The 230,686-nt window shown below is 66.6% G+C and carries 191 protein-coding genes and 7 tRNA genes (2 of these 198 only partly in view); 152 read left to right on the top strand and 46 right to left on the bottom strand.

Features of this window, described 5'->3' with window-relative positions; all coding sequences use genetic code 11:
- A protein-coding gene (gene dnaE / locus HMPREF9006_RS01525; RefSeq protein WP_009211763.1) for a DNA polymerase III subunit alpha crosses the window boundary here: on the top strand, window positions 1–737 show its 3' portion. 2,806 nt of this gene lie to the left of the window's left edge; the window shows 737 of its 3,543 coding nt (coding positions 2,807–3,543); the start codon falls outside the window, past its left edge; the stop codon is at window positions 735–737.
- Between the two features lie 38 nt (window positions 738–775).
- Here the strand turns inward: dnaE and HMPREF9006_RS01520 are convergent, their stop codons facing one another.
- The gene (locus HMPREF9006_RS01520; protein ID WP_009211762.1) at window positions 776–1,006 is read right to left on the bottom strand and encodes an RNA-binding S4 domain-containing protein; all 231 of its coding nucleotides are present in this window, start codon (window positions 1,004–1,006) and stop codon (window positions 776–778) included.
- A 90-nt stretch (window positions 1,007–1,096) separates the two neighbouring features.
- On the opposite strand from HMPREF9006_RS01520, the gene HMPREF9006_RS01515 reads away from it, so the two are divergent.
- From HMPREF9006_RS01515 to HMPREF9006_RS01460, 12 genes are all read left to right on the top strand, one after another.
- Complete coding sequence (locus HMPREF9006_RS01515; RefSeq protein ID WP_009211761.1) at window positions 1,097–1,744, top strand: hypothetical protein; 648 nt, start codon at window positions 1,097–1,099, stop codon at window positions 1,742–1,744.
- On the top strand, window positions 1,741–2,466 hold the full coding sequence (locus tag HMPREF9006_RS01510; RefSeq protein ID WP_009211760.1) for a HisA/HisF-related TIM barrel protein: 726 nt from the start codon (window positions 1,741–1,743) through the stop codon (window positions 2,464–2,466). Before HMPREF9006_RS01515 ends, HMPREF9006_RS01510 begins: the two co-directional genes overlap by 4 nt.
- Entirely contained in the window at window positions 2,463–3,230 is a 768-nt protein-coding gene (locus HMPREF9006_RS01505) for an SseB family protein (protein WP_009211759.1), read from the top strand. Before HMPREF9006_RS01510 ends, HMPREF9006_RS01505 begins: the two co-directional genes overlap by 4 nt.
- A 263-nt stretch (window positions 3,231–3,493) precedes the next feature.
- On the top strand, window positions 3,494–4,153 hold the full coding sequence (gene infC / locus HMPREF9006_RS01500) for a translation initiation factor IF-3 (RefSeq protein WP_082157900.1): 660 nt from the start codon (window positions 3,494–3,496) through the stop codon (window positions 4,151–4,153).
- A gap of 36 nt (window positions 4,154–4,189) precedes the next feature.
- Window positions 4,190–4,384: a 50S ribosomal protein L35 gene (gene rpmI, locus HMPREF9006_RS01495; RefSeq protein ID WP_005871559.1), complete on the top strand. Its 195-nt coding sequence runs from the start codon at window positions 4,190–4,192 to the stop codon at window positions 4,382–4,384.
- A 27-nt stretch (window positions 4,385–4,411) separates the two neighbouring features.
- The gene (gene rplT / locus HMPREF9006_RS01490; RefSeq protein ID WP_009211757.1) at window positions 4,412–4,792 is read left to right on the top strand and encodes a 50S ribosomal protein L20; all 381 of its coding nucleotides are present in this window, start codon (window positions 4,412–4,414) and stop codon (window positions 4,790–4,792) included.
- Window positions 4,793–4,795: 3 nt separating this feature from the next.
- Window positions 4,796–5,674, top strand: coding sequence for a TrmH family RNA methyltransferase (locus HMPREF9006_RS01485; RefSeq protein WP_050786685.1), 879 nt, complete (start codon window positions 4,796–4,798; stop codon window positions 5,672–5,674).
- 10 nt (window positions 5,675–5,684) lie between these two features.
- A complete protein-coding gene (thiL, locus tag HMPREF9006_RS01480) occupies window positions 5,685–6,680 on the top strand; it encodes a thiamine-phosphate kinase (protein ID WP_009211755.1) in 996 nt (331 codons plus the stop codon).
- A 73-nt stretch (window positions 6,681–6,753) separates the two neighbouring features.
- Window positions 6,754–6,945: a hypothetical protein gene (locus HMPREF9006_RS01475; RefSeq protein WP_009211754.1), complete on the top strand. Its 192-nt coding sequence runs from the start codon at window positions 6,754–6,756 to the stop codon at window positions 6,943–6,945.
- Window positions 6,946–7,206: 261 nt separating this feature from the next.
- Window positions 7,207–8,367, top strand: coding sequence for a hypothetical protein (locus HMPREF9006_RS01470; RefSeq protein ID WP_009211753.1), 1,161 nt, complete (start codon window positions 7,207–7,209; stop codon window positions 8,365–8,367).
- A 130-nt stretch (window positions 8,368–8,497) separates the two neighbouring features.
- Window positions 8,498–9,142 carry a TetR/AcrR family transcriptional regulator gene (locus HMPREF9006_RS01465; RefSeq protein WP_009211752.1) on the top strand — a complete coding sequence of 215 codons (645 nt, stop codon included), beginning with the start codon at window positions 8,498–8,500 and terminating at the stop codon, window positions 9,140–9,142.
- Between the two features lie 295 nt (window positions 9,143–9,437).
- On the top strand, window positions 9,438–13,010 hold the full coding sequence (locus tag HMPREF9006_RS01460) for a proline dehydrogenase family protein (RefSeq protein ID WP_009211751.1): 3,573 nt from the start codon (window positions 9,438–9,440) through the stop codon (window positions 13,008–13,010).
- Window positions 13,011–13,184: 174 nt separating this feature from the next.
- On the opposite strand, the gene rpmB is transcribed toward HMPREF9006_RS01460, so the two are convergent.
- Window positions 13,185–13,376, bottom strand: a complete 192-nt coding sequence (rpmB, locus tag HMPREF9006_RS01455) for a 50S ribosomal protein L28 (RefSeq protein WP_003792657.1) — start codon at window positions 13,374–13,376, stop codon at window positions 13,185–13,187.
- Between the two features lie 203 nt (window positions 13,377–13,579).
- Between rpmB and HMPREF9006_RS01450 the strand changes: the two genes are divergently transcribed.
- From HMPREF9006_RS01450 to HMPREF9006_RS01410, 9 genes are all read left to right on the top strand, one after another.
- A complete protein-coding gene (locus tag HMPREF9006_RS01450) occupies window positions 13,580–15,193 on the top strand; it encodes a DAK2 domain-containing protein (protein WP_009211750.1) in 1,614 nt (537 codons plus the stop codon).
- Window positions 15,181–17,328, top strand: coding sequence for an ATP-dependent DNA helicase RecG (locus HMPREF9006_RS01445; RefSeq protein ID WP_009211749.1), 2,148 nt, complete (start codon window positions 15,181–15,183; stop codon window positions 17,326–17,328). The genes HMPREF9006_RS01450 and HMPREF9006_RS01445 overlap by 13 nt, the downstream gene beginning before the upstream one ends.
- A gap of 23 nt (window positions 17,329–17,351) precedes the next feature.
- A complete protein-coding gene (gene rsmD / locus HMPREF9006_RS01440; RefSeq protein ID WP_009211748.1) occupies window positions 17,352–17,981 on the top strand; it encodes a 16S rRNA (guanine(966)-N(2))-methyltransferase RsmD in 630 nt (209 codons plus the stop codon).
- Window positions 17,978–18,448 (top strand): pantetheine-phosphate adenylyltransferase, encoded by a 471-nt coding sequence (gene coaD, locus HMPREF9006_RS01435; RefSeq protein ID WP_009211747.1) that lies wholly within the window; start codon window positions 17,978–17,980, stop codon window positions 18,446–18,448. Before rsmD ends, coaD begins: the two co-directional genes overlap by 4 nt.
- A gap of 30 nt (window positions 18,449–18,478) precedes the next feature.
- Window positions 18,479–19,189 carry a hypothetical protein gene (locus HMPREF9006_RS01430; RefSeq protein ID WP_009211746.1) on the top strand — a complete coding sequence of 237 codons (711 nt, stop codon included), beginning with the start codon at window positions 18,479–18,481 and terminating at the stop codon, window positions 19,187–19,189.
- Complete coding sequence (locus HMPREF9006_RS01425) at window positions 19,182–19,751, top strand: YceD family protein (protein ID WP_009211745.1); 570 nt, start codon at window positions 19,182–19,184, stop codon at window positions 19,749–19,751. Before HMPREF9006_RS01430 ends, HMPREF9006_RS01425 begins: the two co-directional genes overlap by 8 nt.
- The gene (gene rnc, locus HMPREF9006_RS01420; RefSeq protein WP_009211744.1) at window positions 19,751–20,476 is read left to right on the top strand and encodes a ribonuclease III; all 726 of its coding nucleotides are present in this window, start codon (window positions 19,751–19,753) and stop codon (window positions 20,474–20,476) included. The genes HMPREF9006_RS01425 and rnc overlap by 1 nt, the downstream gene beginning before the upstream one ends.
- A gap of 79 nt (window positions 20,477–20,555) precedes the next feature.
- Entirely contained in the window at window positions 20,556–21,170 is a 615-nt protein-coding gene (locus tag HMPREF9006_RS01415) for a response regulator (protein ID WP_034231900.1), read from the top strand.
- Window positions 21,171–21,417: 247 nt separating this feature from the next.
- On the top strand, window positions 21,418–24,921 hold the full coding sequence (locus HMPREF9006_RS01410) for an alpha-L-fucosidase (RefSeq protein WP_009211742.1): 3,504 nt from the start codon (window positions 21,418–21,420) through the stop codon (window positions 24,919–24,921).
- Between the two features lie 105 nt (window positions 24,922–25,026).
- Here the strand turns inward: HMPREF9006_RS01410 and HMPREF9006_RS01405 are convergent, their stop codons facing one another.
- The 5 genes from HMPREF9006_RS01405 to HMPREF9006_RS01385 form a co-directional block, all read right to left on the bottom strand.
- Window positions 25,027–26,673 (bottom strand): GAF domain-containing sensor histidine kinase, encoded by a 1,647-nt coding sequence (locus HMPREF9006_RS01405; RefSeq protein WP_009211741.1) that lies wholly within the window; start codon window positions 26,671–26,673, stop codon window positions 25,027–25,029.
- The gene (cydC, locus tag HMPREF9006_RS01400) at window positions 26,670–28,424 is read right to left on the bottom strand and encodes a thiol reductant ABC exporter subunit CydC (protein WP_009211740.1); all 1,755 of its coding nucleotides are present in this window, start codon (window positions 28,422–28,424) and stop codon (window positions 26,670–26,672) included. The genes HMPREF9006_RS01405 and cydC overlap by 4 nt, the downstream gene beginning before the upstream one ends.
- Window positions 28,421–30,109 carry a thiol reductant ABC exporter subunit CydD gene (gene cydD / locus HMPREF9006_RS01395; protein WP_009211739.1) on the bottom strand — a complete coding sequence of 563 codons (1,689 nt, stop codon included), beginning with the start codon at window positions 30,107–30,109 and terminating at the stop codon, window positions 28,421–28,423. The genes cydC and cydD overlap by 4 nt, the downstream gene beginning before the upstream one ends.
- A gap of 108 nt (window positions 30,110–30,217) precedes the next feature.
- A complete protein-coding gene (gene cydB, locus HMPREF9006_RS01390) occupies window positions 30,218–31,339 on the bottom strand; it encodes a cytochrome d ubiquinol oxidase subunit II (RefSeq protein ID WP_009211738.1) in 1,122 nt (373 codons plus the stop codon).
- A 16-nt stretch (window positions 31,340–31,355) separates the two neighbouring features.
- Entirely contained in the window at window positions 31,356–32,906 is a 1,551-nt protein-coding gene (locus tag HMPREF9006_RS01385) for a cytochrome ubiquinol oxidase subunit I (protein ID WP_009211737.1), read from the bottom strand.
- Window positions 32,907–33,279: 373 nt separating this feature from the next.
- Between HMPREF9006_RS01385 and HMPREF9006_RS01380 the strand changes: the two genes are divergently transcribed.
- The 12 genes from HMPREF9006_RS01380 to HMPREF9006_RS01325 all read left to right on the top strand — a co-directional run bounded on the left by HMPREF9006_RS01380 (window position 33,280) and on the right by HMPREF9006_RS01325 (window position 46,371).
- On the top strand, window positions 33,280–36,054 hold the full coding sequence (locus HMPREF9006_RS01380; protein WP_009211736.1) for an Rne/Rng family ribonuclease: 2,775 nt from the start codon (window positions 33,280–33,282) through the stop codon (window positions 36,052–36,054).
- 217 nt (window positions 36,055–36,271) lie between these two features.
- Complete coding sequence (gene rplU / locus HMPREF9006_RS01375; protein ID WP_009211735.1) at window positions 36,272–36,592, top strand: 50S ribosomal protein L21; 321 nt, start codon at window positions 36,272–36,274, stop codon at window positions 36,590–36,592.
- Between the two features lie 34 nt (window positions 36,593–36,626).
- Window positions 36,627–36,884: a 50S ribosomal protein L27 gene (gene rpmA, locus HMPREF9006_RS01370; RefSeq protein WP_003792637.1), complete on the top strand. Its 258-nt coding sequence runs from the start codon at window positions 36,627–36,629 to the stop codon at window positions 36,882–36,884.
- A 72-nt stretch (window positions 36,885–36,956) separates the two neighbouring features.
- The gene (gene obgE / locus HMPREF9006_RS01365; protein WP_009211734.1) at window positions 36,957–38,480 is read left to right on the top strand and encodes a GTPase ObgE; all 1,524 of its coding nucleotides are present in this window, start codon (window positions 36,957–36,959) and stop codon (window positions 38,478–38,480) included.
- The gene (gene proB, locus HMPREF9006_RS01360) at window positions 38,477–39,604 is read left to right on the top strand and encodes a glutamate 5-kinase (RefSeq protein ID WP_009211733.1); all 1,128 of its coding nucleotides are present in this window, start codon (window positions 38,477–38,479) and stop codon (window positions 39,602–39,604) included. Before obgE ends, proB begins: the two co-directional genes overlap by 4 nt.
- A gap of 36 nt (window positions 39,605–39,640) precedes the next feature.
- The gene (locus tag HMPREF9006_RS01355; protein WP_009211732.1) at window positions 39,641–40,921 is read left to right on the top strand and encodes a glutamate-5-semialdehyde dehydrogenase; all 1,281 of its coding nucleotides are present in this window, start codon (window positions 39,641–39,643) and stop codon (window positions 40,919–40,921) included.
- Window positions 40,918–41,628, top strand: coding sequence for a nicotinate-nucleotide adenylyltransferase (gene nadD / locus HMPREF9006_RS01350; RefSeq protein ID WP_009211731.1), 711 nt, complete (start codon window positions 40,918–40,920; stop codon window positions 41,626–41,628). Before HMPREF9006_RS01355 ends, nadD begins: the two co-directional genes overlap by 4 nt.
- 15 nt (window positions 41,629–41,643) lie before the next feature.
- Window positions 41,644–42,069 (top strand): ribosome silencing factor, encoded by a 426-nt coding sequence (gene rsfS / locus HMPREF9006_RS01345; protein WP_009211730.1) that lies wholly within the window; start codon window positions 41,644–41,646, stop codon window positions 42,067–42,069.
- Window positions 42,066–42,800 carry a histidine phosphatase family protein gene (locus HMPREF9006_RS01340; RefSeq protein ID WP_009211729.1) on the top strand — a complete coding sequence of 245 codons (735 nt, stop codon included), beginning with the start codon at window positions 42,066–42,068 and terminating at the stop codon, window positions 42,798–42,800. The genes rsfS and HMPREF9006_RS01340 overlap by 4 nt, the downstream gene beginning before the upstream one ends.
- A 115-nt stretch (window positions 42,801–42,915) precedes the next feature.
- Window positions 42,916–42,988 (top strand) — tRNA-Ala (locus HMPREF9006_RS01335).
- 269 nt (window positions 42,989–43,257) lie between these two features.
- Window positions 43,258–45,090 (top strand): CAP domain-containing protein, encoded by a 1,833-nt coding sequence (locus HMPREF9006_RS01330; protein ID WP_009211728.1) that lies wholly within the window; start codon window positions 43,258–43,260, stop codon window positions 45,088–45,090.
- A 477-nt stretch (window positions 45,091–45,567) separates the two neighbouring features.
- A complete protein-coding gene (locus tag HMPREF9006_RS01325) occupies window positions 45,568–46,371 on the top strand; it encodes an N-acetylmuramoyl-L-alanine amidase family protein (protein ID WP_156794376.1) in 804 nt (267 codons plus the stop codon).
- A gap of 200 nt (window positions 46,372–46,571) precedes the next feature.
- Here the strand turns inward: HMPREF9006_RS01325 and pepN are convergent, their stop codons facing one another.
- Window positions 46,572–49,136 carry an aminopeptidase N gene (pepN, locus tag HMPREF9006_RS01320; protein ID WP_009211726.1) on the bottom strand — a complete coding sequence of 855 codons (2,565 nt, stop codon included), beginning with the start codon at window positions 49,134–49,136 and terminating at the stop codon, window positions 46,572–46,574.
- A gap of 115 nt (window positions 49,137–49,251) precedes the next feature.
- Window positions 49,252–51,285: a M13 family metallopeptidase gene (locus HMPREF9006_RS01315; RefSeq protein WP_009211725.1), complete on the bottom strand. Its 2,034-nt coding sequence runs from the start codon at window positions 51,283–51,285 to the stop codon at window positions 49,252–49,254.
- Window positions 51,286–51,555: 270 nt separating this feature from the next.
- Between HMPREF9006_RS01315 and glpA the strand changes: the two genes are divergently transcribed.
- From glpA to HMPREF9006_RS01290, 5 genes are all read left to right on the top strand, one after another.
- Window positions 51,556–53,142 (top strand): anaerobic glycerol-3-phosphate dehydrogenase subunit GlpA, encoded by a 1,587-nt coding sequence (gene glpA, locus HMPREF9006_RS01310; RefSeq protein ID WP_009211724.1) that lies wholly within the window; start codon window positions 51,556–51,558, stop codon window positions 53,140–53,142.
- A complete protein-coding gene (gene glpB / locus HMPREF9006_RS01305; protein WP_009211723.1) occupies window positions 53,139–54,389 on the top strand; it encodes a glycerol-3-phosphate dehydrogenase subunit GlpB in 1,251 nt (416 codons plus the stop codon). Before glpA ends, glpB begins: the two co-directional genes overlap by 4 nt.
- Window positions 54,386–55,669: an anaerobic glycerol-3-phosphate dehydrogenase subunit C gene (locus tag HMPREF9006_RS01300; protein ID WP_009211722.1), complete on the top strand. Its 1,284-nt coding sequence runs from the start codon at window positions 54,386–54,388 to the stop codon at window positions 55,667–55,669. The genes glpB and HMPREF9006_RS01300 overlap by 4 nt, the downstream gene beginning before the upstream one ends.
- Before the next feature lie 59 nt (window positions 55,670–55,728).
- Window positions 55,729–56,478, top strand: a complete 750-nt coding sequence (locus HMPREF9006_RS01295) for an SDR family oxidoreductase (protein WP_009211721.1) — start codon at window positions 55,729–55,731, stop codon at window positions 56,476–56,478.
- Window positions 56,479–56,652: 174 nt separating this feature from the next.
- Window positions 56,653–57,267 carry a hypothetical protein gene (locus HMPREF9006_RS01290; RefSeq protein ID WP_034230824.1) on the top strand — a complete coding sequence of 205 codons (615 nt, stop codon included), beginning with the start codon at window positions 56,653–56,655 and terminating at the stop codon, window positions 57,265–57,267.
- A 40-nt stretch (window positions 57,268–57,307) separates the two neighbouring features.
- On the opposite strand, the gene HMPREF9006_RS01285 is transcribed toward HMPREF9006_RS01290, so the two are convergent.
- From HMPREF9006_RS01285 to HMPREF9006_RS01255, 7 genes are all read right to left on the bottom strand, one after another.
- A complete protein-coding gene (locus HMPREF9006_RS01285; RefSeq protein ID WP_009211719.1) occupies window positions 57,308–58,096 on the bottom strand; it encodes a sulfite exporter TauE/SafE family protein in 789 nt (262 codons plus the stop codon).
- The gene (locus tag HMPREF9006_RS01280) at window positions 58,093–59,361 is read right to left on the bottom strand and encodes an anaerobic sulfatase maturase (RefSeq protein ID WP_034231895.1); all 1,269 of its coding nucleotides are present in this window, start codon (window positions 59,359–59,361) and stop codon (window positions 58,093–58,095) included. Before HMPREF9006_RS01280 ends, HMPREF9006_RS01285 begins: the two co-directional genes overlap by 4 nt.
- On the bottom strand, window positions 59,358–60,575 hold the full coding sequence (locus HMPREF9006_RS01275) for an ROK family transcriptional regulator (protein WP_009211717.1): 1,218 nt from the start codon (window positions 60,573–60,575) through the stop codon (window positions 59,358–59,360). The genes HMPREF9006_RS01280 and HMPREF9006_RS01275 overlap by 4 nt, the downstream gene beginning before the upstream one ends.
- Before the next feature lie 150 nt (window positions 60,576–60,725).
- Entirely contained in the window at window positions 60,726–62,246 is a 1,521-nt protein-coding gene (locus HMPREF9006_RS01270) for a sulfatase-like hydrolase/transferase (RefSeq protein ID WP_009211716.1), read from the bottom strand.
- A gap of 44 nt (window positions 62,247–62,290) precedes the next feature.
- Window positions 62,291–63,736, bottom strand: coding sequence for a sugar porter family MFS transporter (locus HMPREF9006_RS01265; protein ID WP_198002531.1), 1,446 nt, complete (start codon window positions 63,734–63,736; stop codon window positions 62,291–62,293).
- Between the two features lie 133 nt (window positions 63,737–63,869).
- The gene (locus tag HMPREF9006_RS01260) at window positions 63,870–64,700 is read right to left on the bottom strand and encodes a TIGR03943 family putative permease subunit (RefSeq protein ID WP_034231889.1); all 831 of its coding nucleotides are present in this window, start codon (window positions 64,698–64,700) and stop codon (window positions 63,870–63,872) included.
- Complete coding sequence (locus HMPREF9006_RS01255) at window positions 64,697–65,707, bottom strand: permease (protein WP_050786684.1); 1,011 nt, start codon at window positions 65,705–65,707, stop codon at window positions 64,697–64,699. The genes HMPREF9006_RS01260 and HMPREF9006_RS01255 overlap by 4 nt, the downstream gene beginning before the upstream one ends.
- Window positions 65,708–66,049: 342 nt before the next feature.
- Between HMPREF9006_RS01255 and ileS the strand changes: the two genes are divergently transcribed.
- Complete coding sequence (ileS, locus tag HMPREF9006_RS01250; protein ID WP_009211711.1) at window positions 66,050–69,328, top strand: isoleucine--tRNA ligase; 3,279 nt, start codon at window positions 66,050–66,052, stop codon at window positions 69,326–69,328.
- 118 nt (window positions 69,329–69,446) lie between these two features.
- On the opposite strand, the gene HMPREF9006_RS01245 is transcribed toward ileS, so the two are convergent.
- From HMPREF9006_RS01245 to HMPREF9006_RS01235, 3 genes are all read right to left on the bottom strand, one after another.
- Entirely contained in the window at window positions 69,447–69,992 is a 546-nt protein-coding gene (locus tag HMPREF9006_RS01245; protein WP_009211710.1) for a hypothetical protein, read from the bottom strand.
- On the bottom strand, window positions 69,979–70,605 hold the full coding sequence (locus tag HMPREF9006_RS01240; protein WP_202812219.1) for a hypothetical protein: 627 nt from the start codon (window positions 70,603–70,605) through the stop codon (window positions 69,979–69,981). The genes HMPREF9006_RS01245 and HMPREF9006_RS01240 overlap by 14 nt, the downstream gene beginning before the upstream one ends.
- Window positions 70,606–70,735: 130 nt before the next feature.
- A complete protein-coding gene (locus HMPREF9006_RS01235; RefSeq protein WP_009211708.1) occupies window positions 70,736–71,212 on the bottom strand; it encodes a hypothetical protein in 477 nt (158 codons plus the stop codon).
- 139 nt (window positions 71,213–71,351) lie between these two features.
- Between HMPREF9006_RS01235 and HMPREF9006_RS01230 the strand changes: the two genes are divergently transcribed.
- The 8 genes from HMPREF9006_RS01230 (at window position 71,352) to HMPREF9006_RS01195 (ending at window position 80,340) form a co-directional block, all read left to right on the top strand.
- The gene (locus HMPREF9006_RS01230; protein ID WP_009211707.1) at window positions 71,352–73,019 is read left to right on the top strand and encodes a bifunctional folylpolyglutamate synthase/dihydrofolate synthase; all 1,668 of its coding nucleotides are present in this window, start codon (window positions 71,352–71,354) and stop codon (window positions 73,017–73,019) included.
- Between the two features lie 119 nt (window positions 73,020–73,138).
- Entirely contained in the window at window positions 73,139–74,131 is a 993-nt protein-coding gene (gene dhaK / locus HMPREF9006_RS01225; RefSeq protein WP_034230817.1) for a dihydroxyacetone kinase subunit DhaK, read from the top strand.
- Between the two features lie 17 nt (window positions 74,132–74,148).
- On the top strand, window positions 74,149–74,799 hold the full coding sequence (gene dhaL / locus HMPREF9006_RS01220; RefSeq protein ID WP_009211705.1) for a dihydroxyacetone kinase subunit DhaL: 651 nt from the start codon (window positions 74,149–74,151) through the stop codon (window positions 74,797–74,799).
- Window positions 74,796–75,560, top strand: a complete 765-nt coding sequence (gene dhaM / locus HMPREF9006_RS01215; protein ID WP_009211704.1) for a dihydroxyacetone kinase phosphoryl donor subunit DhaM — start codon at window positions 74,796–74,798, stop codon at window positions 75,558–75,560. Before dhaL ends, dhaM begins: the two co-directional genes overlap by 4 nt.
- Complete coding sequence (ndk, locus tag HMPREF9006_RS01210; RefSeq protein ID WP_009211703.1) at window positions 75,557–76,027, top strand: nucleoside-diphosphate kinase; 471 nt, start codon at window positions 75,557–75,559, stop codon at window positions 76,025–76,027. Before dhaM ends, ndk begins: the two co-directional genes overlap by 4 nt.
- A 20-nt stretch (window positions 76,028–76,047) precedes the next feature.
- Entirely contained in the window at window positions 76,048–79,632 is a 3,585-nt protein-coding gene (gene smc, locus HMPREF9006_RS01205; RefSeq protein WP_009211702.1) for a chromosome segregation protein SMC, read from the top strand.
- A gap of 136 nt (window positions 79,633–79,768) precedes the next feature.
- Window positions 79,769–80,056, top strand: coding sequence for a hypothetical protein (locus HMPREF9006_RS01200; RefSeq protein WP_009211701.1), 288 nt, complete (start codon window positions 79,769–79,771; stop codon window positions 80,054–80,056).
- The gene (locus HMPREF9006_RS01195; protein ID WP_009211700.1) at window positions 80,053–80,340 is read left to right on the top strand and encodes a ribbon-helix-helix domain-containing protein; all 288 of its coding nucleotides are present in this window, start codon (window positions 80,053–80,055) and stop codon (window positions 80,338–80,340) included. Before HMPREF9006_RS01200 ends, HMPREF9006_RS01195 begins: the two co-directional genes overlap by 4 nt.
- An 83-nt stretch (window positions 80,341–80,423) precedes the next feature.
- On the opposite strand, the gene HMPREF9006_RS01190 is transcribed toward HMPREF9006_RS01195, so the two are convergent.
- The 3 genes from HMPREF9006_RS01190 to HMPREF9006_RS01180 all read right to left on the bottom strand — a co-directional run bounded on the left by HMPREF9006_RS01190 (window position 80,424) and on the right by HMPREF9006_RS01180 (window position 82,666).
- Window positions 80,424–81,107, bottom strand: a complete 684-nt coding sequence (locus HMPREF9006_RS01190) for an ABC transporter ATP-binding protein (RefSeq protein ID WP_009211699.1) — start codon at window positions 81,105–81,107, stop codon at window positions 80,424–80,426.
- Between the two features lies 1 nt (window position 81,108).
- On the bottom strand, window positions 81,109–82,209 hold the full coding sequence (locus tag HMPREF9006_RS01185; protein WP_009211698.1) for an ABC transporter permease: 1,101 nt from the start codon (window positions 82,207–82,209) through the stop codon (window positions 81,109–81,111).
- Between the two features lie 241 nt (window positions 82,210–82,450).
- Window positions 82,451–82,666: a DUF7455 domain-containing protein gene (locus HMPREF9006_RS01180; protein ID WP_050786683.1), complete on the bottom strand. Its 216-nt coding sequence runs from the start codon at window positions 82,664–82,666 to the stop codon at window positions 82,451–82,453.
- A gap of 237 nt (window positions 82,667–82,903) precedes the next feature.
- Here HMPREF9006_RS01180 and HMPREF9006_RS01175 point away from each other — a divergent pair, with 237 nt between their 5' ends.
- From HMPREF9006_RS01175 to HMPREF9006_RS01140, 8 genes are all read left to right on the top strand, one after another.
- The gene (locus HMPREF9006_RS01175; protein WP_009211695.1) at window positions 82,904–85,024 is read left to right on the top strand and encodes a DNA gyrase/topoisomerase IV subunit B; all 2,121 of its coding nucleotides are present in this window, start codon (window positions 82,904–82,906) and stop codon (window positions 85,022–85,024) included.
- 163 nt (window positions 85,025–85,187) lie between these two features.
- Entirely contained in the window at window positions 85,188–86,126 is a 939-nt protein-coding gene (locus tag HMPREF9006_RS01170) for a GNAT family N-acetyltransferase (protein ID WP_009211694.1), read from the top strand.
- 17 nt (window positions 86,127–86,143) lie between these two features.
- Window positions 86,144–87,166, top strand: a complete 1,023-nt coding sequence (locus HMPREF9006_RS01165; protein ID WP_009211693.1) for a GNAT family acetyltransferase — start codon at window positions 86,144–86,146, stop codon at window positions 87,164–87,166.
- A 218-nt stretch (window positions 87,167–87,384) separates the two neighbouring features.
- A complete protein-coding gene (locus tag HMPREF9006_RS01160; RefSeq protein ID WP_034230814.1) occupies window positions 87,385–88,851 on the top strand; it encodes a sugar porter family MFS transporter in 1,467 nt (488 codons plus the stop codon).
- The gene (locus HMPREF9006_RS01155; protein WP_009211691.1) at window positions 88,844–89,794 is read left to right on the top strand and encodes a carbohydrate kinase family protein; all 951 of its coding nucleotides are present in this window, start codon (window positions 88,844–88,846) and stop codon (window positions 89,792–89,794) included. The genes HMPREF9006_RS01160 and HMPREF9006_RS01155 overlap by 8 nt, the downstream gene beginning before the upstream one ends.
- Before the next feature lie 291 nt (window positions 89,795–90,085).
- Window positions 90,086–90,607: a hypothetical protein gene (locus tag HMPREF9006_RS01150; RefSeq protein WP_009211690.1), complete on the top strand. Its 522-nt coding sequence runs from the start codon at window positions 90,086–90,088 to the stop codon at window positions 90,605–90,607.
- Between the two features lie 21 nt (window positions 90,608–90,628).
- Window positions 90,629–92,107: a hypothetical protein gene (locus HMPREF9006_RS01145; RefSeq protein WP_009211689.1), complete on the top strand. Its 1,479-nt coding sequence runs from the start codon at window positions 90,629–90,631 to the stop codon at window positions 92,105–92,107.
- Window positions 92,086–93,303: a S8 family peptidase gene (locus tag HMPREF9006_RS01140; protein ID WP_009211688.1), complete on the top strand. Its 1,218-nt coding sequence runs from the start codon at window positions 92,086–92,088 to the stop codon at window positions 93,301–93,303. The genes HMPREF9006_RS01145 and HMPREF9006_RS01140 overlap by 22 nt, the downstream gene beginning before the upstream one ends.
- A gap of 58 nt (window positions 93,304–93,361) precedes the next feature.
- On the opposite strand, the gene HMPREF9006_RS01135 is transcribed toward HMPREF9006_RS01140, so the two are convergent.
- The gene (locus HMPREF9006_RS01135) at window positions 93,362–95,830 is read right to left on the bottom strand and encodes a DNA gyrase/topoisomerase IV subunit A (protein WP_009211687.1); all 2,469 of its coding nucleotides are present in this window, start codon (window positions 95,828–95,830) and stop codon (window positions 93,362–93,364) included.
- Between the two features lie 67 nt (window positions 95,831–95,897).
- On the opposite strand from HMPREF9006_RS01135, the gene HMPREF9006_RS01130 reads away from it, so the two are divergent.
- On the top strand, window positions 95,898–96,449 hold the full coding sequence (locus HMPREF9006_RS01130; RefSeq protein WP_009211686.1) for a DUF5998 family protein: 552 nt from the start codon (window positions 95,898–95,900) through the stop codon (window positions 96,447–96,449).
- Entirely contained in the window at window positions 96,446–97,591 is a 1,146-nt protein-coding gene (locus HMPREF9006_RS01125) for an alkaline phosphatase family protein (RefSeq protein ID WP_009211685.1), read from the top strand. Before HMPREF9006_RS01130 ends, HMPREF9006_RS01125 begins: the two co-directional genes overlap by 4 nt.
- 6 nt (window positions 97,592–97,597) lie before the next feature.
- Here HMPREF9006_RS01125 and sepH read toward each other — a convergent pair whose 3' ends face one another.
- A complete protein-coding gene (gene sepH, locus HMPREF9006_RS01120) occupies window positions 97,598–98,779 on the bottom strand; it encodes a septation protein SepH (RefSeq protein WP_009211684.1) in 1,182 nt (393 codons plus the stop codon).
- Between the two features lie 165 nt (window positions 98,780–98,944).
- Between sepH and HMPREF9006_RS01115 the strand changes: the two genes are divergently transcribed.
- Genes HMPREF9006_RS01115 through HMPREF9006_RS01100 form a run of 4 tightly spaced genes read left to right on the top strand, consistent with a single transcriptional unit; the run spans window position 98,945 to window position 100,954 of the window.
- Window positions 98,945–99,247, top strand: coding sequence for a DUF4193 domain-containing protein (locus HMPREF9006_RS01115; RefSeq protein ID WP_009211683.1), 303 nt, complete (start codon window positions 98,945–98,947; stop codon window positions 99,245–99,247).
- A gap of 9 nt (window positions 99,248–99,256) precedes the next feature.
- Complete coding sequence (locus HMPREF9006_RS01110; protein ID WP_009211682.1) at window positions 99,257–99,889, top strand: DUF3710 domain-containing protein; 633 nt, start codon at window positions 99,257–99,259, stop codon at window positions 99,887–99,889.
- A 1-nt stretch (window position 99,890) separates the two neighbouring features.
- The gene (locus tag HMPREF9006_RS01105) at window positions 99,891–100,271 is read left to right on the top strand and encodes an OB-fold nucleic acid binding domain-containing protein (protein ID WP_009211681.1); all 381 of its coding nucleotides are present in this window, start codon (window positions 99,891–99,893) and stop codon (window positions 100,269–100,271) included.
- On the top strand, window positions 100,271–100,954 hold the full coding sequence (locus tag HMPREF9006_RS01100) for a DUF3159 domain-containing protein (RefSeq protein WP_009211680.1): 684 nt from the start codon (window positions 100,271–100,273) through the stop codon (window positions 100,952–100,954). Before HMPREF9006_RS01105 ends, HMPREF9006_RS01100 begins: the two co-directional genes overlap by 1 nt.
- On the opposite strand, the gene HMPREF9006_RS01095 is transcribed toward HMPREF9006_RS01100, so the two are convergent.
- Together HMPREF9006_RS01095 and HMPREF9006_RS01090 are read right to left on the bottom strand one after the other, a co-directional pair.
- Complete coding sequence (locus HMPREF9006_RS01095; RefSeq protein ID WP_009211679.1) at window positions 100,888–101,601, bottom strand: potassium channel family protein; 714 nt, start codon at window positions 101,599–101,601, stop codon at window positions 100,888–100,890. The two genes, HMPREF9006_RS01100 and HMPREF9006_RS01095, sit on opposite strands and share 67 nt — an antisense overlap.
- A gap of 2 nt (window positions 101,602–101,603) precedes the next feature.
- Window positions 101,604–102,254: a potassium channel family protein gene (locus tag HMPREF9006_RS01090; protein WP_034231880.1), complete on the bottom strand. Its 651-nt coding sequence runs from the start codon at window positions 102,252–102,254 to the stop codon at window positions 101,604–101,606.
- A 106-nt stretch (window positions 102,255–102,360) separates the two neighbouring features.
- Between HMPREF9006_RS01090 and HMPREF9006_RS01085 the strand changes: the two genes are divergently transcribed.
- Window positions 102,361–104,421 carry an APC family permease gene (locus HMPREF9006_RS01085; protein WP_009211677.1) on the top strand — a complete coding sequence of 687 codons (2,061 nt, stop codon included), beginning with the start codon at window positions 102,361–102,363 and terminating at the stop codon, window positions 104,419–104,421.
- The gene (locus HMPREF9006_RS01080) at window positions 104,418–105,767 is read left to right on the top strand and encodes a class I SAM-dependent RNA methyltransferase (RefSeq protein ID WP_009211676.1); all 1,350 of its coding nucleotides are present in this window, start codon (window positions 104,418–104,420) and stop codon (window positions 105,765–105,767) included. The genes HMPREF9006_RS01085 and HMPREF9006_RS01080 overlap by 4 nt, the downstream gene beginning before the upstream one ends.
- Before the next feature lie 7 nt (window positions 105,768–105,774).
- Here the strand turns inward: HMPREF9006_RS01080 and HMPREF9006_RS01075 are convergent, their stop codons facing one another.
- Window positions 105,775–107,556 carry a chloride channel protein gene (locus tag HMPREF9006_RS01075; RefSeq protein WP_009211675.1) on the bottom strand — a complete coding sequence of 594 codons (1,782 nt, stop codon included), beginning with the start codon at window positions 107,554–107,556 and terminating at the stop codon, window positions 105,775–105,777.
- A gap of 50 nt (window positions 107,557–107,606) precedes the next feature.
- Entirely contained in the window at window positions 107,607–109,607 is a 2,001-nt protein-coding gene (locus HMPREF9006_RS01070) for an alpha/beta hydrolase family protein (RefSeq protein ID WP_009211674.1), read from the bottom strand.
- A gap of 132 nt (window positions 109,608–109,739) precedes the next feature.
- Here HMPREF9006_RS01070 and dxs point away from each other — a divergent pair, with 132 nt between their 5' ends.
- A complete protein-coding gene (dxs, locus tag HMPREF9006_RS01065) occupies window positions 109,740–111,641 on the top strand; it encodes a 1-deoxy-D-xylulose-5-phosphate synthase (RefSeq protein ID WP_009211673.1) in 1,902 nt (633 codons plus the stop codon).
- 9 nt (window positions 111,642–111,650) lie between these two features.
- On the opposite strand, the gene HMPREF9006_RS01060 is transcribed toward dxs, so the two are convergent.
- From HMPREF9006_RS01060 to glgX, 3 genes are all read right to left on the bottom strand, one after another.
- Entirely contained in the window at window positions 111,651–112,895 is a 1,245-nt protein-coding gene (locus HMPREF9006_RS01060; RefSeq protein WP_009211672.1) for a ribonuclease D, read from the bottom strand.
- Window positions 112,896–113,450, bottom strand: coding sequence for a DUF3000 family protein (locus tag HMPREF9006_RS01055; protein WP_009211671.1), 555 nt, complete (start codon window positions 113,448–113,450; stop codon window positions 112,896–112,898).
- Window positions 113,451–113,568: 118 nt separating this feature from the next.
- Complete coding sequence (glgX, locus tag HMPREF9006_RS01050; protein WP_009211670.1) at window positions 113,569–115,680, bottom strand: glycogen debranching protein GlgX; 2,112 nt, start codon at window positions 115,678–115,680, stop codon at window positions 113,569–113,571.
- Between the two features lie 152 nt (window positions 115,681–115,832).
- Here glgX and HMPREF9006_RS01045 point away from each other — a divergent pair.
- From HMPREF9006_RS01045 to HMPREF9006_RS01020, 6 genes are all read left to right on the top strand, one after another.
- Window positions 115,833–115,905: transfer RNA gene (locus tag HMPREF9006_RS01045), tRNA-Gly, on the top strand.
- A gap of 1 nt (window position 115,906) precedes the next feature.
- Window positions 115,907–115,978 (top strand) — tRNA-Val (locus tag HMPREF9006_RS01040).
- Between the two features lie 55 nt (window positions 115,979–116,033).
- Window positions 116,034–116,106: transfer RNA gene (locus tag HMPREF9006_RS01035), tRNA-Gly, on the top strand.
- Window positions 116,107–116,140: 34 nt separating this feature from the next.
- Window positions 116,141–116,211, top strand: a tRNA-Cys gene (locus HMPREF9006_RS01030).
- A 1-nt stretch (window position 116,212) separates the two neighbouring features.
- Window positions 116,213–116,287, top strand: a tRNA-Val gene (locus tag HMPREF9006_RS01025).
- A 425-nt stretch (window positions 116,288–116,712) separates the two neighbouring features.
- On the top strand, window positions 116,713–118,362 hold the full coding sequence (locus tag HMPREF9006_RS01020; protein WP_009211669.1) for a DUF5979 domain-containing protein: 1,650 nt from the start codon (window positions 116,713–116,715) through the stop codon (window positions 118,360–118,362).
- 232 nt (window positions 118,363–118,594) lie between these two features.
- On the opposite strand, the gene HMPREF9006_RS01015 is transcribed toward HMPREF9006_RS01020, so the two are convergent.
- The 3 genes from HMPREF9006_RS01015 to HMPREF9006_RS01005 form a co-directional block, all read right to left on the bottom strand.
- Window positions 118,595–120,346 (bottom strand): alpha-glucosidase, encoded by a 1,752-nt coding sequence (locus tag HMPREF9006_RS01015; protein WP_009211668.1) that lies wholly within the window; start codon window positions 120,344–120,346, stop codon window positions 118,595–118,597.
- Between the two features lie 10 nt (window positions 120,347–120,356).
- Window positions 120,357–121,217, bottom strand: coding sequence for a hypothetical protein (locus HMPREF9006_RS01010; RefSeq protein ID WP_050786682.1), 861 nt, complete (start codon window positions 121,215–121,217; stop codon window positions 120,357–120,359).
- A gap of 91 nt (window positions 121,218–121,308) precedes the next feature.
- A complete protein-coding gene (locus HMPREF9006_RS01005; protein ID WP_009211666.1) occupies window positions 121,309–122,043 on the bottom strand; it encodes a hypothetical protein in 735 nt (244 codons plus the stop codon).
- A gap of 70 nt (window positions 122,044–122,113) precedes the next feature.
- Between HMPREF9006_RS01005 and HMPREF9006_RS01000 the strand changes: the two genes are divergently transcribed.
- The 12 genes from HMPREF9006_RS01000 to HMPREF9006_RS00945 all read left to right on the top strand — a co-directional run bounded on the left by HMPREF9006_RS01000 (window position 122,114) and on the right by HMPREF9006_RS00945 (window position 134,991).
- Window positions 122,114–123,391, top strand: coding sequence for a carboxylate--amine ligase (locus tag HMPREF9006_RS01000; RefSeq protein WP_009211665.1), 1,278 nt, complete (start codon window positions 122,114–122,116; stop codon window positions 123,389–123,391).
- Between the two features lie 107 nt (window positions 123,392–123,498).
- Window positions 123,499–124,524: a lipid II:glycine glycyltransferase FemX gene (locus HMPREF9006_RS00995; RefSeq protein ID WP_009211664.1), complete on the top strand. Its 1,026-nt coding sequence runs from the start codon at window positions 123,499–123,501 to the stop codon at window positions 124,522–124,524.
- 73 nt (window positions 124,525–124,597) lie between these two features.
- Window positions 124,598–126,631, top strand: coding sequence for a threonine--tRNA ligase (thrS, locus tag HMPREF9006_RS00990; protein ID WP_009211663.1), 2,034 nt, complete (start codon window positions 124,598–124,600; stop codon window positions 126,629–126,631).
- Window positions 126,632–126,636: 5 nt separating this feature from the next.
- Window positions 126,637–127,230, top strand: a complete 594-nt coding sequence (locus HMPREF9006_RS00985) for an HIT family protein (protein ID WP_009211662.1) — start codon at window positions 126,637–126,639, stop codon at window positions 127,228–127,230.
- A complete protein-coding gene (gene pgsA / locus HMPREF9006_RS00980) occupies window positions 127,230–127,856 on the top strand; it encodes a phosphatidylinositol phosphate synthase (RefSeq protein ID WP_009211661.1) in 627 nt (208 codons plus the stop codon). Before HMPREF9006_RS00985 ends, pgsA begins: the two co-directional genes overlap by 1 nt.
- Complete coding sequence (locus HMPREF9006_RS00975) at window positions 127,853–128,779, top strand: phosphatidylinositol mannoside acyltransferase (protein ID WP_009211660.1); 927 nt, start codon at window positions 127,853–127,855, stop codon at window positions 128,777–128,779. Before pgsA ends, HMPREF9006_RS00975 begins: the two co-directional genes overlap by 4 nt.
- Window positions 128,776–129,957 (top strand): glycosyltransferase family 4 protein, encoded by a 1,182-nt coding sequence (locus HMPREF9006_RS00970; protein ID WP_009211659.1) that lies wholly within the window; start codon window positions 128,776–128,778, stop codon window positions 129,955–129,957. Before HMPREF9006_RS00975 ends, HMPREF9006_RS00970 begins: the two co-directional genes overlap by 4 nt.
- Entirely contained in the window at window positions 129,954–130,577 is a 624-nt protein-coding gene (locus tag HMPREF9006_RS00965; protein ID WP_009211658.1) for a hypothetical protein, read from the top strand. Before HMPREF9006_RS00970 ends, HMPREF9006_RS00965 begins: the two co-directional genes overlap by 4 nt.
- 1 nt (window position 130,578) lies before the next feature.
- Window positions 130,579–131,874: a PrsW family intramembrane metalloprotease gene (locus HMPREF9006_RS00960; RefSeq protein WP_009211657.1), complete on the top strand. Its 1,296-nt coding sequence runs from the start codon at window positions 130,579–130,581 to the stop codon at window positions 131,872–131,874.
- Between the two features lie 302 nt (window positions 131,875–132,176).
- Window positions 132,177–133,517: a PrsW family intramembrane metalloprotease gene (locus HMPREF9006_RS00955; RefSeq protein WP_232209802.1), complete on the top strand. Its 1,341-nt coding sequence runs from the start codon at window positions 132,177–132,179 to the stop codon at window positions 133,515–133,517.
- A gap of 98 nt (window positions 133,518–133,615) precedes the next feature.
- Window positions 133,616–134,467, top strand: a complete 852-nt coding sequence (locus HMPREF9006_RS00950) for a PrsW family intramembrane metalloprotease (RefSeq protein WP_202812285.1) — start codon at window positions 133,616–133,618, stop codon at window positions 134,465–134,467.
- Window positions 134,464–134,991 carry an NUDIX hydrolase gene (locus HMPREF9006_RS00945; protein WP_009211654.1) on the top strand — a complete coding sequence of 176 codons (528 nt, stop codon included), beginning with the start codon at window positions 134,464–134,466 and terminating at the stop codon, window positions 134,989–134,991. Before HMPREF9006_RS00950 ends, HMPREF9006_RS00945 begins: the two co-directional genes overlap by 4 nt.
- Here HMPREF9006_RS00945 and serB read toward each other — a convergent pair.
- The gene (gene serB / locus HMPREF9006_RS00940; protein ID WP_009211653.1) at window positions 134,988–135,698 is read right to left on the bottom strand and encodes a phosphoserine phosphatase SerB; all 711 of its coding nucleotides are present in this window, start codon (window positions 135,696–135,698) and stop codon (window positions 134,988–134,990) included. The two genes, HMPREF9006_RS00945 and serB, sit on opposite strands and share 4 nt — an antisense overlap.
- Entirely contained in the window at window positions 135,695–136,933 is a 1,239-nt protein-coding gene (locus HMPREF9006_RS00935; RefSeq protein WP_009211652.1) for a glucose-1-phosphate adenylyltransferase, read from the bottom strand. Before HMPREF9006_RS00935 ends, serB begins: the two co-directional genes overlap by 4 nt.
- Before the next feature lie 170 nt (window positions 136,934–137,103).
- On the opposite strand from HMPREF9006_RS00935, the gene glgA reads away from it, so the two are divergent.
- The 7 genes from glgA to HMPREF9006_RS00900 all read left to right on the top strand — a co-directional run bounded on the left by glgA (window position 137,104) and on the right by HMPREF9006_RS00900 (window position 145,656).
- Window positions 137,104–138,354 carry a glycogen synthase gene (gene glgA, locus HMPREF9006_RS00930; protein ID WP_034231865.1) on the top strand — a complete coding sequence of 417 codons (1,251 nt, stop codon included), beginning with the start codon at window positions 137,104–137,106 and terminating at the stop codon, window positions 138,352–138,354.
- Window positions 138,355–138,363: 9 nt separating this feature from the next.
- Window positions 138,364–139,152, top strand: a complete 789-nt coding sequence (locus HMPREF9006_RS00925) for an ABC transporter ATP-binding protein (RefSeq protein WP_009211650.1) — start codon at window positions 138,364–138,366, stop codon at window positions 139,150–139,152.
- A 15-nt stretch (window positions 139,153–139,167) separates the two neighbouring features.
- Entirely contained in the window at window positions 139,168–139,641 is a 474-nt protein-coding gene (locus HMPREF9006_RS00920) for an NfeD family protein (RefSeq protein WP_009211649.1), read from the top strand.
- 40 nt (window positions 139,642–139,681) lie between these two features.
- The gene (locus HMPREF9006_RS00915) at window positions 139,682–140,641 is read left to right on the top strand and encodes an SPFH domain-containing protein (protein ID WP_009211648.1); all 960 of its coding nucleotides are present in this window, start codon (window positions 139,682–139,684) and stop codon (window positions 140,639–140,641) included.
- Window positions 140,642–140,714: 73 nt separating this feature from the next.
- Window positions 140,715–142,055, top strand: coding sequence for a glutamine synthetase family protein (locus HMPREF9006_RS00910; protein ID WP_009211647.1), 1,341 nt, complete (start codon window positions 140,715–140,717; stop codon window positions 142,053–142,055).
- Window positions 142,052–144,988, top strand: a complete 2,937-nt coding sequence (locus HMPREF9006_RS00905; protein WP_009211646.1) for a bifunctional [glutamine synthetase] adenylyltransferase/[glutamine synthetase]-adenylyl-L-tyrosine phosphorylase — start codon at window positions 142,052–142,054, stop codon at window positions 144,986–144,988. Before HMPREF9006_RS00910 ends, HMPREF9006_RS00905 begins: the two co-directional genes overlap by 4 nt.
- Entirely contained in the window at window positions 144,985–145,656 is a 672-nt protein-coding gene (locus HMPREF9006_RS00900) for a histidine phosphatase family protein (RefSeq protein WP_009211645.1), read from the top strand. The genes HMPREF9006_RS00905 and HMPREF9006_RS00900 overlap by 4 nt, the downstream gene beginning before the upstream one ends.
- Here HMPREF9006_RS00900 and HMPREF9006_RS00895 read toward each other — a convergent pair.
- Window positions 145,644–145,877 (bottom strand): hypothetical protein, encoded by a 234-nt coding sequence (locus tag HMPREF9006_RS00895; RefSeq protein WP_009211644.1) that lies wholly within the window; start codon window positions 145,875–145,877, stop codon window positions 145,644–145,646. The genes HMPREF9006_RS00900 and HMPREF9006_RS00895 overlap by 13 nt on opposite strands.
- 32 nt (window positions 145,878–145,909) lie before the next feature.
- Here HMPREF9006_RS00895 and HMPREF9006_RS00890 point away from each other — a divergent pair, with 32 nt between their 5' ends.
- The 18 genes from HMPREF9006_RS00890 to HMPREF9006_RS00805 all read left to right on the top strand — a co-directional run bounded on the left by HMPREF9006_RS00890 (window position 145,910) and on the right by HMPREF9006_RS00805 (window position 166,888).
- Window positions 145,910–146,416: a SixA phosphatase family protein gene (locus HMPREF9006_RS00890; RefSeq protein WP_009211643.1), complete on the top strand. Its 507-nt coding sequence runs from the start codon at window positions 145,910–145,912 to the stop codon at window positions 146,414–146,416.
- A 177-nt stretch (window positions 146,417–146,593) separates the two neighbouring features.
- Window positions 146,594–147,355 (top strand): YebC/PmpR family DNA-binding transcriptional regulator, encoded by a 762-nt coding sequence (locus HMPREF9006_RS00885; RefSeq protein ID WP_009211642.1) that lies wholly within the window; start codon window positions 146,594–146,596, stop codon window positions 147,353–147,355.
- 2 nt (window positions 147,356–147,357) lie between these two features.
- Window positions 147,358–148,260, top strand: a complete 903-nt coding sequence (gene pdxS / locus HMPREF9006_RS00880; protein WP_034230813.1) for a pyridoxal 5'-phosphate synthase lyase subunit PdxS — start codon at window positions 147,358–147,360, stop codon at window positions 148,258–148,260.
- Complete coding sequence (gene pdxT / locus HMPREF9006_RS00875) at window positions 148,254–148,847, top strand: pyridoxal 5'-phosphate synthase glutaminase subunit PdxT (RefSeq protein ID WP_009211640.1); 594 nt, start codon at window positions 148,254–148,256, stop codon at window positions 148,845–148,847. The genes pdxS and pdxT overlap by 7 nt, the downstream gene beginning before the upstream one ends.
- Window positions 148,847–149,476: a crossover junction endodeoxyribonuclease RuvC gene (gene ruvC, locus HMPREF9006_RS00870; protein WP_009211639.1), complete on the top strand. Its 630-nt coding sequence runs from the start codon at window positions 148,847–148,849 to the stop codon at window positions 149,474–149,476. The genes pdxT and ruvC overlap by 1 nt, the downstream gene beginning before the upstream one ends.
- Window positions 149,477–149,530: 54 nt before the next feature.
- The gene (gene ruvA, locus HMPREF9006_RS00865) at window positions 149,531–150,136 is read left to right on the top strand and encodes a Holliday junction branch migration protein RuvA (RefSeq protein WP_009211638.1); all 606 of its coding nucleotides are present in this window, start codon (window positions 149,531–149,533) and stop codon (window positions 150,134–150,136) included.
- Between the two features lie 25 nt (window positions 150,137–150,161).
- Window positions 150,162–151,175 carry a Holliday junction branch migration DNA helicase RuvB gene (gene ruvB / locus HMPREF9006_RS00860; RefSeq protein WP_048741683.1) on the top strand — a complete coding sequence of 338 codons (1,014 nt, stop codon included), beginning with the start codon at window positions 150,162–150,164 and terminating at the stop codon, window positions 151,173–151,175.
- Between the two features lie 160 nt (window positions 151,176–151,335).
- Window positions 151,336–151,749 carry a preprotein translocase subunit YajC gene (locus HMPREF9006_RS00855; protein ID WP_009211636.1) on the top strand — a complete coding sequence of 138 codons (414 nt, stop codon included), beginning with the start codon at window positions 151,336–151,338 and terminating at the stop codon, window positions 151,747–151,749.
- 26 nt (window positions 151,750–151,775) lie between these two features.
- Window positions 151,776–153,740, top strand: a complete 1,965-nt coding sequence (gene secD / locus HMPREF9006_RS00850) for a protein translocase subunit SecD (RefSeq protein WP_034230812.1) — start codon at window positions 151,776–151,778, stop codon at window positions 153,738–153,740.
- Window position 153,741: 1 nt separating this feature from the next.
- On the top strand, window positions 153,742–154,830 hold the full coding sequence (gene secF / locus HMPREF9006_RS00845) for a protein translocase subunit SecF (RefSeq protein ID WP_009211634.1): 1,089 nt from the start codon (window positions 153,742–153,744) through the stop codon (window positions 154,828–154,830).
- Window positions 154,827–155,366: an adenine phosphoribosyltransferase gene (locus tag HMPREF9006_RS00840; RefSeq protein ID WP_009211633.1), complete on the top strand. Its 540-nt coding sequence runs from the start codon at window positions 154,827–154,829 to the stop codon at window positions 155,364–155,366. Before secF ends, HMPREF9006_RS00840 begins: the two co-directional genes overlap by 4 nt.
- A 78-nt stretch (window positions 155,367–155,444) precedes the next feature.
- Window positions 155,445–157,748, top strand: coding sequence for a RelA/SpoT family protein (locus tag HMPREF9006_RS00835; protein ID WP_009211632.1), 2,304 nt, complete (start codon window positions 155,445–155,447; stop codon window positions 157,746–157,748).
- A 160-nt stretch (window positions 157,749–157,908) separates the two neighbouring features.
- On the top strand, window positions 157,909–159,240 hold the full coding sequence (locus tag HMPREF9006_RS00830; RefSeq protein WP_009211631.1) for a DUF349 domain-containing protein: 1,332 nt from the start codon (window positions 157,909–157,911) through the stop codon (window positions 159,238–159,240).
- Window position 159,241: 1 nt separating this feature from the next.
- Entirely contained in the window at window positions 159,242–159,958 is a 717-nt protein-coding gene (locus tag HMPREF9006_RS00825) for an MBL fold metallo-hydrolase (RefSeq protein ID WP_009211630.1), read from the top strand.
- Between the two features lie 31 nt (window positions 159,959–159,989).
- A complete protein-coding gene (hisS, locus tag HMPREF9006_RS00820) occupies window positions 159,990–161,336 on the top strand; it encodes a histidine--tRNA ligase (protein ID WP_009211629.1) in 1,347 nt (448 codons plus the stop codon).
- Window positions 161,337–162,986 carry a GTPase gene (locus tag HMPREF9006_RS00815; RefSeq protein ID WP_009211628.1) on the top strand — a complete coding sequence of 550 codons (1,650 nt, stop codon included), beginning with the start codon at window positions 161,337–161,339 and terminating at the stop codon, window positions 162,984–162,986.
- Window positions 162,983–164,572, top strand: a complete 1,590-nt coding sequence (locus HMPREF9006_RS00810; RefSeq protein ID WP_009211627.1) for a GTPase — start codon at window positions 162,983–162,985, stop codon at window positions 164,570–164,572. Before HMPREF9006_RS00815 ends, HMPREF9006_RS00810 begins: the two co-directional genes overlap by 4 nt.
- A 222-nt stretch (window positions 164,573–164,794) precedes the next feature.
- Complete coding sequence (locus HMPREF9006_RS00805) at window positions 164,795–166,888, top strand: DEAD/DEAH box helicase (protein ID WP_034230811.1); 2,094 nt, start codon at window positions 164,795–164,797, stop codon at window positions 166,886–166,888.
- Here HMPREF9006_RS00805 and HMPREF9006_RS00800 read toward each other — a convergent pair.
- A complete protein-coding gene (locus tag HMPREF9006_RS00800; RefSeq protein WP_009211625.1) occupies window positions 166,876–168,270 on the bottom strand; it encodes an MFS transporter in 1,395 nt (464 codons plus the stop codon). The genes HMPREF9006_RS00805 and HMPREF9006_RS00800 overlap by 13 nt on opposite strands.
- 102 nt (window positions 168,271–168,372) lie before the next feature.
- Here HMPREF9006_RS00800 and aspS point away from each other — a divergent pair, with 102 nt between their 5' ends.
- The 24 genes from aspS to HMPREF9006_RS00685 all read left to right on the top strand — a co-directional run bounded on the left by aspS (window position 168,373) and on the right by HMPREF9006_RS00685 (window position 195,028).
- On the top strand, window positions 168,373–170,178 hold the full coding sequence (aspS, locus tag HMPREF9006_RS00795) for an aspartate--tRNA ligase (RefSeq protein WP_009211624.1): 1,806 nt from the start codon (window positions 168,373–168,375) through the stop codon (window positions 170,176–170,178).
- A 74-nt stretch (window positions 170,179–170,252) separates the two neighbouring features.
- Entirely contained in the window at window positions 170,253–170,870 is a 618-nt protein-coding gene (locus HMPREF9006_RS00790; RefSeq protein ID WP_009211623.1) for an L-threonylcarbamoyladenylate synthase, read from the top strand.
- Between the two features lie 4 nt (window positions 170,871–170,874).
- Window positions 170,875–171,261 carry a hypothetical protein gene (locus HMPREF9006_RS10790; protein ID WP_009211622.1) on the top strand — a complete coding sequence of 129 codons (387 nt, stop codon included), beginning with the start codon at window positions 170,875–170,877 and terminating at the stop codon, window positions 171,259–171,261.
- A complete protein-coding gene (locus HMPREF9006_RS00785) occupies window positions 171,227–172,057 on the top strand; it encodes an alpha/beta hydrolase-fold protein (protein ID WP_009211621.1) in 831 nt (276 codons plus the stop codon). Before HMPREF9006_RS10790 ends, HMPREF9006_RS00785 begins: the two co-directional genes overlap by 35 nt.
- Window positions 172,058–172,140: 83 nt before the next feature.
- The gene (locus HMPREF9006_RS00780) at window positions 172,141–173,175 is read left to right on the top strand and encodes an ABC transporter substrate-binding protein (RefSeq protein ID WP_009211620.1); all 1,035 of its coding nucleotides are present in this window, start codon (window positions 172,141–172,143) and stop codon (window positions 173,173–173,175) included.
- A 37-nt stretch (window positions 173,176–173,212) separates the two neighbouring features.
- Complete coding sequence (locus HMPREF9006_RS00775; RefSeq protein WP_009211619.1) at window positions 173,213–174,211, top strand: FecCD family ABC transporter permease; 999 nt, start codon at window positions 173,213–173,215, stop codon at window positions 174,209–174,211.
- A gap of 26 nt (window positions 174,212–174,237) precedes the next feature.
- Window positions 174,238–175,251, top strand: coding sequence for a FecCD family ABC transporter permease (locus HMPREF9006_RS00770; RefSeq protein WP_009211618.1), 1,014 nt, complete (start codon window positions 174,238–174,240; stop codon window positions 175,249–175,251).
- Window positions 175,248–176,042, top strand: coding sequence for an ABC transporter ATP-binding protein (locus HMPREF9006_RS00765; protein WP_009211617.1), 795 nt, complete (start codon window positions 175,248–175,250; stop codon window positions 176,040–176,042). The genes HMPREF9006_RS00770 and HMPREF9006_RS00765 overlap by 4 nt, the downstream gene beginning before the upstream one ends.
- Before the next feature lie 278 nt (window positions 176,043–176,320).
- Window positions 176,321–177,370 carry a hypothetical protein gene (locus tag HMPREF9006_RS00760; protein ID WP_034230807.1) on the top strand — a complete coding sequence of 350 codons (1,050 nt, stop codon included), beginning with the start codon at window positions 176,321–176,323 and terminating at the stop codon, window positions 177,368–177,370.
- 143 nt (window positions 177,371–177,513) lie between these two features.
- Window positions 177,514–178,998, top strand: a complete 1,485-nt coding sequence (locus tag HMPREF9006_RS10985; RefSeq protein WP_009211615.1) for a type IV secretion protein Rhs — start codon at window positions 177,514–177,516, stop codon at window positions 178,996–178,998.
- 10 nt (window positions 178,999–179,008) lie between these two features.
- Window positions 179,009–180,352, top strand: coding sequence for a replication-associated recombination protein A (locus tag HMPREF9006_RS00750; protein WP_009211614.1), 1,344 nt, complete (start codon window positions 179,009–179,011; stop codon window positions 180,350–180,352).
- A gap of 121 nt (window positions 180,353–180,473) precedes the next feature.
- Window positions 180,474–181,097, top strand: a complete 624-nt coding sequence (gene rpsD / locus HMPREF9006_RS00745) for a 30S ribosomal protein S4 (RefSeq protein ID WP_009211613.1) — start codon at window positions 180,474–180,476, stop codon at window positions 181,095–181,097.
- A 118-nt stretch (window positions 181,098–181,215) separates the two neighbouring features.
- Complete coding sequence (alaS, locus tag HMPREF9006_RS00740) at window positions 181,216–183,921, top strand: alanine--tRNA ligase (RefSeq protein WP_009211612.1); 2,706 nt, start codon at window positions 181,216–181,218, stop codon at window positions 183,919–183,921.
- A complete protein-coding gene (ruvX, locus tag HMPREF9006_RS00735; RefSeq protein ID WP_009211611.1) occupies window positions 183,918–184,406 on the top strand; it encodes a Holliday junction resolvase RuvX in 489 nt (162 codons plus the stop codon). The genes alaS and ruvX overlap by 4 nt, the downstream gene beginning before the upstream one ends.
- Window positions 184,403–185,845, top strand: coding sequence for an endolytic transglycosylase MltG (gene mltG / locus HMPREF9006_RS00730; RefSeq protein WP_009211610.1), 1,443 nt, complete (start codon window positions 184,403–184,405; stop codon window positions 185,843–185,845). Before ruvX ends, mltG begins: the two co-directional genes overlap by 4 nt.
- Window positions 185,842–186,711 (top strand): shikimate dehydrogenase, encoded by an 870-nt coding sequence (locus tag HMPREF9006_RS00725; protein WP_009211609.1) that lies wholly within the window; start codon window positions 185,842–185,844, stop codon window positions 186,709–186,711. Before mltG ends, HMPREF9006_RS00725 begins: the two co-directional genes overlap by 4 nt.
- On the top strand, window positions 186,708–187,400 hold the full coding sequence (locus tag HMPREF9006_RS00720; protein ID WP_009211608.1) for a prepilin peptidase: 693 nt from the start codon (window positions 186,708–186,710) through the stop codon (window positions 187,398–187,400). Before HMPREF9006_RS00725 ends, HMPREF9006_RS00720 begins: the two co-directional genes overlap by 4 nt.
- Before the next feature lie 101 nt (window positions 187,401–187,501).
- Window positions 187,502–189,031: a chorismate-binding protein gene (locus HMPREF9006_RS00715; RefSeq protein WP_034230805.1), complete on the top strand. Its 1,530-nt coding sequence runs from the start codon at window positions 187,502–187,504 to the stop codon at window positions 189,029–189,031.
- Window positions 189,032–189,119: 88 nt separating this feature from the next.
- Entirely contained in the window at window positions 189,120–189,968 is an 849-nt protein-coding gene (gene trpC / locus HMPREF9006_RS00710; RefSeq protein ID WP_009211606.1) for an indole-3-glycerol phosphate synthase TrpC, read from the top strand.
- Window positions 189,968–191,263 (top strand): tryptophan synthase subunit beta, encoded by a 1,296-nt coding sequence (gene trpB / locus HMPREF9006_RS00705; protein WP_009211605.1) that lies wholly within the window; start codon window positions 189,968–189,970, stop codon window positions 191,261–191,263. Before trpC ends, trpB begins: the two co-directional genes overlap by 1 nt.
- Window position 191,264: 1 nt before the next feature.
- Window positions 191,265–192,074: a tryptophan synthase subunit alpha gene (gene trpA, locus HMPREF9006_RS00700; RefSeq protein WP_009211604.1), complete on the top strand. Its 810-nt coding sequence runs from the start codon at window positions 191,265–191,267 to the stop codon at window positions 192,072–192,074.
- Window positions 192,071–193,000 carry a prolipoprotein diacylglyceryl transferase gene (gene lgt, locus HMPREF9006_RS00695; protein ID WP_009211603.1) on the top strand — a complete coding sequence of 310 codons (930 nt, stop codon included), beginning with the start codon at window positions 192,071–192,073 and terminating at the stop codon, window positions 192,998–193,000. Before trpA ends, lgt begins: the two co-directional genes overlap by 4 nt.
- A 126-nt stretch (window positions 193,001–193,126) precedes the next feature.
- A complete protein-coding gene (gene pyk, locus HMPREF9006_RS00690; protein WP_009211602.1) occupies window positions 193,127–194,575 on the top strand; it encodes a pyruvate kinase in 1,449 nt (482 codons plus the stop codon).
- A 237-nt stretch (window positions 194,576–194,812) separates the two neighbouring features.
- Complete coding sequence (locus HMPREF9006_RS00685) at window positions 194,813–195,028, top strand: hypothetical protein (protein ID WP_009211601.1); 216 nt, start codon at window positions 194,813–194,815, stop codon at window positions 195,026–195,028.
- A gap of 129 nt (window positions 195,029–195,157) precedes the next feature.
- Here HMPREF9006_RS00685 and HMPREF9006_RS00680 read toward each other — a convergent pair.
- Window positions 195,158–195,234, bottom strand: a tRNA-Leu gene (locus tag HMPREF9006_RS00680).
- 64 nt (window positions 195,235–195,298) lie between these two features.
- Between HMPREF9006_RS00680 and HMPREF9006_RS00675 the strand changes: the two genes are divergently transcribed.
- Window positions 195,299–195,889 (top strand): ANTAR domain-containing response regulator, encoded by a 591-nt coding sequence (locus HMPREF9006_RS00675; RefSeq protein WP_009211600.1) that lies wholly within the window; start codon window positions 195,299–195,301, stop codon window positions 195,887–195,889.
- A gap of 77 nt (window positions 195,890–195,966) precedes the next feature.
- Here the strand turns inward: HMPREF9006_RS00675 and HMPREF9006_RS00670 are convergent, their stop codons facing one another.
- A complete protein-coding gene (locus HMPREF9006_RS00670) occupies window positions 195,967–196,443 on the bottom strand; it encodes a PaaI family thioesterase (protein ID WP_009211599.1) in 477 nt (158 codons plus the stop codon).
- On the opposite strand from HMPREF9006_RS00670, the gene polA reads away from it, so the two are divergent.
- Window positions 196,442–199,165, top strand: a complete 2,724-nt coding sequence (gene polA, locus HMPREF9006_RS00665; protein WP_193389655.1) for a DNA polymerase I — start codon at window positions 196,442–196,444, stop codon at window positions 199,163–199,165. The genes HMPREF9006_RS00670 and polA overlap by 2 nt on opposite strands.
- Window positions 199,166–199,333: 168 nt before the next feature.
- Window positions 199,334–200,770 carry a 30S ribosomal protein S1 gene (gene rpsA / locus HMPREF9006_RS00660; RefSeq protein WP_009211597.1) on the top strand — a complete coding sequence of 479 codons (1,437 nt, stop codon included), beginning with the start codon at window positions 199,334–199,336 and terminating at the stop codon, window positions 200,768–200,770.
- Window positions 200,771–200,949: 179 nt separating this feature from the next.
- On the opposite strand, the gene brnQ is transcribed toward rpsA, so the two are convergent.
- Window positions 200,950–202,299: a branched-chain amino acid transport system II carrier protein gene (gene brnQ, locus HMPREF9006_RS00655; protein ID WP_009211596.1), complete on the bottom strand. Its 1,350-nt coding sequence runs from the start codon at window positions 202,297–202,299 to the stop codon at window positions 200,950–200,952.
- Between the two features lie 154 nt (window positions 202,300–202,453).
- On the opposite strand from brnQ, the gene coaE reads away from it, so the two are divergent.
- The 5 genes from coaE (at window position 202,454) to HMPREF9006_RS00630 (ending at window position 209,909) form a co-directional block, all read left to right on the top strand.
- Complete coding sequence (gene coaE, locus HMPREF9006_RS00650; protein ID WP_009211595.1) at window positions 202,454–203,080, top strand: dephospho-CoA kinase; 627 nt, start codon at window positions 202,454–202,456, stop codon at window positions 203,078–203,080.
- Between the two features lie 82 nt (window positions 203,081–203,162).
- The gene (uvrB, locus tag HMPREF9006_RS00645; protein ID WP_009211594.1) at window positions 203,163–205,253 is read left to right on the top strand and encodes an excinuclease ABC subunit UvrB; all 2,091 of its coding nucleotides are present in this window, start codon (window positions 203,163–203,165) and stop codon (window positions 205,251–205,253) included.
- 238 nt (window positions 205,254–205,491) lie between these two features.
- Window positions 205,492–206,499 carry a TerC family protein gene (locus HMPREF9006_RS00640; RefSeq protein WP_009211593.1) on the top strand — a complete coding sequence of 336 codons (1,008 nt, stop codon included), beginning with the start codon at window positions 205,492–205,494 and terminating at the stop codon, window positions 206,497–206,499.
- Between the two features lie 31 nt (window positions 206,500–206,530).
- Window positions 206,531–207,529, top strand: a complete 999-nt coding sequence (locus tag HMPREF9006_RS00635; RefSeq protein WP_009211592.1) for a TerC/Alx family metal homeostasis membrane protein — start codon at window positions 206,531–206,533, stop codon at window positions 207,527–207,529.
- A complete protein-coding gene (locus HMPREF9006_RS00630) occupies window positions 207,519–209,909 on the top strand; it encodes an HAD-IC family P-type ATPase (RefSeq protein WP_009211591.1) in 2,391 nt (796 codons plus the stop codon). Before HMPREF9006_RS00635 ends, HMPREF9006_RS00630 begins: the two co-directional genes overlap by 11 nt.
- Window positions 209,910–209,975: 66 nt before the next feature.
- Here the strand turns inward: HMPREF9006_RS00630 and HMPREF9006_RS00625 are convergent, their stop codons facing one another.
- The gene (locus tag HMPREF9006_RS00625) at window positions 209,976–210,257 is read right to left on the bottom strand and encodes a YciI family protein (RefSeq protein ID WP_009211590.1); all 282 of its coding nucleotides are present in this window, start codon (window positions 210,255–210,257) and stop codon (window positions 209,976–209,978) included.
- Between the two features lie 57 nt (window positions 210,258–210,314).
- On the opposite strand from HMPREF9006_RS00625, the gene uvrA reads away from it, so the two are divergent.
- Entirely contained in the window at window positions 210,315–213,179 is a 2,865-nt protein-coding gene (uvrA, locus tag HMPREF9006_RS00620; protein WP_009211589.1) for an excinuclease ABC subunit UvrA, read from the top strand.
- An 11-nt stretch (window positions 213,180–213,190) separates the two neighbouring features.
- The gene (locus HMPREF9006_RS00615; RefSeq protein WP_009211588.1) at window positions 213,191–213,685 is read left to right on the top strand and encodes a hypothetical protein; all 495 of its coding nucleotides are present in this window, start codon (window positions 213,191–213,193) and stop codon (window positions 213,683–213,685) included.
- Window positions 213,686–213,763: 78 nt separating this feature from the next.
- Here the strand turns inward: HMPREF9006_RS00615 and HMPREF9006_RS00610 are convergent, their stop codons facing one another.
- The 3 genes from HMPREF9006_RS00610 to glnA all read right to left on the bottom strand — a co-directional run bounded on the left by HMPREF9006_RS00610 (window position 213,764) and on the right by glnA (window position 219,120).
- On the bottom strand, window positions 213,764–215,680 hold the full coding sequence (locus tag HMPREF9006_RS00610) for an AMP-dependent synthetase/ligase (protein ID WP_009211587.1): 1,917 nt from the start codon (window positions 215,678–215,680) through the stop codon (window positions 213,764–213,766).
- 34 nt (window positions 215,681–215,714) lie between these two features.
- Window positions 215,715–217,580 carry an AMP-dependent synthetase/ligase gene (locus HMPREF9006_RS00605; protein WP_009211586.1) on the bottom strand — a complete coding sequence of 622 codons (1,866 nt, stop codon included), beginning with the start codon at window positions 217,578–217,580 and terminating at the stop codon, window positions 215,715–215,717.
- A gap of 115 nt (window positions 217,581–217,695) precedes the next feature.
- Window positions 217,696–219,120, bottom strand: a complete 1,425-nt coding sequence (gene glnA / locus HMPREF9006_RS00600; protein ID WP_009211585.1) for a type I glutamate--ammonia ligase — start codon at window positions 219,118–219,120, stop codon at window positions 217,696–217,698.
- A 185-nt stretch (window positions 219,121–219,305) separates the two neighbouring features.
- Here glnA and uvrC point away from each other — a divergent pair, with 185 nt between their 5' ends.
- The 10 genes from uvrC to HMPREF9006_RS00550 all read left to right on the top strand — a co-directional run bounded on the left by uvrC (window position 219,306) and on the right by HMPREF9006_RS00550 (window position 230,286).
- Window positions 219,306–221,321 (top strand): excinuclease ABC subunit UvrC, encoded by a 2,016-nt coding sequence (uvrC, locus tag HMPREF9006_RS00595; RefSeq protein ID WP_009211584.1) that lies wholly within the window; start codon window positions 219,306–219,308, stop codon window positions 221,319–221,321.
- A complete protein-coding gene (gene purT, locus HMPREF9006_RS00590; protein ID WP_009211583.1) occupies window positions 221,318–222,532 on the top strand; it encodes a formate-dependent phosphoribosylglycinamide formyltransferase in 1,215 nt (404 codons plus the stop codon). Before uvrC ends, purT begins: the two co-directional genes overlap by 4 nt.
- A gap of 39 nt (window positions 222,533–222,571) precedes the next feature.
- Window positions 222,572–223,567 (top strand): RNase adapter RapZ, encoded by a 996-nt coding sequence (gene rapZ / locus HMPREF9006_RS00585; protein WP_009211582.1) that lies wholly within the window; start codon window positions 222,572–222,574, stop codon window positions 223,565–223,567.
- Window positions 223,567–224,571 (top strand): gluconeogenesis factor YvcK family protein, encoded by a 1,005-nt coding sequence (locus HMPREF9006_RS00580; protein ID WP_009211581.1) that lies wholly within the window; start codon window positions 223,567–223,569, stop codon window positions 224,569–224,571. Before rapZ ends, HMPREF9006_RS00580 begins: the two co-directional genes overlap by 1 nt.
- A gap of 45 nt (window positions 224,572–224,616) precedes the next feature.
- Window positions 224,617–225,600: a DNA-binding protein WhiA gene (whiA, locus tag HMPREF9006_RS00575; protein WP_009211580.1), complete on the top strand. Its 984-nt coding sequence runs from the start codon at window positions 224,617–224,619 to the stop codon at window positions 225,598–225,600.
- Window positions 225,601–225,804: 204 nt separating this feature from the next.
- Window positions 225,805–226,812, top strand: coding sequence for a type I glyceraldehyde-3-phosphate dehydrogenase (gap, locus tag HMPREF9006_RS00570; RefSeq protein ID WP_034230795.1), 1,008 nt, complete (start codon window positions 225,805–225,807; stop codon window positions 226,810–226,812).
- 99 nt (window positions 226,813–226,911) lie between these two features.
- Entirely contained in the window at window positions 226,912–228,102 is a 1,191-nt protein-coding gene (locus HMPREF9006_RS00565; protein ID WP_009211578.1) for a phosphoglycerate kinase, read from the top strand.
- 3 nt (window positions 228,103–228,105) lie between these two features.
- Window positions 228,106–228,882, top strand: coding sequence for a triose-phosphate isomerase (gene tpiA, locus HMPREF9006_RS00560; protein WP_009211577.1), 777 nt, complete (start codon window positions 228,106–228,108; stop codon window positions 228,880–228,882).
- A gap of 160 nt (window positions 228,883–229,042) precedes the next feature.
- Window positions 229,043–229,288 (top strand): preprotein translocase subunit SecG, encoded by a 246-nt coding sequence (secG, locus tag HMPREF9006_RS00555; protein WP_009211576.1) that lies wholly within the window; start codon window positions 229,043–229,045, stop codon window positions 229,286–229,288.
- Between the two features lie 5 nt (window positions 229,289–229,293).
- Complete coding sequence (locus HMPREF9006_RS00550; RefSeq protein ID WP_009211575.1) at window positions 229,294–230,286, top strand: YdcF family protein; 993 nt, start codon at window positions 229,294–229,296, stop codon at window positions 230,284–230,286.
- An 18-nt stretch (window positions 230,287–230,304) separates the two neighbouring features.
- On the opposite strand, the gene pgl is transcribed toward HMPREF9006_RS00550, so the two are convergent.
- Window positions 230,305–230,686 carry the 3' portion of a 6-phosphogluconolactonase gene (gene pgl / locus HMPREF9006_RS00545; RefSeq protein ID WP_009211574.1) on the bottom strand. The gene runs 365 nt beyond the window's last position, so only the last 382 of its 747 coding nucleotides appear in the window; its start codon lies beyond the right edge, outside the window; its stop codon occupies window positions 230,305–230,307.

Below are 230,686 nucleotides of genomic sequence, written 5' to 3'. Positions count from 1 at the left end.
AGGCGATCGGCCAGTTCGATCTCTTTGGCGCCCTGGACGAGGGATCGTCCTCGGGGACAGGCCTCGCGGTCGACATCCCCGACCTGCCCGAGTTTGATCGCAAGACGAAGCTGGCTGCCGAGCGCGAAATGCTGGGACTCTACGTCTCCGACCACCCGTTGCGCGGCGTGGAGGCGGCCCTCGCCCGCCACCAGGACTACGAGATTGCGCAGGTCGTGGGCTCGGAAGGGGCCATGGCGGACCGAATCGTGAAGATTGCCGGCCTCGTGTCGGGAGTGACCACGAAGGTGACCAAGCAGGGAAACGCCTGGGCGATCGCCACCATTGAGGACCTGTCGGGCTCGGTGGACGTGCTCTTCTTCCCGCGCTCGTACGAGTCCATCCAGACGTACCTCGCCCAGGACATCATCGTCCAGATCGAAGGCAAGGTGAATGTGCGCGAGGAGGGCATGACGATCTACGGGCAGTCGATGACCCTTCTCGACCTGTCTGACGGTGCGGACCTGCCGCTGGACCTGCGCCTGCCGGCCGCTCGGTGCACGCCCGAGCTCCTCACCGATTTGCGCGGAGTCCTCGAATCGTACCCCGGGGGTTCGCCGGTGCGCCTGCACCTGACGGAACCCGGTCGCACGACGGTGGTGGAACTCGACCCGAAGCTTCGCGTCGAACAGACCAGCGCGTTCTTCAGCCACATCAAAGCGGTCGTGGGCGCCGGTGGGGTCCTCTCCCAGTCGTAGGTAGCGCCTGCCCGCGCGAGGGCCTTTCCTGTCCCGGGCTACGACGCCGATCCCACGATGGCGCTTGCCCGCCCCCACGGGGCGTCCACCTCGACCAGGTCGCCGTCGCTCAGGTGATGCCCTCGTCGCGTCTCTACCTCACCGTTGACGCGCACGTCCCCCGCCTGGACCAGATCTCGCGCCTGCGCGCCGTCCTCGGCCAGGGACGCGAGCTTGATGAACTGTCCGAGTTTGATCGCTCCGCGTACGGGAATGATTGGTGTCGTCACGGTGGTGTCCTTTCGGTGGGGCGCGCCCGGCGCGCGCACGGGTGCGCGACCAGTATCCTAGGTCTGAGATACACACTATAAGGAGGAGCGGTGAGCGCTCACAACGACGATATCGATGCGGAGTTCCAGTCCCTGGTTGCCTCGCTGGGGGAGTCGGGCACGCAGGCGGGTTCCGAGCCGACGCGCTGCCCCGACGACACGCCCGTTGACGAGTCGCTGCACCTGGACGGGGGGCGTCTCTCGGTCGCCCTCGTTTTGGCGCCGATATCGTATCCGGAAGCCCTTCACTCGCTCCTCGCGCTGACCGGAGTGCGGGAGTCCATCGTTCGTCTCAAGCCCTGGACGGCCGTGTGGCTGCGTGTCGAGACGACCCCCACCGATGAGGAAGAGCTGGACGCGCTGCTGACCGGGCAGCGGCCGATGCCCGACGCGGTCGACCGCGTCGCACGTGCCGTGTCGAACCTGTCGAAGTACGGAGCGGTGGCGCTCATGAGCTGGCTGGTCGAAGGGGACGGCGTCGAACCGGGCGTGTCGGGACGGATCTCCGCCCAGCGCTACGTGGGCGGCGAGCCGGAGGAGGCGATTCCCGCCGGTCTACTCCTCGGCGCGATGCCTGCGGCGGCAGAGGACCTGCTGCTGGGGCGTACAACGCCGTGCGACTACGCCGATTCGGTTAATCCAGACGGCGCGCGCCGGGGAGGCGGGCCCATGGGCTGGTTCCGGCGCAAGCAATCATGAACCGGATCGAGCTACTGCCCGCGATCGACGTGACGGGTGGGCGGGCCGTCCGCCTCTCCTCCGGCGTCGTCGATGATCGATCCTGGGCGGACCCGGCGCAGGTCGCCCGCTCCTTCGAGGAAGCCGGAGCGCGCTGGGTTCACCTGGTGGATCTGGATCGCGCCTTCGGACGTGGCAACAACGATGAGCTGCTCGCCCGCGTGATGAACGAGGTCGACGTGGCCATCCAGCTCTCGGGCGGAATCGTGAGCCGCGGCGACGTGGAGGCCGCCCTCGAGGCGGGACCCGATCGGGTCAACATCGCAACCCAGGCGTTGGACGACCTTGACGCCGTGCGGGATGCCATCGACGCATTCGGCCCGCGCGTCTCGGTCTGTCTCGATGTGCGCGGAGAGCGTCTCGCGGCGCGGGGCACCTCGCGTGAGGGGGGCAACGTCTGGGAGGTCCTCAGCGCGCTCAACGAGGCCGGGATCGCCCGCCTTGTCGTCACCGACGTGACCCGAGACGGCCAGATGAGGGGAGCAAACCTGGAACTGCTGGCGCGCGTCGCGGATGCGACCGATGCGTGTATTGTCGCCTCGGGTGGTGTCAACTCCCTGGCCGACATCGCCGCGCTGCGCCGTCTCGGCATCGAGGGCGCGATCGTCGGTAAGGCCCTGTACCAGGGCGCATTCACGCTGAGCCAAGCGCTGGCCGCCGCCGGAGACGAGGAATACCAATGACGAACAAGCGGCCAGCCATCACCGAGGAACAGCGACACCGGCTCGCCCAACGCCTCTCGATGATGAGCCACGACCGATCGGACGTGGGGCAGGCGCTTCCCCGCACCGCGCGAGCCCTGGCGGTGGGTGAGGGCAGCGATGCTGGACGGACGCGGCTGGAAGCCCTCGTCGACGCGCTCGTCTTCGAGCGGGTGATCGTCCCCATCGACGTCGAGCCCGACCCGCGCGTCACGGGCATCCACGCCGGAGAAAACGGGCACAGCCCCATCGACTTCGTTCGAGAGCGCACACCCGCGGGGGAGGCGCTCGCGGTCTACTCGTCGGCCGCCCACCTCGCGGCTCACCGCGGCGGCGACCGCCCCATGGCCCTGGACTTCCGCACGATCGCACTGGCCGCACTCGTCGAGACGGGCGGACGCGTCATCATGAATCCTGCGACCGACGCCGTCGTCCTGCCTCGACCGGCCGTGGCTGCCCTCGCCCAGGGGGACGAGTGGCTGCCCGCCTGGCGCGATGCGGATCTGCGTGAGGAGCTTCTTGCCGATGGACGGCGCACATGCCCCTCGATCGTGGACCTGTCGGTCGAATACGCGGGTGATGGACTCACGCGCGTCACCGTGATCGTCGATCGAGAGAGCGCGCAGGGAGGGGGCCGGGCACGCAGCGTGAGAGAAGAACTCTGCGATGCCCTCGCCGCGATGGGGCATAGCGCCCGCCTGATTGCCTCCGCGGATAGAGTCGAGATGGTTCCCGTTCTCAGCTGACACCGGGAGGGCGCGTGACGCGCGCAATGTCGGCCGACCTCGCGTGTCGTTAGGGCTTCTGGTATCGTTGGCGTGACCGTCCGGGTTCTGGCCCGGAACGCAAGCGGAGAAATCCCACCTGGATACCCGCCTCTCGTCGAGAGGATGCCGCCCCCGCGGGGGTGAAGCGCAGGGGATCGGGTAACGGTCGGCTGTCGTGCCGACACGTTGTGGAAGCCTCCGTGCGCGTCGCGTAACGGAGGCTTTTCGTTACGTGCACAAGGATTCTGTGGAAGGAGCCGCTCATCAGCGAGACTCGCATCAATGAGCGTATTCGAGTCCCCGAGGTACGCCTCGTGGGACCCGGAGGTGAACAGGTCGGCGTCGTCCGTGTTGAGGACGCGCTGCGCTTGGCCGAAGAGGCCGGGCTTGACCTGGTGGAGGTTGCGCCGAACGCTAAGCCGCCGGTTGCAAAGCTCATGGACTACGGCAAGTACAAGTACGAAGCCGCCCAGAAGGCTCGCGATGCTCGCCGCAACCAGGCGAACACGCAGCTGAAGGAAATCCGTTTCCGACTCAAGATCGATGATCACGACTTTGGCGTGAAGAAGGGCCACGTTGAGCGCTTCCTCTCCGCCGGCGACAAGGTCAAGGTCATGATCATGTTCCGCGGTCGAGAGCAGTCTCGTCCCGAGGCGGGCGTGCGTCTCTTGCAGCGCCTCGCCGAGGAGATTGGCGAACTCGCCACCGTCGAGTCAATGCCCCGTCAGGACGGGCGCAACATGACGATGGTGCTGGCCCCCACGAAGCGTAAGGCCGACGCCCTGACCGAGCAGCGCAAGCGTCGCGAGGCCGAGCGAGCCGAGCGTCGGGGCAAGCGCGCGGAGCGCGCCAGCAAGGACCAGGCCCGAGTGGCAGCCGACAAGGCCGCCGAACAGGACTGACGGCGATACTCATCGCCCGACAACGAAGGAATAGAAATGCCGAAGAACAAGACTCATTCCGGTGCTAAGAAGCGCTTCCGCACGACTGGCTCGGGCAAGATCATGCGCGAGCAGGCCGGAGCCCGCCACCTGCTGGAGCACAAGTCCAGCCGCAAGACCCGCCGCCTGGCGACCGACCAGGTCCTGGAGACCGCTGACGTTAAGCGCGTCAAGCGTCTGCTGGGCAAGTGAGCTCGAGTAAGAGGAGAACAGTAGAAAATGGCACGTGTTAAGCGTTCTGTCAACGCCAAGAAGAAGCGTCGCACCGTACTCGAGCAGGCCTCCGGCTACCGCGGCCAGCGCTCGCGCATGTACCGCAAGGCCAAGGAGCAGGTCACTCACTCCTTCGTCTACTCCTACCGCGACCGCAAGGCCAAGAAGGGCGACTTCCGTCGCCTGTGGATCCAGCGCATCAACGCCGCGTCGCGCGCTCAGGGCCTGACCTACAACCGCCTCATCCAGGGCCTGAACCTGGCCGGCGTCGAGGTCGACCGCCGCATGCTCGCCGAGCTGGCCGTGAACGACATCAATGCGTTCAACGCCCTGGTGACCGTCGCCAAGGACGTGCTGCCCGCCGACATCAACGCCCCCAAGGCCTGATTGGTGAGCTCCTTCGCCGAGCGCCTGCCCATCCTCGATAATCCGCGCGCCGACCGCGTGCGCCGGGTGTCGGGTCTGGTCGGGCGCTCGGCGCGTATCCGTTCCGGCCTGATGCTCGTGGAGGGGCCTCAGGCGGTGCGCGAACTTGTTCGTCACCGCCCCCGCACCCTTCGTGACGTCTACGTCCGCGAGGACCTGTGGGACTCGTCTCCGGAACTTATCGCCTCGGCGCGAGCGGCCACCCGCTGGGTGCATCCGGTGTCGCAGGCAGTGTCCGCGGCGTTGTCCTCGGACGCTCAGGGGGTATGCGCGGTGGCTTCCCTGGATGCACTTCGCCGCGAGTTACCCGACGCCGAGGTCGGCGAAACGCTCGTCGTGATCGCTCAGGGGAGGGATCCGGGCAACGTCGGCACCATCATTCGTACGGCCGACGCGTTCGGTGCAAGGGCCGTTATCGCCGTGGCCGGCACCGTCGATGCTGCCAGCCCCAAGGTGGTTCGTTCAAGCGCGGGATCGGTGTTCCACCTGCCCGTGTGCCTCGTGCCTTCCTTCGCCGAGGCGCGCGACCTGATACACGGGCGGGGCGCGGCCCTCCTCGGCACCAGCGGAGGCAGCGGATCCCTGGATCTGGCGGACCTCCTCGTCGAGGGGATCTCCTCGCGCTCGCGTCTGTCTCAGTCTCACGCCTGGGCGTTTGGCAACGAGGCCCGGGGCCTGTCTGCCGAGGAGATGCGCGCCTGCGACGGCCTCGTCGCCATCCCGATGACGGGGCGGGCCGAGTCGCTCAACGTTGCCAGCGCCGCGGCAACCTGCTTGTTTGCCTCGCAGACGGTCCGCGGCCGCACTCCATCGCGCCCACGCGTCGGTGGTCTGCGCGACTAGTCTTGTTCTCATGAAGTTAGCTGACCTGTCCGAAGCACAGTTGGTGTCCCACTTTCGTCGTTCCTTCCCTCAGGGCGAGCGCACGATCATCGGCATCGGAGACGATTGCGCTCAGGTCGCCGCGCCCGAGGGTTCCTTCGTCGTGACGACTGACGTCATGGTCGAGGACCAGCACTTTCACTTCTCATGGTCGTCGGGATACGAGGTCGGGGCGCGGGTTGCGGCCCAGAACCTGGCCGACATTGACGCCATGGGAGGACGCCCGTCTGCCCTCGTGGCGTCCGTGGTTGCCCCGCGTGACATGGATGCCGACGTCTTCTTCGACGTGGTGCGAGGCATGGGGGAGCGGGCCCGCCTGGCGGGAGCGGGCGTCGTCGGCGGGGACTTGAGTGCGGGAGAGAAGCTCGTCATCTCGGTGACGGCCTTCGGCTATTGCCCGGGTCCCGTGGTGCGCAGGGACGGTGCGCGAGCGGGAGATGTCGTTGCCGTCAGTGGCACGCTGGGTTTTTCCTATGCGGGCCTGGATCTGCTCGAGGGAGGATTCGTCGACCCCGCGGCCAGGGGGCGCGAGGAGCTGGGGGATCTCGATCCTTTCCTTCGGACCTATCGGGCTCCGCAGCCTCCGCTGGGCTCGGGGGTCGCCGCCGCCGCGGCAGGTGCGCATGCGATGATGGATCTGTCGGACGGACCCGCAGCCGACGCCACGCGCATGGCGATGGCCTCGGGTGTTGTCATCGAGTTTGACCGCGGCGCCATGGAACGGGAGGCGCTACTCCTGGAGGTGCCCGCGGGCGTGTGTGGGGCGGATCCTCTTCGGTGGGTGCTGCAGGGCGGCGAAGAGCACGGGATGCTGGCCGCGTTTCCTCCGGGTTCTCGGCTCCCGGATGCCTTTCGAGCGGTGGGGTGGGTCCGGGACTGCGGTGCGGCGGAAAGCGCCCGCGCCCTGTTCGATGGTGAGGTTCTGCGCGGGGCGTGGGACCATTTCTCCTCCGATTCCGTAGACTGAGTGTGATGGGGGCCGCTCCCGCCGCTGGGGTGGGAGGATCCCCGCACGCGAAAGAAGAGGAAGGGCACCACACATGAACGTATCTCCTGAGCCGGATCGGGACCCGTCGCGGCCGATGTCGCGCGTGGCGCGTCAACTCGCGCAGTCGTCGCAGGAGGTGCCGGCCACCGCCGGACTGGCCCTTCCCGCCCTCGGCGGCGACGCTGCCGTACCTCCGACCAAGGCTATGCCGGTGGTGAGCCAGGAAAGCGACGACGCGGTCTAGGACCTGCCGGTGGCCGCTGCCGTCGCGACCAGCATCGAGGAACCTGCGGGTGGGGCCCGTGCGAAGCCACGGTCCGATCGCTCCTGCCCGACGGCCAGGCGCGCGCGATACTGCGACACCCACCTCGTGTCCACGATAGGTGAGCTCCTTGATGGCGCATACGGGATGTGAGAAACTTGGGCCGTTTTGAAGGCCTGCGGTGCGTTGATCAAACGCGTCGCGAGGCCACCGGCACACACATCAACATGCGAGGAGACAGCGATGGACGGCTACCAGGGCGGCATGAATCAGGGGAACATGCCTCCCATCCCTGCCCCCTCGGGGATTCCCGCTCCGCCGTCCAATGCGGGCGCCCACTACGCATCGGTTCAGGGGGCGGCGCAGGCGGCGCAGACCGGGGTGTCCTTCACGCCGATGTCCGCCAAGAGCAGTCGCCGCATTAAGCGCATCTTGCTCGCGGTCGTTGCCTGCGTGATCCTGGCAGTCGTGGCAGTCGTCGGTGTGACCGTCGCAAACTGGGCGCGCACGCCCGAGGCCAAGGTGCGCGAATACCTGGAGCTTCTGGCTGCGGGCAAGGCGAGCGCGGCGACGTCGATGGTCGATCCGGACCTGCCGAACGACCAGCGCGGGTACCTCACCGACGAGGTGATGGCCTCGGCGAGCGCCCGACTGGAGATCGAAGACATCGTGGCGAGCGATTCGGGCAGGTCAAAGGACTACGCGGTCGTTGCGACAATGAGGCTCAACGGCGAGCGTTTCACGCGGAAGTTCCGCGTGAGCCGGGCAAGCTCGACGCTGGGCGTCTTGAAGAACTGGAAGATTCAGGATGCGCTGGTCTCTCGCGTACACGTCGGTGGCCGCTTCGTCCCCGCGTTCTCCGTTGGCGGCGTGAAGACCGAGAAGAGCGCCGAGGAGGGGACGGGCACGACGATCATCGTCTATCCGGGTGTCTACGCCTTCACCCCCGAGGACTTGGGGGACTACGTTGCGGCGGAGGCCAAGACGGCTCCCGTGAAGGCCAGCGAGGAGGGCGGCATCGACACCACGGTGGCCTCGGTCGAGTTCGAGGCACACTTCACGGACAAGCTGGAGCAGGCGGCGCTTGAGGCCGCCGCCGCTGCGACCAACTCCTGCGGGACCGTTCCCGGGAACATCGACAAAATGTGCCCCTTCCAGGTCCAGTCCAAGACGCTTGCCCTCCTCGAGATCAAGAAGCTGCCGGCCTCGATGAAGGCGGAGGCGCGCTCGCCCCTCGAATTTGTTGGCCAGGCGGTCTTCCGCCTCCAGGGCATGTCGACTCGGGGGGATAGCGAGCCCTACGATCTGGAGTCCACGGTCACGGCGAAGGTGAAGCTTGACGAGAAGGGGAAGATGAAACTCGACGCCTCGGGCAAGCCCGAGTTCGAGATCAAGTTCAGCTAGCCGCCCGCGAGGAGTCACCGCGCGCCTCGCCCCCGCGCCGCGGCGGATCGCACAGCGGGTGTCGAGTTGGGCGCGGACCGCTATGATGAGGTGTTGTTAACTTAGGCACAGTGAAAGTGGAACAGTCCGCATGAGCAACGATGCGCAGGTAACGATGACCCGTAGGCCCGGCCGCCCCAAGGCGGGCAGCGAAGACAAGAAGGCTCGTATCCTCGCGGAGGCGCTCACCCTGTTCTCGACGCAGGGCTATGTCGCCACCTCTCTTGCGGATATCGCTCGTGCCTCCGATATCTCGAAAGCGGGGCTCCTGCACCATTACTCGTCGAAGGATCAGCTCCTCGCCGCCGTGCTTGATGAGCGTGATCGTCGCACCATTGTCCGACTGCCGCGCGCGGACGCGGGTGCTGCGGCCGCCTTGGACGCGTGGGTGGAGATGGTCTCCCACAACCAGCGCCACCCTGACGGAGTCGCCCTGTATACGGCTATGTCGGCTGCCGTCATCGATGCCACGCATCAGGCTCACCCGTGGTTCCGTCAACACCTGATGGATGCGATCGCCTACCTCACCAGTGCCTTCGAGCATGGCAAGCAGACGGGGGAGGTGCGCGAGGAGGCGCCCAGTGAGCAGATCGCTCGCCGCCTCGTGGCCCTCTCCGATGGCCTGCAGGTGCAGTGGCTGTGCTCGCGCGCACAGGGCGGTCCGACAATCAACATGCACGAGGTCATGGCTGGCGTCGTGGTCGATCTGAAGGAGCGCTGGCTGCTCGACTCGTGAACGAGGCGGGGTGCCGCAGGTGGAGGGGCGCGCGGCGGTGACAATACCAGACTGACTATGACACAATTCACTCGCGGCTGTTATTGCTTGCAGGGCTTTGGTCCCCTGCTGATGCCGCGCTCCGATCGCGTGTTCACTGCTACAGACGAGTCTTTTCCGCGTTACGATAGGGGAACCAGCACGCTTCGCAATGGTGGAAGCCTGGAAGCCCACAGAGCGACCCCAGCGGATTCAATGAACGAAGCCGCAGGAAACGTGGAGTGTTCGATGCCTACCTGAGCCTGGAGGTTCACGTATGACAAACGCCGCCATCCCCACCCCGCCCGACGACGCGCGCACGATTGCGCAACGCCAGTGTCCAGATGACCTGTGGGCGCTGGGGGAGCGTGCCGTGGCCCGCGCACGCCGATGGGTAGATGAGTCGTCTCATGAACCCACGCCACGCTCAGCCAAACTGCTCTCGCGGATTCTTGCCGATCCATCGGGCCTGACCTTCACCACCCGTTTCGTTGATGACGTTGTACGCCCCGCGGACCTGGACGTGGCCAGCGCGGCCCTCCAGCGGCTCTCTGCTGGCCGCACAGACTTCCTGCCCCCGGCGCTGGCCGCCGCCATGGGCCTAGGCTCGAAGGCCTCGCGCCTTGCGCCTCGAACGGTCACGGCCATCGCACGGCGTGTTTTCCGCGAAATCGTCGGTGATCTTGTCGTTGATGCGACAGACAAAGGCCTCGGACCGGCACTAGCCCGTCTGCGCAAGGGAGGGAATCGGCTCAACGTTAACCTTCTCGGAGAGGCAGTCCTCGGAGAGAAGGAAGCCGCCCGTCGTCTCTTTGAGGTCTCCCGCCTCGTCGCGCGCGATGACGTCGACTACGTCTCGATCAAGGTCTCGGCCGTTACCGGCCCACACAACCCCTGGGGTTTTGAAGAGGTCGTCGCCCACGGGGTGAGCGCGCTGCTTCCCCTCTACCGTCTCGCCCGAGACTCGGGGACCTTCGTGAACCTCGACATGGAAGACTACAAGGATCTGGACCTGACGCTCGCTGTGTTCACCGCAATCCTCGACCAGCCCGACATGACAGGCTACGAGGCCGGCATCGTCTTGCAGGCCTACCTGCCCGACTCCTTGGGCGCCCTCCAGCAACTCCAGGAATGGGCGTGCAAGCGCGTCGATGCGGGAGGGGCACCCATCAAGGTGCGAATCGTGAAGGGCGCCAACCTGTCCATGGAAAAGGTGGATGCGCAGATCCACGGATGGGAGCTGACCACGTGGCCGTCCAAACAGGCAAGCGACACGAACTACAAGCGCATGCTTGAGTGGGCGATGACCCCCGAGCGCACCCGTGCCATCCGATTGGGAATCGCTGGGCAGAACATCTTTGACATCGCGTTCGCCTACGAGCTGCGCGCCGCGCGCAGCGTCCACGACAGCGTCGAGTTCGAGATGCTCTCCGGTATGGCCACCGGGATTCAAGAGGTGGTGCGTCGGGAAGTCGGTTCACTCTTGCTGTACGTTCCCGTCGTCAATCCCCGCGAGTTCGATGTGGCCATCTCCTATCTTGTGCGTCGCCTCGAAGAGAACGCCGCACCCGAGAACTTCATGTCCGGGGTCTTCGATATCGCCGCCGATCAAGACGTCTTTGCCCGCGAGCGTGATCGCTTCCTGGCGTCCTTGGCAGATCTCGATCCGGACGCCTGCACTCCCGTGCCCAATCGTACCCAGAACAGGTGCGCTGAGCGCGACCGCGGCGTCTCTGCCGAGCAGGGGAGCGTGGCGCAGCGAGCGCGCCGTCCCTTCGTCTCGGAAGCCGACTCCGACCCGGCTCTTGCCGCCAACCGCCAGTGGGCGCGCGACATCGCCGCAGCCATCCCGGCCTCGACGCTCGGCGTGGACGCAGTACGCACCGGCGCGCGCCGTCTCGCCACTGATGAGCAGATCGATGAGCTCGTCGAGGCCAGCGTTCGTGCCGCACATTCGTGGCAGGATCTGGACCCCGAGGAACGGGCAGCCGCCCTGCATCGCGTGGGGGATGTCTTGGCTGCCCGTCGTGCAGAACTCATTGAGGTGGCGGGGTCCGAGGCCGGCAAGACCATCGATCAGGCGGATCCTGAGGTGAGCGAGGCCATTGACTTTTGCCACCACTACGCCGCCGCGAGCCTGGATCTTGCTGACGAGGCGTTCATGGTGGGGGCGCGATTCGTTCCCGTTGATGTCACCGTCGTCGCCTCCCCGTGGAACTTCCCGGTGGCCATCCCCGTGGGCGGCGTCGCAGCAGCCCTGGCTGCGGGCAGCGCCGTCATCCTGAAGCCCGCTCCTCCCGCCAAACGGTGTGCGGCTGAGCTCGTGAGAGCTTTCCACGACGCCGGAGTCCCCGAGGATCTGGTCGCTCTCGCTCCGCTTGAGGACGGGGACGTCTCACGCTACCTGGTCACGCACGGCGGCGTCGACAGGGTCGTTCTGACCGGTTCGTACGAGACCGCGCGCCTGTTCCGTTCGTGGAAGCCCGACATGCACCTGCTGGGGGAGACGAGCGGCAAGAACGCCATCATCGTGACGCCGTCTGCTGATCCCGATCTTGCGGTGCGTGATATCGTGCAATCCGCCTTCGCGCACGCCGGTCAGAAGTGCTCGGCGTCCTCCCTACTCATCCTCGTCGGATCGGCCGGACGCTCCGATCGCATCGCGCGCCAGCTCGTGGACGCGGCCTCCTCCCTGCGAGTAGGCCTGCCAGCCTCCCTGGACTCGCAGGTTGGCCCCGTCGTCGTACCCGACGATGAGAAGGCTGTGCGCGGTCTGACGACTCTGGGTCCGGGTGAGCACTGGGTTCTCACACCCCGCTACCTGGGCAACGGCCTGTGGACCCCCGGCATACGCGCGGGTGTGGTGCCCGGCAGTGAGTTCCACCTGACCGAGTACTTCGCGCCCGTCCTGGGTGTTATGCGCGTGGACACCCTCCAGGAAGCGATCGACGCGGTCAACGCGGTCGACTACGGCCTGACCTCCGGCCTGCACACCCTCGACAGCGAGGAACTGGACATGTGGCTTGACGGAATCGAGGCCGGCAACCTCTACGTCAACCGAGGGATTACCGGAGCGATCGTTCGCCGTCAGCCTTTTGGTGGCTGGAAGCGCTCAGCCATCGGATCGACCACAAAGGCGGGCGGACCATCCTACTTGCTTGGTCTGGGCGAGGTCGAACCCGCCCACAATGCCTCGACGGAAGCCGAGACAACCCAGGCCCTTCTCGCGTTGGCCCCGGGGGTGCTCGCTCTGTTCGAGGCAACCGAAGCTCAGCTGTCCGCGAGGGAGCGAACCGAGCTGCGTCGTGCGCTCAATGCCGATGCGCAAGCCTGGGCCAGCGCGTATGGAGCCAACCGTGATGTCACGGGCTTGGCGTGTGAGCGCAACATCTTGCGCTACCGACCTACTCCGGTTCTCCTGCGCGCGGGCCGCGCGACGCCCCTGGTCGATGTCGTACGGGTCCTGGCCGCGGGCATTCTTGCGGGCGGCCCCATTGGCCTGTCCGTTGCCGAGGCGCTTCCGCAGTCGTTGTTGGATGCAGTGGAGGCCGCGGGCGTTGAGGTGAGCGTCGAAGATGCGGACGCATGGGATGCTCGCCTGGCCATGGTCGCGACCTCGGGAGGCCTGGGAATGCGTGTGCGCGTTCTCGGTCCGCACGACGAATCATCGCAGGAACGGTGGGCTCATGCGAGTCGTGTCACCGGGGGAAGCCCCGACCTCGCCCTGTACACGGGTGCGGTGACTCCGTGCCCGCATTCGGAGCTGCTTCCCTTCGTGCGCGAGCAAGCGGTTTCCATGACGAAACATCGTTTCGGCACGCCGTTCGACCTGGCTGCCAGCCTCCTGTAGCAAGCACGCAGAAACGCTGTGGTGGCACCGCCTTGTGCGGTGCCACCACAGCGTGGGCCGCGATGCCGACTTATCGTGTCCGCGATATCAGTCAATGGGACTGCGGGCAGGTAAAACGCTGGTGGGGCGAGCCAATTGGCTCGCCCCACCAGCGTAATGTCAGTGTCGTCGGACTCAGATCGCGCGGGCGACCTTGTCGGACTTCAGGCACTTGGTGCACACGTTCAGGCGCTTGGGCGTCCCATTGACCAGGGCGCGAACGCGCTGAATGTTCGGATTCCACCGGCGGTTGGTGCGAACGTGCGAGTGCGACACGCTCTTGCCGAAGCCGGGTCCCTTACCGCACACGTCACAAACGGCAGCCACGATGTTCTCCTCGGTATGTCTTCCACTTCAGTTCTGGCCTCCGCGGTTGCGGGGGCGCGCATCCTCCGGCGCTTGAACCGAAGGCAACCATGACAGAATAGCGGACGATGCGCACTTTCAACAAGTCGCAGCAGCCACGCATGGTGTCAGGTCGCACACAGAGCCTTTCGTGGGGAGAATTGTGAGGGGGTGAAAGGGGAAACATGGAAGCGAATGCATCGGTCATCATCGCGGCGTGCCGTGCCGGAGCGGAGGAGGCAGCCCGGCTGGCGCCTTTCCTTGACGACCTGGATGGCTGGGACGGCGCGGACTGCGACACGGGAACGAATGCTGCGGCAACGATGGCGGCGTTGGCTGCGGCCATGGGCTCGCTGGAGCCGCGCGCCCACCTGCGTGATGCCCTTGAGGTGGCGGTCGAGACGATCATTCGGCGAGGAGTCGGGCACAGCGGCCTCGCCCTGGGAGCGCTCTTTGACGCGTGGGGGAGTGCGCTGGCTGATGCCACCCACGTCACCGCGCTCGTGCTGCGCCGAATGCTCACCGCATCGCTCGCTCCCTCCTCCTCGTCCGTTGAGTGGTCGGACGCGCTCGTTGAGATGCTGGGGGGAGCGGTACGCGAACTGGAGGACATGGGGCAGACCCTGCCAGAGGCCGAAGAGGTGTTCTCCCGTTTCTCTGCCCAGGCCCAGATCGGCCTCGTGGAGGCAACCAACGAAGCCACGGGGCGCATCGATCCCGGTGGCGCCTTCGTCGCTTTGATGCTGGCGTGCATTGACGCTTCAATGCGCTCGGACGCGGGGATTCTCCAGTCCTTCACCGCGATGTTGGCCGACCTGGCCAAACGTCACTCGCGGGCGCCCGAACCCGCCTCGCCGCCTCCCGGACGCGACTTCACCGTGGATATCATCCTGGAGGGCACCCGAGAAGACTTGAGGTCGCTGCTCGTCCGGTTGTCCGGACTCGGCGCGCGCCTGTCCTACGTGGGGCGCGTCGACCTTTTCGGAATGGGCGAGTGGCGCCTGCACGTTGACACGTCGGCCCCCCTGGCTGCCCACCCGACCTCGGGGCAAGTCATTCGCTTTCAGGTGAGCGACGCCAGGCCCGACGCTCAGATCGGCATCGATGAGCTTGCCGACGAGGGGCTGAGCCACCGCGGGGTGCGCCTCCTTCAGCGCCGCCCCATGCGACGCGTCGAACGTGCGCGCGTCATCGCCTGCACGAGGGCTCCCGGCCTCGTCGAAGACCTCGCCAGGGCCGGAGCGGTCGTCTTTCTGGAGCCCCATGCGGGCGACGCCGCCGGTATCGTCTCCGCGTCCGCGTCGCGCTCCGGTGTGGCGCTCGTGGCCCCCTGCGACGAGGCTAGCGCCGCCCTGGTGGGCACGGTTGCCTCGGTCCTGCCCGCGCCCGCTCCCGGGGTTCCCGCAATTCTGCGGGCGGCCAGCAGGGACGACCTTGACGTCTTGGCTGTCGCTCGGCGATGCGCCCCGCTCTTTGTTCCGCAACCGGGAGGGCGGGAGGCCTCCCCGACGCTGGCGCGCATGCTGCGCGACGGATCCCACGCTGCCCTGTCGGCGAGCACGAGCGCGGCCCTGCCGCGCGACGGGGACCCCGAGCGTATCGCCGAGGCTCTCGCCGACGCATCCCGTGGGGGCGAGCGCGCCTTCAGGCTCCTCATTTCGCGCGAGGACGATGGGCCGTATACGGTGGCGACCGTGCGCCAGCTGCTTGCCACCCGCGACGCGTCCTCGTCAATCGACCTCGAAACCTGGGACGGAGGCCAAGCTGGCCCCAGCCTCGTTGCGGGGTGTACTCCGTGAGCGCTCTGGACGTGCCGCTGGCGCTGCGGCTTCCGAAGAAGACGGTGAAGGCGTGTGAGAGCGCCGGAGTGCACACGGTGGGAGAGCTGCTGTCGGTCCCGCCGCGTCGCTACGATCACTGGGGTCGCCTCACCCCGATGTCCTCGCTGCGCGAAGGAGAGGACGTGACGATCCTGGCCGAGGTCGCATCGGCGCATCTGGTGGCCAACCGCAGCGGATCCGGTGTTCGCCTGGAGGCCCGCCTCACCGATGGCACGCAGTTCCTCTCGGCGACTTTCTTCGCGCGCAACCACTACAAGCTCGCCCCCATCGAGCGGCTCCTGACCCCGGGCCGGTCCTTCCTCTTTGCCGGGAAGGTCGGCGCCTACCGTGGAAAGCTGCAGCTCACCCACCCGTCCTTTGAAGGGGTGGACGGGGACGACGTCGAGAGGGTCGCGTCGCGTCCCATTCCCATCTACTCGGCGATGGGGTCCCTCGCCTCGTGGGCGATCGCGCGGGCCATCGCGATGGTGTTGGACCACGTGGAGGACTCCGATGTTCCCGATGCGGTGCCCTCCGCCGTGCGCGCGCGCAACGGGGTACTCGCCCACGCCGACGCCCTGCGTCGGCTGCACCAACCGGAGACGGACGACGACTACAGGCAGGCGCGCCGCTCCCTCGCCTTCGCGGAGGCATTCGTCCTCCAGGTCGGGTTGGTGGCCGCGCGCGCGGGGGTCCGAGCGGTGCCCGCGCCCGCCTCGCCAGCCTCGCCCGCCCTCGTCGAGAGCTTGACGGCCCTCCTGCCCTTCGAGCTGACCGATTCCCAACGCGAGGCCGTGGCCCGCATTGGCGTCGACCTGGCCTCCACGGTCCCGATGCAGCGGCTCCTGCAGGGTGACGTCGGCTCGGGAAAGACCGTCGTTGCGCTGATCGCGTTGCTGCAGGTCGTCGCGGCCGGCCACCAGGGCGTCTTCGTCGCCCCGACGGAAGTTCTCGCGGAGCAGCACGCCGCGTCGCTGCGTTCCCTTCTAGCCCCGCTGGGGGAGCGGGCACCCGACGTGCGCCTTCTCACCGGGTCGACTCCGCCCGCCGCCCGCCGTGAGATTGTGGCTGCGCTGGCATCGGCGCATCCCCTCATCGTCGTGGGCACCCACGCGCTCTTTCAGGATGGCGTGCGTGTCCCCGGCCTCGGCCTCGTCGTCGTTGATGAGCAGCATCGCTTCGGGGTTGAGCAGCGCGCGGCCCTGAGCGGGGCGCGCGAGGACGGCCGCGCCGTCCACGAACTCGTCATGACGGCCACGCCGATTCCCCGGACGATCGCGATGACGGTGTTTGGCGGCCTCGATGACACGCGCATGGTTGGCAAGCCAAAGGACCGCTCTCCCGTGGCGACTTACCTGGCCGACGCGACCAACGGCGCCTGGGTGAGGCGCGCATGGCAACGCGCCGCGGAGGAGATCGCCCAGGGGCGACGCGTGTATGTCGTGTGCCCGCGCATCGACCCCTCCGATGAGGTGGCCGATGCCGAGGATGAGGACGCGCCGCCCCTCGCGTCCGTTGCCGAGGTCGCCCGCTATCTGCGGTCCCAGCCTGCCCTGGCGGGCGTGGCCATCCACGAGCTCACCGGGCGAACCCCGGCCGGCGTCAAGGCGCAGATCATGGAGGACTTCTCCTGTGGGCGCGCCCCGCTCCTCGTGGCAACGACCGTCGTCGAGGTCGGGGTCGACGTGCCCGAGGCGACCCTCATGGTGATCCTCGACTCCCAGCAGTTCGGCCTGGCGCAGCTGCATCAGCTACGCGGACGGGTCGGACGTTCCTCGGTGCCCTCCCTGTGCATCGCGATGCACAGGCACGAGCTCACGGAGGCGGGACGCGCCAGGCTTGAGGCCTTTGCTCAGACGAACGACGGCTTCGAACTGGCCGAGGCGGATCTGCGCCTGCGCAAGGAAGGCGACGTCGTGGGCGCCGGACAATCCGGCACGGCTACGCACCTGAGGTACCTGTCCGTGCTCCGCGACGAGGCCCTGATCCGCGCGGCGAGGAAAGAAGCAGAGGCGCTCCTGAACGAGGACCCAACGCTTGGCGGCCACCCGGAGCTGAGGCGGCTCCTACGGGCCGGCTCGGATGGCAGGCTCGAATGGATGCAACGCTCCTAGGCAGCGCCCGGTAGGGTAGTGGCATGACAAGAATCGTCGCAGGGAGCGCCAAGGGACGAACCCTCGCCGTGCCCAAGTCCGGGACTCGACCGACCTCGGAGCGCGTGCGAGAGGCGCTGTTTTCGCGCCTGGAGCACATGAACGTCCTGGCCGGGGCGCAGGTCCTCGATCTCTATGCCGGCACGGGGGCACTCGGACTCGAGGCCCTCTCGCGCGGGGCCAGCAGTGCGACCCTCGTCGAACGCGGCACGCCTGCCGCCCGGGTGGCTGCCGCGAACGTGCGTTCGACCGGCTTGAATGCGCGGGTTGTCGCTGCGGACGCGCGCACCTTTGTGAGCGCCCGTCGGGGGGACTTTCTCGGCGGGGAATTCGACCTGGTGTTCTTGGATCCTCCCTATGACGTGTCCGAGCGGGAGATGAGCGAGGTGCTCGCAGCCCTCGAGGCGTGGATCGGCCCCGACGCGCTGGTCGTCGTTGAGCGTTCGACGCGGGCTCCGGCCCCTGCATGGCCTCGTTTTCTCGATCTCGAGGACCGACGGACGTGGGGGGAGACAGCGGTGTACTTCGCGGGGCCTCCCGCGGCCGCGCAGTACTCGCACCCGGCGGGGGTGGCCGGGCACGAGGCCGCCTCGCCCGGGAGGGGTTCCCTGTGATTGCTCTTTTCCCCGGTTCCTTCGACCCGTTCACCCTGGGACACCTTGACGTTGTGGAGAGAGCCTGCGCGGCGTGCGAGCGGCTCATCATCGGAGTGGGCGTCAATCCGCGCAAAGAGGGGTTTGTGCCCCCGGCTCTGCGCAAGGAACTCATCGAGGACGCGACCTCTCACCTGAGGAACGTTGAGGTTGTCTTGCTCAGCGGGGCAACCGTTGACGAGGCCGCCCGCATGGGAGCAACTCTCATTGTCAAAGGGGTTCGTTCCGGTCATGATGTGGACTACGAGGCGGCCCAGGCCGCGCTCAACTACGACGTGGGAGGGGTAGACACGTGGTGGATTCCGACGAGGCCGGGACTGTCTTACGTCTCCTCGAGCGCCGTTCGTGAGCTTCTCGGCCTCCAAAAGGATGTGTCCCGGTATGTCCCGGAAGCGGTTGAGCGTTATCTGACCGACAATAGAAGCTGACGAGTGCCCGGCGGAACGCAGGAGGAGCCCATGGCCGATACGCCCGATGACAAGACTCAGGACGATTGGAACGAGGAAACCGTCTACGGTCCCTCCACCGTGATCGCCGCCCTCGATCAGATTGAGGATCTGGTCGAATCCTCCCGAGCCGTCCCCCTGTCCGCGTCGATCATGGTGAACAAGGCTGAGATTCTTGATCTTCTCGATCAGGCGCGCGAGGCCCTGCCCGAAGACCTCGTCGCGGCGGACGCGGTTGTCGCCGACGCTGACGCCGTCTTGGGGCGCGCGGATTCGGCTGCGGAGACGCGCATCGCGGAAGCAAACTCGCGGGCCTCTTCGACCCTGGACCAGGCGAACGAGCGGGCCGCGCAGATCCGCTCGGACGCGGAGGAGGAAGCGGAGCGAACGCGCTCTCGGGCGAGCGACGAGGCGAGTGCGCTCGTGTCGCAGGCGCGTGCTGACGCCGAAGCGACGATTGCCGACGCGAACGCGCAGGCGGCTCGGATCGTCTCCACGGAGAACATCGTGCGCATGGCTGAAGATCGTGCGCGCGAGATTGTCTCGGAGGCCAAGCGGTCGGCCGCGTCGCTGCGCGAGGGGGCCGACGAGTACGTGGCTTCTTCCCTGGATGAGTTGTCTCGGCTCATCTCGGACCTGGCCCGCCGCACGGATGCTGGCCGACGCGCCATCGCCGAGCGGCGAGGCGTCGATGTCACCGATGTGGATCTGAGCAATGAGTGAGAATCCGCTGGTCCTCTCCCTCGCGCGGCTGCCTCGGGTGCTCGGGTCCACGCGTCACGAGGACGTTTCCTGGATCGTTCCCGATGACCTGGGGACCCCGTCGATGGCGGTGGCCCCGGGGAGCGTCCTGGACGTGTCGGTGGACATGACGAGTATCGACGATGGCGTTCTGGTTCAGCTGGCTACCTCGGTGGATCTCGAGGGGGAGTGCGTTCGCTGCCTTGATGAGGTCAGGCGTCACCACGAGGTCACCAGCTCGGAGGTGTACTGCGAACCGGGTGCCCCGGCTCTTTCCGCTCAGGGGGAGGATGAGACGGAATCGCAGGATCTGTTCATGATCGGCGAGCGCGACACGATCTCGATCGAAACGCAGCTGCGCGACGCGATCGTTCCGCTGGCGGACCCGCGCCCGCTGTGCCGGCCCGACTGCGAGGGACTGTGCGATGTGTGCGGCGAGAAGTGGGCGGAGCTTCCGGCCGATCACGAGCACTTTGTCGTCGATCCGCGCCTGGCCTCCCTGGCTTCCCTGCTGGGTGATTCTCCCGAGCCGGAGCGATCCTGATGGGCCGCTCTAAGCATCTTCCGGTTCCTCCCCGCACCGATACCGATGCCCTCGTCGAGGCATGGGGGACGCGCATCGAGCCAACACTCCTCCAGCTTGCCCTGGTCCATCGCAGCTACGCGAATGAGGCCGGGGGAATCGCCAACAACGAGCGTCTGGAGTTCTTGGGCGACTCTGTCCTCTCCATCGTGATCGCCCAGAAGCTCTACGAACAGTACCCGGATGTCGCCGAATCCGATCTGTCGCGCATGCGCGCGGCGACGGTGTCGCAACAGCCTCTGGCTGCGGCGGCTCGCCGCATCGGGCTGGGTGATTTTGTCTTCCTGGGTAAGGGTGAGTCGACGCATGGGGGACGGGACAAGGATTCGATCCTCTCCGATACCTTCGAGGCGTTGATCGGTGCCACCTACCTGACGAGTGGGCTGGAGGAGGCGCGCCGCGTCATTCTCGCCCGCCTCGGCTTCCTGCTCGCCGACGCTCCGTCGAGGGGGCAGCACCAGGACTGGAAGACCCTCTTGGTTGAGTACTCCCAGTCGAAGGGACTGGGGGAGGTTTCCTACGAGGTCGAGGGCGAGGGCCCCGACCACCAGCGTGTGTTCACGGCGCGTGCCTACGTGTCCGAAAGTTCAGAGGCTCTCGGCGAGGGGAGGGCCTCGTCGAAGAAACATGCGGAAAACGCTGCCGCGCAGGATGCGATGAAGCGGCTGGCCGCTGACGAGGAGTAGTAGTTACGCGAGGGCGTTTGCTCTCCCGACCGATAGGATGGATCACGTGAATGAAGATACGTCCGCGCGCACGCGCGTCATGATCGTTGACGATCACGAGATTGTTCGACGAGGTATTGCCGAGATCGTCGACCGCGACGATGCCCTGGAGGTCGTCGCCGAGGCCGGTTCCGTCGCGGACGCTGTGCGCCGCGCGGACCTGGTTCGCCCGGATGTGATCCTGGTTGATCTCCAGCTTCCCGATGGCACGGGAATTGACATCATGAATCGGCTGCGGGCCTCCCACCCGCAGATCCTCCCCGTGGTCCTGACATCCTTCGACGACGACGAGGCCCTGGCGGAGTCCCTGGAGGCGGGCGCGCGCGCGTACATTCTGAAAACCGTTCGCGGCGCGGAGATTACGGATGTCATCAAGGCGGTTGCGGATGGGCGCGTTCTGCTGGACGAGCGAACCCTGACCCGCAGGCGCGTCGATCACGAGGACCCCACCGCTGACCTGACGCCCTCGGAGCGCAAGGTTCTGGATCTCATCGGCGATGGTCTGTCGAATCGGGAGATCGGAGAGAAGCTCGGCGTGGCCGAGAAGACCGTGAAAAATCACATCACCTCTCTGCTGTCGAAAATGGGGCTGCAGCGTCGCACGCAGGTTGCCGCCTGGGTGGCTGGACAGCGAGCCGCGGCGTGGCGTAACTGAATCGGATGACAGTTCCCACAGGGGAGCGTATTCGGCGGGCGGGTCGGGTTTTCCGGCCCGCCCGCCGCCGTGTGTGAGCACCATTAATCTGTATGACAGTTCAGTTGTTGGATAAACAGGTGGTTCCCTGATTTGTTAGAAAGCTACTGTCAAACTGGTTTGTGAAAAAGTCCTGTGGGGTACCGTTCCTTCATCCTCACTGACGAGGACGGACACCGCAGTCCACCATCCCCTGAAAGGACAACCCGTGAACCTCAAGCGAACGCTTGCCGGTCTTGCGGCTGCCACTGCACTGGTGCTCGCACCCATGAGCGCCCCCGCAGTCGCCGACGCGCCACCCGCGCCCACCGGCGTCCCAGCAGCCGTCCCCCTGAGCACGACCCCCAAGATCGCCCAGTGGCAACAACTCCAGTACGGAATGTTCATGCACTTTGGCGTCTATTCCCTCTACGGCGGCTACTACAACGGCCACCGCCAGCATATGGGCTACCCCGAGCAAATCAAGGCATGGGAGAACATCCCGACGGAGGACTACAGGGCCATGGCGAAGGGCCTGGCCTCCCACTTCGATGCCTCGGCGATCTGCCGGACAGCCCACGACGCCGGCATGAAGTACCTGATGATCACGTCGAAGCACCACGACGGCTTCGCCATGTGGGACACCAAGACGACCGACTACAACATCGTCAAGGCCTCCGACTACGGCAAAGATCCCATGAAGGAGCTGTCCACCGAGTGCAACAAGCTCGGCGTGAAGCTGGCCTTCTACTTCTCCATCATCGACTGGACGAAGCAAATCCCCGAACCCTACGGGAACCAAAACCCCATTGACGAGGAACTCATGACGGGCACGATCAAGCCCCAACTCACCGAGCTCCTGTCCAACTACGGGCCGATCGCCGAGCTCTGGTTCGACATGGGTGGCCCCACCGCCGAACAGTCTGCGCGCATGGCCCAGTGGGTGCACGAGCTCCAACCCGAAACGATGGTCAACTCCCGCGTGTGGAACAAGGCCGGCGACTTCGAGGTCGGCGGAGACAACTCCGTGACCACCGACTTTCACATGGGCCCCTGGGAGTCGATTCGTTCGATATTCCCGGCCTGCTGGGGCTACTGCTCGTGGGTTAACCGCAGCGGGGGTGCCAAGAGCGCCAAGGTCCAAGAACTCGTCAACAACCTCGTGGGAACCGTGGCCTCCGATGGGCAATTCGCCTACAACATCGGTCCCAAGGGCGACGGAACGATCGACGAGTTCGACGCCAGCGTCGTCACCGAGGTGGGGCAGTGGATGAAGCGCCACCCCGATGCCATCACGGGAGCGCGTCCCACCTGGTTTCCCGCACCAGCCTGGGGCAAGATCACGACCAAGGACAACGCCCTGTACTTCATGCCCGATGGATGGCAGGCGGGTCAGACACTGACCCTGCCCGGCGTTGGCGGTACCGTCACCGGCGTCACCGTTGACGGTACCGACCGGACCCTCGAGTACACCCAGGACGGCACCACACTGACCGTGACCGAGTCGGGAGACAACCCCGAGCCAGGCCTGCGTCCCGTCATCAAGGTGAGCATCTCTGAGGAGCCCACCTACGTGCCCGAGCAGACGGTGACCGCGGTCGACGGAGCGAGCATTGCGGAGAACCAGTTCCTCGCACGCGCCTCCGCGATGCGTTACTCCGGGGCACAGGCGTACGATGCGTACCTCGTCAACAAGACGGGCACGCCCATCACCGACATGTCCCTGACCTTCAACGGCAACTTCGCCCCCGACGTCACGTACAAGATCACGCTCGGCACGACCTCCATCGAGGCCACCGGCACGCAGATCAACGCGGGAGAGATCGGTGAAGGATTCACCCTCGAACCCGGTAAGATCACGCCGCTGCGCGTCGAGCTAGCCCACCCCTCCTACTACGCGAACCCCATCGGGGTGCGGAACCTGAGCGCAACGGTCCACGTCTACGACGCCAACTCGGCCACCCAGCCGCCGGTCATCACCTCCGGCCCATCCTCGGTGTCGGTGACCGCAGGAGAAAGCGCGACCTTCACGGTCGTCGCCTCGGGGCGTCCCGCGCCCACGATCACCTGGTACCGCGTCCCCAAAGGCGCGACCGAAGGGACCCTCATCGACGGCGCAACGGGCAGCTCCTACACCCTGAACACCTCCATCGAGGACGACGGCGCACAGTTCTACGCCCTGGCCACGAACGCCAACGGATCCACTCCGTCGGCGCGCGCAACCCTCACCGTGACGGCGCCCAGCTCCAACCTGGCACTCAACAAGGACGCACGCATGTCCTCCACCGGGTGGGGTGGGGTCGCCTCGCGCGCCGTTGACGGCAACACGGACGGCGTGTGGGACAACGGATCGCTTGCCCACACCGGTCGGCAAGCAAACCCCTGGTGGGAGGTCGACCTCGGCCAGACCCACCCGCTGGGAACCGTGAACGTGTGGAACCGGTCCGCCAGCGACAACTGCCAGGGAACCCCCTGCGACCAGCGGCTCCACGACTTCTGGGTGATCGCCTCACAGGAGTCTCTCCCGGACTCCTTTGACCCGGCCAGCGCCGCCGCCGTCGACGGCGTGCACATGATCAAGGTCGAGGGAGTCGGCGCTCGTCCGAGCGCCATCGACTTCGAAGGCTTCGAGGCGCGCTACATCCGCGTGCTCCAGCCGACCAGCCACGGCGAGTTTGCCCTCGCCGAGGTGGAGGCATTCGCCGCTGCTGGCACCCAGCCCGATCCGGAGGACAAGCCCGTTGCCCCCACCATCGAGCCCCTTTCGGTCAGCGCAAGCCCCGCCGAAGATGCTCAGATCACCGGAGACGGAGCGTTCCGGACGGTGACCGCGAAGAACGGTACGAAGGTGACCATCAGGGCCACCGTGACGGGCACGCCCGAGCCGATCCTGGCGTGGCACATCAAGAAAGAAGGCACGGAGTCCTGGGAGAGCCTGGACAACGAGAACGGCAACGAGATCACCCTCACCGTCGATGCTGCACACAAGGGCGCGGTTGTGCGCCTGACGGCCATCAACGAGGCGGGGGTGGCCGAGTCAGGCCTGGTGTCCCTCGCGCTCGCGGAGGATCCCGCACCCGACCCCGCACCGGACCCCGCACCCGAACCGGATCACACGGTCGGAACCTGGATGCACGACGGCGTCGGCTGGTGGTGGAAGATAAGCCAGGGCGGCTACGCCAAGAACGAGACGCTGTCTCTGGGCGGTAGCGTGTATCGCTTTGACCACAGGGGCTACATGCTGACCGGATGGGTCTACTGGGAAGGCGTCTGGCACTACCACAGTGAATCCGGTGCGCAGGTGAGCGGCTGGATCAAACCGGACGGACACTGGTACTACCTCGCGCCGGGCACGGGCATCATGGCGACCGGCTGGAGCAAAATCGACGGGCAGTGGTATCTCTTCGCCGCCAACGGAGCGATGGCCACCGGCTGGCACAAGCTCGGTGGGCTCTGGTATCACCTGGATCACTCCGGCGCCATGCACGTCGGATGGCTCCAGCAGGGAGCCACCTGGTACCTGCTGGCCGACAATGGCGCGATGGTGACGGGGTGGAAGCAGGTGGGCGGCACCTGGTACTACTTCGACTCCTCAGGCGCCATGGTTCAGGGCTGGCTCCAGATCGACGGCAGCTGGTACTACTTCGGCTCCTCCGGCAACATGTACACGGGTAGTCGACAGATCAACGGTCGCACGTACTACTTCGACCCGTCGGGTAAGTGGTTCGCGTGAGCTGGCGATGAGCGCGGGATAGCTCGGTGCTCGCAGAAAAAGGGGCGGGGGTGACGCGTGAGCGTCACCCCCGCCCCCAGGTCTTCTCGGGACCCCGGCCTTGTCCTACCCCTCCAGGGGAGCGATCCACGTGACCCTGGTTCCGCCTCCCTCCCCACCTGATCCGGTATCGAAGCTGCCGTGGTGGCGCCGAGCGCGCTCGGCCATGTTGGCCAGACCCGAGTTGCGGGTCCGCGACGGATCGATCCCGCGCCCATCGTCGGTGATCGTGATGCGCACCCGCCCGGACTTGCCTCGCCCGGACACGTCAACGCATACGGTCGCGGCCGTCGCGTGAGCGTGACGCGCGATGTTCGACAACCCCTCACGCACGATTGCGACGACGTCATCGGAGAGGTCCGGGTCGACGCGGCCATCGAACTCGTCAATGACGACCAGCTCGTTGTCCAGGTCCGAGTTGATCGCATTGCCGTCGAGGGTGATGAGCAGGGAGGGGGCAAAGCCGAGGGCGGAGCGCGTCAGCGACGACTCCCTGCGGATTCGCTCGACCAGGCCGACGGCCTTATCCCGCTCGCGCAGGTTGTGCACGATCGTGCGGATCTGGCGGACGGCCTCGTCAATTGAGGCAAGAGAGGAGTCGATGAGCGACTCCAAGGAGGCTGGATCCGCTTCCCCCTGGGTAATCTTCTGCTTGGCCGCGTCCAGGGCCATCCCGGTGGCAAAGAGCTGCTGAATCGCAAAATCGTGCAGGTCGCGGCTGATCCGATCTCGCTCATCCAGGAGGGCTGCCACGTCCTGGGCGTGGCGCGCGGAGGCCAGCTCGAGCGCGAGGGTGGCCTGAGAGGCCAGGGATTCAGCGAGGGAGAGCTCGGCGCTGTCGAACTCGGGAGCACCGATCTGGCGCAAGAGGATGAGGACGCCCGATGATACTCCTCGAGAACGCAGCGGAGCGTAGAGGGCGGAACCAAAGGCGGCCAGCTGTGGCATGCGCATCGTCTGGGCGCGGGCCATCGAGTCGACGATCATGCCGGTCCCCTCATGCAACACGCTCATCGCGCGCCCCTCGGGTGGAAAAACCAAGCCGAGCAGGCTCGAGGCGTTCTTTCCGTCGGTGATCTCGGCCGCCCACGTATCGCCCACGGATTGGAGGACGATGATCGCGGTGTCCGCGTGGGACACCTCGCGCACCGTCTTCGCGATGAGCTCGAGAGCCTCCTCCTCATCGGCCCCCTCCAGCATGGTTGTCGTCAGAGACTGAGAGGCGCTGATCCAGCGTTCCGTACGGCGTGAGTCCGCGTAGAGGTGAGCGTTCTCAACGGCGATGCCGGCAGCCGGAGCCAGCGCGGCGACCACGGCCGAGTCGCCGGCCGTGTATCCCCCCGGCTTCCCCGTGAGATAGAGCCTTCCGTACACCTGCTCGTGAACCAGGACCGAGACGCCGAGGAACGCGGGAGTGGACGGCGGAAGGTCGAGGTCGGTCGCGTCGGTGGGCGAGTTGACGAGAAGAGGCTCGGTGACGGGAATGGCCGTGATGAGCGCCCGGGGGACATCGGGCGCGGGCAGGGTGTCGTGGTGCTCGAGCTGCAACGTTGTCGCACCCCACGTGTCAAGGACCGTCAGCGTGGCGTGCGGCGAGGAGGTGAGAGCGCACGCCTGGTTGACGAAGTTCTGCAGGCCTGCCTTCAGGTCCAGGGAGCTGGTCAGATCCAGCGCCGCTTCGAGAAGGGTAAAGTCCGTGCTGTCGGTGCTCATTGTTCCTCCTGATCGAGTGCCCACCGGTAGCCGGGCAGGCAAGATAGAACGTGCGCGTGCGTGCCCTGTGCAACCACCCTCGCGCACTGACCGGCCTGCACGCGTCCCAAAACGAGTACCTGGTCGGCCTGGTCGAGGGCGCTGAGGCGATGCGTGACGACCAGGGTAGCGCGATCGGGTGGGGGAGTCAGGAGGGTGTTCATGAGCCTGTCCGCGGTCTCGCCGTCCAGGTGTTCCGACGCCTCGTCCACCGCCATGACGGGGGCCGGGACGAGGAGCGCGCGCGCCATCAACAGGCGGCGGCGTTCACCCCCGGACACCGTCGTCGCACCCGAACCGATCACCGTATCGATTCCGTCAGGAAGAGAGTCGATCCACTCGCAAAGTCCCGCTCGTTGCAGTGACGTCACGGCCTCTTCGCGCGTCAGGGATGCCTTCGCGACGCGCAGATTCTCGTAGATGCTGGTTGCGAAGATGTGGGCGTCCTCGGCGGTCATGGTGATGTGGGAGGCGACGTCGTCGCGGCGCGCCCCCCACGCGGGCACCCCGTTGATGAGGGCATGACCGGACTTGGGGGGGATCACTCCCGTGAGGGTGGCCAGCAGCGTTGTCTTGCCGATCCCCGACGGTCCGACGATGGCCACGGAGGCACCCGCGCGCAGCGTGAACGTGATCCCCTCAACCAGGGTGGGGCCGCCCGGCCAGCCGATCGCGAGATCGTGAGCCTCGATGAGGGTGGCGCCCTGAGGGATGGCGTGCGAGGCGGAGGGAGACTCCTCACCGATGAGAGCGCAGATGCGCTGAGCTGCCTGCGCGCTGCGGACCAGCTGGGACGCGGCTGGAGCAAGCTCAGCGACGCCCTCGAAGGAGGACAGCGGAATGAGAACGATGACGGCGAGGAGAACCTGCGGGAGCGCGCCGGAGAGCGCGTGCGGGATACCGATGAGGAGAGCGGCGATGAGCGCCATTCCCACAGCGCACACGTCCAGGCCTCGGGCGAGCGCGGACAGGCGAGCAGAGCGAGCAAGAGCCTGACGCAAAGAGGCTTCGGCACGGGCGAGCGTCCGTGTGACTCCGCGCAGTGTCCCGGCCAGCGAGAGCTCGGTGGCACCCTCCAGCAGCGCCAGGGTGGTGGCGGCGATATCCGCGCGCGCGTCGCCCCCCTCGCCCTCGGCCATCCGCACGGAGCGGGCGATCAGGGCGGGCGCCACCACGCCCGACAGAAGGAGGCACAGCGCAAGAACGAGTGCCGACGCGGGCGAGATGACGGCGACAACCGCCACGGTCGCGACGCCGACGATGAGCGCGACGAGCGCGGGTAGGACGGTCTTCACGACGACGTTGCCGACCTCGTCGACATCGGCTCCTGCCCGGCTCATCAGGTCTCCGCGTCGCACGGACGATAACGCCGCCGCGGGAGCGCTCGACAAGCGGTCATACAGGTTCGCGCGCAGGTTGTCCATACCCGACAACGCGACCTTGTGCGAGGCCAGGCGCGACAGGTAGCGGGCGAGGGCGCGCGAGAGACCGAAGAGCCGCACCGACGTGGCCGCGACGGTCAGGTAGAGAACGGGCGGCTGCTGGGATGCCCGGGCAATCAGCCACGCGGCCGTTCCCCCGAGCGCGATCGCCGAGCCCAGAGCCGCGACTCCCAGGAGGAGCGAGAGCGCGAAACCGGAACGCGATACCCCAAGCAAAGCGATGCATCGGCGAAGCGCCGCGGATTCCGAGCGCGTCAGGAAGAGCCTCATGCGCGTTCCTCCTTGATGGCCGCGGCGGTCACGTCGATTACCGTGTCGGCGATATCCAGGACCGCGCTCCGGTGAGCAATGACGATGAGGGTTCGGCCCTGGGCGCGCATCGCGTTGATGGCCCCGATAATCGTTTCCTCGCTCACGGCGTCCAGATGCGCCGTGGGCTCGTCGAGAATGACGATCTGCGAGTCGGCCGCGAGGGCTCGAGTGAGAGCCAGGCGCTGTCGCTGCCCGACAGACAAACCGATCCCGCCGCGTCCGATGACCGTGTTCCAGCCATCGGGAGCCTCGGACAGGACGGCGTCGAATCCCGTCGCTTCGGCTGCTCGGGTGAGGCTCTCCAGGGGGAGGCCTCCCATACTGTCCAGGATCGTCCCGGGTGCCAGCGTGGGGGATTGCGGCACCCAGGAGATGGTGCTCCTCCACGAAGCGGGGGAGACCTCGGACAGCGGCAGATCTGAGCGGGCGGAGCCGCCCGAGGCCGCCGAGCGCAGCAGGATTCGACCGCAGTCGGGAACAGTGTCGGAAAGCAGACACGACACGAGCGTCGATTTTCCGGCCCCAGAGGGTCCGGACAGCGCCGTCACGGTCGCCGGACGCACGATGCCCGAGGTTGGACTCGGCGCCCAGGCCTCGCGCGAGCGCACGCCAACGCCGTCCAGGACGATGTCGGTGCGGGACATGTCCGGGCACGGTAGAGATCCGGCAGGGGGCAGAGCCTCGGCCTCCTCGATGATATCGAAGGCGGCACGTGAGGCCGTCACGCCGTTCGCAGAAGCGTGGAATTGCGCGCCTACCTGGCGTAGGGGTTCAAAGACCTCGGGAGCCAGCATGATGACCGCGAGTCCGTGAAAGAGCGACATGTGACCGAAGACCAGGCGCATCCCAACCTCGACGGCGACCAGAGCCACCGAGAGGGTCGTGAGGAACTCGAGAACACCACCCGAGAGAAACGCCACGCTCAGCGTCGACATCGTCGCCTTCGTATTCGCCTCGCCCAGCGCGCGCAGGTGGGGGCGCGGAGCCCTCTCGCGCCCGAGCGCGCGGAGCGTGGGCAATCCCGAGATGAGATCCAGGAGCTGGGCGGACAGACGCTTCATCGACGCCAGTTTCTCGTCGGAGGCCGACTGGGTGAAGCGACCGATCAGGACCATGAAAAGGGGAATCAACGGAATCACGAGCAGCGCGATGACGGCAGACCAAAAGTCGAGCAACAGGATGACCCCCAGCGCCGCGGGAGTGACGGTGCACACGAGGACCAGTTGGGGGAGGAAGGCCACGAAGTAGGGGCGCAGGTCTTCGAGGCCGCCGGTGGCCAGAGCCGCCGTCTGTGCACCATTGGTCGCCCGCCACCGAGGCCCCAGCGCAATAGCCGAGTCGATGACGCGGCGGCGTAGCTCGGCCACGGCTGCCCCCGCCGCTCGCGTGCTGAGTGCCTCGCGCGCGGCCACGCACCCGGCTCGACAGGCGAACACGAGTCCTATGGCCCCGATAGTGGGCAGAACGTCAACGAGGGAGGCACCGCCGGAGATGATCGGGGACAGCGCCGACGAAACGAGCAGTGCCTGAGCGAGAACGAGGACGGCGGTGACGGTCCCAAGGAGGGCCGTCGCAGCAATGGGGCCGCGAGCCGATCGGGCATATCGCAGCAGGCGAGGATCGAAAGGACGCACGGATACCATTGTGCCCCAAAGCGCGGCGTCATGGGTCTTAGGTCCTCGGCGTCGCCTGGTGGATGTGCTTGTGCCCGGTCCCGCGAGACGGAACCGGGCACAAGCGGCGCACAAGAGTCAGCTGGAGAGGAAGTTCTCTCCCACGCGAATCTTGCTGAGCAGGAGCCCTGTCTTGGTCGACACGTCCTCGGCACCAACGCGAGAACGGAACGTCCAATAGGACCAGATGACGTAGACCGCAACGATCGGGACCAGGCAGGCCGCGACGATCGTCATGACGGTCAACGTCGCATTCGTCGACGAGGCCTGCTCAATCGTCAGCGAGTAGCTCGGGTTAATCGAGGACTTCTGGACGGCGGGAGCCATCGAGGCGAAGACCCATGCGACGGAGCCGGCGATCGCGACGGAGGAGGCCGTGAAGGACAGCCCCTCTCGCCGCAGCGACGCCTGAGAGAGCGCGGTGGAGACGATGATCGCGAGGGCGGCAACGACGAGGGGGATCCACGCCAGGACATTCGTCGTGTACGCGAACTGACCCCAGAACAGCCACGCGGCGGCCAGGACGGTCGCGGCGATCGATGCCGGAGCGGCGATCGCATTTGCGCGATCGCGCACCTCCCCGGTGGTCTTCAGCGCCAGGAACTGCGCGCCGTGCGCCAGACAGACGGCGAGAACCGCCAGCCCGCCCAGGATGGTGTAGGGGGTTAGAAGGGAGAAGAAACCGCCCGTCAGCTGGTGCGTTGCGCTCGCCAGCGACTGATTCACCAGCGTCGGGTCCACGACGGTGCCCGTTGCCGCGTCAACGACCTCGATGCGCATGCCCTGCACGAAGTTGGCGAATGCGACGCCCAGCAGCAGCGGGACGAGCCAGGCGCTGGCCGTGTGCACCCAGTCCCACGCGTGGCGCCACTTCTCGGTGGCGATCTTGGAGCGCCACTCGAGGGCGATGACGCGCACGATCAGGCAGACCAGGATGAGAAACAGGGCCAGGTACATGCCCGAGAACATGGTGGCGTACCACTCGGGGAAAGCGGCGAAAGTCGCGCCGCCGGCGGTGAGGAGCCAGACCTCGTTCCCGTCCCAGTGGGGGCCGATCGTGCGCACCGTCTGGGTGCGTTCGCGGTCGCCCTTGGCGACGAAGGGCAGGAGCATTCCGACGCCAAAGTCGAAGCCTTCGAGAATGAGGTAGACCGTCCACAACACGGCGATGAGGATGAACCACAGGATTGACAGAGTCATGTTCGTTGTTCCTCTCTCAGTATCCGAAAGACAGCTCGGCGGGTGTTTCGGCCGTGGGCTTATCAGCCTCGGGCGAGGAGTGGATGCCCTCGACGGCGTAGCGCTTCATGAGGACGTACCAGAAGACTCCCAGGACGCCATACAGGAGAGTGAAGAGGACGAGGGTGGCCAGCATCTGCCAGGCGGGAACGTTGGGGGACACGCCTATTTCGGTCATCATGGCCACCGACCCCAGGTCGGATCCCGCGGACAGCGCACCCAGGTTCGGTACGACGACCCACGGCTGGCGACCCATCTCGGTGAAGATCCAGCCGAAAGAAGCGGCTGCAAAAGGCAGCGGTAGGTTGACCAGGGCGACGACGCCGAGCCACTTGTTGGACGACGTGCGCCCGCCTCGGGTGGCCCACAGGCCCCAGGCGGCGAGGAGGAAGGCGAGCATCCCCAGGCCGATCATCAGGCGGAAGGACCAGAAGGTCACCATTTGCGGGGGCCGGAAATCGTATTGCGAGGCGTCCCCGTACTTGGCGGTGAAGTTCACGTCCGAGTTCAACAGGTCCACCATGCGTGCCTGAATGTCGGAAACCCCCTCGGAGGTCGCCGAGAAGGAGTTGTGCGACAGGAAGGAGGCGACACCGGGAACGCGGATGAACTGGGTGGGGTGCGCGCCGTTATCGCCCAGGGGGCAGGAGCCGAACTGGGCGACCGTGAAAGCCGCGCCGTCGGTGTCCACGCAGATGCCCTCGGCTGCCGCCATCTTCATTGGCTGAGCTGCGACCATTTCCTGGCCCTGGATGTGGCCGGAAGCGGCGGTACCGAGGCCGCCGATCAGGACGGCGACCAGCCCGAAGCGGGCGATCGGACGCCAGACGTCCCGGGACTGCGCCACGGCCTGCTCGCTTCCCTCACGAGCGGTGCGCACCATCCACCACAGGGCGATGCCGGCCACGAATGATCCGGCGACGAGCCAGGCGGAGGTGATGACGTGAGCGTACTCGCTCAGGTAGACGCCGGAGGTGATGAGCTTGAGGAAGCCAGCCACACCGTCGAGTTCGGCTCGGCCGGTCTCGGGGTTGAAGCGTGCCCCGACGGGATGCTGCATCCAGGCGTTGGCCGCGAGAATCCAGGCTGCCGAGAGCATCGTGCCGATGGCGACGCACCAGATGGTCGCCAGGTGCATGCCCTTGGAGAGACGGCCCCATCCGAAGATCCACAGTCCGAGGAACGTGGATTCAAGGAAGAAGGCCAGGAGTGCCTCGATGGCCAGCGGGGCGCCGAAGATGTCGCCGACGAAACGGGAGTATTCGGACCAGTTCATTCCGAACTGGAACTCCTGGACGATGCCGGTCGCCACGCCGAGGGCGAAGTTGATGAGGAGGAGCTTACCAAAGAATCGGGTCGCCTGGAGCCAGTGTTCCTTGCCGGTGCGGTGCCATGCGGTCTGCATGATGGCAACCAGCAGGGACAGGCCGATTGTCAGCGGCACGAGGACGAAGTGGTAGACGGTTGTGATGCCGAACTGCCATCGTCCGACCGTGACCGCGTCAAGCGCTGTCTGCGCGAGGGTCATGATGGGACCTTCTCGTGTAGGGATGAGGGATGTCGTTGAAGCCGAGACGCGGCCGTAGGACCTATGTCACGGGTTGACACAAATGTAGCCCAGATGTGTCGGCGGTACTAAGGGATAACGGGGCTTGGTGATCGTTTTGTGACATATGCGTCTGATTATTTTTCCTGGTAAACGCCGTGTATTTGGGCGTGTGAGGCGTTGACCTGGTCACCCTTTCCCGGCGCATTCAACGGGGAAAGCATGTTGTGTGCGACAATGAGGGCGAATGGATGTCGCGGGCGTGCCCCCGTGACGAGAGTCGAGCGATGACGTTTCCACCGCCGCCGACCGCTGCGCGTCTGCGCTCCACTAGGTTTCCGCCCCTTCGCGGGCGATGATAACGGGTGTGTCCGGGCACGTGGTGCACGCCCACCATTGGAGAATCGTGACAACCGAATCCACCACCCCCGTGGCACCCGCCGCGTCGCTGCTGTTCCAGGCGCCGGTCTTCCAGGCTGCACCCGAGGTCGCAGCGCCGATCGCTGCAGAGGAAGCGGAACCCAAGCGCCGCCGCAATTCCTCCGCCTCCGAGGAGATGCCCGAACGCGAGGAGGCGTCCCCTAAACGTCGGCGCCGCTCCAAGAAAAACGTCGGCGACGCCGAGAACGAGGGCGTCGCCGATGCGTCAGCAGACGAATCCTCTCCCGTTGAGCGCTCCGGGAGCGAGGAACCGGGCGCCGAACCGAAGAGTCGGCGCCGTCGGCGCTCCAAGAGGGCCGACGAAGCTTCCAGCACTGAGAAGAAGCCCGATGGGAGCGAATCCGTCGCATCCCAGGATGAATCTGCGGTAGACGACGAGGGGTCAACCCGTCGTCGTCGGCGCCGTTCCCGCTCGGCATCGGTAGCCGTTGCGGACGATGGTGATCCCGCGGATCAGGTCCAGGCCCTGAAGGGATCGACCCGGCTCGAGGCTAAGAAGATGCGTCGCCGCGAGGGTCGGCGCGAGGGCAGGCGCCGCCACTCGATCTCCGAATCGGAGTTCCTGGCGCGCCGCGAGTCCGTCGAGCGCACCATGGTCATCCGCGATCATGACGGCCTGGATCAGATCGCCCTCCTTGAGGACGGGCTCCTCGTCGAGCACTACGTCGCTCGTCGCACCCAGTCCTCCATGGTCGGCAACATCTACCTGGGCCGCGTCCAGAACGTTCTTCCGTCCATGGAGGCGGCATTCGTCGATGTGGGTCGCGGCCGCAACGCCGTCCTGTACGCCGGAGAGGTCAACTGGGATGCCGTCGGGATGGAGGGCAAGCCCCGCCGCATTGAGGCCGCCCTCAAGTCGGGTGATCCCGTCCTGGTCCAGGTGACGAAGGATCCGATCGGACACAAGGGAGCGCGCCTGACGTCGCAGATCACCCTCGCGGGTCGCTACCTCGTGCTCATTCCGGGTGGCTCCATGATGGGAATCTCTCGAAAGCTGCCCGACAAGGAGCGCGCGCGCCTGAAGAAGATCCTCAAGGCCGTCGTCCCCGCCGGTTCCGGAGTCATCGTGCGCACCGCCGCCGAGGGCGCAACCGAAGCGCAGATTCGTGACGACGTCGCTCGACTCACTCGCCAGTGGGAGGAGATCGACAAGAAGCGTTCATCGACCAAGAACGCTCCGGTGCTCCTGCGCGGCGAGCCTGAGCTCGCGGTGCGCGTGGTGCGCGACATCTTCAACGAGGATTTCACCAAGCTCGTTATTCAGGGGCGTAACACGTACGCTACCGTCAAGGACTACGTGGACGAACTCAGTCCCGAACTCTCCGACCGCGTCGAGCAGTGGGTGGGGACGGAGGACGTCTTCCACGCACACCGCATCGACGAGCAGCTTGCCAAGGGTATGGATCGCAAGGTGTGGCTGCCCTCCGGCGGCACCCTCATCATTGACCGCACCGAGGCGATGACGGTCATCGACGTCAACACGGGCAAGTTCATTGGCGCGGGAGGCACCCTTGAGGAAACCGTGACGCGCAACAATCTTGAGGCAGCCGAGGAGATCGTGCGCCAGCTGCGCCTGCGCGACATCGGCGGAATCGTCATCATTGACTTCGTTGACATGGTGCTCGAATCGAACCGCGACCTCGTCCTGCGCCGCCTTGTGGAATGCTTGGGGCGCGATCGCACACGCCACCAGGTCACTGAGATCACCTCGCTGGGGCTCGTGCAAATGACCCGCAAACGCGTGGGAGAAGGCCTCGTGGAGGCATTCTCCTCCCCCTGCGAAGCCTGCGAAGGGCGCGGATTCATCGTCCACCACCATCCGGTGGAGGCTTCCGGTGCCGACTCTTCGTCGAAGGGAGCCAAGTCGGCAAAGAAGTCTCAGAAGAGGGCGGAGCCGCGACGCATCGAGGCCGGGGTTGAGCACGAGCGGGCAAAGGAAGCACTCAGCGCGATCGCTGCCGCTTCCTCGCGCAAGGACGATGACGCTCCCTCCGAGGCGCCCGTCCCGGCCGCGAAGGGGACCGCTCAGGCGGCGGCACGCGAGGTCGAGGATGCCTCCTCGGCCACCGGCACCGAGCAGGCCAGTGCACCCGACCAGGCAGAGTCGAAGGCGTCGGACGCGTCCGCGCAGGAGGCAACCAAGCGTCCGCGTCGGCGCCGTCGGGTCGCGGAAGCGACCCCGGTGCCCGATCTTCCCGTCCATATCGATTTGCCCGACCCCGTAGAAACGGCCGAGCAGGCTCCGGCGAAGAATGCGGTCGACATCGAGCTTCCCGAGCGTCAGGAGAAGGCGCCCGCGAACCGGCGTCGCGCTTCCCACAAGGCGGCGACCGCGGCCAGCGGGGAGCCTTCCTCGGCTCCCAGCCCCGCCGAACCCCCCGCTCACCCTGCGTCCCAGGAAAGCGCCCCCCGCAACGATGGTGGCCAGGCCCGGGAGGCTCCGGCGAGCGCGCAGGAGGGGACTCAGCCTCGCCGGTCGCACAGGCGCCGCGCGGCAGCATCCAGCGGAGTCGTCGAGCCCGAGGCCACTCCCGCGGTCGTCGTTGATCTTCCGGCGCGAGCCGAGGCAGGGGCGGCGGTCCAGGCGACGCGATCGACCGAAGATATTACCCTGCCGGAGGCCACCGACAAGCCGCGGACCAAGCGCCGTCGGCGAGCGGTATCAACCGGCATCGTAGACGCGGGCTGAGAACCGGAGTGAGAGGGAGGGGGAGGCCCTCCCTCTCGCGTCGAGGTGTGGAATCGCACAGCACTTCTGGTAGCTCGCGGGTCGCGCCGGGTTGCATTCCGGCGTGCGAATCGGCTAGATTTGATCGTCGGCGCAACAAGCGCCAACGGGATCGTCAGAACATCAGAAAGCCCTCGGCAGTTTCGAGGCGGGATCCCGGTTACGAATACGAGAAGAGATGAGCTCCAACGTGGTCTACGCGATCGTCAAGGCTGGCGGCCGGCAGGAAAAGGTGTCCGTCGGTGACGTCGTCGTCGTCGACAAGCTGGCAGAGGAAATCGGTTCGAGCATTCAGCTCCAGCCGCTGATGCTGGTGGATGGCGACGCCATCACTGTTGACGCGGCCAAGCTGGGCAAGGTTTCCGTCAAGGCTGAAGTCGTTGATTCGGCCAAGGGTCCCAAGATTTCCATCATTAAGTACAAGAACAAGTCGGGCTACCGTAAGCGTCAGGGACACCGTCAGAAGATGTCGGTCGTCAAGATCACCGAGATCGCCTGAGTCCGACGTTCCCACGAGCAGAAAGTAGCAACTGATGGCACATAAGAAGGGCCTTGGTTCCTCCCGTAATGGTCGCGATTCGAACGCGCAGCGCCTCGGCGTCAAGCGCTACGGCGGCCAGCTGGTCAACGCCGGCGAGATCCTCGTTCGTCAGCGTGGCACCCACTTCCATCCCGGCGACGGTGTTGGCCGCGGCAAGGATGATACGCTGTTCGCCCTGCGCGCGGGAGCGGTCGAGTTCGGCCGCAAGCGCGATCGCAAGGTCGTCAGCGTTTCGCCGGTCTCTGCCTGAGACCGCGCGCTAAGGGCGTCCGGCGTTGCCGGACGCCCTTTTCCCATTTTACTTCGGTTGGCAGGAGCACCAGTGGCAGACTTCGTGGATCGCGTGACGCTGCACGCAGCGGGCGGAAACGGCGGAAACGGCGTGGCCTCGATTAAGCGTGAAAAGTTCAAGCCGCTGGCCGGTCCTGATGGCGGAGACGGCGGTAACGGCGGGTCGGTGATCCTTGAGGTGAGTCCTCAGGAAACGACGTTGCTCAGCTACCACCGTAGCCCGCACCGCCGCGCCGACAGCGGTACCGCTGGCATGGGCGACTTCCGTCAGGGCAAGAACGGCGCGGACATCGTCCTGCCTGTTCCCGATGGAACGGTCGTGAAGTCCATGTCGGGCGAGCTTCTCGCCGATCTGACCGGTGCTGGAGCGCGCTTCGTCGTGGCTGAGGGCGGTCGCGGTGGCCTGGGCAACGCCGCTCTGGCCTCGAAGGCCCGCAAGGCACCGGGTTTTGCTCTGCTGGGCGAGCCGGGCGAGGAGCGCGATGTCGTGCTCGAGCTGAAGTCCGTCGCCGACGTCGCGCTGGTCGGCTTCCCGTCGGCGGGCAAGTCCTCGCTGATCGCTGCGCTGAGCTCGGCGCGCCCCAAGATCGCCGACTACCCGTTCACCACTCTCGTGCCCAACCTTGGTGTGGTCTCAGCTGGCGATACGCGGTACACGGTCGCTGACGTTCCCGGTCTGATTCCCGGAGCGTCTCAGGGGCGAGGACTTGGACTGGACTTCCTGCGCCACATCGAACGATGTGCGGTCATCGTCCACGTGCTCGACACGGCTGCCTTCGAGACAGATCGTGAGCCCGTTGAGGACCTGCGCATCATCGAGGCGGAGCTTGAGGCCTACCAGGGAGACCTCACTCAGATCGAGGGCTACGTGCCGATCATGCAGCGCCCGCGCGTCATCGTGCTGAACAAGATCGACGTTCCGGACGGCCGTGACCTGGCTGAGATCACTCGCCCGGACCTCGAGTCCTTCGGTTGGCCCGTGCTCGAGGTGTCGGCCGTGTCCCACGAGGGGCTCAAGGAGCTGTCGTTTGTACTGGCCGACATTGTCGAGGAGGAACGGGGGAAGCGTCCCGCCCTCGAGGCCGCTCGCCCCGTTATCCGTCCGAAGGCGGTTGGACGCAGCGTGGAGATCACGGTACGCAAGACCCGCAAGGACGGCGAGGACGTCTTCCAGGTCCGCGGCGACAAGCCCGAGCGTTGGGTGCGTCAGACCGACTTCGCCAACGACGAGGCCGTGGGCTACCTGGCGGATCGCCTGAATGCCGCGGGCGTCGAGGACCAGCTGATGAAGGCCGGTGCCGTCGCAGGAGACACCGTGGTGATCGGTGATCTCGACGGGGGCGTGGTCTTCGATTGGGAGCCGACGCTCACCACTGGGCCCGAGTTGCTGGGGTCGCGCGGCACCGACCTGCGCCTGGATCAGAACGCGCGCCCGAGCCGTAAGGAACGGCGCGAGGTCTACCATCAGGTCATGGATGCCAAGAGTGCGGCCCGTGACGAGCTGTGGACCGAGCGCGAGGCGGGCCACTGGACCGACGCCTCGGATCAGTCATGAACGGTATCCGGGCGGCGTCCCGCATCGTCGTCAAGATCGGTTCGTCTTCCCTGACGCGACCCGACGGCGGGCTGGATCTCAACCGCATTGATGCCGTCGCCAGGCTCGTGTCACGCTGGCGTGGCAGGGACCGCGAGGTTCTCATCGTCTCCTCGGGAGCGGTTGCTGCGGGCCTCGATCCCCTGGGGTTTTCCTCCAAGCCTAAGGACCTTCCCAGCGTTCAGGCTGCTGCCGCGATGGGCCAGGGTCTGCTCATGGCCCGATGGACGGCGGCCTTTCACGCGCATCACCTGGATGCGGCTCAGGTTCTGCTCACGACGGAGGACGTGATGCGCAGGGACCACTACACCAATGCCCGAGCCGCGCTCGTACGGCTGCTCGGCCTCGGCGTCGTTCCGATCCTCAACGAGAATGATGCCGTGACGACTCGGGAGTTGCGCTTTGGCGACAACGACCGGGTGGCGGCGCTCATCGCGCAGATGGTTCAGGCTGATGCGCTCGTCCTCCTGACGGACGTTGACGGCCTCTACACCGCTCCTCCGGATCACCCGGGATCAAAGTTGATTGAACGCGTGAGTGGGCCCGATGATCTGATGAGCGTTCTCGTCACCGGTGCCGGCTCGCGCGTGGGGACCGGAGGTATGGCCACGAAGGTCCAGGCGGCGATGCTGGCCACGGCCAGCGGCATTGGCGTGCAGCTGGCGTGTGCGGACGATCTGGAGGCAGTCCTGTCGGGCGAACGCGTGGGAACATGGTTTGAACCCTCGCGGCAGCGTCCGGCGTCGCGGCGCCTGTGGATCGCTCACGCCGCCCCCTCACGCGGGGAGCTCATCGTTGACGAGGGCGCGGCCAGGGCGATCACGGAGCGCAAGAAGTCGCTCCTGGTCGCGGGCGTACGAAAGGTGCTCGGCCACTTTGATGCTGGTGATGTCGTCGACGTCGCCTCGCCGACCGGATTGATCGCACGCGGCGTCTGCGGCTACGACTCCGATACGCTTGCCCAGATCGCCGGAGCGAGCATCAACGAGTTGCGGCTGGCGGGCCATGAGCATCCCAGGCCCGCTATTCACCGGGATGATCTGGCCGTATTGGGCGACGCATTTGGAACCGTCGCACCAGACTGATCGGCTTTGAGCGCGCTTGTATGTCATGATGGCCGGGTGGATACTCCTGCTGATATTTCCCAGGTGACCGATGCCGCACGCGCGGCGGCTCGCGTTCTCGCCAATGCTCCGACACAGCTGAAGAATCGGGGTCTGGAGGCTATTGCGGCGGCGCTGATTGAACGCGCCGACCAGATTCTGGCGGCTAATGCCGAGGACCTGGCGCGTGGCCGCGCCGAGCAGATGAGCGACGGCCTGCTTGACCGCCTCGCGCTGAATACGGATCGTCTCCGGTCGATCGCCGAGGCTGTCCGCGAGATCGTTGCCCTTCCGGACCCAATCGGTCAGGTCGTTCGAGGAGGGCGAACCGAGATCGGCCTGCGGGTCACGCAGGAGCGCGTCCCGCTCGGGGTTGTCGGTATCATCTACGAGGCTCGCCCCAACGTCACCATTGATGCCGCTGCCCTTGCCCTGAAGGCGGGCAACGCCGTGATCCTGCGAGGGGGAAGCGCTGCGCAGGCATCGAATCGCGTCCTCATTGACGTGTGCCGGGACGCCCTGTCCTCCGTTGGCCTGCCCCCGGACGCGATCTCCACGGTGGACCCGTGGGGACGAGGCGGGGCACGGGCCATGATGCGTGCACGAGGCGCTATCGACGCCCTCATTCCCCGAGGTGGAGCGGGCCTCATCAATGCGGTGGTCGAGGAGTCTCGAGTGCCCGTCATCGAAACAGGGACCGGTAACTGCCACGTGTACGTGGATGCGTCGGCCGACTTGGAGGCGGCCGAGGCGATCATCATGAACGCGAAGACGCAGCGGGTGGGCGTGTGTAATGCCGCCGAGACGCTGCTCGTCCACGCCGACGTGGCTCCCCGATTCCTCGTTGCGGCGGTGACCAGGCTGACGACCGCCGGCGTGACGATCCACGCGGATGACGCCACCCGCGCCATCATCGCTGGAAACCCCTCCATTGATGCCGACATGATTGTCGAAGCGACCGAGGCCGACTGGGAGACCGAGTACCTCTCGATGGATCTTGCCGTGGGCGTCGTTGCGAGCGTCGATGAGGCGGTTGAACATATTCGCCGGTACTCCTCCGGCCACACGGAGGGGATCGTCGCCAGCGATGTGCGCACCATCGCGGCGTTCCGGTCGGGCGTTGATGCTGCCGCAATCGCGATTAACGCCTCTACTCGCTTCACGGACGGAGGCCAACTCGGCCTCGGCGCCGAGGTGGGGATCTCGACGCAGAAGCTTCACGCGCGCGGACCGATGGGGCTCGGTGAACTCACGACAACCACGTGGGTCTACGAGGGCGATGGAACGATCCGACCGTGACGGCACAGGCCAGCGACCAGGCCGCGACCGGGCGGTCCGAGCAGATCGAGAAGACCACGGAGGCAACTGCTGGGGCGACTGCGGCGCCGGCCTCGCCCCAGAATCCGCCGCGCGCGCTGCGCAGGCGGCGAGCGATTGGGATCATGGGCGGAACCTTCGACCCGATTCACCACGGGCACCTCGTTGCCGCCTCGGAGGTCATGGACGTCTACGGTCTCGATCAGGTGGTCTTCGTTCCGGCCGCTGTGCAGCCCTTCAAGGCGAGCCGACGTGTGACGTCGGCGGAGCACCGCTACCTGATGACGGTGATTGCCACGGCCTCCAATCCGCGCTTTGCCGTCTCGCGCGTGGATATCGACCGCGGGGGGACGACCTACACGATTGATACCCTGGCCGATCTGGCGCAGGAGTATCCGGACTCGGACTTCTATTTCATCACCGGCGCGGACGCGCTGGCGCAGATCGCGCAGTGGAAGGACGCTGATAAGCTCTTCGAGCAGGCTCACTTCATCGGCGTGACCCGTCCCGGTCACAACCTCTCCGATCCGGGGCTTCCGCGCGAGTCCGTGTCCCTGCTGGAGGTGCCCGCGATGGCGATCTCTTCCACCGACTGTCGCTCTCGCGTCGAGGACGGCAAGCCCGTGTGGTATTTGGTCCCCGACGGAGTCGTCCAATACATCAACAAGTACGGCCTGTACCGGTCCTGAGATTCAAGGAGAAACGTGACTCTTCCCGACGCCACCTCGCAGTTGGCTTCCCTCGCCTCGCGCGCCGCGGATGATCGCGGCGGTCTGAACCCGGTCCTGGTGGATGTGACGAGCAAGCTGGCGCTGGCGGATGCGTTTGTCGTTGTCTCCGCTCCGACGCAGCGTCAGGTGCGGGCAATCGCCGAGGACATCATGGACCGCGTGTGGGAAGACTACGGACGGCGCCCCACCCACATTGAGGGCCGCGCGGAGGGAACGTGGGTGCTCCTGGACTACTCGGACCTCCTCGTGCACGTTCTGCTGGAGGAGGAACGAGAGTTCTACGCGATCGAACGCCTGTGGGGGGATTGCCCCGCAGTGCCGATTGGCGTCGACACGGACGAGGCGCGGGCGGCAGCTGCCGAGCGTGCCGCCGCAAACGGTGTTGAGGAGTCGGTGTGAGCGCATCGAGGATCGTCCTGCTGCGCCACGGCCAGACTGACTTCAACCTGCAGCGGCGTTTTCAGGGGCGTATTGACATGCCCTTGAACGAGGCCGGGCGAGGACAGGCTGCCGGTGCCGCTGGTGTCCTCGTGAGTCGCCTGTGTGAGCCCAGCGCCGAGGTGGGCATGTTCGCTTCCGCGCCGCGTCGCTCCTACGACGATGGGGGAGTGCGCCTGGTGAGCTCGCCGCTGGGCAGGGCTCTCGACACGGCGAGGATCATTGCTCGCGTCTTTGAGATCGCGGGCTATCCGTGCGATGGTCCCCGCATCGATGAGCGGCTCACCGAGCGCTTCTACGGGCGTTTCGAGGGCAAGACATACGAGGAGATTGACGCGCAAGAGCCGCAGGCATCGCGGCAGTATCGGGCGAGCGGAGAGAGCGAGGAGGCCCAGGTGGAGCGTTCCGAGGTCGTGGGGGCTCGCGTGCGCGAAGCGGTCCTGGAGGCTGCGGGCGATTGCGGCGGGGATCAGTCGTTGATCGTGGTCTCTCACGGCGCGGCAATTGCCCGGGGGATCGTGTCTCTGCTGGGCTTGGATCCGGCGGTCTTCAACGGGTTGCGCGGGGTGGATAACTGCCACTGGTCGGAGCTTGTTCCCGTGGGAGAGTCGAGTGTCAAGAGTGCTGCTCGTTGCGGATGGCGGCTCGCCTCGCACAACATCGGATCTCGGGAGGACATCTTGGGCGCGTAGGCGTGCGGCGGCCTTGCGCGCCGCGCGTGTGACGAGCGGCACTGGATGTGCGTTTGCCTTTCTCTCAAAGCGTCCGCTATTATTTATGAGGTCGCCACGGCGACGAAGCAAATACGGGGCTATGGCGCAGTTGGTAGCGCGCTTCCATGGCATGGAAGAGGTCGGGGGTTCGAATCCCCCTAGCTCCACAGATGGGCCGATACTCACCTTGTGAGTATCGGTCTTTTGTGTGCCCGATGCTGTGGTGGGGCATGGGTCGTTTCATGGTGGTCAGCCGCGCGCCACCGCAGATAACGTTTTGGTATCGACATGTGGGATGAGCATCTTCTGTCAATCTGAAAAAGCGTTGAAACCACGTAGGTTTTCGCGTAAATGGTTGTCAAGTCGAGTTTGAAGATATGCGTACCGCGTGGAAAAATTTGTCTGTCTCTGTTTCATAGTGTTAGGCCGGTACTCAATGTCGTTCCAGCTCACTCGCACGCACACGTCGGTTGTCTTGGCGGCCACCACGATCGCTGCGTCTCTCGTCGTCATTCCCTCCCTGGCTGAGGGAACCGGTTCCTCCGACGATTCCTTCTGCTCCGCCCTGGTCGGCGCCCAGGGGCGCATCAGCGACGAATACAATCCCGTGCTGGCGCGCTATGCTGCGGCGGCCGAGGGGAAGGCGGCATCCTTCGCGGCCGATCCCGCCCGAGAGGCCCAGCTGCGACGTGCGCTGTCGGACGCGCAGGCGGCCCTCGAGTCCGCCAAGGCGGGTGCGAACCAGCCCAATCCCTCGGTCGGGGATGCTCCCGCTCGTGAGGCCGCGCCTGAGCGGGGCCTCGATTGGGTCGACTGGTCGAAGGTGGACGATGCGACGCAGGCACGCATCATCGAGGCGCTCGTCGTGCAGAAGATGAACGTCTATCGCGCCAACGCTGGGCTCCCCGAGCTGGTTGTCTCCGATACGGTGACTCTCGATGCTCGCGCCTGGAGCCAGCACATGTCCGATACCGACGACTTCAACCACGATCCGGACTACAAGTTCCTGGGTGTCGGCAAGCTCGACGGGGGAGACACCACCTACGCCGGTGAGAACATCGCCTACAACCACCGTGAGAACTTCGGCGACAAGTGGGGCGCGTACGGTACCTCGAAGAATCCGATGCAGGCCGCGGATGCGCTTTTCGAGCAGTGGAAGAACTCTCCGGGTCACGACAAGAACATGCTCGCTCAGAACAACGTCGTGGGCGTTGGAGTTCACATTGCCAAGCACGGTCAGTACACCCGTATCTACGGCACCCAGAAGTTCTACGGTCTCAGTGGAGGGACGCCCAACGCGGCGCGCTTCCATACGACCGGTGACGTGGCAGGCGCCTACGGTTTCGACAGCGGTGCCTTCCGGGCCAACAACACCAACTACGTGTCCGGGCTCGCCGGTTCGGGCGAGGAGCAGCGCGCCAACTCGTGGCAGAACAAGGTCGGCGCGCTACCGGGCAGCGTGCTTCCCGTGGCACCGACCGACATGCCTGCCAAGGCGGGATCTGAGGGGGCAGGGGCTGCGACGCCAGCCCCTGAGGGGAGCGCGGCCTCGGTCGATGCCTCCCGTGCCCTCGCTGACGCTCAGGCCGCAGCAGATCGCGCACAGGCCGAACTGGACGCCTACCTGGCCACCTCCGCGGGCGAGCAAACGTCGGCGAACCTTGCCGACATCGATGCGCAGCTCGATCGCGTTGCGGACACCATTGCCTCGGCCACCACGGTCCATCCCGAAAAAGACGGTGGCGTGACCGTGCGTGGTGACGGGCAGGCGGGTCGCTACCTGACGGCAAACGAGTATCGCGACGCCCTGACGAGCTGCACGACGATCACGGTCAGCCCCAAATCGTCCGCGCCCGCCTCGCCCAGCGAGGGAAGCGGCGTGGCCGCCGATCCCTCGGTGAAACAACCCGCTCCCGCGCCGAGCGCTTCCGCTGATCCTGGCGCGCCGGCTGCTTCTTCCCCTTCCGAGCCCGCCGTCCCGAGCGTTCCCTCCGCTGCCGGGGACGGAGGGAACACTGCGAGCGCGCCAGGCTCTTCGAACGGCTCCGAGCCAGTGCACGCTCGCACGAGCATTTCGTCCTCGGCGAGCCCGGCTGCGGTCGGATCCTCCGATGCGCCGTCGGCCTCCGAGGCGAGGAAACCCTCCCAGGCTCGTGCGCATGTGATTGCTGCAACGGGATCCTCAGCCCTGTGGGTCGGGGTTGGGGCTGTGGCCGTCCTGGTTGCCGGAGCAGGTGCCGTCGTGGCTTCCCGTCGAGCCAAGCGATAACATGAGCGGTCGGGCCGACGGGTCCGATCAGCGCCCCGCCGACATTGTGCATCGTCGGCGGGGCGCTGCGTTCCTGCGCGTGCGCACGCGTGTTGCCCGTTGGGGCTCGTTGTCCTGTGTCCGGACCTGCGCCCTGTTGGGGCCGGGCTTGTTCTCATGCCCAAGGCGTGGGTGGTCAACCGAAGTGTCGAACCGAGGGATGCCGGTGAGTGAGGTGCTCTCTGTGTTTGACGCGCGCTCGTTGGTTACGATGATCTGAGGGTAAGGGGCTTCATTGTGCCCGGGAATTGCGGAAAAGGCAGGGATGATCGGGGTTGGCGTCGCTGGTGAGCCTCTTGTCAGGAGGGGCTTGCTTATCGACAAACTCTAGTATATACTAAGTAATGCATTACGCGGAAGTGTCATGAGGCTGCTTCGCTACATTTTGAAGCAACACAGCTCGTTGCCTTCCAACCAACCATCACGAGAGGACTAGCTATGCGTCCCACTAATGCACGCAAGTTTATGATTGCGGCCCTGAGTGCTGCTGCCATTGTCGCCGGATCTGTCGTTCCCGCCTACGCGGCCGGCGAGCCCACCGAGGGTGCTGCCGCCGATAACGGTGCGGTCGCTGCCGAAGAGACGCCCGTCGCCGACGGTGCCGCCGAGGAAGACCCGGCCGCCGACGGTGCCGCCGCCGAAGATCCCGCTGACGAGGGTGACGACTCCGATGCTCCCGCCGCCTCCTGGAAGCAGGACTCCGTCGGCTGGTGGTTCGACCTCGGTGACGGCACGTACGCTATGAACGAGCAGGTCGAGATTGATGACAAGATCTACCGCTTCGACAGCCGCGGATACATGGTCACCGGCTGGTACAACCAGGAAGGCTCCTGGGAGTATTACGGTACCTCGGGGGATCAGGCCTTCGGCTGGCACCTGATCGGTGGAACCTGGTACTTCATGGATCCCGATCTGGGAACGATGCAGACCGGGTGGCTTGAAATTGATGGCTCCTGGTACTACATGAACGACTCCGGCGCCATGGTCACCGGCTGGAACGCGATCCACGGCTCCTGGTACTACATGAACGACTCCGGCGCCATGGTCACCGGCTGGAACATGATTCGTGGCTCCTGGTACTACATGAACGACAATGGCGCGATGCTGGACGGATGGGTCAAGGACGGCGAGCACTGGTACTACATGGACGCCTCCGGCGCCATGGTCACCGGCACCCGCTGGATCAACGGCGAACGCCACTGGTTCTACGGCAACGGTGTCTGGTGGGGCCTCTACCAGTGAGCGCGTGCTGCGGGTGAGGGAGTTCTCGCCACCGACAGCTTTGATACACGCGCGTGCCGACCTCGTCGCAACGAGGTCGGCACGCGCCGTACGGGAGACCGGGCGAGATTTGACGCTGTAGCTTGGAAAGGATCTTCTCGGGCGTATGCGAGGGGGCGCGACCATGCGGTCGCGCCCCCTCCTCACGCCTAATGATGCGCCTACTCGGCGTCCACCGCCTGGTTGGCGATCTGGCGCTCGCACACATCAATGTGCTCGCGCACGATGCGGATCAGCCCCGCCGACGCGTCCGCATGCTCGTCGATCCACGACTTGCCGGCGACGACCACGTCAACCTCGGGCAGGTAGCCCGCAAGGGCGCTCGGGAAGAGCAGCGTCGTGAGATCCTCGGCCGTGTGGAAGGTGAAGGTCTCCCAGATGCCGACAAGCGAGTCGAAGTACTCGCCCACGTAGGAAGCGTACGTGGACGGAGTCGTGCGAGCCTGCGCCCAGAAGCCCGAAATCATCGCCCAGCGGGTGTCATTGGGAATCGAGGTATCGGTCAGGACCTTGTCCCACACGTCTGCCTTGATCCACTCCCCGGCGCGCGCCGCGCGTGCGGCGGCCGCGTTCTGACGACCGGTCATCGTGTCGTCACTGGCCTCGAGTGCGGCAATGTCCTCCTCGGTGGCGGCGCCGCCGCGCACGAGCGCGACGAGCAGGCTCCACTTGAGGTCAACGTCCAGGTCGAGACCGTCCAGCGTCTGGGTGCCGTCGTAGAGTGCCCGGATGGCGTCGAGCTGCTCGCTGCTGGTTGCGTTGCGCGCGGCAGCGGCGACGAGCATGCGCTGGGCGTCCGAGCCCGAAGCTGCGGTGCGGGCCAGGAGAAGCAGGCGACGGCCGGTGTCCTCCGAGGCCTCCTCGCGGCCCTCCGGGGCGACGAAGGTGCGCACCGCCTCGTCAATGTGGCGCAGAGTCAGCGTCAGCAGGCTCATGTTGTCCTCGACGGGGATCGAGGTCAGCGCCAGGTTGAGGTAGTCGCGGGCCTTCATCTCGCCGTCGCGGGTCATGTCCCAGGCGGCGGCCATGACGACCCCGCGCGTGAGTGAATCCGTGAACTTCGTGATGTTCGCGATCGCAAAAGCCAGGGAATCGGCGTCCAAGCGGACCTTCGCGTAACCCAAATCACCGTCGTTGACGAGGATGAAATCAGGGCGAGGCAGCCCGGCTGCGGCCTCGACAACCGTCGACGCGCCGTCAACGTCGAGCTCTTCGCGGAAAGCTCGAGTGAGCGTGTCCTCGTCGGACAGGCTATAGCCGGCCACGCCAAGGCGATGGGGGCGCAGAGACGCTCCCTGCGAGAACGCCTCCTGCGTGATCTCCAGGCGCTCGATCGTTCCGTCTGGCGCCGCGGTGACCACGGGGCGCACAAGCGTGACGCCCGCTTCCTCGAGCCACACCTTCGACCAGGACTCCAGGTCGCGACCCGATGCGGACGCCAGCTCGGAGAGGAGGTCATCCAGGGTGGCATTGGCGTAGGAGTGCTTGGTGAGATACTCGTGCAGGCCGGCGAAGAACGCGTCGCGTCCCACGTAGGAGACGAGCTGGCGCAACACCGAGGCTCCCTTGGCGTAGGTGATGCCATCGAAGTTCACCTCAACGTCGGCCAGGTCACGGATCTCGGCGGTGATCGGGTGCGTCGTGGGCAGCTGGTCCTGCTTGAGGCCCCAGTCCTTGCGGACCATGAACCCGGTCCAGCCCTCGGTGTACTTGGTGGCCTCGGCCAGCGCCAGGTGGCTCATGAACTCGGCGAAAGACTCGTTGAGCCACAGGTCGTTCCACCACTTCATGGTGACCAGGTCGCCGAACCACATGTGCGCCAGCTCGTGAAGAATCGTGTTGGCGCGCGCCTCCATCTGTGCCTCCGTCGGGCGCGTACGGAACACGTAGGCGTCGCGGAAGGTCACGCACCCGGCGTTCTCCATCGCACCGGCGTTGTACTCGGGAACGAAGATCTGGTCGTACTTGGTGAAGGGGTAGGCGATGCCGTAGGCGCCTTCGAAGAACTCAAAGCCGCGACGGGTGATGTCCAGGATCTCGTCGGCGTCAAGATGGTCAACGATGGACGCGCGCGCGTAGACGCCCAGATCGATGGTGCGTCCATCGGAGGACGTGAGCGTCGAGGTGGTGCCCTCGTAGGGTCCCGCAACGATTGCGGTGATGTAGGTCGACATCTTCTCCGTGGTCGCGAAGCGGTACGTCCAGCTCTCGCCCTCCTCCTCAGGGGAGGGCGTGGGGGCGTTGGAGAACACCTTCCACCCCTTGGGTGCCTTAACGGTCAGCGTGAACGTGGACTTCAGGTCCGGCTGCTCGAAGGTCGTGTAGACGCGGCGCGCGTCCGGGACCTCGAACTGGGAGTAGGTGTAGGCCTGGCCATCAGCCGGGTCAACGAATCGGTGGAGTCCCTCGCCCGTGTGCATGTACTGGCACGAGGCATCGACCTCGAGGACGTTGTGCTCCTGAAGGTCCTCAAGCGCAATGCGGTTGTCCTGGTGGGCCGAGAACGGGTCGAGGGCATTGCCGTTGAGCGTGATGGAGTGGACGTTGTTGGACACCAGGTCCGCGAACGTGGAGGAGCCTTCGCGCGCGTCGAACTCGATGCGGGTGAATGAACCGAAGTCGGTGTCTCCGCGCGTGAGGTCCAGGGAGATCTCGTAGCGGGTCACAGAGGAGATGATCGAGGCTCGCTCGGTCGCTTCCTCGCGAGTCAGGTTCAGGCCTGGCATGGGTTGCCTTTCCGTCGAAGGAATGAGAGCGCTGTCGCGCTCAACATTCCTATGTTGTCATGTGTTCTCGGTGATTGCGCAAGGCGCGCCACGTAATGTCGGCTGCCCCACTCTTTTACCAGATGGTAACGCGAAGCGAAGGGTCGAGCCACATCTGGTCGTCGGCTCGCACGTCGAAGGCCTCGGCGAAGGCGTCGAGGTTGCGCAGCACCTGGTTGCAGCGAAATTCAGCGGGAGAGTGGGGATCAACGGCGAGCATCTGGCGGGCGAACTGGGGGCGGGTGGCGGTCCTCCACGCGCGCGCCCACGCGTAGAAGAAGCGTTGAGGCCCGGTCAGGCCGTCGATGACGGGCGCGTCCGAGGGGGTGAGGCCGCGCTCGGCCAGCGTCGCCGCCCACGCCTTCCACGCAATGGTGAGCCCGCCCAGGTCGCCGATGTTCTCGCCGATCGTGAGCGCGCCATTGACGTGGGGGATGGGGCCGGTGGAGTCATCGCGCTGCGCCTCCGTTTCCTCGGAAGACTCGGGGAGGAGGATGGCCGGCGTGAGGGCATCGTATTGCTCGATGAGTGCGCGGGTGCGCTCCTCGAAAGCCTCCCGGTCCGCGTCGGTCCACCAGTTCGACAGGTTTCCCTCGCCGTCGTAGCGCGAGCCCTGGTCGTCAAAGCCGTGCCCGATCTCGTGGCCGATGACGGCGCCGATCGCCCCGAAGTTGACGGCGTCGTCTGCCTGCGGATCGAAGAATGGGGGTTGGAGGATGGCGGCGGGGAAGACGATCTCGTTCTGAGTGGGGTTGTAGTAGGCGTTGACTGTCTGCGGAGTCATGTACCACTCGTCGCGATCGACCGGCCCGGCGAGCTTTGCCCACTCCCGGTCGGTCGTGTGCGCGCTGGCAGCGCGCACGTTGTCCACGAGCGAGGCGTTGGGGTCCAGGTGCAGCGTCGAGTAGTCGCGCCACGTGACGGGATAGCCGATCTTGGGGTTGAAGGTCGCGAGCTTTGCTAGTGCCCTGTCCTTCGTCTCTTCGCTCATCCACTCGAGGCTGCGAATGGACTCCCCGTAGGCATCGAGGAGGCGACGCACCAGCGCATCCATCGCGTCCTTCGCGGCCGGCGGGAAGTGGCGAGCGACCCACGCTCGACCCATGGCCTCGCCCAGGTACGCCTCGATGACGCCCAGGGCGCGCTTCCAGCGCGGACGCAGCTCCTGTGTGCCCGACAGCGTGCGGCCGTGGAAGTCAAAGTTCTCCTCGACAAAGTCGCGTGACAGCAGGGAGGCTCGCGCGTCGATGATCGATGCCCGCAGCCACTCTTTCAGGGTGTCCAGGTCCGTGTGCGCCCAGACGTTGGCTGCCCCCCTCAGGTAGTCGGGTTGATCGACGTTGACGACGAGGCCATCGCACGGCATGTGCGATCCGCGTGCCCAGGCCTCCCAATCGAAACCGGGGGCGAGCGAGGGGAGCTGTGCCCATGGGGTCGGATTGTCCGACAGGAGAGGGTTGCGGTTGGACACCGAGTCGCGATGGTGCGAGGCCAACGCGGTCTCGAGGGCCATGATCCGAGCCGAGGCGTCCTCGGCATCGGAGCATCCGGCCAGAGCCAAGAGCCTGGCGGTGTGAGCGACGTACGCCTCGCGGATGGGAGCGTAGTCCTCCTGTCGGTAGTAGGCCTCGTCGGGCAGGCCGATGCCGGACTGAACGAGGGAGACCATGTAGCGAGACGAGTCGTGGGGGTTCGTGCCGACGTACGCCCCGACGAGTCCGCCGACGCCTTCGCGCATCAAGGCCCCCATGGTCTGGGCCAGCTCCTCGCGACACGTGCACGCGTCGATGGCAGCGAGCTCGGCTCGCAGGGGAGCCGCCCCCGCGGCGTCGATTGCCTCCTCGTCGAGGAACTGGGTCCACAGGGTCGCGATGCGCGCAGCGTCGGGATCCTTCAGGGCGCCGGAGGCGGCGTCCTGGGCGATGTCGCGGGCGTACTTCTCGGAGGCGTCGCGCAGCGCGTGGAAGGCCCCGTCCATCGGACGATCCGCCGGGATCGTGTGGGTCGCGAGCCAGGTGCCGTTGACGTGACGGTAGAAGTCGTCCTGGGGGCGCACGGTGGTGTCGATGTTCGCGGTCTCGAGGACTCTGGCCAGCAGTGTGTTCGTCATGCCTTAACTGTAGGGGGAGGGAGGCGATTGGCGCTGAGGCACCGTTGCGCGCGGTCGCGGACGAGCCATTTACGTGACGGTGATGGGTCGTTATTCCTCGCGCTGCCCGGCAATTGTCGAGGTCAGTGCGGATGTGTGTCAGGCGTCGAGCGGTCCTGCACATCTGTGCATCCTTGTGTGTGCATTCGTGCAACGCGCCTGTGGTGGAGCATGATGTATGTAGCACAGGTGCACAGCCTCAACCTCATGATGACGTGAAGGGAATGAACGGTGAAGACACTTCGCACTGACGTGTGCGTCATCGGTGGCGGATCCACCGGCGCCGGAGTAGTCCGCGACGTCGCGATGCGCGGCTTCTCCGCAGTCCTCGTTGACCGGGCAGACATCGCCCAGGGGACCTCGGGTCGCTTCCACGGCCTCCTCCACTCGGGCGCCCGCTACATCGCCTCCGACCCCGAGTCGGCCACCGAATGCGCCGAAGAAAATGAGATCGTCAAGCGCATCAACTCCAACGCTATCGAGGCCACGGGAGGCCTCTTCGTGACGACCGCCTACGACGAGGAAGACTACGCGGACCAGTTCCTCGCCCGCGCCGCCGCCGCGAAGGTTCCCGCCGCCGAGATCTCCATCGCCGAAGCGCTCAAGCGCGAACCTCGGCTAGACCCGCGCATCAAGCGGGCGTTTGCGGTGGAGGACGGCACCGTCGATGGATGGCAGATGGTGTGGGGAGCGATCCGCTCCGCGCAAGCCTACGGCGCTCACGTCCTGACCTACCATCGCGTGACCTCCATCGAACGCGACGGCGATCGCGTTGCCGCGGTCATCGTACGCGACGAGAGGGCGGGCGAAGACCTGCGCATCGAGTGCGGCTTCGTCCTCAACTGCGGCGGCCCGTGGGCGGGACAGATTGCCGCGATGGCCCAGTGCCACGGCGTCGATGTCGTCCCCGGAGCGGGCATCATGATCGCCATGAACCACCGCCTCAGCCACTCGGTCCTCAACCGGTGCATCTGGCCCGCCGACGGCGACATCCTGGTGCCAGATCACACGGTGTGCATCATCGGCACCACCGACCTGAAGGCCGAGGATCCGGATCGGCTCTCCATCCCCGCCGACCAGGTCCAGCAGATGCTCGATTCCGGCGAGGCCATGGTGCCCGGATTCCGTAAGGCTCGCGCGGTGCACGCCTGGGCGGGCGCGCGCCCCCTCATCAAAGACTCGCGGGTCTCCGACACCGACACCCGTCACATGGCCCGCGGCATGAGCATCATCGACCACAACACCCGCGACGGCATCTACGGGATGCTCACGATCGCCGGCGGCAAGCTCACCACCTACCGGCTCATGGCCGAACGCATCGTCGACATCATGTGCGCCGAGATGGGGGAGCAGCGCCCCTGCACGACGGCCACCGAGGCCGTCCCGCCCGCCAAGGAAGCCCGCCTCTACACGATCGGCCACCGCCTCGACAACGTGGAATCACGCAACGAGGGTCCCTCCCACGAGCAGATCATCTGCGAGTGCGAGATGGCCACCCGAAGCATGCTCGAGAAGGTCATGGACACCCTGCCCAAGGGGCAACTGGACGACGTGCGACGCCAGATGCGGCTCGGGATGGGTCCCTGTCAGGGAGGCTTCTGCTCCCAGCGGGCCGCCGGCATCGCACATGAGCGCGGAGATATCGACTCGATGCGCGCCAACGCGCTCCTTCGCCTCTTCCTCAAGAACCGCTGGATAGGCCTGTGGCCCATCCTGTACGGCAAGCAGGCCAGGCAGGCCGCGTTGGATGCCTGGATTCACGAGGGCACGCTCGACGTCGAGCACCTGCCCGTCCCGAAGCAGGAGGTCCTCCGATGAGAGACGTCGTCGTGATCGGCGCAGGCATGGCCGGACTGGCCGCCGCGATCAAAGCCGCCGACGCAGGCCTGAGCGTCACCCTCATCTCCAAGGGAGTGGGTGGCATCCAACTGGGTGCGGGCACCGTCGACATCCTCGGATACGGTCCCGACCCGATCGAGCGTCCCCTCGATGCGCTTGCCGCGCATGTGGCCTCCCGCCCCACCCACCCCTACGCTCACCTCAGCCCCGAGCGCGTGGGTTCTGCCGTCGCATGGCTGCGCGACACCGTCGGCCCCGACGCCCTCGTCGGCGACGAAAACCGCAACGTGCGTATCCCCACCGGCGTCGGGGCGCTGCGCCCGACCTGCCTCATCCCCCCCTCCATGGAGGCCGGCATCCCCCGAGCGGGTGCGCGCTACGCCATCGTGGGGCTGGCGCGATTCAAGGACTTCTACCCCGGCCTCGTCGCCGAAAACATCTCGAGACAGGCCGGTCCGGACTCTCAGCCCATCCGGGCGCGCGCCCTCAGCGTCGACTACGTTGCCCGCGACGGGGAGATCGACTCCACGGGCACCACCCACGCCCGAAGCCTCGACCACGAGGAGAACCGGGCTCGCCTGGCGGACCAGATCCGCCCCCTCCTGGACGATGCCGAGATTGTGGGCCTGCCGGCAGTGCTCGGCCTCGAGGACCCCAGCGCCTGGCGTGACCTGGCCGACAAGCTCGGCCACCCCGTCTTCGAAATCCCGATTCAACCCCCGAGCGTGCCGGGCATGCGACTGAACGCGCGCCTGAGCCGCCTCGCCTCGAGCAAAGCCCGCGTCATCGCGGGGTCCCCCATCACCGCGGTCCACACCAACCACGGACGGGTCGAGGCGGTCGAGTACGCCAGCGCGGGGCGCCCCACCACAGTTCCGACTCGCTCCCTGATCCTGGCGGCGGGAGGCTTCGAATCGGGCGCCCTCGACGTGGACTCCTACGGCACCGTGCGCGAGACCATCTGCGGCCTTCCCGTCATGGGCGCCCAGGGCCAGCTCCTGCATGCAGACTTCTGGGGAGAGGACCAGCCCCTCTTCCTGTCCGGCTTGGCCGTCAACGACTCGATGCGCGTCCTTGGCGCCGACTCCACGCCGGTCTACACCAACCTGTACGCGGCTGGCGGAAACCTAGCGGGAGCCACCCGCTGGCGCGAAAAGAGCGGCGAAGGAATCGCGCTGGCCAGCGCGCTCGCGGCAGTCGAGACGATCGTGGAGGAACTCTCATGACCCTGGAGATGTCAACGCTGATGGGCACAAGCGTCCACGAGGGTGACGTTTTGTCCCTCACGGGGGACGCTGCACTGCGAGCCAGCCTGGACGCGTGCGTCAAGTGCACGATCTGCGAGACGCAGTGCCCCGTCATGCGCGTCACCGATCTCTTCGGCGGCCCCAAATACTCCGGCCCGCAGGCCGAACGCTTCCGCAAGGACGGACAGATGGTGGACAAGTCCATCGACTACTGCTCCTCGTGCGGCACCTGCACGCTCGTGTGCCCGCAGGGAGTGAAGGTCACGGAACTCATCCACCACAGGCGCACCGCCATGAAGGAAGCCCACGGCATCCCGATGCGCGACCGTCTCATCGGACGCACGTCGCTGATCGGAACCATGATGACCCCCGTGGCGCCAATCGCGAACTGGGCGCTGGACGTTCAACCGATCCGCATGGCCATGGAAGCCATCATTGGCGTGCACCGCGCCGCACCGATGCCGCGCGCCTACGGACGAACCTTCGAATCCTGGTTCAAGAAGCACACGCCGCTGCCGACCTCTGGCACTCGCGGTCAGGTCATCTTCTTCCACGGGTGCGCCGGCCAGTACTTCGAGGTCGAGACCTCCATCCACTCGGTTCTTGTGCTCGAGCACCTCGGCTACGAGGTCCTCGTCCCCAAGCACGGCTGCTGCGGCCTGGCCCTGCAGTCCAATGGCCTGTACGACGACGCGCGCAAGTACGTCTCCAAGCTGACGAGGGACCTGCGCAGCGTCAACCGGGATGCACCCATCATCTCGGCGTCGGGGTCCTGCGGCGGGATGCTGCGCCACGAGGCCCACGAGATCCTGGAGATGGACACTGTCGAACTGCGCGACGTGGGCTCACGCACGTGGGACATCTGCGAGTTTCTGCTCCACCTGTACGATCAGGGCGAGCTGGACACGGACTTCCAGCGCATTGACGTCACCATTCCCTACCACGCTCCCTGCCAACTTAAGTCCCAGGGCATGGGCAAGCCCGCGATCGAGCTGATGAGCCTCATTCCCGGAGTCACCGTCAAGGACTCCGAGCAGCCCTGCTGCGGGATCGCCGGAACCTACGGGATGAAGAAGGAGAAGTACGCGATCGCCCAGGCGGTGGGTGCTCCCGTCTTCGACTTCATCAAGCAGGTCAACGCCGAGCTGGCGGCCTGCGACACGGAGACCTGCCGCTGGCAGCTGCGCACCGCAACCGGCGCGAACGTCGTTCACCCGATCTGGCTCATTCATAAGGCCTACGGCCTGCCCAACGGCTGAGAGCGAGTTGGCTTCCCCGGGCGCACGATAACGTGCATCCGGGGATACACTTGCAACCCATGAGCAACTCTCGCCGCGTCGTCGTCACAGGAGCCTCCACCGGAATCGGGCAGGCGACCGCCCGCCTCTTGGCGACGCGGGGCTGGAGGGTCGTGGCTGTGGCCCGGCGCCGCGAGCGCCTCGAAGCCCTCGCCACGGAGATCGGCTGCGAGTATTGGGCGGCGGATCTCACCGATGAAGCGCAGGTGGAGGAGCTGGCCGCCCATGTCCTGGACCGCGGGCACGTGGACGCCTTGGTCAACAACGCCGGAGGAGCCATCGGCGTTGACCCGGTTGCCGAGGCCGATCCCACCGCGTGGAGCGCGATGTTCGAGCGCAACGTGCTCACCGCGCTGCAGTGCACGCGCGCATTCCTGCCGACGATGCGCGCCAGGGGAGGGGACGTCGTCTTCCTGACCTCGACCGCCGCCCACGACACCTACCCGGGAGGCGGCGGCTACGTCGCCGCCAAGCACGCCGAGCGCGTCATCGCCAACACGCTGCGGCGCGAGCTCGTGGGTGAACCCGTGCGCGTCATCGAGATCGCCCCCGGAATGGTGCGCACTGAGGAGTTCTCCCTCAACCGACTCGGCTCTCGGGAAGCAGCCGACCGGGTCTACGAGGGGGTCGCGGAGCCGCTCGTTGCCGAGGACATCGCGGAAGCAATCGTGTGGACGCTGGAGCGGCCCCGCCACGTCAACATCGACTCAATGATCGTGCGTCCGCTCGCGCAGGCGACGAACACCGTCGTGGCCAGAACCTCGCCCTGAGCGTAGGAAGACCGTCCTCGTCGCTGGGGTGCCCCCACCGCCGAGGAAGGACCCGCGCGAGGCGCGCCTCGCCGCTTTCACAGGAAAAGCACAGGAGGGACACAACGCTCCCATACCGCGCGGTCCTATCGTCAGCGTTGAGACAACCACGTATCAGCAGAAAGGAGCTTGCCCGTGACGGACGAGCGCAAGAATCAGGCCGGCGAGTCCGAGCGCACCTCGATCCTGCCCCAGGCGGATGATCTGAGAGCGGATCGCACCGAGGAACTGCCCGCGAGCACGCCCCTCAACGAGACGACGCAGATGCCCGCCGCGCACGCCGATCCGGTTCCGGCGTACCGTGCGCCCACCGAAGAGAGCGCCCGGGGGCGCGAGCCGGAGGCGCGGGGCGACGGCCAGGCGCAGGAGGGGAGAGCTCCCTGGATCAAACGAGTCCTGGTGGCGGTGGTTGCCGTGGCTCTCCTGTCCGTGGGCTTCGGGGCAGGCATGATCACCCACGCGTCCATCGTCGGAGACGGCCAGGACTACTACGACCAGGGGTACCAGGACGGGTACTTCGACCGCGGTGACGAGGAAGACGAGGAATGGGAGTCCGATGAGAACGGCGGTCCGGGCCAGGACGAACGAGGCCCGGGCTCCTCGGGCGAGGACCCGGCCCAAGGCGACAACCAGGACACCCGCCCCGGCCCTCCCGGTCGCGATCGTTCGGGTGGCGCTTCGGGCCCCCGCGACGGCCACAGTACCCGGGGCGACGAGGACCCCTCGGCGCACGGCAACGCGAGCAACTAGGGCGAGCGGGCGCGCGAGACACGGCGTCTCGCACGCCCGCTCACGAGAGCGTGGCAACCAGCGTGGAGAGGGCCACGCCGACCAAGAGGGCCGCGAACACGAGGCCGAGAACCCTGTTGGGTACCCGCGTCGTCACCCTCGCGCCGACGATGCCCCCAGCCATGGACGCCGCGGTGAACAGCGCGACCATGACCCCTGCCTCGGCGGTGATCGTGAAGGAGCCGGCGAGCGAGCGCGAGACCACACCGAAAGCGGCCGTGATGACCATGACCAGCAGGGAAGTGGCGGAGGCGCGCTTCATCGGATAGCGCAGCGCCAGGTGCAACGCGGGAACGATCGCGAAACCGCCGCCGACTCCGAAGAACCCGGTCAGGAAGCCCGTCGCTGTCGCCAGGACGACGACCCGCACGAGCGTGGAGACCCCCGAGGGGGCGGCCTGGCTGACGGGAGCCTTTGGCAACGACGACACCGGGGAGAGGTGCGAGCGCACCATGAAGAGAGCGACCACACCCAGGAGCGCGCAAAACGAGAGCATGAGGGCGGACGCGGACACGAGAGGACCCAGGGTGGATCCCGCCCATGTCCCCGCCAGGCCCACCAGGGCAAAGAGGCTGCCCTCGCGCCACGCAACGTCGGTGCCGCGAGCGCGCGTCGCCAACGACACGGCGGCCGTGAGCCCTACGATGATCAGCGACAGGCCCGTCGCCTGGTGGGGGTCCTGCCCGAGGAGGTAGACGAGAATCGGCACCGACAGGATGCCGCCTCCCGCTCCGAGCGAACCGACGACGATGCCGACGAATGCGCCGATGAGGAGCGCCTCAATGATCATTGCTGCTTCCCTGCGGACATGGAGTGCGTGAGTCGAAGCGACGAAGCGACCGTCGGATTCATGATGTCCGAGGCGGGCCTGCCCGCCGAGATGAGCATCCCGATGGCGCGCAGCGCGGGGGTGGAATGCTCGTAGAAAGCGCGGTAGCCCTCGCACAGGTAGTTGTGTGTCCTACCGTCTCGGCGCGCCACGAAGCGATCCTTGGGGCAGCCGCCCCAACACAGCCGCAGGTGGGGGCACGCGCGGCACTCCTCATCCAGGTCAGGCTTGAGGCTCGCGAACTCACGCATCTTCTCGGAGGCGGCGAGGCGGGCGAACGAGGAGGACTCGATCGAGCCGACGAGCCATTCGGGTTCCACCCAGTGGTCGCAGGCATAGACGTCGCCGTTGAACTCCATCGCCATGTTCGCCCCGCACCGGGGGGCGTGCACGCACACCGAGGCAGAACCGAACATGGCCGAGAGCGTCGAGTCCACGTCCTGGATGAACACCTGCCCCACGTCCGATGCCAGCCATTGATCGAACACGTCGCACAGGAAACGACCGTAGGAGCGCGGCGAGGTCGAACGGCTGGTCACGCAGTCCCCGTCCTGGCGATACAGGAGCGCGGAGGTGCCCGAGCGCCAGCCGCGCTCCGCCTGGGCGAGGTCGGCGGCGCGTACACGCTCGACAATGGGGATGAACTGCAGGTAGCGTGCCCCCAGCTCGTCACGGAAATACCGGTAGACCTCCTCGCCGTGGTCTTCGTTGGCAGCGTTGACCGTGCACAGGATGTTTGTCTCCACGCCCGCTTGCGCGAGCAGCTCCCAGCCGCGCACGACCATCGCGTGCGTTCCGCGCCCGCCGCGATTGAGACGATACGCGTCGTGCAGCTCAGCTGGGCCGTCAATGGAAACCCCCACGAGCACGTCGTGGTCGGCGAAGAAACGCGCCCATTCGCGCGTGATCAGAGTGCCGTTCGTCTGCAAGGCGTGGCGCACGCGCTGGGTGGGCCGACGGTGGAGTTCACACAGCTGTACCATCCGCTCAAAGAAGGCGAGCCCCCGAAGGGTCGGTTCGCCGCCCTGCCAGAGCATCGTGACTTCGCCGTCGGGGCTTGAGTCTAAGAACGCACGCACGTAACGCTCCAGGGTCTGCTCCGACATGGTCTGCGCGGCAGCATCATAGAGCAGCTCCTTGGACAGGAAGAAGCAGTACTGGCAATCCAGGTTGCAGGCGGCACCCGTCGGTTTGGTCACCACGGAGAAGGGGATCGATCGGCTCACGGCGCTGCCTTGGCACGACTGTGGGCAGGCGCGGACGAGGCCGGCCGGCACCGTGCGCTCAAGCCGTCCGCGGCCGCGGCAGATGTGGGCTCATCCGCCGTGGCGGAATGAGATGCGATGGAAGCGCTGGCCCGGGCGGCACCCAGCGGGCCGAGGGAGGCGCCGACCACGTCGATATCCCACTGCATGACAGGCAGCAGCTCCTCATGCATGCGAGCACTCACGGCTGCCAGCACGGAGGGGAACGCATCCACAATCTCCCCGGCCAAGATGATGGCACCCGGATTGATGAGGAGCGCCGCGCAACCGAGTACGTATCCGATGGCCGCAACTGCACGGTCAAGGCCCTCGCACGCACGCGCATCTTTCGCCAGGACGCGCGAGCGCAGCTGCGCGATGTCACTCACGCCGGCGTGCTCGCACAAAGCGGGCAGCGACGCCACGGTTTCGAGGCACCCGCGTTTGCCACATGCGCAGGGGGAACTACTCGCATTCACCGTCATGTGGCCCAGCTCCCCGGCCAGGCCGCCGGCGCCGCCGACGAGCCTAAAGTCAGAGACGACGCAGCCGCCCACGCCTCCCGACAGGCGCAGGTAGATGAATGAGGACATCTGTGTTCCGGCTCCCCACATGGCCTCCGCGAGGGCCGCCATGCGCACGGTGTTGTCAACCACCGGAACCGGGTCCCACCAGCGGCGCGTCACGCGAGTGAGTTCGGCGACCGTCGGGTAGGCCTCGGGTGAGGCCGTGGCGTGACGCCCCATCGGAATGGGGACGCCGACCCCAACCGCGCGCACCGCCGAGGTGTCCACCCCCTGACGGGCGGCGCTCGCGGCCAGCGCCTCGCAGGTCTGCTCGACGCATTCCAGGAGGGATGAAGAAGCGGGAGACACGAGGTGGACGGCTGCTAGGATCGCCCCGCTGCGCGAGAGCATGACGCCGGCGCAGGACGTGCGCGTGACGTTCAGCCCGACGCTATGAACCGCCGTCGCATTGAGGATGAGGAGCTGGGTGGGTCGGCCGCGTCCGGTGGTGCTGGTGCGCGCCGACGAGACCGACCCGTCACGGAGCAACGTGGCGAGTGCGCGTCCCAGGTTCGTGCGGGACGTGTCGAGCGCCTCGCACAGCTGGGAGCGTGTCGCCGGTGCCTTGGCCAGGTGATCGACGATGCGATCCTCCAGGGTGGGAAGGGGGCTGCGCGTAAGGTAGTGCATCTCTCTCCTTCCCACATACGCTGTGTTGATGCCTGCTCGGAGCAATCCGGCCTCGTCGATTGCTTCTATGATACGCGTCACTGCTTGAAGTGTGCTGCGCGTATCGCCTCGGCGGGCGGGAGGCCGCCCGCCCGCCGCCGAGGCGCCGTGTCACTCGCTCGTGACCTCGTCGAGGTCGGAGCGCGCGGTATTGACCAACGGGATGTCAAAGTCGGTCATCGCCGCCATCCACTTCGCGAAGGAGTGGTCCCCGCGCTCACGCAATTGCAGGTACAGGTTCGTTGCCAGATCCCGGCGAATCTCGTCGTAGACCGGCACGGTGTACACGTTGTTCATCTCGGACGGATCCAGGCGCAGGTCGTAGAGCTCGTTGATCGACTCCGGGTTGATCACAAGCTTGAAGTCTCTCGTGCGCAGCATGCGCTGCTGGAGAGGGAAATGGTGACCGTGGAACTCGCACACGATGTCCTCGCGCCAGCCTTCCACCTCCTCTCCGCGCGTCAGATCCACGATCGAGCGACCGTCCTCGACGAGGGAGGTGTCCAGGCCGGCGATGTCCAAGACCGTGGCCGGAAGATCGATGAGGGACACGAACGCATCCGAGCGCCCGACCGTCGATACCCCCGGGATGTGAGCGATGAAGGGGACGTTGTAGATGTCGTCGTACATCATCGGGCCCTTGTCGTTGAGGCGGTGCGAGCCGGTGAACTCCCCGTGATCGGCGCAGAAGAAGACGGCGGTGTCGTCCAGGACGCCGAGCTCGCGCGCCGCGTCCATGATGCGCCCGATCTCGTAGTCGATCATGGCGGTGTAGCCCCAGTAGACCGCGATGAGTTTCTTCCACTGCTCGTTCGAGAAGGAAGACGTCGACCAGTACGTCGCGTAGTTGCTCTGGATAGGGGGCTTGCCGATGAGGGAATCACCGAAGTTCTCCGGCAGCTCCACGTCGCTTGGATCGATGAGGTCGAACCACTCGTCGGGCAGGAAGTAGGGCAGATGCGGGCCGAAGAAATGGACGTCCAGGCAGAAGGGTTGACCTGAGTCCTTCCAGTTGGCCGCGTACTCGCGTAGCTTCTCGATCGCGCGGTCGGCCAGGAAGCGCTCGAAGGTGGCTTCCTCGGGTTGCTCAAGGCGCGCCGCGATGATGTGCCCGGGCCGGCCTCCGGGAAGCGTGCCGCGCCACAGGTCGTGGGCGCGCACGGGAGGGAGGCCGTTGGCTTCCAACCACGCCACGTACTTCTCGTTGGCCACGGGGTTTTCGGCGCCCCAGTAGGTGTCGTCGTCGGCGCCGAACTTATCGGGCAGGTTGTATCCGCAGTGATACTTGCCAACGATGCCGACGTTGTATCCGGCGTCGCGCAGCTCCTGGGTGTAGGTCCACGTGCCCTCGGGAATCGACACCTGGTAGGCGATGTTCCACTCCGGGTTGGCGAGCACCTGGTGCTTGCCGGGGCGCTTGCCCGTGAGCAGCGAGGCGCGCGCGGGGGTGCAGATGGCGGTTGGGGTGAAGCAGCGGGTGAAAGCAAAGCCCGACTCGCCCATCGCGTCGATGACGGGAGTGCGCGCGTGCGGATTTCCCAGGCAACCGATCGTGTCGGTGCGGTGCTGATCGGTCATGATGACCAGGATGTTTCGGACGTTGTCGGGAATGTCCCGTGTCTTATCGGTCATTGGAATGCTCTTCTCTCGGTGAAATCAGGGGGAATCAGTGGGCCCTACTGGGAGACAACCTTGTCCATGTCCTCGAGCTCGGCGCCGCTGGTCTCGGTCAGGAACTTCGCCGTGAAGGCGACCGCGAGGATACCGAAGGCGCAGTAGATCCAGTAGGTTCCAGCCGGCGACCATGCGATGAGGAAGGGGAACAGCAGGACGACGAGGAAGTTGACGAGGAAGTCCGCGCCCGAGGCTAGCGACATCGCGCCGCCGCGGATCGAGGTGGGGAACATCTCACCCATGACGATGGAGAAGATGGGGCCCCAGGAGGAGGTGAAGCCCAGGAGGAACGTGCATAGCGCGGCGACCGCAAGGAATGCCAGGACGGGGGAGTCGGCGACATCGGGCTTTCCGTCGACCGTGGGTGCGATCGTAAAGACCGTGGCCACGACGCCGAGCGAGACGAAAATGAGGGTTCCGCCGTAGATGAGCATGCGCTTGCGGCCCACGCGGTCCACTAGCATGATGCCGGAAAGGACGCCGACGATCTTGAAGGCGGTGATGAGCAACGTCTGGGCCAGTGCCATCGACTCGGTGAAGCCAACGGCGGCGAAGAGGGAATTCGAGTAGAAGAATACGCCGTTGATGCCGGTGAGCTGCTGGAACGCGGCGATCGCCATGCCGATGAACACGAGGCCCCGCCACTGAGACGAGAGGATCTGCCCGATAGAGAGCTTCGCTCCACCCGTGATGGCCAGGGACTGCGCGATGGCCTCGACGCGCACTGCCGGATCCTCCTCGCCGCACAGCTTGGCCAGCACGGCTTCGGCCTCCTGGCTTCGCCCGGCGGAGACCAGGTAGCGGGGAGACTCGGGGATCCTCGCCGTGAAGATGACGAAGAGCAGGGCGGGGATGATGAGGCACGCGAAGAGCACCTGCCAGGTCATGAGACCGCTGAACGCTGGCTTGGCCGCGCCGCCCGTGAGAGCAACGACTCCCGTGTTGATGAGGCCCGCAAAGAACAGGCCGAGGATGATCGCGAGCTGGCGGAATCCGATGAGGCGGCCTCGGATCTCGGCGGGAGCGATCTCGGCGACGTAGCCGGGGGCGACCGTCGTTGCCGCGCCGAAGCCGATGCCGCCGATGATGCGCGTCAGGAGCAAGAAGGGGTATCCGAGGGGGCCGAGGAGGGGAGAGAGGGGGCCGAGGAGCGCCTCAACGAGGAGAAAGGGTCCGACCCACATGAGCGTGGTCTTGCGTCCGATCCTGTCGGAGATTCGTCCCGCGCCAAGGGCCCCGATGAGGCCGCCGATCACGCCGGCCGCACCGGCGACGCCCTGCAGGATGGGTCCGAGTTCGAAGGTGGACCCCACCGCTTTGATGGCGGCGTTGAGGACCATGCCCTCGAAGCCGTAGAAGAAGGGGCCGAGTGTTGCGATGAGTGCGAGACCCGTTGCGTAGCGTCTCGCTTGCCTGTCGCGAGGTGACAGTGAGAGTGTCGATGACATGTCTTCGTCCTTGAAGGGGAGGTGGTGCGCCCGCGCGTGCCGTGTGCGCTCCATTCACCATACGCTTAGGATTTTGTGTCCAAAGCCACGGTCATAATCCATAAGAATGATCTGGGTCACATTTTCTTGGGTGTCATCTCGCCTGAACGACGAACTCGGGATTCGGCGCGTTCGTTTCCTCCACCGAATCCGCCTCGATGACGAGGGCCTTGGAGCCTCGCAGCCGCAGCGTTCCCCTCACGTGTACCCAGCTGTCCGCTGCGGGAGTGGCTCCCTCCCAGCGCACAGCAAAACCAACCGCGTAGGCGTCCGCCGCGCAACACCAGATCGCCATGCGTGCCACCGCGAAGCTCTCCTGAGCGGTGATGCGCGGGATCGACGCCTGGCCGCGGGCCGACTCCTCGCTCATGACGAAGCCAACAAGATCGATCCTCTGACCATCGTGTGCGCGGCCGCGAGAGGACAGCTCCTCAACCTGCGCGGAAAAGTTCTCCGTCGTCAGCGTCAGCGTCTCATCGCTCGAGGCGTCCGCTCCCGCGCTCTGGTCGGCGCCGGAAGCGGGGGTGTCGTCGGAAGGCGAGGGCAGGCCTCCCGCGAGGTCCTCGCCATCCCCGGCTCCCTGCTCCTCGCTGGCGCCGCGAGACGTGAGAGCCGAGGACGCCAGCTCGGAGGGGGACACGCGGAAGGGAAGAACGAGAAGCGCGCTCGCCAGCAGGGTCACGAGCGCACGCGTCAGGGCGCGGCGCGAGGAGGTCTCGCTCGGTTCGCCGCCCGATCCCACCCGCGAGGACAAGGCAAGCGCGCACGCGAGCAGCCCCGCCCCCGAGGCGAGAATCCCCAGGCGCGCCGACGGGGGAACGAAGAACGCGTACCTGCCCGAGAGGGATAACCATGCGAGGACAGCCCCCAAGCACGCCAGGGCAAGCGCCTCGGCGGCGGGAGCGATGCGAGCCAATAGCGTCACGGCAGCACCCCCGCCCACCACGAGACGCCCACCACACACGCGGCGACGGCCGTCACCGTCACGAACAAACGAGCGACGAACGACGAGCGGAACTGCGAGGACAAAAGCGCAACGTTCTTCACGTCCATCATCGGACCGAACACCATGAAACCCATCAACGCTCCCGAGGGAGCGAGCGAGGCCAACGAACGCGCGATCACCGCGTCGGAGGAGGAACACAGGGAGAGAGCGAAACCGGCCGCCATCATGAAGGCCAGCGCGGCCGGAGCAGGCAAGCCCGACAGCAGCGAGGACACCGGCCACGCCACCTGGGCAAGCGTCGAGGCAGCCACCCCGCCCATGAGGTAGGGAAGGATCCGGCCGAAGGAGCGGCCCGTGGCCGCCAGCACGCCGGATGCGGACCGGTCGGGCAGAGCGCACTCCTCCGAGCAGCCGCACTGCTCGCCGTGCCCCTGACCGTCGGGGTCGCGCAGGGCGCGTGGGGGAGCAGCCAGCATCGAGGCGCCGACGATGAGAGCGACGAGGACGCTGAGGGCGATGCGCGCGCCGACCAGCGACCACGAGCCAAAGGCGTACCAGGTGGAGGCGATCACCAGGGGATTGATGGCAGGAGAGGCGAGCATGAGCGTGGTCGCAGCGGAGAGCGGAACGCCCTTGCGCAAAAGCGAGCGGAAGATCGGAACCGCCGAGCAGTCGCACACGGGAAGGGCGAAGGCGAACAGGAGGGCGGTGCCGATAGCTGCCACGGAACGCGTGGGGAACACCCGCGCGATCAGGGCGGGGGAGGCGTACACCTCGATAAGCTCGGCAACCAGGACACCCAGGAGAAGGAAGGGGACGGCCTGAAGAGTCATTCCAACTGCGATGGTCGAAGCCCGCCCCAGCGGCACGCCGACGTCGGAGAACACCGTCTGAAACGCCCACACGGCAACCAGGGCGACGAGCGCGCACGTGCCCACCAGGGCGCCCCAGGGGCGCACCGACCGCGCGGAGTCTGTTCGAGTCACCCAGCCACTGTAGGCCAGAGTGCCACGCCAGCTCCCCTCACACGCCGAGAAGAGAGTGTGGGCACAAGAACCCTCCCGCGGCGGGCGCGTCCTCCCTCCCTTCGCTACACTGAGCTATCGCTACGATCCGGCCCGCGTCAGGGGTATCACCGGGGAGCATCCGGAAGAACGAGGAGAGCGGCGGCCGACCACGGCCTCGCCCCCCTTCAGTAGAACCGGACGGGCGGGCCCGACACAGCCCCAACGAAGCGGCCGCGCCTTCGGGAGCGGCAAGCGGGGTGGTACCGCGGGTGCCGGCGACGCCGGTCCTCGTCCCTGTATAGGCGCGAGACGAGGACACTCATGACGAAGCACGGCTTCTACCCCCGCCACCGGGACGAAGAGGTGGACCCCAGCCCCTCCTTCCCCGCAATGGAGGTCGGCACGCTGGCCTTCTGGGCTAGCAACGACACCTTCCGCAAGTCCATTCAGATGCGTGAGGCCGGAGTGAACGGCAGCAACGAATTCGTGTTCTACGATGGTCCGCCTTTCGCCAACGGCCTGCCCCACTACGGTCACCTCCTGACCGGCTACATCAAGGACGTGGTGGGCCGCTACCAGACCATGAAGGGCCACCGCGTCGAGCGCCGTTTCGGCTGGGACACGCACGGCCTGCCCGCCGAACTCGAGGCCCAACGCCAGCTCGGCATCGAGGACGTCACCGAGATCACCCGCGAGGGCGGCATCGGCATCGAGGCCTTCAACGCGGCCTGCCGCTCCTCCGTCCTGCGCTACACGAAGGAATGGGAAGACTACGTCACCCGTCAGGCCCGCTGGGTGGACTTCGAGCACGACTACAAGACCCTCGACATGTCCTACACGGAGTCCGTGATCTGGGCATTCAAGCAGCTCTACGACAAGGGACTGGCCTACCAGGGCCACCGCGTCCTGCCCTACTGCTGGAACGACCGCACGCCGCTGAGCAACCACGAACTCAAGATGGACGACGAGGTCTACCAGGATCGCACCGACAACACGGTGACCGTCGGCCTGCGTCTTCAAACCAAGCTGCGCGAGGACTCGGCGCGCCCCGAGCTGGCCCTCATCTGGACGACCACGCCCTGGACCCTGCCCTCGAACTCGGCCGTCGCCGTGGGCCCACAGATCGAGTACTCCCTCGTCGAGGTGGCTGCCGCCCACGAGGGTGTCCTCGCGGGCGAGCGCGTCCTCATCGCCACCGACCTGATCTCCTCCTACGCCAAGGAACTCGGCGAGGAACCCACCGTGGTGGCCACCTACAAGGGTTCGGAGCTGGTGGGCATCCACTACCACCCGATCTACGACTACTTCGACACCCCCGAGCGCCGCGCCGAGGGTGGCGCCCCCGGCCCCAACGGCTGGTCGATCATCGCCGCCGACTACGTGACGACGACGGACGGCACCGGCCTCGTCCACCAGGCGCCCGCCTTCGGCGAGGACGACATGTGGACGTGCATGGAGTACGGCATCGGCGTGGTCCTTCCCGTCGACGAGGGCGGCGTGTTCACCTCCGAGGTTCCCGATTACGAGGGCATGCAGATCTTCGACGCGAACCGCTACGTGGTGGCCGACCTGCGCGAGCAGGCCGGACCGATCGCGCGCCGCGACCCAGCGATCCGCGCCGTCCTGGTGCGGGAGAAGTCCTACGTGCACTCCTACCCGCACTGCTGGCGGTGCCGCAAGCCCCTCATGTACAAGGCAGTGTCCTCGTGGTTCGTGCGGGTCACGCAGATCCGCGACCGCATGGTCGAGCTCAACCAGGAGATCACCTGGACCCCCGCGCACACCAAGGACGGCATTTTCGGCAAGTGGCTGGAGGGCGCCCGAGACTGGTCGATCTCGCGTAACCGCTTCTGGGGCGCACCGATCCCCGTGTGGGTTTCGGACGACCCCGCCTACCCGCGCACCGATGTGTACGGCTCGATTGCCGAGTTGGAGGCCGACTTCGGCGTGACGGTCACCGACTTCCACCGTCCCTTCATTGACTCCCTGACGCGCCCGAACCCGGACGACCCGACGGGTAAGTCGACGATGCGCCGCATCACCGACGTGTTCGACTGTTGGTTCGAGTCCGGCTCGATGCCCTTCGCGCAGGTGCACTACCCCTTCGAAAACCAGGAGTGGTTCGAGAACCACTACCCGGGCGACTTCATCGTCGAGTACATCGGCCAGACGCGCGGATGGTTCTACACGCTGCACGTCCTGGCGACTGCGCTCTTCGATCGTCCCGCGTTCCGCTCGTGCGTCTCCCACGGCATTGTCCTGGGCGACGACGGCCTGAAGATGAGCAAGTCGCTGCGCAACTACCCGGACGTGTCCGAGGTGTTCAACAAGTACGGCTCCGACGCGATGCGCTGGTTCCTCATGTCGAGCCCCGTCGTGCGCGGCGGCAACCTGATGGTGAAGGAGGAGTCGATCCGCGACACCGTCCGCCAGGTGCTCCTGCCCGTGTGGAACACGTACTACTTCTTCACGCTGTACGCGGGCGCGTGCAACGGGGGCGAGGGGTACGAGGCTCAGCGCATCGACCTGTCCTCGCCCGAGGCCGTGGCCGCGCTGGCGCAGATGGACCGCTACCTGCTGGCCCACACCCGTACCCTTGCCGAGGATGTGCGCGGCGCGCTGGACGGCTACGACGTGGCCGGCGCGTGCGAGTTGATCCGCGACTACCTGGATGTGCTGACGAACTGGTACGTGCGCACCCAGCGCCAGCGCTTCTGGGACGAGGACGGCGCCGCGTTCGATACGCTGTACACGGCTCTCGTGACCCTCATGGAGCTGGCGGCGCCTCTGCTGCCGCTGCTGAGCGAGGAGATCTGGCGGGGCCTGACGGGAGGGAAGTCCGTGCACCTGACGGACTTCCCGGTCCTGGACGAGGCCGTGGATGCCCCAGAACTCGTCGCCGCGATGGACGAGGTTCGGTCGATCGTGTCGGCCGCCCACGCGCTGCGCAAGACGCACCAGCTGCGCGTGCGCCAGCCGCTGGCCTCCCTGCAGGTCGTCTCCGAGAACGACGCGGCTCTGGAGTCCTTCGCGGACCTGATTGCCTCCGAGGTGAACGTGAAGTCCGTGGTGTTTAGCTCCCCGGAGAACTCGGGACTCGGGGTGCGCACGGAGCTGAGCCTGAACCCGCGCGCCTTCGCTCCCTCGTTCCGCAAGCTGACGAGCCAGCTGTTCAAGGCCCAGAAGTCGGGCGAGTGGGAGATCGCCGAGGACGGCGCATGCCGCTTCCCGGGCGTGCAGCTTGATGGCGCTCCGCTGGAGCTGACGGGCGACATGTTCTCCGTGTCCACCTCGGTGGACGCCGCCGAGGGCCAGGTCGCGGATGTGCTTCCCTCGGGCACCTTCGTCGTGCTCGATACGGAGCTGACCCCCGAGCTCGAGGCCGAGGGCTACGCCCGCGACGTCGTGCGCGCCGTCCAGGACGAGCGCAAGAGCGCTGGCCTGCACATCGCGGACCGCATCGACCTGACGCTGAGGGTTCCGTCCGATCACGTGGCCGACGTTCAGGCCTGGCGTGACATGATCGCCGCGGAGACCCTCGCGCTATCCGTTGCGGTCGAGGCCGGCGACCAGCTCGTCGTGAGCGTCGCCAAACGCTGAGTGAACCGGTGGGCGGGCTCGAGGGAAACTACTCCCGAGCCCGCCCACTGACGCGTCTGACCCGCGAGAGGTCCCTCTTATGGCGGTGGCTCGTCGCTTGCCCGCGTGTGAGGAGACGCTAGAGCGTCAGCGTGTCTGAGAAGCCGTAGTAGCCGGGTTGTTCCGGCAGGACGACGCCGGCGTCATGCAGATGCTGCAGATAGGGTGTGATCGAGGAAAGATACGGGTGCAAGAGGGGATAGGCATCCGGGTACATGTAGGATTCCAGGTAGTCCTCGTCGGGGAATTGTGTGGAAAAGAGAAGCCTGCGCAGTTCGAGGCTGTTTGTTGCTTCGACACTCATCGTGGGATCGGTGGTGCTCGTGTAACGCGTGACTCGCGGCCAGCGGGTTTTTGAGACCTTCCAGCGTTGATCCGATGGCGCTTCGCCGGGGATGACGATGGGCGGAAACCACAGACTGGCCCGTCGTCGGGCACCGAGTTCGGTGATCAGCATGTACGAGGCCATGACGTCGCTACGCGTCTCCATCGTAAAGCGTGCGCTGGGGTGGCGTTCGGACCAACTGAAGCGGTAGCTGCCCGACGTTTCCCACACTGCGAAAAAGTCGGTGTTGTAGCTCGAAAATGAGTATCCGTGGCCGTCCTGAAAGTCAGCTTGGGCCAAGAAAGTACCCGTACAGAGATTCCCAATCAACGTCTCTAACTTCTCCAACATGCTCCGAGACCCCTTCGATAATGCGTTGCGTGATCAGTTCGTCGATGGTCATGGGTACCCAGTTATCCGCCATCGCCCTCTCGAGGACGCGCACTTGCGGCGTCTGCCCGAAGGATCCCATGTCCTCATCGCGCAGGCTTATCTCGATAACGACGTCCTCGGGGAGAGGCGCATGAGTCAAGCGGAACTGGCGGTATAGCTCGTTGAAGTTGGCGGGCGGTCCCGAGCGAAACTCCGACGGGAAAACTGTTCCGTTAATGATCGGGGTCAGGGTGCGTAAACCGACATGGCCGATGTGGTCTAGCCCGTCGATATCGAAGGCCCTGATGAACTCGGACTTGTCAAGGAAGTACCGGTCGCTGTTGGGGATCTCTGCGTGGTTTCGATCCTCTCGCCACGCCGGGTATCCCCACCCGGGTACCGCATAGCGCGACTCTAGCCATGCGTTGGTTGAGCGAATCTCGGGATCTGTGCCACGGGACATCTGCCACGCGCTGGACATGGTCACATCGCCACCGCACAGGTAGCGTTCCCCCAGGCCTTCCTCTGAGTTGGGCAACATATCCCCGGTGCCGGGTGCTCGCGTGAGAAAGTAAGTGCTCTGGGTCGCGATGTGTTCCCGGTCGTTGGAGGCTGGTAGCTCTTGTGGCATTGGACCTCACTGTTCATCGAGGGCGGTCGGGGGAGTATGGTCAACGCGCCGCGTCAATGGCCGCCTTTGCCTGCTTGAGGCTCACGCCGGTGCGATCCTTGTAGGCCTTGACGGCCTCGACCGTGCGGCCCGAGGCCACCAGCGCGAGTTCCTCCTCGGTCAGGTCCGGGCTCACTCGCTTGATCGCCGCGGCCTCGTCAATGAGCTCCTTGGCGTGCAACAGGTCGGCCCCGGTGCGATCCTTGTAGGCCTTGATGGCTGCGATCTTGCGGCCCGAGGCCACCAGTGCACGCTCGGCCTCGGTCAGCTCCGCTACACCCACCCCAACGGGAGGGACGGTGGGGCCAGCCTCGCCGCCCCCGGAAGGAGCGGGTGCTTCCTGCGAGAGCGCGGTGATCCCGGCCTCGCCGTACGCTGCGCGCAGGCGTGCCCCCAGGCTCTCCACCTGGCCCCTCAACTGATGATTCTCGGCGCGCAGCGCCTCAATCTCGGCGGCCTGACCAAACCACTTGCCCATGAGTGTCTCCTTCTTGCGAGGGAAGCCTACCCCTCGCGACACAGTCTAGTGGCTACGTGAATGCCGTGACGGGCAGTACAGGCCGCGCTCCTCGTCACTGCAGATACACTACTGGGGACACTGAGAGAACGGAGGAAACATGGCAGGCGAATCGTTCTTCGGGGAAGACACCACCAACGAGGACCAGCGCGGCGGCATCCCGGCCGACCTGATCCCCTACCTGGAGGCGGCCGACGAGGCCGACGAAACGGAGGCGGGGGAGGGCATCGACCCTCAGGCTGAGGAAAGCGAACGCGAGGCCGCGCTGCGCGCCCTCGTCGAGCACTCGCTGCTGCTGGGTCCCGACCCCTCCGTCCTCGCAGAGATCGAGGGTGAGGTGGACGAGGACTTCGCCGACGCCGCCGAGGCACGCGATGAGCGTGCCTCCCACGAGGCTGCGCTCACGAAGGCTCAGGACGACGTCGCCCTGGACGCGCGCGTGGAGGAGATCTACCGCTCGATCGTGGAACGCGCACCCGAACACGACATCGATCCCACGCTTGAGCGCGTGAGGCTCGCCCTGGATATCCTGGGCGACCCGCAAAACTCCTACCCGTCGGTCCACATCACGGGCACGAACGGCAAGACGTCCACGTCGCGCATGATCGACTCGCTGCTGACCGCTTTCGGCATGAAGACCGGCCGCTTCACGAGCCCGCACCTCCTGGACGTGCGCGAGCGCATCTGCCTGGAGGGTCGCCCGATCACGCGCGAGGGCTTCGTGCGCGCCTGGGAGGACATCGCGCCCTACGTCGACATGGTGGACGAGCGCAGCCAGCGACAGGGAGGCCCCCGACTGTCCTTCTTCGAGGTCTTCACGATCATGGCCTACGCGGCCTTCGCGGACTACCCGGTCGATGCCGCCGTCGTCGAGGTCGGAATGGGCGGGCGATGGGACTCCACCAACGTCATCGACGCCGGCGTCGCCGTGATCACCCCCATCGCCCTGGACCACACCAGGTGGCTCGGATCCACGATTCGCGACATCGCGCGGGAGAAGGCCGGCATCATCAAACCCGGCCAGGTCGTCGTCATCATGGCTCAGGAGGAGGAAGTCCTCGACATTCTCCTCGAGCGGGCCCGGTCCGTGGACGCCATCGCGCGCGTGGAGGGCAGGGACTTCGAGGTCGTGGAGCGCCAGATGGGCGTCGGCGGCCAGATGGTCACCATTCGCACCCCCTCCGCCCTCTACGAGGATGTCTTCGTGCCCCTCTTCGGCCAGTACCAGGCGCACAACGCGGCGGCCGCCCTGGTCGCCGTCGAATCCTTCATGGGGGGACGGGGCTTGGATGGCCGCATCGTCGAGCAGGGCCTCATGAACGCCTCCAGCCCAGGACGCATGCAGGTCGTGCGCCACTCGCCCACGATCATCGTGGACGCCGCCCACAACCCCGCGGGTGCGGCGACGCTGCGCGAGGCCATCGAATCCTCCTTCGCCCTCGGCCGGATCGCCGGCGTCTACTCGGCGATGGGGGACAAGGACGTCGAGGGGGTCCTGTCCGAGGTCGAGCCCTTCCTCGATCACCTGGTCGTCACGCAGATGAGCGGCGAGCGTGCGGCCGATGTCGCGCGCCTGGCCGAGATCGCCTCCGAGGTCTTCGGCCCCGACCGGGTAGATGTGCGCGACTCGCTCGCCGACGCGGTCGATCGTGCAGCGCAGATTGCCGAGGCCGGGGCGGAGCCCGCGGATCGCAGCGGCGTGCTCGTGTTTGGCTCGGTCGTGCTGGCAGGGCAGATGCTGGCCCTGGCCGGACAATCCCCGCGCTAGGATGTCCCCCAACCGTGGCGGCTGCATCGTGGCGGCCGCCACGGTTGGGATTTCGTGCTCAAAGGTGGCACGATTGATCACGTAGACAAGTACAGATGAGCAATGTGCAAGGAGGCATCATGAAGAAGCTCGTCAACGATGTTCACGCCGTCGTGCGCGAAACCCTCGAAGGGTTCGCCCTGGCCCACCACGACCTCGTCGACGTCCACCTCGACCCCGATTTCGTCACCCGCCGCGTCCCCAAGGCCGAAGGCACAGTCGGCCTCGTCTCGGGCGGAGGATCCGGCCACGAACCCCTACACGCAGGCTTCGTCGGCCTCGGGATGCTCGACGCGGCGGTCCCGGGAGCCGTGTTCACCTCGCCCACCCCCGACCCGATCCTGGAGGCCACGAAGGCCGCAGACCACGGGGCCGGCGTCCTGCACATCGTCAAGAACTACACCGGCGATGTCCTCAACTTCGAGACGGCGGCCGAGCTGGCCGACATGGAGGACATCACGGTCGCCACCGTCGTCGTCAACGATGACGTGGCCGTCGAAGACTCCCTCTACACGGCGGGTCGACGCGGCGTGGCCGGAACGATCTTCGTGGAGAAGATCGCCGGAGCGGCAGCCGAACGAGGAGACACCCTGGAGGAGGTGACGCGCATCGCGACCAAGGTCAACGAACAGACCCGCTCCATGGGCCTGGCCCTGGGCCCGTGCACCGTACCCCACGCGGGCAAGCCCTCCTTCGAACTGGGCGAGGACGAGATCGAGCTGGGCATCGGCATCCACGGCGAACCCGGCTACCGCCGCGGAACCATGGAGAGCGCCGACACCCTCATCGCCGAACTATACGAGCGCGTGCGCGACGACCTTGCCCTGACAAGCGGCGAGCGCGTCGTTGCCCTGGTCAACGGAATGGGCGGCACCCCCGCGTCCGAGCTCTACATCTGCTTCCGCGCCCTGGCGGCCCTCCTGGCCAAGGACGGCATCAACATCGCACGCCAGATGGTCGGCAACTACGTGACCAGCCTCGAGATGCCCGGCGTGTCCGTCACCCTCATGCGCGCCGACGACGAGCTGCTCGAGCTCTTCGACGCGCCCGTCAACACGGTCGCCTGGAAATGAGCGAAGGACGGACAGCAATGACGACGCGCGTTGACGCCGCGTGGGCGCGGCGGTGGATCACACTGGCGGCCGCGGACGTGGCCTCCCACAGGGACTACCTCATCGACCTGGACCGTGCCATCGGGGACGGAGACCACGGGGAAAACATGGACCGCGGCTTCTCCGCCGCGCTCGCAGCCCTGGAGAGCGCGGAGGGCGCGAGCATCGCCGACGTGCTCAAGACGGTCGCAAAGACCCTCATGTCGACGGTGGGGGGCGCCGCCGGACCCCTGTACGGCACCGCCTTCCTGCGTGCCTCCAAGGCCGCGGCCGGCGGTGAGGAGCTGGACGGCGCGGGCGTCGCCGCCGTCATCGCGGGCGCCCTCGAGGGCATCCAGGCGCGAGGCAAGGCCACGACGGGAGAGAAGACGATGGTGGACGCGTGGAGCCCCGCGTGCGAGGCTGCCCGGGCGGCCGCAGCCGCGGGGGGCGACGCCTCCGCGGTCCTCGAGGCGGCGGCGACGGCCGCCGAAGCCGGGGCGCGGGCCACCGAACCCCTGCGCGCCACGAAGGGACGCGCCTCCTACCTGGGCGAGCGCTCCATCGGACACCTCGACCCAGGTGCCGTCTCCACCTCCCTCATCCTGCGGGCAGCCGCCCGCGCGGCCGCAGGGCAGGAGAGCGCATGAGCGCCCGCGTGGCCTTCGTCATCGTCTCCCACTCAGCCTCCCTCGCCGCCGGCGTCGCCGAGCTGGCCGCTCAGATGGCCCCCGACGTGCACTTCGAGGCCGCCGGGGGAACGGAGGACGGCCGCATCGGCACCTCCTACGACCGGGTCGAGGCGGCCCTCGAGGCGGCCCTGGAGGCGGCCACGGGGGAGGGTGGCGGCGTCATCGTCCTGACCGACCTCGGATCGGCCACGATGACCGTCGAATCCGTCATCGACATGAGCGACGACGCTGAGCGCATCCGCTTCGTCGACACAGCCCTCGTCGAGGGGGCGGTCGCCTCGGCTGTGCGCGCCCAGCTCGGCGACGACCTCGACCAGGTGGCGGCCGTTGCCGCCTCGCTCGCCCCGCGCATGGAGGATATCGACGCCCCGGGCGCGCCCGAGGCCGCCGGTGCGCCGCGCGCGGGGGAGGAGACCCCGTCCGCGTCGGCGTCGTCGGAGCTGCGTGCGCGCGGCGAGGCCGTCGTGGCCGATCCGGTGGGATTGCACGCGCGACCGGCTGCGGCCTTCGTGCGCCTGGCCGCCTCCTTCGACGCCGACATCACCGTCAACGGGGCCGACGGGGGATCGGTGCTGGAACTCATGGCGCTCGGCGTCACCCAAGGCCAACGCGTCCTCATCGAGGCCACTGGGGCCGATGCCACACGGGCCGTGGCGGCCTTGACAGATATGCTTGAGAGGACCGACAACCACACGTGTGAACTGAAGGAGACAACGTGACCGCCAAGAGTGTTCTGCTGGAGCCGCAGCACCTGCTTGACCCGACCCTGGAGCACACCCTCATCGTCGTCAAGCCCGACGGTTACGAGCGCGGCCTCACCGGTGAGATCCTGCGGCGCATCGAGGCCAAGGGGTACACGATCAAGGGGCTGAAGTTGATGGTCGCCTCGCGTGACCTGCTGGCCGAGCACTACGCCGACCACAAGGACAAGCCTTTCTTCGCCGGTCTCCTGGAGTTCATGAGCTCCGGCCCGGTCGTCGCCATCATCGTGGAGGGACAGCGTGTCGTCGAGGGCATGCGCGTCCTCATGGGATCGACCGACCCGACGACGGCGCCCGCGGGCACGATCCGCGGAGACCTGGGCCGCGCGTGGAACAGCCCCCACATGGAGAACCTGATCCACGGTTCGGACTCGGTGGAGAACGCAAAGCGCGAAATCTCCCTGTGGTTCCCGGAGATTTACTGAGCCGCCGGTAACCTGCAAGGGTGTACCTCAAGAACCTGACGCTGCGGGGATTCAAGTCCTTCGCCAGCGCGACGACGCTCGCCCTCCAGCCGGGCATCACGTGCGTCGTGGGCCCCAACGGGTCGGGTAAGTCGAATGTCGTTGATGCCCTCGCCTGGGTCATGGGCGAGCAGGGCGCCCGCGCGTTGCGCGGCGGCCAGATGGCGGACGTCATCTTTGCGGGGACATCCGGGCGCGCGGCGCTGGGGCGCGCCCAGGTGGACCTGACGATCGACAACACCGACGGGCTGCTCGACATTGAGTACTCGGAGGTCACGATCAGCCGCACCCTGTTCCGCGGCGGCGGGTCGGAGTATTCCATCAACGGCACGCCCGTGCGCCTCCTGGACGTCCAGGAGCTGCTCTCCGACACGGGCATGGGCCGCCAGATGCACGTCATCGTCGGCCAGGGGCAGCTCGACGCGATTCTGTCCTCGACTCCCGAGGAGCGGCGCGGCTTCATCGAGGAGGCCGCCGGGGTCCTCAAGCACAGGCGCCGCAAGGAGCGGGCGCTGAAGAAGCTGGCGGACATGGACGCGAATCTCGTGCGCGTCCTGGACCTGACCAACGAGATCCACCGCCAGCTCGGCCCTCTGGCCCGCGCCGCTCGCCTGGCCAGGAGGGCCTCCCTCATTCAGGCGCGCGTGCGCGACGCGAAGGCCCGGCTGCTGGCGGATGACCTGGCGTCGGCGCGTGCGAAGCTGGCGGCGCTCCAGGCCTCGGACGAAGAGACGACGGCGCTGCGGGCGTCCCTTGAGGAACGAATCGCGGCTTCCCGCGCGGAGCTGGCGTGCCTGGAGGATGCCGAGAGGGCGGCCTCGCCGGCCCTAGAGCGCGCGTCCACCCACTGGCAGGAGCTCACGACGCTGACGGAACGCCTGCGCGGCACGCTTATGGCCGCCTCCCAGAAGGTGGCCATGAAAGCAACCGCGGAGCCCGCGCCGAGCGGCGAGGAACCCGAGGCGTTGGAGGAGCGGGCCCGACGGGCGGGGCGCGAGGACGCCGAGCTGGCCGGGCAGGTCGAGGCCGCCCGCAGCGCGCTCGCCGAGGCCACCCGCGCCCGCGAGGAGGCCGAGGACGCGGACGAGAGCGCGTCGCGTGAACTGGCGCGAGTCAACCGGGTGATCGCCGACCATCGCGAGAAGGTTGCGCGGCTCACGGGGGATGCCTCGACCGCGTCGTCGCGCCTGGAGGCGGCGCTCGCCGAGGCCGAGCGAGCGTGGGGCGCCTGCCGGGCCGCCGACGAGCGGGCGGAGAAGGCGGCCTCGGATCTTCCCGCTCCCGCTCCCGCGGACAATCCCGCGTCCGCGACCGGTCCTGCGGCTCCCGGCGAGGAAGGTGGGGGAGCCGCCGACGCTCACGCCCGCGCGGTGGCGGCGCGAGACGCAGCGCGCGCCCGCGTGGACGAGCTGCTGGGCGTCGAACGCGAGGCCCGGGCGGAGCGCGCCCGCTGGGAGGCACGCAGGGATGCGCTCGCCCAGCTGCTCACCCCCGAGGACGGCACCGCCGAGCTCCTCGGACGCGCCGGAGTGCTCGGCCAGGTCGCGCCCCTCCTGCGGGTGAGGGCCGGATACGAGGACGCGGTTGCCGCCGCCCTCGCTCCCTTCGCAGACGCCGCCGTCGTCGACTCCCTGGACCGGGGGATGGGCGAGCTGGAGCAGGCGCGCGCCGCGGGGCGTTCCCTCAGGCTCGTCGTCGCTGCGCAGGAGGGGCAGCGGCGAGGCGATGCACCCGCACCGAGCGGAGCGGACCCTTCCCGCCTTCCCGACCTGCCGGAGGGCGCCGTGTGGCTTGCCTCGGTGGCCTCGTGCGAGGGCGCGGCCGCCCAGCTCGCGTGCCTCCTCGACGGGGTCGTCTCCTGCGATAGGGAGCAGGCGGAGTGCGTGCTCGCCCTGCCGGGCGTGCGCGCGGTCGTCACGAGAGACGGGGATGTGCTGCGTCCCTGGTCGATAGAGGGAGGCCGCCAGGCCTCGTCCGTGCTGTCAGTGCGCGCCGACTACGAGGAGGCCGATCGCCAGGCTGGGCAGGCCGGGCGGCGTATGGCGGAGGTGTCCGCGCGCCTCGATGAGGCCAACGCCGACCTGGATCAGCGCATCAGGGAGGCGAACGACGCCCTGAAGGCCCTGCGCGAGGAGGACGCGCAGCGGGCCAAGGAGGCCGAGGTACTGGCCCGCGCGCAGTCGGCGGCGCAGGCGGCGCGCGCCGAGGCTGAGCGCGCTCGAGACTCCGCGCGCCGGGCCGACGAGCAGGTCGAGTGGGCGCGCGAACGGGAGGTGGCCGCGCGAGCACGCCTCGAGGGCGCCGACACGGCGGGTCCCCCCGAATCCCTGGAGGACGCGCAGGCGGGCGCGCAGGGCGCCTCGCGCGCGGCGCGCGAGGCGCGGGAGGCGGAGAACGAGGCGCGCCTTGCCTTGCGTGCGCTCGAGGAACAGTCCAGGCGTGCGTCCTCGCGCGCCCGGTCCCTGCGCCAGGCGGCGGCAGCCGAGCGGGAGGAACGCTCCCGCTATGCGGCGCGCGAGGCGGCGCGCAAGGCGGAGCTGGCCACGGCCTCGGATGTGGAGGCGGCGGCGCGCGTGGCCTTGGAGGCGGCGGAGCGGGCGCTTGAGCGGGCGGCGTCCGAGCGCGACCGTCTGAGCGAGCGACGCGTGGAGGTCTCCCAGGAGGTGTCGGATGCACGCCGGGCGATTGACGCGATGGGCGCGGAGCTGGCCGAGGCGGCCAGTGCTGCCCACCGGGAGCAGCTCGCCGTGGAGCAGACGCGATTGCGCGTGGAGGACGTGCAGAGGCGCGCCCTGGAGGAGCTGTCGCTGGAACCGGACCAGCTCCTGGAGGAGTTTGGGCCGCAGGTGATGGTGCCGGTGCTTCCCCTGGATCCCGACAAGGTGGAGGAGGCGGTGGGGGCCGAGCCGAGCGCGTACGTGCGCGCGGAACAGGAGCGGGCGCTTGCCAAGGCGCAGCGGGAGCTGGAGAAGCTGGGACGCGTGAACCCGCTGGCGCTTGAGGAGCACGAGGCGCTGGCCGCGCGGCACAAGTTCCTGGTGGACCAGGTCCAGGACCTGAAGAAGTCGAAGGCGGACCTGCTGCGCATCGTGGCGGACGTGGACCGCCTGGTGCAGGAGTCCTTCGCGTCGGCCTTTGCCTCGACGCGCGAGCAATTCGAGCACGTGTTCGGTGTGCTCTTCCCCGGCGGTCACGGCGACCTGGTGCTCACCGAGCCGGACGACATGCTCTCCACCGGCATCGAGATCGAGGCGCGGCCGGCCGGCAAGAAGGTCAAGCGTCTCTCGCTCCTGTCGGGCGGGGAGCGCTCCCTGGCGGCCATTGCCTTCTTGGTGGCGATCTTCAAGGCGCGCCCCTCCCCGTTCTACGTGATGGACGAGGTTGAGGCAGCCCTGGACGACGTGAACCTGACGCGCCTGCTCGCCATCTTCAAGGAGCTGCAGCAGACCTCCCAGCTGATCGTGATTACGCACCAGAAACGCACGATGGAGATCGCCGACGCCCTCTACGGCGTCACGATGCGCGACGGCGTCACGACGGTGGTGTCCCAGCGCTTGGCGGACTAGGGGAGAAGCCCTTTCGGGTCGGCGGTCGCCTCCCTGGCTTCGTTCGACCTTCGATTGCATTGACCAGCGGCCCCGTGAGGGCAGTGTTAGAATTTTGTTAACGAAATTGGCAGCATGATCGCGGGGAGGTGAGGCGATGATGGAAGTGCCGGTTGTTGTGCATCCACGTGTGAGCGCGCGTCATCCTGAGATCGAGGAGGAAGATGCGATTCATGCCTGGGTGTATGCAGTCGAGTGTGCCGAACGCGTGGACTCTCCGTACTGGCCCGCATACGCTGCGCTGGGATACGACAGGAACGGGAGGCTGCTCGAACTCCTTGCCGCGCTCCAGGAAGACGGCAGCATTCTCATCTATCACGCGATGACTCCGCCTTCAAAGAAAATGATGACAGAGATATTTGGACTTGAGAGGAGAGGGCAATGAGCAAGAAAACAGAGGGAACCTACCGTCTCGCGGGAGGAATGACGGTCACTGATGCTGATCTTGAAGCAGATGCGCAGCGCTTCGAAGCAGGCGAGTGTGACGGAGCGTGGAAGGTTCTCCCGGGGCGTCCGCCGCTGTTTGGCGAGGATACAATGCCGGTCGGCACACGCCTTCCTGAATCCTTAGTCCGCGAGCTTGACGAGGTGGCAGGGGAACTCGGACAAACTCGCAGTGAGCTTGTGCGTCGTTTCATTTCTGACGGCCTGCTGGCGCTGAAGGCATAAAGCAGTGCGGATCTCCTGAAAGCAGAGCCCAGGAGATCCGCACCGTCACCGCCGCTGCTATGTGCGTGGAGCACCCGACGCGCTCAGGCCGCGAGCCTTGTCAGCGTGCCGTGCTTGAGTTCGTAGATCGTGTCCACGTAGGGCAGGATCGAGCGATCGTGGGTCACCATGATGGTGCACTTGTGGGTGGACTTGACTTCCTTGCTGATCAGCTGCGCGATCTCCTGGCCGCGATCCGGGTCCAGGCTCGCCGTCGGCTCATCGGCCAAAATTAGCTGCGGGTTGCCTATGAAGGCGCGCGCGATGGCCGCGCGCTGCTTCTGCCCGCCCGACATCTGGCGCGGGTACTTGCGATACGACTCCTCGATACCCAGGTTTGTCATGAGGGAAAGTACCTCCGCGTGGCGCTTATGCTTGTCCTTCTCGCCCTTGAGCTTGGCAACCAGTTCAAGTTGGTCGCCGATCCTCATGTAAGGCAGCAGCTGGTGATCCTGGAAGATGAAGCCAAGGAGTTCCAAACGCTTACGCGTCCACTGCCTCTGGCTCAGCTTAGTCAGATCCTGTCCGGCGATGCTGATGCTCCCCTCGTCGGCCGACAGAAGCAGTCCCGCGATGGATAGCAGGGTGGACTTACCGGAACCGGAGGGCCCCAGGATCGCCACGAATTCGCCGTTGTTGACGCGTAGGTTCAGCCCGCTGAGCACGTGGTGGATTTCGTCGCCGTCGGCGTAGGACTTTCCGATGTTGTCCAGTTCGATGATCGCCATTTTATTCTCCGTTTCCGCCGATGACGTCGATGGGGTCCACCTTCTTGATCTTGAGTAGCGACAGCGCGCCGCACAGGATCGAGGTCACGACGAAACTCACCGCGACTATCACGGTGTCCGAGAGCGTCATGATGGACGGGACGGTACTTGGCAAGAATGGGGCCGCGAGAGCCGCCAGGCCCAGCCCGATCGTCATGCCGATCAACGAAATGATCGTCAGCTGAGAGATCTGGATGTAGGTGATGGTCCGCATCCGCATGCCGATCGCCTTCAACACGCCGAACTGCCGTAGCTTCTGAAGAGTCAGGATGTAGAAGAACACGCCGAGGATGGACGACGAGGCCACGAGAAGCACCCAGGTGATCATCTTCAAGGTCAGGTTCTGAGCCTTGTATCCGGGAATCTTGTCGATAACCTGCTCGCGACCGGCCGCCATCAGGTCGCTGGACAGATCGTCGGCCGTTACCTCCTTCGCGGTGACGATCGTCTGAGCCTGCCACTGGTAGTTAGGGTCGGTCTTCGTGCGCATCGCCGCATAGGTCTGCGAGGACACGAAGCCGATGTCGCTGTAGCCATAGTTGCCGTTCTTCGCGAAAGCAACGACGGTCAGCGCCTGCTCGGACATCTTGTCGATCACCTGGTCGCCCACGCGGATCCCCTCGTCCTCAAACGCGCGATCCAGGATGACCTCGTTCTCCTTGAGCTCGGACGCGCTCACGTCGGAGTCGATGACCGCGGGCTCGAGAGTGCCGTCCTCGTTATGGTCTGTCGCGAAGTAGGTGATGTCCAGGGTGTTGGAGTCATCGCTGCGGGTGATGGCGGCTCGCTGGATGACTAGGCCTGCGTAGTCCGACAAGCCGCGAGCTTCCAGCTCCTCGATGTCCTCTTCCGTCACGGACGAATAGGGGATGACGCCCTCGGAGTCCGTCGACAAGATGTACGTCGCGGCCCCGTAGTTCTGGATCTGCGCGGATACGGAGGATGCGAGGCCGTTGGTAAGGCCGGAGAGGAACACGACCATGAACATGAGCGTGGCGATCAGAAACTCAATGAGAATGAACTTCTTTGGTTGGCATTTAATTTCGTTCCACGCTATTTTCATGTGTGAGCTCCATTAGGGGGCGCAGGGTATCGGTCCACCACTGTATGTGCCCGACAGTGATACGCAACTGTATCACGGCAGTTTTGACAGGTGCGCGATGTCGTCTCATGAAATCGCCGAGGAAGTGCGTATTTGTGACAGGACGCATGCTGACACAGAGAGGAAAGGTGCGGGCGGGGACCCGTTGGTCCCCGCCCGCACCTCGTCGCCGACCCCGCCCGCACGGGGGCGGGGCCGCGGTTCAGTCGGTCATGAATTGGCGCTCGTCCAGGATCTGGGCGCCGGAGCCCACCAGGGAGGGCAGGTGCTCGTTGGCGTGGTGGCCGCAGAAGAACAGCTGACCCCCCGAGGGCATGGTCGCGCGAACCCACGCGCGCGCGCCGCACACGTCGCAGCGATTCCCCGCGTTCAGCTGAGGCCCGTCCAATGCGGGGCGTTCAAGAGTCCATGCGTTCATGTTTCCATCACACACCATGACAGTGCGCCCGCGCACCCCTGTTCACCGGCGGCGCAATCTGGCCACCGCCCGCCCAACGTTCGCGGTGGGGGAGACTCGGAACGCCGCCGCGAGTGTCCACGTGCCCCCGAAACAGCGCCCATCAGCGCAAAGCGACCGATGCCTCGCCAAGCGTGGAAAGCGTCCCAGAAGCCGCGCCACGCCCGCAGAGGGCCACAAACGAGGACACGGGCACCTATGATGCACCACGTGACTCCTACCGACGCATCCGACTACAACGCGCGACACCTCTCGGTCCTCGAGGGGCTTGAGGCCGTGCGCAAGCGCCCCGGCATGTACATCGGCTCCACCGACCACCGGGGCCTCATGCACTGCCTGTGGGAGATCATCGACAACGCCGTCGACGAGGCCCTTGAGGGGTACTGCGACACCATCGACGTGCGCCTGCACCCCGACCACTCCGCCTCCGTCGCAGACAACGGGCGCGGCATTCCCGTCGACATCGTCCCCGGCCAGGGTCTGACCGGCGTCGAGGTCGTCTACACCAAGCTCCATGCGGGCGGCAAGTTCGGCGGCGGCTCCTACGCGGCCTCCGGAGGCCTCCACGGCGTCGGCGCCTCGGTCGTCAACGCCCTCTCCGCCCGCCTCGACGTCCAGGTCGACCGCGGCGGGAAGACCCACGAAATGTGCTTCCGCCGCGGCGAACCCGGCGAGTTCGACGACTCCAAGCAGCGCACCCCCAACTCGCCCTTCAGGCCCTTCGTGGACGGTTCGACCCTCAAGACGGTGGGTAAGGTGAAGAAGTCGCAGACCGGCACGCGCGTGCGCTTCTGGGCAGACTTCCAGATCTTCCCCGCCACCGAGGGCTTCTCCTGGGAAAACCTTCTGGCGCGCGCCCGCCAGACCGCGTTCCTCGTCCCCGGCCTGACCATCAACTGCTACGACGAGCGCGGCGACGAGGAAATCACCGAGAGCTTCCGCTTCGACGGAGGAGTCGTCGACTTTGCCAACTGGCTCGCCAACGACGGCGCCGTCACCGACACCTGGCACATCACCGGGTCCGGCACCTACTCCGAAACCGTTCAGGTCCTTGACCCCGAGAGCGGGCACCTGCGCGCCACCGAGGTCGAGCGCACCTGCGACGTCGACGTTGCCCTGCGGTGGGGCATCGGATACGACACGAACCTGCGCTCCTTCGTCAACATCATCGCCACCCCCAAGGGCGGCACCCACGTCGCGGGCTTCGAGCAGGCCGTCCTGAAAACCCTGCGCGCCGCCATCGATAAGAATGCCCGCAAACTCAAGGTCGGAGCCAAGGACGGGCGCCCCGAGAAGGACGACGTGCAGGCCGGAATGACGGCCGTCGTCACCGTGCGCTTCCCCGAACCGCAGTTCGAAGGCCAAACCAAGGAGACACTGGGGACGCCGCAGATCCGCACCGTCGTCAACCGCGTCGTCACCGACTGGCTGAAAGCAAAGTTCGCCTCCTCCAAGCGCGACGACAAGCAGCAGACCTCCCTGCTCATGGAGAAGGTCGTCGGCGAGATGAAGGCCCGCGTCTCCGCGCGCATCCACAAGGAGATCTCCCGCAAGAAGAACGCCCTGGAAACCTCCTCCCTGCCCGCCAAGCTCGCCGACTGTCGCCTCGAAGACGTCGCCGAAACCGAGCTCTTCATCGTCGAGGGCGACTCCGCCCTGGGCACGGCCAAGGCCGCGCGCAACTCCCACTACCAGGCGCTCTTCCCGATCCGCGGCAAGATCCTCAACGTTCAGAAGGCATCCACCGCAGACATGCTGGCCAACGCCGAATGCGCCAACATCATCCAGGTCATCGGCGCCGGGTCGGGCCGCACCTTCGACCTGTCCCAGGCCAGGTACGGCAAGGTCATCCTCATGACGGACGCCGACGTGGACGGCGCCCACATCCGCACCCTCCTGCTCACCCTCTTCTTCCGCTACATGCGCCCCATGGTCGAGGCCGGGCGTATCTACGCCGCCGTCCCGCCCCTGCACCGCATCGAGGTGGCGGGCAAGGGCCGCAAGAAACGCGAGTACGTCTACACCTACTCCGAGGACGAGCTGCACCGCAAGCTCGCCTCCCTGCGCCGCTCGGGCCGCACCTGGAAGGAACCCATCCAGCGCTACAAGGGCCTGGGAGAAATGGATGCCGACCAGCTGGCCGAGACGACGATGGACCGTGCCCACCGCTCCCTGCGTCGCATCACCCTGGCCGACGAGGAGGCCCTGCGCCAGGCCGAGGACGTGTTCGAGCTCCTCATGGGATCCACCGTCGGCCCGCGCCGAGAGTTCATCGTCGAGGAATCTGCGGGCCTGGACCGCATGCGCATCGACGCCTAGAAAACCGGCGAGAAATCCCGGGCGCACACGCGTGTGCGCCGCCGGTGTGACTAAAGGCCCGAACAGCCGGTAGGATGTCGGCATGACAGGACTTGCGCAGCGACTCACGCCGCCCGGGTCCGTCCCGTACCCGGGCAACCACCTCGGGTTGCGCTGGCGGCCCATGATCGGCCGCGACGCACCCGCGGTGTACGCGCTGATCTCGCTCATCGAACGCGACGACGACGCCATCCGCCGCACCAGCGTCGACGACATTGCCGACATGATGGAAGGCGAAAACGGGCGCGACTGGGTGGACACGATCGTGGGCCTGGATGCCAAGCAGAGCATCTGCGCGGTCGCCTCCGTGCGCGTCCTGCGCGGCATTCACGAGGCGGCCACCGCCATCGTCAGCGCCTACATCCACCCCCACTGGCGCGGCCGTGGCGTTGGCCGCGCCCTCCTGTACTGGCAGGACGGGCGCGCCCGCCAGATGCTGGTCGAAACATTCGGAGCGGACTCCGAGGTCCCCGCCTCCATCTCCAACCTCGTCGACGCGCACATGACCGACCGGCGCCGCCTCTACATCGCCGCCGGGTTCTTCGCCAAACGCATCTACCAGGTCATGTACCGCGACCTGGCCGGAGGCGAGGTCGCGCCGCAGGCCCGCCACGGCTACCGCATCCTGCCGTGGAACCGCGTGGCCCAAGACCAGATCCGCGCCATCCACATGGAAGCATTTCAGCAGGCGTTCCGCTCCCCGCTGCGCTCCCTGTGGTGGGACGACGCCATGAACCACTTCGACCCGCGCTGGTCCTTCGTCGCCGTGGACGCAGGCGGCGACGTCGTCGGCTACGCGATGACGGGGCGCCCCGCCCAGCGCTGGGTGGCAACGGGCCGCCCCGAGGCCTACATCTACCTGCTCGGCGTCGCCGAGGCACACCGGGGCCGGTCGGTCGCCAGCGCGCTCGTGGGGAACACGGTCGCCGCCGCATCGGCCTCGGGGGTCTCACGCATCGGCCTCGACGTCGACCTCTCCGGCCCGGATGGCGCGCACAGCATCTACGAGCATCTCGGTTTCGTCGACGAGTCAGCCGAGGTCTACTACACGATCAACCAATAGCCCGGAAGGAGGCGAGCATGAGCATTCCCCTCGCGCAGCGAGCCGATGCCCCCGAGTTCGTTCCCCTGCCGGGTGAACATCACGGCATCGAGTGGGAGCCCCTGACGGGGGCACACCACGGCGCCCTGGCCGCGCTCTTTGCCCGCATGGAGGCCCGCGACAACCCTCCCTACCGCACCAGCGCGGAGGAGGTGGAGGAAATGCTCTCCTCGGCCTCGCAGTGGAGAGGCCTCGTGGGCATCGTGAGACGAGGCCTGGGGGCCGGACGCATGGTCGCCTTCGCCCAGGTGGTCCTGCGCTTTCCCGGCCGCGCCGAGTGCGTGTGCGTGGGTGGGGTTGACCCCGACTTCCGATGCATCGGCCTGGGCAGCTCGATCGTGGACTGGCAGGAGGGGACGGCCCGCCAGATGCTCTCCGAGGTGGAGGGGGACGGCCCCGCCCAGATCACCTGCCACGTGGAGTCCGGCCAGGATGACCTCGAGGCGCAGCTTAAGGTTCACGGCTTCCGCTGGGCGCGCACCTACTACGAGCTGCGCGCGTCGCTGGCCGACCTGCCGCCCGTGCCCGACCTGGGATCCTACATGAGCATCGAGGCGTGGGGCCCGCAGTGGGAGGAACCCGCGCTGCGCGCCGCGAACCGGCTCAACGAGTCCGAGTGGGGGCGCCCCCCGCTCACCCAGGAACAGTGGATGCACGGGCGCACCGCGTTCGCCCCCGAGTGGTCATTCGTCGCCGTGGATCGCACGGGCGATCGCCCGCGCGTCGCCGGCTTCCTGCTGGCCTCGCGCTACGAGCAGGACTGGGCTGCCCTGGGGTGGCGCGAGGGCTACATCGACCAGCTCGGTGTCCTGTCCGCGTGGCGCGACAGCCGTGTCGCCGACGCGTTGATCCTGGCCTCGATGTGGGCCCAGCGCCGCGACGGCATGGACCGCGCCGCGACGGGGGTGGGCTCGGCCAACCACACGGGTGTGCTCGCCGTGTACGACTATCTGGGTTTCCGCACGGTCGGGCAGACGCGGCTCTACGCGATCGAGGTGTGACGCTCGTTTCACATAGTGGATGCATTTTGGAGGCCATCCCTGTGTAAGAGCTTACAGTTTTTAAGTTTGGGTCGGCGCGTTGTTGGTAACCGGCGCCATGCGGGGGAATATCCCGCAGAGGTCCTAATTGTCTGACCAATTAGTTTTCTAGGCTCGCACCAGAGGCCCCCAGTCGCCTCGGCGCCACGCGCGTCCCCAACCCACAGTGCGGAGCCAGCATGACCACGAAGCCGTCAGCACCACCCACATCCATTCCGCCATTGGTCATTCGAAGTGCCATCGTCGCCTCCCTCGGCGGTCTGCTCTTCGGCTTTGACACGGCCGTTATCTCCGGTGCGGAAGAGAAACTCACCAAGCTGTATGCCCTATCCTCCACGGGCGAGGGCATGATCGTCGCTATCGCGACCATCGGAACGATCATCGGCGCGATCATCGCCGGTAAGCTCGCCGACTGCTTCGGCCGTAAGCCCGTTCTCTTCTGGATCGGCATTCTCTTCGGCGTCGGTGCCCTGGCGACCGCCCTGGCCCCACTTCCGACGCTGACCCCGCTTGGGGACGGAAAATTCGAGGCATCTTCCTCCTTCCCGATCACGTTCTTCATGCTGTTCCGCTTCCTCGGCGGCATCGGCGTCGGGCTGTCCTCCGTGGTCGCTCCCATCTACACCGCCGAGATCGCCCCCGCTCGCGTGCGCGGGCGCCTGGTCGGCTTGGTCCAGTTCAACATCGTCTTCGGTATCCTCCTGGCCTACGCCTCCAACGCAATCATCCGCGAGATCGCACACGAGGACATCGCCTGGCGTTGGATGCTCGGCGTCATGGCCGTCCCGGCCGTCTTCTTCCTCATCTTCCTGGCGACCGTCCCCGAGACGCCTCGCTGGCTCCTGGCCCACGGTCGCGAGGAGCGGGCCGTGAAGATTTCTGAACGCCTCACCACCTCTCAGGCAGAGTCCGACGAGCAGATCGCCGAGATAAAGGCCCAGATCGCCGAGGACGCTTCCGGCGGCAAGGTTGCCTTCTTCACGCGCCGCTATCGCAAGGTCATCCTCATGGCCTTCTGCATCGCGATGTTCAACCAGCTCTCCGGCATCAACGCGATCCTCTACTACGCTCCCAAGGTTATGAAGCTCGCCGGCGGCGAGGAGGTGCTCGGCGCGGCATTCCCCTACGTCGCTTCCGTCATCGTCGGCCTCATGAACCTGATCGCCACGATGGCTGCCCTCACCGTCATCGACAAGCTGGGCCGACGCCAGCTCATGATCGTCGGCTCCATCGGCTACCTCATCTCGCTTGGCTTCCTGTCGGCAATCATGTTCGCCTACAAGGGGGGTGCCTTCGCAGAAGGCAGCGCCGTTCCGGTGTGGCTGATCCTTGTCGGCCTGCTCGCCTTCATCGCCTCGCACGCCTTCGGTCAGGGCTCGGTCATCTGGGTGTTCATCTCGGAGATCTTCCCCAACCGCGTGCGCGCCCGCGGCCAGTCTCTGGGGTCGCTCACGCACTGGGTGTTCGCCTTCGTCACCACCTACGCGTTCCCCGTGCTCACCGATAAGCTGGGCGGAGGTTTCGCCTTCGGAATCTTCTTCCTGGCGATGATCGGTCAGCTATTCTGGGTCCTGAAGGTGATGCCCGAAACGAAGGGCATTCCTCTGGAAGAAATGGAAGAGAAGCTGGGGTTGACGAATGACTAGGATCGTGAACATCGGTGAAGCGCTCATTGATGAGATTACTCGCCCGAACACCGCCCCCGTCGAGGTCGTCGGCGGCTCGATGCTCAACGTTGCGGCCGGCCTGACCCGCCTGGGTCACGACTGTGAGCTGGCCACCTGGTTCGCGGACGACGCGCGCGGCGCGAAGGTGCGCGAGCACGCGCAGAACGCCGGGGTGACCCTGACCCCCGGAAGCGACGCGGCCGAATTCACCACGGTCGCGCACGCCTCGCTGGACGAGCGCGGCCGCGCCACCTACGAGTTCGACCTGTCGTGGGATGTGCCCGCCGTCAACGACCCGGACACGGTCGGCCACGTGCACACGGGCTCCTACGCGGTCGCCGTGCAACCCGGCGGCGAGAAGGTCCTGGCCGCGGTCAAGCGCCAGGCCATCCGCGGCACGGTCTCCTACGACCCGAACATTCGACCCGCGCTGCTGGGCACGCCCGACGAGGCGCGCCCCCACGTCGAGGCCATCGTTGCCCTCGCGGACGTCGTCAAGGCCTCGGACGAAGACCTCGAGTGGCTCTACCCGGGCCGTCCCGTCGAGGACGTGATCCGCGAGTGGTCCCAGTCGGGTCCGGCGCTGATCGTGTGCACCCGAGGTCCGTGGGGCGTGTACATCAAGACCGAAGCCGAGCGCGACATGCTCGTCGTCGACCCCCTCGACGTCGAGCTCGTGGACACGGTGGGCGCCGGGGACTCCCTGATGGCGGGCCTCATCTCCGGTCTGCTGGACGCCGACCTCCTGGGGTCCGGCGAGGCGAAGCAGCGCCTGCGCGAGGCGTCGTGGGACCAGATCCTGCCCGCGATTCACCGCGGCATCGTCACCTCCGGCATCACGATCCTGTACGAGGGCGCCTACTCGCCCACGCGCGAGGAGGTTGCCTCTGTCCTGGCCGCAGATCCGAAGCTGCGCGGCTAACGGCGCATTCGCACGAGCAGGCGGGGGTCGGCCACATGGCCGACCCCCGCCGTGTTGCATGCGTCGACGCGCCCGCGCCTGGAGCCGCCCCATGAGGTGCCTTGGCCGTTGGACGCGGTCGCAGGGGCGTTGCGAAGCTATCGCGCAGGCGTCGGGAACTCAGGGGGCAGTTGCAGACATCGTGGGAGCCACGTGCGAGCTTGTCAATTCGCGATCCTGACCATATGCTTACTGTCGTCCCACGACGCGCCGCGCAAGGACCGCGGCGCGAATTCTTCCAGGAGGTAGGCAGTGGCCGACGTCGGTTTCGACTCCGAGAAACACGCGCTGACACGCGGAGATATTGGAACGGGGGGGGGGGGGAGGTCGCTCGGGGATTCCTCCCAGGCGCTGGGCAGGATGATCGAGGCGCAAAAGCCTGAATACTGGTCGGAGGAAGGGGGCTTCCAGGCCATGCGCTCCGCGCTCCTATCCTACCTGGAGGCCGAGGATGACATCCTGCGTCGGCAGAAGAAGCGCTTCGTGAAGTTCCAGGGCAACGTCGACACCGCCGCCGAGGCATTCACCGCCGCCGAGGCGGGAAACCAGGAGGAACTGGCCCGAATCCTCGCCGCGATGGAGCAGGCGCAGGGCGGGGCGCCCTCCGCGCCCACGCCCGCTCCCTCGCCGATCACCGGCGCGACCCCACCCGCAAGCGCGACGCAGGCGCCGCCCGGCGGCCCCTCAGCTACCCCGCCCGCCGGAGGCTCCGGCGCCCCGAGTGGCGCCGTGCCCGGCACCGCGCCGGTTCAAAACCTGCCGTCGGACATCTGAGAGGGACAAGGAGAAACCCCCATGGTTGACAGCCCCATGTACGACCGACTCATGCGCCTCGTCGCCGCCATCGACAGCGCCTCGGCGTTGGACGCCACCGACGACGACCACAACGCCATCGTGTGCGGCCTCAACGAGGCCAACAACTCGACCTACCACATGCGTCTCCACCAGGGATTCACCGGCGAGACCGGCGACCAGATCGACTCCTGGACCGACCAGACCATGAAGCGCGTCCAGGGCATCAAGGACAGTCACAACGCCGCGATGGAGTACTACGTCGAGGCGCGGCGGGCGATGAAGCACGTTCGCGAGGAAGCCCAGCAGCTGTCCCCCTCCCTCATCGACTCCCGGCTGCAGACCCTGCTGGACGCCACCGACGTGGTTGTCCCGGTCGCCAGGTTCCTCGGCCCGCTGGGGGAGCCCGTCAACGCCCTGGCCGTCGGAGCGGCGGCCTACATGCAGGCCATGGTCGCCCAGGCCAACGCCCAGCGGGAAGCTGCGTCCGCGGACATCCTCGAGAGGGCCAACGCCACGATGGAGAAGCTCGCCGATGGGATGAGTAGCAGTAAGGAGAGCCTCAAGAAGCACGTGGGTACGGGCATAGGCAATCGATTTGATGGTGGACCATCGACCCCGTCGGTGCGCCGGGACATCGAGAACGGCCACCTGAACACCTCGACGCACGAGCCGGGAGTCTACCCGGGCAACCGCGACACCGACTACGGGAGGACCGGCCTGCGGGGGCCGAACTCCGGCCTCTACCCGGGCGGATTCGACGAGGAGGGGCACATCAACGGCCGGGCCATGTCCTCGCCCCGGATCCCCAACAGCTTCGTCACGGAGGGAGAGCCGGGCTCGCGCCTCAACCCCATCACCGACCCCCAGGACCTCATGGGCGTCGACCTGCTGCACACCCGCGTCAACGGCGACCGCCACGCCAACGGCGTCGTCGGTGGCTACACCCCCGCCCCGCCCACCGATCGTTACCACCCGCTGTGGGGTATCAACGGAGGCCCCGGCAGCGAGTCGGCCCTCGCCGCCCGCCTGGGAGGGGTCGGCGCGCTCGGGGCGGGGGCCCTCGGCCTGGGCCGCGTGGCGCGCATGGGAGCGGCGGGCCTTACCTCCCCGTCCGGCGTGTTGCGCGTCGGCTCCTACGGAGGCCCCGGCTACGGCACCTACAGCGCCCCCGCGCAGGGTGCCGGTGCGGCGGGAGTGAAGGGAACGACCGGGATGCCCGCCGCTGCACCCGGGACGGGCGCGGGCAGGGGCGCGGCTCCGGGAGCCGGAGGCTACATGGGAGGAAGCGGAGCCCGCACGGGCGCGGGCAAGGACGAGAAGAAGAGGCACCGTCGCAAGTACACCCCCTTCCGCGTGGACGACTGCGAGGACGGGGTCCCGCCCGGCTACGTCAACCCCCAGTCGCAGACCTACGGCTCCGATCGTGACATCTCGCCCGCCCCCAGGAAGGACGACGGATGGGACCCGCGCCAATGGTGACCTTGAGGACAACGAGACATGCCCGGCGACGCGGGAGCGGGGGCGGCGTCGCGCTGGCGGCCGCGCTCGCGTGTGCGGGCGCCTTCCTGCCCGCGCCCCCCGCGCGCGCCGCCGATCCGATCACCGCCGCCGACCAGTCCTACTTCGCCTACTACCACCTGGACCAGGCGCGCGCCAAGGGATACACGGGCAAGGGCGTGAACATCGCGATGATCGACGGCAAGGTGGATACCGGAGTCCCGGAACTTGCCGGGGCACAGGTGGCATCCGAGAGTCCTTGCACGATTAACTCTTCCCCAGCCGTCACCAGCCACGGAACCGGGGTCGCGTCGATCCTCGTGGCGCAGGGCTACGGCGTGGCCCCAGAGGCATCACTGCATGCGTATCAAGTCACCTTAGATATGAATGGCGATACAAGCGAAAGCGATTGCAAGGATAGGACTGGATCCTTGCGTGATGATCTGCCCTGGCTCCTCAACGCGGCCATGAACGACGGGGCCCAGATCATCAACCTCTCGGCATCAAGCGAATCCGGCACGAAGGACCTCAAGTGGGCGGTCGCCCGCTCCATGGCCCAGGGCGTCATCATCACCGCGGCGGCGGGCAACGGCGCACAGGACGATGACGACACGTCGCTGTCGAAATGGTCCGGCGTCGTCGGCGTGAGCGCGATCGGCGTCGACAGCGCGAGGCAGGACTACTCCTCGTGGGGGCAGGGTGTCACCGCAGCCGCCGTCGGCGGACCCGTGCTGACACGTAACATCGCGACGGGGCAGACTGAGACCGCCTACGGCACATCCGTCTCCGCTCCTGTGGTCGCCGGCGTGCTTGCCCTCGCACGCCAAAAGTGGCCCAACGCCACCAGCAACCAGCTCCTCCAGCTCCTCGTCACGACGGGACTCAACCCCGACCACGGGTGGAACCAATACACCGGCTACGGCGGCATCGACCCCGGCGCGATCCTCAACACCGACCCCACGCAGCTGCCCGACGAGAACCCCCTGGCCGACAAGGGAGGCGGAAGCAGCCCCACCCCGGCCGAGGTGCGCCAATACGCCGACGGCCTCGTGAGTCCCACCGAGATCGTCAACGACAGCTCCTACACCTACCGGGGGCTGGACGAAACCGCGCTCAAGAACCCCGCGAACGGCTACCCGACCCACATCGGAACCAGCCCGAGCTACCACGCCAAGTAGGACGATGAGATGAGGGGCGGCCGTTCCCGTCCGACCGTCGTCCCTCGCCGGGACAGCCTCAGCCGATCGACGCGATCGCGAAGGTGATGGGAACCCCGGAGCCGTCGCGGCGCTCGTCCTCGGCCGGCAGGTCGATGGGGGAGCCGTCGACCGACGCCGCGCGCCCGGGCCTCGTGCCCACCCACGCGACATCCAAACGGTCCTCCCCGCGCAGGAAACGCTGGCAGCGCACCCCCTGGCCGCCGCGCCCCTTTGCCGGATAGCACTCCAGCGGCGTGACCTTCACGGTCGTCTGGCCCGTGCCCGGCAGCGCCCCCAGCGCCGCCGCCACCGTCACCACGACCGCGTCGATGGGAGCCTCCACCACCCAAAAGCCCAGGGCCTCGGCTCCCGCGTTCAGCTTCATGCCGGCCATCCCGCCCGCGGTGCGCCCCTGCGGACGCACCTTCGCCGCCGGCGTGCGCAGCAGCTGGGCGTCCGACGAGATGAACACCAGGTCCGCGTCGTCGCTGCACCGATCGAAGCCCACCAGCCGGTCCCCGTCCTCCAGGGCGATCACCTCCCACTCCTCGCGCGCCAACACGTCCGGGCGTAGGCGCTTGACCGTGCCGCGGGCCGTGCCCATCGCCACGACATCCGTGCCGTCGGGATCCAACAGGCCGACCGGAACCGAATCCGTGTGCAACAGCAACTCCGAGGGCATCGCCGCGGCCAGAGACAGGCCCGTGTCGAAGCGCGGAAGCGCAGGCAGGTCAACCACGTCGATGCGGTGCGCGATGCCGTCCTGGGTGACGACGGCAACCTGGGAGCGCACCGAGGACGCCAGCTGCGCGCGCCACCCGTCCGAGGCGGCCCGCGGACCCGGCTCCAGCGGGTCCCCGCCCTCGACGCGCGCGAGGGCGCCCGACGAGGACAGGACCACGACGCACGGGTCATCGGGAATCTGCAGGTCCAGGCCCTTGCCAGAACGCGACACCGACGGCAGCGCAGCCAGCGCGGCGTCGTCGGCACCCGCCCCCACGGGGGATCCCGTCGACGCCAGCAGCAGGGTGCGCCGGGGAGTTCCGAGGCGATCGGAGACCTCGCGCAGCTCCTTCTTCACCAGGGCACGCAGCAACTCCGGATCGTCGAGGATCTCGCGCAGCTGGGCGATCTTGGCCACCAGCTCGTCACGCTCGGACTCCAACTCGATGCGCGAGAACTTTGTCAGGCGCCGCAGCCTCAGCTCCAGGATGTAGGTTGCCTGGGCCTCTGACAGGTCAAAGGCCGTCATCAACCGCTCGCGCGCCACCTCGGCATCGTCGGACGAACGAATGATCGCGATCACGTCATCGATGTCGAGGATCGCGACCAGCAGGCCCTCCACCAGGTGCAGGCGATCCTCGCACTTGCCCAGCCGGAAGCGACTGCGACGCGTCGTCACGTCCAGGCGATGATCGAGGAAGACCTGAAGCATCTCCTTGAGCCCCAGCGTGCGCGGCTGCCCGCCCACCAGCGCGACGGCGTTGATCGAGAAGGAATCCTCCAGGGGGGTGCGCTGATACAGCTGCTGGAGCACAGCCTCCGGGTTGAAGCCGTTCTTCACCTCGATCACCAGGCGAAGCCCGTGGACGCGGTCGGTCAGGTTCTGCACCGACGAGATGCCCTTCAGGCGCCCCGCGCTGGCGTTCTCCTTGATCTTCTCGATGACCTTCTCCGGCCCCACCATGTAGGGCAGCTGCGTGACGACGATGCCCATCTTGCGCGCCGTCACGCGCTCGATCTGCACCTTTGCCCGCGTCTTGAACGCGCCGCGCCCCGTCTCGTAGGCATCCTTGATGCCGTCCAAGCCCACGATGACCCCGCCCTCGGGCAGATCCGGGCCGGGAATGTAACGCATCAGGTCGGCCACGCTCGCCGAGGGGTGATCCAGCAGGTGAATCACGCCGGCGATGGCCTCGCAGAGATTGTGCGGCGCGATGTTGGTGGCCATGCCCACCGCGATGCCCGACGCGCCGTTGACCAGGAGCTGGGGGAACGCGGCGGGCAGGACCTCCGGCTGCATGAACTGATTGTCGTAATTGGGCACGAAGTCGACGGTGTCCTCATCCAGACCGGTCACGAGATCCACGGCGGAGGGGGCCATGCGCGCCTCCGTGTAACGCGCGGCAGCCGGGCCGTCGTCCAGGGACCCGAAGTTGCCGTGCCCGTCCACCAGGGGAACCCGCAGGTTGAAGGGTTGGGCGAGGCGCACCAGGGCCTCGTAGATCGCGGAATCGCCGTGCGGGTGAAGCTTGCCCATGACCTCGCCGACCACGCGCTGGGACTTCACGTGCCCCTTATCGGGGCGCAGCCCCATCTGATCCATCTGGAAGAGAATGCGCCGCTGAACGGGCTTGAGCCCATCGCGAGCATCGGGAAGGGCGCGGGCGTAGATGACCGAGACCGCGTACTCCAAGAAAGACCCGCGCATCTCCGCCGAGACATCGATCTCGGAGATGTTCTCGTCCGCCTCGGGAATATCGACGACATGGTCCTTCTTAGCCATACGCGCAATTATTGCGCGGCGGGGCGCTCATTTCGACTGCCGCGCCGCTTCGGGGCACAATTGGGGGATGGACACATGGATCCGTATCGAACGCGGCGGCTTCTACCCCCGGGCCGTCAAGAGCGCGCTGCGTCGGGCGCTGGGAGGCGCCGAACCCCTGGCCACCCTGTGCCAGGTCGACACGGGCTTCGACCGCGGCGCCGTCTTCCGGCACCTGACCATCGCCTCGCTCACCGAACGCGCGATCATCCAGCTGCACGTGGACGAACTGGAAGGCGGGTCGGTCTCCGTTGCGACGGCCGTGCGCCGCGCCAGCGACATCGCCGGATATTCCACGATGGAGGTCTACGCGGACCCCGAGAACGCCTCCGGGCTCACCGAGATGACGATCGCCCTGGACCTGGGCGGAGCGAGGCGTCTCGAGATCGAAGCCGCGCAGTGCGAGGATCCCCACTGCGTGGCCGACCACGGCTTCACCGGCACCTCTTTCCCCGACGACATGACCTTCCGCATCTCCGCCGCCGCCGACGGCCAGGACGCCCTGGCGGAAGGCCTCGCATTCGTCGAACGGCTCGCGCACCTATCCGGCACCCGCAGCGGAGCGGAGGTCGCGCAATGAGCGCCACCGGAACGCTGAGGCTGCCCGGCGCCGATCTTCCGGGAGCCGCCGACCCGGTCATCACCGACGTCATCCCAGCCTCCCTGTGCGCTATCGACCCCTCGCTGCCGGGAGCCGACCAGCGCGCCGCTCGGAACCTGGGCATCGAGTCGGGCGCCAGCCAGCTCCTCCTCATCCTCGTCGACGGCCTCGGCTACGAGCTGCTGGCCGACCACATGGGACACACGCCCGTGCTGCGCAGCGTGCGCGAGGACATCCGCTCCATCCACACGGTGGTCCCCTCCACGACGGCGGCCGCGATCACCGCCTTCGGGACCGGGGAGCGGCCAGGGGCCACCAACATGGTGGGCTTCTCCGTCGCATACGGCTCCGGCGTCATGAACCTGCTCGCCATGCAGGGAGGGCCCGCGCCCGCCACGTGGCAGCCGAAGCCCACGTTCTTCGAGCGCCTCGCCGAGCGGCAGGTTGACTCGGCCGTCATCTCACCGGCAAGATTCGCGGGCTCGGGGCTGACGGGGGCAGCCCTGCGCGGCGCACGCCACGTTGCCGCAGAATCCCTGAGCGAGCGCGTCGACGCTGCGCTTGCTCAGCTGCGCGCGGGCACGCCCCTCGTCTACCTCTACTGGTCCGAGATCGACCACGCGGGGCACGGCTCCGGCGTCGGGTCCGAGGCGTGGATCGCCCAGCTCGAAGAGTTCGACTCCGGGCTCTCCTCGCTGCTGCGCGGCCTTCCCGCCCGGGTGCGCACGGTTGTGACCGCCGACCACGGCATGATCAACGTGGAGTCGGCCAGCCTCATCGACGTCGCTCACACGCCCAGCCTGCGCGACGGCGTGCGCATCGTCGCCGGAGAGACGCGCGCGGTCCACGTACACGCCGAGGAGGGGCAGGGCGCCCGGGTGGAAGAACGCTGGCGCGAGACGCTGGGTGAGCGGGCATGGATCCTGTCCGGGCCAGAGGTGAGCGCGCTCATCGGTGCGGGCGACGGCGCGAACATCATCGGCGACCTGCTGGTCCTCGCCCGCGGACGAGGCGGAGTCGTCGACTCTCGCACGCAGAGCGCCTCGGCCATCGCGATGCCGGGCATCCACGGGTCCCTCACGTCCGCGGAGATGCGGATCCCGGTGGTCGTCCTGTCCTGAGGCGCCCTACGGCTTCGATCCGAAGAGGATCTCATCCCAGCTGGGGACCGACCGGCGCCCCTTCTTCGATGCGGGGCGAGCCATCCGCGTGGGAGCCGCCGCCTGGGCGGCCACCGAGCCGGTAGTCGGCGGCTCTTCCGCGTCGGTCGGCGAGGCATCCTCGGGGGAGACCGCCCGCATCGGAATGGCCGGCGTTTCGGGTTCCTCCGCGTCCGCGTCGGGGGAAGAAGACTCCGACAGCCACGGCAAGACCCCCTGTGAGGCCGCGTGCCCGGGCGCGGCCTCGTCCGGGGTCGGGCGCGCTGCGGGGGGCTCGGGAGGAGCAGGATAGGAAGGGGCCTCGGCTTGGTCGCTCGGCTCTCCCTTCGTGCGCGCCGAGGCCAGCGAGTAGATGCGCGCCGAAATTGGGCCAGTCGACGCCTCGGGTTCCCGTTCCTCGGGCTCGGGCGCAGAAATCGCTGCCAGGTACTCGGCCTCCTCGTCCTCCTCCTCACCCAGGTCAACCTCGACCCTCTGGCGCTTGCCGCGGGCGGCGTTGAGCTGGTCGACGAGGGCCTCGCGGGCACGCAGATCCTCCCCACCCGGATCGGGAGCGGCCGCGCGCGGCAGGGGAGTGAAGATCGAGGCGGTGGGGGAGGAGGACACCTGCTCGGTGAGCCACTGCGCCTCCTGGTCGATCGCCTCAAGCGTGCCCGAGGCCGACAAACTCCAGTGCGCGGCGTGCTCAGCCGCTCCCTGCACGAAGGTCACGGCGATCTGCCACGGTTCGGATACCTCGCGGGTCGCCGACCACTCCAGCGACGAGGGATCCACCCCGCGCGCAGCCAGGCGGTCGAGAACCAGGTCGCCCATGGTCGGCCCTCCCTCGCCGATGCGCACGGCGCGCGCACGCGTGAGCGCATAGTCCTTCTCCGCCTGGACGGGCGCCTCGAAACGCTCTACCGCGCCCGCGTCCATCCCGTGCTGCGCCGCGATCTCCTCGGGGGTCGCGCCCGCCCGAAGGAGTGCCTGAATGTCGCGAGGAGCGAGCGTGGGGCGCGTCGGAGCGACCTCGATCCGAGGCCGGTCGCGCCGCGCGGCGCCGCGGAGCTCGTCCGAGATCAACACCGAGTAGCGTTCTCCCTGTGCATCGGTCAGCACCAGGGACTCGCCGTCGGCGCTGGTCCCGAGCAATTCGAGCTCAATCATCGATTCCTCCTCTTACGTCCTGGTCGAATCGTCTCAAATTATGCTGACAATGTCGCGTAGCCGTGCGCGTGTCACCCATACGATGGCACATTAGTCGAACAAGTGTTATCCTCCCTGCCCATAGGCCACTCGCGCAATCCGGCTCGAGGGTGAAAGGGGAATACCATGGCAACCGATTACGATGCGCCGCGCAAGAATGAAGACGAGGTCGCAGAGGACTCGATCGAAGAACTCAAGTCGCGCCGCAACGACGCAGGCTCCTCCGAGATCGAGGAGGACGAGAACGAGGCCGCCGAGAACTTCGAGCTTCCCGGAGCGGACCTGTCCAAGGAAGAACTCACCGTTCACGTCGTTCCTCGTCAGGACGATGAGTTCACGTGCTCGCAGTGCTTCCTCGTCCATCACGCCTCACAGCTTGACCACGTGGACGAAAACGGTGCCCCCGTGTGCACCGAGTGCGCGCTCTAAGGCAGGACAATGTTCGGACGCAAGAAGAAGACAGCACCGAGCGAGGTCGAGCAGGTGGAGGAACTGCCTCGCCTTGCCGACGAGGACGCCGATATCTGGAGCGAGCCCGGCCCCCGAAACTACGGAGAGGTCGACACCTCCGAAGGCTACATCGACATGGGAGCGATCCTGTTCCCCGCCGTTCAGGGAATGCAGCTGCGCACCCAGGTCGCGGACGACGGGACGACTGTCCTGCAGATCCTCGTCGTCCTGGGCAACTCCGGCATCCAGATGAGCGTTGCGGCCGCGCCGCGCTCCGGAGGGGTGTGGGAGGAGCTGCGCGAAGAGATTCGCAAGGGCTTCGAGGAACAGAACGCCAAGGTTGCCGACATCCGCACCCGCTACGGCGACGAGCTCCTCGTCGACATGCCCATGCAGATGCCGGACGGGCGTTCGGCGACCTCGCGGATGCGCATCCTGGGGCGCGAAGGAGACCGCTGGTTCGCGCGCATCGACATCCTCGGACCCGCAGCCGCGAATGCGGAGGCCGGCGTCGACATCGAGAAGGTCATCGACCGCATCGTTGTCCACCGAGACGACCATCCGCGCACGCGCCTGGAGCTGCTGCCCGTCCGCCTTCCCGTCGGCGCGCAGGAAGCCTGACATGGGGTCGTTTCTCTCACGCGTCGGCGCCGCCCTGGGCCTCGATAAGGATGCGCGGTCCCTGGACGCCGCCCTCGACGAGGATTCCGCCCGCGCCGCCCGAGGCGTCACCCCGATTCGCGACATCGCAGACCGGAGCCACGCCCTCGTGTTCGGCACTCTCCTGGGCATGACCTACCCGCCGGAGGAAGGAGGCCAGCGTGTCCTCGTCGCGACCCTCTACGACGGCACGGATACCCTGGAATTGCGCTGGCCGGGCCGATCCTCCATCCCCGGCCTGAGCGTCGGCCAACGCCTGGAGGTCGAGGGGACCGTCGGACGAGTGGGGGAGCGCATGGTCATCATCAACCCCCTGTACCGCGTCATCGGCGGAGAGAGCTGATGCCCACCCCGCGCTGGATGAGCCAGTCCACGTCTGAGGAGTTCTCCTGGTCCCAGACCCTGGGTGGAACCCGCGGCATCATTGAGGCCTCCGCCCCCGGGCTGGTGTTCGTTGTTGTGTACGTCGCAACCCACGCGCTACTGCCCACCCTCGTCGCGGCCTCCGCCGTTGCACTGCTCGCCTGCGCCGTGCGCCTGATCCAGCGTCAGGGCGCCAGACAGGCGCTCTCGGGCTTCCTCGGCGTCGCGATCGGTGTCATCTTCGCCGCGGCAACCGGGCGAGGCGAGAACTACTTCGTGTGGGGCATCCTCACCAACGTCGCGATGTCCCTAGCCTTCGCTGCCTCCGCACTCGCACGTCGCAGCATCGTCGCCGGTCTCTACGCGACCCTGGTCGGGCTGCCCTCCACCTGGCGCAGGGACCCGCAACACGCGGCCCTGCGACGCCGATGCGGATCGCTCACGTGGATGTGGGCGGGAGTCTTTGCCCTGCGAGTCGCCGTCCAGGCGCCCCTGTGGGCAGCGGGCGCCGTCGCGGCCCTCGGAGTCGCGAAGCTGGCCCTGGGGCTGCCCCTCTTCGCGCTCGGCGCGTGGGCAACCTGGCGCGGCCTGCGCGGCTACGCCCCCGCCGACTCTCCTTCCGATTCCTCCGAATCCTCCGACGTCGGAGAAGCCACCGCCTGACGCAGGCGCACGAGGCCTTCGCTGTCGGCGTCGGGAACCAGGAGGAGCAACTCGTCGGAGGCCTCGAACACGTCGTCGGCGCTGGGGTTCATGGGACGCCCATCACGCAGCAGCGCCGCGAGCACCGCGTTCGCGGGAAGCTCCAGGGAATACACGCGTCGGCCTACGACCGGCGAGTCCTCCGGAAGGATCAGCGCGTACATTGACACGGCCGCCGTGTTGAACGAAAAGAGCCTGACGGGAACGCCAACCGAGACCGCCTCCTCCACGAGTGAGGTCATGATCCGAGGCGTCGACACCGACACGTCCACGCCCCACGCCTGGTCGAAGAGCCACTCGTTCTTCGGATTGTTCAGGCGGGCGACAACGCGGGGAACCGCGAACTCGGTCTTGGCCAGCAGTGAGATCACCAGGTTGGCCTTGTCGTCGCCCGTGGCCGCAACCATCACGTCGGCCTCGGCCACGCCCGCGTCGCGCAGCGCATCGGGGGAGCACGCGTCAGCGAGCACCCAGTCGGCGTCAGCAACCGAGGAGATCCGCAGCTTCTCGGGCGTGTGATCGATGAGCGTAATGTCGTGGCCGTGGGCCAGCAGCTCCAGCGCGACGCTGCGGCCCACCGAACCTGCTCCTGCGATGACGATCTTCATGCTCACTCCTCCATCCTCGGCGCGGACGCGAGCAGGTCGCGCAGCGGCCCGGTCTCGGTCCCGTTGACCGCGAAGTACAGCTGATCGTGCTCCTGCACCACCAAGTCGGGCGAGGCCGTGCGGATCGAACCGAGGCGCGAGGTGAAGACGATGCGGCAGCCCGTCAGCTCCTCGACGACGGGGAAACGCAGCCCGTACCAGCCGGGGGAGGGGGTCGCGTTCACGAGCGCGACCGAACCGGTTGGGTGCGACCACGTCAGCGACGCGTCGGGGGGAAGCATGCGCCGCAGCATCGACTCTGCGGTGCGCTGCACCGTGGCGACGGTCGGAATACCCAGCCGCTCGTAGAGGTAGGCGCGCGCAGGATCGTAGATTCGGGCGACCACGTGCTCGACGTGGAAGACCTCCCTGGCCACGCGAGCGGCAATAATGTTTGAGTTATCACCCGAGGAGACGGCGGCGAAAGCGTAGGCCTCCTTGATGTTCGCCTGGCGCAGGCAGTCCCGGTCCATTCCCACCCCCGTGACGCGACGGCCCGAGAAGTCCGAGGGAAGGCGCGAAAAAGCCTTGGAATCCTGGTCAATGACGGCCACGGAATGCCCCGCGGCGTCCAACGTTGAAGCCAACCGGGCGCCGACGCGCCCGCAACCCATGATCACAAAGTGCACGACTACCAACCTACTCCGCCTCGGGCGCGGTGGCCATCCGTGCGTGCCCAGCCCTGCCGCGCGGGCGCCGGGTGGACTAGGCTTACACACTGTGACGAACTTGTTGGCCTATGCGAAGCGCGTGCTCATTGGGCGCCCGATGCGATCGGACGCGATGGGTCACCAGCTTTTGCCCAAACGTATCGCTCTGCCGATCTTCGCCTCCGACGCTCTGTCGTCGGTCGCCTACGCTCCCGACGAGGTGCTTCTCACCCTTGCGCTGGCCGGGTCCATGGCGGCCCTGCAGTCCGTGTGGGTCGGCGCCGTTGTCGCGCTCGTCCTCGCGGTTGTCGTGGCTTCCTACCGGCAGACCGTTCACGCCTACCCCTCCGGCGGCGGCGACTACGAGGTCGTCACCACGAACCTCGGCCGCTCCTGGGGTCTGCTCGTGGCCTCGGCCCTCTTGGTGGACTACATTCTCACCGTCGCGGTCTCGATCTCGTCGGGTGCGAACTACATCACGACCGCCGTGCCCGCGCTGGCGGGCTACGAGGTGCCGATCGCGGTCGGCCTCGTCGTGATCCTGGCGACCCTGAACCTGCGCGGAACCCGCGAGGCCGGTGGCGCCTTCGCCGTGCCCACCTACGTGTACATGCTGGCCATCGGGCTCATGATCGTCGTCGGCTTCGCGAAGATGGCGACCGGCACGCTGGGGGTTGCGCCGACTGCGGCCTACGACCTGGTTGCCGCCCCCGGTCACACCGACGGCCTGGCCGGGCTCGCCGGCGCGTTCCTCCTGATGCGTGCCTTCTCCTCCGGTTGCGCGGCGCTGACGGGCGTCGAGGCGATCTCCAACGGCGTGCCCATGTTCCGTCGGCCCAAGTCCCGCAACGCGGCGGCGACCCTGGCGATGCTGGGGATGATCGCGGCGTCGATGATGATCTCCATCCTCGTGCTCGCCAGGGCAACCGGGGTCAAGATCGTCGACGATCCGGCCGCGCAGCTCACCGATGGGGGACGGGCCGTCGCGGAGAACACGCCCATCAACCCCGCGATTTCCCAGATTGCCTCGGCCGTCTTCGGCCAGGGGTCGATCCCGTTCATCCTCATCACCGTCGTCACCGGGTTCATCCTCGTCCTGGCCGGAAACACGGCCTTCAACGGATTCCCCACCCTGGCCTCGGTCCTGTCGAAGGACTCCTTCCTGCCCCACCAGATGGTGCGCCGAGGCGATCGACTGTCCTACTCCAACGGCATCGTCGTGCTGACCGTCGCCGCGATCGCGCTGATCGTCGGCTTCCACGCGGAGACGACGCGTCTCATCCAGCTCTACGTCGTCGGCGTGTTCATCTCCTTCACCCTCTCCCAGCTGGGAATGATCCGTCACTGGAACAAGCAGCTTCGGTCGCGCCAGTCGGGTCAGGAACGCATGGCCGTCCTGCGATCTCGGGCCGTCAACATCGTCGGTTTCATGATGACGGGCCTGGTTCTGCTGATCGTGCTGGCCACGAAGTTCACGCACGGCGCGTGGATCACCCTGCTGATGATTGCGATCGCCTTCGGCGTGCAGATCTCGATCCATCGGCACTACGAGACGGTGAGCGCCCAGCTGCGCGTGGACGACTGGAACGCGCGTCGAGCACTGCCCACCCGCGTGCGCGCTCTCGTCCTGGTCTCCTCACTGTCCCGCCCCGCCATGCGTGCGGTCGCGGCGGCGAGAGCCTCCTCGCCCACCTCCATCGAACTGGTCTCGGTCGCGGCAGACGACGAGGAGGAGAACAAGATCCTGCGCCAGTGGAAGGAGTCGGGCCTGCCCGTGCCGCTGACGCTTCTGTCGGCTCCCTACCGCGACATCTCCTCGGTGATCCTGCAGTACGTGCGTTCTCGCCGCCGCGCAACGCCCACCGAGATGCTCGTCGTCTACATGCCCCAGTTCCTGGTGACCCACTGGTGGGAGAACCTCCTGCACAACCAGTCGGCCCTGCGACTGCGCGCCGCGCTGCTTGACGTTCCCGGGGTCGTCATCACGGTCGTGCCCTGGAAGCTCGGCGAGGACGACGTCGTGGAGGGCCGCCAGCGCGTCAACGACCCGTTCCTGCGCGTCCCCGCACCCGACGCCGTCACCTCGAGCGCGGCGCATACTCCGCAGCGATCCTCCCAGGAGGCCCCGTGAGTCCTCGCCCCTCGCGTCGCCGTCCCTCCCCGCGCCGCCGTCCCGCTCTCGCGCAGCCCCGTGACGGCATCGGCGAGGTCCTCCAGCTGAGCGTCGGCGAGCCCGCACACGGCGGCGCCTGCGTCGCCCGCGACGAGAGCGGGCGTGTCGTCTTCGTGCGCCACGCGGCACCAGGCGAGCTTGTCCGTGCGCGGGTGACCGCCGTCCAGAAGAAGCTCGCGTGGGCCGACGTCGTCGAGGTCGTTGACGCATCGCCCGATCGGGTCCCCTCCGTGTGGCCCCAGGCCGGCCCCGGCGGGGTCGGCGGCGGAGAACTCGCGCACCTCACGCCCGCCGCTCAGCGCGACTGGAAGTCCCGGGTGATCGCCGGGCAGCTGCGCCGCGTGGGCGGCGAGGCTCTGGCCGATGCCGTGGACGCCCTCGGGGGAGTGCGTGTCGCTCCCGCGCCGGGCGATGAGGACCCGGGCGATCCGCTGACCGGTCGTCGCTCTCGCATTGACGTCGTCATCGACGCGGATGGTCGCGTCGGCATGCACGAGTTCCGCGGACGCCGCGTGATCGCGCTCGAGGACATGCCGCTTGCTGTGCCCGCGATCCGCGAGCTCGGGCTGTTCGATGAGGACACGCCGTGGCGTCGTCTGTGGAAGCCGGGGGACCGCGTGCGCGCGGTGGCCCCCTCCGGCGGTGAGCCCGTCGTCCTGATCGGCGAGGACACGTACGCCGCCGACGGCGTGCGTATCGACGTCAATGTGTTGCGCTGGAACGTGCCGCGTGGCTCCGGCGTCGAGTCGTACTACGTGCGCCCCTCCGGTTTCTGGCAGACGCACGTGTGCGGCGCCGAGGTGCTCGCGAACGCCGTGCTGGCTGCGGCTTTTGGTGCCCACGAGGCCGGGGCTGGGCGTGCGATCATGGAGCTGTACTCGGGCGCGGGCCTGTTTTCGGTGCCGCTCGCGCGTGCCGTCGGCGAGTCAGGGCACGTCGTGACGCTCGAGGGCGACGAGGGTGCCGTGTGTGATGCGGGCGAGAACCTCGCAGCCTTTGACTGGGTGGACGCGTTCGCCGGAAACGTCGATCGTGAGGGAGTCGTCGACCTGTCGGGCCAGCTGGGTGCCGTGCCGGACGTTGTCGTGGCCGATCCGCCGCGCGCCGGTGCGGGAGCCGAGGTGTGCGAGGCAATCGCGGCCACGGGTGCTCCTCGCGTCGTCCTGGTGTCCTGCGACCCGGCGGCCGGAGCGCGCGACCTGCGCGCACTCACGGAGTGCGGCTACACCCTGGCGAGCCTGCAGGCCTGGGACCTATTCCCCCACACGCACCACGTGGAGATGGTTTCGGTCCTGTCGCGGTGAGCACTCCTCACCTCGCCCGGCGCTCCTTCAGGCGCGACCCCCATGAGGTCTGTGTGCGGGCCGCGATCGCGCGGCGCTGGTCGCGGTACATGCGATCCACCAGGTCACGCTCGGAGACCCAGCCAACGACGCGGCGTTGATTGTCCAGGACGGGCAGGGCCTGCAGGCCCGTGCGCCGCAGCGCCTCAAGGACCTTGGTGGGGGGAGCGCTGTCGGGCACCGCCTCGTCAATGAGGGGAAGATCGGAGAGCGGAGAGTCGAGCGAACCACCCTCCTGGGTGAGTTCGGCCAGACGCAGTGAGGACACCAAGCCAACGAAGCGACCGCCGTCGACCACCGGCAGCGCGCTCTCCTTCGTGCGGCGCAGCGCCGACAGGGCCGAGGCAACCGAGGCGGAGGCGGCGAGAACCTCGGGGGCGTGCGTCATCCACTGCGAGGCCACCCGCGTGCCCAGGAGAGTTCCCTCCACCGGGTCGTCCAACACGTCCCCGCGCCGACGCAGCTTCTCGGTGTAGATGGTCGCGCGGGTCAGGAAACGCGAGGCTCCCGTGGCGATGACGACCGCCAACATCATCGGCAGGATGAGGGAGAATTGCCCCGTCATCTCCACGATGATGAGAACGGCCGTCATGGGGGCGCGGGCTGCACCCGCAAATGCGGCACCCATGCCCACCACCGCGAAGACACCGACGGGCGAAGCGGATAGCGGGGAGACGACGTCCCCGAAGGCTGCGCCCGCCATCGCTCCGATGAAGAGAGTGGGCGCGAAGACTCCGCCCGACCCGCCCATTCCGATCGTGAAGGCGGTGTACAGGGCGCGCCCGAGCATCAGGGCCAGCAGGAAGGCAACCGAGAAGTTGCCCGCGATGGCATCCTCCTCCAGCGGATAACCCGACCCGAACATGTACGGGAACGCGACTAGGCCCGCGCCGAGCACGAGGCCGAGGACCGCCGGGCGCGCCCACTGCGGCAGGCGTGTGCGTGCCCACAGCCAGTCGATCGCGTCCTCGCACGCGTAGAGGAGCTTGGAGAATCCCAGTCCGCACATGCCCGCGACGAGTCCCAGCAGCGCCACCCACCACATGTCCGTCTGAGAGGCGAAAGACAGGTCACTCGCGACGCGCACCACCATCTCATCGCCCTGAAGGATGCGGGCAACCATCGAGGAGCTGACCGCCGAGAGAACGACGAAACCGAAGGTCTCCGCCGTGAACTCCGTGAGAATCACCTCAAGCGCAAACACCGCGCCGGCCAGGGGCGCGTGAAAGGTGGCCGCGATGCCGGCCGCCGACCCGCACGAGGCAAGCAACACCACTCGGGAGACCGGCATCCCGAGCCACGAGGCGATCGTTGATCCCAGCGATGCCCCCACCTGCACGATGGGCCCCTCGCGCCCAGCGGAGCCACCCGATCCGATCGTCAGCGCCGAGGACACGATCTTCACGACCGCGACACGCCCGGGAATGCGTCCGCCCTTGCGGCGCACCGCGAGCATGACCTCCGGAATGCCGTGGCCCTTCGCGCTGGGGGCGAAACGCTGAATGAGCGGACCGTAGACCGCTCCGGCCAGCGCGGGGGAGAGGAGGAGGAAGAGCCAGGGAGCCCACCCCCAGACCCCGTGCGGCGACCCGATGTGGGTCGTGTACTCGGTGAAGCCCGTGGATACCCACGTCCACGCTCGAATCGCAAGGTTAAACAGGACCGCCGCGGCGCCGACGACGGCGCCCACCACGGCCGCAGCAATGCCGAGCAGGGATCGGTGCGCAGCGACCGTGTGGCCGACCCTCACGCGAATCCCCGCAGCCGACCGACCGGGCTGCGGGGATTGAGGACGCCGCGTCACAGGTTCGCGATCTCGACGTGGATGGGGGCGTCGGTGGCGATGCCCCACACGGTGCGGTAGAACGAGAGCTCGGTCTGCCATGCGTCCTTGATGTTGACGGCGGAACGGAATCCGTGCCCCTCACCCTGGTAGAGCTTGAGCGCCACCGCGTTACCGCCTGCCCGCAGAGCCTCGTACATCTCCTCCGCCTGAGCGGCGGGCACGACGGGGTCCTCGCCACCGTGAAGGAGCAGCAGAGGAGCGTGGATCTGATCGACACGGTTGATCGGGGAACGCTGGGCCCACACCGGGTCCGACACATCGTCCGATCCGATCAGCAGTTGATCGTAGTGCGACTCGAACTTGTGGCTGCTCTGCGCCAGCTTCACCAGGTCGGCAATTCCGTAGAAGGAGGCGCCCGCGGTGAAAACATCCGAGGAAGCCAGGGCATTGAGCGCCGTGAAACCACCGGAGGAGCTGCCACGAATGGCAATCCTCTTCGGATCGACGTACCCCAGGTTGATCAGGTATTGGGCGCCGTCGACGCAGTCCTGGACGTCCATGACGCCCCACTGGCCGTTGAGCTTCTGACGGTAGGCGCGGCCAAAGGACGTCGATCCCCGGAAGTTGACGTCGAGGACAGCGAAGCCGCGGCTCGTCCAATACTGGAAGGGAACCGACAGGCCGGGTCGGCTGGCGCTGGTCGGCCCGCCGTGCACGTTGACGATCAGGGGAGGAAGCTCCCCGTCCGGTGCCCGGAAGTCGGGGTTGACGGGCGCGTAGTAGAGGCCGTGCGATTCCTCGCCGTCGGAGGTCTTCCACGTGAGCATCTGCGCCGTCGAGATGAGGGCAGCGGGCACTTCCGCCTCGGAGGAGGGGCGCAGAACCTTTGTCTTGCCGCGCGAGACCTCGATGATCGCGGGCGTGTGCGTGGCGGAGTCCGCTAGGAACACGACGCGACCGTCGGCCGCTGCGACGTTGCCGATCGGCCACCAACCGGTTGCCCACTCCTCGGCCATGCCGTTGTCGACGCGCACGGTGCCGATATGCCACTCCTGGTCCTCGACCCAGGAGCAGACGAGAAGGTCGTTGTCGTAGTTGTCGTAGGAGTGCAGGCCCAGCTGCCAGTGGGGGTGGGAGAAGGCCCTGCGCCCCGGATGCAGGGAGCGGGTGCGTAGCCGCGTCGTCCAGGCGTTGGGATCCTCCCCTTCGTTCCAGACAAAACCCTGGGTGCGGTACAGGTTGGCCCAGGAGGAGGAATCGTCAACGTGGATGAGGTCCCCGTCCAGCGTCCACCGCGGCTCGTAGACGCACACGCCCGGCTGATCGACGAGGACGACCTCGCGGTCGATCCGCCCCTCAAAGGTCAGCGAGGCAACCCGCAGCTGCGAGGACGTCCATGGCATGTTCGGATGGTTCCACGAGATCCACGCGAGCTTTGTCCCGTCGGGGGACACGACGGGTGCCTGAGCGAAGTCCGTTTCGCCAAAAACGGGGATGATGGCGCTGTCGTCACGCGCTGCGGAGCCGTCCAGGGGGATCGCGACGATGGAGTTGACGGGTTCGCCCGGCCCCGAGTGGTCCTCGGCGACCGCGTACACGAGGTCACGTACGTCCGCGATCCAGAAGTCACCGTAGCGGACCTTCGACAGGGTCGTCAGGGGGCGCACCCCTCGGCGCGGGTCGGAGGTGTCGTAGGCGTAGACGCGACCGTCGGTGCGGTCGGAGAAGACGATGACCCCGTGGTGGACGGCGTATGCCTTGCCGCCGTACTCGTGCACGCGCGTGCCCACGTCGGGCAGGCGAACCCCGTCAATGAGGGGCAGAACCTCGCCCGTCTCGCCTGTCCCGCGCCGCCGCAGCAGCGTGCCACGGCCTCCCTCCAGGGGATGACCCTCCACCCAGTAGGTGTCCGGTCCATCAACCCGGACCTGGGAGAGGGTGACCGAACGCGCAGTGAAGGAATCACCCGTAATGGGGGACTTCCAAATGCCGTGAGGAGCGACGGTGACGGACATAGTGCCTCCTTGAGCGTATGGCGAGCCTACGTTCCCATCTTAGTGCTCGCGTCTCCCGCCTGCGCGGATCCCACGGGAGAGGATCCCGCTTTGACGCGTAGATGAGACGCGGAGGGAACTACACTGGTGCTCATGTCTGGAGCACAAGAGTCTCGCGACCTGTTGTCGCGCTGCACCGCACCGCGGGAGCTGCGCCGCCTCGATCCCGGACAGCTGGATGAGCTGGCGCGCCAGATTCGGGAGTTCCTGATCGATAACGTCTCTCGTACCGGAGGGCACCTGGGACCCAACCTTGGAGTGGTTGAACTCACGATCGGTATGCACCGCGTCTTCCGTTCGCCGCAGGACACGATCGTGTTCGACACGGGCCATCAGGCATACGTGCACAAGCTCCTGACGGGACGCCAAGATTTTTCCTCGCTGCGTTGCCCGGGTGGCCTGTCGGGTTACCCGTCTCGCTCCGAGTCTGAGCACGACGTCGTCGAATCCTCTCACGCGTCGTCGTCGCTGGCGTGGGTCGATGGGATCTCGCGGGAGAAGCATCGGCGCGGGGATCGCACGTGGACGGTCGCCGTCATCGGAGACGGCGCGCTGACCGGCGGAATGGCCTGGGAGGCCCTCAACAACATCGCGACCTCGAAGAACCGGCGCATCGCGATCATTATCAACGACAACGGTCGCTCCTACGCCCCCACGATCGGAGGCCTGGCCACTCACCTGGATGCCCTGCGCACGTCCGCGGGCTACGAGCGTGCCCTCGCGTGGGGGAAGCAGCACCTTCTCAGCAAGGGCATTCCGGGGCGCGCCGCCTACGACGCTCTCCACGGCCTGAAGACGGGAATCAAGGACGCTCTCAACCCCCAGGTCATGTTCGAGGACCTCGGCCTGAAGTACGTGGGCCCCGTCAATGGCCACGACATCGCGGCGGTCGAGACCGCGCTGAGGCGCGCGCGTTCCCTCGACCAGCCCGTCCTCGTGCACGTGATCACCGAGAAGGGACGCGGCTACACGCCCGCCGAGGAGAACATCGCGGACCGCTTCCACGCGGTCGGCCCCATCCACCCCGAGACCGGACTGCCCGTCGCTCCCGAACGCTTTGGCTTCACGAGCGTCTTTGCCGACGAGATTCGCTCCCTGGCCGCCACGCGCGAGGACATCGTGGGCATCACGGCCGCGATGATGCAGCCGGTGGGGCTTGGACCCATGCACGAGGCATTCCCCGGTCGCGTGATAGACGTCGGCATTGCCGAGGCCGAAGCGGTGACGTCGGCCGCCGGCATGGCCTATGAGGGGGCACACCCCGTTGTTGCGCTCTACGCCACGTTCTTGAACCGAGGGTTCGATCAGCTCCTCATGGACGTTGCGCTCCATCGCGCCGGCGTCACCTTTATCCTCGATCGCGCGGGAATCACCGGAACCGACGGGGCATCCCACAACGGCGTGTGGGACATCGCCATGTGTTCGCTGATCCCCGGCCTGCGCCTGGCCGCCCCCAGAGACGAGGACACCTTGCGCGAGGAGCTGCGTGAGGCAATCAGCGTGGACGATGCACCCACCGTCCTGCGCTACAGGAAGGGGGCTCTGCCCGAACCGATGCCCGCGTTGCGGCGAGTGGGCGACGTCGACGTGCTCCTCGACGAGGAGGTGGCGCCCTGCCGTGCCCGCGTGCTCATCGTCGGCACGGGGGCGTGCGTGCCCGACGCGATCACCGCTGCACGTCGACTTATCGACGATGGCATATCCGTCACCGTGGTCGATCCCCGGTGGCTGGTTCCCATCAGCCCGGATCTAGCCTCGCTCGCGCTCGGCTTCGACGCCGTCATCGCAGTTGAGGACGGGATCGTTCAGGGGGGCTTCGGTTGGGCCCTCAGGGACAGCCTCTTCGACGCCGGCATTCCCGTTCGATGCCTGGGAGTTCCCCAGGTTCTTCCCGAGCACGGGGACCGCTCCGAGATGATCAAGGACTTCGGATACGACGCGGACGGTATCGAGGCCGCGGTCCGAGCGCAGGTCGAACGTCTCGCGCGCTGCTAGGGGAGCGACTCAGACGCCGAGAGCGTCGCAGATCGGGTCGAGAGTCAGGTCGATCTGCCAGTCTCTCGCGCCCCGGTTCACCATGCGTTCCTCGACTTCGTCCCCGGAGGGACGGGAGGGATCGAGGGGCGCCCACGCCAGGTAACGCTGCACCTGAGGCGCGAGGACCACCTCGGGGGCCAGCCCCAGTTGCGAGGCGACCGACGCCACCGCGGCGCGCACCGTACCCAGCCGCGCGGCCGCCGCCTCGTCGATTCGATTCCACTGACGGGGCTCGGGAATCGAACCCGGTTGGACGGGCCGGCGGGCGGGTGGAAGCTCGTCCTCGGTCATCGCCCTGACGCGTGCCAGGGCGCGCATCCACTCGTCTTCGAACTGGCGAGCGAAAGGGGAGCGGAACTCGTTGATACTCATGAGCGCGCGCCGATTCCTGGGCGGCGCGGATGCCGCGCGCACGAGGGCGGCGTTGCGCACCAAGCGACCCGGGGAGATGTCGACGCGTCGGGCAATTTCCTCGCGGGTTTCCCACAGCGCCTGAAGGACCGCGAGTCCCCGGCGGCTACGGACCTTGCCCGCTCCCGGCAGCGAGCGCCAGCGATCCGGCTTGGCGGGGGAGGGGCGGACCGAGAGGGCGTGGCTGAACTCCTGCTGCGCCCACTCCCAGCGACCCATCTGATCGAGCCTCTTGGACAGGCGGTAGTACAGCTCCGTCAGCAGCTCCACGTCCAACGCCGCGTAGCGCAGCCATTCGGGAGGGAGGGGACGCAGCGACCAATCAGACGCCTGGTGATCCTTGACCAGGCCCAGGCCCAGCACCTGCTCGGCGACCGCAGCCAAGCCGAAGCGCTCCAAGCCCACCAGGCGTGCGGCAATCTCGGTGTCAAACAGCGAGGAGGGAACCAACCCGACCTGGCGCAGGTTCGGCAGATCCTGCAGGCAGTCGTGCAGGAGCCAGACGTCGTCGACCCCCGGCGCCAGGGCCGACAGATCGGGCAGGGCGTGCGTGTCGATCAGGAACGTGCCGACGTCCTCACGGCGTATTTGCACCAGGTAGGGGTCGGAGCCATAGCGAAAACCCTGCGCGCGCTCGACATCGAGCGCGACCGGTGCCCGCCCGAGTGCAAGCGCTTTCGCCGCGTCGTCCAGGCCGGAGGGAGTATCGACGATGGCGGGGGTGCCCCCGCGTGGCTGTGCGATGACTTCGGGATCATCCGTGTCGCCGACCGGCAGGCCGCCGCCATTGTTGACTCGCACTCAGACTCCTTCAAGATGACGGGCGGGAACGATGCCGGCCGTCCGGCGCATCACGTCGGCCCATCCGGCTAGGTGCTCGCCAAGGTGCTCGCTGTTGGGAGTCCACGAGGCGCGCACGTCAACAAAGAGGGAGGAGCCTCGCAACTCGAGGCCGCCGAAGGTCTCGCTCATCTCTCGCGTGACGGTACCGGTCAGGTCATGGAGCCCCGCGCCGGCGACGTGCAAGCAGTCGAGGGTCCACCCCCACACGCCCTCCGCGAGCAGGGGATCTCCCATCATGTCCGCGTCGATCTGGGCGCGCAGCTGGCTCACGACACGGAACGTGCCGTTCCAACCAATCTGCCCCACCGGATCATGCAGGATCACCATCTGACCAGTCGACAGGGGCTGTCCCGCGTCATCCTCGTCTGTCGTCCGCATCGCGAGTGCCGCCGTGAAGGGCGCGAGACGTCGAGGTGGGGAAACCTCCTCGAGGAGTATGTGCGGCAGGTGGTCGGCCTGTCGCAGGGACAGCAGAGCCCGCACAAACTCCTCGGGCACCGCGTTTTCGTTCACACGTCAAATCGTACGGGTGTCATCACGGCTTCGGGTCCAGACGCGCCGCCGATCATCATCTCGATAAGTAGTCGGTACGCGTGTGGGGAAAACCGCTGCGTCGATTGGGGGCGCGAAGTCAGCGGCCCCGCGGGTTGCGCAAGATGAACGAGGTGCGCGGCTTGACGTGCACGATGTCTCCGGAGCGGTACTCGCGGCACTCATTGTCCCCCGACGTGTCGACGACCGTGTACCAGACGTGTCCGTACTTGGTGTCCGGCAGCGTGAAATCGACGGGCTCGGGAGCCGCATTGAGAAGCAGGAGGAAGTCATCGTCAAGGATTCGACGCCCGTCGACGTCGGGCTCACGAATCGCATCCCCGTTGTAGAACACCATCGTCGATCGTGCCCAGGGCTGGTTCCACTCGTCCTCGGTCATGTGGGTTCCGGCCGGTGTAAACCATTCGATCTCGCCGAGCGCGGACTCGCCTCCGCGCTCGGCGGGCCCCTCCAGGAAGCGCCTGCGACGCATGACGGGATGGTCTCGGCGCAGGTGGATGAGATGCTGGGTGAACTCCAGCAGCTTGTAGTCGTGCTCGTTGAGGTCCCAGTTGATCCAGGTAAGCTCGTTGTCCTGGCAGTAGGCGTTGTTGTTGCCGCGCTGGGTGCGCCCGAGTTCGTCTCCGTGGGCGATCATCGGAACCCCCTGGGAGAACATCAACGTGGTGAGGAAGTTGCGCTGCTGGCGGTAGCGCAACTCGATGATCTCTTCGTCGTCCGTATCGCCCTCGGTCCCGCAGTTCCACGAGCGATTGTCGTTCGCTCCGTCGGCGCCTCCCTCCTGGTTGGCTTCGTTGTGTTTCTCGTTGTAGGAGACAAGGTCTCGCAGGGTGAAACCGTCGTGGGCGATGACGAAGTTGACCGATGCCATCGGTTTGCGCCCGGTCGTCCCGTAGAGGTCGGAGGAGCCCGCCAAGCGCGAGGCGAAGTCGGGCAGGGACGAGAACTCTCCACGCCAGAAGTCGCGGACCGTGTCGCGGTAGCGTCCGTTCCATTCGGACCACAGCGGCGGGAATCCACCCACCTGATAGCCGTTGGATCCCACGTCCCACGGCTCGGCGATCAACTTGACCTGCGACACCACCGGGTCCTGGTGAATGAGATCGAAGAAAGCTGAGAGACGGTCCACCTCGGCAAACTGGCGTGCGAGCGTGGAGGCCAGATCGAAGCGGAAGCCGTCCACGTGCATCTCGGTCACCCAGTAGCGCAGCGAGTCCATGATGAGTTGCAGGACCTGCGGGGAACTCATGAGGAGGGAGTTGCCGGTGCCGGTCGTGTCAAAGTAGTGCTGCCGATCCCCATCGACCAGGCGATAGTAGGAGGGGTTGTCGATTCCGCGGAAGGACAGGGTTGGTCCCAGGTGGTTGCCCTCCGCCGTGTGGTTGTAGACGACGTCCAAGATGACCTCGATGTTGGCCGCGTGCAGCGCCTTGACCATCGCCTTGAACTCGGAGACCTGAGCGCCCGGCTCACGGGATGCGGCGTAGGCATTGTGAGGCGCGAAGTAGCCGATCGTGTTGTATCCCCAGTAGTTGGAGAGCCCCTTGGCCTGGAGGGTCGTGTCGTTGGTGAACTGCTGGATCGGCATCAGTTCGACCGCGGTGACCCCGAGCTTCTGGAGGTGTTCGACGATCGCCGGGTGGGCCATTCCGGCATAGGTTCCTCGCAGTTCCTCGGGGACGTCCGGGTGGCGCATCGTCATGCCCTTGACGTGGGCCTCGTAGATGATGGTCTCCGAGTAGTCGTGCCCCGGCCGGTGGTCGCCCTCCCAGTCGAAGAATGGGTTGACGACGATCGAGTGCATCGTTGCTTTTGCTGAGTCTCCCCCTTTGAGGGAGAGGGGATCGTCCGCTTGGTAGGACAGGAGGTCCATGGAGTCCGTGAGCTGGCCTTCGATCGCCTTGGCGTAGGGGTCGAGGAGGAGCTTGGAGGGATCGCAACGCAGCCCGTTTTGCGGATCCCAGGGGCCGTCGATGCGGTAGCCGTACCGCTGGCCGGCGCGGACCTGGGGGACGTAGACATGCCACACCCAGGCATCAACCTCGGTCATCGGGATGCGCATCTCGTTGAGTTCCTCGTCGAGCAGGCACAGAGTGACCGAGGTCGCGACCGAGGAGTAGATTGCGAAGTTGGTACCGGTTCCATCAAACGTGGCGCCCAGGGGGTACGCCTTTCCAGGTCGAGTATCCATAGATGTAAGAGTGGCACGAAAGCGTGGCTGTCGGCAGGAATGTTCCCGAGCAATGTCTGTGACTTGGATAACTGCATGTTGGTTTTGCGTTCCTGGGGGGAGGTCTGTTAAGGTTTTACCCGTTGCGAAGAACGCGTGGCGTTCTGAGAAACGCGGATGTGGCTCAGTTGGTAGAGCATCACCTTGCCAAGGTGAGGGTCGCGGGTTCGAGTCCCGTCATCCGCTCGGGCGATTGGCGCAGCGGGAGCGCGCTTCCCTGACACGGAAGAGGTCACTGGTTCGATCCCAGTATCGCCCACGGTCATCCTGGTCACAGGATTGGCGGGCAGTGCCCGGCCGCACAAGCGGTTCACGCGGATGTGGCTCAGTTGGTAGAGCATCACCTTGCCAAGGTGAGGGTCGCGGGTTCGAGTCCCGTCATCCGCTCTCAATCGGGAATCCTCACGATCCCATTGGGCGTGGTGGGTTGGCCGAGAGGCGAGGCAGCGGCCTGCAAAGCCGTATACACGGGTTCGAATCCCGTACCCACCTCGGGCGATTGGCGCAGGGGTAGCGCGCTTCCTTCACACGGAAGAGGTCACTGGTTCGATCCCAGTATCGCCCACCACGCAAGCCGGATCCTTATGGATCCGGCTTCTTTGCATTGCCGTTTGATCGCTGCGACGATGTCGGACGGGGTTGCTTCGTCCCTCTGTGCTGCCGTGCAATGGTGCGGATGGGGTCCCGGGTGCCTCCTTGAAGTTCCGTGACAAGACCTCTGTGCGTCCTTGTCATTGGTGACGTGTCGAATCCTGACGCTTGTCGTCATGCGTGCTCGCGTCGCCCCGTGATGGGGCGGGAGCGGACAGAGCGCAAAACGTGACAGTGAATGAGTAAGTCCAGCTATAGCGCCTTCCGACATCCTTGTCGCATCCCATGTGCGTAGCCTGTGAGAGACCCCTTTCTCTGATTGTTGACCACGTTGCAGGGGTTGGCATAGACTGGAACGGTGTGAAGCGACGCTGTCGCACATCCTATTGACAGGAGTAATCCATGACTGCTCTGAAGCGGCGCCACCTGGGCGCACTTCTTGCCACACTTGCGTTGGCTCTGAGTTTCTTTGGTCTCAGCCAACTGATAACGCCCGGCGAGGTCGCGTACGCGGCACCTAAGGCATGCCCTGACGCGGTGACGAATGTGAGCAATAAGGTCACATTGGACTGGGACAAGGCGCAGCTGGTCGACAACTCGGGTCGCGAGACTCAGGCGGTCGGCGACTACTGGGATCTCGGCCTGAAGCTACCGTGGAAGACCGAGGGCGCCGTGAAGGCCGGCGACTACTTCACCTATGACGCGCGCATCACCGAGACCTCGCAGGGGCGTCAGTTGCAGCGTCCCAACGTGACCCGCACCTTCGACGTCGTCTCGCACAACAATATCGTGGTTGGCTGCGGAACATGGGGGAGCGACGGCATGGTCACCGTCGTCTTCAATTCCAAAGTTGAGACGGCTGCCCAGTGGTATGGCTCGGTGGTCACCAACGGCCTCGCGCAGTACAGTGGCCCCGGCAACGAGAAGTACACCGTGAACCTGGGTGGCAAGACCACGCGCGTGCTCGACATGATTGGTCGCGTCCCCGGCGAGCCTCGCTTCCAGAAGGATGGCTGGCTGACGTTGAAGGACGATGAGGACGGCGACTCGAATAAGGCTATTATGTGGCGCGTCATCGTTCCCGCCGGCCCCGCGGCCGTGACCGGAGCCTCCGTCGTTGACGAGGTTCCCCAAGGAGCGAACTGGAGCTTTGACTGCGCCACCGTCGATGACTACACGAAGAAGCACACCTACCTCGTGACGGACCCGACCACGTCGGAGGGCATCCGCCAGGAGAAGGACACGTCGAAGGGGGCATTCGGCCAGGCCGCGCAGGTTGAGTGCTCCAGCGGCAAGGTCACCGTGAAGCTCGGCGAGATCCCCGCCAACCAGTCGGCCATCGTCATGCTGCCCGCACGTGTGGCCGACGCGAAGCGCTCCAGTGATGTTGTCGGCGAGTTCTCGAACAAGGTCAACTTCAACATTCCTGGGCGCGAAGACATTCAGTCGGTTACCAAGACCCTGCGTTACGGAGGCAGTGCCGATGCCTACGCGCACCAGACCTTCTCCGTGACGAAGAATGTCGTTGGTGAACTGCCCGAATCCGCCAACGACCTCGACTACACGCTGAAGATCACCCTCACGAACAAGGACGACGCGTCGGCCAATAAGACGTTCCAGGCGAGCGTCAAGGCCGGGCAGACATACACCTACCCCGAGGCTCTTCCCCTGGGAACCGAGGTGACCGTGACCGAGGGGGACCTCCCCTCCAACGCCGCGATCACCTGGAATGAAGCCGAGAGTCGCCTCTTCGAGGCCGCCCCTGGAGTGTCGTTGAAGGCCGGAAACCGCGAAGCTCACTTCACGCTGAGCGATGACCAGACGTACTCGTTGACGCTGACGAACACCCTCGTCCCGGCCCCGACTCCGTCGGCAACGCCGAGCACGCCAGCGCCGAAGACTCCGGCGGCCACCCCTGCTCCGACCAAGAAGCCCTCGCCCGCGCCGCGCCTCGCGGCCACGGGCTCTGACGCGGCCGGCTTGGGTGTCCTGGCGGGAATCGTCGCCATCGCGGGTGTGTCCCTGGTCGCGGCAAGGCGCCGCGGACGCTGACGAGAGGCATCTGCGACCCACGTGGCCACGGCTAACGTGACGCACGTGAGCCCGTGAGGCACAATGGCCGACCGGCCCATGGTCGGCGAAACGAGGGCGGGAGGAGCAATGCTCCTCCCGCCCTCCGATGCTTGTCGCTTCCGCAGCGTCAGGAAGGTGGTCGAGGGCCCGGATCCGCGGGCGCCCGCTGCGGGCACGGGCGCACGCGGGTTGCAACCTCCGGCGCAGATCCTCAATGGATCAGGTACACCCGCGCCTCCCAGGGACCCATCGGCGACGCCGGGTCAACGGGTGTGGGCGCGTTCTCCGACGCGACGCCGGATCCCCGTGTGTTAGCGAGGTAGAGCCTCCAGGGCAGCGCACAGGCGGCCTCGTGGCCCCCGCGGGGAGAGGGGGTGAGAGCGCGCGAGGACAGGTTGGTCGCGACGAGGATGCTGGAACCCTCGTGCTCCCGCAGGTAGAAGAACAGCGCGGGATCGCCCATGTCGAGTCGCGTGAAACCACCGTCGGTCGCGGCACCGATGCGATGCCGGGCATCGATGAGTGCCCTGTAGTAGGCGAGGACCGACGAATCATCGGCGAGCTGCGCCGCGACGTTGATCTGGGATGCTGAATGGGGTACGCCGATCCAGGGGATGGCATCGGTGAAGCCCGCGTTCGCGGAGTCGTCCCACTGCATTGGGGTCCTGCCATTATCCCGCGACATGTGCGCAAGACCGGGGGGAATCTCCTCGCCCGCATCCTCGCGCAGCGCGTTGAGGGACTCCACGTCGCGCAAGTCGGTGGGGGAGGAGAACGCTCCGCCGAGCATTCCGATCTCCTGCCCCTGGTAGATGAACGGAGTGCCTCGCTGGAGGAAGTAGGCGGTTGCCAGGGCCGTCGCGGACTCGTACCAGAAGTTATCAGGGTCGCCGAAACGGCACACGGCGCGCGGCTGATCGTGATTCTCGAGGTAGAGAGCGTTCCACCCCCGCTCCTCGAGCGCCTTTTGCCAGCGGGTCAACACCTCGGCAAGCTCTCCGGGTCGGAGGGGGCGAGGGGCGAAACGGCCCCGTTCGAGTCCCAGGTTGACGTGCTCGAACTGAATGAGCATGTTGAACTCGTTACGCGAGGGATCGCAGAATAGGAGCGCGGACTCGGGTGACGCGTTGGATGCCTCGCCGACGGTGAATGAGCCGGGATGACGCGAGAATGTTCGTTCGTTCATCTCCTGCAGGAACTCGTGCAGGCGGGGCCCGTCGGCGTAGCACTCGTGGCCCACACCGAACGGGGCGCGCGCCGCGCCCCCGTCGGGCAGTCCTGCTCGCTTGGAGATCACGTCGATTGCGTCGACGCGGAAGCCGTCAACTCCTCGCTCGAGCCACCAGTTCATCATGTCGTAGATGGCCTCGCGCACGTGCGGATTCTCCCAGTTCAGGTCGGGTTGCTCGCTGGCGAAGAGGTGCAGGTAATACTCACCCGACGACGGGTCAAATTGCCACGCGGAGCCCCCGAAGAAGGACTCCCAGTTGTTCGGTTCGGCGCCCGGCGCTGCTGGCTCTCTCCCCGGACGCGCGGGGCGCCAGTAGTACCAGTCGCGGCGAGGGGAGTGGGGGCCGCTTGCGGACTCAACGAACCACGGGTGCTCCACCGACGTGTGGTTGACGACCAGGTCCATGACGATGCGCATCCCCAGCTCGTGGGCGCGGGCAACCAGCGCGTCGAAGGCCGCGAGGTCACCAAAGAGGGGATCGATGTCGCGGTAGTTCGAGATGTCGTAGCCGTTATCCGCCTGGGGCGAGCGGTAGATGGGTGATATCCAGATGATGTCGATGCCGAGATGAGCGAGGTAATCGAGGCGCGCGTAGATGCCCGCTAGGTCGCCCACGCCGTCGCCGTTGCTGTCCTGGAACGAACGCGGATACACCTGATAGAGGACGGCGTTCTTCCACCAGGGACAGGCGGCGTAACGCCTCTCGGGTAGCAGGCCTGGGCGGTGAAACATGAGCCTGTGACTACTGCGAGTCGAGATTCGCCCAGGCCTCGTACGCACCCGTATCGGCGTAGTAGACAACGCTACAGGTCACGGTGAAGGTTCCCGTACGTCCCGTCAGGAGGGTTCCTTCGAGTTGGCCTTTGCCGGTGTACGTCGGGTTGCCGTCCTCATCCGTGCCGTCGCGTTGCATGCTCTCCCAATGGAGCGTCCCGCTGCTGACCGACTGCTCGAGGGCGGCCTTGCACTCGTTCCTGATTCCGTTCTGTTCGGCGGCGCTCAGGTCACTTGAAAAGCCCTGCGGACCGCTGGGCTGCGGAGAAGGTGTCTTGCCGGGTCCCGCGGAGGGGGCGTTTGTGGGGCCTGTGGAGGGGCCGGCGCTCGGATGTGCGCCCGGGTCGCTGCTCGAAGGATCGGAGGACGGACTGCTGGAGGTCGTGGGCGAGGGGGAGGAGGTGTTCGAGTTGCTTCTAGTCAGAGCGACAGCAATGACGATCACGAGGATGACTGCTAGGACGGCGGCGATGATGCCGATGATCAGTCCCGTTTTAGCCCCCTTGTTTGGCGGTTGCCCCGCGCCCATGCCGTAGGGGCCCACGGGATACGCCTGCCCCTGGGGATAGGTGCCGGGCACACCGTAGTAGCTCGCCTGTCCCTGCCCCATGCCTGCCTGTCCGTACCCGTATCCGCCCGCGGTGGGCAACTCCTGGGTGGGCTGCTGAGCGTATGCGGAGCCGTACGGTTGGCTGCCCGCGGCGGGCAGTTCCTGGGTGGGCTGCTGACCGTATGCGGAGCCATAGGGTAGGTTTCCTGGGACGGGTGCCCCGCCGCCGTTACCGGAACCGTAGGGCGGCTGTTGGTTGGGAAGGTATGGATTGGACACGAGGCCTCCCGGCGTTGGCGGATTCTGGGTGTCGTCCGGTGCCCCCAGGATGCGGGGACAGTGGCGGCGAGCGTGGTGGCAGGGCTGGCCGTCACTTTGAGGAGAACTTGACAAACACGTTCAGACTATTGTCCGTACTGACGTAAATTGCGGTGCAGGTGAAGTTCCCGGAGACCGCGCGGTTGTTCGTCTTGCGCGTTCCGCTGAGTTGGCCCGTGTACTCGTAGGATGTGGTGGCCGCGCCCTGATTCTTGAGAGCGACACTGTCGTTTGTGATCGTCGCGGATGCGACCTCCTGGTTGATCTTGTCCTTGCAGGCCGATATCACCTGCTGTTCCATCTTGCCATCGGCGCCGTTTCCCTTCGAAGGAGTGCCGCCCTTGGAGGGGGAAGAGGGGGAATCAGTGGCCTTGTCTGACGGAGCGGAGCCCATCGACGGTTGGCTGGAGGGGCTGGCGGCGGATGTCGGCGAGGCCGTGGTCTCTTCGTCGGAGGAAGACCTCAGGAAGGGCAGGTAGATGAGGAGGCCGACGACGAGTGCCACCGCGAAGGCTCCCGCGATGATTGCGACAATCTTGCCGACGTTCGATCCGGAGGGCTGCGGCCCCATCGCGCCCCCACCATAGGGGGGCTGCCCATACATTCCGTTCCCGCCGCCCTGGGGGTATCCGCCCTGGGGGGCGCCTCCCATCACGTAGCCGCCTTGCGCATATCCGCCCTGGGGAACTCCGCCGGTAGCTGCGTAGCCGCCCTGAGCCGGGTAGCCGGGGGCGCCCTGCTGAGGCTGGAAGGGAGGCTGGTTGTTTGGTTGATACGGCATGCTCATGGTGCGGTCCTTGGTGGTGAGAGCTCTCTCAGGGAACGTAACGTATCCTACCAGGCGCTAGGCTTGTGGCATGAGCATTGATTACCTGACCCGCCCCAGGCCTCTGACCCCCCGTGATGACATCCTTCCCGTCATCATCGGTGGCGACTTTGGGGTGTATGGAATCGGTCGGTGCTTCAACGAGGCATTCGGCTGCCGCTGTGTCTGCGTCGGTTCCCAGCCGACCGAGTCGATTACCCGGTCAAACTTCTTCGATGTTCGCCATGTCAGTGCTCATGCCAGCGATGCGCAGCTGCTGGACGTGTTGATGAGCGTTGCGGGTGAGCATCCCGACAAGAAGCTCGTTCTCATGGCGAACCACGACATCTTCTCTGCCTTCGTGGCCCGCAACGCTCGGGCACTCTCGCGCCACTACGCGCTCCCTTTCCCCGATTCTCAGGTGATGGAACGGTTGACGGACAAAGCGGAATTCGCGCGCGCCTGCGAGCGCGCGGGCATCGGCACGCCTCGCACGATAACCGTGTCTTTCTCCAATGTCGAGGATGAGGCTTGGGCCGCCCCCGAGCCCCCTTTTCCCTTCCCTGTCGTGGCTAAGGCGGCGAATGGTGAACCCTACGACGTGCTGGAGTTCGAGGGCAAGCGCAAGATCTGGTTCATCGATACCCCCGAGGAACTCGCGGAGTTGTGGGACACCCTCAGGGATGCTGGCTTCCGCGACACGTTCCTCGTTCAAGAGCTCATTCCGGGGGACAACACCGCGATGCGTTCCATCACGGCGTACGTGGATTCGCGCGGGGAGGTGACCCTCATCGGATCGGCTCGCGTCCTCCTGGAAGACCATGCACCGACCATGATCGGCAATCCCGTCGCCATGATCACCGAGGAGTTTCCGTCCCTATGGGAAAGCGCCTGCACGCTGCTCACGGACAACGGCTACCGAGGGTTCGCAAACTTCGACGTGAAGATTGATCCGCGCGACGGGCGCGCTCTCTTCCTCGAAGTCAACCCGCGTATCGGACGTAACAACTGGTACATGGCTGCCGCGGGAGCGAATCCGATGATTCCGATGGTCGCTGACCTGATCGACGGCCTGGCGTGTGAGCAGCAGCAGGCGCGCGATGAGATCCTCTACACCCTCGTCCCGGACTCTCTACTCCTGCACTACGTGACCGACCCCGACCTGCGCGAGCGCGTCACACGCATTATTGGGCAGGGGCGCCGCTTCGACCTCCTCCTGAATCCAGCCGAGAAGAACCTGCGGCGAAATCTCACGGTCTGGCTCCAGAAGCAGAACCACCGCCGCAAGTTTGCGCGCTACTACCCCGAGCCGACTCAGACCTCGTACTGACACGTTCGAGGGGCGCCGACGCTTCGCAGCGGCCTTGAGGCGGGCGACGCGGCCCCTGCTAGACTGACCACCTACACGCGACCCTTCCCCTGACGAACGAGGACACCATGACGATCACCGCACTCGTACCCATCTCCCAGGACGACAAGATCGCTGCGGTCTCTGGCTTCCAGGACCGCTCCTTGCCGATCGAGCAGGCCTGCGTGTGGGAGGCCTTCGAGGAATCCCAGGGACACGGGGTGTGGGGCCGATACGCGTGGTGCGAGGACGACACAAAGGTCGCGTTCATCACGCTGTACAAGTATTCGCTGCGCGGCGTTCACTACCTGTGGGCCAAGTGGGGTCCCACGTGGATCAAGGAAGCCACCCCCGAGCGTGAGGCGGCGCTGCGAGCCGACCTCCTGCGTGAGATCCGCGCCAAGGATCGTTCCGTCGCATTCGTGCGCTTGCATGCCATCTACCAGCATCCCGACCTGTGCATGCCGCTGCAGACCATTTCCTACGACCGCACCGTCGTCATCGATACCTCCGGCAAGACCGAGGAAGCGATCCTGGCAACCATGCCGAAGGCCGGCAAGCGTTCGATCCGAAGCGGACTGAAGAAGGGCAAGGCCGAGGGCATCACCTTCCATGAGGACACCGCCAACGCCGCATCCGTCATCGACGAGTACTACGCGGTCATGGAGGAGACCGCACAGCGCGATGGCTTCCGTCCGCATCCGAAGGCTGTCTACATGGACCTCCTTCGCACGCTCGGCCCCAAGCACGCCCGTATCTTCTCGATGCGCGACGCGGATGACGCGATCCTGTGCTGGGACTTCTGCCTGGTCGAGGGCATCCGCGCCCAGGCGGAATACGGAGCCTCCACCGAAGCCGGTCGGCGGCTGCGCCAGCCCCCGGTCCTGGACTTCCTGGCCGCCGAGTACCTCGCTCGTGACGGGGTTCGAGAATTCGACCTGATGGGGGCACACTCGCCGCGCTGTCCCGATCTCTTTAGCGTCGGCAAGTACAAGATCGCGTTCGCCTCCCACTTCACAGACGTTCCCGGAGGCTGGGACATGCCCATCAAGAAGAACACCTACCGCGCGCTGCGCGCGGCCAAAGCCATAAAGGATTGGCGCGCCCGCTCCTGAAGCGTTGGCCCCCGGGCGATAGAATCCCGGTAGCGAAGCATCCTGTCGCACCGAACGAACCAGAGGAGACACAGTGCCCGATATCTCGCTCGTCATTGACGGACAACCCGAAACAGTACCGGCGGGAACCACGGGCACCGCGTGGTTCGAGAAGAACCGCTCCGTCGTCGCCATCAAGGTCAACGGAGTTGCCCGCGACCTGGCCAGCGCGCTTGAAGAGGGCACGACCGTCGAAGCGATCACCCTCGAGAGCGAGGACGGCCTGAACATCCTGCGTCACAGCGCCACGCACGTCCTCGCCCAGGCCGTCCAAGATGTATTCCCCGACGTGAACCTGGGCATCGGCCCCTTCATTACCGACGGCTTCTACTACGACTTCGGAAACATTGACGCCGTCACGCCCGAGCTGCTGCGCGAACTGGAGAAGCGCATGAAGCGCATCATCAAGGAGGGCCAGCGCTTCGTGCGCCGCGAGATCGGCGAGGACGACGCCCGCGTAGAGCTTGCCGACCAGCCCTACAAGCTCGAACTGGTCACCACGAAGGGCAAGGGCGCCGAAGGAGCCTCCGTCGAGGTCGGCGCCGGAAGCCTCACCATGTACGACAACGTGCGCCGCGACGGCACCGTGGCCTGGAAGGACCTGTGCCGCGGCCCCCACCTGCCCTCCACAAACCTCATCGGAAACGGCTTCGCCCTCACCAAGTCGTCGGCAGCCTACTGGAAGGGCGACCAGAACGGCGACCAGCTGCAGCGCATCTACGGCACCGCGTGGGCATCGAAGGAAGACCTGGTCGCCTACCAGGAGCGCATCAAGGAAGCAGAACGCCGCGACCACCGCCGCCTCGGCGTCGAACTGGACCTGTTCAGCTTCCCCGAGGAGATCGGTCCCGGCCTCGTGGTCTTCCACCCCAAGGGCGGGATCCTTCGCCACGAGATCGAGTCCTACGTCACCGATCGACACAAGCGGGCGGGATTCGACTTCGTCCACACGCCGGAGATCTCCAAGGGAGGGCTCTTCCACACGTCGGGGCACCTGCCCTACTACGCGGACACCATGTTCCCGCCCATGCTCGTCGACGAGGAACGAGACGCGGACGGCAACGTGACGAAGGCCGGGCAGGAGTACTACCTCAAGGCCATGAACTGCCCGATGCACAACCTCATCTTCCGCTCGCGTGGACGCTCCTACCGTGAGCTCCCGCTGCGCTTCTACGAGTTGGGCCACGACTATCGCTACGAGAAGAGCGGCGTGGTTCATGGTCTGACGCGCATGCGTGGCTTCACGCAGGACGATTCGCACACCTACTGCACCCCGGAGCAGGCGTCGCAGGAGATTCGCACCCAGATCGAGTTCTTCCTCTCGATCCTCTCGGCGTTCGGCCTCAAGGACTTCTACCTGGAGCTGTCGACGCGCGACGAGGACGGCAAGAAGAAAGACAAGTTCATTGGATCGGACGAGGACTGGGCGGCCGCGACCAAGGCCCTTCAGGATGCCTGTGCTGCCACCGGTCTCGACCTCGTTCCCGACCCGGGCGGCGCGGCCTTCTACGGGCCCAAGGTGTCGGTTCAGGTCAAGGATGCGATTGGACGCACCTGGCAGATGTCCACCATCCAGTACGACTTCAACCAACCCGAGCGCTTCGACCTGGAGTACACCGCCGCCGACGGGACGCGTCAGCGTCCCGTCATGATCCACTCCGCCAAGCTCGGGTCCGTTGAGCGCTTCATCGGAGTGCTCACCGAGCACTACGCGGGAGCATTCCCGGCCTGGCTTTCCCCCGTCCAGGTACGACTTATCCCGGTCGCCGAGGCGTTCGACGGCTACGTGGCCGACGTCGCGGCAAAGCTGCGTGAGCGCGGAGTGCGAGTCGAAACCGACCTGTCCGACGACCGCTTCGGCAAGAAGATTCGCAACGCCTCGAAGGACAAGATCCCCTTCACCCTCATCGCCGGTGGCGAGGACGTTGAGGCCGGGGCAGTGTCCTTCCGCCTGCGCGACGGCTCCCAACATAACGGAGTCCCCGTGGAACGTGCCGTGGACTTGATCGTTGCTCACGTTGAAGAACGAAACAACGGCGATCACATCGCCGGACTCGACCAGGCGTGAGTCCCATGACTAGCGATGCAGGCCTGGCCGAGATTGGTGCGGACGGCATGGCCCTTCCGACCGAGGACGCCCGCGCGCTTGCGGGTGTCCCGGACGGCTTTGGTCGCTTCTGGACACCGTATCGGATGGCATACATCCACGGCGAAGGCAAGCCGACCGACGCCTCGGATCGGGAGTGCCCATTCTGCCTGGCCCCCGGCAAGGAAGACGCCGAGGGACTGGTCGTCTACCGGGGTAGCTCCTGCTTCGTTCTCATGAATCTCTTCCCGTACAACTCCGGCCACATGCTCGTGTGTCCCTACCGCCACGTCTCCGACTACACGGAGCTCACGGAAGCGGAGCGGATGGAGCTGGGCGACCTCACGGCCACCGCCATGCGCGTGTGTCGACAGGTCGCTGCTCCGGCGGGATTCAACCTGGGAATGAACCAGGGCGAGGTCGCCGGCGCGGGCATCGCCGCGCATCTTCACCAGCACGTCGTTCCTCGGTGGGCGGGAGACGCGAACTTCCTGCCAATCATCGCGCGGACGAAGGCGGTGCCGGAGCTGCTTGAGGACGCGCGCGTGCGGCTCGCGTCCGCGTGGCCCAAGGGGGATTGATGCTGGGAAATCACGGCCGCTCGATCACGAAGGCTCTCTTCACCCCCCTCGCCAGGGTCCTCGCCCGCCTCGGCGTCACCCCGAACATGGTGACCGTCGCCGGGACGGTTGCTTCGATCGCGATCGCGGTCGTGTGTATTCCACGCGGGTGGATCTGGCAGGGAGGAATCGCCCTGGCGATCGTGATGTTCGGGGACTCCGTGGACGGAACGCTTGCGCGCATGACGACCGGAGGCACCCGATTCGGTGCATTCCTCGACTCCACGCTCGACCGGCTGGCCGACGGCGCGGTCTTCGGCTCGCTGACCGCCTACGCGGTGTTCCAGATGGGAGACTCGCCCGTGCGCACGTGGACGGTCATAGCGGGCATCTGTTCCATCGTTGGCGCCGCGACCGTCCCCTATGCGCGCGCCCGCGCGGAGTCGGTGGGCGTCGTGGCCAAGCTTGGCATCGCGGAGCGAACGGATCGGCTGATCATCGGAAACGGCTCCGCCATGGTGATGAGCCTGGGCGCCCCACAGTGGGTGTTCGCCGCCGGTCTCACCTGGGTCGCCGCGGCCTCGTTCGTGACGGTGTGCCAGCGGATCTGGTACACGGCACGCACGATTGACGAGGCCGCTCAGTGACCCTCTCCCCCCTGCAGCTCGCATTCGCGTTGGCCCCGCGCCTTCCCCTGGGCCTCGTCATGTGGCTCGCGCGCGCCGGGGCGGGCATCGCCGCACGTTGCGGTGGCTCTGCCGTCACCCGCATGCGCTCGAACATCGCGCGGCTGACGGGGACGCAACCCTCGGACGCCCTCGTGCGCGCCGCCGTCGTCTCCCACATCCGCAACTACGGCGAACAGCTCATGCTCGGCTCGCCGCGCGGCGCTTGCCTCCTGGAGGGCGTGACCTTCGAGGGTTTCGAGGAGCTCACTGCGGCCACGCACGACGGCCCCGTGGTCCTGGCCCTGGGGCACTCCGGCAGCTGGGACCGAGCCGGGGCATGGGTGTGCTCCCAGGGCTACGACGTGGTGACGGTGGCGGAGAAGGTCGAGCCCGCGGTTCTCTTCGAACGCTTCGTGGCTCTCCGTGAGGGGCTGGGCATGGAGATCATCGGCGTCGCGAAGGGAGAGTCCGTGTTCTCCGCCCTCGTGGAGCGGGTGCGCTCGCGCCACGTCATCGTTCCGCTTCTCGCCGACCGCGACATCTCGGGGGCGGGCATCGAGGTGACGCTCGGTGGTGGCCGTGCGCTGGTCGCGGCCGGGCCGGCGGCGCTGGCAACGAGGCTCGACCGGCCGCTTTTCGTCGCATGCATCACCTACGAGAATGAGACGGCCACCGGAGCCGACGTGCGCGTTCGATGCGTGGGTCCGGTCAGACCTCCTCAAGACACCCCGGGCGGCGGTAACCGTGTGGAGGCTCTCACTCAGGCATGGGTCGATGATTTTGCTGGCATGATGAGGGACAAACCGCAGGATTGGCACATGATGCAGAGGGTCTTCGTGGAGGACCTGGACCCCGAGCGCCTCGCCCGTGCGCGGGCGGAGCATGAGAGGAAGAATCGATGAAGATCGGCATCGTGAACCCCTACTCGTGGGACGTGCCGGGGGGAGTGGGCTTCCATATCAGGGACCTCGCGCTCAAGTTTCGTTCGCGCGGACACGATGTCCGGGTCCTCACGCCCTCGTCGTCCCGTGACCTGCCCGACTGGATCTCATCGGCCGGGCAGTCAGTGTCGGTGCCCTTTAACGGTTCTGTGGCGAACATATCGGTATCGCCCGCGGCACTGCGGCGCACGCGCCGCTGGCTCGCAGACAACGCCTTCGACGTCGTCCACGTCCACGAACCGGTCGTTCCCTCGGTGTCGATGGCAGCCGCCATGCTCTCGAGCGCGCCGCTCGTGGGGACCTTTCACGCCGCGCTCGGACGTTCCGTGTCGCGAGCGATCGCCTCGGCGCCGATGCGCCTGTACATGGAACGTATCGGCGTGCGCATTGCCGTGTCGGAGGAGGCCCGCCGCACCCTCATTGAGCACCACGGAGGAGACGCCGTCATCATCCCCAACGGGGTTGAGACAGCCTCCTTCCGCCGGGCGAGCACGGATTCGCGGTGGATGGCCACCGACTCGCGGCCCGTCATCGTTTTCCTCGGTCGCCTCGATGAACCCCGCAAGGGGCTGAGCGTCTTTGCAGGAGCGATCGAAGGCGTCTTGGACAAGATGCCGGGCGCTCGCTTCCTGATCGCGGGAAGGGGCGACGCCCCCGAGATCCGTCGGCAGGTCGCCCGTTTCGGTGATTCCGTCTCCTTCCTGGGGGGAATCAGCGACGAGGAGAAGGCATCCCTTCTCGCCGGAGCCAGCCTCTACGTCGCCCCGCAGACGGGCGGAGAGTCCTTCGGCATTGTCCTCGTCGAAGCCATGGCCGCGAGGACCGCGGTCGTCGCCTCCGACATTCCCGCTTTTCGGGCCGTCCTCGAGGACGGGCGCGCGGGTGTCCTCTTCGAGACCGGCAGCTCGGCTGCCCTGGTCGACCAGCTGCTCGGTCTTCTGGCGGACAAGGCGCGGCTGGAAGGCCTGTCTGAGGCGGGGCAGCGCGCATCCCTCCAATACGACTGGGAGGTCGTTGCCGACAAGGTGTTCGAGGTGTACAGGCTCGCGATCGACATGGGAAGCCCCGCAGCCTCGGGGACTCGACGAACGCGGGACCTCATCCGAGGCCGCCAGGAGCACCAGGAACGAGAGCAATGATCCATCTCACGCCCTTCGTGATTACCGTCGTTCTCCTTGCCCTCGTCGCCGTCTCCGTCGTGGTTGCCATCGCGGTGAGTCGAGCCAGGCGCCTCGACCGCCTCCACCAGCGAATCCTCGCCTCTCGCGACGCACTCTCTCGGCTGCTCGTACGACGTGCGTCGGAGTTGGAACTCCTGGCGCACACGGCATCCCTCGATCCCGCGCTGGGCGGAACACTTCTCGAAGCGGCGCGCGCATACATTCGCGACGGTGGCGACCAGTTGACGACAGACGGCCTGGATCGGCGCACCCCCGGACAACGCCAGGCCGACCGGGTTGAGGTGAGCGCCCGCCTCGAACGGGCCTCCGCGCTGTCGCGGGCGATCCGCGACGGCCTGTCGAGCGCCGTTCGTTCTGACGTTGGGACCGACCCCGAAGGCGCTGCCAGGCTTGAGGCACTCGACGCCACGTGCTATCGCATCGAACTCACTCGCAACGTCCACAACGTCGACGTTGCGGGCGTTCGAGCTCTGCGTTCCACACGAATGGTAAAATTGCTCCGGCTCGCGGGGCACGCGCCCATACCTGAGCCCATTGACTTTGACGACGACACGCACACGGGCGGACGGGGATACTGACATGGATGCGAGCCACTGGGGCGGGCCGGGAGAAGACTACCGGCTGAGCAAGATCAGCAGCGCCAGTATCAACGCGTCGAATGGTATCACCGCGCCCGCCCCCGACGATGCCGCGCCGGTGTGGCAGCCCCCGAAGGCGCCGCGGTCCTTCCCGGTTCTCGAGGTCGTCGTGACCGTCCTCGGAGTCCTCGGGATGATCGGGCTCATCGTCCTCATGCTCAACCCAGCCTCGTCCGGGCTCCTCTCGCTCGCCAAGACGACGCTGCTGTCCGTCCTCTCGCTCCTGATTGTCGGCGGATTCCTCCTCTTCATCGACCGTTGGGAACCCGAACCCTGGAAGACCAAGGGGGCTTTGCTCCTGTGGGGAGCGGGGGTTGCGACGCTCTCCTCGGGCATTATCAATACGGTGCTGGAATCCAACGTTGCCCTCACGATCGGCGATGCTTCCCGAGCAGGCGCGGTGGGAGCGACCTTCATCGCGCCCCTCGTCGAAGAGACGTTTAAGGGGCTGGGGGTCCTGATCGTCGTCATCGCGAGGAGGAACCGCATTAGTTCGGTTCTCGATGGCATCGTGTATGCGGGTTTTTCGGCCGCCGGCTTCATGTTCGCCGAAGACGTCCTCTACTACTTGCGCGGCGACAATCAGGGCACAGCGCAGCTCGTCATGCTCGTCCTCATACGTGGCTTTGCCAGCCCCTTCGTCCACGCGATGGCCACGTCCATGACGGGAATCGGACTCGCGCTCGCGCTCCTAAAGTTCAAGAACGGATGGGCCAAGGCGGGCATCGTCTTCGTCTTTTGGTGCTGCGCGGTGCTGATCCACTTCGCATGGAACGGCGCGTCCGTATTTCTCGGCCGTCTCTTTATCCTGTTCTACTTCGTCGTCGAGGTGCCCGCCTTTATCGTGTGGGCAGCCCTGCTCCTGCGAGCCGCCAGCAAGGAGCGCGACAAGATCCGCCGAGGCCTGATTCCCTACGTGCGCACCGGCTGGGTCCTGCCCGGTGAGGTCACGATGGTGACGGATAGACGCTCGCGTAGGGCCGCGATCACGTGGTCCGCGAAGGGGGGACCGCAGTCCAAGCGTGCCATGCGCTCCTTCCTGAGGTGCCTTCCTTGCCTGGGGCTTGACCAACACCTCATGGCCAAACACGGGCCCGATGCCGCCCGCATCGAACACGACCGCCGCATCCTCACTGAGGCCGTCGCGAGTCGCCGCGAGTTTCTGCGCCTGACATCCATCGCGGAACAACAGCAGGATGTGACGAAGGCTGTGTCTTCCCTGGCGCAGACCGCCTGAACGAGACAGGAGAGGCAATGACGAGTAGTCCGCAGATTCCCGGACCCCCACACCCCCCTGAGCCGCGCTCCCAGAGGGGAGAAAGCACAGCGCCCATTCCGCAGCCGGAGGCTTCCCCCCGCGCGTCCTCCTCGCCGATTCCCCAACCCGCCGCTCCCTCGACCCGCGCGCCGATACCATCGCCGCCGACATCCGGCGACTCGATGCCGGAGCAGGGGCAGACGCACGGCTCGGTGCGTCGGCCGCAGGCCCACGACGCGCGGGCGGGACGGTCATTTCCTCAGACCGGTATCCCAACCCCGGTGGCAAGCGCTCCCGCCGCCGTCCCACAGGCTTCCGGCACGTCCGGCTTCGCCCCGCAGACTTCCGGCACGTCCGGCTTCGCCCCGCAGGCGGTGGGCGCACCCCAGGGTGCGCCCACCCAGTTCACCCCAGCCTTTCAGCGCTTTGTCGATGCGGGTCCCTCCATGCCTGCGCCCGGAGCCGTCCAGTACCCGCAGGTCGCCCCGCAGGCTGTGCACACCTGGGCGCTGCCAACAACCGCGAAGAAGCTACCGGTGTTCGAGGCCAGCGTCGTCGGTGCGGGCCTGGCCCTCATGCTTGTTGGCATGTACTCCTATCTAGCCGCCAGCGGTCCCTTCATTGGACTCTTTCTCACGATCGTCTGCCTGGTTCCCCTGTGCATCATCATCCTCTTCCTGCAATTCGTTGACCGCTTCGAACCCGAACCCTGGTGGACCAAGATCGCGGCCTTCCTGTGGGGCGGGGGAGTCGCCATCTTCTTTGCAGGTTTGAGCAACGCACTCGGTGGGGCGTTCGTCGCCGGCGCGACCGGGGATGCCTCCATCGCAAGCGCATCCACTGCTGTTGTCTTTGCCCCCATCGGTGAGGAGCTCCTCAAGGCTCTTGCCGTCGTCGTCATTGTCGTGGCTCGACGCAACCAGATTTCCTCGCCCCTCGACGGCCTTGTCTATGCGGGTTTCTCCGCCGCCGGTTTTTTGGTCGTCGAAGACTTCGAGTACTTCTTGAAGGCGTTGGCCGACGGAGTATTCGCGCGCACATTCTTCATCCGCGTATTTATGGGCGTCTTTGGACACGTCATGTACACGACGTGCACGGGGTGGGCGATCGGATGGGCGGTCACGCGAGCCCGCTCGGCCGCGGCAGGAATCGGCGCGGTCTTCTTCGGGTACTTCATCGCGGTCTCCCTCCACGGCCTGTGGAATTCGATGGGCTACATCGCCGGTAGCACGCAGGGGTACTACGTCCTCTACGCCGTCCTCCAGGTGCCGATCTTCGTGTGCTGGCTCGTCTTCGTCGGCCTGGCGATCCGGCGGGAACGGCGGGACACGGCGGCCGGTCTCATCCCCTATGTGCACCAGGGCTGGGTGCTGGCCAGCGAAGTTCAGATGGTCTGCGACCCGGCGATGCGACGCAACGCGCTGACCTGGATATCGGGAGGTGGTCCGGCGGCTAAGAGGTCCTTGAAGAACTTCATGTACGCTCTGGCGTCGCTCGGGCTGGACCAGGTGGTGATGAATGTTCGAGGACCCGAACCGGGGCGTATCCAATCGACGCGCGAGACGCTCCAGCAGGCAACCGAGGAACGCCGCAGGTTCCTGGGGCTCATGGGGATGGGATGAGCCACCGGGCCACCGCTCATCATGGGGCGTTCACCGCCCGCTCATAGGCGGCGCATAGGAATATGCCCCACGATTGAGGCGACAGAAAGGAAACCTACGTGACTCATGCTCCCTCGAGCCGCCGCAGATCCATGGCGGCGACCATCAGTTCCCTTGTTCTCATTGCCGTGAGTGTCCCGTGCTCCGTGTACGAATTCAAGCGCACCTTTGAAGGCGTCACCTCCGCAACCGATGCGTGGCTCGCGGTTGGTGCCTCAAGCCTGAGCGCGATCGTGGGCCTGATCTTCCTCGCATGGCTCGCGCGCCTACGCCCCAGCGCCCTGGCCTGGATCGCGGCATTCGCATGGGGAACGGGCGGCGCGCTGATCATTTCCGGCTTCGGCAACGGAATCGTTGACCCGGCCATTGAGGCGAGCGGGCTGGCCGAATCGACGGCCGAGTTCGTGACCTCGGTCGTGACGGGGCCGGTCATCGAGGAAATCGCCAAGGCAATCGGCGTCATCGTCCTGGTTCTCGCGGCGCGGCGCCTGCTCACTCGCCCCGCCCAGGGCGCAGTACTCGGCGCTCTCGTCGGGCTCGGCTTCGCCTGGGGTGAGGACGTCGGCTACTACCTGAGCGCACTCGACGACGGCATCAGCGGCCTGTGGGAGTCGTTCCTGGCCCGAGCTCTCCTCGGCGCCTTCGGACACGCCATCTTCACTGCCGTGTGTGGCTACGCCCTGGCGTGGGCTCTCACCCGGGCAGTGCGGCCGCCGCAGGCGATCCTTGCGGGGATCGGCGGCCTGACCGCCGCAATGCTCGTGCACGCTCAGGCAAACGGCGTGGGCCTTGTCGCACCCGAGGACTCGTGGAACCTGACCTACGGCGCGATCGAGTTGCCCGTGCTCGCCATCGGGCTCGTCCTGCTCGTCTGGGGGATGCGTCGGCGCCACGATACCCTGGAGGCATGAGCGCACTCGACTGGCCGCTGGACGCGGACGGCTATCCCCACAGGGAGGCCGCCCGCGTCCTCCTCTTCGACGACGCTGGTCGTCTTCTCCTGGCGAAGGGACATGACGAGGACCAACCCGAGCGACACTGGTGGTTTACGATCGGTGGGGGGATCGAGGAGGGAGAGGAGCCGCGCGTCGCGGCGGTGCGCGAGGTACGTGAAGAAACGGGGCTTCGGCTGAGGCCGGAAGACCTCATCGGCCCCGTCCTGTACCGGCGCGCAGAGTTCGACTTTCTGGCCGTCACCGCACGCCAGGACGAGTGGTTCTTTGTCGCTCACGCGCCGTCAACCACCCTGAGCAGGCGGGGGTGGACGCAGCTGGAACGCAGCGTCATCGACGCCCAACGATGGTGGGATATTGACGAGGCCGAAGCGCAGATAGAGGACGATCTCTACCCCGCGCGGATCCTTCAGTACGCGCGGCAATGGCGCGGCGGGTGGGATGGGCAGATGATCCGGTTAACCGACGCTCGAGAACCCTAGCGGGGTGCTTGTCCGTCGCCGCTCAGGCCGAGCGGAGCGATCGCGCGTGACAGGTCGGGGACGTTCAACTGAATGCCGACCCGCTCGCGTACCCGCGGCTTGGCGCAAAAGGCAATGCCGACCCCCGCCTGACGGAGCATGGGAACATCGTTGGCTCCGTCTCCGATGGCGGCCGTGCGCTCCAGGGGCAGACCCAGCGAGGACGCCCACGAGCGCAGGCACTCGACCTTGACATCGGCTGTCACGATGCGACCGAGCACACGACCGGTCAACACGTGGTCGCGCACCTCCAGGCGGTTAGCGGCGTAGAAGTCGATGCTGAGCGAAGCAGCCAGCGGAGCGACCACCTCCTCGAATCCACCCGACACCACCGCGAATCGCGCGCCCGAGCGGTGAGCGGCCTCGATGAGCTCCCGAGCCCCGCGCGTTGGCGTAATCGCCGTGAGAACGCGGGCGAAGACGGAATCTCGCACTCCTTTGAGTGTCGCAACCCTCTGCCGAAGCGACTGCTCGAAGTCGAGCTCGCCGTTCATTGCTCGCGCTGTTATCTGCGCGACCTGTCGCCGGGTGCCCGCGGCCTCGGCAAGCTCCTCGATGACCTCCTGGCAGATGAGGGTGGAATCGACGTCGGTGACGACGAGGCCGGGCGCACCGTCGCGGAAGAGACGCGGCGCACCCGGCTCGTCGATCAGGAGAGCGGAACTCACTTGCGAACGACCATCCCCTTGGGAACCACCGTGATCCCAGACTCGGTGACGGTGAAGCCCCGCTCGCGATCGCGTTCGAGGTCGACGCCGACGGTCGCCCCTTCTTCGACGACAACGTTCTTGTCGAGAATCGTCTTGACGACCTTCGACGAACGGCCGATGCGGGTTCCATTCATGATGACCGAGTCACTCACCTGCGCCCAGGAGTGGACGTAGGTGTTGGGGGAGACCACCGACCGGTAGACCTCGCCGCCGGATATGATGACGCCCGGTGACACGAAGGAGTCGATTGCGTGACCGATACGCGAACCCTGATCGCCGTAGACGAACTTCGCCGGCGGCAGCGCCCCGTTCATCAGAGTCATGGTCGGCCAGTCCCGGTTGTATAGGTTGAACACCGGGTGGACGCTGATCAGATCCATGTTCGCCTCGTAGTAGGCGTCCAGGGTTCCGACGTCGCGCCAGTAGTCACGATCGCGGTCGGTGGACCCGGGCACGTCGTTGTCTTGGAAGTCGTAGACGCCGCATTCCCCGCGCTCGACGAACCAGGGAATGATGTTGCCGCCCATGTCGTGCTTGGAATCCGGATCCTTTGCGTCCTCGCGCAGGGCGTTGACGAGGTCCGCCGTGGTGAAGACGTAGTTGCCCATGGAGGCCAGGACCTTCCTCGGATCGTCGGCGAGACCCTGCGCGTGCTTGGGCTTCTCCAGGAAGTTCTTGACGGTGCCACCGTCGGCGTCAATGACGCCCAGTGCCGGGGCCAACTCGATCGGCTGACGGATCCCGGCCACGGTGGCGGGCAGGCCCGAATCGATGTGGTGCTGGACCATCTGCGAGAAGTCCATGCGGTAGATATTGTCCGCGCCGATGATGACGATGTACTCGGGCTGTTCATCGTCGACGATGTTCAAGGACTGGTAGATCGCGTCCGCGCTGCCCAGGTACCAGTGCGGACCGCGACGCTGCTGGGCGGGAACAGGGGCGATGAAGTTGCCGAGAAGGGGCGACGTGTACCAGGTCTTGGTGACGTGGCGGTCGAGCGAGTGCGACTTGTACTGCGTCAGCACGACGATCTTGAGGTAACCGGAGTTGACGATATTCGACAGCGCGAAATCGATGAGGCGGAAGTGTCCCCCGAATGGAACGGCCGGCTTCGCGCGGTCTGCCGTCAGTGGCATCAGTCGCTTACCTTCACCGCCCGCGAGAACAATTGCCAAAACGTGGTTCTTTGCCATGCGGCACCCCTTCGTTGGTCCTGAGGACCTGCATCGGCGCAGATCCGTGGGTGTGGTCACACTGTATTACAAATGTCTATCGATTGCTACGTCGTCTCGTTTTGACCTGGAGGGACATGACATCGGATACGATGGGCTTCAAGCGCTGCTACTGTCGGAAGGACCACATCATGCGCGTTGATCTGCTTACCCGCGAGTATCCCCCCCACGTCTACGGCGGAGCCGGTGTCCACGTCCTTGAGCTTGCGAAGGTCCTGCGTGGACTGGTCGATGACCTGCGGGTGCAGGCGTTCGACGGCCCGCGTGAACCCGGAACGGATGGCGCCGAGCCGGGAGTGAGTGGACACGACGACCTGCCCGAGCTGGCCGGAGCCAATCCCGCCCTGCGCACGCTCGGTGTTGACCTCGAGATTGCCGCGGCCTGCGACGGAGCAGACCTGGTGCACTCCCACACGTGGTATGCGAATTTTGCGGGCCACGTTGCCTCCCTCCTCGGCGATATTCCGCACGTGATCTCCGCTCACTCCCTGGAGCCCCTGCGCCCCTGGAAGGCGGAGCAGCTCGGGGGTGGGTACCGCCTGTCCTCCTACGTCGAAAAAACGGCCTACGAATCCGCCGCCGCCATCATTGCCGTATCCAACGGAATGCGCGAGGACATCCTGCGCTGCTACCCGGCGGTTGACCCTCAGCGCGTCCACGTGATCCACAACGGCATCGACCTGGGCAAGTGGCATGCGCCGTCCGGGGCTGAGGGTGAGGAGCTGCGTGCGCGTGTCCTCGCCGAACACGGGATCGATCCGACTCGCAGGACGGTCGTGTTCGTCGGGCGCATCACCCGGCAGAAGGGGCTGCCTTACTTCCTGCGTGCGGCGCAGCTGTTGCCCGACGACGTGCAACTCGTCCTGTGCGCCGGCGCGCCCGACACCCCCGAGATCGCGGCTGAAGTGGAGGGCCTCGTCAACGACCTTCGCTCCCGCCGTTCCGGAGTCGTCCTGATCTCCGAGATGCTCCCGCAACCCGAGGTCGCCGCGATTCTGGCCTCCGCGCAGGTCTTTATCACCCCCTCGGTGTACGAGCCCCTCGGGATCGTCAACCTTGAGGCGATGGCCCTCGGACTGCCGGTCGTGGGGACCGCCACCGGCGGAATCCCGGATGTCATCGTCGACGGTGAGACGGGATACCTGGTGCCCATCAAGCAGAAGCAGGATGGCACGGGCACCCCCCTCGACCCTCGCGCGTTCGAAGAGGCCATGGCCGATCGCCTGATCCGCGTCCTCGACGATCCGGCGCTGGGTCGGCGGATGGGCGAGGCGGGTCTTGCCCGCGCCCGCGAGCACTTCTCGTGGCAAGCGATCGGCGTCAAGACCGCCGACCTTTATCGTTCGCTCGTTGAGGGCGCACCTCGCAACCAACACGACTAGGCTTGATGCATGACTTACGTCCTCAATCTTTCTCACGTGTCCATCCAGCGGGGGGACACGCAGGTGCTCTCCGACGTCTCGTGGTCGACGCGTCCGCGTCAGCACTGGGTGATCGTCGGTCCCAACGGTGCTGGCAAGACCACGCTCGCGCGGGTCGCGTCAGGCAGGCTCACCCCCGATGCCGGGGAAGTCACGCTCTCGGGCGCCAACCTGTGCGACGCGGATCCCGCCGAGATCGCGACCCGTGTGGGTTTGGCCTCGGCCGCCGTGGGCGCGAAGATTGTCCCCACCCAGTCGGTGCTCGATACCGTTCGTAGCGCCGCGTGGGGGGTTGCTGTCGCCCACGACGAGGAGTACGAGCAGATCGACGATGAGCGAGCCCGAGCCCTCATGGAGATCTTCGGCGTCGACGGCCTCGCGCAGCGCGAGTTTGCGACCCTGTCCGAGGGGGAGGCGCAGCGGGTACTTCTCGCGCGCGCACTCATGACCGACCCCGAGGTCCTCGTCCTTGACGAACCCACCTCGGGCCTCGATCTCGGTGCGCGCGAGCTGTTGATCGGTGCATTGGCGGAGATCATGGCGGGGTCGAAGTCCCCGCAGATTGTTCTGGTCACCCACCAGATCGAGGAGATCCCTGCGGGAGTCACGCACTGCGCGATCATGTCCGCGGGGACGATAGCCCACCAGGGGCCCATCGACGATGTCCTCACGGGAGTCACGCTCTCCGAGGTCTACGGCATGCCTCTCCTCGCCGGTCGGAACGAGGGGCGCTGGTGGGCCAGAGGCGTCACCGACTAGGAGAGGGGAACGAGGATGAATGTCTGGCTGCTGTGGATTCTCGCCGCCGTCGTGTGCGGCATCATCGAGGTGATGAGCGTCAGCTTCGTGTTCCTGATGTTCGCCATCGGAGCGTTGGCCGCCGGCGTCGCGGCCGCTCTCGGTGCGAGCGTGTTTGTTCAGGTCATCGTTTTTGCGGTCGTCTCCCTGGCTCTTCTCGCCCTCCTACGCCCGTTTCTCAAGGGACGCATCGACCGCTCCGGAGGCTATGTGAGGACCAACACCGATGCGCTCATCGGGAAGACGGCCTACGTGACCGAGGCCGTGGGGGAGCGCCACGGTCGCGTTCAGTTTTCGGGCGGCGAGTGGAGCGCGCGCACGGAGGGGGAGGAGTTGGCGGTGGGGACGCAGGTGAGTGTCGATCGCATCGACGGTGCGACGGCCGTGGTCAGTGCCCTCGATTCGTCGTCTCACCCGCCGATGCGTCCAACGGCTGCTCCCTCAGAGTAGTCTGATAAAACAGTTAGTTCCTGACAGAGAGGAAGAACCCATGGACTCGTATGAGGTCATTGGCAACGTGGCGGTGCTCGTCACTCTTGCCCTCGTGGTGTTCGTTGTTATCGCGCTCGTGCGCGCGGTGCGCATCGTTCCACAGTCCCAGGCGTACGTCGTCGAGAGGCTGGGGCGTTTCCAAGCCGTCATGCAGGGCGGCTTCCACCTCCTGGTTCCCTTCGTGGATCGCGTCGCCGCGCGTATCGACTTGCGTGAGCAGGTGGCGAACTTCCCGCCTCAGCCGGTCATCACGGCGGATCAAGCGATGGTCTCGATCGACTCCGTCATCTACTTTCAGATCACGGATCCGCGCAGCGCGACCTACGAGGTGACCAACTTCCTCCAGGCGATCGAACAGCTCACAGCCACCACCCTGCGTAACCTCATCGGGTCGCTGGACCTGGAGCAGACGCAGACCTCCCGTGAATCCATCAACAAGCAGCTTCGTGGCGTGCTGGATGAGGCCACGGGCCCCTGGGGTATTCGGGTCACGCGCGTTGAACTGAAGTCGATTGAGCCGCCGCCGCGCGTCCTGGCTGCCATGGAGCAGCAGATCACGGCCGAGCGCACCAAGCGCGCCACGATCCTGACCGCCGAGGCCGAGCGCGAGGCGCAGATCAAGAAGGCCGAAGGCGCCAAGCAGGCGGCCGTGCTCGCTGCCTCTGCCCAGCAGGAGGCTCAGGTCCTGCAGGCAAAGGGCGAGAAGGAGGCGCTGATTCTTCAGGCCGAGGGCGCCCGACAGGCCCAGATCCTGCGCGCGCAGGGTGAGTCCGAGGCTATTGCGACCGTGTTCGCCGCGATCAACGCGGGGCACGCGACTCCCGAGCTGCTCTCCTACAAGTACCTCGAGATGCTGCCCAAGATTGCAGACGGACAGGCGTCCAAGCTGTGGATGCTTCCCTCCGATCTGACGGGCGCGCTGGAGTCCATCTCCAAGGGCTTCGGCCTGGGCAAGTAGACTGGTCGCTACGAGGCCGGGCCGACCGCAGCCCCTGCGGTCGGCCCGGCCTGCCATCTGCGAAAGGACAGCGGTGGATTCGCATCAGGAGTACGTGCTGCGCGAGGTCGCGCAGAAGAACATTCGCTTCATCAGGCTGTGGTTCACAGACGTCGCGGGCGTCCTGAAGTCGATTTCGATCGACCCAGGAGAACTCGAGGACGCCTTCGATGAGGGCATCGGCTTCGACGGCTCGGCTGTCGAGGGTCTGACCCGCGTCTTTGAATCCGACATGCTCCTCAAGCCCGACGCCTCGACGTTCCAACTGCTGCCGTGGCGCACGAGCGAGGAGCCGGTCGCCCGCATGTTCTGTGACGTGCTGATGCCCGACGGGCGACCCGCTCCTTCGGATCCCCGCGGTGTCCTGGAGCGCGCGGTGGGGCGCGCCGCCGACGCCGGGTTTCGGGTGATGATGCACCCGGAGATCGAGTTCTACCTGCTGCGCCAGCCGGTCACTCCCGAGCGGATGATCCCGGTCGACCAGGCGGGCTACTTCGACCACGTCGCGCGCGGGGACTCCAACGACTTCCGGCGCCGTGCTGTACGCATGCTTGAGGACATGTCGATCCCCGTGGAGTTCTCCCATCATGAGGGGGGACCGGGCCAGAACGAAATCGACCTGCGGGCCGTGGACCCCGTGCGCGCTGCCGACAACATCATGACGGCGCGCACCGTCATCGAGGAGGTCGCGCTGCGCGAGGATTTAGTGGCGACGTTCATGCCCAAGCCCTTCATTGAGCATCCCGGCTCGGGCATGCACACCCACCTGTCCCTCTTTGAGGGCGAGGAGAACGCCTTCTTTTCCCCGTCCGGACAGTATCGCCTCTCGGCCACCGGCAGGCACTTCATCGCCGGAATCCTCGCTCACGCCGAGGAGATCGCGGCCATCACCAACCAGCACGTGAACTCCTACAAGCGGCTGTGGGGTGGGGGAGAGGCGCCCGCCTACGTGTGCTGGGGACACCTGAATCGCTCGGCCCTCGTGCGCGTCCCCCTGTACAAACCCAAGAAGAGTGCCTCGGCTCGCATCGAGTACCGCGCGCCCGATCCAAGCGCGAACCCGTATCTGGCTTTCGCCGTCCTGATCAGCGCAGGCCTGGATGGCATTGAGCACAAGATGGAACTCATGCCCGAGGCCGAGGACAACGTGTGGGACCTGTCGGATCGTGAACGCCAGGTGATGGGGATTCGCGCCCTTCCCGCTTCGCTCTCGGACGCCGTCCGCGCGATGAAGAAGTCCGATCTGGTCGCCGCGACGCTCGGAGAGCAGGTCTTCGACTACGTGATCCGCAACAAGCGCAAGGAATGGATCGAGTACCGTCGCCAGATTACGCGCCAGGAGATCGAGCAGTTCCTCAAGGTCGTTCCCAGGTGACCCCCGACGAGCTTCGGGTCGCCGGCTTCTTGGACCCGCGACGCGCCCTGAGCTTTCTCGACGAGCTCCCGGGCGAGCGCAGCGAGTGGGCGCGGGACATCGGCGCCTGCGCGGACCCGGACCAGGCGCTCCTGCAGATGATCCGTCTGCACGAGGCCGCCCCCGGACTCGTGTGCGCGCTGGCGGGGGATCCTTCCAGCAGGCGTCGCGTGTGCGCCGTGCTGGGGGCAAGCCAATGGCTCGGTGACTACGTCATCGCCGACCCGCGGCGCGCCTGGGCCATCAACGAGGAACCGGGCGAGGTCGGCGACGCGCTCGCCGCGGCCGTCGGGGCGAGGCGCGTGGCCTCGGGAGCGCTCGTGGCTGCGGAGCACGCGTGCGCGGACGACCTGCGGGCAGCCTACCGCCGGGTTCTGCTACACCTGGCCGCCGACGATCTGACGAGCGAGGACCCCGAGGCTGTGATGCCCGCGGTGGGGCGTCGCATCGCCGATCTTGTCGACGCGACGCTTCAGGGGGCCCTCGCCCTCGCCCGGCGCGACATCGACCCACGGGGGCAGGTTCCCATCTCGATCATTGCCATGGGCAAGACCGGGGCGCGCGAACTCAACTACGTCTCGGATGTGGATGTCCTGTACGTGACCCAGGGGCAGGCGGGTGAGGAAGAACGGGACACGCTGGAGATCGCCACCCGGCTCGCCGCCGCCACGGCCTCGGCGTGCTCGGGGCCCGGAAACGAAGCCCCCCTGTGGACGGTGGATGCCAACCTGAGGCCCGAGGGGAGAAATGGCGCGCTCGTGCGCACGATCGAGTCCTATCGGCGCTACTGGCAGGAGTGGGCGCAAGCCTGGGAGTTTCAAGCGCTGCTCAAGGCCCGCGCCTGCGCCGGCGACGATGAGCTTGGTCGCGCCTTCGAGGAGGCAGCCCACCCCTACGTGTGGAGCGCGGCCAAACGCGAGGGGTTCGTCGAGGCGGCGCGCGCGATGCGGCGGCGCGTCGAGGACAACATCTCGCGCTCCCACGCCTCACGGGAACTCAAACTCGGGCGAGGGGGATTGCGTGACGTCGAGTTCACCGTCCAGCTGCTGCAGCTCGTCCACGGTCGCACCGACGCGTTCCTGCGCGTGCCCTCGACGCTCGACGCGATCGATGCCCTGAGCGAGGGAGGATACATCGCCCGCAGCGATGCCGCCGACCTGGCCTCCTGCTATCGTTTCCTGCGAGCGGTCGAACATCGCACCCAGCTGCCGCGCATGCGCCGCACCCACCTGATCCCCGATAAGGACGCCGAATTGCGTGTCCTGGGTCGCGCCATGGGAGCCCGGCGCTTCCCCGACGCCGCCTCCATGAGCGCCGCCATCGATGAGGTGCGTGAGCGGGTGCGGGCCCTGCACGAGGACGTCTTCTATCGCCCGATCGTTGCCGCGACGGCATCGCTTCGCGACGACGAGGTTGTCCTGCACGCCGAGGGGGCTCGCGACCGCCTCGCCGCCATCGGCTACCGCGACCCCAGCGGCGCTCTGACTCACATCGCGGCCCTCACCCGCGGCACGACCAGGCGAGCGGTCATCCAGCGTCATCTCCTTCCCGTGTTTATCTCCTGGCTCGCCGCCGGCGCCGACCCGGACATGGGGCTGAGGAACTTCCGCATCCTGTCCGAGGATATTGGCGACTCCCACTGGTATCTGGCTCTCCTGCGAGACTCGGGGGTGGCCGCCCGCCGTCTCATGAAGATGCTGCCCAACTCCCACTGGATCGCCGACGCCCTCGCCAAGCGTCCCGAGGCGGTTGCCTGGCTCGACGACGATGCCGAGCTCGCTCCACGGGACCTCGGCCGGCTCGGCCGCGAGCTCCGGGCGCTGATCGAGCGCCACGAGGATGCCGAGGACGCGGCGGCGCGCGTGCGCGCGGTGCGAACCCGGGAACTCACGCGGTGCGCGATGAGCGACCTGCTGGCCGGGATCGATCCGCGCGGCCACGCGATCGCGGACGCAGCGGACACCGCTCTCCTGGGGGCACTGGAGATCGCGGAGCGCGAGGAGGCCGCCCGGTGGGGGAGCCCGCGTGCCCGCGTCGCCTTCATCGCCATGGGCCGCTACGGGGGCAGGGAGTGCTCCTACGCCTCCGACGCCGATGTCATCGCCGTGCACGAGGCGGTGGGCGACGCCACGCCAGCCGACGCCGCGGCCAGCGCGACCGCCATCGTGAACCGCGCGAAGAAGCTTCTCGGCTCCGCGACCAGCCAGCTCGGACTCGCCGTCGATCTTGGCCTGCGCCCGGAAGGGAAGAACGGTCCGATGAGTAGGACCGTGGAGTCTCATCGGGAGTATGCCCGCAGGTGGGGATCGACGTGGGAACGCCAGGCCGCCGTGCGCGCCCGGCCAATCGGCGACACGCCGCTGGCCCGCCGAGCAGGGCAGCTCTTCGAGGAGATCGCCTACGGCGATGTGTCGCCCGCGGATCTGCGCGACATACGCCTGCTCAAAGCCCGCATGGAAAACGAGCGCCTTCCCCGCGGGATCGAGCCCTCCCGCCACGTCAAGCTCGGGCCGGGGGGACTCACCGATGTCGAGTGGACGATCCAGCTGATCCAGATGCGCCACGGGCGCATCACGCCGAGCCTGCGCACCCCCTCAACGACCGGCGCGATCGCGGCCGCGGCACGTGAGGGCCTCGTTGAGCCCTCGGATGCCGACACCCTGTTGGATGCATGGGACATGGCCACGCGCATCCGCGCCGCCAACGTCCTGGCGACGGGGAGGATGAGCGGTGTGAAGCTCGACGTGTTTCCGCGCGACAGTGCCGAGCTGCGTGCTCTCGCGGCCATTCTCGGTTACGGTAGCGGCGGGCTCAATGCCCTCGAGGAAGACTGGCTGCGCGCCGGGCGAAAGGCACGCGACGTGATGGAACGACTCTTTTGGGAGCAGCAGTGAAAATTGTCCTCGTACGGCACGGACAGACGCCCGCGAATCGACTCGGTGCCCTGGACACGGTGCGCCCGGGCCTCGGCCTGACCCCCGAGGGGCACGCCCAGGCTCAGCGCCTGGCGGATCGCTGGGAGGCCGAGGTCGCACCTGCCCCCACCGTCATCGCTCTGTCGGGACTTCAACGCACGCGCCTGACAGCAGCGCCCCTGGCGCGCGCCTACGGGCTCACGCCCCGCGTGTGCCCCGGCATCCGCGAGCTGCGCTCAGGCGACCTGGAGATGGCGGCCGACCCCGGGTCCCAGGTGCTCTACGTGCGCACGACGCTGTCGTGGTGCGCGGGCGACCTCGACAACAGGATGCCGGGCGGCGAGAGCGGCCGCGAGGCGTTGGCTCGCTCGCTGGAGACCGTGCGCCGCGTCGGCCTGGCCGCCCGCGAGGAGGCTGGGGACGAGGCCGTGGCCGTCTTCGTCATCCACGGGGCGCTCACGCGCCTGCTGGCCACCTGGCTGTCGGCCGACATCAACGAGGCCCTCGTGTCGACGCATTTCATGTCAAACGCGGGTACCTCCTCCTTCGAGTGGCCCGCCGACCTGGATCCGTCCTCGGCCGACGAACTGGCGAAGGCGCTGCGCGCCGTGACGTGGAATGACCGCCCCCTCGATCAGTGGTCCTGAGGCGGTGCCTGGTCCGGCGCAACGAAAGCTGAGACCCTGTACGGGAACGAGCGGTACATGAAGTAGTTCTCCAGGTAGGAGCGGTGCTCCTCGCAGGCCAGCCACGTCTTCTGGCGGGCGCGGTGGATCGCCGGGTTACGCCAGTCGATCCGGTAGATCGCCGCCTTCGTGCATTCGCGTGCCGAGCAGATGCCCGAGGCGCTTTCGACTCCCAGTGCCATGGTGTCCTCCCGGTGCGGTTACGCTTGGAAGTATGCCAACTCTCGTTCTCGTTCGCCACGCGCAGGCCGCCACGCCCTACCCCGATCACCTCCGCCCGCTGACCGACGCCGGGCGCGACCAGGCCGAGCGCCTCGGGCGCACCCTCGCCCGCGAGGTCGGTTCCTTCGACGTTGCCGTGTCCTCCGATGCGACGCGGGCGCGCCAGACCTTCGAAGCGATCGCTGGCCACGTGGGCGTGGGTAGCGCCTGGACGGACCGCAGTATCTACGACGCTGACGAGGCCGACATCATCACCCTCGCCCGCGGCCTGTCTGGCGCCTCGGCCCTCGTCGTCGGCCACGAACCCACGGTGTCCTTGGCGGCGGAGATCCTCTCGCGCGACGAGGATCGAGCAGCGGTCGCCAGGGGAGTGGCCACCGCAACCGCGATGGTCCTGACGTTCGATGGCCCCTGGGATCGTCTCGGGCCCGGTTCGTGCTCCATGCGTCTCTTCCTCACCCCGCCTGCGGGTCAGGCGAGCGGACGGAGGAGGCGGTGAGCGACCTGCGCGCCAGCGGCCGCCCGGCCGAGCGCGCCGAACGCGGGGGAGGATCGGCCACTCCCGGCCCGCTGTGACGGTGTTTACGTTTGTCCACGGCGGCGTTCCACACGTGGGGACCCTCCCCCTCAACGCGGTAGAATGTGGCGGTATCTATCCACCCAACAGGGAGAAGTGATGTCGGGACACTCTAAGTGGGCGACCACCAAGCACAAGAAGGCCGCTATCGACGCCAAGCGCGGCAAGCTCTTCGCGCGCCTCATCAAGAACATCGAGGTCGCTGCTCGCACGGGCGGCGGCGACCCTGCAGGCAACCCGACGCTGTACGACGCCATCCAGAAGGCGAAGAAGAACTCCGTCCCCGCGGACAACATCGACCGCGCCGTCAAGCGAGGCTCCGGCGCCGAGGCCGGCGGCGCGAACTACGAGACCATCATGTACGAGGGCTACGGCCCCAGCGGCGTCGCCTTCCTCGTTGAGTGCCTCACCGACAACCGCAACCGTGCGGCCTCCGACGTGCGCCTGGGCTTCACCCGCCACGGCGGCTCCCTGGCCGACCCCGGTTCGGTGTCCTACCTGTTCTCCCGTCGCGGCGTCGTTGAGGTCCCCGCCGCCGACGGCGTGGACGAGGAGTCCATCATGATGGCTGTTCTTGACGCCGGGGCGGAAGAGGTCGAGGACGCGGGCGAGCTCTTCGTCATCGAATCCGACCCGAAGGACGTGGTCGCGGTGCGCAGTGCCCTCCAGGAGGCGGGCATCGACTACGATTCGGCAGAGGTCCAGTTCGTGGCCTCCACGGAGGTTGAGCTTGATCTCGAGGGAGCCCTCAAGGTCAACAAGCTCATCGACGCCCTCGAGGATTCCGACGACGTTCAGAACATTTACACGAACATGTCGCTGTCGGACGAGGTCCGCGCGCAGCTGGAAGAGGCAGAGTGAGCATGAGCGAATCCACCGTCAAGCGCGAGGTTGGCACCCCCCAGGTCAAGCGCGGAATGGCGCAGATGCTCAAGGGCGGCGTCATCATGGACGTCGTGACCCCCGAGCAGGCCAAGATCGCCGAGGATGCCGGAGCCGTCGCGGTCATGGCCCTCGAACGAGTTCCCGCCGACATTCGCGCCCAGGGCGGCGTTGCCCGCATGTCGGATCCCGACCTGATCCAGGGCATCATCGACGCCGTATCCATCCCCGTCATGGCCAAGGCGCGTATCGGGCACTTCGTTGAGGCTCAGGTCCTTCAGTCCCTCGGAGTCGACTACATCGACGAGTCGGAGGTTCTCACCCCCGCCGATTACGCCCACCACATCGACAAGTGGAACTTCACGGTCCCCTTCGTGTGCGGCGCCACCAACCTGGGTGAGGCCCTGCGGCGCATCACCGAGGGCGCGGCCATGATCCGCTCCAAGGGCGAGGCTGGCACGGGAGACGTCTCGAACGCGACCACGCACATGCGTCAGATTCGCGACGAAATCCGTCACCTCACCTCCCTGCCGGAGGACGAGCTCTACGTGGCCGCCAAGGAACTGCAAGCCCCCTACGAGCTCGTCGCAGAGGTGGCCCGCGAGGGTCGCCTCCCGGTCGTCCTCTTCACTGCCGGGGGCATCGCCACACCCGCGGATGCCGCGATGATGATGCAGCTCGGCGCCGAAGGCGTCTTCGTCGGGTCGGGCATCTTTAAGTCCGGGGACCCGGCCAAGCGCGCGGCCGCCATCGTCAAGGCCACCACCTTCTACGATGATCCCGCCGTGATCGCCGACGTCTCTCGCGGGCTCGGCGAGGCCATGGTCGGCATCAACGTTGATGACATCCCGGTCGACCACCGCCTCGCGGAGCGCGGATGGTGACCATCGGCGTTCTCGCCCTCCAGGGCGACGTCGCAGAGCACGCGCGGGCGCTGGAGAACTCCGGTGCCCGCGCGCTGCTCGTGCGCAGGCAGGACGAGCTTGCCCGCGTCGACGGCCTCGTCATCCCCGGCGGCGAATCGACGACCATGTCCAAGCTGCTTGTCTCGTTCGGCCTCTTCGACGCCCTCGGCAAGCGCATCGCCGCGGGCATGCCGGTGTATGGGACGTGCGCGGGAATGATCATGCTTGCCTCCACGATCCTTGACGGACGCGACGATCAGCGTTGCTTTGGCGGGCTCGACATGGTCGTGCGTCGCAACGCCTTCGGACGTCAGATCGACTCCTACGAGGAGGATCTGGACGTTGAGGGCCTCGAGGGCGGCCCCTTCCACGCCGTCTTTATTCGTGCTCCCTGGGTCGAGTCGGTGGGCGAGGGGGTCGAGGTCATCGCACGTGCCGGAAACAGCGCAGACGGTCCGATAGTCGCGGTGCGCCACGGCACCGTCATGGCGACGTCCTTCCACCCCGAGGTCGGCGGTGACGACCGCATGCACGGCCTCCTCGTCGACATGGTCGCGCGCGCCTGATGCGCGTGATGGGCATCGACCCGGGGCTGACGCGATGCGGCCTGGGCGTCATTGACGTGGACCCGTCGCGGCGAGCCACCCTCGTCTATGTCGGCGTCGCCCGGAGCGACAAGGACCTTGCGACGCACTTCCGGCTGCGCACGATCGCGGACGCGATCGACGGTGTCATCGAACGCTACGCGCCCGAGGTGGTTGCGATCGAACGCGTCTTCGCCCAGGACAACCTGCAGTCCGTGACCACCACCATGCAGGTGATGGGTGCCGCCATGACGTGCGTGGGCCGTGCCGGCCTGCCCATGGCCGTGCACACTCCTTCCGAGGTAAAGTCCGCCGTCTCCGGCAACGGCAACGCTGACAAGGCGCAGGTGCAGACGATGGTTGCGCGCATCCTCGGCTTGGTAAAGGCCCCCAAGCCGGCAGACGCGGCGGACTCCCTCGCGATCGCGATCACGCACGCGTGGCGTGGTACCGGTCTGCTCGGTGCTCCGCAGGATTCCTCCGTCGCGGTGTCCCTCTCTGGGCGTCTGACGGCTCGCGGTTCGATGACTCCCGCTCAGCGCGCGTGGGCCGAGGCGCAGGCGGCGCAACGCCGCACCGGTGCCGTGGATCCTCGTCGCCGACGCGGCTAGAATCGTACATATGTTCGCCTTGCCCGGCGAGCGACCACGAACGAAAGGAACGTAGTGATCTCCATTCTGCGCGGCACGGTGGCGAGCACAGGCCTCGACCACGTTGATGTTGTCGTGGGAGGCATCGGCTTTCGTGTCCACGTGACTCCCGCCTGCGCCCAGGCGATGGCGCGGGACCGCGAGATCACGGTTCATACCTCGATGATCGTGCGTGAGGACTCAATGACCCTCTACGGCTTCGAGTCAAGCGACGAACGCGACGTCTTTGCTGCCCTGATGACGGTCTCGGGCATCGGACCCAAGATCGCCCTCGCCGCGCTCGCCGTCCTACGGCCCGACGACCTGCGCCGCGCCGTGCGAGACCAGGACCTGGCGGTGCTGCAGCGCATCCCGGGCGTGGGAAAGAAGTCCGCTCAACGCATGGCGCTGGAGATCGGCGACAAGCTCGGCAGCCCCGCGGCTCTGCCGGGAGCGGGGCCCACTCGTTCCGCGCCGCCCGCCGAGGACGCGGTGGCCGCCGAGGTGCGCGTCGCCCTCGTCGGCTTGGGCTGGTCCGAGACGCAGGCGTGCGCAGCCATCGAGAAGCTGGCGGGAAGCGGACTTGGCGCCTCCGACATGCTCCGCGCCGCGCTTGTCACCCTGGGAGGAAGCCGTGGCTGAAGACAGGAGCGGGGACGTCGACGCCATGCGTATCGTCGCACCCGACGCCGGGGACCTCGAGCGCGCGGCCGAGGCCGCCCTGCGTCCACGGAAACTCTCCGAGTTCGTCGGGCAGCGCGTCGTTCGAGGCCAGCTGCAGCTCGTCCTCGACGCGGCACGTATGCGCTCGGCCACCCCCGATCACGTCCTGTTGGCCGGACCGCCCGGGCTGGGCAAGACCACCCTCGCGATGATCATCGCCGCCGAGATGGGCACGTCGCTGCGCCTGACCTCGGGCCCGGCGATCCAGCACGCGGGAGACCTGGCGGCGATTCTCTCTGGCCTCCAAGAGGGTGACATCCTTTTCATTGATGAGATCCACCGCCTCGCCCGTACGGCCGAGGAAATGCTGTACCTGGCGATGGAGGACTTCCGCGTTGACGTCGTCGTTGGCAAGGGTCCGGGAGCCACGTCGATTCCGCTGACGCTGCCGCCCTTTACGGTGGTGGGAGCCACGACACGCTCGGGTCTCCTTCCCGCCCCTCTGCGCGACCGCTTTGGCTTCACCGCGCACCTGGAGTTCTACGAGACCGACGAGCTGCAATCCGTCGTCACCCGCTCCGCATCGCTGCTCGGATCACCCATCGACGCGCGCGCCGCCCACGAGATCGCGTCGCGTTCGCGCGGCACCCCGCGCATCGCCAATCGCCTCCTGCGCCGCGTCGTCGACTACGCGCAGGTGCACGGCGACGGACAGCTCACGCTCGACGCCGCCCGGGGTGCCCTCGAGCTCTTCGAGGTCGACCCCAGCGGCCTGGACCGCCTCGACCGCGCGGTCCTGGAGGCCGTGTGTCGGCGCTTCGCAGGTGGACCGGTCGGGCTCACGACCCTGTCGGTGACCATCGGGGAGGAGGCGGAGACCGTCGAAACGGTGGCCGAACCCTACCTCGTGCGAGAGGGCTTCCTCGTACGCACCAACCGTGGGCGCATGGCAACCCCGCTCGCGTGGAGCCACCTCGGACTCACGCCGCCCGCCGGGGAGAGCGTGCTCTTCGACTAGCCGAGGCGGCAGCTTCGGTGACAAGCGGCGGTCCGATCGTGCTCGGAGGTGGGATACGCCGCGCCGCGTATTGATCGCTTAGGCTAAAACCCTCCTCGGGCATTAGACTGGCAAGGTGCGCTCACAGCGCCCGACCGTCATCGAAAGTGAATCAGCCTTTATGAACAACTACTTCCTGGTGCTCCTCATTGGCCTCATGGTCGTCTTCATGTGGTGGAGCTCGCGCTCGCGCAAGAAGCAAATGGCGCAGATGGAGCAGGAGAAGCGCGACCAGCTCGCAGCCGTCAAGCCCGGTGAGTGGGTCCGTACCCGCGTGGGTTTCTGGGGTCGTTTCGTTGACCTCGACGGCGATATCGTCGTCCTGGAAACCACCGATGGACACGAGATGTACTGGGAGCGGGAGATGATCGCCGAGATCGGCGCGGTGCCGCCGCTCGCCGAGAACGCCGACAACGAGACTCAGGAGAGCGCTGACGTGGAAGAGCCCACGGACGAGGCCGACACCGTCCTGGGGCTCGACGAGTCGGCTCGTGACGGGGCCAGCGCCTCCGAGCCCGACGAGCAGCAGAAGTAACACAAGGCTGAACGGAAAGTAGAACCGTGGCATCACACAAGCGACGCCCAGTGCGCGCGCTCGTGACGCTCATCGTCGCCATCGTGGCGGCGTGCGCGGCACTGGCGATCGGGCACTTCACCAAGGGTGTGTCCCCGTACCCCGACCTCGCTCTTGACCTCAAGGGCGGGACCCAGCTGATCCTGACTCCCACCGTGACAGGGGATGGGCAACGCGAGATCACCGACGACGACATCACGCAGGCGATCTCGATCATCCGTAATCGCATTGACGCCTCGGGCGTGTCCGAGTCCGAGATTTCCTCCTTGGGTAACTCGAACATCATGGTGTCAATCCCCGGCACGCCCTCCCAGGAGCAGCTCGATCTCATTCGCTCCTCCTCTCAGATGAACTTCCGCCCCGTGCTGCGCATCGGCGCGGCGCAGGGCGTCATTCAGAATCAACCCTCCCAGACCGAGGTCGGTCAGTCGGGAACTCAGTCGGGCGAGCAGTCCGGCGCGCAGTCGGGGGAGGACAGCCAGAGCGGATCGTCCTTGAGCGGCGCTGACCACGCCGCCCAGTCGGGCGGCGTCCAATCCACCGCTCTCGATGCTGCCACGGCGATGAGCACGGCCGACACCGATCACGACGGCACCCTGTCCGACACGCCCGTGACGACGCCCGAGAACGGTTCCGACCTGGCGTGGGTCACCGAGCAGGTCATGTACGACTTCTTGACCCTCGATTGCTCGGCTGCGGCGGATGTGAAGCGCGTGGAGGGCCCCTCCGACAAGCCCTACGCCGCATGCGACGACTCCGGCCAGATCAAGTACATTCTGGGACCCGTGGCCGTGCCCGGATCCGACCTCAAGACGGCCAACGCGGGGCTGGCACGCAACTCCAATGGCCAGACGACCGGCCAGTGGGCCGTCTCGCTGCAGTTCAATGAGGCGGGCAAGGAGAAGTTCAAGGAGACCTCGACGATCCTCTACGGCTTCCACGATGCGGATGCCGCGGGTTCGTCCTTCTACCGCGGCCGTCCCGACCGCAACTCCTTCGCCGTCGTCCTGGACGGTACCGTCATCACCGCCCCCTCAATGAACGCCATTATTTCCACCGGGGAAGCGGAAATCACCGGTAACTTCACGGCGAAGTCGGCCTCGGCGCTGGCCAACCAGCTGAGCTTCGGGTCGCTCCCCCTGAACTTCGAGGTCGAGTCCGAGCAGCAGATCTCCGCCACGATTGGTACCGATCACCTCACGATCGGCCTGTGGGCGGCGCTCATCGGCTTCCTCCTCGTCATCGTCTACCTGATCTGGCAGTACCGTGGCCTGGCGGTCATCTCCGCCGGTTCGCTGCTGGTGGCCTCGGTCATCACCTACCTCGTCATCGCGCTCCTGTCGTGGGCGATGGGCTACCGGCTCTCGCTCGCAGGCGTTGCAGGCCTGATCATGGCCATCGGTGTGACGACGGACTCCTTCATCGTCTACTTCGAGCGCGTGCGCGACGAGGTGCGTGACGGACGTCCGCTGCGCGCCGCCGTCGAGGAAGGATGGGACCGCGCCAAGCGCACGATCCTCGTCTCCGACGCCGTCAACCTCGTTGCCGCCGTGGTGCTCTACCTCCTCGCCGTGGGCGGGGTCCAGGGCTTCGCCTTCACGCTGGGCGTCACGACGGTCATCGACATCGCAGTGATCTTCCTGTTCACCCACCCGATGATGGAGCTGCTCATCCGCACGCGCTTCTTCGGTCAGGGCCACAAGCTCTCGGGCCTGGACCCGGAGCACCTGGGCGCTAAGAATGCGCTCGTGTATGCGGGCCGCGGCCGCGTGGTCGCACGCGGAGAATCTGCGGACGTGCGAGAGACGGAAGAGGCAGCGGAGGGAACCTCGATCGCCGAGCGTCGCCGCGCGGCTCGACTGGCGGCCGAGCAGGCCGAGTCCTCAGCGGGCGCGGCCCAGGACGCCAGCCAGAGCGCGGGGCATGCCGCGACCCAGGAAGAGGAGAACTGACATGATGAGTTTTGCTCAGTGGGGTAACGCCCTGTACTCGGGCGACAAGTCCTACCGCGTTGTTCCCAACCGGAGAGTCTTCGTCGGCCTCGCCGCCGCCGTGATCGTCCTCGGCTTCGCGCTGGTGGGCATCATGGGCCTCAATCGCTCGATCGAGTTCACGGGGGGCTCTCAGTTCGACGTGGCGCACGTGAGCGACCAGAGCGAGTCCTTCGCGGCGCGCGCGGTGTCCGACACCGGCCTCGTCGAGGGGGCACCCAAGGTGACGCGCGTCGGGTCGGATTCGGTGCGAATCCAGACGACCTCCCTGGATTCGGGGCAGACCGCCACCATGCGCGAGGCGCTCGCAGGCGCGTACGGCGTTGACGTCTCGCAGGTGCAGTCCTCCTCGATCGGCCCCTCGTGGGGATCCTCCGTGACCACCAAGGCCGCCCAATCACTCCTCATCTTCATGGCGCTGGTCGCCCTCCTGATGACCGTCTACTTCCGGTCGTGGAGGATGGCAGCCTCGGCGCTCCTGGCGCTCCTGCACGACATCGCGGTCACGGTCGGCGTCTTCGCGATTCTGCAGGTGGAGGTCTCTCCGGCCACCGTGATCGGCTTCCTGACGATCCTCGGCTACTCGCTCTACGACACGGTTGTCGTCTTCGACAAGGTGCGCGAGCTGACCGGCGACGTCTACGAGCAGAAGCACTACACGTTCGCGGAGTACGTCAACCTCGCCGTCAACCAGACGATGGTCCGCTCGATCAACACCTCGGTCGTGGCGCTGCTTCCGGTCGGAGCTATCCTCGTGATCGGTTCACTTGCTCTGGGCCCCGGAACCCTCGTAGACATCTCGCTGGCCCTCTTCATCGGTATGATCGCGGGAACCTACTCCTCGATCTTCATCGCCTCCCCGCTGCTCGTGAGCTTCCAGGAGATGTCGAGCAAGACCCGCGAGCACGACGCGGCCGTTGAGCGCGAGCGCGCGGACCGCGCCGCGGGGGAGTCGGCCTCCGACGGCGAGTCCGTGAAGGTCGCCCCCATCAAGCCCGGCAAGCGGCTGGGCAACGACCGGCAACCCCAGAGGAAGAAGAGCCATCGATGATCGGTGAACTTGGCGAGCGCATCGCCACCCTCGTGCAGGACAACATGCTGGAGGTCCCGGACTTTCCAGAACCCGGCGTCCTGTTTCGCGACATTACCGAGCTGTTCGCCAACGGCCCGGCGTTCAAGGAACTCGTCGAACTCATTGGCGCCCGCTACGCGGGCCAGATCGACGCGGTCGGAGGGCTGGAATCGCGTGGCTTCATCCTCGGCGCGCCGGTGGCCGCGGAGCTTGGCCTCGGCATGCTCACGATCCGCAAGGCCGGCAAGCTGCCCGGCCACGTGATCGGGGTCGACTACGCGCTCGAGTACGGCACCGCCCGTATGGAGATCCACCCGGAGTCCGTTCGCCCCGGCCAGCGTGTCCTGATCATCGACGACGTTCTGGCCACGGGTGGAACCGCGCGGGCAGCGGTCGAGCTGCTGCGCCAGTGCGGGGCGTCGGTCGAAGCGGTGGCCGTCCTTCTCGAGCTCGATGCCCTGGGGGGCCGCTCCAAGCTTGTCGACATTCGAGTGGAGACTGCTCTGCACCTGTGAACGCCTGAGAATACGCGCGCCGGCGGGTCCGGGGATCGACGATCCCCGGACCCGCTCTTTCGTGGCTATCATGGGGGAATGAGCAGCGACGACACGACTTCAGGGTCCGCCCTACCGGCGGCTGGTTCCCGGGTACGATCCGGCCTCGTGTGGTTTGGTTCCCGCGGACGTGCCACGATTCCCGAGATCGAGCCGCTCGTACGTGCCCTGCGAGCGAACCACCCGAAGGCGGACATTAGCGTCGTTGAGCGCGCCTATCGCACCGCTGAGTCCCATCATCGCGGCCAGATGCGAAAGTCGGGTGAACCCTACATCACCCATCCCGTCGCGGTGGCAACGATCCTGGCCGAGATGGGAATGACGATTCCGACGCTCGTCGCGGCGCTGCTGCACGATACGGTTGAGGACACCGACTACACGCTCGAGGAGCTGGCAGCCGAGTATGGCGAGCCCATCGCCAACCTCGTTGACGGCGTGACGAAGCTGGACAAGGTGCACTACGGCGCAGCCGCACAGTCGGAGACGCTGCGCAAGATGCTCGTCGCCATGAGCCGCGACATCCGCGTTCTCCTCATCAAGCTGGCCGACCGCCTGCACAACGCCCGTACCTGGCGTTTTGTCCCCGCCGCCTCCGCGCAAAAGAAGGCCCAGGAGACGCTGGAGATTTACGCTCCCTTGGCGCATCGCCTCGGGATGAACATGGTGAAGTGGGAGCTCGAAGAGCTCTCCTTCAAAACCCTCTATCCCGAGATCTACGACGAGATCGATCGCCTGGTGGCCGAGAGGGCGCCCCAGCGCGAGGAATACCTGCGCGACGTCATTGATCAGATCGAGGAGGATTTGCGCCGCTCGGGAACGAAAGGCACGGTGAGCGGGCGACCGAAGAGTCACTATTCGATCTATCAGAAGATGATCGTGCGCGGGAAGGCCTTTGATGAGGTCTTCGATCTGGTCGCGGTGCGCGTGCTGGTGGAGTCCATCAAGGACTGCTACGGGGTATTGGGTTCGTTGCACGGGCGCTGGAACCCGATTCCGGGGCGCTTCAAGGACTACATTGCGATGCCCAAGTTCAATCTGTACCAGTCTCTGCACACGACGGTCGTCGGTCCGGGTGGCAAGCCCGTTGAGATCCAGATCCGCACCTTCGACATGCACGAGAGGGCCGAGCACGGGGTCGCGGCGCACTGGAAGTACAAGCAGAATCCGAAGGCATCCAGCGGCGATTCGGATCGCATGAGCTCGGACGAGCAGGCGAACTGGCTGCGCGCTCTGGTCGAGATGGAGCGCGAGACGGGCGATCCGGAGGAGTTCCTCGACTCCCTGCGCTACGAGATCGCCGGCGACGAGGTGTATGTGTTCACGCCTAAGGGCGAGGTCATTGTCCTTCCGGCGCGCGCCACGCCCGTCGACTTCGCCTACGCCGTTCACACGGAGGTCGGGCATCGCACCGTCGGAGCGAAGGTCAACGGACGCCTCGTCTCCTTGGACACGAGGCTCGAGTCCGGCGAGACCGTGGAGGTCGTGACGGCAAAGTCGGACAAGGCGGGGCCGTCGCGCGACTGGCTGGCTTTCGTCGCCTCCCCGCGCGCTCGGTCGAAGATCAAGGCGTGGTTTTCCAAGGAACGCCGGGAGGAGGCCGTCGAGGCGGGCAAGGAAGCGCTCGCCCGCGCCATGCGCAAGCAAAACCTGCCCCTGCAGCGCCTCATGAACCACGAATCGATCCTGTCGGTGGCGACCTCCTTCGGCTATCCCGACGTGTCCGGTCTCTACGCCGCCGTCGGCGAGGGCCACATTTCGCCGCAGAACGTCGTGTCGAAGCTCGTGGACAACCTGGGAGGGGGAGACGGCACGGAGGAGACGCTCTCCGAGGGCGTCACGCCGGGATCTGTCAAATCCCGCTCGGGTATCTCGGGCGACGATGCGATCATCGTTGCGGGATTGAGCCCGAACGACATCTGGGTGAAACTGGCCAAGTGCTGCACGCCGGTGCCGGGCGACGACATCGTCGGATTCATCACGCGCGGGCAGGGGGTATCGGTTCACCGCAGCACGTGCGCGAATGCGGTGCGCCTCGGGCAGCTGCAGCCCCAGCGTTTTGTGGACGTGTCGTGGAACGCGCAAAGCACGGGGACGCCGTTCAGGGTGCAGATCGAGATACGCGCGCTCGATCGCGGCGGACTGCTCTCCGATCTCACGCGGGTGCTCTCGGACTATCGCGTCAACATCCTGTCGGCCTCGCTTCACACCAACGGTGACCAGGTTGCCGGCGGTAGGTTCTCCTTTGAACTTGCCGACCTCGGGCATCTCAACGCCGTGCTGTCTGCGCTGCGGCGGGTTGACGGCGTTTTTGAGGCAGTGCGCATCGGCGCGACGCCTCGATGAAACAGGTGGTACAGGATGTGGACAATGGGGAGTGTGTTACATCCATCCCCTTTTTTGGCCATTACTTCACACCGTCTCGTTAGATGTGACACACTAGCTGTGTGTGTCACATCGGCACACCACCGCGCCGGGCGGAAGCCCTCGTCCTAGAAGGAATATCGTGACCACGACGCCGATTCCGAGCAACGAAACCACTCCCGAAGCTGGGGTGCCCGCCGAGGCCGTCATTGCTTCGCCAACGATTCCCGCGTCCGAGGTGCCCGCGCATCCCTTCGCGCGTATCGGCGAGGATGGGACGGTCTACGTCAAGGACGGAGACGAGGAACGTGTTGTCGGCGGTTTTCCGGAGGGCATACCGGCGTCGCCCTACGCCCTGTACGAGCGTCGCTACGCCGACCTTGAAGCCACCATCAAGCTCTTCGAGGATCGCCTGGCGACCCTGAGTCCCAGGGACATCGACCAAACGCTGGCGACGCTGCGCGAGCAGGTCGTTTCCCCGAATGTCATCGGTGACATTCCGGCGCTGCGCAACCGGGTCGAGGCCGTGGCCAAGGCCGCGGAGGAACGCAAGGAGGTGGCGCGCGAGGAACGCAAGGCCGCCAAGGCTCAGGCGCTGGCCGAACGCACGTCCGTTGTCGAGCGGGCGGAGGTCATCGTTGCCCAGGATCCCGCCAAGACACACTGGAAGCAGTCGGGGCAAACCCTGCGCGACCTGCTCGAAGAGTGGAAGACCCTGCAGCGTCGCGGTCCGCGTCTGGAAAAGTCGGTGGAGGACGAGCTGTGGAAGCGCTTCTCCTCGGCCAGGACGCAATTTGATCGCCACCGCCGCCAGTTCTTCTCGCAGCTGGACCAGGCGCAGTCCGAGGCCAAGAGGGTCAAGGAAGCCCTGATCGCCGAGGCCGAGGCCCTGTCCTCGTCGGTGGACTGGGCGCGCACGTCCGGCGCTTACCGCGAGCTAATGACCCGATGGAAGGCAGCCCCGCGCGCGTCCCGCAAGGAGGACGACGCCCTGTGGGCTCGCTTCCGCGCGGCGCAGCAGGTGTTCTTTGACGCGCGCCGCGCCAAGGACGAGGCCACCGACGCCGAGTACCGCGAGAACCTTGCCGCCAAGGAGAAGATCCTTGTCGACGCTGAGGCGATCCTGCCGGTGACTGACGTCGAGCGAGCCAAGGCACAGCTCCGTCAGATTCAGGACCGCTGGGAGGAGGTTGGGCGCGTTCCCTCCTCGGACCTGCACCGCGTCGAGGGGCGTCTGCGCGCTGTCGAGGCAGCCGTGCGTGAGGCCGAGGAAAAGGAATGGCGGCGTACGAACCCGGAGACCCGAGCACGCGCCGCTGGCATGGTCGGCCAGCTCGAGGAACAGATCGCCCAGCTGGAGCGCTCGCTGGCAGAGGCAGAGGCCGCCGGGGATACGAAGAACGCGTCAAGCGTGCGCGAGGCCCTGGAGACAAAGCGCGCCTGGCTCACGCAGATCTCGTCGTCCATGGAGTGACATGCGACTGCACGTGATTCCGTCGCCGTTCTACTCGGCGAATGGGCTTGTGCTCGTCCCGTCTGGGGCGGGCACTGCCCTTGTTGTCGATCCTTCCGCCGGCATCCGTCATCTCATTCGCGAGGTTCTCGAGCACGAGGGCGTGGGAGTCGGCGCGCTTGTGCTCACGCATGCGCACCCCGATCACGTCTGGGATGCCGCGGAGGTTGCCACCTGGGGCCGCGATGGGCACGTTCCCGTCTACCTTCCCGGCCCCGACATGTACCGCATGGACGACCCCGCATCCCACCTGCCCATGCCCACTCCTGACTTCGCGGGGCCGTGGGTCAAGCCGAGCGACCTGCGTGAGATGCCCGCCGACTCCTTCGAGATATGTCCGGGGCTGACGCTGCGGATGCTTCCCGCCCCCGGCCACACGGAAGGATCAGCGCTTTTCCTCGGACACGGAGAACTGGACATTCGCGTGAGCGACCAGTCCTTCTATTCCTCGCACGGCCCGGTCCCGTGGGCGCTCAGCGCCGATGTCCTGTTCAAGGGCAGCGTCGGGCGCACCGATCTGCCGGGTGGAGATGAAACCCAGATGCGGCACTCGCTGCGCACGATTTCCAACGTGCTTGACCCGCGGACGATTCTCATACCGGGGCACGGACCGGCCACGACGCTGGCGGATGAGATTCGCTCCAACCAGTATCTGATTCGCGCCCGCCGCATCGGCTAGCGCGCTCACCGCATCACAGAAGGACGCTTTCATGGCTCGCACCTCACTGTCCGGTTTCCCCGAGTGGCTTCCCGCCGGACGCATCATTGAGACGCACGTTCTGGATGAGCTGCGACGCGTGTTCGAACTCCACGGCTTTGCGGGGATCGAGACGCGGGCGGTCGAGACCCTCGAGCAGCTTCAAGCCAAGGGTGAGACCTCCAAGGAGATCTACGTGCTGGATCGCCTTCAGGCGAGCCGCAACCCGGGCGCCAAGGCCTCCAAGGAACGAGGCATGGGCCTGCACTTCGACCTCACCGTCCCCTTCGCGCGCTACGTCGTGGAGAACGCGAACGATCTCGATTTTCCCTTTAAGCGCTACCAGATTCAGAAGGTCTGGCGTGGAGAACGCCCACAGGAGGGACGCTTCCGCGAATTCACCCAGGCCGACATCGACGTCGTGGGAAACGGTGAGCTACCGTTCCACTTCGAGGTGGACCTGCCGCTGGTGATGGCCGAGGCACTCAACAACTTGCCGATTCCGCCCGTGCGGGTGCTCGTCAATAACCGCAAGGTCGTTCAGGGCGTGTGTGAGTCTCTCGGCGTCACCGACGTGGAGGCCGCCCTGCGGGGGCTGGATAAGATCGACAAGATCGGCCCGGAGGGGGTCGCGAGCGAGCTCGCGGACTCCGGTATTGCGGGCGAGCAGGCGTCCGTGCTTCTGCGGATGGCTCAGATCCGCAGCGCTGACTCCGAGGAGGTGCGCTCCAGGCTCGGTGAACTCGGTGTTCGCGGTGACCTCCTCGAGGAGGGACTGGGCGAGCTGATCCGACTTCTGGACACCGCCAATGCCCGCATGCCCGGAACGGTCCTCGCCGACCTCAAGATCGCCCGAGGCCTCGACTACTACACGGGCAGCGTGTACGAGTCGGAAATCGAGGGGCACGAGGATCTCGGCTCGATTTGCTCGGGCGGGCGCTATGATTCGCTCGCCAAGGATGGCAAGCGCACCTACCCGGGTGTCGGCCTGTCCATCGGCGTGTCCAGGCTGGTCTCCCGCATGATCTCAGCCCCCATGGTGCGTTCCTCGCGCAAGGTCCCGACCGCGGTCGTCGTCGCGGTGACCAACGAGGCCCAGCGCGAGCGCTCGGAGGCAATCGCCGCGTCGCTGCGTTCGCGCGGCATCTCGACCGACGTGGCTCCCAGTGCTGCCAAGTTCGGCAAGCAGATTAAGTTTGCCGATAGGCGCGGCATTCCCTACGTGTGGTTTCCCGGCGAGGAGGGGGCACCCGACACGGTCAAGGACATCCGCAGCGGCGAGCAGGTGGAGGCGGATCCCTCGACCTGGACGATCGCCGCCGCCGATGCGCGACCCGTGATTGAGAAGGTGACGGACTGAGTGCCGGGGACGGCGGTTGACGCAGCCCGCGCCCTCGCGGATGCTTTGACAGGCGCGGTCCTGGTCATGGACCCTCATGCCCGGGCGAGCGCCGAGCGAGCGCTCCGGCGCCTCCAGGACGTGGTCCTGCCGCGCCTGGAGGACGCGAATGCGCCGATCCTCATTGTCGTCGGAGGATCGACGGGCTCGGGCAAGTCGACGCTCGTGAACTCCCTGGTGGGGCGAAACGTGAGCCGTGCGGGGGCGGTTCGCCCAACGACGCGCCACCCGGTCCTCGTGTGCTCGCCTCAGGCACGCGCCTGGTTTACCTCGGAGCGGGTCCTGCCGCGCCTGGCCAAGCATGTCGGCGAGGGGGAGAGTCCGGGTGCCGTCACGATCGCGGTGGATGACTTCTGGCGTCCGGGCATCGCCATCCTCGACGCTCCCGACATCGACTCGGTGGAGGAGTCCAATCGTCGCCTCGCGGCCGAGCTCCTCGACGGCGCGGACCTGTGGATCTTCGTCACCAGCGCCGCCCGCTATGCCGATGCGGTCGCCTGGACTCACCTGGAGGAGGCCGCCCGCCGCGGCCTGCGCGTTGCGATCGTCCTCAACCGCGTGCCTGCCGGTGCGCGCGGCGAGATCAGTGCCGATCTGGCGGCGCTCGCCGAGCGTCGGGGGCTGGCCGGTGTTCCCATCATGACGATTGACGAGCAGGAGCTGACGGATGGGCGTCTGCCCATCGAAGCCGTGGTTCCGGTGGGTGCCTTCCTCGAGTCGATTGGCACGGACGCGGACGAGCGCGCCCGGATCGTGCGCCGTTCGCTCGCCGGGGCCGTGTCCTCCTGCCTCGAGGAGGCTCGTGGTGCGCTGGCGCGCTCCCGCGAGGAGCTTGCGGCCTACGCGGGCGCGCTGGAGGGCATCGAGAGAGCCGTGGCCTCGTGCGTGCGAGACGTCGCCGCATCCTCCAGTGACGATCTGTTGCGTGGAGAGATCAGCGCGCGCATCGCGGACGTGCTCGGCTCGTGGGACGTGAGCAGGTCGCTGTCCCGTTTTGTTGCGGGCGTTCGCTCGCGCGTCGTGGACGCCGTGCGGGGGCGGGCCGCTCCCGAAGAACAGGTGCGCCGCGACCTCACGGGCGGCTTGGCGCAGCACCTTGCGGACCAGTATCACCGGGCGTGGCGCGAAGCCTACCGTCTCACCGAGCCCCTGGTGAATTCCTCCCTGCCCGACCCTGACCTTGATCCCGGCGAGGCCGATGCCCTCGGGCGCGCGATCGCGCAGGAATGGGCCGGGGAGGTCACGCAGATCGTCAGGACGCAAGCGGAGTCCTCGCGTGTGACGGGTCGCCTACTGGCCGGAGGAATCAACGTCGTGACGCTCTCCCTGATGGTCAGCGTCTTCGCGATGACGGGAGGCATCACGGGGCTCGAGGTTGGCGTCGCGGGTGCGTCGGCCGCCCTGTCGCAGACCGTCTTGGAGTCCTACTTCGGGGAACGAAACGTGCGTTCCCTCGCGCTCCAGGCGCGCCAGCTCCTGGAGCGCCTGGCGAGGACCTCCATCGAAGGAGTCGTGGCGGTCCTCGTGGAGCGCGTCGATCGATCGGGTGACGCCGTCGTCCTGGAACGCCTGGAGGCTGCCCTCGACAGAGCCGGAGAGGAACTGGCGTGAAGCGGCACGACAACGCGGTCGCGACGGCGGCCTCCCAGCTTGATGAGGTCTGCTCCCTTGCCGCGCGTGACATGGATGACGCGACGCTTGCGCGGGTCCGCGAGCTCATCAACGTGACCTCCGAGCGCGCCGAGTGCGATCCGCAGTGGTGCGTGATCGGCATGCTGGGAGGTACCGGCGCGGGAAAGTCCACTCTCGTCAACGCGCTGTGCGGGGGAGAGGTGGTCCGTGTCGGCGTCCTGCGCCCCACGACGAACGAGGCGTGCGCGGTCCTGCCGCGCGGGCGTGCTCCCGGCCAGCTCCTGCAGTGGCTCGGCGTCTCCGTGCGCGTCGAGGCCCCGGGCGCGCTGCCCGGCGACGTGGTCGTCCTCGACCTGCCGGACATCGATTCGATCAGGGACGAGCACGCCCAGGTGGCGGCACGGCTGGCGGCGCGCGTGGATTGCCTCGTGGTGGTTGTCAACCCGCAAAAGTACGCCGACGCGCGACTGCATGAGGAGTGGCTGGAACGTCTGCGCAGGTCGCACGCCTCGGTCACCGTTGCTCTCACCCACGTCGACACGCTCGACGCCTCCTCCAGGGACGCGATCGTGGCGGATCTGCGACGAATTCTCGACGAGCGCGGCCTGGACGGCGCGCCGATCGTCCCGGTGTGCGCGACGAATGGGCAAGGAGTCGACGCTCTCGCCGCGCACCTGTCGCGGGAGTCACAGCGGGTCACTCGCCAGGCCGCGCGAGCACAGGCTGCCCTGCGCGAGGCAGTCGCGCTCATCAACGACTCGGTGGGCCTTACCGGCCGCATTCGAGGCCTCGACACCGAGGGAATGTCTGAGGAACTGGCCGCTTCCGCCGCACAGCTGACCGGTGCGCCGCTCATCGCCGACGCCGTTGCCGCTTCGACCCGGAGGGCTGGGCGTCGAGCGGGCGGATGGCTTCCCCTGCGATGGGTGGCCCGTCTGGGCGCCGATCCGCTGCGCCGCCTGCACCTGGACGATGAATCACGCTCGCTGGAGGGAACCACGCCGAGCCTGCCGACGCGCTCACCCTCCGATGAGGCGTCATTCGTCAACGCGGTACGCCACGAGGTCGGGCGCCGCGGGCAGGGACGCCCCTCGCGCTGGCGTAGCGACCTCATCGATCGCGCCGTCGAGGGAGCTCGCGGGGTTCCCGCCGCCGCCCACGGGCAAGTCGCCGGCCACGTTCACGTCTCGACCGGGGCGCCGCGGGCTGCCCGGGCTTTCGGTGCGCTGCAGCTTCTCGCATGGGTCGCGTGCGTGGCGGGGATTGCGTGGATTGGCGTGGTCCATGCGGGGCGAGCCGCCCTCGTGGAGATCGGGGTTCCGTTCATTGGGTGGGTTCCCGTTCCCACGGCGCTGGCGCTGGGTGGATGTGCCCTGACCCTCGCGTGCGCGTGGATGAACTCGCTCGCGTGCAGGTGGGTGGCCTCTCGCCGTCGTCGCATTGTCGCCAGGGACCTGACGAGCCTGTGCCGCGAGGAAGTCGAACGCCTCGTCGTGGGACCCGTGCGTGAGGAGGACAACCGGCAGGTGAGGATCGCTTCCTTCATCGCGCGCCTGTCGCGCTGAGTACAGGCAGGCGCGCCGCGTGGCGGCGAGAGTGACGTGGCTGACGACGCGCGCCGTCGGAGGCGCCGTGCGGGTAAGCTAGGCGTAGCGATAAGGCGCTGCCCCTTGTTATGGTGCCCGCGGGATGCGGGAGTTGTTGTTATGGGTGAGGCCGCGCCGAGGAGCCGAGACGGCCCGCCCCCATGGTTTTGCTACCCCGACACCCAACACACAAGGATGACTATGCCTTCCGACGACTACATCGAGCCCCGTGACGCCGAGAACGAGCGCGACACCGCGCAGGTCGACGAGGAACATACAGACAGCGACCAGGCCGAGGAGGGTGTGACCTTCGCCAGCCTCGGATTGCCCGACGAGATTCTCGCGGCAATCACCGACATGGGCTTCCGAGTCCCAACGCCCATTCAGGCCGCCGCGATCCCGCCCCTGCTGGAGCTTCGCGACGTCGTCGGCATCGCCCAGACCGGCACCGGCAAGACCGCAGCATTCGGCCTTCCGCTCCTGGCCATCGTCGATGCCGACGAGCGCGACGTGCAGGCCCTCGTCCTGGCGCCGACGCGTGAGCTCGCCATGCAAAGCGCACAGGCGATCGAGGACTTTGCCGCACGCGCCGCCCGCCTCGACGTCGTGCCCGTCTACGGTGGTTCCCCCTACGGTCCTCAGATCGGAGCCCTCAAGCGGGGCGCGCAGGTCGTCGTGGGTACTCCCGGGCGCGTGATCGACCTGATCGAGAAAGGCGCGCTGGACCTGTCGAACGTGCGGATGCTCGTGTTGGACGAGGCCGACGAGATGCTCCGCATGGGTTTCGCGGAGGACGTGGAGACCATCGCCTCGGCCGTCCCCGCACAGCGCCTGACCGCGCTGTTCAGCGCAACGATGCCCGCGGCCATCGAGAAGGTGGCCCGCGAGCACCTGAAGGATCCGGTCAAGGTCGCCGTCTCGACGGAGTCCTCGACGGTGGATACCATTCACCAGACCTACGCGGTCGTCCCCTACAAGCACAAGATCGGTGCCCTGTGCCGAGTCCTGGCCACCCGCGCGCAGCATATCGCCCGCGGCCAGGAGGAAGCCGACGCCGCCATCGTCTTCGTGCGAACGAGGGCGGACGTCGAGGAGGTGTCCCTGGAGCTGTCGGCTCGGGGTTTCCGCGCCGCGGGCATTTCCGGTGACGTTGCCCAAACCGAGCGCGAGCGCATGGTCGAACGCCTCAAGACCGGGGCCCTTGATGTACTCGTGGCCACTGACGTTGCCGCTCGTGGCCTCGACGTGGAACGCATCTCGCTTGTCGTGAACTTCGACGTGCCTCGCGAACCCGAGGCGTACGTGCATCGCATCGGACGGACCGGTCGGGCCGGCCGACAGGGACGAGCCTTGACGTTCTTCACGCCGCGCGAGCACGGCCGTTTGCGCCGGATCGAGAAGCTGACGGGCACGGACATGGAGGAGGTTGCGATTCCGTCGCCCGCCGCCGTCTCAGAGTTTCGCGCGCGGCGTCTCCTGGAGGGCATCGGGGCGCGCATCGAGCGCGGGCGCCTGGACATGTACAGGGGGCTCCTGGCGGAGCTCGGCCAGGAGACGAGCGTCGAGGACATCGCCGCTGCCCTCGTGGCGAGCGCCGTCGGTGACGAGGGACCCGCCCCGCGGGTCGAGAAGGACCGCCGCGGCGCGGGCAAGGTCCGTCGCGAAGAGCGTTTGGACGAGTCCGGTGAGTTCGTCGGAGCGTCTTTCGAAGCCGGACGGGACAAGGACCGCCCGATCAAGGGCGGCGCCGACGGAGCTCGCAGGCGGGCGGGGGGACGCTCCGCGCCCGGGTCGGGCACCCGCTACCGCGTGGAGGTCGGTAAGAAGGATCGAGTCAAGCCGGGTTCCATCGTCGGTGCCATCGCGGGTGAGGGAGGTATCGACGGGCGTGATATCGGCCACATCGAAATCTACCCGACGTTCTCGTTGGTCGATATCACGGCCGACCTCTCCGGTGAGCAGCTGTCGCGCATCTCGAAGGGCTACGTCTCAGGACGCCAGCTGCGCATCCGCGTCGACGAGGGACCTGGCAGGTATCCGCGCGGCGACCGCGATGGCTTCGACCGCGACGCGCGGACGCGAGGGGGCTCTGGGGGGCAACGCGAGGAGCGGCCCGGCGACCGCGGGGACAAACGCCCGCACCGCTTTGAGAAGGGAGACGGATCTCGCCCGCGTCGCAGCGTGCGCTCCGAGCGCTGGGAGAAGGACATCAAGCGCGCTCGGCGCGACCGCGAGGGAGGCTGGGACCGCGAGGGAGGACGCCGCCACTTCGGCAAGCGCCGCTACGACGACTGAGCGTCGCCTTCCGTAGAAGAAGGACGAAGCCGGAGCACCGCAAACACGGTGACGAAGGCGAGGGCGGTGGCGATCACCCAGTAGGGTACGTAAGCCGCCCCGCCGGAGACTCCGGTCGCCGTCCACGCGCTCATCATGACGGACACGGCGGCAAGCTCGAGGGCCGGTCCGGCCGAGTCCCCGACCTGCAGCCACGACGAGACGCGCCCATGCTGATGCTCGGGCGTGACCTCCAGGGCCATGACTGACAGGGGCGCGTGGAGCAGGCCGATGCCCAGTCCCATGGCGAGCCATCCGATAAAGGGAATCCACAGGGGAACGGCGTCGACAAGAATAAGTCCGAGCGGGAGGGAGCCGACTGCCATGAGCGCCCCTCCGACGACGGGCAGGGCGCGCCGACGCCTCGGGTCGTGCACGCGCGCCTGGCCGAGCGAACCCACGGCCCAGGTGAGTGACCCGACCGTCACCCACCACCCTGCAAAGGCCTCGTCCCAGCCGTGCACGCGCTGGATGACCAGGGGGATCATCACCTCAAGACCGATGAGCGCCGCCATGGCGCTGAGGCGTGCAAGAACCGCCGAGGGTATGCCCGTGCGCGCGAGGAAGGTTCCGCCAGGCAGCAGCCGGGGAAGCGCCCAGGCGGCAAGGACGGCGCCCGTGAGCAGAACGAGGGCGCGCGCAGCGAGAGAGGGAAGCGCTCCCGCGAGCTGGAGAGCCATGACGCCAACGCCCGCCAAGAGCGCATTGCGTGACAGGGACGCCAGATGGGAGGCCTGGCGTTCCTCCTGGGGGGCAAGGTCGCGCAGCACGAAGGCCACGGGGATGGACCCGGCCGCAATGAGGATGGGAACAACGCCGAAGATGTAGCGCCAGCCCCACAATTGCGTGACGTACCCCGCGATCGCGGGACCGATCAGGGAGGGGAGGACCCACGCGAGGGAGAACCACGCGAAGAACGAAGGGCGGCGAGCGGGAGCGACGAGTCTTCCCACGAGGACGTAGAGCGGGACGACAAGGAGACCGCCGCCGAGGCCCTGGAGGGCGCGCCCCGCGACGAAGACAACGATAGTAGGCGCGAGCGCGCTGACGACCAGGCCCGCGACGAACAGGGCGATGCCCGCAACAAGAACGAAACGCGGGCCCTTCCAGTCGGCCAGTACCCCGGCGACGACCGTTGCGCTCAGCTGGGTTGCCAGGGCCGCGCCCGAGGCGAGCGGGTACCAGGCGGATGCCCGATACGACGCGACGACGCTTGGCATGATCGTCGTGGCGGCCAGCTCCTCGAAGGCGACAAGGGTGATGAGCAGGATCGAGCCGAGCGCCAGGCCAATCTCGATGCGGCTCCATGCCGTAGACGAAAGGGACGAGGATTGCTCGGGCATGAGGCCTATCCTACTCGCGGCAATCGCTGGCGGGCGGACTGCGAGCGTACAATGGCCTCGCCGCCGCCTGTCTCGCGGATGGTACCAACGAAAGGAATAACAGTGCTTCGCACTCACAACATTGGAACGCTTGGGACTGACCTGATCGGTCAGACGGTGACGCTCACCGGGTGGGTTGACCGCAGACGCGACCACGGTGGCGTCGCGTTTATTGACCTGCGCGACGCTTCCGGCATCGCTCAGGTAGTCGTTCGTGACGAGAGGGTCGCCCATGAGCTTCGCAGCGAGTTTGTTCTCAAGGTCACCGGCGAGGTCGCGGCTCGCCCCGAGGGAAACGAGAATCCCCACCTGGCGACCGGCGCCATCGAGGTCATGGGCGACGATATCGAGATTTTCAACACCAGTGCGCCCCTGCCTTTCCAGGTGTCTTCCAATGCTGAAGATTCCGGCAACGTGGGCGAGGAAACGCGCCTGAAGTACCGCTACCTCGACCTGCGCCGCGAACCCGAGCAGTACGCCATCCGCCTGCGCTCCAAGGTGTCGCGTGCTGCCCGCGAGGCCCTCTACGCCCGGGACTTTGTGGAGATCGAGACGCCGACGCTGACGCGTTCGACCCCCGAGGGAGCCCGAGACTTCATCGTGCCGGCTCGACTCTCGCCCGGCTCCTGGTATGCGCTTCCCCAATCCCCCCAGCTCTTCAAGCAGCTGCTGATGGTTGCCGGAATGGAGCGATACTTCCAGATCGCGCGCTGCTACCGCGACGAGGACTTCCGTGCGGATCGCCAGCCCGAGTTCACCCAGCTCGATATCGAGATGAGCTTCGTGGAACAGGATGACGTCATCGAGGTCGCCGAAGACGTCCTGAAGAACGTGTGGGCGCTGATCGGCTACGACCTGGCAACGCCGATCCCTCGCATGACCTACAGGGATGCGATGGAGCGCTTCGGCTCGGACAAGCCCGACCTGCGTTTTGGCCTGGAACTCACCGAGCTGACCGACTATTTCAAGGACACTCCTTTCCGCGTGTTCCAGGCCCCCTACGTCGGCGCCGTCGTCATGCCCGGTGGCGGCTCTCAGCCGCGCCGTACCTTCGACAAGTGGCAGGAGTGGGCGAAGGCGCGCGGCGCCAAGGGCCTGGCCTACGTCACGATCGCCGAGGACGGTACGCTCGGTGGCCCCGTCGCCAAGAACATCTCCGAGTCTGAACGAGAGGGCCTGGTGGAGGCGACAGGTGCCGAGCCCGGGGACTGTATCTTCTTTGCCGCGGGCAAGCCAACTCCGTCGCGCGAGCTCCTGGGTGCCGCTCGCCTCGAGATTGGCAAGCGCTGCGATCTCATCGATCCCGACGCGTGGGCGTTCACGTGGGTCGTCGATGCGCCGCTGTTCAAGCCCACCGGTGACGCCGAGGCCGAGGGTGACGTCGCGCTGGGGCACAGCGCGTGGACCGCCGTTCACCACGCCTTCACGTCGCCGAAACCGGAGTGGATGGACAGCTTCGATCGAGATCCCGCCCATGCGCTGGCCTACGCCTACGACATCGTCTGCAACGGCAACGAGATCGGCGGCGGCTCCATCCGTATCCACCGTCGAGACGTCCAAAATCGCGTCTTTGACGTCATGGGTATCGGCGAGGAGGAGGCGCAGGCGCAGTTCGGCTTCCTGCTGGATGCCTTCAAGTTTGGCGCTCCACCACACGGGGGCGTTGCGTTTGGCTGGGATCGAATCGTCTCGCTCCTGACCAAGTCTGAGTCGATTCGTGACGTCATCGCCTTCCCGAAGTCGGGCGGCGGCTTCGATCCGCTCACCGAGGCTCCGGCTCCCATCACACCCGCACAGCGCAAGGAGGCGGGAGTCGACGCGACGCCACGAAAGCGCGGCGAAGAGGCTTCGGGTGACGCCTCGAAGTGACCCGACTGGCGTGAGCTAGCGTACGAAACCCCCATCGACCGTCGGTCGATGGGGGTTTCAGGCACAATGGGTGTATGTCGTACGTGGAGATGCACCCGGAGAATCCTCAGGCCCGTCTGGTCAGCACGGTCGTTGACCTGCTGGAGCGCGGGGGAACGATCGCCCTGCCCACCGATTCCGGCTACGCGATCGCGACCAAGATCGGTAACAAGGCGGGCATGGACACGATCCGTGCGATCCGCAAGCTTGACGACAAGCACAACTTCTCGTTGCTGTGCCACTCCTTCGCCCAGCTCGGGGAGCTGGTACTCATCGACAACCACGAGTTCCGCACCATGAAGGCGCTCACGCCCGGCCCCTACACCTTCATCCTGCGCGGCACGAAGGAAGTGCCGCGCATCATGCTCAACAAGAAGAAGCACACGGTGGGCGTGCGCATCCCGGACCACGTCATCACCCAGGCGATTGTTGGCGCACTCGGGGAGCCGCTCGCGTGCTCGACGCTCATCATGCCGGGTGAGGAAGAGCCGCTCACGGACGGATTTGATGTCGACGAGCGCATCGGGCACCAGGTTGACCTGGTGGTGGTGGGTCCGGTCGGCGTCGCCGAGCCGACGACCGTCATTAACTTCGCCGGTGGGGATGCGGTTGTCGCGCGCGTGGGAGCCGGCGACGTCTCGCTCTTCGACTAAACGCGTGGCTTTCGGGGAATCCTCCTTCTCTCGTAACGGCTACTGTCGGCTGCGTGTCGAGCCGCCGGACGCCGCGTTTCGACACGGCGAGGCGCACCCGATCATTGGCGATCGCCTCACCGTCGACGGAACCGATGCGGTGCGTGTGATCTTTCAGTCGCGCGCCCGAGGGGCGGCGGGCTACGTCATCCTCAATACCGTGACGGATCGAGCCCGCGAGCACCTCGATGAGTTCCGCATGGACATCGATGCACAGCGTGGTGGTCGTGCCACCCTGGCGTGTGTGCTTCCCGCCGACGCGATCATGAGCTACCAATTCGCGTGGGCCGAGCCGCGCCCCGTCGATCCGCGGGGGGGTGACGGACGCCCGCGCGTGGGTGGCCTTCGTTGAGGAGGCGCGCCCCGATCCCTCCAACCCGCTGCGAATCGTCAACGGGCGCGGGCATCGCGCCTCGCTCTTCGTGGGGCCCGACGCGTCGGTGGTCTGGCCCTCGGTTCCGCGCCCGGACGGGATGCGCGCTCGGCGCGAGGAGAACATTGGAGCGTGCATCGGCGCGCGCCTGGGAGGCTCGTTGAGCCGTCCCGTCATCGTCCACGACGGTGAGACCGAAGCGAGGAGGACTCTCCTTCTCCTTGACGGTCACATATGGCGGGCCAATGGTGTCGGCTGGTTGACCCGGCGCTATCCGGGCCTGCGCATCGTCACCATCGATGCGGGGGAGGGGGTTCAGCGCGAGGCGGAGATGACCGATACCGCCCGCGTGCACGCGCTGGTGTGGGCCGTGTGCGACGAGGCCGGGGTGGGTCCCGTGATGGCCGCCGGACAGTCCTATGGGGGTCTTGCGGTTCTCGACGCCGCCCTGCGAACGGATGTTCCGCTCGACTGCGCTCTCTCTCAGTCCCCGTCCCTGTGGTGGGGAGGAACTGAGAGGGGACGGGGCGAGGGCATGCTCATGGCTGGCCTGCGCGCCGGATCGATCGTGCCGCGTGGGGGCGTGAGACTGCGCCTGCAGGTGGGAACCCTCGAACGGACGATGCGTCCTGTTGTGGACGACTGCGGGCGGATTGTGCGCAGCTATGGCGGCCCGGTCAATGTGGATCACTACCGTAGCGGGCACGATGTCGCGTGGTGGCGCGAGGGACTCGTGAAGGCGCTCGACGACTGGTGCGACCCCGCGGACATGTGATCGTGAGACGGGCCTCGCCGCCAGGAGAAAGCTAAGTTAGGCTTACCTTTGTCCTTGCGTTGTCTACGTGAATTGAGGTACCCGTGCACATGTCGACTCGAATCCGCACCTTTGTCGGTGTCGCGCTCGCCGCGCTCGTGGCCGGAGCCTGCTCGCCCTCTCAACCCACGCCCGCCTCATCCACCGGACCCATGAGCACGGCCGCGACCGAGACCCGGATGGTGACCGACGCCTCCGGTCAGGAGGTTGCCCTTCCCCTCGAGCCCACTCGCGTCGTTACGCTCTCGGAGCCGACGACGGACAACGCCCTGGCGTTGGGGATTACTCCGGTCGGTGCCGTGTCCGGTCGAGGGCAATCCGGTGTCGCCGCCTACCTGGCCGACCGCGCCGACGATGTTCCGATTCTCGGATCGGTCGGCACCCCCAACCTTGAGGCTGTCGGCGCCGCCCACCCCGACCTGATCCTCGTCGATGGAACGTCGGTCAAGAGTGACGACACCGACACGCTGAATGCCCTGAAGCAGATCGCCCCGGTGTTCTACACCGCACACTCTGGGGACGATTGGCGCGAGACCTTCACTCGCACCGCCGATGCGTTGGGTGTCACAGACGAGGCCTCCACCAAGCTCGCTGACTTTGACGCGCACGTGGCGGCCGTCAGCTCCCGCCTCAACGATGGCGGGTACCTGGACCAGACGTACTCCGTGGTGCGCTGGCAGGGTGACAGCGCGGGATTGATCCTCAAGGAGCTTCCTGCGGGCCAGGCGCTGAGCGCGCTGGGGATGAAGCGCCCGGCGAACCAGGACCGCAACGGCGAGGGACACTCCGAACCCGTGTCGCTGGAGAACATCGATCAGATTGACGCCGACTGGATATTCTTCGGTACGCTCGGCAAGTCCTCGGTGAACAACCCGTCAGCCGGTGGCGCCACCGGAGTCGAGGCGTCCGAGGCGGCCCTGGCGGAGGCACGCGCGTCGGTCGGCTTCGACTCCCTTGCAGCGGTCCGCGCCGGGCACGTGATTCCCGTCGATGGGTCCCTGTGGACCTCCACCGGCGGATACCTCCTCATGGAGGGCATCGTCGCGAACATCGAGGATCAATTCGTTCGGGCGTCCTGACCGGGCTCGAGGCCCCAGGCTGCTCGGTCATCCCGGGATGAGAATCCGATATGCAGCGAGCGTCGCCACGGCCGCTTCTGTGGCGACGCTCGCGCTCGTCCTCAGCGTCGCCGCCTCGCTTGCCCTCGGCTCTCGACACATCGCACTCTCGATTGTCTGCGATGCCCTCGTGAGCGGGGGGACGAGCCACGATGCGCAGGTCGTGGTGAGCCTGCGTGTTCCGCGCACGCTCGCCGCCCTCCTTGGCGGTGGAGCGCTCGGCCTCGCCGGTTCCGTCATGCAGGCGATCACTCGCAACCCCCTCGCCGACCCCGGAGTGCTGGGTATCAATGCCGGTGCCGCCTTTGCCGTGGTCGCGACGACGGCCACTTTCGGCGTGACGTCAAGCGGCGTCAACCTCGCCGCGTCGGTTGGCGGAGCCGCGGCAGCATCGCTGCTGGTGTTTGTCCTGTCGGGCAGGGGAGCAACGGGTTCTCGGGCGCGCCTGGCGCTCGCCGGAATTGCCGTGTCGGCCGCGCTCACGTCCGTCACCCAGGCCATCGTGTCCTCGAACCGGCTAGCGTTCAATGAGTTCCGCTTCTGGGCGTCGGGTTCCTTGGAGGGCATCGACATGACGTCGGTCGTCTGTGCTGGCTGCCTCATCGGGGCCGGAGGTGTCGTCGCACTACTGCTCAGCTCCACGCTCGGCATCCTCTCCCTCGGCGACGAGGCTGCGATGAGCCTGGGCGTGCGGGTACGCGTCGTGCGGACCCTCGCCGTTGTCTCGGTCACCGCCTTGGCGGCAGGAGCGACGGCGCTGGCGGGTCCCTTGGCTTTCGTCGGACTGGCTGTGCCGCTCCTGGTTCGGCGAGTGGTCGGTGCCCGGCAGCGAGCAATTGCAGGGTGGTCGATCCTGGTTGGTGCCGTGTGGGTGTGCCTTGCCGATGTTGCCTCGCGGCTCATCCTGGCTCCGTCGGAGGCGCCTGTCGGAGTGATCGTCGCGCTTGTCGGAGCCCCCTTCTTCATCGTGCGTGCATCGGGAAGGGGGATGTCGTGAACCGAGGTCGCTATCGTGCTGTCCGCGTGAAGCACGGGGTGATACGTGTCCATCGTCGTAGCGCCATCGTCGTGACGCTTGGCCTCGTGTTCCTGTCGTGCCTCGCCCTGTACTCGCTCACGTTGGGCGACTACGGGCTCGGCGTCGCCGACTCCCTTCGGCGCCTAACGGGCGATGGCGGCCCATCCGAGGACTATCTCGGAGTCTACTTCGTGCAATCCGTCCGCCTTCCCCGTGTCGTGTGCGCGGTAGCGGTGGGCGCATCCCTTGCGATAGCAGGACGCATCTTCCAGACGATTTCGGGCAACCCGCTCGGCAGCCCCGACGTCGTCGGCCTGTCCGCGGGTTCGGCAACCGGTGCTCTTGTCGCCATCATCATCCTTGGCGCAAGTCCGGCGACGACGGGCACGGGTGCGTTGATCGGGGGCCTGGTCTCGGGTGCTCTGGTTCTGGCCTGCAGCGGTGGAACCCGAGTGACGGGCATTCGCGTCGTCCTGGTGGGGATCGGCTGCTCCGCTGCGCTGCGGGCCCTCAATTCGCTGCTCATCGTCAAGGCTCCTCTTGAGGCGGCTCAACGCGCCCAGCTGTGGAGCGCCGGCTCGCTGAACGGCGTGACTTTCGTCCGAGCGTTTCCTCTGATCGTCGGGCTGGGAATTCTAGGTCTCTCCTGTGTCTGTGCAGCTGCATCCATCGGCCTGCTCGCGATGGGTGATGACGTCGCCACGGGACTCGGGGTGCGCGTGCGCGTCGTGCGTGTGAGCGCCATCGTCTCGGCGATCGTCCTCGTCGCTCTTGCGACTGCGGTCGCCGGACCGGTCGCTTTCGTCGCGCTCTCCGCTCCGCACATCGCTGCGCGTCTGTGCGGTGGAGGGCGAGTAGGCGTCGTGTCCTCGGCGGTTGTGGGCGCAGCGCTCGTGCTAAGCGCCGACGTCGTGGCTCAGAGGATCGTCGCACCCGCGGAGCTGCCGGTCGGGGTTGTGACGGGTGTCCTCGGAGGGCTGTACCTGCTGTGGATCCTGACACGCGAGGAGGCACGATGACGTCAGCGCATCCACAGACCGTGCTTTCCGCACGCGGCATCGTCGTGGGCTATGGGAAAGGGGATCCGATTCTCGACGGTCTCTCGCTCGACGTGCTTCCGGGAGAACTCACCGCGATCGTGGGGCCTAACGCGTGCGGCAAGTCGACCCTACTGCGCGCCCTCGCGCGGGTCTTGCGCGTGCGTGGCGGTGTCGTCGAACTCGATGGGCGAGCCGTGTCCACGATGAACCAGAAGGCGCTGGCGCGCAGGCTCGGCCTTTTGGCGCAGTCGTCCCGTGCGCCGGCCGACATCCTTGTTGAAGAGCTGGTCGCGCGTGGTAGGTATCCCCACCAGCCGCCGCTGCGCCAGTGGTCGGAGCGCGACGAACACGCCGTGGAGCGCGCGATGGAAGACGCGGGCGTGTCGAGCTTGGTGGGCAGGCGCGTGGGAGAACTATCCGGCGGGCAGCGCCAACGGGTGTGGATCGCGATGGCGTTGGCCCAGGAGACGGACATCCTGCTCCTGGATGAGCCCACGACCTATCTCGACCTGAATCATCAGCTCGAGGTCCTGCGCGTTGCCCAGCGTCTCCACAGAGGCGGCACGACGGTCGTCGCAGTCTTGCATGACCTGCATCTCGCTTTCCGCTACGCCACGCACGTGGTGTTCATGAAGGACGGAAGCATCGTCGCACAGGGGAGGCCATCCCAGGTCGTCAACCCCGATGTGATCAACCGTGTTTTCGGGGTTCCCTGCCGGATCATCGATGACCCGGTCACCTCGACGCCGATCGTGATCCCAACGAGCTAGATGGGAGCGCCTCCCGGAAAGCTAACCGGTGGGTAATGTCCGGGAATGATTGTGCGATAACAAGGGTCACAGTCGTGCGCGCCCGCCCCTCCGATCCTTGAAATATCAACGAATTGCAGGCAAGGTCACAACTTTGCTTGTCGTTCGCAATTGTGTTGCCACGGCGAACAATACTAAGGTGGCTATACCAGGTGGTTACTCGCACACTTACCCGGCTGTTATGGGCGTGACCGTGCCGATCGGCGTCAAGTATTGCGAAGAGGGGAAAAGAGACACGCATGACGACAGGAGCGCGCTCGCGCGGGATGGGGCTTCGTATGCCCGTGCTCGCGTTGGCCATCTCCGCTTCGATCGTTGCGGGAGTCTTCGTGAGCGCTAGCCCCGCTCTTAGTGTCGACGGTCCGGGCGACGACGTTACCCAGTGTCTGACCGTCACCGCGGAAGCTTCGTCGGTCGTCATGTCCTCCCTTGTTCGTGCGGGCGCGACCTCTCATGCTGAAGGGGCCGGATGGTCCCCGGGTGTGCAAGGCTCCCGAGGTTTCGTTATCGTCACCCTCGACGATGGGCAGGAAAAGCGAGCGAAGGATGCGACGCTTCCCTCCTGGGTTCCCCCCGCAGTGGCGAGAAATCGAGCGGCGTGGGCCGTCGCAGAGGTGAGCCCCGAAGGAACCTTCGCGCTGGACTTCCCCGTGCCAGCCACCTGGACGGTTGGATCCCAGCATCGGGTGAGTGTCGGCGACGGCGTGAGTGGAACGTATGTCGAACTGCAGGTCTCGGTCACCGACGCCGAGGGTGCCACCCCCTCCTGCAGGCTCACGCCGACGGATCCCGCGACCGATCTGCCTGGTGGCGGCAGTGACGCGTCGACCGAGCCCACGGGCGCTTTTGTTCCCCCGGCCTCGCCGGACATCGTGACACCCAGCGGTGAGTCCAAACCGTCGCCTGTCGATCCCGGCGCGGCGCCCACGAGCGCGGGCGCCAGCCCGGAGAGCGCCGTTGAGGCTTCCTCTCCCGCGCCGAGTTCGCCCGCAACGTCGGCTCAGCCTTCCTCCGCGAATCCCTCCGGGTCTACGACCGGATCTCCCGCGGGCAGTGGGGTGGGCACGGAAGCGACGCCCGAGGCCACGGCTTCGTCGGAGCAGCAGAGAGTGTCAGCCTCACAAATCGGCCCCAAGGCGCACTCTGAGAAGCAGGCGACAAACCAGGCCGCCCGCGAGCAGGAAAGCAGGCTCGGGGTGTGGGTGCTCGCCGGTGGCGCCGTCTTGGCGCTGCTGGGTGCAATCGTGACGGTCAGTATTGTGAAGCGGGGCCACGCTCCTGTGCGCTAGGCGCTGCACCTCGGGCTCAGGCGCGGTGAGAATTCGTGCATTAACCGTGTGGTGTGCGTTGGAATTTAGCATTCACGCGCCACGCCTGTTACTCTAGTTCCAGAACAATGCAACTGAGTATTGAAGGCACTAAGGAGAACGGTATGCAGCACGGACGGGATACCTCTGCGCTCGCCGCGCGTAGGCTGGTGGGGCGCAGTCGAACGATGAGCCTTCTCATGGCCTTGTGCCTGTTCGCCGCAATTGCGTTGGCTATCCCGGGTTTCGCGGCCCGAGCGGATGGGAATGGCTCGGGCTCGAGCCCCGATGACCCCTACGCCATCCCGCGCACTGCTTTCTCGGTGAATCTCGAGCAGGGATCCGAGTTTGAACGGCTCTATGCGAAGACCGGTTTCTGGGGCGTGATCCTTGACGGCGGTGACGTCTCGCCAACCGCTCCCCTCACCTTCGAACGCGGCGGGGAACGCGTGAACGTGGATTCCGACGACCTGTGGCAGGTGACGTCGCTGTCCAACTACAGCATGGTTGTTCAGGTGCCCAACGGCACCAACAACCGCGAGGGGATCACGTGGGAACCCGGAACCATCCACACCGTCCGCGTCGTCATCTACAGCAGTGACGATGATGTCGTGGCCGATTCGTTCCACTACGTCAAGGTGTACAAGCCCTACGAGCCTGATCCTGAGCCGACGACGGAACCCACCACGGATCCTACACCGGAGCCGACCGCCGCTCCCACGACGCAGCCCGCTCCCACGCCAACCACCGCTCCCACGACGCAGCCCGCGCCTACGCCGACCGCTGAGCCTACGACGCAGCCCGCTCCTACGCCGACCGCTGAGCCTACGACGCAGCCCGCGCCGACCGCTGAGCCTACGACGCAGCCCGCGCCGACCGCTGAGCCCACGACGCAGCCCGCGCCGACGGTTGATCCCGCTCCCGCGCCGACGGTTGATCCCGCTCCCGCGCCGAGTGCATCGCCGACGCCGGCTCCTCAGCCCGACGATCCACAGCTGCCGGCCGTGCGACCCACGGAAACCCCCTCGCCGACGCCCACCCCGACTCCGACCCCCACCCCGAGTGCGTCCGCTAACGTGGCCAGACCCTCAGACACACCGGTCTCGCCGGTGTCCGACGAGTCTCAGCTCAACGATGCAAACAAGGGAGGCGTCAGCGCAGCGTTTACCGCCGGCCAGCTGACCATCAACGTCCCCTCTGATAAGGCTGCCGTCGGCGACTGGGTCAGCGCCAACATCATGCAGACCGGCGAGGCTCGCTGGCTCCAGGTGGAGGACTCGAATCAGGTCACGATGGATCTGAGCGGCCTGCCCACCGGAGACTACAAGGTTGTCGTTGCCAATCGCTCCCACGAACTCGTCGGGTGGGCGGAATTCAAGGTGGCCTCGGCCTCCGGGTCCTCCACGGACTCGTCGGTTGATGCATCCGGCGCGGTCAAGTTGCACGCCGAGATGCTCTCCTCCTCCCAGGACGGAGATGAGTCCGAGAGCCTCAACGGATACCTGCTCGGTGCGGGAGCCTGCATGCTGATTCTCGGCGGCCTCGTCGTCGTTCAGGTTCTCTCCGGGCCGAAGATCGGGTCGTCCTCACACGAGGTCACCTTGTCTTAGGCTGTTCCTCGTGGATCTGTTCGATTCTGAGTCCTTCGACGACAGGGGCGTGCCCGCGTGCGACGCGGACGCGCCCCTCGCCGTTCGAATGCGCCCCACGAGCCTTGACGAGGTCGTCGGTCAAGGTCACCTCCTGGGCGAAGGCGCGCCCCTGCGCCGCCTTCTGACGCCCAGCTCGCGCGACGGGGTCGCTGTCTCCTCCGTCGTTCTGTGGGGCCCACCCGGCACGGGCAAGACAACCCTGGCCTACCTGATTGCTCGCGCCTCGGGCAGGCACTTCGTGGAGCTCTCCGCTGTCTCCTCGGGTGTGGGTGACGTGCGTAGCGTCGTGCAGGCGGCGCGGAGGCGGATAGCATCGGGCGATGAAGAGACGGTCCTCTTCGTTGACGAGGTGCACCGCTTCTCTAAGGCGCAGCAGGACTCTCTCCTGCCCGCCGTCGAGAACCGCTGGGTCGTGCTCGTTGCCGCAACCACGGAGAATCCATCTTTTTCCGTCATCTCCCCGCTGCTCTCGCGCTCGCTGCTGCTCACGTTGCGCCCGCTCGAGTCCGACGCGATCGAGGAACTCATCCGGCGCGCGCTCACCGACGAGCGCGGCCTCGGGGGACGTTTCGGCATCGAGGACGAGGCTGTGGCGGGACTGGTGCGCCTGGCCGGAGCCGATGCTCGCAAGTCCCTGACCCTTCTGGAGGCCGCCGCAGGCGTCGCCGACGACCGGGGCGAACGTCTCATCACCGTCGCCGGGGTCGAGGCTGCGGCCAATAGCGCGCTCGTGAGGTGGGGGAGGGATCAGCACTACGACGTTGCCAGCGCCTTCATCAAGTCCATGCGCGGGTCGGACGTGGACGCCTCCCTGCACTACCTCGCGCGCATGATCGAGGCTGGGGAGGACCCCAGGTTCATCGCGCGACGGATTATGATAGCGGCCAGCGAGGAGGTTGGCATGGCCGCGCCGGAGGTGCTCTCCACCTGCGTGGCCGCGGCGCAGGGGGTCGCCAGCATCGGAATGCCCGAGGCGCGTCTCCTCCTGGCTCAGGCCGTCGTCGCCGTTGCCACCGCCCCGAAGTCGAACGCGACGTACCTGGCGATTGACCGCGCGATCGCCGATGTGCGCGCAGGCCGTGGGGGAGCGGTGCCCGAGCACTTGCGCGACGCGCACTACCGTGGGGCCGACATGCTGGGACATGGGAACGGATATCTCTATGCGCACGACCATCCGCATCACGTGGCGGCCCAGCAGTACATGCCCGACGATCTCCAAGGCGTGCAGTACTACGCTCCCACCGACAACGGGCATGAGGCGATGCTCACGAAGCGCCTCGCGATGATTCGCAATCTTCTGAAGAAACGCTAGGATGTAACAGTTGTCCGCGCCCGCGGACACCTGGGGCCTTAGCCGACGGACGCTTCGTCGATCCTGGAGTTGGCCCCATGCCGGGCACGCCGGCATGACATGAGAAACAGGAAGAACAATTATGGCAACGAATCGTTCCCGCAAGCAGGTGCGCGAGTCCCGCGCCCTCGGCCTCGCGCTCACGCCCAAGGCCGTCCGCTACTTCGAGAAGCGCCCCTACGGCCCCGGCGAGCACGGACGTACCCGCCGCCGTCAGGACTCCGACTACGCCGTTCGTCTGAAGGAGAAGCAGCGCCTGCGCGCCCAGTACGGCATTCGCGAGTCCCAGCTGCGCCGCGCCTTCGAAGAGGCCCGCCGCACGGCCGGCCTGACCGGTGAGAACCTGGTCGAGCTCCTCGAGATGCGGCTGGACGCTCTGGTTCTGCGCGCGGGCTTTTCCCGCACGATCCAGCAGGCCCGCCAGGTGGTTGTCCACCGCCACATCCTCGTCGACGGTAAGATCGTCGACCGCCCCTCCTTCCGCGTCAAGCCCGGACAGACCATCCAGGTCAAGCCGAAGTCGCAGACGACCGTTCCCTTCGAGATCGCTGCCGAGGGCATCCACCGCGATGTGCTTCCCGCCGTCCCCGAGTACCTCGATGTTGACCTGGCCCGCCTGAAGGCCACCCTGGTTCGCCGTCCCAAGCGTGCCGAGGTCCCCGTCACGGTCGACGTGCAGATGGTCGTCGAGCACTACTCGCGTTGACACTCGTCGATTCCGCGCCCCCGAGACTATGCTCGGGGGCGCGGTTTCGTTTATCCCACTGTCCGCGTGTGCGCGCCGTTGCGCAGCAACGAGTGGGTACCGACTAACATGGGGGACTATGCGCACGTCTGAAATCCGTACCCGCTGGCTCGACTACTTCGCGTCCAAGGGCCACCACGTGGCCCCCTCCGTATCGCTCATTTCGCCCGAGCCCTCCATTCTCTTTACCGTCGCGGGAATGGTTCCGTTCATCCCGTACATCCTGGGCACCGAGTCCGCCCCGTGGCCGCGCGCCACCTCCGTTCAAAAGTGCATCCGTACCAACGACATCGACAACGTTGGCAAGACGACGCGCCACGGCACCTTCTTCCAGATGAACGGCAACTTCTCCTTCGGCGACTACTTCAAGGAAGGCGCGATCGACTACGCCTGGGAGCTTCTGACGACGCCCCAGGCCCGAGGGGGGTACGGCCTCGACGGAGATCGGCTGTGGATGACGATCTGGGAGAAGGACGAGGTGTCCTTCAATCACTGGACGAAGACGATCGGCGTCGACCCCGAGCGCGTCCAGCGTCTGCCCTTTGAGGAGATCTCCTGGTCGACGGGGCAGCCGGGGCCCGCCGGCGCGTGCTGCGAAATCCACTACGACCGCGGTCCGGCGTACGGCCCGGATGGTGGCCCGATCGTCGACGTTGCGGGCGATCGTTTCCTTGAGATCTGGAACCTCGTCTTCGATGAGTTCGTCCGAGGAGAGGGGGAAGGCCGCGACTTCGAACTCGTCGGCACTCTCGACAAGACCGCGATCGACACGGGTGCCGGCCTGGAGCGCCTCGCCTTCATCATGCAGGACAAGCCGAACATGTACGAGATCGACGAGGTGTTCCCCGTCATCGAGGCCGCCCAGGAGATGTCCGGAAAGACCTACGGGCTGGGCGCGGCCGGCCCCAACGCCGGGGGCGCCTACGACGATGACGTGCGCATGCGCGTCGTTGCGGACCATGTCCGCTCCGCCCTGATGCTCATCAGCGATGGGGTTCGCCCCGGAAACGACGGACGCGGCTACGTGCTGCGGCGACTGATTCGCCGCGCGGTGCGCTCCATGCGTCTTCTCGGCGTCGAGGACGCGGCGCTGCCGACCCTGCTCACCGCGTCCAAGAACGTCATGTCCCTGTCGTACCCCGAGCTCGACTCGAACTGGGAGACCATCCAGGACGTCGCCTACGCCGAGGAGGACGCGTTCCGTCGCACGCTGAGCGCCGGCACCACGATCCTCGACGCGGCGGTGGCTTCCGCCAAGGAAACCACGGGTGCCCCCGTGATCTCCGGCGCCTCGGCGTTCTCGCTGCACGACACCTACGGCTTCCCGATTGACCTGACCCTTGAGATGGCCGCCGAGCAGGGCGTCGCCGTCGATGAGGAGGGCTTCCGCTCGCTCATGGCCGAGCAGAAGGAACGCGCACGAGCCGACGCGCGCTCAAAGAAGACCGGACACACCGATGTTCGCGTCTTCCACGAGATAGAGAAGCAGATGGGCGGGGGATCAACCTTCCTGGGATACACCGAGGAGGCGGCTGACGCAACCGTCCAGGCGCTTCTCGTTGACGGAGCCTCGGCGCCCGCTGCCAGCGCTCCCGCCGAGGTCGAGGTTATCTTGGATCGCACGCCGTTCTACGCCGAGATGGGCGGACAGTTGGCCGACCACGGCACCATTCGACTCGCCGGAGGTGGCGTCGTCGAGGTCCACGACGTTCAGGCGCCGATCCGCGGCCTGAGCGTCCACCGTGGAACCCTGACGGAGGGCACGATGTCGGTCGGAGAGAAGGCGTACGCGCAGATCGACGGCGCTCGCCGCCTCGCCATCGCCCGCGCTCACACCGCGACCCACATGGTCTACGCCGGCCTTCGCTCGGTGGTGTCCAAGGACGCGACACAGGCAGGATCCGAGAACTCGCCGTCGCGCCTGCGCTTTGATTTCCGTCACTCCAGTGCGGTTGACGCAAGCCAGCTCGGCGACATCGAGGCGCTCGTCAACGAGAAGCTTGCCGAGGATCTGACGGTCACCACCGAGGAGATGAGCCTCGATGAGGCGAAAGCCCAGGGGGCGATCGCGCTCTTCGGCGAGAAGTACGGTTCCCGCGTACGGGTCGTCACGATCGGCGACGGATTCGACCGGGAGCTGTGCGGCGGTACCCACGTTCCCACGACCGGCCACATCGGACGCATCACCCTGCTCGGGGAAGGCTCGATCGGTTCCGGAGTGCGCCGCATCGATGCTCTTGTCGGCGATGGGGCCTACGAGTTCCAGGCGAAGGAACACGCCCTCGTCGCCCAGCTGTCGCACCTTGTGGGCGGGCGCGCCGAGGAGCTTCCCGAGCGCATCGAAAACCTGCTGGCCAAGCTGCGTGATTCCGAGAAGGAGCTGGAGAAGGTCCGCACCGAGCAGGCACTCAGCCGCGGTAGCGAGCTCGCCGCGTCCGCGCGCGCCGTCGGGGCGGTGAACCTCGTCGGTGCCGTCGTGGGCGCCATGCCCTCAGCTGACGCCCTGCGCACCCTCGCGCTTGACGTCCGCGATCGCCTGGGTAACGAGCGCGGCGCGGTCGTTGCCCTCGGCGGCATCGTTGCGGGAAAGCCCTCCCTAGTCGTCGCCACGAACGAGGCGGCACGGGAACACTCCATCAAGGCGGGCGCGCTCGTGCGCGCCGTCGGCAAGCACATGGGCGGCGGTGGCGGCGGTCGCGATGACGTTGCCCAGGGTGGAGGCACGAAGCCCGAGGGCCTCGAAGCGGCGATCGATGCGATTCGCCGGGAGATCGAGTCCCTGTGAGCCTGCGCAGGGGAGTTCGCATCGGTGTTGACGTCGGCACCGTGCGTGTCGGCGTCAGCCGGTGCGACCCCGACGGCATCCTCACGATGCCCGTCGAGACCCTTCTTCGTGCCTCGGACTCCGCCGATCTGCGCCGACTCGAGGGCATCGTGCGCGCGCACGACGCCCTCGAAGTGATCGTTGGACTCCCCCGTCATCTGCGCGGCGGGGAGGGAGTGTCGGCGAAGGGGGCTCGAAAGTACGCCCGCCGCCTGAAGACGCTTATTCCGAGCGTGCGTGTCGCGTTGGTCGACGAGCGGCTCTCCTCCAACCAAGCGCACGCCCGGCTGCGTGCGTCCGGAGTCCCCGAACACGAGCATCGCAGCGTCATCGACCAGGTAGCAGCCCAGATCATCCTCGAACAGGCTCTCGAGCTCGAACGGATGAGCGGTCGGGCGCCCGGCGAGGAGATCATCCTCGACAATCACGAAGGAAGGCCCCAATGAGTACGCCTCCCGCATATCCTTTCCGCTCGCGCCGCGAGATTCACTCCGGTGAACCCAAGGTCTACTCCGACGCCCACCTCGAGGAGCAGGCGTCGACAACGGAGCCCACCCCCGCCCCGGATCGGGGCAAGCAACCGGAGGAAGCGGAGGCGCTCGACCCCGATAAGACACCCGTGCGGGGAACGCGCCTGACCCGCCAGCCCTCCGACGTTCTTACTTTCGACGATGTCACTGATGCCCCGCAGCCTTCCCGCGGCCAGGCCAGACGACACAGGCGCTCTGCGGGCGCAAAGCTCCGCGACGGGGCCTCGGAGACGACGGGCATGCGATCGCGGCGCCTCGCGGCCGAACGCCGGGCGGCACGCAAACGCAAGCGGCGTGCCCGCATCCGTTCCTTCCTTGTTCTCTTTCTGGTCCTCGGCCTCGTCAGCGGGGCGGGCTACCTGGCGTATACCCAGCTGGTGAGCTCGTCGGCGACGTCCTCCGACGACTTTCCGGGGCCCGGTAGCGGCAGCGTCGAGGTGACGATCGACGAGGAGGCAACGGGCCGCCAGATCGGTCAGACACTCGTTGACGCCGGTGTCGTCAAGTCGGTGGGTGCCTTCGTGCGCCAGTTTGAGACGAACCGGGCCGCCATGTCGATCCGCCCCGGCACGTATCGCCTGAAGCTTCAGATGAGCGCCTCCGCAGCCCTGGCCGCCCTGCTGGATGAAACCAACCGGGTCGATTCGACGATCACGATCGGCTCGGGTCAGACTCTTTCGGAGGTCAAGGCGCGGATCGTCAGCATCATGGGGGTTGCCGAGTCCGAGGTGAACGCCGCGTTCGCTGACACCGAGGCCATCGGACTGCCCTCCGAGGCCGGCGGAAACGCCGAAGGATGGTTGCTGCCGGGCTCGTACGAGGTATCCGAGGACGATACGCCCACAACAGTGATCGCGCGTATGGTGGCCGGCACCGTTCAGGAACTTGATCGCCTTGGCGTTGCACCATCAGATCGCGAGACCGTGCTCATCAAGGCGTCGATCGTTGATGGAGAGATGAACATCGACAAGTACATGCCGATGGTCGCTCGCGTCATCGACAACCGCCTGGCGGACACGGAGGGAGAGACCAAGGGCCTGCTCGGAATGGACTCGACCGTTCTCTACGGCGTCGGCAAGACGAGCGGGGTCCCCGATCAGGCGGACCTCGACAACGACAACCCCTACAACACTCGCCTGCACGCCGGTTTGCCGCCGACCCCCATCGGCCAGCCCAGCGAGAAGGCGATCAAAGCGGTTTTGAATCCCGCTGAGGGAACCTGGCTCTACTTCGTCACCGTGAACCTCGATACGGGAGAGACCCTCTTCGCCTCCACCCTGGAGGAGCAGGAACAGAACCGCCAGAAGTTCGTGGAGTATTGCGCGGCCAACCCCAAGGTGTGTTCCGCATCATGACATGGGCCGGCGTTATCGGTTCCCCGATCGAGCACTCGCTGTCCCCGGTGATTCACCGGGCAGCCTGGGAGGCGCTCGGGATCAGCGGGTGGGAGTATCGGCGCATCGAGTGCGACAGGGACAATCTGCCCGCGCTGATCGGCGGCATTGATGCGCAATGCGGCGGCCTGTCGGTCACGATGCCCTGCAAGCAGGCGGTGATGCCCCTCCTTGACGCGATTGATCCGCTCGCGAGCGCGGTTGGTGCGGTCAATACGGTCGTGCCTTCCGCGGGGGTACTTGCCGGATTTAACACGGACGTCACCGGCATTGCCTCGGCAATTCGTCGCGCGTGCGCGCGCTCCGGCGTCCCCCACCCCGCGTCTGTCCTGGTGCTGGGGGCGCGGGCGACGGCCTCGTCGGCTCTGGCTGCGCTTGGCGAGCTCGGCATCACGAGGACGAGTGTGGCGGCGCGCCGTTTCGCGGGTCCCGGATCCGTGATCGCGGCCGCCTCCCGCCTCGGGGTCGTCATTGAGCAGATCCCGTGGGCGGACATGGGTGCCGTCGCTCGGGCCGCCGCAGGCGTGGACCTGTTGATCTCGACGCTCCCGGCGGGCGCAGCGGACCCCCTCGCCTCGTTCCTTGCCCCGACCGAGCGCCAGGTTCTTCTCGACGTCGTCTACTCTCCGCGGGAGACCGCGCTGCGCGCCGCGTTCGAGCGCTCCGGGGCCGTCGTCGCCGAGGGCACCGACATGCTGGTCTTTCAGGGAGCATCCCAGGTGCAGCTCATGACGGGCAGAAGCCCGGATCCGGACGTGATGAGACACGCCCTCCACGAGGAACTGGCCCGTCGGGCGCGCGAGAGCGGGGCGGGGGCGCGCGCATGATCGTTGGTTTGCTTCCGCCTCGTATCAGCGCGGACCTGTCGCTTGTGTCGGGTTTCCTCACGTGGGTCACCGTCCTGGTGTGGCTGTGGCGCTCGGGATGGAGAATCCAGCGGCGCTACTTCGTGGAGGCGACGCAAACCCCGCTGACGCGCAACGCCATCGTCTGGGTGGCAGCCCTCGTCGGTGCCGTCTCCTTCGTGGCCGCCCAGATGCGCCCCGGGATACCGGCTGTCCTGGTCGTGTCCATGGTTGGCGCCCTGAGCGCCTATGTCGATGCGCGCACCCATCGCCTGCCCAATGCCTACACGCTGGTCATGGGGATTGGTGTCGCTGCCGGTATCGCCATTGGCGCCGTGATCTCGCCCCTGTGGCAGGAGCGGCTGAGCGGGAGCCTCATCGGAGCGCTCATCTGGCTCGTGCCGATCTGGGTGCTGAATCGCCTTCCGGGCGGAATGGGTGGGGGCGACGTGAAGCTTGCGCCCGTCCTGGGGGCCATGGTCGGATCGGTGGGGATGCACGCCGCCGTCTTTGCCCTCGTGCTTTCCTTCGTCTCGGCGGGGGTGGCCGCCCTGTGGAAGATCGTCGTGGGTTCGGCCGGCACGAAGTCGCGCGTCGCAATGGGACCGTGGATGATTGGGTCCGCACTCGTGGGAACGATCGCGTGGGGAGTCGTCCCCGACTGGCTCTAGGGGCCTTGCCACCCTCATCGTGGACCCGGCGGGCCGATGCGGGGCGGAAATGGGACAATGAGACCGTGAGTACCTTGACGCCTTCGCATCAGTGTGAGCCCGTGAGCCTCGAATGGGGACAGACGTGGCCGCCGCGCGATGTCTTTCGTTCCCTTGCGTGCTCGCGGCGCGTGATCCCCGTCGTTCGGCGGGTGCTCGCCGACGAGCTCAGCGCGGTCGGTGTCTACCGCCAGCTTGCCCATGGAGACTACGGGAGCTTTATCCTCGAGTCCGCCGAACACGGCGGATCCTGGGGACGCTGGTCCTTCGTCGGCGCCTCGAGTGCCGGAGCGATCGTGGCCCGTGACGGCCGGGCGCAGTGGGTGGGTGCCCATCCCGAGGGAGCCCTACGTGAGGGGAGCTTTCTCGAGGTTGTTCACTCGGCGCTCGAGGAGCTCGCAGCTCCGGCTATCGAGGGGATGCCGCCACTGAGCGGTGCGCTCGTCGGGTCGCTCGGGTGGGGGATTATCCCCGAGTGGGAGCCCACCCTGGTGGCGACTGCTCCCAGGGAATCCGATATTCCGGACGCCGCACTGGTGCTCGCTACCGAGGTCGCGGCCATCGACCACGCCACCGGCTCCGTGTATCTGATGGCGATCGCGTGGAACCTTAACGGCTCGGACGACGGCGTGGACGTGGCCTACGATCGCGCGATCGACCGTCTCGACGCGATGACGGCTCAGCTCGCGGCGCCCTTCCCTCCGGCGGTGCTCGGTGCCAGCGGGGACAATCCTCCTCAGGTTCGCCAGCGCACCGCGCGCGAGGACTTCGAATCGTCGGTCAACGCGGCCAAGCGCGCGATCAGGGAGGGCGATGCCTTCCAGATAGTCGTCTCGCAGCGTCTCGATGTGGCGACCCGCGCCAGCGGCATCGACGTATACCGGGTGCTGCGCACGATCAACCCGTCGCCCTACATGTACTTTCTGGACCTGCCCGACGGCGTCGGTGGCCACTTCGAGGTCGTCGGCTCGTCCCCGGAAACGCTCGTTCGAGCCGAGAGGCGTCGCGTGTGGACCTATCCGATCGCCGGTTCCCGCCCGCGGGGCGCGGATTCTTCCGAGGATCATCGGCTGGCGGCGGAACTGCTGGAGGATCCCAAGGAGCTGTCGGAGCACGTCATGCTCGTGGACCTGGCACGCAACGACCTGTCCAAGGTGTGCGAGCCGGCCTCGGTTGAGGTTTCCACGCTGATGGAGCTCAAACGTTTCTCTCACATCCAGCACATTTCCTCGACCGTGACCGGCGTGATGCGCCCGGACGTGGACGCCCTCGACGCGCTGGTTGCGACCTTCCCCGCCGGAACCCTGTCGGGAGCCCCCAAGCCGCGCGCGATCCAGCTGATCGACGACTTCGAACCGGCCGCGCGCGGGGTCTACGGCGGCGTGGTGGGCTACTTCGACCTGTCGGGGGACGCCGACTTGGCGATCGCGATTCGGACGGCCGCCCTGAGGAACGGGGTGGCGTCGGTCCAGGCGGGCGCAGGACTCGTCGCCGACTCGGTGCCGGCACTGGAGTACGAGGAGTCGCGAAACAAAGCCGCCGCAGCTCTCGAGGCCGTCGTGCGGGCATCGACGTTGGTTCCCCTGTCGTGACACGCACGGCGGGACGATCAAGCGGGGCAAGCCCGATATTCGCTAGCCTTGTCTGTGTTGTCGTAGTTGCTGGTGAAAGGGTAGCGTCGTGAGCGTTCTCAATGACATCATTGTGGGGGTCCGCGAGGATCTGAAAGAGCGCGAGGATCGCCTCCCCCTGAGCAGCCTCAAGGAGATCGAGGCGACCGTTCCCGAGGCGAAGGATGCGCTGGGTGCACTGCGTGGCCGCGACGGCGCCGTCAAGATCATCTCCGAGGTCAAGCGCTCCTCGCCGTCGAAGGGAAGGCTCGCGGCGATTCCCGATCCCGCTGCCCTCGCATCCCTGTACGAGGCCGGGGGTGCCTCGGTCGTCTCCGTTCTGACGGAGCAACGCCGCTTCGGCGGATCCCTCGCCGATCTTGACGCCGTCCGCGCGGCCGTGGACATTCCCGTACTGCGCAAGGACTTCATCGTCACGCCCTACCAGATTCACGAGGCGCGCGCTCACGGCGCCGACCTTGTCCTGCTAATCGTCGCAGCGCTCGAACAGAACGTGCTCGTCTCGCTCCTGGAACGCACGCGCTCGCTTGGCATGGAAGCTCTCGTCGAAACCCATTCGCGTTTGGAGGCACTGCGCGCGCTCGATGCGGGAGCCTCGATTATCGGTGTCAACGCCCGCAACCTGAAGACCCTCGAGGTTGATCGTTCCACCGTTGAGCAGGTCATCGACGTGATTCCTCAGGAGGTCGTGGCCGTCGCGGAGTCGGGTGTGGCCACCGCGCACGACGTCTTCGAGTACGCGAAGTGGGGGGCGGACGCGGTGCTCGTGGGGGAGGCGCTCGTGACCTCCGGTGATCCGCGCTCAAGCATTCAGGACATGGTGAGCGCCGGGCAGCACCCCGCCCTGCGAACGGATCGCAAGGCGCGCGTCGCTGCGGCGCGTCAGGAAGGACAGTGATGGAAGCCGATAACTTCGTGTCGGGGCCGTACTTCGGGGACTTTGGCGGGCGTTTCGTTGCGGAGTCGCTCATGGGTCCCCTCGAGGAGGTCGAGGTGGCGTGGAAGCGCCTGTGGCGCGATCGGTCCTTTCAGCGTCGGCTTCGTGACCTCCTGGCGAACTACGCGGGTCGGCCCTCGCTGCTGACCGAAGCGCCCCGCTTTGCCTCGGATCTGGGCGGGGTCCGGGTGTTCCTCAAGCGCGAGGATCTCAACCACACCGGCTCGCACAAGATCAACAACGTTCTCGGCCAGGCCCTGCTGACCAAGGAGATCGGAAAGACGCGCGTCATCGCTGAGACAGGCGCCGGACAGCACGGCGTTGCCACCGCCACGGCTGCTGCCCTCCTCGGGCTCGAATGCACGATCTACATGGGGCGCGAGGACACGGAGCGGCAGGCGCTGAACGTTGCGCGCATGCAGATGCTCGGGGCGGAGGTCATCGCCGTGACCGCCGGATCAGCGACCCTCAAAGACGCCATCAACGAGGCATTCCGGGACTGGGTGACCAACGCGGAGACGACCAACTACATTTTCGGAACGGCCGCGGGGCCGCACCCCTTCCCGGAGCTGGTGCGCGACCTACAGCGCGTCATCGGCGACGAGGCTCGCGCTCAGCTTCTCGCCACCGAGGGGCGCCTGCCCGACGTCGTGGTTGCATGCGTGGGTGGCGGATCCAACGCGATCGGCTCCTTCACTGCTTTCATCGACGATCCGAGCGTTGAACTGCTGGGGTGTGAGGCTGCCGGTGATGGCTTCGAGACGGGACGCCACGCCGCCTCGATTACGGCCGATCAGGTCGGGGTTTTGCACGGCTCGCGCACGTTCGTTCTGCAGGAACGCGACGGACAAACCAAGGCGTCACACTCCATTTCTGCCGGCCTGGACTACCCGGGGGTTGGACCCCAGCACGCGTGGTTGGCGCGTTCGGGCCGTGCGTCCTATATCCCGGTCTCGGATGCCGAGGCCATGGACGCCTTCCTGAGGCTGTCGCGCTCCGAGGGCATCATCCCGGCCATCGAGTCCTCGCACGCCCTGGCGGGCGTACGCAGGTGGGCCCTCGAACGGGTCGAGGCCGCAGGTCCCTTCCATCCCGGCGAGGAACCGATCGCTATCGTGACGGTGTCGGGGCGCGGCGACAAGGACGTGGACACCGCCGCACGCTGGTTTGGCTACGGGCGCGCGAAGCTGCAGATCATCGACCCGAGCGCGGGACCGACCGGCGTCGCCGTGCTTGAGAGCGAAGAGGAGAAGTAACATGACGCGAGCACCTCGTTCGTCCGCGGTCATTGACGCGGCGAAGGAGCGCGGCGATGCCGCTCTCATCGGCTACCTTCCCGTCGGCTTCCCGTCGGTTGATGCCTCGATCCACGCGGGGAAGGTCCTGGCGGACAACGGCGTCGACGTGATCGAGCTGGGCTTCCCCTATTCCGATCCGGGCATGGATGGGCCAACGATTCAGCGGGCGAGTGTCGCGGCGCTGGAGCGTGGCACGCACATTGAGGACCTGTTTCACGCCGTTGATGAACTCACCAGCTACGGCGTGGCCACGTGCGTCATGACCTACTGGAACCCCGTCGAATGGTGGGGCGTCGAACGCTTCGCCGCCGACCTGGCTGCGGTCGGAGGCTCCGGTCTCATCACGCCGGACCTGCCTCCGGAGGAGGGGACGCAGTGGGAGGCGGCCTCCGATGCTCACGACTTGGAGCGCATCTACCTGAGCGCGCCCTCCTCGCCTTCCCATCGCCTCCGCCTGATCGCTGAGCATTCGCGCGGATGGGTCTACGCCGCCTCGTCGATGGGGGTGACCGGCGCCCGCGCCTCGGTCGGGGCGCACACCGCCGACGTGGTGGCCCGCACGCGGCAAGCCGGCGCAACGCGGGTGTGCGTCGGGCTGGGCGTCTCCAACGGTTCCCAAGCCCGCGAGATCGGGGCGTACGCTGATGGCGTGATCGTCGGTTCGGCCCTCGTCAAGACTCTGTTCGACGACGACGGTGAGCGAGGCCTGCGTGCCCTCGGGGGGCTGGCACGCGAGCTGGCGTCGGGCGTGAAGGGAGCGCGCGCGTGAACCTCCTGGCCGCCTCGGGCATTCCCTCCCCGTCGACGGGCGTGTGGTACCTCGGTCCGATTCCCCTGCGGGCATACGGGATCGTCATCGCGGTCGGCATGATCGTCGGCGTGTGGTGGACGGCGCGACGCTATCGCGCGCGCGGCGGCGATCCGGACGTCCTCTACGACGTGGCCATGTGGGCGATCCCGATCGGGATCATCGGGGCACGCCTCTACCACGTGATCACGTCACCGGAGGCATACTTCGGGCCGGGTGGCGACCCGTGGCTCATCCCCCAGATCTGGCGCGGCGGATTGGGGATCTGGGGAGGCGTCGGCGCCGGGGCGCTGGGTGCGTTCCTCGCCGTCAAGCGCGCCGGCGTGCGCTTCGGCCCCATTGCCGACTCGCTCGCCCCCGCACTCCTGGTCGCCCAGGCGATCGGCCGTTGGGGGAATTGGTTCAATCAGGAGCTCTTCGGTGGCCCGACGACGCTTCCGTGGGGGCTGCAGATTGACGCCGCCCACCTGCCCGCCGGCTACGCTCCCGGGACCCTCTTTCATCCCGCCTTCCTTTACGAGTGCCTGTGGAACCTTGCGGCCGCTGCGCTGATCGTGTGGCTTGATCGGCGCCGCCGCTTCGCGGGCGGGCAGGTCTTCGGCCTTTACCTCATGGCCTACACCCTCGGGCGAGCCTGGATCGAGATGCTACGCATTGACGATGCCCACACGTTTGGTGGCCTGCGCCTGAACGTGTGGACTTCTCTCCTCGTCTTCGCTGTCGGGGCTGTGCTCTTCGTTATTGCCGGGCGTCTGGGTAGGTCGAGTCGCGTCGAGGCACCCGCGGGGGAGAGGAATGAGCAGGACGAAAACGGCGAGGAGAACTGCGTGAACGAGGAGGCTCAGGCCTCCTCGGACGGTGCCCGGCAGGAGCAAGACAGCGAGTAGGCGAGCGCAGGTTGGCCACTCATGGAAGTCGAAGGTCCCGGAATCTGATGGTTCATGGGAATCATCACGCCGACCCGTGGGAGCGCCCCCGCGAGCGTTTGAGGTCTGGGCGCTAGAATCGATACTATGCGTCGAGCTAAAATTGTCTGCACCATTGGACCTGCCACCGATTCCCCCGAGCAGCTCCAGGCGCTCGTTGATGCCGGAATGGATGTTGCGCGCATCAACCGGTCGCACGGAAAAGCCGAGGAGCATGAGGCTGTCATCTCGCGAGTTCGGAAGGCGTCCGCGACATCGGGCCGCGCCGTTGCAGTCCTCGTTGACCTTCAAGGACCCAAGATTCGGCTGGAGACCTTCCAGGACGGGCCCCAGGAACTCAAGGCGGGGGATACCTTCACGATCACAATCCGCGACGTTCCCGGCACCAAGGAACTGGTGGGAACGACGTTCAAGGGCCTGCCCGGCGACTGTGCACCCGGCGACCGCCTGCTGATCGACGACGGAAACGTCGCGGTGCGCGTGGTTGAGGTCAGCGACACCGACGTCGTCACCCGCGTTGAGGTCCCCGGAGTCGTCTCCGATCACAAGGGACTGAACCTGCCGGGCGTCGCGGTTTCCGTGCCCGCCCTGTCGGAGAAGGACAAGGAGGACCTTCGCTGGGCCATTCAGATGGACGCTGACTTCATCGCCCTGTCCTTCGTTCGCTCCGCCCACGACATCGACGACGTTCACGAGATTATGGACGAGATGGGCAAGCGAATCCCCGTCATCGCCAAGATCGAGAAGCCTCAGGCCGTGGAAGCGCTCGAAGAGATCGTTGAGGCCTTCGATGGCATCATGGTCGCCCGTGGCGACCTCGGCGTCGAGATGCCCCTCGAGGCCGTGCCGCTCGTCCAAAAGCGTGCGATCGAGCTGGCGCGGATCGCGGCGAAGCCCGTCATCGTTGCCACCCAGGTCATGGATTCGATGATCAAGAATCCGCGCCCGACCCGCGCCGAGGCCTCGGACTGTGCGAACGCGATCCTTGATGGTGCGGATGCCGTCATGTTGTCCGGCGAAACGTCGGTGGGCGCCTACCCGATTGAGACCGTCCGCACGATGGCGGCGATCATTGAGTCCACGGAAGAGAACGGCGGGGAGCGCATCGCGTCGATCCCGGGCTATTTCGCTTCCGATCGCGCGGGTGTCATCTGTGATGCCGCCGCGCGCATCGCCGAACACATGGACGCCCGCTACCTCGTGACTTTCACGCAGTCGGGCACCTCGGCGCGCCTCCTGTCGCGCATGCGACGCCCGATTCCCATGCTCGCCTTCACTCCTTTGGAAACGACGCGTCGCCGCCTCGCTCTGTCGTGGGGCATCCAGACATACCGGGTGCCCGAGGTTCAGCACACGGACGACATGGTCTGGCAGCTTGACCAGGTGGTGCAGTCCTCTCGCCTTGCCGACATCGGTGAGCAGCTCGTCATCGTCGCCGGCATGCCGCCGGGCATCCCTGGGTCGTCGAACATGCTGCGTATTCACGAGGTTGGCGACGAAGCAGATTACGCGATCGGCGGTCTGCGTCACGCGTGAGAGCAGCATTCGGGGGTGTCGGCGGGAGTCGGCACCCCCGCTCATTGTTGCGTTGACGAGGCTCGTGTGGACAAACCTGCACGGATGGAATAATGTACACGGATACACGTTGATACGTGTGGACGTCGCCCCAACGACGGAGCGACGCTGCAGCAGGTTGCTGCCCGGTGCGCTTCAGGGATGCCTGTGCGATCCAAGCACATTCCCCGGCGCGCCAGTGAGATAGATGGAGGAGAAATGAATAGGGATATTCGGACCGTGTCGGTCCACGACACGCTGTTTGGTCGTGTGGCCAACAACCTGGAGGTTGCTCAGCTCTCTTCGGCCGTCGGGCCCTGGTTTGCTGACTGTCACGATTCGAGGGTCAAGCAGGCGATTGCCGACCTTGACGAGCCTGCCCTGAGGGGCGCGGCAGCCGAGTACCTCGGCCTCGAACTGAGCGTCGTGGCCTGAATAGCGGAAGGGGGGCGACAAGCAATGCTTGCCGCCCCCTCGTCCATTCCCAGACACGCCGATCTCTGAGCGGACCGTGCATCGCGTTTGCGCGGGATTACCGGTACCATGGGAAACGTACTCCAGTGGTGGTACCCCGAGTGGGATTCGAACCCACAACAAGCCGGGTTTGAGCCGACCGCCTCTGCCAGTTGGGCTATCGGGGCATTCGCGTGTGCGAGACCCACAATAGAGCAGCTGGGCAAACCGATCAAACTGAGGAATATGACAATGAGTGAAGAGCAGGCTGAACCGCGTCGCGTCCTCGTCGCGGAGGACGAGGGGCTGATCCGTCTCGATATCGTTGAGACGCTCACCCAGGCGGGGTTTGAAGTCGTCGGCGAAGCGGCCGACGGTGAGGAAGCCGTCGAGCTGGCGTTGGAGCTCGAACCAGACCTGTGTGTGATGGATGTCAAGATGCCGAAGATGGATGGCATCACCGCGGCGGAGAAGATTCTGCAGGAGCTGTCGTGCGCGGTTGTCATGCTGACGGCATTCTCGCAGACTGAGCTTGTCGAGCGTGCCCGCGACGCCGGCGCGATGGCCTACGTGGTCAAGCCCTTTAGCCCCTCCGACCTGATTCCCGCCGTCGAGATTGCCCTCTCGCGTCACGCGGAGATCGAGTCGCTCGAGGATCAGATCGCCGATCTGAGCGATCGTTTTGAGACGCGCAAGCGGGTTGACCGGGCGAAGGGTCTGCTCATGAAGAACATGGGTATGAGCGAACCCGAGGCTTTCCGCTGGATCCAGAAGACCTCGATGGATCGGCGCCTGTCGATGCGGGAGGTGGCCGACGCGGTCATCAACCAGGTTGACGACTGAATCGTGGATGCGGTGGCGGGCAGGAGCGGGGTGCTCCTGCCCGCCACCGCATTCGTGGGCTGCGCGTGTGCGCGCACCTACTTGTGACGTGGGCGCACCAGGATTCGATTGGTGACCCGCGCGACCGAGATGAGCCTGTCGGCCTCGTCGCGAATCTCAACGGTGTGCACCGTGGAGGAACGGCCGAGGTGGACCGCGGTCGCGGTCGCCGTGACGGTCCCCTCGCGGCCGGCGCCGATGTGGGACGCATTCAGCTCGGTGCCCACGGCGAAGGCCGGCTTACCGGGGTTGGTCTCGCGGGCATGAATCTGTGCCGCGAAGGAGGCGGCCGTCTCAGCCAGCGCCGCGGAAGCGCCGCCGTGCAGGATCCCGGCGCTCTGCCGGTTGCCGTCAATGGGCATCGAGATGACGGTGCGCGCGGCCGTGTGTTCAAGCACTTCCATGCCCGTGGCCTCCATGAGGGTGCCCGGCCAGTGGGCCCCCACCCACCCGCCGTGAGCGAGAGGATCGGGTGATGCGCCGTGGGCGTGTGTCGTCTGGTCAAGGTGTGTCATGGCATCTAGGGTGTCATGTGTGAGCGATACCGTGCTGATTATTGATGGTCATTCGATGGCGTTTCGCGCCTTCTATGCGCTTCCGCCCGAAAACTTCGTGACGGCCACCGGCCAGCATACGAACGCGGTTTACGGCTTCGTATCAATGCTCGCCAGGTTGCTCGAGACAGAGAAGCCGACCCATGTCGCCGTGGCATTCGATGTGTCCAGGCACTCATTCCGCACCGAGGAGTACCCGGAATACAAGGGAACCCGGGATGCGACGCCGGAAGAGTTTAAGGGGCAGGTGGAACTCATACGCGAGGTCTTGGACGCGATGGGGATCGTGGCGCTGTCTCGAGAGGGATTCGAGGCCGACGACATCCTGGCGACGCTGGCCTACCAAGCAGGTCACGAGGGTGCTTCGGTGCTGGTCGTCTCCGGCGACCGCGACACCTTCCAAACGGTGACCCAGAACGTCACCGTGCTCTACCCGGGGACAGGGCCCGGGGACCTGCGGCGCATGACTCCCGAAGCCATCGAGGCCAAGTATGGGGTGCCTCCGCATCGCTACCCCGAGATCGCGGCGATCGTCGGCGAGACCTCCGACAACCTGCCGGGCGTGCCCGGGGTCGGCCCCAAGACCGCGGCCCAGTGGATCAATCGCTTCGATGGCCTCGACAACCTCCTGGAACGCGCTCACGAAATCGGGGGCAAGCGCGGGGCTGCCCTGCGCGAGCACACGGATGACGTCGTGCGCAACCGACGCTTGAACAGGCTCGTCACGGACATGGACCTCGGCCTGACTCGCGCCGATCTGGTGCGGCGCGCCACCGATGTCGCGGCGGTCGATCGTCTCTTTGATGCGCTTGAGTTTGGTCGGCTGCGCGCCAAGGTGCGCGAGGTGTCGGGCGTCGGCATGGGACAAGGCGAGCCGGAGGAGGCCACGGACGCCGTTGCCGAGGAGCAGCAGGTCGACGTTTGCCTCGCTGATCCGTCGAGCGACGTGAGCCGGTGGCTGAACGAGCGTGCCCGCCTCGCCCTCCTGGTCGAGGGCGACATGCGACCGACCCGCGGCGAGGTGACGCGCCTCGTATTCGCCACCGACAAGCAGGCCCTCGTCCTCGACCCGACTGAGCTCACCCCCGCACAGGACCGAGCCGTTGCCGAGGCGCTGGCCTCAACCCGGCTGGTTGTCCACGACGCCAAGGGAGTTCGCCACGCGCTTGCGTCGCGAGGCTGGACCCTCGGGGAGGTTGCCTTCGACACGATGCTCGCGGCCTATCTTGCTCACCCGGACCAACGCTCTCACAAGCTCACGGACGTCGTGGCGCGCATCCTCGGCATCGAGGTGAGCGAGGCGGCGGATGAGGGAGCGCTCTTCGACATGGACGAGAGCGAGGAGGGCCCCACGGGCGCCGAAATGCGAGCCGGCCGCATCGCCGCTCAACTGATCCCGCTCGCTGAGCGGTTGCGCCGCACGCTCGAGGAAAGCAAGGAGCTGGGCCTCCTGAGCGATATGGAGATGCCGCTGGCCCGGCTCCTGGGGGACATGGAGGCAACCGGGATCGGCGTGGACACCGGGGTGCTGAGCGACCTCTCGGCAGAACTCGGCGCAGACGTCGAGAAGGCGCGCCGCGGGGCCTGGGAGGCCGCCGGACGCGAGGTGAACCTATCGAGCCCGAAACAGCTTCAAGAGCTTCTCTTCGACCACTTCGCGCTGCCCAAGACCAAGAAAACGAAGACCGGCTACACAACGAACGCCGAGGCCCTCGCCGACCTGTGGGCGAAGACCGAGGCCAGCGGGGGAGCGGGGCACCGCTTCCTCGGCTACCTGCTCGCCCACCGCGACCGCATCAAGCTCAAGCAGATGGTCGACTCCCTAATTGCCACCGTCGGTGCCGACGAGCGCATCCACACGACCTTCTCGCAGGTTGCCGCCGCGACCGGCCGCCTGGCCTCCTCGGACCCGAATCTGCAGAACATTCCCGCGCGCAGCCCCGACGGCATGCGCATTCGCGGAGCCTTCACTCCCGGGCCGGGCTACGCCTCGCTCATGAGCGCCGACTACTCTCAGATCGAAATGCGACTCATGGCGCACCTGTCGGGCGACGAGGCTCTCATCGAGGCTTTTAACTCGGGCGAGGACCTGCACAGGACCATGGCCTCCATGGTCTTCGGTACGCCGGTCGAGCAGGTGAGCGGGGAGGAACGTTCTCGGATCAAGGCCACCTCCTACGGCCTTGCCTATGGGCTCTCCTCCTATGGCCTGGCCGCCCAGCTCGGCATCGCGGTCCCGGAGGCCGCCGCTTTGCGCGACCGATACTTCGAACGCTTCGGGAAGGTGCGCGACTATCTTGAGGGCCTGGTCGCACAGGCCCGAGCCGACGGGTACACCGAGACGATGTTCGGACGACGCCGCTACCTCCCGGACCTGCGGTCGTCGAATCGGCAGCGACGTGAGATGGCCGAGCGTGCGGCCCTGAACGCACCCATTCAGGGAAGCGCCGCCGACATCGTCAAGATCGCGATGATGAACGTGGCGTCGGCGCTGGCAAACGAGGGACTTGCCACGAGGCTCCTCGTGCAGATCCACGACGAACTACTCCTCGAGATCGCCCCGGGTGAAGCCGATGTGGCGGAGAAGCTGGTGCGCGAGCGCATGGAAGGGGCCGTCGCCCTCTCGGTGCCGCTCGACGTGGCCGTCGGTGTCGGAGCGTCGTGGCAGCTGGCTGCCCACTAGGGTGAACTTCGCGACGCACGCCACGTAAAGTGGCGCTAAATTCGTCACATTTGCCGCGTTGAAACTGCTAGACTGGGCGGCAGTGCCTGTGGGACGGGTGCATCCGCACGCGACCGGGGCGCTGGAACTGTCCATCTACTATCCATTCCGTTTCGGAGAAACTACTACATGACCACCAACACGCCGCAGGTCGCTATCAACGACATTGGTTCGGAAGCAGACCTGATCGCAGCCATTGACGAGACCATCAAGTACTTCAACGATGGCGACATCGTCGAGGGCACTGTCGTCAAGGTCGACCACGACGAGGTCCTCCTTGACATCGGCTACAAGACCGAGGGTGTCATCCTCTCTCGCGAGCTCTCGATCAAGCATGACGTCAACCCCGAGGACGTCGTCGCCGTGGGCGACCAGATCGAGGCGCTCGTCCTCCAGAAGGAAGACAAGGAAGGTCGCCTCCTCCTGTCGAAGAAGCGTGCGCAGTACGAGCGTGCGTGGGGCAAGATCGAGAAGGTCAAGGAAGAGGACGGCGTCGTGACCGGCACCGTCATCGAGGTCGTCAAGGGCGGCCTGATCCTCGATATCGGCCTGCGCGGCTTCCTGCCCGCCTCCCTCGTCGAGATGCGTCGCGTCCGCGACCTCGCCCCCTACATCGGCCGCGAGATCGAGGCGAAGATCATCGAACTCGACAAGAACCGCAACAACGTGGTCCTGTCCCGCCGCGCGTGGCTCGAGCAGACCCAGTCCGAGGTCCGCACGAACTTCCTGCACACCCTGCAGAAGGGCCAGGTGCGTTCCGGCGTTGTCTCCTCCATCGTCAACTTCGGCGCCTTCGTTGATCTGGGCGGGGTGGACGGCCTGGTTCACGTCTCCGAGCTTTCTTGGAAGCACATTGATCACCCGTCCGAGGTCGTCGAGGTCGGCAACGAGGTCACGGTCGAGGTTCTCGACGTCGACATGGATCGCGAGCGCGTCTCCCTGTCGCTGAAGGCCACCCAGGAAGACCCGTGGCAGGCATTCGCCCGCACGCACGCCATCGGCCAGGTTGTGCCCGGCAAGGTCACCAAGCTCGTCCCCTTCGGCGCGTTCGTGCGAGTCGAGGACGGCATCGAGGGCCTCGTGCACATCTCCGAGCTGGCTCAGCGTCACGTCGAGCTGCCGGACCAGGTCGTCAAGGTCGGCGAAGAGGTCTTCGTCAAGGTCATCGACATCGACCTGGAGCGCCGCCGCATCTCGCTGTCCCTCAAGCAGGCCAACGAGGGCGTGGATCCGAACTCCGACGAGTTCGATCCGTCGCTGTACGGTATGGCCGCCGAGTACGACGAGAACGGCAACTACAAGTACCCTGAGGGCTTCGATCCCGAGACCCAGGAGTGGATGGAAGGCTTCGACGCTCAGCGCGAGGCATGGGAGGCCCAGTACGCCGAGGCTCAGGCCCGCTGGGAGGCCCACAAGGCTCAGGTTCGCAAGGCCCTCGAAGAGGACGCCGAAGCGGCTCCCTCCATCGAGGAGCAGGCCTCCTACTCGACCCCGGTCGACAACGAGGGCACCCTGGCTTCCGACGAGGCCCTCGCCGCGCTGCGTGAGAAGCTGACGAACAACTGAGCCGGTCTGTCAGACGACCTTCAACTTCTCAGTTCACGACAGTGAACGCATAAGTGGTGGCTCCCGGGTTTTCCTGGGGGCCACCACTCATATCCCCGTACATTTCCCCGTACATTGGGGACGTGCAGTTCCCCATGTGCGAGGCGCAAAGCCGAGCGGGCCACCAGCGGATGCGTCGCTCAGGCAGCCGTGTGCCTCATCGCAGCCACGTCGATGCACGCACCGATCAGCGCAGCGATGAGCGTGGGGAGGATCCAGCCGAGCTGGTTCGCTTGAAGTGGGCTCCACATGAGAACGGAGCTAATTCCCTCCGTGGCGACACCGACGTGCGCGAGCGTCGTCGCCGCCGACCACGCCGCCGCCATCCACGACCCCAGACGGAAGGTCCACAGTGCCGGGGTGGTCAGGCGCAGCGGATGGGTCGCGATCGTTATGAACACGACGGTGATTGCGATGGGGTACAGGAACGTGATGATCGGTACCGCGATGGCGAGCACCGAGTCAAGTCCGGCGGAGGCCAGCGCGAAGGAGATGATCGTGAAGACGATCATCCACGTGCGGTAGGAGATGGCCGGGCGCAGGCGGTGGAAGAACTCCGACGTCGCCGTGATCAAGCCGACCGCCGTCGTCATGCATGCCGTCAGCACGATGAGCCCGAAAACGATCTGTCCGGGCCAACCCATCGTCATCTGGGCGGCGTCGGCGAGGAGGGTGGCGCCGTCGCCGTAGCTCTGGGCATTGGGGATGACGTGGCCGATGAGACCCAGGCCCACGTACACGACGGCGAGCAGCGACCCAGCGATGATGGCCGCCGTGGAGGTGCGTCGCACGACCTTCGCGCCGATGCCGCCGCCCGTGTGCCCGAGCGACGTAACGACGATGATGCCGAAGGCTAGGGCGGCGATCGAGTCCATCGTCATGTATCCCTCCAACAGGCCGGCGGCCAGGGGAGTAGCCGAATACTCTCCGGTGGGGGCGTCGTGGGAGGCAGGCAGGGACGCGAGGCACAAGAAGACCAGGAGGACGAGGAGGCCGAGCAGGATGGGGGTAAGGACCTTGCCGAGGCTGTCGATGATTGTGCCAGGATTCCAGCATAGGTAGAAGGCGACGCCAAAGAAGACAAGGCTGAAGAGGATCGACGCGGTCAGTGACTTCGTGCCGATGATGGGTGCGACCGCCGTTGAAAAGGACACGGCGCCGGTACGCGGCAGCGCATAGAAGGCGCCGATCGAGAGGTAGACCATGACGGAGAAGACGAGACCGAAGGACTTTCCCGCACGGTTGACGAGGTCGCGCATGTCGGTGCCCGACAGGGCGATCGTGATGATCGAGATGACGGGCAGGGCGACGCCACCGATGAGGAAGCCGGTCATGGCGGGCGCGACGTTCGTGCCTGCCGACGCGCCCATGATCGGCGGGAAGATCAGGTTACCCGCGCCGAAGAACATCGAGAACAGGGTCAGTGAGGTCGCAATGAGGACGGCGCTGCTTGATCGTTGCCCGGAGGCGTCGTTGACTGTCTGAGGCACTGCTACTCGCTCGTTGGTGTCGGGATGAACAGTGCCATTGTGTCACGGGGGTGTGCACACGCAACACGTCAGCGGCTAGGGTGGAGACGTGAACGATACCCTGACCTGCGGTGGCTGCGCCGCCCGCCTGCTTCGCCCCACCCGGAAACGCCGGGTGAACGGGCCGGCTCGAGTGGTTGCCGTCAGCGGCGGAATAGGGTCGGGCAAGTCGACGCTGACGCGCGTCCTGGCGTCGCTCGGTGGTTTCGTTGCCGATGCGGACGCTATCGCTCGGGACGTTCTCGCGCCGGGAAGCGAGACCCTGGAGCGAGTGGCACGCCGCTTCGGGCGCGATCTGATTCTTCCCGATGGGAGCCTTGATCGCGCGCTCCTTGCTTCCCGTGTCTTCTCCCCCGAGGAGGGTGAGGCTCGGGTGGAGGAGCTCAACGCCATCACGCACCCTGTGATCGGAGAACGTGCCAGGCAGATCCTCGGAAGTGCTCCGGACGGCTCGCTCGCCGTCTACGACGTGCCGCTGCTCGTTGCGCCCGAAGACGCCGGCCGCTTCGACGCGGTCATCATGATCGACGCGCCCGAGGACGTGAGGGTTGTGCGCCTGGCGGGACGGGGGGTGAGGCCCGAGGATGCGCGCGCTCGCATTCGCGCCCAGGCCTCGTCCGATCGTAGGCGAGCCATTGCCTCGATCTGGATCGACAACGAGGGAAGCGCCGCCGACCTCGCAAAGGTCGCTCGCCTCGTCCACGACCGCTGGCTGATGCCCGACGCGCCGGCTGTTGAGTGAGGAGGCCGGGGAGCTCCACGCTCGCCGCGAACCCTGCCGCCTTATGCGGGCGCTCGACGTGCCAGGGAGGTAGCGTTGGGGCGTGAGCACTAACGTCGTGACGCGCCAGAACAAGCCCTTCGAGGTCATTTCCCCTTACACGCCGTCGGGCGATCAACCCAAGGCAATCCGCGAGCTGGCCGCGCGCATCCGCGACGGCGAACAGGACGTCGTCCTCATGGGCGCGACGGGCACGGGAAAGAGCGCCACCACGGCGTGGCTCATCGAGGAGCTGCAGCGCCCGGCGCTCATCCTGGAACCCAACAAGACCCTCGCCGCGCAGCTCGCGGCCGAGTTCCGTGCGCTCCTGCCGAGCAATGCCGTCGAGTACTTCGTGTCCTACTACGACTACTACCAGCCCGAGGCGTACGTGCCGCAGACGGACACGTTCATCGAGAAGGATTCCTCCATCAACGACGAGGTGGAACGCCTGCGTCACAGCGCCACCAACTCCCTGCTCACCAGGAGAGACACGGTCGTCGTCTCCTCGGTCTCGTGCATCTACGGTCTGGGAACACCCGAAGAGTACGTGGCGCGAATGATCGAGCTGAGCCGTGGCATGGTCGTGGATCGCGACGCCCTGCTCCGCAGGTTCGTCGCCATGCAGTACGTGCGCAACGACATGGCCTTCACGCGCGGCACCTTCCGCGTGCGCGGTGACACGATCGAGATCATTCCCGTCTACGAGGAACTCGCCATTCGCATCGAGATGTTCGGCGACGAGATCGACTCCCTCGCCGTGCTCCACCCGCTCACCGGTGACGTCATCTCCGAGGTCGAGCACACCTACCTCTTCCCCGCATCCCACTACGTGGCGGGTGAGGAACGCATGAAGAAGGCCATCGCCTCCATCGAGGACGAGCTCGAGGAACGCCTGGCGTGGCTGCACGCCCAGAACAAGCTGGTCGAGGAACAACGCCTGCGCATGCGCACCACCTTCGATCTGGAGATGCTCAAGGAGATCGGATCGTGCTCGGGGGTCGAAAACTACTCACGGCACATCGACGGGCGAGGTCCCGGAACACCCCCGCACACGCTTCTCGACTACTTCCCCGAGGACTTCCTCCTCATCATTGACGAGTCCCACGTGACCGTCCCGCAGATCGGCGCGATGTTCGAAGGAGACATGTCCCGCAAGCGAACCCTCGTCGACTACGGTTTCCGCCTGCCCTCCGCGATGGACAACCGTCCGCTGAAGTGGGACGAGTTCACCGCGCGCATCGGCCAGACCGTCTACCTGTCCGCGACGCCGGGTCCCTACGAGCTTGACCGCTCCGACGGGGTGGTCGAGCAGATCATCCGACCCACGGGCCTCGTCGACCCGCTTGTCGTCGTCAAGCCGACGCAGGGACAGATCGACGACCTCCTCGAACAGGTGCGCCTGCGCGTCGAACGCGACGAGCGCGTCCTCGTGACGACCCTGACCAAGAAGATGGCCGAGGAACTCACCACCTACCTTGCCGAGCGGGGAGTCAAGGTCGAGTACCTGCACTCCGACGTCGACACGCTGCGCCGCGTGGAGCTGCTGCGCGAGCTGCGCCTGGGCACCTTTGACGTCCTCGTCGGCATCAACCTCCTGCGCGAGGGCCTGGACCTGCCCGAGGTCTCGCTCGTCTCCATTCTCGACGCCGACAAGGAGGGTTTCCTGCGCTCCACCCGTTCCCTCATCCAGACGATCGGCCGCGCCGCGCGAAACGTGTCCGGAGAAGTCCACATGTATGCCGACAACATCACCGACTCGATGCGCGAGGCCATCTCCGAGACGATGCGCCGCCGCGAGATCCAGATTGCCTACAACGAGGAACACGGGATCGACCCGCAGCCCCTGCGCAAGAAGATCTCCGACGTGACTGACATGCTCGCCCGAGAACAGGTGGACACCCAAACCCTGCTCGAAGGCGGCTACCGCAAGGAGAAGAGCGCGAAGGAGCGCGGCGAATCCCGCGCGGTAGGCGCCGGGGGCGCGCACAGCCTGGGTGCGCGTGCCGAATCGGAGCTGGCCGACCTCATCGAAGAACTCTCCGCGCAGATGATGACGGCGGCGGAGCACCTGCAATTCGAGGTGGCCGCCCGCCTGCGCGACGAGATCGAGGACCTGAAGAAGGAACTGCGCGCCATGAAGCGCGCGCACTAGGGCGTGCGGGGGCCGATGCCTCGTCATTCGTCCGACGCGACCGATGACACTCGCGACGAACTGGGCGCGGGCCCCGAGACCCGACTAGGATGGAGGCGTTAGCGGAGGGGAGTACTCACACCAACAGTGGCGTCGTCACCACGACGGCCAGCCCTCGGGGCGTGGCCTCCGGCGTCACCGGCCAGAACACTGGCGGGAGGAGACCTCCGGTACCCGACTCGTACCGGAGGCCCCACGTATGCACGTGCACGCGCTCGCCTGGATCATCCTCGCAGCCATTATTGTCACCATGATCGTTGTCGACATCGTCGGCCACGTCCGTACCCCCCACGAACCCACGCTCAAGGAAGCCGCATCCTGGTCGATCGCCTACATCGTGATCGCCCTCGTCTTCGGCGCCATCGTGTGGGCGGTCTGGGGACCCCAGTACGGGCAGGAGTATCTGGGCGGATACATCACGGAGAAGGCCCTGAGCATCGACAACCTCTTCGTCTTCGTCATCATCTTGTCCACCTTCCGTGTCCCGCGCAAGAACCAGCAGGAGGTCCTGCTGGCGGGCATCGTCATCGCCCTGATCCTGCGTCTGCTCTTCATCCTCGCCGGCGCCGCCCTCATCGAGAACTTCTCCTGGGTGTTCTACATCTTCGGCCTGTGGCTGGCGTGGACTGCGATAAGCCAGGTCCGCGAGGGCGCGGGGAATGAGGACGACGAGGAGGAGTACCGCCCGCCGTCGATCGTGCGCGCGGTGTCGCGGATTGTGCCCGTCACCGACGGATTCGTCGGATCCCGGATACTCTATCGCCACGGCGGGCGCACCTACATCACGCCGCTCCTCCTGTGCGTTCTGGCCATCGGCACGGCCGACGTGATGTTCGCGGTCGACTCGATCCCCGCGATCTACTCGCTCACCTCCGAGGCATACCTCGTGTTCGCCGCCAACGCGTTCTCCCTGCTCGGGCTGCGCCAGCTGTACTTCCTCATCGACGGCCTGCTCGACCGCATCGTGTTCCTGCACTACGGGCTGGCCGCGATCCTCGGATTCATCGGCTTCAAGCTCATCAACCACGCGCTGCACACGAACGAGCTGTTCTTCATCAACGGGGGCCGCGAGGTCGCGATTGTGCCGGAGCCGGGCATCGCCTTCTCCCTGGGCTTCATCGTCGTGACGATCCTCATCACGGTCGCGGCATCCCTTCTCGTCTCCCGGGCGCGCGGTGGTGAGGATGCCCCAGCGCGGGGGCGCTAAAATACCACGGTCGGCTAGTTGAGAGGTTGCGATGGTTGTTCACCCGTGGGCCTGGGGGGTTCTCGGCCTGGTTGCACTGGGCCTCGTCGTTCTTGATTTTCTTGGGCACGCGCGCAACCCCCATCCCCCCACCGCTTCCGAGGCGGCTCGCTGGACGCTCTTCTACGTCGGCCTCTCCGGCCTGTTCGGCGTCGGCCTGTGGCTCACGAACGGGTGGCTCTACGCCCAGGAGTTCTACGCGGGGTGGGTGATGGAATGGTCCCTGTCGGTCGACAACCTCTTCGTGTTCATTCTGATCCTCAAGGCGTTTCGGGTGCCGCGTGAAAACCAGCAGAAGGCGCTGCTGCTCGGCATCGTCATCGCGCTGGCGCTGCGTCTCGTGTTCATCCTCCTCGGCGCAGCGCTCGTGTCTCGCTTCTCCTGGGTCTTCTTCATCTTCGGGGTGTGGCTGCTGTGGACGGCATTCTCCCAGATCAAGGAGACGGCGAGCGGCGGGAGCGAGGAGGGGGAGTACGAGGATAATGCTATTATCCGCGCCGTGCGTCGCGTTCTTCCGATCACCGACGGTTTCATCGGCAACCGGCTGCTCTACCGCCACGGCGGCCACACCTACCTGACCCCGCTGTTTGTGGTCGTGCTGGCGCTGGGATCGGCGGACCTCATGTTCGCGTTCGACTCGATTCCAGCGATCTTTGGCATCACCTCGCAGGCCTTTCTCGTCTTCGCGTGCAACGTCTTCGCCCTCATGGGGCTCCGTCAGCTGTTCTTCCTCGTGGACGCTCTTCTCTCCAAGCTCGTCTACCTGGGATACGGCCTGGGCGTCATCCTCAGCTTCATCGGAGTCAAGCTGATCCTCGAGGCGCTGCACTCCAACACCCTGCCGTTTATTAACGGTGGTCGGGGCGTGGGGTGGGCTCCGGAGATTTCCGTATCGGTGTCGCTTGGGGTCATCGTCGTGACCCTGGGACTCACCGTTGTTGCGTCGCTGATCCGCAGCGCTATGGACGAGGAGGACGCCGGTGAGCGTTGACAGGGTGAGTATCGACGAGCGTGGCCTGAGCGCTGCGGAGGTGGCCGAGCGCGTCGCGCGCGGCGCCGTCAACCGGGTGAAGGATCGCACCTCCCGCTCGGTGACCTCGATTATCCGCGAGAACGTCCTGACTCTCTTCAACGCGATCATCGTCGCGGCGTCCGTCATCGTGCTTCTCTTCGGTGACCTGCGCGACGGCATCTTCGGTGGCGTCATGATCATCAACGCGGTCATCGGCATCGTCTCGGAGCTGCGCGCCAAGCGCACGCTGGATTCGCTGGCGATCGTGGATGCGCCGCAGGCGACCGTGCTACGCGGTGGCACGCTGTCCGTCGTGCCCGCACGCGACGTCGTGCTTGATGACGTCATCGACCTGACGCTGGGAGACCAGGTGAGCGTGGACGGAACCGTGTTGAGCGCGGTCGGCCTCGAGATCGACGAATCCCTGCTGACGGGGGAGTCTCGTCCCGTGAAGAAGAAGCAGGGCGACCAGCTGCTGGCCGGCACGAGCGTCGTCGCCGGCTCAGGGCGCATGGTCGCCACGGCCGTCGGCGAGCGCGTCTACGCGCAGGGGCTGTCGGAGCAGGCTCGAGCGTTCACGCGCACGGTCTCGGAGATCCAGGTGTCGATCAACCGGGTGCTGCAGGTCGTGTCCATCATGCTGCTTCCCGTCGTCGTCCTGACGTTCTACTCGCAGAACCGCGTGGCGGGAGGCGACGGGGGAGACTGGCGTGAGGCGCTCGTCCTCTCCGTCGCATCCGTCATCGGCATGATTCCTCAGGGCCTCGTCCTGCTCACCTCCATGAACTTCGCGATCGGATCGGCGACGCTCGCCCGCCGCGGCGTGCTCGTCCAGGAGCTCCCCGCCGTCGAGGTGCTCGCGCGCGTTGACTGCCTGTGCCTGGACAAGACGGGCACGCTGACCACCGGCGGCATCCGCGTTCGCGGCGTCGAGGTGGTGTCGGGCCAGGAATCCTCCGTGTTGTGCGCCCTCGCGAGCTGTGCGAGTGATCGCACCAACGCGACGGCCGAGGCGATCTGGGAGCATTTGAGCGACGAGCAGCGCGCGGGCGCGGCGCAGCGCATCGAGTGGTCGGTCCCTTTCTCGTCCGCCCGCAAGTGGAGCGCGTGGGGTGGGGGTGCCGACACCTGGATCCTGGGCGCACCCGAGTTCGTCATCGACGAGGCCGCGGCGGCGAACGTGGACCTGCTGGCCAGGGTGCGTGCCGTCGCACAGGAGGGTTCGCGTGTGGTTGCCCTCGTGCGCGCCGATGAGGCCATCGTCGACGACGAGCTGCCGGCGCGCCGGGAAGTGGCCGCGCTCGTCGTGCTCGAGGAGGACCTCCGACCCGACGCGGCCGAGACGCTCGACTACTTCCGCTCCCAAGGCGTGCACGTGCGCGTCATCTCCGGCGACAACCCGACGACCGTCGGCGCGCTGGCCGCGCAGGCCGGCCTGACCGCGCCCGACGGCTCGCCCGCTCGCCTCATGGACGCGCGCGACCTTCCCGAGGACCTGACCTCGGAGGCGTTTATCGATGCCATCGAGAACCACGACGTGTTCGGCCGCGTGACCCCCGAGCAGAAGCGCGCGATGGTGGGAGCACTGCAGGCGCGCGAGCACTGCGTCGCCATGACCGGTGACGGCGTGAACGACGCCCTTGCGCTCAAGGACGCGGACCTGGGCATCGCGATGGGCAACGGAACGCAGGCCACGAAGGCACTCGCCCAGATCGTCCTCGTGGACTCCAAGTTCTCGGTCCTGCCCGGCGTCCTGTCGGAAGGCCGACGCATCATCGCGAACATGGAGCGCGTGTCGTCGCTGTTCCTGGCGAAAACCACCTACGCGGCCGTGCTTGTCATCGTTACGGCTCTCGTCGGCTGGCGCTATCCCTTCCTGCCGCGCCAGTTCAGCTACATCGACTCCCTCACGATTGGCATCCCCGCGTTCTTCCTGGCCCTGTGGCCCAATCCGCGCAGGTACGTTCCCGGGTTCCTCAAGCGAACGCTGTCCCTGGCGATGCCGACGGGAGCCATCTTGGCGGCCGCCGCGCTCGTCGCGTTTGGTATCGTTGACGGCCCACCGCAGGCGCGCGAGTCGACGGCGGCGATCCTCTCGCTCATGCTGGGGGCGATCTGGCTTCTCGTCATCACGTCCCGCCCCTTCTCCCTGTGGAAGTGGGTGCTCCTGGCCGGCGTCATCACCGCGACCGTGGGCGGCGTATTCATCCCACCCGTGCGTCACTTCTTCTCGATGGTTGCGCCCAACGCACACGAGTGGCTTGTCATCATCACCGTCGGCGCGTGCGCGTGCGCGCTCATCGAGGTCGCGCAGCGCCTCTTCTACGCCCGCCAGTTCGCCCGGTCGCTTCAGCCCTAGGCCACGACGGCAGCGCGAGGCCGCCCCGGGTCTTTGCCCGGGGCGGCCTCACACACGTATTGGGATTCAGAACGTGCGAATGACGGGGTTCCACTCGCGAATCAGGCGCGCCTGGATGACCTCGGCGACGTAGAAGGGATCCTCGTTGAGGATCCGCTCGACCTCGTCCTGGTTCTCGGCGCTGATGAGAATCAGGGCGCCGGGCACCTCGCCGACGAGCGGGCCCGACGCGACGTTGACACCGCGGCCCAGCAGGTCGGATAGGAAGGCTCGGTGGGTGGGGCGGACCTCGACCATCGTCTCGGTCATCGCCGGGTTGTACACGTACTCAACTGCGTAGAATGCCATAGCACCAACCCTAACCCTCATCCGCTCAATTTCCTAGGCGGGCGATAGGATCGAGGGATGCATGACAAGCTAATCATCCAGGGAGCCCGGGAACACAACCTGAAGGACGTGAACCTCGAACTTCCCCGCGACGCCATGATCGTTTTCACGGGGCTGTCCGGATCGGGCAAGTCCTCGCTGGCTTTCGACACGATCTTCGCCGAGGGGCAGCGCCGCTACGTCGAGTCCCTTTCCTCCTACGCCCGCCAGTTCCTCGGACAGATGGACAAGCCGGACGTCGACTTCATCGAAGGCCTCTCACCCGCCGTCTCCATTGACCAGAAGTCCACGTCGCGCAACCCGCGATCCACGGTGGGCACGATCACCGAGATTCACGACTACCTGCGCCTTCTGTACGCGCGCGCGGGTGTCGCCCACTGCCCCGAGTGCGGCGCGCGCATCCAGGCCCAAACCCCCCAGCAGATCGTCGATCGCGTGCGAACCATGGAGGAGGGGACGCGTTTCCAGGTCCTCTCGCCCGTCGTGCGCGGGCGCAAAGGCGAGTACCAGGACCTCATCGACGAACTCAGATCGGACGGATACACGCGCGCGATCATCGACGGTGAGGCCGTGCGATTGGAGAATGCGCCGAAGCTGGAGAAGAAACTCAAGCACACGATTGAGGTCGTCATCGACCGCCTCGTGGTGCGCGAGGGCATGCGTCAGCGCCTCACCGACTCGGTTGAGACCGCGCTGCGGCTCTCCGATGGCCTCGTCGTCATCGACTGCGTCGACCTGGACGCTGACGACCCGGATCGGCGACGCCGATTCTCCGAAAAGCGCGCGTGCCCCAACGACCACCCGCTCGCCCTCGACGAGATCGAGCCGCGGACGTTCTCCTTCAACGCGCCCTACGGTGCGTGCCCGGATTGCACCGGCCTGGGCTTCCGCCTCGAGGTCGACCCAGAGCTGGTCGTCCCCGATGAGGAGCTTTCCCTCGCCGAGGGTGCGGTCATCCCATGGACCTCCAACAACCGCTACCACATGAAGCTCCTGGAAGCCCTGTCCAAGGAACTCGGATTCGCTCTGGGCACCCCGTGGAAGAACCTGCCGAAGAAGGTCAAGGACGCGATCCTGTACGGTAAGGACTACGAGGTGAGCGTCAAGTTCCGCAACCGGTGGGGCAGGGAACGCTCCTACACGACGGGCTTCGAAGGCGCGATCAACTACATCGAACGCAAGCGAAACGAGACGGAGTCCGCCGCGGTCAGCGAGAAACTCGACTCCTACATGCGCGAGACCCCATGCCCGACCTGCCACGGGGCGCGGCTGAAGCCGGAAGTCCTGGCCGTGCGCATCGGCGGCTTGTCGATCGCCGAGCTCTCCGACATGTCGATCGCGGACGCGCGTGCATTCCTCGCGCACGTCGAGCTTGAGCGCCGTGCCCGCTCTATCGCCGCCCCCATCCTCAGCGAGATCGAGGCCCGCCTGGCCTTCCTCGTGGACGTCGGCCTGACCTACCTGACGCTCTCGCGCGGGGCCGGCACGCTCTCGGGCGGCGAAGCGCAGCGCATTCGACTGGCCACGCAAATCGGCTCGGGCCTCGTCGGCGTCCTCTACGTCCTCGACGAGCCCTCGATCGGGCTGCACCAGCGCGACAACCGCAGGCTTATTGCCACCCTGGAGCGCCTGCGCGACCTGGGCAACACCCTCATCGTCGTCGAGCACGACGAGGAGACGATGGAGGCCGCCGACTGGATCGTCGACATCGGCCCGGGTGCCGGGGAGACCGGTGGCTGGGTCGTCCACTCGGGGCCGCTGTCGGAGCTGAAGAACAACAGCAAGTCCCTGACCGGGCAGTACCTGGCCGGCAAGCGGCGCATCATCGTGCCGCCGAGCCGCCGACCGGTGGATAGGAAGCGCGTCGTCACCGTCAAGGGAGCTCGCGAACACAACCTCAAGGGGGTGGACGTGTCCTTCCCGCTCGGCGTTCTCACAGCCGTGACCGGCGTGTCCGGGTCGGGCAAGTCCACCCTCGTCAATCAGATCCTGTACCGCACCCTCGCGTCGCGCCTCAACGGCGCGCGCACGGTGCCCGGCCGCCACCGCACGATCACCGGAATCGAGCAGCTGGACAAGGTCGTGCACGTCGACCAGAGCCCGATTGGTCGCACGCCCCGGTCGAATCCGGCGACCTACACGGGTGTGTGGGACCAGATCCGCAAGCTCTTTGCCGAGACGCAGGAAGCCAAGGTCCGCGGCTACGGTCCCGGCCGTTTCTCCTTCAACGTCAAGGGAGGTCGCTGCGAATCCTGCAAGGGTGACGGCACCCTCAAGATCGAGATGAACTTCCTGCCCGACGTGTACGTGCCCTGCGAGGTGTGCCACGGCGCACGCTACAATCGCGAGACCCTGGAAGTGGAGTACAAGGGCAAGACCGTCGCGGACGTGCTCGACATGCCGATCGCCGAGGCCGCGCAGTTCTTTGCCCCGATCTCGCGCATCGCTCGTCACCTGAACACGCTCGTGGAGGTTGGCCTGGGATACGTGCGGCTCGGGCAGAGCGCGACCACCCTGTCGGGAGGCGAGGCGCAGCGCGTGAAACTGGCGTCGGAGCTGCAGCGGCGCTCGACCGGACGCACCGTCTACGTGCTCGACGAGCCGACGACGGGACTGCACTCCGAGGACATCCGAAAGCTCCTGCTCGTCCTGCAGTCCCTCGCTGACAAGGGCAACACCGTGATCGTCATCGAGCACAACCTGGACGTCATCAAGAGCGCGGACTGGGTCATTGACATGGGGCCCGAGGGGGGCGCCGGTGGCGGAACCGTCGTCGCACAGGGAACACCCGAAGAGGTCGCAACGGTAGAGGACTCCTTCACCGGGCAGTACCTCGCCGAGGTCCTCGCCAAGGAAGCGGCGCGCGACGCCGCGGGCGCCTAGCGGCGTCTAGGATGAGACCCGTGCAAGCGGCGTATCGCTCCATCGGCTACACGTTCTACTGGCCCGCGTGGGTCCACCTCCTGGTCGTCGGACTCCTCGGCGTCGCCGCGGTTGTGACCGCGGTGGCTCTGATGGCCCGCGCGGCGCGGCGGCCACGTGCCTTCGGCCTGCCGGTCGGCCTCCTCGCCGCCGTCGGCAACCTGAGCCTGTGCGTCCTCGTGCAGGCGGAGGCCCGGCACACGTGGCAGACGGGCATGGTGGGCACTCTCTACACGGTGGCGTTTGTGTTTCTACTGATAACGCTCGCCTCCCTATGGAGCGCAGAATCGGGCGGATTCCGCTGGTCGCGCGCCTTCCACCTGTTTCTTCTGGCGGTGATGGCGATCGCCGGCATCATGGAGTTCGCCTATCGTCTGACGTATTGGATTCCGCTGCCCGTGGCGGGGGTGGCCGTCCTCCTCGCCCTCCTCGGTGCGTTCGCCGCCGGTCGTGCCAGCCGCGACTAGTCGGGTTCTTCACGCAACTCGATCCCGGCCTCGTTCATCATGACGAGTTCGGGGCCGCGATCGTGTGGCGGGAGGGGATTACTCCTTGTCCTTCGCGGCCTCGCCGGAAGCATAGAGGGCGTCCACCTCGGCGGCGTAGTCGGCCAACACGCGTCGGCGCTTGAGCTTGAGCGAGGGGGTCATGTAGCCGTTCTCCACGGTGAAGGCCGCGTTGACGATCCGGTAGCGTCGAATTGACTCGGCGCGAGAGACCGCACGGTTAGCGCGCGCGATGGCCTTCTCGAGGGACTCGCGCACCTGCGGAAGGTCCGCGGCCTGTGCGGCGTCAACGACTGGAAGACCGTGGCGGGCGAGCCACTCGGGGAGCATCTCGGTGTCGAGCGCGATCAGCGCACCGATGTAGGGGCGGCCCTCTCCCACGACGATGATGTTGCCGATGAGCGGGTGGGTCGACAGCGCCTCCTCGAGGATCTCGGGGGAGACGTTCTTCCCGCCCGCGGTGACGATAAGTTCCTTCTTGCGTCCCGTGATCCGCAGGTGGCCGCGATCGTCGATCGACGCCAGGTCGCCTGTCTTGAACCAACCGTCGACGAAAGCCTCCGCGGTCGCCTCGGGAAGATTGTGGTAGCCCTTGGACACGGAGATGCCCTGGACGAGGAGCTCGCCGTCGGTGGCGATCTTGAGGCGGTTGCCCGGCCATGCGAAACCGACCGAGTCGGGGGGGAAGTCCTGCGGTGTCTCCACGGAGATCGGCCCGGTCGTCTCGCTCAGGCCGTAGCCCTGCAGGAGCGTGATCCCCAGACCTCGATAGAAGTTGGCCAGGTCAGTGGCCAGCGGCGCTCCGCCGGAGATGATCGTGTGGAGGTTGGGTCCCAGGATCGCCCGAACCTTCGACAGGACGAGGGCGTCCGCGACTCGGCCGCGGAGCCGGAGAGCGGCGGAGGGACCGGGGGAGGGGGTAGCCGAAGCGTCAGGCACGGGAGTCGTGTCCGGGCCGGGGCCGGCCACCGCCGACTCGGGCAGGGGAGTGTCCGCGTAGGCGCTGGCCATGGACAGGGCGCGCGCCTGCTTGGCGGCCCAGGAGAACAGGCGGCCCTTGACGCCGCCACCGGCCTTCGCGGCGGCTGCGTTGTAGACCTTCTCCATGACGCGAGGGACGACGAGAAGCATCGTCGGCTTGAACGTGGCGATGTCGTTGACGAGGTTGCGCGTGTCGGGAGAAAACGCGACAATCCCCTGGCCGGCGAGCAGGCAGTACATGACGAAACGCGCCAAGACGTGCGCGACCGGGAGGAACAGCAGGGAACGAGACTTCGGGTCGTTGATGAGGAGGGGAAGGAAGTCGTAGGCCTGGAGCATCGGGGAGATGAAGTTGCCGTGCGTGAGGACGACGCCCTTGGGTTTGCCCGTCGTCCCAGAGGTGTAGATGATGGTGGCATCATCGCCGAGGTGAACCGCGTCGGTGCGTGCGCGCACGTCCTCGACGGACACCGCCTGGGCGGCGCTGCTCAGCTCTCGCTCGGCTCCGCGATCGAGGGAAAGGATGTGGCGCACGCGATCCGTGCGCACGGATTCGACGAGCTCGGCCTGCTGCGTGGTCGCCGTGATAACGATGCGGACGTCGGCGTCGGTGAGGATGTGGGCGATCTGCGACGCGGAGTCGGTCTCGTAAATCGGAACGGTGACCGCCCCGCAGGACAGGGCGGCGACGTCGATGAGCGCCCACTCGTAGGAGGTCGGTGCGAGGATGGCGAGGTGTTCGCCCGCCTCGAGGCCAATGCCGATCAGGCCGCGGGCGATGGAGTCGACTTCGGCGAGAAACTGCTCCATCGTGATCGGCCGCCATGCCCCCACGTTCGAGCGTCGCTCAATGGCCAGAGCCCCCGGGTGCGTGGCCACGCGTTGGTGGAGCATCTTCGGCAGGTTCATGTCATCGGTGGCCTCGCGCGTGGCGATCGACTCCCACGAGCCGTCGGCGAGCCTACGTACCGTCATTGCAGTCCTTTCCAGGGTGTGCGCGTCCAGCGCGTCAGTTCTTCTTACGGAAGCCAAAGAGGCGGCTCTTGGGGGCGGGCTGAGCGGACACGGGGCCTCCGTAGAGGGCGTCGACCTCGTGGGCGTAATCGGCGAGAACCTTGCGGCGGCGCAGCTTCATTGATGGGGTGACGTAACCGTTCTCCACCGTGAACGTGGCATCGACGATGCGGAACTTACGAATGGACTCAGCCCGCGAGACGGCCTTGTTGGCGCGCTCAACCGCCCTGCTCAGGGAGTCGCGCACCTGCGGAAGGTTCGCGGCCTCGGTGGGGGAGCACTGGGCGAGGCCGTGCTTGGCCAGCCAATCCGGCAGCATGTCCGCATCGAGGGTGAAGAGCGCACCGACGTAGGGACGCTGGTCGCCCACGACGATGACGTTGGCGACGAGTGGGTGGGTGGCCAGGGCGTCTTCGAGGACCTCCGGTGAGACGTTCTTTCCGCCGGCGGTGACGATCAGTTCCTTCTTGCGTCCCGTGATCGTCAGGTGGCCCTTGCGGTCGATGGAACCCAGGTCGCCCGTGTGGAACCAGGTGCCGTCGGGCATGACCTGCGCGGTCTCCTCGGGGAGGTGGTAGTAGCCGGGCATGACCGACTGACCGCGCACGAGGATCTCTCCGTCCTTGGCAATCTTGATGAAGTTGCCCGGCAGGGGAAGACCGACGGTTCCGACCGGGTTGTTGCCGATGTGCTGGACGGCGATGGGGCCCGTGGTCTCGCTCAGGCCGTAGCCCTGCAGGAGAGTGATGCCCATGCCGGCGTAGAAGTGGGCGAGGTCGGTGGCCAGGGGCGCGCCTCCCGAGACGATGTAGCGCAGGTTCGGGCCGAGGACGGATCGGATCTTGTTGAGCACGAGGCTGTCAGCCAGGCCGTGGCGCATCTTCCTCAGGGGGCCGGGGCCGAAGGCCTTTTCGCTCGCCTGGGAGTAGGCGCGTGCCTGCTTGGCGCTCCACGCGAAGAGGCGGCCCTTGACGCCGCCGCCCGCCTTTGCGCTGGCCGCGTTGTAGACCTTTTCCAGGACGCGGGGAACAACGAGGAGCACCGAGGGTGCGAAGGCCTGAATGTCGGGCAGCAGGTTCTTGATGCTGGGGGAGAAGCCGAGGACACCCTGACCGGAGAGGATCACGTGCATGACGAGGCGAGCCAGGACATGGGCGACGGGAAGGAAGAGGAGCAGGCGGGTGGAGGGGGAGTCGATGACGTCGCCGAGAATCTGGCGTGCGCCCTGCGAGGTCGCGATGAAGTTGGCGTGGGTGAGGGCTACCCCCTTCGGGGCGCCCGTGGTGCCGGAGGTGTAGATGATCGTGGCGATATCATGGGATGTGATCGCGCCGCGGCGGCGCCTCACGTCCTCAATCGTGACGTGCGTGGCGGCTCGCGCGATAGTGCGCAGCGCGCCCCGGTCGAGGGAATCGACGCCGACCGTGTACGAGGGGGCGACGGTGCGCACCAGGTCGGCCTGCTGGGTGGAGGCGGTGAAGACGCGGGTGACGTGCGCGTCGGTGAGAATGTGTTCGATCTGGGCGGCGGAGTCGGACTCGTAGATGGGCACCGTGATCGCGCCGATGGAGAGGAGAGCGAGGTCTAGGAGCAGCCACTCGTACGAGGTCGGGGCGAGGATGGCCACGGCATGACCAGGCTCGACACCGAGGCCGATGAGGCCGCACGCCGTGTACTCGACCTGGCGCTGAAGCTCGGCGGCCGTGAGGCGGCGCGTGGAACCGACGGAGGAGCGCTGCTCGACGGCGATCTGGTCGGGCTGGGCGGCGGCTCGGCGTGCCAGCATGTCGGGCACGATCTCGTGATCGCCGACCGTGTAGGTGGGCTTGATCGTATAGGAGCCATCGCGCATGCGCTTCATCGTGTCCTCCGGGTGTCGGTTCAAAGACTGAACATCAGATCCGGTGCGAGTCTATCCGCAACAGGGCGGCCCCCGCCCCCATTAGGGGGCAGAGGCCGCTCAAGTGACGATTAGATCACAGGTCGTAGTAGAGCTGGTACTCGTACGGGTGAGGGTAGGCGCGCATGGGGGCGACCTCGTTGATCTCCTTGTAATCGAGCCACGTGTCGATCAGATCCTGGGTGAACACGTCTCCCTCGGTGAGGAACTCGTGGTCCTCGCGCAACGCATCGAGGGCAGCTTCAAGCGAGCTGGGGAGCTTGGCGATGTCCTGATACTCGGCAGGCGGCAGCTCGTAGAGATCCTTGTCGATCGGCGCGGCGGGCTCGATGCGGCGCTTGATCCCGTCGATGCCGGCCATGAGGCAGGCGGAGAAGGCCAGGTAGGGGTTCGCGCTCGGGTCCGGCACGCGGTACTCGACACGCTTGGCCTTGGGGGAGGTTCCGGTGACGGGAATGCGAATGCACGCGGAGCGATTGCGCGCCGAGTACACGAGGTTGATCGGCGCCTCGAAGCCGGGGACCAGGCGACGGAAGGAGTTCACCGACGGGTTCGTGAAGGCGAGGAGTGCGGGGGCGTGCTCCAGCAGGCCGCCGATGAACCAGCGGGCAGTGTCGGAGAGGGATCCGTAGCCGCGCTCGTCGTAGAAGAGAGGCTCGCCGTCCTTCCACAGTGACATGTGCGTGTGCATGCCCGAGCCGTTGTCGCCGAAGAGCGGCTTGGGCATAAAGGTCGCCGAGTGACCGAACTCGAGCGCGGAGTTCTTGATGACGTACTTGAACTTCATCATGTCGTCGGCCGCCGCCTGGAGCGTGGCGAAACGGTAGTTGATCTCCTGCTGTCCGCCCGAACCCACCTCGTGGTGGGCACGCTCGATGGTCAGCCCGACCTGCTCGAGGATACGGCTCATCTCGTCGCGAACATCCGCGTACTTATCGGCGGGGGACACGGGAAAATACCCGCCCTTGAGGCCAACCTTGTACCCCATGTTGCCCCCCTCTTCGCGTCGCCCCGTGTTCCAATAGGCCTCGGGGGAGTCCACCTCGAAGAAGGTGGCGTGAGGGCTGACCTGGTAGCGCACGTCGTCGAACAGGTAGAACTCGGCCTCGGCGCCGATGAAACACTGATCGGCGATCCCGGTGGAACGCAGGTAGGCCTCGGCCTTCGCGGCCACCTGCCGTGGGTCACGCGAGAAGGGTTCGTCGGTGAAGGGGTCGACGATTGAGAAGTTGACGACGAGCGTGGACCGCTCGCGGAAGGGATCGACGAATGCCGAGCTGATGTCGGGGATGAGCTTCATGTCGGACTCGTGGATCGCGGTAAAGCCGCGCACCGACGAGCCATCAAACATGAGGCCATCACTGAGGGCGGAGTCCAGGAACTCGCTGACGGGAATCGTAAAGTGCTGCTGAACACCGGGGACGTCGCAGAAGCGTACGTCGACGAGCTCAATGTTCTGTTCGGAGATAAAGTCTGCGACCTCTTGGGTGGAGGTGAACATGAACGTCCTTCTGTGTGGAGTGGTGACTACTCATGGTCAAGATTGAGTCAATTCGTGACCAAAATCAGTATATGCCCGCAGGGGCCTCGGCGGGCTCCCGTTTCATCTGTCGATAGTTTCATGACATACAGCACGGGCGTGAGGAGTGTCGGGCGCGTGTCGTCGGGGCCTCGTACCCTGGTGGGGTGGCAGATCCTTCGACGTACCGCCCCCGCACGGGAGACATTCCGACCTCGCCGGGCGTCTATCGCTTCTCGGATCCGCAGGGCCGCGTCATCTACGTAGGCAAAGCCAAAAACCTGCGCAATCGCCTCACCAACTACTTCCAGGACCTGGCGAACCTGCACCCGCGCACTCAGCAGATGGTCACCACCGCCTCCCGCGTGCAGTGGACGGTGGTGCGCTCCGAGATCGAGGCGCTCACGCTCGAGTTCACGTGGATCAAGGAATTCAATCCGCGCTTCAACGTCGTGTTTAAGGACGATAAATCCTATCCCTACCTCGCCGTGTCCATGGGGGAGCGCTACCCGCGCGTGCAGGTGACGCGCGAGCGCAAGCGCGCAGGCTCACGCTACTTCGGCCCCTACACTCAGGTGTGGGCAATACGGGAGACCATCGATCAGCTTCTGCGCGTCTTCCCGGTGCGTTCGTGCTCGGCCGGGGTTTTCGCTCGGGCGAAGGCCCAGGGGCGCCCGTGCCTGCTTGGCTACATCGACAAGTGTTCGGCCCCGTGCGTCGAGCGAGTGACGGCCGAGGAACACCGTGAGCTGGCCGAGGGCCTGTGCCGCTTCATGCAGGGGCGCACGGGTCCCGTGATTCGCGACCTCGAAACCCAGATGCGCGAGGCCTCGGCCAACCTGGACTTCGAACGAGCCGCGAAGCTACGCGACGACGTCGCCGCCCTGCGCACCGTTCTCGAGCGAAACGCCGTCGTCCTCGACGATGGAGCGGACGCGGACGTCTTCGCGCTCGTCAGCGACGACCTTGACGCCGCTGTCCACGTCTTTCACGTGCGCGGCGGGCGCATTCGTGGCACCCGAGGCTGGGTCATTGAACGGGTGGACGGCGCGGGAGACGCCGCCCTCATGTCGCGCCTGCTGGAGCAGGTCTACTCCTCGGCGACGGAAGACGAGGCGCGGGGGGCGCGGGAGACGAAGGCGGCGGCCGTCAGCGTCGACGACGTCGCACACACGCCCACCTCCGCGATCCCCCGCGAGGTTCTCGTCTCCGTGGCTCCCGACGACATGGAGACCATCAGCCGCTGGCTCGGTGAGGCGCGAGGCGCGTCCGTCGCGATCAACGTCCCCAAACGCGGGCCGAAAGCTCAGCTGATGGACACCGTGACCGACAACGCGCGCCAGGCGCTGACCCTGCATCGCACGCGCCGAGCAGGCGACATCACCGCCCGCTCCAAGGCGCTCGAACAGCTTGCGGAAAACCTGGATCTTCCGGCCGCACCGCTGCGCATCGAGTGCTACGACGTGTCGCACACCGGGGGAGAGAATCAGGTCGCCTCCATGGTGGTCTTCGAAGACGGCATGCCCCGCAAGGACGCGTATCGCACCTTCAACATTCGCGGGACGGACGGTAAGGGCACCCCCGACGACACGAGCGCGATGAATGAGGTCCTCACGCGACGCTTTTCCCGCCTGCTGGCAGAGGAAGCGGGCATTGAGGGCGAGGACGAGGACGGGGTCGCCTACGCGTCGGGACCCATCGAGGCCGCAACAGGGCGCCCCCGACGTTTCTCGTACCGGCCAGACCTCGTCGTCGTCGACGGGGGCCTCCCCCAGGTCAATGCGGCGCGCGCGGCACTCGAGGCGGTGGGCGCGGACGTTCCGGTCGTCGGCTTGGCCAAGCGGCTGGAGGAGGTGTGGATCCCAGGCGATGAGTTCCCCTTGATCCTGCCGCGCACCTCCGAGGCGCTCTACCTGCTGCAGTACCTGCGCGACGAGTCCCATCGTTTCGCCATCACCAAGCACCGCAAGCGCCGGTCCCGGGCGAGTCGCCGCTCCGTCCTCGATTCCATCCCCGGCCTCGGTCCGGCGCGTCAGGCCGCGCTGCTCAAGCACTTCGGCTCTGTCAAGCGCCTGAGGGAGGCAACGCCGGACCAGATTGCGCACGTCAAAGGCGTGGGAGCCCTCCTCGCGCGCCAGATCCACGATAGGCTACACACATCGTCAAGGGAGGAGACGTCATGACATCGACGCTGCCGACGCCGCTGCCCGCCCGCGTCCTCCTGCTGGGTTCGGGGGAACTCGGCAAGGAAGTCACCATTTCCCTCAAACGCTATGGCGCCACCGTCATCGCGTGCGATTCCTACGCCGGTGCCCCCGCCATGCAGGTAGCGGACGACTTCCGCGTCTTCGACATGGCTGACCCGCGGGCGCTCCGCGAGGTTCTTGCCGAGGTTGATGTCGACCTGATCGTCCCCGAGGTCGAGGCGATCGCGACCGCGGAGCTCGCGGACGCTGAGGAACGCGGGGTGCGGGTCGTTCCCAACGCCTACGCGGTCACCGCGACGATGGACCGCGAGCGCATTCGCAACCTCGCCGCCAGCCTCCCGGGCGTGCGCACCTGTGCCTTTCGTTTTGCGCGCAGTGAAGACGAACTCGCGCACGCTCTCGACGAGGTGGGGTACCCGGCTTTCGTCAAGCCCACAATGTCCTCCTCTGGACACGGGCAGAGCCGCGTCACCTCCCGCGACGAGGCCTGTGCAGCGTGGCGCGCCGCGCGCGACGGCGCCCGCGCCGACACGGGCGTGGTCATCGTCGAGGAGGGGATCGACTTCGACTACGAGATCACTCTGCTGACGCTGCGGTCGTGGGATGCGCACGCCTCGCGCGTCCTTACCTCCTTCTGCGCACCCATCGGCCATCGTCAGGAGGGCGGCGACTACGTCGAATCCTGGCAGCCCATGGCGATGAGTCCTTGCGCTCTGCGGGCGGCGCACTCGATGGCCCGTGATGTCACCGATGCTCTCGCGCGCAAGGGAACCGGGCCTTGCCTGGGCATCTTCGGCGTGGAGTTTTTTGTGCGCGGAGACGACGTGTGGTTCTCGGAGCTGTCTCCGCGCCCGCACGACACGGGCATGGTGACGATGGCCACGCAGGGTCAATCCGAGTTCGAGCTACACGCGCGCGCGATCCTCGGACTTCCCACCTCGACCGAGCAACGCGCGCCGGGAGCATCGGCCGTCATCCGAGCACCCCGAGCGATTGAGCGCCCCGTCTACGACGGTGTCGGGCGCGCCCTGGCAACGGCCGACGTCGTGCGTATCTTCGGCAAACCCGTGAGCCGAGCCCACCGGCGCCTCGGTGTCGTGGTGGCCACCGCAGCCAGCCCGAAGGAAGCCCGGGTGATCGCCCGGCGCGCCGCCCAGGAGATCAGCGTCGAGGACGCGCCCGCCTAAGCCACCCCGCCACCCCAACACCTTGCCAAGGAGGACACCATGCCCGACCAAGCCACCGACCGTCCACGCGGCGGCCTCGACGCCCCGGGCTTGCCCGTGAACGAGGAGAATCCGCCGACGTTCCCCGAAGGCATTCCCGCGCGCGACGTCGTTGCTGCCAAGCCGGAACCCCGCGCCTCCAACGAAGTCCTCATCATCACCGGCTACTCGGGAGCGGGTCGCACCGGTGCGGCGCGAGCTCTCGAGGATCTCGACTGGTACGTCGTAGACAACTTGCCTCCCACTATGCTTCCCGCCCTCGTGGGCATGATGTCCAACGACCCGGCGGCGGGCGTCCATCGCCTCGCGGTGGGGGTGGACGTGCGCTCGCGCACGTTCTTCGCGAACCTGTCCTCCACGCTTGAGCAGCTCAAGAAGTCCGGAATCGCCTACCGTGTGATCTTCCTCGAAGCAAGCGCCCAGACCCTCGTGCGCCGCTACGAGTCGAATCGGCGCCCGCACCCTCTGCAGGGGCAGGGCACCCTCATGGACGGTATCAAGGCGGAGGAACGCCTGCTCGCCCCCCTGCGTCGCAGTGCGGACGAGGTCATCGACACCTCCGACATGAGCGTTCACGACCTGACCCGGCGGATTCGAGACATCGTGGCGGGGGAGGAGCGCCTCCTGCAGATCACGGTCGAATCCTTTGGTTTCAAGCACGGCCTGCCCCTCGACGCCGACCACGTGGTCGACGTGCGCTTCCTGAAGAACCCGTACTGGGTTGACGAGCTGCGGCACCTGACCGGAAAGGACCAGGCGGTCGCCGACTACGTGCTCTCGCAGCCGGGTGCGCGTGATTTCGCCCTGGGATACGCTGACCTACTGGCACCCATGCTGGCGGGCTATCTGGCAGAATTGAAGCCATTCGTCACGATCGCCGTCGGCTGCACGGGCGGTAAGCACCGCTCCGTCGCGTGTTCGGAGGCCATCGCGCAACGCCTGCGCACTCTCGGGCACTCCGTCCGGGTGATGCACCGCGACATTGGGAGAGACTGATGCCCTATCTTGATGCAGCCGGCTGGGTTCAACGAGGCGAATCCGGTCAGTCCATCGTCGCCCTCGGCGGCGGCCACGGCCTCTCGGCCACCCTGCGGGCACTGCGCCACATCACACGGGCGCTCACCGCGGTCGTCACGGTCGCCGACGACGGTGGCAGCTCGGGTCGGCTCCGCAAGGAGATGCCGATCCTTCCGCCGGGTGACCTACGCATGGCGCTGGCGTCGCTGTGCGAGGAATCCGAGTGGGGGCTTACCTGGCGTGATGTCATGCAGCTGCGCCTGGATACGACGGGCCCCCTCAACGGGCACGCGCTCGGTAACCTCTTGATTTCCGGATTCTGGCAGCTCCTCGATGACCCGGTTGAGGGCCTCGACTGGGTCGGCAGACTGCTGGGGGCGCAGGGGCGTGTCCTGCCGATGTCGACGACGCCCATCGATATCGAGGCAGACATGATGGACGGGGGACGCAGGTACGTCGTCGCCGGCCAGTCCAAGGTGGCGGTCGCCCCCGGAACCGTTGAACACGTGCGCATCACGCCCGAGGCTCCCGAGGTTCCCGGCGCCGTCATCGAGGCGATCTCCGAGGCCGACTGGGTGGTCCTCGGTCCCGGCTCCTGGTACACGTCGGTGATCCCGCACCTGCTCGTGCCCGAGATCAACCGAGCCCTGGCCACGACCGACGCGCACCGCGCGCTTGTGCTCAACCTAGCGCGCCAACGCGGGGAAACGGACCTGATGTCGACAGCGGACCACGTGCGGGTGCTGCGCGAATACGCTCCGATGCTCAAGCTGGACGTCGTTGTCGCTGACCCGACCGCGTGCGATGACATCGACGACCTGATCGTGGCGGCCGAGGAACTGGGGGCTCGCGTCCTGCTGCGCCAGGTGCGCACCGGCGACGGAGCGCCGCACCACGACCCGCTGCGCCTGGCGGCGGCGCTCCGTGACGCATTCGACGGCTTCCTCGGGGAAGTCGGGCAGCCAGAAACGTGGTTACCTTAGACCCTGTTGCCCGTTGATCGAGACACCACATCGTTGGGAGAATCTGTGTCGCTGACGTCAGACATGAAGGACGAGCTCGCGCGCGCCGTCATCACCACTCCGTCCGAGGTCGCCGCCGAGGTGAGCGCGACGCTGCGCTTCGCCGGCGGCTTGCACCTCGTCGGTGGCCGGATCCTCGTGGAGGCCGAGCTTGACTCGCCGGTCGCGGCCAGGCGCCTGCGCACCTACCTCCAGGCGCTGTACAACGCGGAGTCCTCCGTTGTCGTCGTCTCCGGTTCCTCCCTTCGGCGCGGCAAACGCTTCGTCGTTCGCGTCGTCCACAAGGCCGACGAGCTGGCCAGGCTCACCGGACTCGTCGACTCTCTCCGGCGTCCCGTGCGCGGCCTCCCCCCTGCTCTCGTGTCGTCGGGGACGGCCGAGGCCGCGGCCATCTGGCGCGGAGCCTTTCTCGCGCGCGGCTCGCTCATGGAACCCGGCCGCTCTTCCTCTCTCGAGATCACCTGCCCGGGCCCCGAGGTGGCCTTGGCGATGGTCGGCTGCGCGCGCAAGCTCGGCGCGGCTGCACGCTCGAAGGAGGTTCGGGGAACCGACCGCGTCTCCGTGCGCGACTCCGACGCAATCGGCACGCTGATCGCCGCGATGGGTGCGCCCGCGACCTTCGAGGCCTGGCAGGAGCGCCGGGAGCGACGCGAGGCGCGCGGCAGCGCCAACAGGCTCGCCAACTTCGACGATGCCAACCTGCGACGGTCGGCGCGCGCGGCCGTGGCGGCCGGGGCTCGCGTCGAGAGGGCCTTTGAGATCCTCGGCGACGATGTTCCGGCGCACCTGCTCGAGGCGGGCACCCTGCGCCTGCGCTACAAGCAGGCTTCCCTTGAGGAACTGGGCAAACACACGAATCCGCCGCTCACGAAGGACGCGGTGGCGGGGCGCATCCGCAGGCTCCTCGCGCTGGCGGACAAAGTCGCGCACGAACGCGGTATCCCCGATACCGAATCCGCGCTCACCCTCGAGATGCTTGAGGAGGACTGAGGTCCTTAGTTTCGCCCCGTATGGTGGGCAATAAACGAGAATTACCCCACGTGATGATTTTGTAATTGGGGTGTGACAGAGGACGCTTGCGGGTGTAAATTAGGAACTGCTGGAACCGCAGACATCTGCGGGCTGGGCTGGCATCCCGCGAGCCCGGTTGCATCGAAGACCGTGTCCCGTGTGGGCACGAGCAGGAGGAACATAGTGACCACCCGCGTTGGTATCAACGGCTTCGGCCGCATCGGCCGTAACTTCTTCCGCGCTGCTATTGAGCAGGGCGCGGACATCGAAATTGTTGCCGTGAACGACCTGACGGACAACAAGACCCTCGCTCACCTGCTGAAGTACGACTCGATCAAGGGCCGCTTCCAGGGTGAGGTCTCCTACGACGACGAGGGCATCGTCGTCGACGGCAAGCACATCAAGGTGCTTGCGCAGCGTAACCCCGCGGACCTGCCCTGGGGCGAGCTCGGCGTCGAGGTCGTCGTCGAGTCGACCGGCTTCTTCACCGACGGCGAGAAGGCCAAGGCTCACCTCGAGGGTGGCGCCAAGAAGGTCGTCATCTCCGCTCCCGCCAAGAACGTTGACGGCACCTTCGTCATGGGCGTCAACGAGGACAAGTACGACAACGCGACGATGAACATCGTCTCGAACGCGTCCTGCACCACCAACTGCCTCGCCCCCCTGGCCAAGGTTCTCGAGGAGAACTTCGGTATCGAGCGCGGCATCATGACGACCATCCACTCCTACACGGGTGACCAGCGCGTCCTCGATGCCCCCCACAAGGATCTGCGTCGCGCCCGCGCGGCCGCCCTGAACATGATCCCCACCAAGACCGGTGCCGCCCAGGCCGTCGCCCTGGTTCTGCCCCAGCTTGAGGGCAAGTTCGACGGCCTGGCCGTCCGCGTGCCGACCCCGACCGGCTCCCTCACCGACCTGACCTTCATCGCGAAGAAGGAGGTCTCCGTCGAGGCCGTGAAGGCCGCCGTCAAGGCCGCCGCCGAGGGCGAGCTCAAGGGTGTCCTGGAGTACACCGAGGACCCGATCGTCTCCACCGACATCGTGGGCGATCCGCACACCTCGATCTTCGACGCCACCGAGACCAAGGTTATCGGCAACCTCGTCAAGGTTCTGTCCTGGTACGACAACGAGTGGGGCTACTCGAACGCTCTCGTTCGCCTCACCGCTCTCGTCGGTTCCAAGCTCGCCTGAGCTGAGCGCCACAGCCATGAGCTGACAGCGAGATGCCCGTGCACGCTCGTGCACGGGCATCTCGTCTATCACCAACGTCTTCGAACGAAAGGACCTCCCATGAGGACCATCTCCACCCTGGGTGACCTGCGCGGCAAGCGCGTGCTGGTTCGCTCCGACTTCAACGTTCCACTCAAGGACGGCCAGATCACCGACGACGGACGTATCCGCGCCGCGCTGCCCACCCTCACGACCCTCACCAACGCCGGAGCGAAGGTCGTCATCCTGGCCCACCTCGGCCGCCCCAAGGGCAAGGTCGACCCCGCCTTCTCGCTGGCCCCCGTCGCCGAGCGCCTCGCCGAGCTGTCCGGCGTGAAGGTTACTCTCGCCTCCGATGTCGTTGGCCCCTCCGCTACCGAGACTGTCGCCGCCCTCGGTGACGGCGAGATCGCCCTGCTGGAAAACGTGCGCTACGACGCTCGCGAAACCTCGAAGGTCGATTCCGAGCGCGAGGAACTCGCCCGTGAATACGCCAAGCTCGGCGACGCCTTCGTCTCCGACGGCTTCGGCGTTGTCCACCGCAAGCAGGCCTCCGTCTACGACATTGCGAAGCTGCTGCCCTCCGCCGCGGGCCTCCTGGTCCTCAAGGAGATTGAGTCCCTGTCCAAGGTCACCGGCGATCCCGAACGCCCCTACGGCGTCGTCCTCGGCGGATCGAAGGTCTCTGACAAGCTGGGCGTCATCGCGAACCTGCTGAAGAAGGCCGACATGCTCTTCATTGGCGGCGGCATGGCGTTCACCTTCCTGGCCGCTCAGGGCTACTCGGTTGGCAAGTCTCTGCTCGAAGAAGACCAGATCGAGACCGTCAAGGGCTATATCGCGCAGGCAGCTGAACGCGGCGTTGACCTGGTCCTGCCCGTTGACGTCGTTGTCGCCCCCGAGTTTGCGGCCGACGCGCCCGCAACCGTCGTCAAGGTCGACGCGATCCCCGACGACCAGATGGGCCTGGATATCGGCCCCGAGTCCGCCAAGCTCTTCGCCGACAAGATCGCAACGGCGAAGACCGTGGCCTGGAACGGGCCCATGGGCGTCTTCGAGTTCGACGCCTTCGCCGGCGGCACCCGTGCCGTCGCGCAGGCCCTGTCGGCGGGCACCATGTTCTCCGTCATCGGCGGCGGCGACTCCGCCGCGGCCGTGCGCTTGCTCGGTTTCGACGAGAGCACCTTCTCTCACATTTCCACTGGCGGCGGCGCCTCCCTCGAGCTCCTCGAAGGCAAGGTTCTGCCCGGTATCGCAGTTCTGGAGGACTGACTCATGGCACGCACACCCCTCATGGCCGGCAACTGGAAGATGAACCTCGATCACCTCGAGGCCAACCATCTCGTCCAGGGCCTCGCGATGGCGCTCGCAGACGCGGACCACGACTACTCCAAGTGCGAGGTGCTCGTCATCCCGCCGTTTACGGATATCCGCACCGTCCAGACCATCGTTGACGCCGACGAGCTCGGCATCAAGTATGGAGCGCAGGACGTGTCGATCCATGACAACGGCGCCTACACCGGCGAGATCTCCACCGAGATGCTCACCAAGCTGGGTTGTAGCTACGTCGTCATGGGTCACTCGGAGCGTCGCGAATACCACGGAGAGTCCGATGAGCTCGTCGGAGCGAAGGCACGCAAGGTTTTCGACGCGGGCATGACCCCGATCCTGTGCTGCGGCGAGGCCCTCGAGGTGCGCAAGGTCGGCACGTACGTTGACTTCGTGCTCGGCCAGATTCGTGCGGCGCTGTCGGGCTGGAAGGCCGACGAGGTCGCGAAGATCGTCATCGCCTACGAGCCGATCTGGGCGATCGGCACGGGCGAGACCGCGTCGGCCGAGGACGCGCAGGAGGTCTGCGGTGCGATTCGTGCCGCCCTCGCCGAGGACTACGGCACCGAGACCGCCGAGGCGACTCGCATCCTGTACGGCGGCTCCGCCAAGCCCGGTAACATCAAGGAACTCATGGCCCAGCCCGACATCGACGGCGGCCTCGTTGGCGGCGCGTCTCTGAAGGCTGACTCGTTCGCCGCCATGGCAACCTTCTACGCCTGAGGCGCCGATGCTCCTCGAGGTCCCCTCCGCGTGAAGGGGAGAAGGGGCAACGGGGTGGGGCCAACCGGTGCGCCGGTTGGCCCCACCGCCATTCTTCGATAAACTTGATTCGTATGCGCCCCCACGGCGGGGTAGAACCGCACTAGAAGTTGGAATAACCGTGACCATTTTGAACAACGTTCTGATCGTGCTGATCTTCCTGACCAGCATTTTGCTGACCCTCACCGTCCTCATGCACAAGGGGCAGGGCGGCGGCCTTTCGGACATGTTCGGTGGCGGCATTTCCTCCTCCGCCGGGTCTTCGGGCGTCGCCGAGCGTAACCTGAATCGGATCACGCTGGGCACGCTGCTGATCTGGCTGGTGTGCATTGTCGGATACGCCCTCCTCGCCAAGTTTGGCGGCTGACCACCGTGGCTGACGTCGCCCTGTGGCTCCCTGCAATCGTGTGGGGAGCCATTTTTCTGTGGTCCTATTGGCGCGAACCCAGGCAATTCCGCAACGCCTTCTTCTTATTCTTCTTCTGTGCGTGCACGCTCGGCGCGGCGGCCGTGTTCTTCAAACAGTGGTGGATCACGCTCCCCATCGCGCTCGCCGTCGCTTTCACCCCGGTCATCACGATCGTGTTCATGCTCGTGAACGAGGTCATGCTCGTCAAGCGGGAGGGTTTCTCTCTCTCCCACGCCCTGCCGCTGCTCTTCGCCTGCGCCATCGTCGCGTGGTTCGGTGCGCTTCCCGTGGCCCACGCGGCGCGGCTACCCGGCGTCGTCGTTGGTTTCGTCCTGGCCGTCACCGCGTGCGGCGCGTGGTTCTTCCTCTCCTTTGCCGCGATGCTCCTCTACTCGTGGCTCTACCGTTCGCTCCCGAGGCGTCGGCGCTACGACTTCATCATCATCCACGGCGCAGGCCTGAAGGGGAAGGAGCTGACGCCGTTGCTTGCCGGGCGGGTCGAACGCGCCTGCGAGCTGTGGAATGCGCAGGGCCGGCGCGCCACCCTCGTACCATCCGGAGGTCAGGGTGAGGATGAGGAGATCTCGGAGGCCGAAGCGATGGCGCGGCACCTGCGCGCCCTCGGTGTCCCTGCCTCCCAGATCGCTTTGGAAGATCGCTCCACGACGACGTGGGAGAACCTGAGTTTTTCTCGGGACCTCATCGCCGAACGTTCCTCGGTGCCAGACCCTCGAAGCGCGCTGGTCACGAGCGACTATCACGTGTTCCGAGCCGCGATGTACGCGCGGGCGGTCGGATTGAACGCCGATGGGCTGGGGTCACGGACGGCGCGCTATTACTTTCCGACCGCCTTCATCCGCGAGTTCATCGCAATCAGCCGTCGCTACTGGTGGCCGTATGCGACGATCATGGGTCTCTGGGCTGCTTGTACCCTCGTCTTCCTGGCCTTTCGCTAGCGCGTGTGCATACAGCCCTCACGCGTGTGACACGTCAATGTCGGCCGCCGCCGCAGCGTCAAGGTACACGCGAGTCGTGGGGGTCAGCACGCCCGCAACCGGCACGCGCTGGGGTGACGCCCCCGCGAATGCCTCTCCGATAGCGCGGGCCTTGGCCGCCCCGCTCGTGGCCAGCCAGACTTCCGCGCAGCGGCGCATGAGCGGCATCGAAACCGTGATGCGCTCGGGGGGAGGCTTGGGCGAGTCACGCACTGCCAGGATCGGGCGAGCCTCATCGTCGATGCGACCGGGGAACAACGAGGCAACGTGACCGTCAGGGCCCATGCCGATGAGAGCGATGTCGAAGGATCCATCACCCATGAGCGAGGTCCACGTGTCCTCGAAGGCGAGTGCAGCCGCG

Source organism: Actinomyces sp. oral taxon 180 str. F0310, assembly GCF_000185285.1.
In the GTDB taxonomy this organism is placed as follows: domain Bacteria; phylum Actinomycetota; class Actinomycetes; order Actinomycetales; family Actinomycetaceae; genus Pauljensenia.
This window is presented reverse-complemented; position numbering and strand designations above follow the sequence as displayed.

What these genes read in the sequence shown, in the direction of transcription:
- HMPREF9006_RS01510 (WP_009211760.1), top strand. Translation starts at nt 1,741, where the DNA reads ATGAACCGGATCGAGCTACTGCCCGCGATCGACGTGACGGGTGGGCGG.
- HMPREF9006_RS01505 (WP_009211759.1), top strand. Translation starts at nt 2,463, where the DNA reads ATGACGAACAAGCGGCCAGCCATCACCGAGGAACAGCGACACCGGCTC.
- rpmI (WP_005871559.1), top strand. Translation starts at nt 4,190, where the DNA reads ATGCCGAAGAACAAGACTCATTCCGGTGCTAAGAAGCGCTTCCGCACG.
- rplT (WP_009211757.1), top strand. Translation starts at nt 4,412, where the DNA reads ATGGCACGTGTTAAGCGTTCTGTCAACGCCAAGAAGAAGCGTCGCACC.
- thiL (WP_009211755.1), top strand. Translation starts at nt 5,685, where the DNA reads ATGAAGTTAGCTGACCTGTCCGAAGCACAGTTGGTGTCCCACTTTCGT.
- HMPREF9006_RS01475 (WP_009211754.1), top strand. Translation starts at nt 6,754, where the DNA reads ATGAACGTATCTCCTGAGCCGGATCGGGACCCGTCGCGGCCGATGTCG.
- HMPREF9006_RS01470 (WP_009211753.1), top strand. Translation starts at nt 7,207, where the DNA reads ATGGACGGCTACCAGGGCGGCATGAATCAGGGGAACATGCCTCCCATC.
- HMPREF9006_RS01465 (WP_009211752.1), top strand. Translation starts at nt 8,498, where the DNA reads ATGAGCAACGATGCGCAGGTAACGATGACCCGTAGGCCCGGCCGCCCC.
- HMPREF9006_RS01460 (WP_009211751.1), top strand. Translation starts at nt 9,438, where the DNA reads ATGACAAACGCCGCCATCCCCACCCCGCCCGACGACGCGCGCACGATT.
- HMPREF9006_RS01450 (WP_009211750.1), top strand. Translation starts at nt 13,580, where the DNA reads ATGGAAGCGAATGCATCGGTCATCATCGCGGCGTGCCGTGCCGGAGCG.
- rsmD (WP_009211748.1), top strand. Translation starts at nt 17,352, where the DNA reads ATGACAAGAATCGTCGCAGGGAGCGCCAAGGGACGAACCCTCGCCGTG.
- HMPREF9006_RS01430 (WP_009211746.1), top strand. Translation starts at nt 18,479, where the DNA reads ATGGCCGATACGCCCGATGACAAGACTCAGGACGATTGGAACGAGGAA.
- HMPREF9006_RS01425 (WP_009211745.1), top strand. Translation starts at nt 19,182, where the DNA reads ATGAGTGAGAATCCGCTGGTCCTCTCCCTCGCGCGGCTGCCTCGGGTG.
- rnc (WP_009211744.1), top strand. Translation starts at nt 19,751, where the DNA reads ATGGGCCGCTCTAAGCATCTTCCGGTTCCTCCCCGCACCGATACCGAT.
- HMPREF9006_RS01415 (WP_034231900.1), top strand. Translation starts at nt 20,556, where the DNA reads ATGATCGTTGACGATCACGAGATTGTTCGACGAGGTATTGCCGAGATC.
- HMPREF9006_RS01405 (WP_009211741.1), bottom strand. Translation starts at nt 26,673, where the DNA reads ATGAGCACCGACAGCACGGACTTTACCCTTCTCGAAGCGGCGCTGGAT.
- cydC (WP_009211740.1), bottom strand. Translation starts at nt 28,424, where the DNA reads ATGAGGCTCTTCCTGACGCGCTCGGAATCCGCGGCGCTTCGCCGATGC.
- cydD (WP_009211739.1), bottom strand. Translation starts at nt 30,109, where the DNA reads ATGGTATCCGTGCGTCCTTTCGATCCTCGCCTGCTGCGATATGCCCGA.
- cydB (WP_009211738.1), bottom strand. Translation starts at nt 31,339, where the DNA reads ATGACTCTGTCAATCCTGTGGTTCATCCTCATCGCCGTGTTGTGGACG.
- HMPREF9006_RS01385 (WP_009211737.1), bottom strand. Translation starts at nt 32,906, where the DNA reads ATGACCCTCGCGCAGACAGCGCTTGACGCGGTCACGGTCGGACGATGG.
- HMPREF9006_RS01380 (WP_009211736.1), top strand. Translation starts at nt 33,280, where the DNA reads ATGATAACGGGTGTGTCCGGGCACGTGGTGCACGCCCACCATTGGAGA.
- rplU (WP_009211735.1), top strand. Translation starts at nt 36,272, where the DNA reads ATGAGCTCCAACGTGGTCTACGCGATCGTCAAGGCTGGCGGCCGGCAG.
- rpmA (WP_003792637.1), top strand. Translation starts at nt 36,627, where the DNA reads ATGGCACATAAGAAGGGCCTTGGTTCCTCCCGTAATGGTCGCGATTCG.
- proB (WP_009211733.1), top strand. Translation starts at nt 38,477, where the DNA reads ATGAACGGTATCCGGGCGGCGTCCCGCATCGTCGTCAAGATCGGTTCG.
- HMPREF9006_RS01330 (WP_009211728.1), top strand. Translation starts at nt 43,258, where the DNA reads ATGTCGTTCCAGCTCACTCGCACGCACACGTCGGTTGTCTTGGCGGCC.
- HMPREF9006_RS01325 (WP_156794376.1), top strand. Translation starts at nt 45,568, where the DNA reads ATGCGTCCCACTAATGCACGCAAGTTTATGATTGCGGCCCTGAGTGCT.
- pepN (WP_009211726.1), bottom strand. Translation starts at nt 49,136, where the DNA reads ATGCCAGGCCTGAACCTGACTCGCGAGGAAGCGACCGAGCGAGCCTCG.
- HMPREF9006_RS01315 (WP_009211725.1), bottom strand. Translation starts at nt 51,285, where the DNA reads ATGACGAACACACTGCTGGCCAGAGTCCTCGAGACCGCGAACATCGAC.
- glpB (WP_009211723.1), top strand. Translation starts at nt 53,139, where the DNA reads ATGAGAGACGTCGTCGTGATCGGCGCAGGCATGGCCGGACTGGCCGCC.
- HMPREF9006_RS01300 (WP_009211722.1), top strand. Translation starts at nt 54,386, where the DNA reads ATGACCCTGGAGATGTCAACGCTGATGGGCACAAGCGTCCACGAGGGT.
- HMPREF9006_RS01295 (WP_009211721.1), top strand. Translation starts at nt 55,729, where the DNA reads ATGAGCAACTCTCGCCGCGTCGTCGTCACAGGAGCCTCCACCGGAATC.
- HMPREF9006_RS01285 (WP_009211719.1), bottom strand. Translation starts at nt 58,096, where the DNA reads ATGATCATTGAGGCGCTCCTCATCGGCGCATTCGTCGGCATCGTCGTC.
- HMPREF9006_RS01275 (WP_009211717.1), bottom strand. Translation starts at nt 60,575, where the DNA reads ATGCACTACCTTACGCGCAGCCCCCTTCCCACCCTGGAGGATCGCATC.
- HMPREF9006_RS01270 (WP_009211716.1), bottom strand. Translation starts at nt 62,246, where the DNA reads ATGACCGATAAGACACGGGACATTCCCGACAACGTCCGAAACATCCTG.
- HMPREF9006_RS01265 (WP_198002531.1), bottom strand. Translation starts at nt 63,736, where the DNA reads ATGTCATCGACACTCTCACTGTCACCTCGCGACAGGCAAGCGAGACGC.
- ileS (WP_009211711.1), top strand. Translation starts at nt 66,050, where the DNA reads ATGACGAAGCACGGCTTCTACCCCCGCCACCGGGACGAAGAGGTGGAC.
- HMPREF9006_RS01240 (WP_202812219.1), bottom strand. Translation starts at nt 70,605, where the DNA reads ATGTTGCCCAACTCAGAGGAAGGCCTGGGGGAACGCTACCTGTGCGGT.
- HMPREF9006_RS01235 (WP_009211708.1), bottom strand. Translation starts at nt 71,212, where the DNA reads ATGGGCAAGTGGTTTGGTCAGGCCGCCGAGATTGAGGCGCTGCGCGCC.
- HMPREF9006_RS01230 (WP_009211707.1), top strand. Translation starts at nt 71,352, where the DNA reads ATGGCAGGCGAATCGTTCTTCGGGGAAGACACCACCAACGAGGACCAG.
- dhaK (WP_034230817.1), top strand. Translation starts at nt 73,139, where the DNA reads ATGAAGAAGCTCGTCAACGATGTTCACGCCGTCGTGCGCGAAACCCTC.
- dhaL (WP_009211705.1), top strand. Translation starts at nt 74,149, where the DNA reads ATGACGACGCGCGTTGACGCCGCGTGGGCGCGGCGGTGGATCACACTG.
- dhaM (WP_009211704.1), top strand. Translation starts at nt 74,796, where the DNA reads ATGAGCGCCCGCGTGGCCTTCGTCATCGTCTCCCACTCAGCCTCCCTC.
- HMPREF9006_RS01200 (WP_009211701.1), top strand. Translation starts at nt 79,769, where the DNA reads ATGATGGAAGTGCCGGTTGTTGTGCATCCACGTGTGAGCGCGCGTCAT.
- HMPREF9006_RS01195 (WP_009211700.1), top strand. Translation starts at nt 80,053, where the DNA reads ATGAGCAAGAAAACAGAGGGAACCTACCGTCTCGCGGGAGGAATGACG.
- HMPREF9006_RS01190 (WP_009211699.1), bottom strand. Translation starts at nt 81,107, where the DNA reads ATGGCGATCATCGAACTGGACAACATCGGAAAGTCCTACGCCGACGGC.
- HMPREF9006_RS01185 (WP_009211698.1), bottom strand. Translation starts at nt 82,209, where the DNA reads ATGAAAATAGCGTGGAACGAAATTAAATGCCAACCAAAGAAGTTCATT.
- HMPREF9006_RS01180 (WP_050786683.1), bottom strand. Translation starts at nt 82,666, where the DNA reads ATGAACGCATGGACTCTTGAACGCCCCGCATTGGACGGGCCTCAGCTG.
- HMPREF9006_RS01175 (WP_009211695.1), top strand. Translation starts at nt 82,904, where the DNA reads ATGATGCACCACGTGACTCCTACCGACGCATCCGACTACAACGCGCGA.
- HMPREF9006_RS01170 (WP_009211694.1), top strand. Translation starts at nt 85,188, where the DNA reads ATGATCGGCCGCGACGCACCCGCGGTGTACGCGCTGATCTCGCTCATC.
- HMPREF9006_RS01165 (WP_009211693.1), top strand. Translation starts at nt 86,144, where the DNA reads ATGAGCATTCCCCTCGCGCAGCGAGCCGATGCCCCCGAGTTCGTTCCC.
- HMPREF9006_RS01160 (WP_034230814.1), top strand. Translation starts at nt 87,385, where the DNA reads ATGACCACGAAGCCGTCAGCACCACCCACATCCATTCCGCCATTGGTC.
- HMPREF9006_RS01155 (WP_009211691.1), top strand. Translation starts at nt 88,844, where the DNA reads ATGACTAGGATCGTGAACATCGGTGAAGCGCTCATTGATGAGATTACT.
- HMPREF9006_RS01145 (WP_009211689.1), top strand. Translation starts at nt 90,629, where the DNA reads ATGGTTGACAGCCCCATGTACGACCGACTCATGCGCCTCGTCGCCGCC.
- HMPREF9006_RS01140 (WP_009211688.1), top strand. Translation starts at nt 92,086, where the DNA reads ATGGGACCCGCGCCAATGGTGACCTTGAGGACAACGAGACATGCCCGG.
- HMPREF9006_RS01135 (WP_009211687.1), bottom strand. Translation starts at nt 95,830, where the DNA reads ATGGCTAAGAAGGACCATGTCGTCGATATTCCCGAGGCGGACGAGAAC.
- HMPREF9006_RS01130 (WP_009211686.1), top strand. Translation starts at nt 95,898, where the DNA reads ATGGACACATGGATCCGTATCGAACGCGGCGGCTTCTACCCCCGGGCC.
- HMPREF9006_RS01125 (WP_009211685.1), top strand. Translation starts at nt 96,446, where the DNA reads ATGAGCGCCACCGGAACGCTGAGGCTGCCCGGCGCCGATCTTCCGGGA.
- sepH (WP_009211684.1), bottom strand. Translation starts at nt 98,779, where the DNA reads ATGATTGAGCTCGAATTGCTCGGGACCAGCGCCGACGGCGAGTCCCTG.
- HMPREF9006_RS01115 (WP_009211683.1), top strand. Translation starts at nt 98,945, where the DNA reads ATGGCAACCGATTACGATGCGCCGCGCAAGAATGAAGACGAGGTCGCA.
- HMPREF9006_RS01110 (WP_009211682.1), top strand. Translation starts at nt 99,257, where the DNA reads ATGTTCGGACGCAAGAAGAAGACAGCACCGAGCGAGGTCGAGCAGGTG.
- HMPREF9006_RS01105 (WP_009211681.1), top strand. Translation starts at nt 99,891, where the DNA reads ATGGGGTCGTTTCTCTCACGCGTCGGCGCCGCCCTGGGCCTCGATAAG.
- HMPREF9006_RS01100 (WP_009211680.1), top strand. Translation starts at nt 100,271, where the DNA reads ATGCCCACCCCGCGCTGGATGAGCCAGTCCACGTCTGAGGAGTTCTCC.
- HMPREF9006_RS01095 (WP_009211679.1), bottom strand. Translation starts at nt 101,601, where the DNA reads ATGAAGATCGTCATCGCAGGAGCAGGTTCGGTGGGCCGCAGCGTCGCG.
- HMPREF9006_RS01090 (WP_034231880.1), bottom strand. Translation starts at nt 102,254, where the DNA reads ATGGGTTGCGGGCGCGTCGGCGCCCGGTTGGCTTCAACGTTGGACGCC.
- HMPREF9006_RS01070 (WP_009211674.1), bottom strand. Translation starts at nt 109,607, where the DNA reads ATGTCCGTCACCGTCGCTCCTCACGGCATTTGGAAGTCCCCCATTACG.
- dxs (WP_009211673.1), top strand. Translation starts at nt 109,740, where the DNA reads ATGTCTGGAGCACAAGAGTCTCGCGACCTGTTGTCGCGCTGCACCGCA.
- glgX (WP_009211670.1), bottom strand. Translation starts at nt 115,680, where the DNA reads ATGGATACTCGACCTGGAAAGGCGTACCCCCTGGGCGCCACGTTTGAT.
- HMPREF9006_RS01020 (WP_009211669.1), top strand. Translation starts at nt 116,713, where the DNA reads ATGACTGCTCTGAAGCGGCGCCACCTGGGCGCACTTCTTGCCACACTT.
- HMPREF9006_RS01015 (WP_009211668.1), bottom strand. Translation starts at nt 120,346, where the DNA reads ATGTTTCACCGCCCAGGCCTGCTACCCGAGAGGCGTTACGCCGCCTGT.
- HMPREF9006_RS01005 (WP_009211666.1), bottom strand. Translation starts at nt 122,043, where the DNA reads ATGAGCATGCCGTATCAACCAAACAACCAGCCTCCCTTCCAGCCTCAG.
- HMPREF9006_RS01000 (WP_009211665.1), top strand. Translation starts at nt 122,114, where the DNA reads ATGAGCATTGATTACCTGACCCGCCCCAGGCCTCTGACCCCCCGTGAT.
- HMPREF9006_RS00995 (WP_009211664.1), top strand. Translation starts at nt 123,499, where the DNA reads ATGACGATCACCGCACTCGTACCCATCTCCCAGGACGACAAGATCGCT.
- HMPREF9006_RS00985 (WP_009211662.1), top strand. Translation starts at nt 126,637, where the DNA reads ATGACTAGCGATGCAGGCCTGGCCGAGATTGGTGCGGACGGCATGGCC.
- pgsA (WP_009211661.1), top strand. Translation starts at nt 127,230, where the DNA reads ATGCTGGGAAATCACGGCCGCTCGATCACGAAGGCTCTCTTCACCCCC.
- HMPREF9006_RS00970 (WP_009211659.1), top strand. Translation starts at nt 128,776, where the DNA reads ATGAAGATCGGCATCGTGAACCCCTACTCGTGGGACGTGCCGGGGGGA.
- HMPREF9006_RS00965 (WP_009211658.1), top strand. Translation starts at nt 129,954, where the DNA reads ATGATCCATCTCACGCCCTTCGTGATTACCGTCGTTCTCCTTGCCCTC.
- HMPREF9006_RS00960 (WP_009211657.1), top strand. Translation starts at nt 130,579, where the DNA reads ATGGATGCGAGCCACTGGGGCGGGCCGGGAGAAGACTACCGGCTGAGC.
- HMPREF9006_RS00945 (WP_009211654.1), top strand. Translation starts at nt 134,464, where the DNA reads ATGAGCGCACTCGACTGGCCGCTGGACGCGGACGGCTATCCCCACAGG.
- HMPREF9006_RS00935 (WP_009211652.1), bottom strand. Translation starts at nt 136,933, where the DNA reads ATGGCAAAGAACCACGTTTTGGCAATTGTTCTCGCGGGCGGTGAAGGT.
- glgA (WP_034231865.1), top strand. Translation starts at nt 137,104, where the DNA reads ATGCGCGTTGATCTGCTTACCCGCGAGTATCCCCCCCACGTCTACGGC.
- HMPREF9006_RS00925 (WP_009211650.1), top strand. Translation starts at nt 138,364, where the DNA reads ATGACTTACGTCCTCAATCTTTCTCACGTGTCCATCCAGCGGGGGGAC.
- HMPREF9006_RS00920 (WP_009211649.1), top strand. Translation starts at nt 139,168, where the DNA reads ATGAATGTCTGGCTGCTGTGGATTCTCGCCGCCGTCGTGTGCGGCATC.
- HMPREF9006_RS00915 (WP_009211648.1), top strand. Translation starts at nt 139,682, where the DNA reads ATGGACTCGTATGAGGTCATTGGCAACGTGGCGGTGCTCGTCACTCTT.
- HMPREF9006_RS00895 (WP_009211644.1), bottom strand. Translation starts at nt 145,877, where the DNA reads ATGGCACTGGGAGTCGAAAGCGCCTCGGGCATCTGCTCGGCACGCGAA.
- HMPREF9006_RS00890 (WP_009211643.1), top strand. Translation starts at nt 145,910, where the DNA reads ATGCCAACTCTCGTTCTCGTTCGCCACGCGCAGGCCGCCACGCCCTAC.
- HMPREF9006_RS00885 (WP_009211642.1), top strand. Translation starts at nt 146,594, where the DNA reads ATGTCGGGACACTCTAAGTGGGCGACCACCAAGCACAAGAAGGCCGCT.
- pdxS (WP_034230813.1), top strand. Translation starts at nt 147,358, where the DNA reads ATGAGCGAATCCACCGTCAAGCGCGAGGTTGGCACCCCCCAGGTCAAG.
- pdxT (WP_009211640.1), top strand. Translation starts at nt 148,254, where the DNA reads ATGGTGACCATCGGCGTTCTCGCCCTCCAGGGCGACGTCGCAGAGCAC.
- ruvC (WP_009211639.1), top strand. Translation starts at nt 148,847, where the DNA reads ATGCGCGTGATGGGCATCGACCCGGGGCTGACGCGATGCGGCCTGGGC.
- ruvB (WP_048741683.1), top strand. Translation starts at nt 150,162, where the DNA reads ATGCGTATCGTCGCACCCGACGCCGGGGACCTCGAGCGCGCGGCCGAG.
- HMPREF9006_RS00855 (WP_009211636.1), top strand. Translation starts at nt 151,336, where the DNA reads ATGAACAACTACTTCCTGGTGCTCCTCATTGGCCTCATGGTCGTCTTC.
- secF (WP_009211634.1), top strand. Translation starts at nt 153,742, where the DNA reads ATGATGAGTTTTGCTCAGTGGGGTAACGCCCTGTACTCGGGCGACAAG.
- HMPREF9006_RS00840 (WP_009211633.1), top strand. Translation starts at nt 154,827, where the DNA reads ATGATCGGTGAACTTGGCGAGCGCATCGCCACCCTCGTGCAGGACAAC.
- HMPREF9006_RS00835 (WP_009211632.1), top strand. Translation starts at nt 155,445, where the DNA reads ATGAGCAGCGACGACACGACTTCAGGGTCCGCCCTACCGGCGGCTGGT.
- HMPREF9006_RS00825 (WP_009211630.1), top strand. Translation starts at nt 159,242, where the DNA reads ATGCGACTGCACGTGATTCCGTCGCCGTTCTACTCGGCGAATGGGCTT.
- hisS (WP_009211629.1), top strand. Translation starts at nt 159,990, where the DNA reads ATGGCTCGCACCTCACTGTCCGGTTTCCCCGAGTGGCTTCCCGCCGGA.
- HMPREF9006_RS00805 (WP_034230811.1), top strand. Translation starts at nt 164,795, where the DNA reads ATGCCTTCCGACGACTACATCGAGCCCCGTGACGCCGAGAACGAGCGC.
- HMPREF9006_RS00800 (WP_009211625.1), bottom strand. Translation starts at nt 168,270, where the DNA reads ATGCCCGAGCAATCCTCGTCCCTTTCGTCTACGGCATGGAGCCGCATC.
- HMPREF9006_RS00790 (WP_009211623.1), top strand. Translation starts at nt 170,253, where the DNA reads ATGTCGTACGTGGAGATGCACCCGGAGAATCCTCAGGCCCGTCTGGTC.
- HMPREF9006_RS00775 (WP_009211619.1), top strand. Translation starts at nt 173,213, where the DNA reads ATGAGAATCCGATATGCAGCGAGCGTCGCCACGGCCGCTTCTGTGGCG.
- HMPREF9006_RS00765 (WP_009211617.1), top strand. Translation starts at nt 175,248, where the DNA reads ATGACGTCAGCGCATCCACAGACCGTGCTTTCCGCACGCGGCATCGTC.
- HMPREF9006_RS00760 (WP_034230807.1), top strand. Translation starts at nt 176,321, where the DNA reads ATGACGACAGGAGCGCGCTCGCGCGGGATGGGGCTTCGTATGCCCGTG.
- HMPREF9006_RS10985 (WP_009211615.1), top strand. Translation starts at nt 177,514, where the DNA reads ATGCAGCACGGACGGGATACCTCTGCGCTCGCCGCGCGTAGGCTGGTG.
- rpsD (WP_009211613.1), top strand. Translation starts at nt 180,474, where the DNA reads ATGGCAACGAATCGTTCCCGCAAGCAGGTGCGCGAGTCCCGCGCCCTC.
- alaS (WP_009211612.1), top strand. Translation starts at nt 181,216, where the DNA reads ATGCGCACGTCTGAAATCCGTACCCGCTGGCTCGACTACTTCGCGTCC.
- mltG (WP_009211610.1), top strand. Translation starts at nt 184,403, where the DNA reads ATGAGTACGCCTCCCGCATATCCTTTCCGCTCGCGCCGCGAGATTCAC.
- HMPREF9006_RS00725 (WP_009211609.1), top strand. Translation starts at nt 185,842, where the DNA reads ATGACATGGGCCGGCGTTATCGGTTCCCCGATCGAGCACTCGCTGTCC.
- HMPREF9006_RS00720 (WP_009211608.1), top strand. Translation starts at nt 186,708, where the DNA reads ATGATCGTTGGTTTGCTTCCGCCTCGTATCAGCGCGGACCTGTCGCTT.
- trpB (WP_009211605.1), top strand. Translation starts at nt 189,968, where the DNA reads ATGGAAGCCGATAACTTCGTGTCGGGGCCGTACTTCGGGGACTTTGGC.
- trpA (WP_009211604.1), top strand. Translation starts at nt 191,265, where the DNA reads ATGACGCGAGCACCTCGTTCGTCCGCGGTCATTGACGCGGCGAAGGAG.
- pyk (WP_009211602.1), top strand. Translation starts at nt 193,127, where the DNA reads ATGCGTCGAGCTAAAATTGTCTGCACCATTGGACCTGCCACCGATTCC.
- HMPREF9006_RS00685 (WP_009211601.1), top strand. Translation starts at nt 194,813, where the DNA reads ATGAATAGGGATATTCGGACCGTGTCGGTCCACGACACGCTGTTTGGT.
- HMPREF9006_RS00675 (WP_009211600.1), top strand. Translation starts at nt 195,299, where the DNA reads ATGAGTGAAGAGCAGGCTGAACCGCGTCGCGTCCTCGTCGCGGAGGAC.
- polA (WP_193389655.1), top strand. Translation starts at nt 196,442, where the DNA reads ATGGCATCTAGGGTGTCATGTGTGAGCGATACCGTGCTGATTATTGAT.
- HMPREF9006_RS00670 (WP_009211599.1), bottom strand. Translation starts at nt 196,443, where the DNA reads ATGACACACCTTGACCAGACGACACACGCCCACGGCGCATCACCCGAT.
- rpsA (WP_009211597.1), top strand. Translation starts at nt 199,334, where the DNA reads ATGACCACCAACACGCCGCAGGTCGCTATCAACGACATTGGTTCGGAA.
- HMPREF9006_RS00640 (WP_009211593.1), top strand. Translation starts at nt 205,492, where the DNA reads ATGCACGTGCACGCGCTCGCCTGGATCATCCTCGCAGCCATTATTGTC.
- HMPREF9006_RS00635 (WP_009211592.1), top strand. Translation starts at nt 206,531, where the DNA reads ATGGTTGTTCACCCGTGGGCCTGGGGGGTTCTCGGCCTGGTTGCACTG.
- HMPREF9006_RS00625 (WP_009211590.1), bottom strand. Translation starts at nt 210,257, where the DNA reads ATGGCATTCTACGCAGTTGAGTACGTGTACAACCCGGCGATGACCGAG.
- uvrA (WP_009211589.1), top strand. Translation starts at nt 210,315, where the DNA reads ATGCATGACAAGCTAATCATCCAGGGAGCCCGGGAACACAACCTGAAG.
- HMPREF9006_RS00615 (WP_009211588.1), top strand. Translation starts at nt 213,191, where the DNA reads ATGAGACCCGTGCAAGCGGCGTATCGCTCCATCGGCTACACGTTCTAC.
- HMPREF9006_RS00610 (WP_009211587.1), bottom strand. Translation starts at nt 215,680, where the DNA reads ATGACGGTACGTAGGCTCGCCGACGGCTCGTGGGAGTCGATCGCCACG.
- HMPREF9006_RS00605 (WP_009211586.1), bottom strand. Translation starts at nt 217,580, where the DNA reads ATGAAGCGCATGCGCGATGGCTCCTATACGATCAAGCCCACCTACACG.
- glnA (WP_009211585.1), bottom strand. Translation starts at nt 219,120, where the DNA reads ATGTTCACCTCCACCCAAGAGGTCGCAGACTTTATCTCCGAACAGAAC.
- purT (WP_009211583.1), top strand. Translation starts at nt 221,318, where the DNA reads ATGACATCGACGCTGCCGACGCCGCTGCCCGCCCGCGTCCTCCTGCTG.
- rapZ (WP_009211582.1), top strand. Translation starts at nt 222,572, where the DNA reads ATGCCCGACCAAGCCACCGACCGTCCACGCGGCGGCCTCGACGCCCCG.
- HMPREF9006_RS00580 (WP_009211581.1), top strand. Translation starts at nt 223,567, where the DNA reads ATGCCCTATCTTGATGCAGCCGGCTGGGTTCAACGAGGCGAATCCGGT.
- HMPREF9006_RS00565 (WP_009211578.1), top strand. Translation starts at nt 226,912, where the DNA reads ATGAGGACCATCTCCACCCTGGGTGACCTGCGCGGCAAGCGCGTGCTG.
- tpiA (WP_009211577.1), top strand. Translation starts at nt 228,106, where the DNA reads ATGGCACGCACACCCCTCATGGCCGGCAACTGGAAGATGAACCTCGAT.